Below are 229,957 nucleotides of genomic sequence, written 5' to 3'. Positions count from 1 at the left end.
ATCGCGGGGTCGTGGTCGCGGACCTCGGGGTCGATCGGCACCGCGTCGTCGGGGACGTACGGCGGGTTCGACACGACGACCGACACCGTGCCGTCGAGTTCGGGCAACGCGTCGGCGAGGTCGCCCTCGACGAGGCGGACCGTGCCGCCGTGGGACTCGACGTTGCGCCGGGTCCACGGGAGCGCCTCGGGCGAGCGCTCGACGGCGTACACGACGGCGTTCGGCACCTCGGTGTCCATGGCGATCGCGATGGCGCCGCTGCCGGAACCGAGGTCGACGGCGATCGGCTCGGGGACGGCGACGGCGCGGAGTGCGTCGATGCCGAACTGCACGACGCCCTCGGTCTCGGGCCGCGGGACGAAGACCCCGGGCCCCACCGCCAGGGTGAGCGCGCGGAAGTGGGCCTCCCCCGTGATGTGCTGCAGCGGCTCGCGAGTGGTGCGGCGGGCGACGGCCTGCCGGAAGCGCTCGACGTGCCCGGCAGCGATCGCGCCACCGGTCAGGGCACGGGCCTGCACGGCACCGCGGGACGTGTCGGTCGCCCAGGCTAGCAGGAGTTCGGCGTCCACGCGCGGAGTCGGGACCCCGTGCGCGACGAGCGCAGCGGTCGCCTCGTCCAGGAGGCGATCCGCTGCGTACGTGGGCTGGCTGTCGGAGGTGATCCGTGCCTCCAGGGCGGGTCTAGGCGTCCTGGTCGCCGATGGCGGCCAGACGGGCCTCTTCGTCCGCACTGATGGCGGACTGGATGACGGGCTCGAGCGCACCGTTCATCACGCGGTCCAGGTCGTACGCCTTGTACCCGGTGCGGTGGTCCGCGATGCGGTTCTCCGGGAAGTTGTACGTGCGGATGCGCTCCGAACGGTCCATGCCGCGGATCTGCGACTTGCGCGCGTCCGAGGCGATGGCGTCGAGCTCCTCCTGCTGCCGCGCGAGGATGCGGGCGCGCAGGACGCGCATGCCGGCCTCGCGGTTCTGCAGCTGCGACTTCTCGTTCTGCATCGCGACCGTGATGCCCGTGGGCAGGTGCGTGATGCGGACCGCGGAGTCCGTCGTGTTGACGGACTGGCCGCCGGGGCCGGAGGACCGGTAGACGTCGATCTTGAGGTCGTTCTGGTTGATCTGGACCTCTTCGGGCTCGTCGACCTCGGGGAAGACCAGCACGCCGGTCGTCGAGGTGTGGATGCGCCCCTGCGACTCGGTCGCCGGCACGCGCTGCACGCGGTGCACGCCACCCTCGTACTTCAGGTGCGCCCAGACGCCCTGGGACGGGTCGGTCGCGTTCGACTTGATCGCGACCTGGACGTCCTTGTAGCCACCGAGGTCGGACTCGGTGCGCTCGAGCATCTCGATCTTCCAGCCCTTGGACTCGGCGTAGTGCGAGTACATGCGCAGGAGGTCGGCCGCGAACAGCGCCGACTCCTCGCCGCCCTCGCCGCCCTTGATCTCCATGATCACGTCGCGCCCGTCGTCCGGGTCGCGCGGGATGAGCAGCCGGCGGAGACGCTCCTGGCGCTCCGACAGCTGCTCCTCGAGCGCCGGGACCTCGTCCGCGAACGCCTCGTCCTCACGCGCGAGCTCCTGGGCGGCGGCGAGGTCGTCCCCCGCCGCCTTCCAGGACTCGTACGCGGACTTGATCTGGTTGAGCTCGGCGTACCGCCGGTTCACCTTCTTCGCCCGGGCCGCATCGGCGTGGAGCGCGGGGTCCGACAGCTGCTGCGTCAGGTCCTCGTGTTCCGCCAGCAGCCCTGCCACCGACTCGAACACGCGTTACTCCTGGTGACCGTTGTGGTGCCCACCGGTTGTGGGGACCGACTTCTGCACCTGGACCAGGAACTCGACGTTCGACTGCGTCTCCTTGAGGTTCCGCAGCACGATCTCGAGCGCCTGCTGCGGGTCGAGCCCGGCGAGGGCACGACGCAGTCGCCACGTGATCTTGACCTCGTCCGCGGAGAGCAGCTGCTCCTCGCGACGGGTGCCGGAGGCGTTGACGTCGACGGCGGGGAAGATCCGCTTGTCCGCCAGCTGACGGTTGAGGCGGAGCTCCATGTTGCCGGTGCCCTTGAACTCCTCGAAGATCACCTCGTCCATCTTCGACCCGGTCTCGACGAGCGCCGTGGCGAGGATGGTCAGCGAGCCGCCGTCCTCGATGTTGCGCGCCGCGCCGAAGAAGCGCTTCGGCGGGTACAGGGCCGACGAGTCGACGCCACCGGAGAGCACGCGACCGGAGGCCGGCGTCGCCAGGTTGTAGGCGCGGCCCAGGCGGGTGATCGAGTCGAGGAGCAGGACCACGTCGTGGCCGAGCTCGACCAGGCGCTTCGCACGCTCGATGGCGAGCTCGGCGACCGTCGTGTGGTCCTCTGCCGGACGGTCGAAGGTCGAGGCGATGACCTCGCCCTTCACCGTGCGCTGCATGTCGGTGACCTCTTCGGGCCGCTCGTCCACCAGGACGACCATGAGGTGCGCCTCGGGGTTGTTCTTGGCGATCGCGTTCGCGATGGCCTGGAGCACGACCGTCTTGCCGGCCTTCGGCGGGGAGACGATGAGGCCGCGCTGGCCCTTGCCGATCGGCGACACGAGGTCGATGATCCGCGTGCTGAGCTTGCCCGGCTCGGTCTCGAGGCGGAGGCGCTCGTTCGGGTACAGCGGGGTGAGGTCCTGGAAGTCGACGCGTGCGGCGGCTTCCTCAGCGGTCTGCCCGTTCACCGAGTCGACCTTCACCAGGGCGTTGTACTTCTGGCGGCTCTGCTGCTCGTTGTCCCGCGGCTGCTTGATCGCGCCGACGACGGCGTCACCCTTGCGCAGGTGGTACTTCTTCACCTGGCCGAGCGAGACGTAGACGTCGTTCGGACCCGGGAGGTAGCCAGAGGTCCGCACGAAGGCGTAGTTGTCGAGGACGTCGAGGATGCCCGCGATCGGGATGAGGACGTCGTCCTCGGTGATCTCCGGCTCGAACTCGTCGTTCTGACCGCCACGGCCGCGCTTGCGGTCGCGCTGGCGACGGCTGCGGCCGCCCTCGGTGTCGTCGGCGTTCTGCTGGGGCTGCTGCTTCTGCTGGCCCTGCTTCTGCTGCTGGCCGTTCTGCTGCTGGCCGTTCTGCTTCTGCTCGTTCTTGTCGTCCTGCTGGGCGTTCTTCTGGTCGCCCTGCTGGCCGTTCTTCTGGCCGTTGTCGTTCCGCTGGCCGTTGTCGTTCTTCTGGGCGGTGTCGCGACCGTTCTGGTCGCCGCCCTGCTCGCCGTTCTCGGCGTTCTGCCCACGGCCACGACCGCGACCACGGCTGCGGCGCCCGCGACGCGAACCGCCCTCGCCCTGCTGGTCGTTCTGGTCGCCGTTGTCGGCGCTGTCCTGCGACTCGCCGGACTGCTCGGACGACTGCTCCTGCTGGGGCTGGGCCGGGGCCTGCTGGTCGTTCGACTGCTCGGCCTGCTGGCCGTTCTGCTGCTCGGCAGCCTGGTTCTGCTGACCGTTCTGCTGGGCGCGACCGCCACGGCCGCGGCGCTGACCACCGGCCTGGGCTGCTTCCTGGGCGTCCTTCTCGGCACGGACCTGGTCGAGGCCGGCGAGGAGGTCCTCGGTGCCGGTCTGGCCGTGGTTGGTGTGCTCGGCGGCCGCGGTCGGCTCGGCGCTCACGGTGCCGCCGGAGGAGGCACGACGGGAACGACGGGCACGCGAGGGCGGCTGCTGCTCGGCCGGGGCCTCGGTGGCCGCGGGAGCGTCGGCGGCGGGTGCCTCGGTCGGCTCGGGCAGCGTCGGCTGCTCGACCGGTGCGGGTGCCGGTGCCGGTGCCGCGGGGGCTGCCGCTTCGGCCGCGGGGGCCTCGTCCGTCACGGGACGCTTGTCCTCGATCGAGGCGATGAGGTCGCCCTTGCGGAGCTTGGAGAGCCCGGTGATGCCGAGCGAGGAGGCGATGCGCTGGAGTTCCGGGAGCCGGAGGGCGCGCAGATCGCTGGGGATCTCCACCTGGGTGGAGTCGTTGACGTTCGTCAAGGTCGGTGTTTCCTTTCGAACCGCAGAACGCGGAGAGTTTCCACCGTCCCGGATGCACGGGTATGCATCGACCGCCGTTCAGACGACGGACCGGGATTCGGTGATCAGAAAGAGATTGCCCCCGCGCACCGGACCCTGCATGGCGAGGAACGTTCCTGCTGCCTACGCGGGTTCGGCTTGGAGCGCCGAGTGCGGCACCACTGTAGCACCACCCAGATCAACGGCCAGCATGAGCGCCCGCCAGTCGGATTCGCCGTGTCGCGTCACGAGCTCGGCCGCGGTCAAGCGCTGGCCGGGGTCGCTGCCGAGGACGAGGAGGCTCGGGCCGGCCCCGGACACGACGGCGGCGAGACCGTGCTGGCGCAGCAGGCCGATCAGGGCGTCGGTCTCCGGCATCGCGCTCGCGCGGTACGACTGGTGCAGCCGGTCCTCGGTCGCCGCCAGGAGCAGCTCGGGGCTCTGGATGAGCGCCGCGACCAGGAGCGCCGAACGGGACACGTTGAACGCGGCGTCCTCGTGCGGCACGCTCGCGGGCTGCAGGGAGCGCGCGAGCTTCGTCGACAGGGTGGACGTCGGCACGAAGACCACGGGCGAGACGCCGCGGTGCACCAGGAGTCGCTTGTACGCGGGCCCCTCGGCGGTCATCCACGCGATGGTGAGGCCGCCGAAGAGGGCGGGCGCCACGTTGTCCGGGTGCCCCTCCATCTCGGTCGCCAGGGTCAGCAGGGTCGAGGCGTCCAGGTCGACGATGCCCTCGAGCAGCCCCCGGGCCGCCATGAGACCCGCGACGATCGCGGCGGCCGACGACCCCATGCCGCGGCCGTGCGGGATGGCGTTGACGGCGTGCAGTTCGAGCCCGGGCTGCGGGACGCCGGCGTGCTCCAGCCCCCGGCGCACCGCCCGGACGACGAGGTTGTCGTCGTCCGTGGCGACCTCGCCGGCCCCGACGCCGTCGACCGTGACGGTTGCGCCGGGTTCCGGGCGGACGCGGACGACGACCTCGTCGTAGAGCGAGAGCGCGAGGCCGAGCGAGTCGAAGCCGGGGCCGAGGTTCGCCGACGTGGCCGGGACGCGGACACGGACCGCCCGTCCGGCCGGTACAGCGATGCGGGCGGTCATGCCCTCCCCCGGTCCGGACGAGCGGTCGGGGCTCACTCGGAGCCGACCAGTCCGAGCACGTCGGCGACCGACTTCGTGTCGACGGGGACGCTCGTCGGGGCGACCTCGCCGCCGTCCTGCGTGCGGAGGGCCCACTGCGGGTCCTTGAGGCCGTGGCCCGTCACCGTGATGACGACCTTCGCGCCCTTCGGCACGATGCCGGCGTCGGCACGCTCGAGCAGCCCGGCGACACCGATGGCGGAGGCCGGCTCGACGAACACGCCGACCTCGGCGGACAGGATGCGGTGCGCGGCGAGGATGGCCTCGTCGGTGATGGCACCGAAGTAGCCGTCGGTCTCGTCGCGGGCCTCGAGGGCGAACTCCCACGACGCGGGGTTGCCGATGCGGATCGCCGAGGCGATGGTGTCCGGGTTCCGGACGACCTCACCACGGACGATCGGGGCCGAGCCGGCGGCCTGGAAGCCGAACATGCGCGGGAGCTTCGTGGAGCGGCCGGCGGCGACGTCCTCGCCGTAGCCGCGCGAGTACGCGGTGTAGTTGCCCGCGTTGCCGACCGGCAGGAAGTGGAAGTCGGGCGCGTCGCCGAGCACGTCGACGACCTCGAACGCGGCCGTCTTCTGCCCCTCGATGCGGTCGTTGTTGACGGAGTTCACGAGGTGCACCGGGTAGTTCGCCGCGAGGTCGCGCGCGATGTCGAGGCAGTCGTCGAAGTTGCCCTGCACCTGCAGCAGCTGGGCGTCGTGCGCGACGGCCTGGCTGAGCTTGCCCATGGCGATCTTGCCCTCGGGCACGAGCACCGCGGCCGTGATGCCCGCGTGCGTGGCGTACGCGGCGGCGGAGGCGCTGGTGTTCCCGGTCGAGGCGCAGATGACGGCCTTCGCGCCGTGCTCCACGGCCTTCGAGATCGCCATCGTCATGCCGCGGTCCTTGAAGGAACCGGTCGGGTTCATGCCCTCGAACTTGACGTAGACCTCGGCGCCGGTGCGCTCGGACAGGCGGCGCGCCGGGATGAGGGGCGTCCCACCCTCACCGAGGGTGACGACGGGCGTCGCTTCGGTGACGTCGAGACGGTCGGCGTACTCGCGCAGGACTCCCTGCCACTGGTGGGCCATGAGGCTCCCCTTCTTCTTCGTTCGAAAGCTGGTGTGTCGGAGACGACGGCGTCAGGCGCCGACGACCCGCAGGACGCTCGTGACCTCGGCGACGACGTCCTCGTTGCGGAGCGCCACCACCGTCGAGGCCAGGTCCGACTCGCGCGCCAGGTGGGTCCCGATCACGAGGGTGGCCGTGGCGTCGGCACCCGATGCCACGGTCTGCTCGACGGTCTCGACGCTGACGCCGTGCTTGGCCAGGACGCCGGCGACGGTCGACAGCACGCCCGGGGCGTCCGTGACGTGCAACGTGATCTGGTAGCGGGTGCGGACGGTGCCGATCGGGAAGACCGGCAGGTCGGCCTGCGTCGACTCGGCGACACCGGGGCCGCCGATGACGTGCCGGCGCGCGGCGGACACCAGGTCGCCGAGGACTGCGGAGGCGGTCTCCACGCCACCGGCGCCGGCGCCGTAGAACATCAGGTCGCCGGCGGCCTCGGCCTCGACGAACACGGCGTTCTTGGCACCGTGCACGCTCGCGAGCGGGTGCGACTCGGGCACCAGGGCCGGGTAGACACGGGCGCTGACGCCCTCGGTGCCGTCGGCGTCGGTCAGGCGCTCGGCGGTCGCGAGGATCTTCACGACGTACCCGGCCTTCCGCGCGGCGCGGACCTGCTCGATCGTGACCGAGGTGATGCCCTCGCGGTGCACGGCGGCGAGCGGCACGGAGGTGTGGAACGCGAGCGACGCCAGGATCGCGGCCTTCTGCGCGGCGTCGTAGCCCTCGACGTCGGCGGTGGGGTCGGCCTCGGCGTAGCCCAGCTCGGTGGCCGTGGCGAGGGCGTCCTCGAACGTCGCCCCCTCGCGGTCCATCAGGTCGAGGATGAAGTTCGTGGTGCCGTTGACGATGCCCATGATGCGTACGATGCGGTCACCGGCGAGCGAGTCGTGCAGCGGACGGATGATCGGGATCGCGCCGGCGACGGCGGCCTCGTAGTAGAGCTGCGCGCCGACCTGCTCGGCCGCCGCGAAGAGCTCCGGGCCGTGGGTCGCCAGGAGCGCCTTGTTGCCCGTCACGACGTCGGCACCGGACTGCAGCGCCTGGAGGACGAGGGTGCGCGCGGGCTCGATGCCGCCGATCAGCTCGACGACGATGTCCGCCCCGAGGATCAACGACTCGGCGTCCGTCGTGAAGAGCTCCTTCGGCAGGTCCACGTCCCGCGGGGCGTCGACGTCGCGGACGGCGATCCCCACGAGCTCGAGGCCGGCGCCGGCACGCGAGGCCAGCTCGTCGCCGTGCTCGAGGAGCAGCCGCGCGACCTGGGAGCCGACCGAGCCGGCTCCGAGCAGCGCGACGCGGACGTTGCGGTATTCGATCATCTGGTGCGGGTCCTGTTCGTGGGGAGTCGGGTCGGGGCGGGGACGTCAGGCCCCCGGCGCGACCCCGGTGTCGCGGGCGAGGAGGTCGTCGATCGACTCGCCACGCACGAGGATACGGGTAGTGCCGTCGGCGACCGCCACGACCGGCGGGCGGCCGACGTGGTTGTAGTTGCTCGCCAGGCTCCAGCAGTAGGCACCGGTGGCCGCGACGGCGAGCAGGTCGCCGCGGTGCACGTCACCGGGCAGGTACTCGTCGTTCACGACGACGTCGCCGCTCTCGCAGTGCTTGCCGACGACGCGGGTGAGGACCGCGGAGGCGTCCGAGGTGCGGGCGAGCCGAGCCGTGTAGTCGGCGCCGTACAGTGCGGGTCGCGCGTTGTCGCTCATGCCGCCGTCGACGGAGACGTAGGTGCGCGTGGCGGAGACGTCGGACGACTCGTCGGAGAGCGTGACGGGCTTGATCGTCCCGACCCGGTACAGCGTGATGCCAGCCGGGCCGACGATGTACCGCCCGGGCTCGACCGCGATCTCCGGCACCGGGATGCCCCGCTCGGTGCAGGCCTCGGCCACGATGGTCGCGAGCGCGTCGGCGACGTCCTCCGGTTCGAACGCCGAGTCGGCCTCGGTGTAGTCGATGCCCCACCCGCCGCCGAGGTTGAGCTCCGGCACGGGGCCGGTCGCCACGAGCGTCGCGTGGACGTCCATCAGGCGTCGGGCGGCCTCCCTGAAGCCGGACTCGTCGAAGATCTGCGAACCGATGTGCGAGTGCAGGCCGACGAACGCGAGCGAGGGTTCGGCACGGACGGCCTCGGCGGCCCGGACCGCCTCGGTCAGCGGGATCCCGAACTTCTGGTCCTCCCGCGCGGTGGCGAGGTACTCGTGCGTCGAGGCGTGCACACCGCTGTTGATCCGGATGCGGACGCGCTGCACGATCCCGGCGTCCGCCGCTGCTCGGGCGACGCGCTGCACTTCCTCGTGGCTGTCGAGGACGATGGTCCCCACGCCGACCTCGACCGCGCGGGCGATCTCGACGTCGGACTTGTCGTTGCCGTGGAAGCCCAGCAGCGCCGGGTCGATGCCGCCGGCCAGCGCCACCGCGAGTTCGCCGCCGGTGCAGACGTCGACGCGGAGGTCCGCCTCGGCCATCCACGCCACGACCTGCGTCGTCAGGAACGCCTTGCCGGCGTAGTAGACGTGCGCTCGGGTGCCGATGCGCTCGAACGCCTCGGTGAACGCGTTCCGCACGCGCACCGCCCGGGACTGCACGTCGCGTTCGTCCACCACGTAGAGCGGGGTGCCGTACTGCGCGACGAGGTCGGACGCCGTCACACCGCCGACGACGAGGTCGCCGTCGTCGGTCCGCGTCGCGGACGCGGGCCAGATGCGCGCCTCGAGCGCGGAGGGGTCCGTCGGGAACCGCAGTCGCTGCGGGGCAAGGGGGTTCTCGCTCACGGGATCCGATCCTACCGAGCCGAGCCGCGCCTCCAGGCCGTGTGACGCCGCCACGCGGCTACCCGCACTTCCCGACCGTCTGGAGTCCTGCTTCGTTGAGCGGCAGCGAGTCGGCCGTGACGCGCACCGACGCGTCCGACGCGGTGATGTCGAGCGACCGGACGCGCAGCTGCGACGGCAGGAACTGCGCGGTGCAGACCTGGACGGGCACGTTCGTGACACCGGGGATCGAGTCCACCTTGAGCCCGAGCGCCGAGTTCGTGATCCGCACCGTCTTCGGCGTGATCGTGATGCCCTTGCCGTCGTCCTGCGCGACGACGGCGCCCTTCGCCGCGTAGGTGATGTCGTAGCCGAGCACCGCGGTCTTGCCGGACAGCTCGACACCGCCGTCGACCAGGCTCAGACGGTCGAACAGGGGGCTGTACTTCGACAGCTCCTTCACCGACCCGGCGGCGAGCGTGACGTGCCCGTCGACGTCGCGCACGTCGCCCTTGCCGTCGATCGGCACGTCGTGCGCGGTGACGTCGGCCGCGAGCGGGATCCCGTCGATCGTGAGCTTCTGCGAGGAGATCTCGACGTCGTCGAGCGTGCCGCCGATGAGCTGCGGGATCACGACGCCGTTCGCGTGCGCTTCGACCTCGCCGGTCGCACCGGACGGCAGCGACTGCTCGACCTGCTGGGCGATCATGCGGTCGACGACCCCGCGGAGGACGAACTCCGCGATCACCACGAGCGCGGCGAGGACGACCACGACGACGATCAGGATGACGGGCCAGCGACGGCGCTTCCGGGGGGTCTCGGTGGCGGCGGACATGCGTCCCACCCTGCCAGGTGGTCCCGTGGGCGGGCCTGGAGGCGCGGCGCGGCCCCGGCGCGTCGGCGCGGCGCGGGGTGGCCGGGTCGGCGCCGGTGGCGGGCGGGGCCGGGTGCCGCCGGGTGCGCCGGGTGCCGCCGCGCGCGCCGGACGCGCGCGGCACGCGCGCCGGACGCGCGCGGCACAACCAAAGTCGCCCCGAACCACGGCGATCCGCGGTTCGGGGCGACTTTGGTTGTGCGCAGCGCGCAGCACCGGTCGGACGGCGCGCCAGCGCGGCGACCTACATCCGGGACGGTGCCGTGACGCCGAGCAGCCCCAGACCGTTGCGGACGACCTGGCCCGTGGCGTCGTTCAGCCAGAGGCGCGTGCGGTGCAGGTCCGTCACGGCCTCGTCACCGAGCGGCGTCACCCGGCAGGCGTCGTACCAGCGGTGGTACAGGCCGGCGAGCTGCTCGATGTACCGCGCGATGCGGTGCGGCTCGCGGAGCTCGGCCGCCTGGCGCACCACGCGCGGGTACTCCGCCAGGGCACCGAGCAGGGCGCCCTCGGTGTCGTGCGTCAGGAGCGAGGCGTCGAACGCCGAGCGGTCCACCCCGGCGGTCGCGGCGTTGCGGGCGACCGACTGCGTGCGGGCGTGCGCGTACTGCACGTAGAACACGGGGTTGTCGTTCGTGCGCTTGACGAGCAGGTCGAGGTCGATGTCGATCGCGGTGTCGCTGGCGAACCGGACGAGGGAGTACCGGCCGGCGTCCACACCCACGGCGTCGACGAGGTCCTCCATCGTGACGATCGTGCCCGCGCGCTTCGACATGCGCATCGGCTCACCGTCCTTGAGCAGGTTGACCATCTGCCCGATGAGGATCTCGAGGTTCTTGCCCGGCTCGTCCCCGAAGGCGGCACACATCGCCATCATCCGGCCGACGTAGCCGTGGTGGTCCGCGCCGAGCATGATCAGGTTGCGCTCGAACCCGCGCTCACGCTTGTCGAGGTAGTACGCCAGGTCGCCCGCGATGTACGCCGGCTCGCCGTCGGACTTGATGACGACGCGGTCCCGGTCGTCGCCGAAGTCGGTCGTCCGGAGCCACTCGGCACCCTCGGCCTCGTACATCACGCCCGCCGAACGGAGCCGCTCGATGGCGCGCTCGACGGCCTTCGACTCGTGCAGCGCGTTCTCGTGGAAGTACACGTCGAAGTCGACGCCGAAGTCGTGCAGCGAGGCCTTGATGTCCGCGAACATGAAGTCCACGCCCTCGCGCCGGAAGACCTCCTGCGCCTCGTCGCGCGGCAGGTCCTTCACGTCGATCGTGGGGTCGAGCGTGGCGATCACCCGCGCCGCGATGTCCGAGATGTAGGCGCCGCCGTAGCCGTCCTCCGGCGTGGGCTCCCCCAGCGCCGAGGCGACGAGGGACCGGGCGAACCGGTCGATCTGCGCGCCGTGGTCGTTGAAGTAGTACTCCCGCGTGACGAGCCCGCCCTGCGCCTGGAACACCCGGGCCAGCGAGTCGCCGACCGCGGCCCAGCGCACGCCGCCCATGTGGATCGGGCCGGTCGGGTTCGCCGACACGAACTCCAGGTTGATGCGGACGCCGTCGTACAGGTCGCCGTGCCCGAAGGACTCGCCGCCCTCGACGATGGTGCGGGCGATCTCTCCGGCGGCCGCGGCCTCGAGCGTGATGTTGATGAACCCGGGTCCGGCGACGTCGACCGAGGCCACGCCGTCCAGCTCGGTGAGCTCACCGGCGATCTCCGTCGCGAGCTCGCGCGGGTTCGTGCCGAGACGCTTCGCGAGCTGCATCGCGGCGTTCGACGCCCAGTCGCCGTGCGCACGGTTCTTCGGACGCTCGAGGGCCACGTGGGACTCCTCGATCGTCACGGTGTCGGACGCGCCGCGTCGCTCGACGATCCCGGTCAGGATCGACAGGTACGCAACGGAGAGTTCGGCAGGAGTCACGAGGACCGAGTCTACCGGGACACGCAGGCGGCTCCGGGCCGATGCCCGAGCCCGTGCACCATCATGTCGGGATGACCTCCCGCAGCCGCGTCCGGGCGATCGGCACCGCCCTGCTCACCGTGTCCGCGTCCGTCGCCCTCGTGGCGTGCTCCGGGAGCGGCGGCACGGACGACGCCACCCCCAGCGCCAGCGCAGCACCCGTCGGGAAGCGCGTCGCCCAGACGTGCGGCGAGCTCCTGCCGTCGGGGTCGCTCGACGTCTACGGGAAGACCTTCACCATCGACCGCGACTACGAGCCCGAGAAGGGGTCGCCGGCCGCCCGGATCGCCCAGCAGCGCGGCCGCGTGTGCCACTGGACGGCGGCCGACGACGCTTCGACGACCATCACCCTGGCCGTCGCGGACCTGCCTGAGAAGTCGCTCACGAACCTCAAGGACGCGCTCTACGAGCGGGGCGGTTCGGTGCCGACCTACCGCGTCGAGGGGTACTTCTCGCTCACCGACGGCATCGGACGCGCCGACGCCTTCGCGGACCCGTACTGGATCACCGCGACCTCGACCCTGTTCACCGAGCCGGGCGGCGCGCAGCCCGTCATCGACACGGTGCGGGGCGTCGTCGCGCCGTCGGCATCGGCGACACCGACCGGCTGAGCCCGTTCCCGGTCGGTCGTCGTCGGTACACCTGGCGGAATCGGGCGTACCTGGTCAGTTCTTCCGGCCAGGTACGCCCGTTCCCGCTTCCCATCGCGCGCGTTCTGGGAAGGTCCGCATCGAGTGCGCCACGCGCCCGCCGCACCCATGCAACGGACGGGAGGCACGGTGCGGCACCGCTCGCGCCTCCCGTCCGCTGGCTGGTCACCGACGTACCTTGCGAAAACGGGCGTGCCTGGTCAAGTGTTTTGACCAGGCACGCCCGTTTCTGCATTCCATTGCGCGCGTTCTGGGAAGACCCGCGCCGACACGCGTGGTCCTGGACAGCGGCGCCGACCTGCTACGGTTGATCCCACCCAGGGCCCCCATAGCTCAGGGGATAGAGCACTGCCCTCCGGAGGCAGGGGCGGAGGTTCGAATCCTCCTGGGGGCACAGTCACGTTCCCGCGCAAGCAGACGTCTTCGCTTCGCTCAGTCGGCTGCGCGCGATGTCGGCTTCGCCGACCTTCCCTCCGGGGCCGGTTGGGCCGGGGGCCCTCCGGTACCGTCAGAGCATGACGACGACGTTTCCCGAAGCTGACGTCCACCCGCTCCGCGGCGGGCCCGTGCTGCGGTGGGGCGTGATCGGGCCGGGGGTGATCGCGGGCGACTTCACGAGCACGCTGCACGCCAACTCGGACCAGCGGGTCGTGGCCGTCGGCTCCCGCTCCCCCGAACGCGCCGCCGCGTTCGCCGCACGGCACGAGATCGCGGGCGTGCACGGCTCGTACGGAGCGCTGGTGGCCGACCCGGCGGTGGACGTCGTCTACGTCGCGTCCCCGCACCCGCAGCACCTCGAGCACGCGCTCCTCGCGATCGCCGCAGGCAAGCACGTCCTCGTCGAGAAGCCGATGACGACGTCCGAGGCCGACACGCGCACCCTCGCGACGGCGGCCCGCGACGCCGGGGTGTTCGCGATGGAGGCGATGTGGACGCGGTACCTCCCCGGCACCACCGTCGTGGCGCGGCTCCTGGCGGACGGCGCCCTGGGCGACGTCCGGCTCGCCACCGTCGACGTCGGGTGGCCGCACGAGCCCGACCCGGCGGACCGGATGTTCGACCCCGCCGCAGGCGGGGGCGCGCTCCTCGACGCCGGTGTGTACGGGCACTGGTTCGCACGCTTCGCCACCGGCGCCCCGGTGACCAGCAGGACGACGGGGGCGCTGTCGGGACGCGGGGTGGACCTCCAGTCCGTCACCGTGTCGACGGCGGACGGTGGCGCGCAGGCGGTGGTGACCACGTCGATGACGGCGTGGACGCCGGGCCTGGCGGTCGTCGCGGGCAGCCGCGCGACGGTCCGCTGGACCGACCACTTCGTGTTCCCCGCGTCGTTCGCACTGCACCACGGAGCCGACGCGGAACGGTGGGATGACCCGAGCGGCCTCCGAGGACGGCAGGGGCTCGTCTGGCAGGCCGCCGCGCTCGCACGGTACGTCCACGAGGGGCGGACCGAGTCGCCGCTGCACTCCCTCGACGACTCCGTCGGTGTGGCCGCAGCGCTCGACGCCGCACGCGCCGCACTCGGGCCGACCCCGGCTGTTCCCCAGCGCGTCACGTCGACCCCCTAGGATCACCGGCCGGTCGTCCTGCACGCGACCGGGAAGAGGACTCGATGACCACCGCCACCGGGAACCCGCAGCTCGAACTCGCCCGCGGCGAGCACGCACCGGCACCGCGGACGCTGCTCGACGTCCTCACGACCACGGCTAAAGATCATCCCGACGCCCTCGCACTCGAGGACCCCGCCGGGACCATCGACTACGCCACGCTGCTGCGGCTCGTGCACGAGCAGGCCGACGACCTGGCGCGTCGCGGTGTCCGGCGCGGCGACCGGGTCGGCGTGCGGATCCCGTCCGGCGGCCGTGACCTGTACGTGTCGATCCTCGCCGTCCTCGCGGCCGGTGCCGCGTACGTGCCGGTGGACGCCGACGACCCGGAGGAACGGGCGACGCTCGTGTTCGGCGAGGCGGGGGTCGTCGGGGTGATCGGTGCGGGCGGCGTGCTCCGTCGCGACGGGGCGCCGGACGCCGAGCCCTCCCCCGTCGTCGACGCCGCGGCGAGCGCCGCCGCACCGAGCACGGACGACGACGCCTGGATCATCTTCACGTCGGGGTCGACCGGGGTGCCGAAGGGCGTCGCGGTCACGCACCGTTCCGCGGCGGCGTTCGTGGACGCCGAGGCGCGGATGTTCCTGCAGCCGGCGCCGATCGGTCCCGGCGACCGGGTGCTGGCGGGGTTGAGCGTGGCGTTCGACGCGTCGTGCGAGGAGATGTGGTTGGCCTGGGGGCACGGTGGGTGCCTGGTCCCGGCGCCGCGGTCGCTCGTGCGGACGGGGGTGGACCTCGGGCCGTGGCTGATCGCGCACGGGATCACGGTGGTGTCGACGGTGCCGACCCTGGCGGCGCTGTGGCCGGACGACGCCCTGGAGCAGGTGCGGCTGGTGATCTTCGGGGGCGAGGCGTGCCCGCCGGAGCTCGCGGCACGGATCGCGAGCCGGGACCGCGAGGTCTGGAACACGTACGGGCCGACCGAGGCGACGGTGGTGGCGTGCGGGGCCCTGCTGGACGGGAGCGCGCCGATCCGGATCGGCCTCCCGTTGGACGGGTGGGACCTGGCGGTCGTGGACGCCGCGGGGCAGCGGGTCGAGGCGGGCGGGGTCGGCGAGCTGGTGATCGGCGGTGTCGGGCTGGGCCGGTACCTGGACCCGGCGAAGGACGCCGAGAAGTACGCGCCGTTCCCGGAGCTCGGGTGGGAGCGGGCGTACCGGAGCGGCGACCTGGTGCGGTACGACCCCGAGGGGCTGGTGTTCCAGGGGCGTGCGGACGACCAGGTCAAGCTCGGTGGTCGGCGGATCGAGCTCGGGGAGATCGACGCGGCACTGCAGGCGCTCGACGACGTCGCGGGTGGAGCCGCGGTGGTGCAGCGGACGCCGGCGGGCAACCAGGTGCTGGTGGGGTACGTGGCGCCGGCGGCGGGTGGGTCGGTGGACGTGGCGGCGGCGAACGCCCGGCTGCGCGAGGAGTTGCCTGCTGCACTCGTCCCGCTCCTCGCGGTGGTGGAGTCGCTGCCGACGCGGACCTCGGGGAAGGTGGACCGGGCGGCGTTGCCGTGGCCGCTGCCCGGGTCCTCCGACGCGGCGATGCTGCCGGACACGGTGGCGTGGATCGCCGAGCGGTGGTCGGCGATCCTCGGGGTCCCGGTGGCGAGTGTCGACGACGACTTCTTCGCGCACGGCGGCGGGTCCCTGACGGCGGCGCAGCTGGTGTCGGCGATCCGGGAGCGGTTCCCGACGACGACGGTGGCGGACGTGTACGACCACCCGCGGATCGGGGCGCTGGCGGATGCGCTGGACGACTCCGGCCCGGTGGTGTCGGTCCCCCGGGACGTCCGTCCGGTGCCGCCGGCGACGGGTCTGGTGATGACGCTGCTCGGGGTGCCGGTGCAGGTGCTGCGCGGGCTGCGGGTGCTGACGTGGACGGCGCTCGTGGCCGCGGTGCTGCACGCCACGACGCTGCCGTTCGTCCCGGTGCTGCCGTGGCCGGTGCTGGTGGTCGCGCTGCTGCTGTTCGTGACGCCGGTCGGCAAGATGGCGGTGACGGTCGTGCTGGCGCGGCTGATCCTCGTCGGTGTGCGTCCGGGCGATCACCCCCGAGGCGGCTCCGTGCACGTGCGGGTCTGGCTGGCGGAGCGGATCGCGGAGGCGGTGGACGGCCCGTCGACGTCGGGGGCGCCGTGGATCAGCTACTACGCGCGGGCCCTCGGGGCGCGGATCGGCAAGGACGTCGACCTGCACACGCTGCCGCCGGTGACCGGCATGCTGACGATCGGAAAGCGTGCGTCGATCGAGCCCGAGGTGGACCTCGCCGGCCACTGGGTGGACGGGGACGTGTTCCGGATCGGGCGGGTCCGGGTGGACGCCGACGCGGTGGTGCACAGCCGCACGACGTTGCTGCCGGGGGCGCACGTCGGTGCGGGTGCCGCGGTCGAGGCGGGTTCGGCCGTCGCCGGCCGGGTCCCGGACGGGGAGCGCTGGGCGGGGTCGCCGGCGGAACGCGTCGGGTCGGCTCGACACGACCGGGAGGCGCGGCCGCCGTCGCGACGTCGGTGGCTGCTGGCGTACGGGGCCGGGTCCGTGGCCGTGGCCGGGTTGCCGGTGCTGGGTGTCGCTTCCGGGGTGGCGGTGGCGTGGCTGCTCGTGGGGTCGGCGTCCGCCCTCGGTGACGCGGTGCTGCGCGCGCTGGTGTGGGTGCCGCTCGCGACGGTCGTCGCGGGTGCGGTGTACGCGGCGCTGGTCGTCGGTGCGGTCCGGCTGCTCGGCATCGGCCTGCACGAGGGGCGGCACCCGGTGCGGTCCCGGATCGGCTGGCAGGTGTGGTGCACCGAGCGGGTCCTCGACGCGGCACGCACGCTCCTGTTCCCGCTGTACGCGTCGCTCGTGACCCCGGTGTGGTTGCGGCTGCTCGGCGCGCGGGTGGGGCGGAACACCGAGATCTCGACGGTCCTGCTCATCCCGGCGTTGACGCAGATCGCGTCGGGGGCGTTCCTGGCCGACGACACCATGGTGGCGACGTACGAGCTCGGCGGCGGTCGGGTGCGGATCGGCCGGTCGAAGGTGGGGCGGCGCGCGTTCCTCGGCAACAGCGGCATGACGGGGGCGGGTCGTTCGGTGCCGCGCGAGGCCCTGGTGGCGGTGCTGTCCGCCGTGCCGAAGAAGGCGAAGCGCGGCTCGTCGTGGCTCGGGTCGCCCCCGGTGCGGCTCCGTCGTGCCACGGCGGAGTTCGACGAGGAGCGCACGTTCCGGCCGTCGCGGTCCCTCAAGGTCGCCCGGGGCTGTTGGGAGCTGCTGCGGCTCGTCGCCCCGATGGTGTCCGCAGGGCTGGCGCTCGGCGTGGTCGGCACGCTGCTGGCACTGTGGTCCGCGGTCGGCATCGGGTGGACGGTGCTGCTCGCCGGGCCCGTCCTCATCGCCGCCGGGGCCGTGGCCGCCGTGGTGTCGACGATCGCGAAGTGGGTGTTCGTCGGTCGGATCGCGGCGCGGGAGCACCCGCTGTGGTCGTCGTTCGTGTGGCGGAACGAGGTGCAGGACACCTTCGTCGAGACCGTCGCCCGGCCGTGGTTCGCCGAGCAGGCCACCGGTACCCCGGCCCTCGCCGCGTGGCTGCGGAGCCTCGGGGCGACGATCGGTCGCGGCACCTGGCTCGAGACGTACTGGCTGCCGGAGGCCGACCTCGTCACGATCGGCGACGGCGCCTCGGTGGCACGAGGGACCGTCGTGCAGACGCACCTGTTCCACGACCGGGTGATGCAGCTCGACGAGGTCCGCCTCGACGCCGGCGCGACACTCGGTCCGCACAGCGTGGTCCTGCCAGCGGCGGGCATCGGCACGGGTGCCACGGTGGGACCGGCGTCGCTCGTGATGCGCGGTGAGCAGGTGCCCGGTGGGACGCACTGGGCGGGCAACCCGATCGCTCCGTGGACATCGGCGCCGACGGTGCCCGCCGCGCCGTCCGCGGCCGGTGTCAGCGTGGCAGACTTGCCGGCACCGTGAAGCCCGCCTCGACGAACCAAGACGCCGACCCGTACACCCCGCACAGCGGCGACCGGCGGTGGAGCGCCCGCCACTACGACCTCCGGCTGGAGTACCGCGTCGCCACGAACCGGCTCGACGGCACCGCCACCGTCACCGCACGGGCCGACGCGGACCTCGACCGGATCGTGCTCGACCTGCACGGACTCACGGTGGACCGCGTGGACGTCGACGGCCGGCGCGCCAGGAAGACCTCGACCGCGACGCACAAGCTGACGGTGACCCCGGCCGAGCCGATCGCCGCCGGAGCCGAGTTCACCGTCCACGTGAAGTACCGCGGCACCCCGCACCCGCTCCGGAGCCCGTGGGGCCAGATCGGCTGGGAGGAACTGACCGACGGTGTCATCGTCGCCGCGCAGCCGACCGGCGCACCCTCGTGGTTCCCGTGCAACGACCGCCCGGACGACAAGGCCACCTACCGCTTCGAGATCACCGCCGAGGCGGCGTACGACGTCCTCGCGAACGGCGACCTGCTCGGCAAGGAGCGCGCCCGCGCCGGCACCACCTGGACCTACGCCACGACGGACCCGATGGCGACGTACCTGGCGACCGTGCAGATCGGCCGGTACCGCACGACGAAGCTCCGCACGTCGGACGTCCCCGTCACGCTGCACCACCCCGCCGACCTCGCGGGCGCAGTGAAGACGGACTTCGGGCAGGTGCCGGACATGCTCGCCCTGTACGCCGACCGGTTCGGGCCGTACCCGTTCCCGGCGTACGCCGTCGTGGTCACCGACGACGACCTGGAGATCCCGCTCGAGGCGCACGGCCTCGCCGTCTTCGGCCGGAACCACGTCGACGGCGAGCACGGCACCGACCGACTCATCGCCCACGAACTGGCCCACCAGTGGTTCGGCAACTCGGTGACCGTCGCCCGGTGGCGGGACATCTGGCTGCACGAGGGGTTCGCCTGCTACGCGGAGTGGCTGTGGTCCGAGCACCGCGGCGGTGCCTCCGCGGACGACCTCGCACGGCGGTACCGCGACGGGCTCCTCGAGCAGCCGCAGGACCTCGTGGTGGGCGACCCTGGTGCGAAGGACATGTTCGACGACCGCGTCTACAAGCGCGGCGCACTCGCCCTGCACGCCGTCCGTCGTTCCGTCGGCGACGACGCGTTCTTCACCGGGCTCCGCACGATCACCGAGCGGCACCGGCACGGCTCGGTCCGGCCGGACGACGTGCTCGGTGCGTTCGCGGTCGCCGCGGGGACCACCGTCGACGCGGTGCGTGCGGTCACGGCACCGTGGATCGAGGAACCGGGCGTCCCGGACGCCGCCTAACCCGCGGCGGCGGTACCGGCCAGGTCGGGTTCGCAGCTGACCTCGGCCCACACGGCGTCGAGCGACAGCCCGACGACCCCGGCGACCGACGCGATCGTGGAGAACGCCGGCGTCGCGATGCGTCCGGTCTCGATCTTCCGGAGCGTCTCGGGCGAGATCCCGGCCGCGAGCGCGGTGTCGAGCATGGAACGCTGGCCCCGTGCACGACGGAGGAGCGCTCCGAGGCGACGACCACGGGCGACCTCGTCGGGGCTGAGCGGGAGTCGGACCATGTGCCCATACTAATCCCGGTCTTTCAGTACCGGTATGATCATCCCATGATCGAGATCCTCACCCCCGCCGAGGTCGAGCGGGCCCGCGCGACCGGCGCCCTCGTCGGCACGATCCTGCACACCCTGCGCGACCGCGTCCGTGTGGGCACGAACCTGCTCGAGATCGACCGCTGGGCGAAGGCGATGATCGAGGACGCCGGCGCCGACTCCTGCTACGTGGACTACGCGCCGTCGTTCGGCCGGGGCCCCTTCGGCCACCACATCTGCACCGCGGTGAACGACGCCGTCCTGCACGGGCTCCCCCACGACCGGGTGCTGGCGGACGGCGACCTCCTCACCCTCGACCTCGCGGTCTCCCTCGACGGCATCGCGGCCGACGCGGCGATCAGCTTCGTCGTCGGCACGCCCGACCCGGCGGACCTCGCTCTCATCGACGCCACCGAGCGAGCCCTCGCCGCCGCCATCGCGATCGCCGGGCCCGGCGTCCGCACCGGGGACCTCTCGCACGCGATCGGCACCGTGCTCGAGGAAGCCGGGTACCCGGTCAACGTCGAGTTCGGCGGCCACGGCATCGGCTCGACCATGCACCAGGACCCGCACGTCTCGAACACCGGCCGGCCCGGACGCGGCTACACGCTGCGGCCCGGTCTCCTCCTGGCGCTCGAACCATGGGTGATGGCGGACACCGACGTGCTCGTCACCGACCCGGACGGCTGGACGCTGCGGAGTGCCACCGGGGCACGCACCGCCCACACGGAGCACACCATCGCGATCACCGAGGACGGCGTCGAGGTCCTGACCCTGCCACGATGACCGGCACGCCGTCGGCCGCGACGGCGAGGACCGTGTCCGGCGCCGGGAAGGACACCGACACCGGGTGGTCGACACCGTCGAGGACGGCGACCATGCGGTCCAGGTCGACCTCGACCGCCCGCGGGTCGACGCGCAGCCCGCGGCCGTCGCGTTTGAGCACCGCCTCCTTCACCGTCCAGAGCACCGCGAGTTCGGTGGCGTCACCGCGCGCCCAGGCCGCTTCACGCGGGGTGAACGCGTCGACCGGGGCGGCCACGACCCGGGAGACCCGTTCGACGTCCACGCCGAGCGCAGCGGGTCCCACGGCCAGGGCGACGAGGTCCGTGGTGCGGGACAGACTCACGCCGACGGCGGAGCCGTCGACCGTGGCCCATGGACGACCGTGGTCGGTCCCGCCGCAGTGGGTGCAGACGCGCCCCGCGCGCACGGCCGAGACGTCGACCGCCGCAGCCGCCGCGACGGCGGCGAGCAGGGCCTCCCGGTCGTCCGCCGCGGTCGCGCCCGGCGCTGCCAGCGTCACGACGACCGACGGGAGGCGCGGGAGACTCACACAGGCGAGCCTACGAGGGGATCAGGCGTGCGTCAGCGCGATGAGCGCGACGTTCATGGTGCTGTAGAGGCCCTCGGAACGGGTGGCCTGTCGGACGCGGCCACGGAGGACCTCGTATCGACCATTGTGCTCGCGCACGAAACCGATCACGCCGCTCGCGGGCGTCGACACGCGGTGGTAGCCGTCCTCGAGCGGGACGACCTCGGTACTCGTTGTTCGCTCCATTGCAGTTCCCCTGTCTCGTTCGTCGTCGAACGCGCCCCGAGCATACCCCGGTCCGGGGGACAAACCGTCCACGGGTCCCGGGTTCGACGAGGGTTCGCCCGGAGTCTGTCCGAGCGTTGCGCAGCGTGGATAGACTCCGGGCAACAGCGCTCCGGGGCGCGGTTCCGGGGGTCCTCGGGACGGCGACCACGGCGACGGACGGAGGACGGATGCGAGCGGTCCAGGGCGGATCGGCCACGGCCAGGACGAACACGGACAGGGGGACATCGCGACTGATCGGCCGCCTCGCCGCGGCGCTGCTCGCCGTGTTCCTCGTGCTGGCGCCGGCGACGACGGCGCGGGCGACGGCGCCGGTCGACCTCGGCGGCGCGTACGTCCTCGACGAGGCGAACGTCCTGAGTGCCTCGCAGCAGTCCGACATCGAGAGCGCGATCAAGAAGCTCTACGACGAGACGCAGACCCAGCTGTACGTCGTGTTCGTGCCGACCTTCACGAACCCGTCCGAACACGCCGCGTGGGGCGACGCCACCATGCAGCGGAACCAGATCGACACCGACAGCATCGTGCTGTCGATCGCGGTCGACGACCGGATCGCCGACGTCCAGCAGACGAACGAGACGTCGATCTCCGCGAGCGACGCAGAGTCCGCGTACAACGACGACGCGGTGCCCGCGCTCAAGAACGGCGACTGGGCCGGAGCCGCCCTCGCGTTCGCGAACGGCCTGACCGAGACACAGGCCCCGCCGAACCTCACCTGGCTGTGGATCCTGCTCCTGGTGGTCGTCGTCGCCCTCGTCGTCATCGTGCTGGTCGTCCGCGCCAGGAACAAGCGCCGCACCGCCGCCGCGACCAGGGCACAGGAGGCCTCGCTCGCCGACCTCGAACGGACCGCCGGTGGCGCGCTCGTCACGATCGACGACGAGTTGCGCACCGCCGAACAAGAGGTCGGGTTCGCGACGGCGCAGTTCGGCGCCGACGCCGCCAAGCCGTTCGCCGAGGCCGTGGCGGCCGCCCAGCAGAACGTCCGCAAGGCCTTCACGTTCCAGCAGCAGCTCGACGACGAGATCCCGGACACCCCGCAGCAGCGCGCCGACTGGGCGAACCAGATCATCGCGATCTGCGAGCAGGCGCACGCGTCGATCGAGGAGCAGACGGAGTCCTTCGACAAGCTCCGCTCGCTCGAGGACGGCGTCGACGAGGCCGCCGTGGCCCTCGCCGAGGCCGTCGCCGCAGCGCCGGCGTCCGTGAGTGCTGCCGGTGCGGCGCTGGAGCGGGTGCGGCGCGCGTACACCGGCCGGACCCTCGCGACGGTGTCCGACAGCGTCGACCAGGCGCAGCAGGTTCTGGCGTACGCCACCGAACGCTCGCAGGCGGCCACCGCCGCGATCGCTGCGGGCGACAAGGGCGAGGCGGTCGTCGCCGTACGGGATGCCCAGCACGCCCTCGCCCAGGTGCAGCAGCTCACGTCGAGCGCCGTCGCCGCCGAGTCCACCTTCGCCGAGGCCACCGCGCGGGCCGAGGCCATGCGGATCGACATCGAGGGCGACGTCGCCGCGGCACGCACGCTACAGAGCGGTGGGCCGGAGCTCGCCGCCGCGGTCACCCGTGCCGAGACCGTCCTGCGGCAGGGCCTCGACCCGAAGGACCCGATCGCCGCGGTCGACGCACTGACCAAGGCGAACACCGAGATCGACCAGGCGATCGCCATCGCGCGGGGCGTCCAGGAGCAGCAGCAGCGGGCGGCCCGGGCGCTCGACGACGCACTGCGTGACGCCCGGAACCGGATCAGCCAGGCGCGCGAGTTCATCTCGCTGCACCGCGGCGGGGTCGGACCCACCGCACGGACGCGGTTGTCCGAGGCCGAACGCGCCCTCGACGACGCCGTGCAGCTCGCCACCACCGACCCCGGTCAGGCCCTGCAGGCTGCTCGTGCGGCCGAGCAGTACGCGGCCGCCGCGATGGACGCCGCGAACGACGACATGGGCGGCTGGGGCGGCGGCGGAGGCGGCTTCGGTGGCGGGGGCGGCAACGGCGCACAGCTCGGGGGGCTCGTCACCGGCATCGTCCTCGGCGGCCTGCTCGGCGGACGCGGCGGCAGCTTCGGCGGCGGCTCCTTCGGGGGCGGCGGCGGCTTCGGCGGTGGCGGGTTCGGCGGCGGCGGAGGCGGAGGCGGCGGCGGAGGCGGGTTCTCCGGCGGCGGCCGCTTCTAGATCCCCGCACCAGGCAGACCAGACCAGATCGACAGCACCACACCAGACCTTCCAGGAAAGGGAACAGCAATGGCAAAGCAGACGATCTTCGGACGCATCTCGACCCTCGTCCGAGCGAACATCAACCAGCTCATCGACAACGCCGAGGACCCGCAGAAGATGCTGGACCAGCTCGTGCGCGACTACACGAACAACATCGCGGACGCGAAGACGGCGATCGCGCAGACGATCGGCAACGTGCGCCTGCTCGAACAGGACCACGAGGAGGACAAGAAGGCCGCCACCGAGTGGGGTCAGAAGGCCGCGAACGCCTCCGTCGCCGCGGACAAGTACCGCGGCGAGGGCAAGACCGCCGAGGCCGACAAGTTCGACAACCTCGCCAAGATCGCCATCGCCAAGCAGATCGCCGCCGAGCAGGAGGTCAAGGACGCCGAACCGAACCTCGCCTCGCAGAACGAGGCCGTGGAGAAGCTCAAGGCCGGTCTCGCCGGCATGGAGCAGAAGCTCGAGGAGCTCCGCTCGAAGCGCGACAACCTCGTCGCCCGCTCCAAGACGGCCGAGGCGCAGTCGAAGGTCAACGACGCGCTCGGCAACATCGACGTGCTCGACCCGACGAGCGACCTCGGACGCTTCGAGGAGAAGGTCCGCCGTGAGGAAGCGAAGGTCCTCGGGCAGCAGGAGCTCCAGTCGTCGAGCCTCGACGCGCAGTTCGAGAGCCTCGAGGACGTCGGCAAGGACGCCGAGGTCGAGGCCCGTCTCGCCGCACTGAAGTCCGGCGGGTCGTCGAGCTTCTGAGCACCTCCACGGGCGACGCCGGACCCCACCTGACAGACTGAGACGATGCAGTTCCTCGTGGTCGGTCAGTGGCAGGGTTCGGCGTCGTCCCGTGCGATGCGCCTCGGGGACGGAGCGACGGCCATCGGTGCCGACCTCCCCCGGGCCTCCACCACCGTGATCGACGTCCCGGCGGGCGCGGGCGACCGCCTCGAGACCGCCGTCGCCCGGTACACCTCGGTGCTCGCCGTCTCCGACCGGGTCGCCGAGGAGACCGGCGTGGCCAGCGAACCCGTCCTCGTGGTCGGCGGGGACGGCGCCAGCATCCTGGGCGCCACCGTCGCCCTCGGGCCGGACACAGCGTTCGTGCGCATCGCCGGGTCGAGCGGCTTCCGCGCCCTGAACCGTGCGCAGCCCGTCGCAGCCGAGACCGCCGTGCTCCGAATCCTCGTCGACCGACCGGACGACCTCTTCCCCGCGATCCCGGTGGTCCCGGGGTCACGCGTGGTCGTCGCCGGCGTGCGCGGGATCGAGGACGCCGAGACGAACGCCCTCGACCGTGCCGGCATCGTGCACCTCGACGTCGACGCAGCGACCCCGGACGCGATCGCCGCCGCCGTCGACGCCACGGGAGCCGACGCCGTCTTCGTGCACGTCGACCTCGACGTCCTCGACCCGTCCGAGGTCGACGGACTGCTCGAGCCCGTGCCGTTCGGGCTCGACGGCGCGGGGCTCGTCGAGCGCATCCAGGCAGCGACCCGTGGGCGTCGGCTCGCCGGTGCCGCCCTCACCGGGTTCGCACCGGTCGACCCGGACCGGGCCGTCGACGACCTGGGCGTGATCCTCCGTGCGGTCGGCGCCCTGACGAGCGCGTCCCGAACCGCCTGACGAGCCCGTCGCGCTCGGCGGGACCCATGCCGATCCGCGTACGCTCGGCACCATGACGGACTACGACCTCATCGTGATCGGCGCCGGCGCAGTCGGCGAGAACGTGGCGGACTACGCCAAGAAGCGCGGCCTGACGGTGGCGATCGTGGAGGCCGAGCTCGTCGGCGGCGAGTGCTCGTACTGGGCGTGCATGCCGTCGAAGGCCCTCCTGCGCAGCGGTCACGCCCTCGCCGCGGCGAAGCGGCTGGACGGCGCGAAGCAGGCGGTCACCGGTGACCTCGACGCCGCGCACGTCCTCGCCCGACGGAACTCGTTCACCTCGGACTGGAAGGACGACGGGCAGGTCGCCTGGCTCGAGTCCGCCGACATTGACCTGATCCGCGGGCACGCCCGCATCACCGGCGAGAAGACGCTCGAGGTCGACGGCAAGACCTACACGGCCGCCGCGGCGATCGCCGTGGTCACCGGGTCGCTGCACACGCTCCCCGACGTCCCCGGCCTGGCCGACGCGAAGCCGTGGGGCACGCGTGAGGCGACGAGCGCCCAGCAGGTCCCGGAGAGCCTCCTCGTGATCGGGGGCGGCGTCTCGGGCTCCGAGCTCGCGACGGCGTGGGCGTCCCTCGGGGCGAAGGTCACCCTCGTGGCCCGGCACGGACTGCTCGGCGGGATGGAGCCGTTCGCCGGTGAGCTCGTCGCGGACTCGCTCCGTGACCTCGGCGTCGACGTCCGCACCGGAGTGAACCCCACACGCGTCGACCGCGACGAGCACGGCCTCGTCACCACCACGTTCGACGACGGCACCACCCTGGTGACCAGCGAGGTCCTCGCCGCGACCGGTCGTACCGCGACCACGAAGGACCTCGGCCTCGAGTCCGTCGGGCTGACCGCCGGGGACTGGCTGCAGGTCGACGACACGATGCTCGTGCACGGCACCGACTGGCTGTACGCGGTCGGCGACGTGAACCACCGCGTCCTCCTCACCCACCAGGGCAAGTACCAGGCGCGTGCTGCCGGCGAGGCGATCGCCGCCCGCCACCAGGGCACGCCGCTGCACACCGAGCCGTGGGGCGCGCACGTCGCCACGGCCGACCACGCCGCCGTGCCCCAGGTCACCTTCACCGACCCGGAGGTCGCGAGCGTCGGCCTCACCGAGGCGAAGGCCCGCGAGCAGGGTCTGAACGTCCGCGCCGTCGAGTACGAGCTCGGCAACGTCGCCGGAGCGTCCCTGCAGGCCGACGGCTACACCGGACGCGCCAAGATGGTCGTCGACGAGGACCGCGGGGTCGTCGTCGGGGTCACCTTCGTCGGACAGGACGTCGCCGAGATGCTGCACGCCGCGACGATCGCGATCGTGGGCGAGGTCCCGGTCGACCGCCTCTGGCACGCCGTCCCCGCCTACCCGACGATGAACGAGATCTGGCTCCGCCTGCTCGAGACCTACGGCCGCCCGGAGTAGCGGTGCGGAACCCCCTGCTCGACTCCCCCGTGTCGCGGGCGGGGTGGGTGTTCGCGACGGCGGTCGGTCTCGCCGTCGGCGTCCCGCTCTCCACCGGGAGGGTGCGGGTCGTCGACGGCCTGGTCGTCTGCTCCGGCCTGCCGCGCTGGGCGTTCCGGCGCGGTGGCACGTGCGTCGGCTCGGTGTACCTGACGCGGGACAACGACGGCGACCGGGTGCTCCGGCACGAGCGCGTGCACGTCGACCAGTGGCGGCGGTACGGGATGCTCATGCCGATCGTCTACGCGCTGGCCGGTCGGGACCCGCTGCGGAACCGGTTCGAGATCGAGGCCGGCCTCGAGGACGGCAACTACCGCTGACGCTCGCCGCCGAGGTCGCGCAACGCGCCGTGCGCGGGTTGCCCTCAGGCGGGCGCGGGTCAGGCGGCGCGACGCCGCGGGACCACGAGGGGCGTGCCCGTCTCCGGATCGGGGACGACCACGCACGGCAGGCCGAACACGTCCTCGACCAGGTCGGCCGTCACCACCGAAGTCGGCGGACCGGACGCCACGATCGACCCGTCGCGCATCGCGATCACGTGCGTGGCGTACCGCGCGGCCTGGTTGAGGTCGTGCAGCACCGCGACGACCGTCCGGCCCGCCGCGTGCAGTGCCGACGCGAGCTCGAGCACGTCGTACTGGTGTGCGATGTCGAGGAAGGTGGTGGGTTCGTCGAGCAGGACGATGTCGGTCTCCTGCGCGAGCACCATCGCGATCCACACCCGCTGCCGCTGCCCACCGGAGAGCTCGTCCACGCTGCGATCGGCGAGCGACACGGTCTCCGTCTGCTCGAGCGCCGCCTGCACCGCGACCCGGTCCGACCCGGAGGACGGGTGCAGCAGGTCCTGGTGCGGGAAGCGTCCGCGGGACACGAGGTCACGGACGGTGATGCCGTCCGGTGCGATGGGCGTCTGCGGGAGCATGCCGACCCGGCGCGCCACGGCCTTCGGGCGGAGGGAGGAGATCGGCGATCCGTCGAGGTAGACCGTGCCCGCGGTGGGCTTGAGGGTCCGCGCGAATGCCTTCAGCAGCGTCGACTTCCCGCACGCGTTCGGTCCGACGATCACTGTCAGCTCACCGTCGGGGATGTCGACGTCGAGCGCGGACACCACGACGCGGTCGTCGTACGCGAGCGTCAGCCCGCGGGCACCGAGCGACGTGGTCGGGAGCCCGGTCGCGGCGTTCAGTTCTCGGCCTTGCCGTGCCGCCAGTACCCCATGAACGCGACCTGCTTCCGGTCGAGCCCGACACCGCGCACGAGGTGCCGGCGGAGCTCCTTCACGCAGCCGGCCTCACCCGCGATCCAGGCGTAGACGGGGCGGGACTCCTCGGCGGCGGGGACGTCCCACAGCACCTGCTCGTCGACGTCGACGTCCGCGAGCTCGACGGTGTCCCCGCAGGCCGGTCCGGTGGCGACGGTGGAGGCCCACGCGTGCACCTGGTCGGTCATCCGGACGCCGTGCGTGGCGCCGTTCCGGGCGATCCAGCGGACCTCGACCCCGGCGGGCGCGGACACGGGCAGCCGGTCGGCGTCGGTCGGGACCTCGATGAAGACGTGGCCGACGGTGGAGACGTCGAGCCCTTCGAGGATGGCGCAGATCGCGGGCGCGGCGGTCTCGTCGCCGGCGAGCAGGATCCGGTTCGCGGCACCGGGGTCGAACTCGGCGGCACCGGTCGGGAGCTCGGCCGGCGACGACGGCACGGCTGGACCGACGATGCGCAGCTCGTCCCCGACCCGGCACTCCGAGACCCAGCGGGAGGCGGGCCCGGTGTCGCCGTGCGCGACGAAGTCGATGTCGAGCTCGCGGGCGTCCGGCCGGAACGAGCGGACCGTGTAGGTGCGCAGCGGGTTCCGGACGGCATCCGGCAGGGCTCGCCACGCGCCGTACCAGTCCTCGCCGTCCGGCAGGTCGGTGAACCCGTGTCCGGGGATGGGCAGCACGATCTTGATCCGCTGGTCGAGGCCGACGGCCGAGAACTCGGCGAGGGCGTCGCCCGTCAGGGTCACCCGGACGAAACTCGGGGTGAGCGACGTGACGGCGGCCACGCGGACGGAGAAGACACGGTACCGGGCTGCCACACCCCGAGTATGGCATGCCTTACCTAACGCGACCAGACCTGCGGAGGGTGCGAGGATCGATCCCGTGCCCACCGATCCCGTGCCCGATCCCGACGACGAGTTCGCGGACCTGACCGACCTCGCCAGCGCGAGCGGCGTGGCGGAGCCGCTCCGCGCCTCCAGGCAGGTGGTCCGCACCACGGCCGGACAGGAGATCGCGGCGATCCGGTGGGACGCGGGCCGGGAGGCACGGATCACCTACCTGCACGGGCTCGGCATCGACGCGCACAGCTTCGACCAGACCGCGCTCGCCGTCGGCGAGCCGGCGGTCGCCGTCGACCTGCCGGGCCACGGCCGGTCCGGCTGGCGCGACGACGCCGACTACGCGGCGGACGCGACCGCCCCCGACGTGCTCGTAGCGCTCGACGCCCTGGAGGTCCCGCCCGGCATCGTGGTCGGGCACTCCCTCGGCGCGATCCTCGCCGCCCGGCTCGCCGCCCTCGCTCCCGAGCGCGTGACCGGGCTCGTGCTCGTCGACATGTCGCCGGACTTCGCCCAGCGCGCCGTCGACCGGATCGCACGCGCGCTCGAGGCCGAGGAGCCGTTCACCTCCCTCGACCAGGTCGTCGACCGGGCGGTGGAGGCGCGGGTCGGCGACGACCGCGCCGTGCTCCTCCGCGAGGCCCGGCACACCACGCGCCTCGGTGCGGACGGCCGGCTCGTCCGACGCCACCACTTCCCGCACCTGCCCGCCGGACGGACGTCCTCGGTGGGGCGCTTCGCGGACGCCTGGCCCGACCTCGAGGCCCTCGACGTCCCGATCCTGCTCGTCCGCGGCGACCGCGGCTACGTCTCGCCGAAGCTGCACGCGCAGTTCGCCGAGCGCCTGCCGGACGCCTCGATCGTCACCGTCGAGGCCCGGCACGCCGTGCAGAACCAGGCACCCCTCGAACTGGCCACGGCAATCCGGGCATGGGCGGAACGTAACGGTTTGTTGCACCGGATCGAAGAACCGTCGCCGGACGACACCGGCCGCCGCTAACCTCGTCCAAGCGCGCGCGACGACCGTCGCCACCGCGCCGGAAGGAACCCACAACCCATGAGTCCGCTCTCCGCCCGTTTCGACCGTGCCCGTCCCGGCCGAACTCGCTTCGGCCGTGCAGCCCTGGCCGCCACCGCGGTCGCCGTCGCCTCGGCCCTCGTGCTCACCGGCTGCTCCGGATCGTCGAACGAGAACGGCGGCACCGACGCCACCGTGCGTGTCGGCCTCGTGCTCGAGCCCACCAGCCTCGACATCCGCACCCAGTCCGGGGCCGCGCTCGACCAGGTGCTCATCGACAACGTCTACCAGGGACTCGTCGGCCGCACGGCGGACGGGGACGTCCGCGACGTGCTCGCGTCGAAGCACGAGGTCTCGTCCGACGGGCTGACCTACACGTTCACCCTCCGCAAGGGCACCACGTTCCAGGACGGCAAGGACGTCACCGCCGACGACGTCGTCTGGTCGCTGCAGCAGGTCAAGTCGAACGCGTCCTACGTCGACTCGGCGCAGCTCGCGAACGTGACGTCGATCACCTCGCCGTCCTCCGGGGTGGTGGAGCTCAAGCTCGCGAAGCCCGACTCCGACCTGCTCTGGAACCTCACCGGGCGCGCCGGGCTCGTGCTCGAGAAGGCGGCGACGAACGACCTGTCCGACACCGCCAACGGCACCGGTCCGTACGAGGTGTCCAGCTGGAAGCAGGGCGACTCGCTCACGTTCACGCGCAACGCCGACTACTGGGGCACGAAGGCGAAGGTCGCGAAGGTCGTCTTCCGCTACATCACCCAGCCGTCCACCGCGGTGAACGCGATGGCCAACGGCGACCTCGACGTGCAGACCGCCGTCGACGGCACGCTCAAGAGCCAGCTGCAGAACAGCTCGGACATCACGCTGCACACCGGCAAGACGACCGACAAGTACACGCTCGCCTTCAACGACGCGAAGGCGCCGTTCACCGACAAGAAGGTGCGCCAGGCCATCCGCCAGGCGATCGACTCGAAGGCGATCATCAAGGCGATCGGCGGCACGGGCGTCGAGCAGGGCGGTCCCATACCCGAGCTCGACCCGGGCTACCAGGACCTGACCGACATCGACGCGTACGACCCCGCGAACGCGAAGAAGCTGCTCTCCGAGGCCGGGGCGACGAACCTCGAGCTCACGCTGACCTACGCGAACATCTACTCGGCGACGATCGGCGACGTGCTCAAGTCGCAGCTCGCCGACGTCGGCATCACCCTGACGGTCAAGCGGGTCGACTTCGCCACCTGGCTCTCGCAGGTGTTCGAGAAGAAGGACTTCGACCTCTCGATGGTGAACCACGTCGAGTCGCGCGACTTCGGCAACTGGGCGAACCCGGACTACTACTTCGGGTACGACAACGCCGAGGTGCAGTCGCTCTACGCCGACTCGGTCGCCACGACGAACGAGGCCGACAAGGTCGCCGACCTGCAGAAGGCCGCCAAGCTCGTCAGCGAGGACGCCGCCGGCGAGTGGCTCTACACGGCCACGTCGATCACCGCGGTGCGGAAGGGCGTCACCGGCTTCCCGTACGACGGCACGAACTCGCGGCTCGACCTGTCGAAGCTCGCGGTCAAGTGACGCGTGCCCTCGGCCGGGCACCCGTAGCATCGGACTCGTGACCCGGTTCCTGGTCGGGCGGCTGCTGCTGCTCGTCGTCGGCCTGCTCGTGGCGAGCACCATCATCTTCGCCACGCTGCGCGTGCTGCCCGGCGACGTGGCGCAGATCGTCGCCGGCACGCAGGCGACCCCGGCACAGGTCGAGGAACTCCGGCAGCAGCTCGGCCTCGACCGTCCCGTGGTGGTGCAGTACCTCGACTGGATCGGCGGGGTGCTCCGCGGTGACCTCGGCCGGTCCCTCGTGACCGACGGGCAGGTCGCCCCCGAGATCGCCCAGAAGCTGAGCGTGACGCTGCCGCTGGCGGGCATGTCCCTCGTCGCCGCGCTGGTCATCGGGGTGCCGCTCGGCGTGCTCGCCGCGGTGCTCCGCCGTCGCGCGGGCGGTGCGGTCATCGCGTTCGTGGCGCAGGCCGTCGCAGCGGTCCCGATCGTCTGGGCGGGCATGCTCCTGGTCGCGCTGTTCGCGGTGACGCTGCACTGGCTGCCGACGCAGGGCTTCCCGCTCGACGGGTGGGACGAACCCGGGCGCGCGTTCTCGTCACTCGTGCTGCCTGCGCTGACGATCGGCGCCGTCGAGGGTGCGGTGATCCTCCGGTTCACCCGCTCGGCCACGCTCGGGGTGCTCGACGCCGACCACGTCCGGACGGCGGCGGCGATCGGTCTCACCCGGACGCAGGCGCTCCTGCGGCACGGGCTGCCCTCGGTGGCGCTCACCGTGCTGGCCGTGCTCGGTGTGCAGATCGCCGGGCTCCTCGTCGGGGCGGTCGTCGTCGAGCAGCTGTTCTCGCTCCCCGGTGTCGGGCGGATGCTCGTCACCGACGTCGGGCGCCGCGACATCACGAAGGTCCAGTCCGAGCTGCTCGTGCTCACGGGGCTCGTGCTGCTCGTCGGCTTCGCGGTCGACGTCGTGCACCGCACGCTCGACCCCCGGCAACGGGAGGTGTCCGAGTGATCCGCCGTCTCCTCGCCCGACCGACCGGGGTGTTCGCCGTGGTCGTCCTCGGCCTGCTCGTCGTGCTCGCCGTGGTGTCGCTGTTCTGGACCCCGCAGGACCCGTTCCGCACCGACCCGTTCCACCAGTGGGAACCGCCGAGCCCCGCGCACTGGTTCGGCACCGACGCCTCCGGCCGGGACATCGCCAGCTACCTGCTCGCCGGCACCCGGACGACGGTGCTCGTGGCGGTCGGCTCCGGGGTCATCGCGAGCGTGGTCGGCATCGTCCTCACCGCGATCGGCTCGCTCACCGCGCGCTGGGTCCGCGAGGGCACGGCCGTCCTGCTCGACATCCTGGTGGCGTTCCCGACACTCCTGACCGCGATGCTGCTCACCGCCATCGCCGGCGGGTCGCTCGGCGTCGTGATCGTCAGCGTCGGCCTGTCCTTCGGCGTGACGATCGCCCGGGTCGCTCGAGGAGAGATCCGCCGCATCGCCCGCAGCGACTACGTGACGGCAGCACGGGCGTCGGGCGTCGGCGGGTTCGGCGTGCTGTTCCGGCACCTGGTCCCGAACGCGGCGCCGCTGTTCACCGTGCAGCTCTCGCTCGCGATGGCGACCGCGGTCCTCGCCGAGGCCGGGCTGTCGTACCTGGGCTACGGCGCCGGGTCGGGCACGGCGTCGTGGGGCAGCCTGCTGTCCGACCTGCAGACCTACATCGGCGTGCACCCGTGGAGCGCAACCTGGCCGGGCGCGGCGATCGCCCTCGTGGTGGCGGCGCTGTCGCTGCTCGGGGACGCGGTGCGGGACGCGACCGACCCGCGCCTGACGACGAACGACCGCGCGGACGACCGGACCGCGACCGACCGACGCGGTGCGACCGACGACCCGACCGCGACCACCACGGGAGTCACCGCATGACCGCCCCCACGGGCCGAACCGGCCCCACGGGCCTGACGGGCCCCACGGACCGGACCGCAGCCTCCGGACTCGAGGTGCGTGGCCTGACGGTCCGCATCGACCGCCGGACGATCCTCGACGACGTGACGTTCACCGTGCCTCCAGGCCGTCGCGTCGGCGTGATCGGCGCGTCCGGATCCGGGAAGTCCATGACCTCGCTCGCCCTGATGGGGTTGGAGCCCACCGGCGCCGACGTGACCGGCAGCATCCGTCTGGACGGCACCGAACTCGTCGGCCTGCCCGACCGCGAGCGTGCCCGACACCGCGGGTCGGGCATCGCCATGGTGTTCCAGGAGCCCGGCACCGCCCTCGACCCGCTCCGTCGGGTCGGCGGCCAGATCGCCGAACCGCTGCGGCTGCACCGTGGGCTCGACCGACGCGGAGCGGCGGCCGCTGCCCTCGACCTCGCGGTGTCCGTCGGGCTGCCCGACCCCGAGTCGCTGCTGCGGCAGTACCCGCACCAGCTGTCCGGCGGGCAGCGGCAGCGGATCTGCATCGCGATGGCGATGGCCGGCGAGCCGTCGTACCTCGTCGCCGACGAACCGACCACGGCGCTCGACGTCACGACCGAGGCCCGGATCCTCGAACTGTTCGAGGGGTTGACCGCCGGGATGGTGTTCGTCACGCACGACCTCGCGGTGCTCGCCCGGATCGCCGACACCGCCGTGGTCCTCGACGCCGGCAGGGTCGTCGAGGAGGGCTCGGTGGCGCAGCTCCTGGCAGCTCCGCAGCACCCGGCCACGGCCGCCCTCGTCGACGCCGCGCGTGCGACCGCGCGCCGGACCGGAGGTGCGTCGTGACCGCCGTCCTCGACGGGGTCGGCCTGCACCGCACGTACCGACTCCCCCGCCGCGGCCCGTTCGAACCGGGTCCGGTGCGCACCGCCGTGGACGGCGTCGACCTGACGGTCGACCCCGGCGCACGCCTCGGGATCGTCGGTGAGTCCGGGTCCGGCAAGTCGACCCTGGTGCGGCTGCTCGCCGGCCTGGAGGCACCTTCCGCCGGCACCGTGACCGCCTCCGGTCGTCCGGTGGTGGCATCCGGCTCCGCTGCCGCGATGCGGTGGTTCCGTCGCGAGACCGGTGTGGTGTTCCAGGACCCGTACGCCTCGCTCGACCCGCGGATGCGCGTCGGGGCGATCGTCGCCGAGCCGTTGCGGGCGCTCCGGATCGAGGGCTCGCACGCTTCGCTCGTGCGTTCGGTGCTGGAGCGCGTCGACCTGCCCGCCGACGTCGTCGACCGGTACCCGCACGAGTTCTCCGGCGGGCAGCGGCAACGCATCGCGATCGCCCGGGCCGTCGTGCACTCGCCGCGGATCCTGTTCGGGGACGAACCGATGAGCGCCCTCGACGTCGTGGTCCGTGCGCGGGTGATCGAGCTGTTCCGCTCGCTCGCCGACGACCTCGGGCTGACGCTCGTGCTCGTGTCGCACGACATCGGTGTGGTGCAGCGGCTGTGCGACACCGTCGCGGTGATGTCCGAGGGGCGGATCGTGGAGCAGGGGCCGGTGTCGCTGCTCGACGCGCCGCAGCACCCGGTGACGCGGGCGTTGGTGGAGGCGGCGCCGACGCTGCCGTAGCGGGGCGGGCGGGCGCGGGGCGGTTCCGACTCGGATCGACAACTCCGATGTCGTACGACGTCGGAGTTGTCGCACAGCCTCGACGCCACGCACCCCGTGTGCGAGTCCTGTTCGACTGGGCGGGAACCCTTGCCCACTGTGCGGGACCCTCGGGAGCATCGACGTGCATCGATCGTTTCTCGAAGGGGAGAACGCATGAGCACGTCGAACGACATCACCAGGCGGACGGCACTCGGACTCGGAGTCGTCGCCACCGCATCGGCTGCGAGCGGACTGCTCGGCACGTCGCCGGCCTCCGCGCACGGCACCGGTCGCCCGGTCCCGGGTCCGGGTCGCGGCCACGGCAACCCGCACCTCGCCGCGGCCGTCACCAAGGAGTTCCCGGCCGACACGACCACGCTCCTGAAGAACCCGCTCAACGGCTGGGCGCTCTACGGGTCGTCGGCCCCGCCCGCGGACTACTGGACCCAGTACGACGACGTCCCGCTGCCCGACGGCACCACGATCACCGTGTCGGACTACGCCTCGGTGATGTACATGCGGGTGTCGTGGACGATCCTCGAGCCCTCAGAGGGCGTCTACGGCTGGGACACGAACGCAGCGTTCGCCGGCATCCTCGCCGAGGCCCGTCGCCGCGGACTCCGCCTGGCCTTCCGCGTCGTGGTGGACAGCCGCGACAAGGCGTCGAACTTCACACCCGACTGGGTGCGGGCAGCCGGCGCCGCCGGGTACGAGACGCAGACCGGCAGCAAGACCGTGTGGTCGCCGTACCCGGACGACCCGGTGTTCCAGGCGAAGTACGCCGCGTTCGTCGCCGCCTTCGCCGCGGAGTACGACGACGCCGCCACCACCGACTTCATCGACGGGTACGGCCTCGGCAAGTGGGGCGAGGGCCACTCGATGATCTACCGCGACGCCGCGAACCGTGAGCGGGTGTTCGACTGGATCATCGACCTGTACCAGGAGCACTTCACGAAGGTGCCCCTCGCGCTGAACTACCACCGGATGATCGGCGCTGGGAAGGACTGGGGCAGCCCGGACCCGGACAGCGAGCGGATGCTCGACGGCGCGTACGAGAAGGGCTACGTCCTGCGCCACGACGCCTTCGGGATGACCACGTACTACTCCGACTGGGAGAAGTCGATGGCCGCGAAGTGGCGGTACAAGCGGCCGATCATCATGGAGGGCGGCTGGGTCACCGCCCAGCACGACGTCACGCAGGACCCTCGCGGCTACGTGACGGTCGCCGACGTCCGGCAGGGCGAGTTCGACGACTCCGCCGAGGCCCACGTGAACATGATGGACCTCCGCAACGGCGAGACGCTCTCGTGGTTCGCTGCCGAGACGTACCCGCTCACGCAGCGGTTCGACGCCGAGGGCGGCTACCGCATCTACCCGTCGAAGGTCGTCGCTCCCGGTGCGGTGACCGCCGGAGCGACCGTCGAGGTCACGCACGAGTGGACCAACATCGGCTGGGGCTACCTGCCCGACAACATCCCGGTCTGGCAGGGCAAGTACAAGGCCGCACTCGCGCTGCTCCAGGCGGACGGGACGGTCGTGAAGACCTTCGTCGACACGGCGTCCGACCCCTCGAAGTGGTTGAAGGGCACGCCGACCTCGTACGGGTTCCGGCCGTCGCTGTCGGGCGTGGCGAAGGGGTCGTACCGCTGGGGCATCGCGATCGTGGACACCACGGCGGGCAACGTCCCCGGCATCCAGCTCGCCGCGCAGGGCACGAAGCAGCACGGCTGGCTCGTCGTCGGCGACGTCACGGTCGCCTGACCCGACCGCCTGGAGGCGCGGGGCCGGTCCCCGGGACCGGCCCCGCGCCTCCAGGCGGTCACCTGGCCCGCTCTCGCGAGCGGGCGAAACACGTCCCCATCGCATGCCGACAGGCGCACACATCGCCCGCTCGGCGAACCGGGCCCCGGGCACAGAACGGAGGAGCGGGCGCGAGCGGGCGAAATACCTCCCGATCGCATGCCGAACGGCGCACATTTCGCCCGCTCGGGAGTGGGACGGGCGCTTGCGGCGGGCGACGCGGCGGGCGCAGCGTCAGGCGGCGCGGCCCGCCAGGAAGCGGAGCGCCTGCCCGAGGAGCCGACGGTGCGACGCCGACTCGAACGACGCCGCGGCGTGGCCGAGCCCGCTGTACACGGTCGTGCCGCCGCCCGGGCGCTCGTGCACCCAGACGAGCGGATGCGTGCGGCCCTCGTGGGCGTGGTCGACGAGCACACGGACGTCCGGCGACACCCGCTGGTAGGAGTAGCGCTCGTCGTCGAGGGCGAAGTCCTCCAGGCCGGCGGTCACCGGGTGCCCCGCGTCCACCACGCGGACGGTGCACGGCCCGGACGGCGGGTGCATCGTCACGCCCCGCACCCAGACGCCTCCGAGTGCGCGTTCCCAGTCCGGATCGCCGGCGAAGGAGGTCGACGAAACGTGCAGTGCGAGCATCGGGACGGTGCTGTGCAGGAGCCGTCGGAACCCGGCGTCCGCTCCGGGCAGGGGCACCGGCTGGTCGTCCCGCGGCAGCCCGAGGTTCCACACCACGAGGTCCGGCAGCGGCCCGCTCGCGAACCGCTCGAGCGCCTGGTCGACGTCGTGCACGGACGTGAGCGGGACGCCGGCGTCGGCGGCCGTGTCGACGAGCGCGCGGTTCGTGTCGGCGAACGGGTGCCACGGGTCCGTCCATCGTCCGGTGCCGCCGAGCAGGAGTGCGCTCACGCGGCTCCCCTGGTGATGCGGACCGTGTGCGATCCGGACCGGGCGGCGGTCCGCTCGACGAGTCGGATGCGGTGGAGTGCGGGGCCCCACGCGGCGCGGAGCTTCTCGTCGTCGAGGTCCCGGCGTTCGACCACCGCCTCGAAGCGCTCGGCGTCGTAGGAGATGTGGGCGGGTCCGACGGCGAGCCCTCCGTCGACGGGCAAGGGGTCGTGCAGGGTCATGAGGACGAGTGTCATCGTGCCCGGCTCGGCGAACGTCCAGTCGTCGTGGAGTTCGACGGTCTCGGCGCTGCGGTGGAGCACGGCGGTGCGGCCGGCGCGGACGAGACCGGCGGCCACGGGGTACGCGTGGGTCAGCTCCGCCGCCAGGCTCGCACGGTCCCCGTCGTCGGTGAACGTGGTGCCGGTGGCTCGGTACTCGGCACCCTCGTGCTGTTCGACGCCGTTCGGCCAGGGGACGCTGTGCCAGCTCGACCGCATCGTCCAGATGCCGTACCGGTGCTCCGGCATGAAGGTCTCGCGGTGGTAGACGCCGACGCCGGCGTCCACGACCACGGGTTCGCCGTCGAGGGAGACGATCACGGACCCGACGTCGTTGTGGTTGTGGCTGACGTCGTTGTGGCCGCCCTTCGCGGACAGGAAGAGCGACTCGGAGCGGGCGACGGCGACCTCCGTGCCGGGCAGGTACAGCGAACGGGGCATCCCCGCGGCGGCCGGCCCGTCGTCCTGCCACCCCGGAGCTCGGAGCTCCGCGAGGGTGCGGAGGAACAGCGGCGCGAGCTGCCCGTCGAAGCGCAGCGGGTGCTGCCGCGCCATCCAGCGGGCGTGGGCCACGACCTCGTCGTCGTCCACGGTCTCACCGAAGCGCACGAGCAGGTACCAGTTGGCGTTCTCGGGCAGGACCGGCGACCCGTCGGAGTAGTTGACCTGGCGTCGGCCGTCGATCTGCATGCTCATCGGGAAGCGCGCCATCGCCGCGACGGGCGGCACGACGAACCCGTCGCAGGCGCCGCCGGTGAGGGTGCGGAGCAGGTCGAGGCCCTCGAAGAGCGTGGCCCCGGCCCACCACCAGTAGGTCGCGCCCTCGTCGCAGCTGCCGTCGGGATCGTAGCCGTCCCGGAAGCGGTCCAGGATCACGAGGGCCCGTTCGACGGTCACGGCGAGCCGGTCGGCGTCGGGTTCGACGACCGCGGCGCAGACCAGGACGTTCGACACGATCCAGGGTGCCCAGTTGTTCGGTGGCGCGTCGACCCCCTGCCAGAAGTACTCCTCCTGTTCCCAGGGGTCGAGCACACGGCGTCGGATCTCGTGGTGGACGCGGGCGCGGATGCCGGGGAAGTCCTGCTCGAGGCGTTCCCCGGCGACGGTGTCGATGGCCGCGAGCATCCCGCCGAGTGACGCGTCGTTGAGGTCGAGGACGTCCCGCCCGGGGATCGGCAGGAACGGTCGTGAGCCGTCCTCCGGGAGGGCGTAGTGCGACGGCAGGCACCAGGCACTGAGTTCGCACAGGTGCCAGACGGCGTCGCCCAGCGTCGCCACCCAGGCCTGGTCGTCGGTGACGCCGAGGGCGAGGGTCGCGGTGGCCGCGCACTCCATGAGGTTGCGGAGCGACCGCTCGTACGGTCGGCGGTCGCCGTCACGGCTGTAGGTGGCCCACCGGGCGAGCGTCGGGTACTCGACCCGCGCCGCGTCGCGACGCGCCGCGGCGGTCGTGAGCAGCGCCTCCCGGTCCGCCTCGGCGGTCCCCTCCCACGCGACGCGGTCGGTGACGGGAGGCGCGGCTCGCCACGTGCGCGGACGGAGCGCCCGCCGCGCGGCGGGTCCGAACGTCGCGGAGAGGGTGGTCGGGACGTCGACGGTGACGGTCATGACGGGGACGGCTTCCTCATGCTTGGACGGCGAAGCCGTCGGGGACGATGGGGTCGGTGAACGCACCGGTGGCGGCGAACGCGATCGTCTCGCGGACGGCGTTGCCGGCGAGGCGTCGGAGCTCGTTGCCGAGCGAGCCGGCGATGTGCGGGGTGATGAAGGTGTTCGGCGTGGAGCGGAGCCGGGCTCCGACGGGCAGGTGCTCGGGTTCGGTGACGTCCAGGACGGCAGCCAGGTCACCGCGGTCGAGGCGGTCGGCGAGGGCGTCCTGGTCGACGATGCCGCCCCGAGCGGTGTTGACGAGCGTCGTCCCCGGACGCATCCGTGCGATGACGGACCGGTCGATCATGCCGCGGGTCGACGGCAGGAGCGGTGCGTGCAGGGTGATCACGTCGCTCCGGCCGGCGAGGGTCTCGAGGTCGACCGTCGTGACGCCGAGCCCGCGGGCGTCGTCGTCGTCGAGGAACGGGTCGCTGACGAGCACACGGACGTCGTAGTCGCGCAGGCGTTCGATGACCGCGCGGCCCACGCGGGACGCCCCGACGACCCCGACCGTGATGCCGTGCATGCCGATGACCGGCCATGAACCCTCGACGTCGACCGGGCCACCGTCGGGGTCGGCGGCGATCGCGGCGGCGGTGGCGAACGCCCGCTTCGCGGCGAGGACGATCATCGCCACGGCGAACTCGGCGACCGGGACGGCGTTCGCGGCCGCCGAGGAGGTGACGGCCAGGGCCCGGTCCCACACGTCGTCGTCCACCACCGGCTTCACGGACCCCGCCGAGTGTGCGATCGCGCGGAGCCTCGGCATCCGGTCGAGCAGCGCACTGTCGAGGACGGGGCTGCCCCAGCCCGTGATGATCACCTCGACGTCGGCCAGGAGCGCGGCGTCGCCCGGGTCGTCGGGGTCGAGCGGCCGGTCGGCGACGAGTCGCACGGCCGGCGAGGAGTGCAGGGCCGCGAGGTCCGCCGTGTCGAACACCCGCGTGAAGGTCGCGTCGGGCAGCACGAAGGCCACGGGGACCTGGGCGCGCCCGCTCGGCGGCGGGACGGTGGTGGCGGGCGGTGTGACGGGGCGTGACGTCATCGTCGGACGGCTCCTCTCCGGAGTGCAGCGGTCCCCATGCCAGCGCGCGCGGATGTTCGGAGTCAAGCCGCCGTCGTCAAACGATCACGAATCGAACACGGTCGGTGGGGCGGTCGATCCGCGGACGCTCAGCGTGGGTGCGAGCGTCATGTGCCGGCTGGCGAACCCGGTTTGCGCAGTGGCCGAGATCCGCTCGAAGCACATGGTCGCGGCGAACCGGCCGACGTCGTTCTTCGGCGGAGCCACGGCGGTCAACGGGACGTCGGCGAGCGCCGCGACCTCGTCGTCGTAGGCCACCACGGACAGGTCGTCGGGGATCGAGAGCCCCATCTCGGTGACGGTCTCGACGAACTCGACGGCGTAGTGGTCCGAGTGGACGAACACCGCGGTGGTGCCGGTGTCCAGGCAGCGCCGGATGTACGCGGCCGTGGCCTCGCCCACGCCGACGGACTCGTCGATGACCTCGACGGGGGCGTCCGGGTCGAGGCCGAGCTGCCGGACGGCCCGTTCGTACCCGGTGCGGAGTTGCGGGGTGGTCGGGGTGTCGAAGACGGCCATGCCGATCCTGCGGTGTCCGAGCGTCGCGAGGTGCCGGATGGCGAGTGCAGCGCCGGACTCGTGGTCGCTGCGGACGGATTCGAGGTCGGCGCCGACGGGCGCTTCGGACACGGAGCGCTCGACGACGACGACGGGCATGGGTGCCTGGTCGAGGAGCTCGAGGGTGTCGAACGCGTCGGCGACGGTGGTCGTGACGAGGAGTCCGTCGACTCCGGCCGCGATGAGTCGCTCCACCTGCTGGCGCTCGCGTGCCGGGTCGTACCGGGAGATGCCGAGGACCACGCGTCCGCCGAGCGCCTCGGTCCGTTCGGCGACGCCCGCGACGATCTTGGGGAAGTAGTACCCGGGGTCGGGGACGACGAGTCCGATGGTGAACAGGGCACCGCCGCCCTCGGTGTTCCCGGGGCCGTCGACGCCCGGGGATCCGGGGCGGGACGGGCGTGGCGCGGGGCGGTGCGGTGCGCCGGCGGTGGGCAGTGTCTCCACCGAGACCGCACCACCGTGCACGCGGCGGACGAGCCCGCGGTCCGCGAGTTCGGCGAGGTCTCGTCGGACGGTCATCGCGGAGATGCCCTCGCGCTCGGCGAAGTCCGAGGCGGACAGGCTGCCGTGGACGCGGAGTTCGGCGAGGATGCGCTCCTGGCGTCTGGTCGGGTGCATCGTCGCTCCCATGTTCGTTTCGTGTGCGGGTGAATAGGCCCGCTTGACCGTCATCATACGGACGTCACAGGATGACGAAACCGCAGCCCCGTCGAGGCTGCGTGACCCGAGCTACGTGAGCAAAGGAGCCACATGAGCGCGACGCTGGTCGACCCGGCCACCCGGGCGAGGACGGAATCGTCCGAAGGCCCCTCGGTGGCGCGGAAGGTCTCGTTCCGCGCGAGGCTGCGACGCGACTACCCGCTGCTCCTGATGGTGGCGCCCGCGGTGGTCCTGTTGCTGCTGTTCGTCTACGTGCCGTTGATCGGCAACGTGATCGCGTTCATGGACTACCAGCCGTACATCCCGATCGCGCAGAGCCCGTGGGTCGGGTTCCAGAACTTCCAGGTGATGTTCGCCGACGCCGACTTCTGGCGCGCGACGGTGAACACCCTCGAGATCACGCTCATCCAGCTGGTGCTCTTCTTCCCGGTGCCGATCGCCCTCGCGCTCCTCATCCACTCGCTGGTGTGGCCGTGGCTCCGGGCGACCGTGCAGTCGGTGCTGTACCTCCCCCACTTCCTGTCGTGGGTGATCGTCGTCGGGTTCTTCCAGCAGTCCCTCGGATCGGGTGGCGTGGTCAACCACGTGCTCCGGCAGTTGGACATGGGGACCCTGTCGGTGATGAGCGACCCGTCGACGTTCAAGCTGCTGCTGACGAGCCAGGTGATCTGGAAGGACGCGGGCTGGGGGACGATCATCTTCCTGGCCGCCCTCGCCGCGATCGACGACAACCTGTACGAGGCGGCGGCGATCGACGGTTCGGGTGCGTGGAGCCGATTCTGGCACGTGACGTTGCCGGGCATCCGACCGATCATCGTCCTGCTGCTGATCCTCCGGCTCGGCGAGGCGCTGTCCGTCGGCTTCGAGCAGATCATCCTGCAACGCAACGCCGTCGGGGCGAACGCGGCCGAGGTCCTCGACACGTACGTCTACTACCACGGCGTCATCGACGGGAACTGGTCCACGGGCATCGCCGTCGGCCTGGTGAAGGGCCTCGTCGGCTTCGTCCTGATCATGGCGGCGAACAAGGCCGCCCACATGCTCGGCGAGCAGGGAGTGTATTCGCGATCATGAGCACCATCGTCCGTCCGGCATGGGCCGGCAAACCGAAGCCCGTCGTGCTCGGACTCAAGGCGGTCGGCATCGTGCTGATCCTGGCCGTCGTCCTGTTCCCGTTCCTGATCGTGTTCTCGACGAGCATCTCGAGCCAGGACGACATCACCGCCGCGGGCGGGTACGTGGTCTGGCCGCGGTCGTTCGACCTGACCGCCTACGTGCAGATCCTGTCCGGGGGCGTCGTCACCCGCGCCGTGGTCGTCACGCTGCTCGTCACCGTCGTGGGCACCGCGATCAGCCTGGCGTCGACGGTGCTCGCCGCGTGGGCGCTCAGCAGGACCGGTTCGCTCTTCCAGCGGCCGCTGCTGACGTTCGTGCTCATCACGTTCCTGTTCGCACCCGGGATGATCCCGCTGTACCTGATGGTCAAGCAGCTGGGGCTCCTCGACAACTACTGGGCGCTGATCCTGCCCGGCGCGTTCAGCGTCTTCAACATGGTCGTCGTGCGGGGCTTCATGATGAGCATCCCCCAGGAGCTGATCGACAGCGCGAAGATCGACGGAGCGGGTGAGCTACGGGTGCTGTGGCAGATCGTCCTGCCCCTGTCCCGCGCTGTGATCGCCGTCGTCGGGCTGTTCTACGCGGTCGGCTACTGGAACGCGTTCTTCAACGCGCTGCTCTACCTGTCGGACTCGACGAAGTGGACACTGCAGCTGGTCCTCCGCACCTATGTCCTGCAGGGCTCGAACCTGGTGTCCGGCGCCGGTTCGGACGCCACGATGCAACCGCCGGCCGAGTCGATCCAGATGGCCGTCGTGATGATCGCGATCATCCCGATCCTCGCGGCCTACCCGATGGTGCAACGACACCTCACCAAGGGCGTCCTCACCGGCGCCGTCAAGGGCTGACGCCACCGCCTGCGGACCGGAGACAAGTGGCGGTCCCGCACCGCGCCTCCAGTCCGATGTCCACCACCACCCGCCCCTCGCTTCAAGGGAGAAGCCATGTCCGAAACCACCACCGGCATCAGCCGCCGCACCCTGTTCTCCGGCGCCGCGTTCGGCCTCGTCGCCCTCGGCGCCGGAGGATCGCTCGCCGGGTGCTCCGGCGGCGGGACCGCCGCGACCATCTCCGACACGGTGGCCGCACTCCCCACCTACGTCCCGATCACGAAGGGTCCGAAGCCCGACCTGCCGGGCAACGACAAGGTCCAGCCGGTCTACTACTCGTACCCCGAGGACAGCGAGCTCTTCCGCTCCGTGACCAGGGACGTGAAGGTCGGCGGCACCACCACCGGCTTCGTCGTCACCTACGCCGCACCGCCGCCCGCGAACAACTCCTTCCTCGACTACATCGGCGACGTCACGGACACGCGGTACGACCTGACCTTCGTCCCCGGCGACTCGTTCGACACGAAGTTCGCCACGATGACCGCGGGCAACGACATCCCGAACATCGTCGAGTTCCTCACGTTCGCGATGCCGCCGCGGTTCCCGCAGCTGCTCGACGCGAAGTTCTCCGACCTGTCCGAGTACCTCTCCGGCGACGCCGTGAAGGAGTACCCGAACCTGGCGAACATCCCCACCCCGTCGTGGCGGAGCGCGCGGATCAACGGGAAGATCTACGGCGTCCCGGAGCACCGGCCGCCGTTCGGGTCCGTGATGATCTGCCGCCCCGACCTCATCGAGCAGTACACCGGTGCCGAACCCGCGCCGAAGGACAAGGACGAGTTCTTCGAGCTGTGCAAGGCGGTCACCGACGCCAAGGCCGGCCGGTACGCGATCGCCGGCGGCGGCGGTTCGTCCGGCGTCGACTGGTCGTACGACTTCATCGGCGCCACGTTCGGCGTCCCGAACCAGTGGACGATGTCCGACGGTGGCAAGCTCGTCCACAAGAACGAGACCGAGGCCTGGCTCGAGACCCTCAGCTACGTCAAGAAGCTCTGGAACGCCGGCGTCTTCCACCCGGACACCCCGAGCCTGGAGAGCGCGAAGGCGAAGACCTACATCAACAACGGCACCGTGCTCATGCACCTCGACGGCATCTCCGCGCTGCTCGACATCACCATGCCGAAGGGGATCGTCACGGGCGGCATCGTGCCGTTCGGAGCGGACGGCGGGAAGGGCGCGAACTACCAGGGCACCTCGAGCTTCTCCTTCGCGGCGCTCAAGAAGACCACGCCGGAGCGCATCAAGGCCCAGCTCCGATTGATCGACTACCTGTCCGCGCCGTTCGGGTCGAAGGAGGCGTTCACCCTCACCCACGGCAAGAAGAACGTGCACTACACGGGCAGCGGACCGAACGCCGCACTCACCAGCGCCGGCGAGCAGATGATCAACGCCAGTGCGCTCTACCGCCTGGGAGCGGGGCCGCAGGTCCTCAACACCGCGGTGCGCATCGACGAGCAGCTGCGCCAGTCGCACAAGTGGCAGGTCGCGACGCAGGACATGCTGCTCACGAACCCCGTCGACGGGTACTACTCCCCCGCGGCGTCGTCCACGCAGTCGGCGAGCCAGGCGTTCAACAGCGTCTGCAACGACTACGTCCTGGGGCGCACGAACCTGGCGGCGGTCAAGTCAGGCGTGACGACGTGGACCGCGGCCGCGGGGAACACGATGCGGAGGGAGTACACCGAAGCGATGGAGAAGCAGGGCTGAGGGGGGCGGGGGCGGCGGCGGGGCGGGCCGGCGGACTCAGTACGACAGATCCGGTGTCGTACGACGTCGGTCCCGTCGCCTCCACGCGTGTGCAACAGTTGCGGCCGCCCGGTTGCGACAACACCGATGTCGTACGACATCGACGATGTCGCACCACAGCGCACCGCACCGCCCGCATCAGCCCGCCCGCGGCACCGCCCTCACCACACCGGCGGGTGCCTCCGCTGCCACCGCAACCGCCGCTCGAGCTGCGCACCGATCGCCAGCAGCACGCGCTCCCCGCCCGGCCGACCGATGAGCTGCACGCCCATCGGCAGGCCGGCGCCGTCCGGGTGTCCGTCCTCCGTGACACCGACGGGGAGCGTGATCGCCGGCAACCCCGCGACGTTCGCCATCGAGGTCCAGGGCGAGTAGGCGCACTGCCGGCGGAAGTCCTCCTCGGGGTCGTCCCCGTACCAGCCGAGGGGCCGCGGCGTCAGGGCGAGCGTCGGCGTGAGGACGGCGTCGAACCGGTCGAAGGTGCCTATCAGGGCGGCGGAGAACGTGTCGAGCGCGGTCATCGCGTCGAGCACCTGCGTCCCGGTGAGGGCCCGCCCACGGGCCACCAGCCACGACACGAGCGGAGTCAGCTCGGCCAGGTCGATGCCGGGCACCATCGGGAGCCGTGCAGCGGAGCTCTCCCACGCCACGCGGAACGCGTCGGCGTACGGCGCGCGCGGCATCGCGACGTCCTCGACGCCGTGGCCGACCTCGCCGAGCACCCGCACCGCGGCGTCGACCGCGGCCCGGGCAGCAGGGTCGACCACCACGTCGACGGTGTCGTCCCACGGTGAGCCGTCCAGCACCCCGACGACGAACCGTCCCTCACCGCGGACCGCCGCTGCGGTGAACGGTCCCTCGCCGACGTCGGGTGTGACGAGCGCGTACGGCTGCGGCGACGGCAGCCCGGTCGGGGCCACGAGGGCGTCGAGCAGCATGCCGGCGTCCGCGACGTTCCGGGTGAGCGGCCCCGCGACCGACAGCCCGCCGACACCCGAGCGACCGGGCATCGACGGCACCCGACCACGGCTCGGCTTGAGGCCGACCAGCCCGTTCGCCGCCGCCGGGATCCGCACCGATCCGCCACCGTCCGAGCCCACCGCGGCCGGCAGCATCCCGGCGGCGACCGCGACGGCCGTCCCGCTCGACGATCCCCCGGGAGCCCGCGAGGTGTCGTACGGGTTCCGGGTGACGCCGAACCGGGTCTCCGACGACGAGGACATCCCGAACTCGGGGCTCGTCGTCTTGCCGAGGCTCACCGTGCCGGCAGCGTCGAGCGCGGCGACGAGCGGGTGGTCGGCCCCGGCGGGGCGCACCGGCAGCGACGCGGTCCCGTTCCGCGTGGGGACCCCGGCGCGGTCGTACAGGTCCTTGTCGGCGGACGGGAGGCCCCACAGCGGTCGCGACGTCGGCACGCGGTCGCCGAGGTGGCCGGCCCGGTCGCGCGCTGCATCGGCCGTGACCGTCACGAAGGCGCCGAGGGCCGGATCCAGCCGGGCGATGCGGTCCAGGTAGTGCTCGGTCACCTCGAGGGCGGTGGCCTCACCCCGTCGGATCCAGTCCCAGAGTTCCTGCGCGGCGAGGTGGTGGAGTTCGAACACGGTTCCCGAGCCTAGCCACGGGCGCCGTCGAGCAGCCCGGCGCCGTGATCCGATCGTGACTGGTCCCGGAGCGCGTCATCGGGCACGCTGCACCCATGGGACGTGTCCGGCACGGTGTGGTGGGGACCCTCGTCGTCGTGCTCGGTGCCGCTCTGGTCGGGTGCTCGCACCCCGGGCCGTTCCACCGACCACCGGCCGACCCGGTCGCGGCCTCCCGCACGCTCGGCGGCGCACCGCCGTGGGTCGCCGAGCCGACCGGCGACGACTGCGGGACGGTCGACGTGCAGGTCGGCGAGCGTCTGACCCTGCCGGCGGACGCCCTGGCCTGCCTCACCGCGGCCGCGGACGCCGGGCGCCCGGCGTCGCTCGCGTGGGTGATGTACACGACCGAGGGCGACCCGACCCCGTCGTTCGCTCGGGTCGGGGGCGGCAGCACCGGCACCGGGGTGGAGGTCGCCTCCACCTCGCAGTGGGACGCGTACGGCGGGGACGGCGGGTGGGACACCTACCGGTGCACCGCGGTCGCGGACCTGCCGTTCGGGGACGGCTGCGACGCGGGCGACGACCAGTAGCGGCGGCCTGCATCCTTCGGAGGAACCCCGCCGGGTGCATCCGTTCGCCGGTCGTCCCGTCGGCCCGTGCTCCCTAGCGTCGACGGCATGACGATCACCACCGAAGACCGGCACACCACCGGCACCGTCCCCGCGGACCGGCCGGGGGTGCGCGGACTCGTCGCCCGGCACCCCCTCGCCTCGTTCGCCACCCTCGCGCTCGGGCTCAGCTGGCTCGCGTGGATCCCCTACATCCTGTCGCCGCACGGCCTGGGCCTCTGGGACGTGCACTTCCCGGAGTTCCTCGGCACCGCCCAGTTCACGGGCGTGCTGCCCGGTGCACTCCTCGGCCCGCTCGGCGGCGCGTTCCTCGTGACCGCGATCGCGGACGGCCGACCGGGGCTCCGCCGCTGGGTCGGTCGGCTCTGGCGCTGGCGCGTGGCCTGGTACTGGTACGCCCTCGCCCTGGTCGGCGTGCCCGCGCTCATCGTCGCCACCGGGCTCCCGTTCGCGGGTGGTCAGGTGCAGGCACCGAGCGCCCTCGCGTTGCTCGCCCTCGTGCCGGGGCTCGTCGTCCAGCTGTTCAGCACCGGGCTGTCAGAGGAGCCCGGCTGGCGTGACTTCGCCCTGCCCAGACTGCAGGAGCGGTTCGGTCCGCTCGGGGCCGCCGCCGTGCTCGGTCCGCTGTGGGCGCTGTGGCACATGCCGCTGTACCTCAGCGACTGGGGCGGCTGGCCGGACGCGCACTGGACGGAGCCGCTCGTGTTCGCGCTGTTCACGATCACGTTCAACGTGGTGATGACGTGGGTGTTCAACCGCACCGGGGAGAGCCTGCCCGTCGCACTGCTCCTGCACGTCGGCGTGAACAACACCATCTCGACGCTGTGGGCCGACATGTACCCGGGTATGACGGCCGGCACGATGATGCACGGCCTCGCGATCGTCTCCACCGTGGCCGCCGTGGTGCTGCTGCTCGCGACCCGCGGGCGCCTGGGGTACCCCCGACTCGTAGGATCGAACGATGGCACCCGCTGACGCGCGCACAGGACGGACCGACGTCCTCGTCGCCGTCGGCACGGCCGTCCTGAGCGTCGGGCTCCTGCTCGGACTGCCCCCGCTCGACGCGGCCGACCCGGACTCGGTGGGCGTCCGGTACCCCGAGGTCGGCGGCGTCCCGTGGACGCTCCTCGCGGTCGCGCTCCTCGCCCAGTCCGCCGTGCTCCTCGCTGCTCGTCGGGCGCCCCGCGTCGCCCTCGTCGTGATCGCGGCCCTCCCGGTCGCCCTGGCAGCCACGGCCCCGAGCACGCTGTTCGGGCTCACCGCGCTCCCCGTGGTCGTGGCCGTCGTGCTCGCCGCGCTCCGGGTCCCGCTCCCCCGACTCTGGCCGACGGTCACGCTCGCTGCGGTCCTCGTGGCAGCGGGCACCGCGATCGAGTGGGGCGAGGCCTCCGGTGCGCTCCGTGGCGGTGTCCTCCGCGGGCTCACCGCGACGATCGGCCAGGGCGTGCTGCAGGCGGTCGGTGCGGTCGGCCTGCCGCTCGTGGTCACGCTGATCGTCCGGTCCCGACGCGAGTTGCGTGCTGCTCGGAGGGACGAGGCAGCAGCCCGCACCGCCGAGGCCGACGCCCGCACCGCCGAGGCCGCCGCCGTCTCCCGCGAGCAGGACGCCCGCGTCGACGCAGCGGTGTCCCGTGAGCGGGCAGCGATGGCACGGGAGCTCCACGACATCGCCGCGCACCACCTGTCCGGGATCGCCCTCATGTCGGCCGTCGTGGACCGGCAGATCGACACCGATCCGGACCGCGCCCACGAGGGCGTCCGGCAGGTCCGCGAACAGAGCACCGCCGTCCTCGAGGACCTCCGCCGACTGGTCGGGCTCCTCCGTGACGACGCACCGGCCGAACGCGCGGTCGAGACGGTCACCGGGATCGTCGACCTGGTCGAGCAGGCGCGACACCGGACCGACGTCGAGCTCGTCGTCCTCGAGGGAGACCACCCGCTCGCCGACGGGATCGGCCCCCTCACGCAGCTCGTCGCCTACCGGACCGTGCAGGAGGCCCTGGCCAACGTCGCCCTGCACGCCGCCGGTGCGGCGTGCACCGTCACCGTCGACGACCGCGACCCCGCGCACCTGACGGTGCGCGTCGAGAACGGGGTGCCCACCGCGCCGTCCGTCGGGAGCAGCCCGGCGGGTGGGAACGGACTCCGAGGCATGCGCGAGCGGGCAGAACTGGTCGGGGCGCGCCTCCAGGCCGGTCCCACCGGTCCCGGTGGGTGGGTGGTCGAGCTGGTGACCGGCCGGGAGGCACCACCCGCGTCCGACCCGTCGGCGCACGGTCCGGAGGTGGCCGGGTGATCCGCGTGCTGGTGGCGGACGACCAGCCGCTCGTCCGGGCCGGCGTGTCCGCGCTGCTGTCGGCAGAGGCCGACATCGAGGTCGTCGGTGTCGCCGCCGACGGCGGCGAGGCCCTCGCCCTGGCGCGGACCACCCGGCCGGACGTCGCGTGCCTGGACATCCGGATGCCGGTGCGGAACGGCATCGAGGTCGCCCGCGAACTCTGCGCTCCCGGGGCCGACCCCGCGGTGCCGGTGCTCATGCTGACGACGTTCGACCTGGACGACCTCGTGTTCGGCGCACTCGAGGCCGGCGCGTCCGGCTTCCTGCTGAAGGACGCCGAACCCGACGTCATCGTGGGCGCCGTCCGGCAGGTCGCGGCCGGCAACGGGACCATCGACCAGGCGCTCACCCGCCGGGTCCTGCGCGAGTTCGTCTCGCGCCGCAGCCTGCAGCCGGTGTCCGGCGACCGCGCGGACGACGTGCTGACGACTCGCGAGCGGGACGTCCTGCTGCTGCTCGCCGAGGGGATGTCGAACGAGGAGATCGCCGCGGCGCTCGTGGTCGAGGTGTCCACGGTGAAGTCGCACCTCGCGCGGATGCTCCCGAAGCTCGGCGTACGGTCCCGGCTGCAGGCCGTGGTCTGGGCCTACCAGAACCGGATCGTCACCGTGCCCGGCGACGTCTGACCGGGGTCAGCGGCGGCGGTACCGGACGTGCGTCGTCAACGGGGAGTGGAGCACCTCGACCGGCACGAAGTCGAAGGTCTCGGCGCCCTCCTCGAAGATCCGCTCCCCCGACCCGAGCAGCACCGGGGCGATGTCGAGGGTGAGCTCGTCGACGACGCCGGCCGCGAGTGCCTGGCGGACGGTCGACGCCCCGCCGGCGATGTCGACCCCGGCGTCGCCGGCTGCCTCGACGGCCTGCGCGTAGGCGGCGTCGAAGCCGTCCGTCACGAAGTGGAAGGTCGTGCCCTCGAGCGCGATCGGGTCGTGCGGGTGGTGGGTGAGGACGAAGACCGGTGCGTGGTACGGCGGCTCGGCGCCCCACCAGCCCTGCCAGTCCTCGTCCCACTCGCCACGGACCGGGCCGAACATGTTCCGGCCCATCACGTAGGCACCCCGTGGCCGCATCAGCCAGCCGGCCGCCGCGCGGTCCGCCTCGCCGACGTCGGCGCCGGGCATGTGCCACGTGTGCAGCTCGCCGCCACGACGGCCGAGGGGTTGGTCACGGCGCTGGTCCGGTCCGGCGACGAAGCCGTCGAGCGAGATCGACATGTGGCAGGTGGTGTCGGCCATCGGGGGCTGCTCCTTCGGTGTGGTCGGGCGGGATCGGTGCGGTCAGGCGGACGTGTGTGCCGCGAGGACGTCGCGCACGGTCGTCCAGTCCTGGTCACCGTACCGCCCGTTGTCGACGTGGTGCAGTTCGGCCTCGCCGCTGAACATGCTCACGAAGTACTGCATGCCCTGCCAGGCGGGGAACGGCTCGTCGTCGCCCGCCTTCGACAGCCGTCGGCCGACGCGCGCCATCGCCGACAGGGTGCCGACGGTGCCCGCCCACTGCAGGCGGAACGGCGTGCCGGTCAGCTGCGACATCGTGTCGGCGATCGTGCGTGAGGTGACCCGGTCGCCCGCGACCTCGACGACCCGCGGTGCTGCGGGGTCGAGGGCGACGTGCGCGACGGTGCGGGCGACGTCGTCCTTGGTGGTGAAGTCGAGGAGCTGGTCGGGCGACGACCAGTACAGAACGCGCTGTCGGTCGAACAGGATCAAGGGCGCCTGGCCGGTGAGCATGTCCGTGAACGCGCCGTTCAGCACCGAGGTCGCCCGGATCGGAGCGGCGTCCAGGTCGGCGGCGAACTCCCGGCGGAGCTCGAAGTTCCGGTTGGTGCCCGGGGTGATCGATCGGTAGTCGGCGGCGTAGTCGGACGGGACGAACCGTTCGACGCCGGCCTCGACCGCGGCGCGGAGCAGGGCGCGCTGGGCGTCGACGATGACGGCACGGGTGCCGCTCACCGCCGAGACCACGACGTCGACCCCGGCGAGCGCCGAGGTCAGGGCGTCGTGGTCGGCGTAGTCGGCGGTGACCACCTCGACGCCGTCGGCGGTGGCGAGGCGTTCGGCCGCGGGGCTGCTGCCGCTGCTGCTGCCGCTGGTGCTGCTGCCGCTGCTGCCTCGAGTGAGGACGCGGACGCGGGTGTCGTGGGTGCGGAGCGCGCGGACGATGCGTCCGCCGAGGTCTCCGGTGGCTCCGGCGACGAGGACGGTCGTGGTCACGCCTTCTCGACGTCCGAGAAGAGCCCGGTGAACGTCACGCCGGTGGCACCGAGCTGCCCGAAGAACGCGCCGGCTGCCTCACCCGCGACCGCCGCCGACGCGTCGTCGTACGAGTCGAAGTACAGGTCGAGGGTGCGGTGGGCCGGTGTGGGCGTGCCGTCCTCCTTGGGCCAGACCTTGCCGGCCTCGAGGCGGCGCAGTTCCGGCAGCGCACCGGCTGCCTGCTCGAGGGCCGGGTACGCCTGCTCGAACGCAGCCGGGTCGGTCGGGTTGTCGATGATCAGCGTAATCTTGGTCGTCATGGCTCCCACTATCCGCTCGGTCGGACGGCCGCGTGTCAGCAAGGCGGCTCCGCGCCGTGTGCCGGGAGGCACGGGGCGGGCCCGCACCGCGCCTCCCGTCCGCCTGCTGGTGGCGTCCAGGACGTCACCCGCTGCTGCGGAGCCGACCAGCGGTGAACGGCAGCGGTCCGGCGCGGTACTCGAGGACGCTCTGGTCGGCGACGCTGCGTTCGGCTGCGCCGAACCGCCACACACGGTTGTACAGGTACACGCCGATGACGGTCCCGCCGTCGTCCGGCACCGCCCACGTCCCGATCCCCCACTGCGCCGGGTGTCCGACGCCGTCGATCGTGACCGTCGGACGCGCGAACCACGTCAGGACGGGGCGGGTGATCCGGAGTTCCACGCGGCGCTTCGTCGTGCCGGAGGGCTGTGTCGCTTCCACTGCCGCAGGATACGGGGTGCGGCAGTCCTCCCGAGGTCACGCACGCTCTGGTGGCACCTCGACGACCACCGCCTCGAACCGCGGCGGGACCCACGTCAGGATGCCCTCGAAGAGCTGCGCGGCGGAGAAGAGCACCAGGAACACGGCGCTCGACGCCGTCGCGGCGCGGACACCGATCGCGGGGTAGAGCAGGAGCGCGACCGCGATGCAGATGCAGAGCACGGCGGCCATCACCGTGAGCGAACGCACCGACGAGAACGTCGCACCGGTCAGGATGACCGCCGCCTCGAGGAACCAGGCGAGGGAGATGACGAAGACCCACACGCTCAGCTGACCCGGCGGGTGCACCACCGCGATGACACCGGCGACGAGCACGAGTGCCCCGAGCACCGCGTGGATGCCGCGCCGGAGCGGGGCCATGCCGTCCCCGGCCTGCGCCCTGCCGATCCGCAGGAGTCCCGCGATCACCATGTACGACCCGAGGAGGTGGACCTCGGCGTCGAGCGCGGCTGCCGGGCGGGTCAGGATGAGCACCGCGACGATGAAGCCGACGACGCCCGTGATCACGAGCACCATCGCCTGGCGGGCGCGTCGCGCGGCGGGTCGCGGTGTGTGCGGCGACCAGGCCGGTGTCGGTGCGCTCTCGTCCATGTCGTCCTCCCGAGCCGTGACCGTCCCCCGTGCCGCACGGTCTACACCGGATCCGGCCGCCGTGCACAACGACTCACGTTTGGGTGTAGGCCTTGCACCAGAACCCGAAGTGCAGTGATCTCCGGAACCTTTCAGGGAAGGTCGGTGGACGTCATGGACGTCGAACACGCCACGGAGGGATCGACCGCGGTCGGTCGTCGCCTCAGGACAGCAATCGCAGTGCTCGGCGCCGTCGCGCTCCTCGCCGGTCTCGCCGCCCTCGTGCTGCCGCACGCCACGCTCACCGCAGTCGTCTGGGTGTTCGGCATCTACCTCGTCGTCGCCGGCGGGACCCTGCTCGTCCGGGCGTTCGCCGGCTTCGCGGCGTCGGCGTGGCGGCGGATCGGCTTCGTCCTGCTCGGTCTGCTCGTGCTCGCCGGCGGGGTCTTCGCGATCGCGCACCCGCCGGTCGGGCTGCGGTGGTTGACGCTCGCGATCGGCTTCGCGTGGCTCCTCGAGGGCATCACGCTGCTGTACGCACCGACCACGGGCAACCGGGCACTCGCCATCGTCGGGGCGGTGCTGAGCTTCCTCAGCGGCCTCCTGCTCATCAACCTGCCGTACCTCGGCGCGGTGTTCGCCGTCGCCGCCGTCAGCAGCGTGCTCATCGTCTCCGGCATCGTCCAGCTCGTCGTCGCGATCACGTGGACGCGCACGGACGACCGAGCAGCAGCCGTGGAGTCCCGATGACCGTCGAGGAGGCCAAAGCCGCCCCGGCCACCGAGGGTGACCGCTCGCTCTCGGTCGTGGCCCTCGCCGCCATGGTGGTCGGCTCGATGGTCGGCGCCGGTGTGTTCTCCCTCCCCCGCAACTTCGCCAGCGGCGCCGGGGTCCTCGCCACGGTCATCGCCTGGATCGTCGCCGGCGTCGGGATGCTGATGCTCGTCTTCGTGTTCCAGGCCCTGGCGACGCACCGACCGGACCTCGACGCGGGCATCTTCGCCTACGCCAAGGCGGGCTTCGGGAACTACATCGGGTTCTTCTCGGCCTTCGGGTACTGGGCGAGCGCCTGCGTCGGCAACGTCACGTACTGGGTGCTCATCGGTTCGACGCTCGGCTCGGTGCTGCCGGCGTTCGGCGAGGGCGACACACTGCTCTCGGTGCTCGTCACGTCCGTGATGCTCTGGGCGTTCCACCTCTTCGTCCTGCGCGGCACGCGGAACGCGGCTGCGCTCAACACCATCGTGACGATCGCGAAGCTCGTCCCGATCCTGCTGTTCCTCGTCGTGGCCGCCGTCGTGGGGACCCACTGGGAGACCTTCCGGCTGAACCTCTGGGGCGGAGCAGAGCCGAGCGTCGGAGAGCTCTTCTCGCAGGTCCGCTCGACGATGCTCATCACGGTGTTCGTGTTCCTCGGCGTCGAGGGGGCAACGGTGTACTCCCGGTACGCCCGCCGACGCGAGGACATCGGCCGGGCCACCGTCACCGGGTTCCTCGGCGTCCTCGCCGTGTTCGCGCTCGTGACCCTCGTGTCGTTCGCGGCACTGCCGGCCGCCGAACTCCGTGGCCTCCGCCAGCCCTCGATGGCCGGTGTGTTCGGCGAGGTGGTGGGCACGTGGGGCGCGGTCCTGATCAACGTCGGACTCGTCGTCTCCGTGCTCGGCGCCTACCTCGCGTGGACCCTGATGTCGAGCGAGGTGCTGTTCCAGGCCGCCCGGCAGGAGGACGCACCGCGGTTCCTCACCCGGGTGAACCGGCACGGGACGCCGTGGATGGCGCTGCTGTTCACGAGCGGGCTCATCCAGGTGTTCCTCGTCATCACGATGTTCTCCGACGACGCGCTGACGTCGATGCTCGAGCTCTGCAGCTCGTTGTCGCTCATCCCGTACTTCCTGACCGCCCTCTACGCGGTCCAGTTCGGGATCCCGAAGTGGTCACGGGGCGCGCACGGCGGCGTCGAACCGCCGGGTGCCGACGGCGGGCTCTCGCGCGGACAACTCGTCGCGGCGTTCGTCGCGGTCGCCTACACGGTGTTCCTCGTGATCGCGGCCGGCCCGCAGTACCTGCTGCTCTCGTTCCTCATCTACGCGCCCGCCACCATCCTGTACGTCATCGCCCGGCGGGAACGGCAGTTGCGGGTGTTCACCGGACCGGAACTGGTCCTCTGCGTCGTCGCGGTCGCCGGTGCGGTCGCCGCCCTCGTCGGGCTCATCACGGGATTCATCACCCTCTAGTCACCACGGGATCCATCACGCTCCAGGAGGACAGCATGGTCAGCGAAACGACGCGCAGCGGGACGACGGCGTCGGCGCCGGGGTTCGGCGCGCACTCGGAGGTCGGGAAGCTCCGGAAGGTGCTCGTCTGCGAACCCGGACTCGCCCACCGGCGGCTGACCCCGAGCAACAACGACGCACTGCTCTTCGACGACGTCCTCTGGGTCGAGAACGCGCAGGAGGACCACCGTGCCTTCGTCGCGAGCCTGCGGTCCCGGGACGTCGAGGTGCACGAACTGCACCAGGTGCTCGCCGAGACCCTCGCCGTGCCGGGAGCCCGCGAGTGGCTGCTCTCCCGGAAGATCACGCCGAACGAGGTCGGGCCGCTCCTCGTCGACGCGACGCTCGACCACCTCGACGCCCTGTCGGATCGCGACCTCGCCGACGTCCTGATCGGCGGCCTCAACGTCGAGGACCTCGACCCCGGGCAGCGACCGGACCTCCTCCGCCTGCACGGGAACGCCTCGGCCGCCGACTACCTGATGCCCCCGCTGCCGAACATGCTCTACACGCGCGACACCACCTGCTGGATCGGCGACGTGTTCACGCTCAACCCGCTGTACTGGCCGGCCCGCCACGACGAGACGCTCCTCATGAAGGCCGTGTACTCCTTCCACCCGGCGTTCACTCCTGCCCTCGACCAGCTGGCGTGGGGCGACCCCGAGCAGGACTGGGGACTCGCGACGATCGAGGGTGGCGACGTCCTGCCCGTCGGTGGCGGCGTCGTGCTGATCGGGATGAGCGAGCGCACCTCGCGGCAGGCGATCACCCAGGTCGCGACGGCCCTGTTCGCCCGCGGCGCCGCGGACCGCGTCGTCGTCGCGGGGATGCCCAAGCTCCGTGCCGCGATGCACCTCGACACCGTGCTGACCTTCGCCGACCGCGACGTCGTCACCGTGTACCGGTCGATCGTCGACCACATCCACCCGTTCACCCTGCGGCCCGGAACGGACGGCACGGTCGACGTGACGGACGAGACCCGTCCGTTCCTCGACGTCGTGTCGGACGCCCTCGGGCTCGACAAGCTCCGGGTCGTCGACACGGGCGGCGACGAGTACGCGGCCGAACGCCAGCAGTGGGACAGCGCGAACAACGTCGTCGCGGTGGAACCCGGTGTCGTCTACGCGTACGACCGGAACACGCTCACCAACGACCTCCTCGGCGCCGCGGGCATCGAGGTGCTCACGATCCGCGGGGCCGAGCTCGGCCGGGGGCGTGGCGGCGGGCACTGCATGACCTGTCCGCTGCTCCGCGACCCGTTGCCGGCATGAGCGAGCCAGCCGGTCGCCACGGCACCCTCCGGTTCTGGACGGTCTTCGGAGCGTGCGTCCTCGCGGTCGTCGCGGTCGGCGCCGTCGCGGGGTGGATCGGGTCCGGCGCCGGTCGGGGCACGTCCGACGCGGACGCCGTCGGCTCGACGACCGGCACCGCCAACCACGCAGCCTGCAACGCTGCCGACGTCGCGCGAGAGGTCCTGCCGAGCGTGGTGACGATCGAGGTCGGCTCGAGCAGCGGCGGCGGGGGCGGATCCGGCAGCGGCGAGGTGATCGACGCGTCCGGGATCGTCCTCACCAACGACCACGTCATCGCGGACGGACCCGACCGTCCCGTCACCGTCCGCCTCGACGACGGCACCGAACTCGCCGCAACGGTCATCGGCCGCGACCCGCGCACCGACCTCGCCGTCCTCCGGACCGACACCGACCGTCGGCTGCCCGCGCTGCCGTGGGGGTCGTCCGACCGCCTGGTCGTGGGCGAACCGGTCGTCGCACTCGGCGCCCCGCTCGGCCTCTCCGGCACGGTCACGACGGGGGTGGTGAGCGCCCTCGGCCGCGACGTCCCGGTGCCGACCGGCGACGGTTCCGGCAGCACCGTCCTGACCGGGGCCATCCAGACCGATGCGTCGATCAACCCCGGGAACTCGGGCGGGGCGCTCGTCGACTGCGCCGGGCGGCTCGTGGGCATCAACACCGCCATCGCCACCGTCCCGAGTGCGAGCGGTTCGAGCAGCGGGAGCGTCGGCATCGGGTTCGCGGTCCCCGCGGCCGTCGCCCGCACCGTCGCCGAGGCACTCCGGACCGACGGCAGCGTCGCGCACCCGACGCTCGGCGTCAGAACGCTGCCCGTGGCGCTCCACCACGAGGACGGTTCGGTCGCCGTGGGGCTCCGGCTCACCGCCGTCGCAGCGCAGGGTCCAGCCGCATCGGCGGGGCTGCGGCCGGAGGACGTGATCACCGCCGTCCGGGGCGTCGAGACCCTGCACCCCGACACGATCGCGCACCTCGAGGCCACCCGCGACGTCGGGGACGACGTGCACGTGACCTTCGTCCGCGACGGCCGGGAGCACACGGCCACGATCACCCTCCGCGCGGCACCGACCAGCTGACAGCACCACCACGACGACGGAACGGACAGACACATGAGCACCGAGACAACGACCGCCCCCACGATCGACCGGATCGTCGTCGGCTTCGACGGGTCGGAGCAGTCGACCGCCGCCCTCGAGCACACCCTGAGCCTCGCCGAGGGCGTCGGGGCCGCGGTCGACGTGGTGACGTCCTGGCGATGGCCGCTGACGTGGAGCACACTGCCCGTCGCGAACACCTGGTCGCCGCTGCACGACGCCGAGGAGATCCGACAGCACGCGGTCGAGGTGATCGAGCGGCACGGGTCCCACACCGTCGGCGTCACCACGCGCGCGGTCGAGGGCGGCGCGACGGAGGTCCTGCTCGAGGCAGCAGCCGACGCGGACCTGCTCGTCGTGGGCAGCCGTGGCCGGGGCGGCTTCCGCGGGCTGCTCCTCGGGTCGGTCAGCGCGGCGTGCGTCCAGCACGCCACCTGCCCCGTCCTCGTGCACCGCGGCGAGGACACGACCACGCCGGACACGACCGCGCTGGACACGACCACGCCGGACCCGACCGCGCAGGTCCCGACCAGGCACGCCCCGACGACGCACCACGGCCCCGGCACGATCGTCGTCGGCGTCGACGGCTCCCCCGAGTCCGGCCGTGCCCTCCGCTTCGCGGTGCTGCTCGCGAGGAAGCTCGGACACGACGTCCGGACGATCACCACCTGGCAGTGGCCGGCGGCACTCAACCGCGACGAGCCGCCCTTCGACCACTGGTCCCCGGAGCAGGACGCGCTCTCGACCGCGTCGTCGGCGCTCGACGCCGCCGAGGACCTCATCGACGACGACGTGCACGTCCGCTCCGAACTGGTCGAGGGCCCGGCGGCCGAGGTCCTGCTCGAGGCGAGCCGGGACGCCACGCTCCTCGTGCTCGGCAGCCGCGGCCTCGGCGGGTTCCGCGGGCTCCTCGTCGGCTCCGTCGGACAGGAGTGCGCGCAGCACGCGTCGTGCCCGGTCGTGATCCACCGGTCCTGACGAGCACGGCACCGCCCGCTAGGTTGGCCGGGTGACGACGATCGACCTGAACAGCGACCTCGGTGAGGGCTTCGGCGCCTGGAGCATGGGCGACGACCAGGCGATGCTCGACGTGGTCTCGTCCGCCAACATCGCGTGCGGGTTCCACGCCGGCGACCCGGTCATCATGCTCGACACCGCCCGCGCCGCCGCCGCACGCGGGGTGTCCGTCGGCGCGCACGTGTCCTACCGCGACCTCGCCGGCTTCGGCCGCCGCGCGGTGCAGGTCACTCCGGACGAGCTGTACGCCGACGTCGTCCACCAGCTCGGCGCCCTCGTCGCCACCGCACGCGTGGCCGGCACCACGGTCACCTACGTCAAGCCGCACGGCGCCCTCTACAACACGGCCTGCGCGGACCCGGTGCAGGCCGAGGCGGTGACGCGCGCGGTCGCCGACGTCGACCCGAGCCTGGCCGTGCTCGCCCTGCCCGACTCCGAGCTCCTGCGCGCGGCCACCACCCACGGGCTCCGCGCCGTCAGCGAGGCGTTCGCCGACCGCGCCTACGAACCGGACGGCTCCCTCGTGTCGCGCAGCCGCCCGGGAGCGGTGCTCCACGACCCCGACGAGGTCGCCGCGCGCGTGCTCCGCATGGTGACCGAGGGGGTGGCGACGGCCGTCGACGGATCGGACGTCCCGGTCCACGCGGACTCGGTCTGCGTCCACGGGGACTCCCCCGGTGCGGTCGCGATGGCGCTGGCGATCCGTGACCTGCTGACGGCGCACGGCGTGACGATCGCGCCGTTCACGCGGTCCGCGCCGTGATCCGAGACGTCCGGCCAGCGGGCACGCGCGCGCTGCTCGTCACCTTCGACTCGCTCGCCGACGTCGTCGCCTTCCACGGAGGGCTCGACCGCGCCGCGCTCACGGGCGTGACCGAGGTCGTCTCCGGCGCGCGCACGCTGCTGGTCCGGTTCGACCCGGGGTGCACCGACACCGGACGTCTGCGTACCCGCCTCGACGACGTCGTCCCCGTCGCCGCGAGCGGTCACACCGACGGCGACCCGGTCGTCGTCCCCGTCACCTACGACGGTGAGGACCTCGACGCCGTCGCCGCCACCACCGGGATGACCACCGACGAGCTCGTCGCGTGGCACACCGGCCAGGTGTGGACGAGCGCGTTCTGCGGCTTCGCACCCGGCTTCAGCTACCTCACCGGCACGGCACCGTCGCTCGACCTGCCGCGTCGGGACACGTCGCGCACGGCCGTCCCCAGCGGGAGCGTCGCCCTGGCCGGCGAGTTCAGCGCCGTGTACCCGCGAACGTCGCCCTGTGGGTGGCAGCTCATCGGCAGGACGTCCGTCCCGATGTGGTCGCTCGACCGTGACCCGCCTGCACTCGCGCCGGCGGGTACCCGCCTCCGCTTCGTCGCGGCGGCTCGCGCATGAGCGCCCTCACCGTCCTGCGGGTCGGCCCCGGCACGTCCACGCAGGACCTGGGACGCCCCGGGTTCAGCGACACCGGCCTCGGTGCGTCCGGCGCCGCCGACCGGGGATCCGCGGCACTCGCCAACCGTCTGGTGGGCAACCGTCCCGACGCGGCCGTCCTGGAGGCACTGCTCGGTTCCGTCTCGCTCCGCACCGACGCGCACGTGGTCGCCGCCACCACCGGCGCCGCCTGTCCGGTCGAGGTCGCGTCCGCCGACGGCCGGGTCCGCGGCGCCGCCGCGTACGAGGTCCTGCAGCTCGCCCCTGGCGACGTCCTGCGGCTCGGCGTGCCGACGAGCGGGCTCCGGGTGTACCTCGCCGTGCGCGGCGGTCTCGCCGTCGACCCCGTGCTCGGCAGTCGTTCGTGGGACTCGCTCGCCCAGCTCGGCCCGGCACCGGTGCGCGTCGGCGACGTCCTGCCGATCGGGGACGCCGCCGAGGCCTGGCCGAACGTCGACGCCGTTCCACCGCCGGCCGCGACGGCCCCCGTCCTCGACGTCCTGCCCGGCCCGCGTGACGACTGGTTCACCCCGGACTGGCCGGGTGTCCTCACCGGCCAGGTCCACCACGTCACGCCGGACAGCGACCGTGTCGGCGTCCGGACGACGGCCGGCCGGCCGCTGACCCGCGCGGTCACCCGGGAGCTCCCGAGCGAGGGCGTCGAGACGGGCTCGCTCCAGGTCCCGCCGGACGGGCACCCGGTCCTGTTCCTCGCCGACCACCCGGTCACGGGCGGCTACCCCGTCGTCGGCGTGCTCACCCCGGCCTCGGTCGACCGCGCCGCTCAGCTCCGCCCCGGCGACGCGGTCCGGTTCCGCGTCGTCGGCGGCACTCAGCCGGCGTAGCGGGGATCCGCCGCCGGGTCGTACCGCTGCGACCCCCAGGTGCCCTCGTCGGCCCCCGACGGCGCCGGGTGCTCCACCTGCCACGCGGTGTCGACGGCGTCGAACTCCGACGCGATGCACCAGTCGAGCGCGTACTCGTCCGGTGCGCCGTACGAAACGAAGAGCGATGACGTGGGGATCCGTCCGAGCGACGCGCCCCGTGCGGTCATACAGCCCTGGAACCGGTCGAAGGCGGCGAGGTACTCGCTCCGCGTGACGATCCCGTCGTCCACCGCCTGCTCCTGCGCCGCACTCGCCTCCGGCATCGGTGGTGTCCGCAACCACCCGTACGACAGCGTCCAGCCGAGGTCACGGTCGGCGGAGATGCGGATCTCCCGGCCGGCGATCGCCTTCGCCGAGTAGGTGTCGGACGTGGTGGAGCCCGCCTCGCACGACGCCGTCGACCGGACCACGCCGGAGCGCCGCTCCGTGAGCTCGCCGCCGGTACGGCACGTCGCGACCCAGGTGAAGGTGTCCGCCCCCGACGGTGCACGACCGACCGTGATCGTCTCGTTCGCCGAACCGACCCGGCCGACCGGCGTCCCGACGACCTCCAGGTAGCTCGGTCCGGCCCCTCCGACGACGAGCGCCGCACGGTTCTGCGCCGCGATCGCCGCGGGGTCCGGGTTCGCCGCCGCCGTGATCGCGCCACCGGCAGCCGCGCCGCCGAGGACACACACGACCGCACCGGCGATCGTGGGGAGCCGCCACCGACGCCGTCGCCGTGGGGTGTGCGCCACCGTGTCGACCAGCAGGGCGCGGACCGCCGCATCGCGGTCGTGCGTGTTCGTGGGAGTGCTCATGATCGGACTCCGTTCCGGTCGACGGTGGACGTGCTGATGACGGGGGTCGTGAGGTGTGCGGCCAATCGCGCGCGAGCCCGGGAGAGCCTCGACTTGACGGTCCCCGGCGCGATGCCGAGCGCGTCGGCGATCTCCCGTTCGCTGTAGCCCTCCAGGACCGACAGCGTGATGATCTCCTGGTCGTTCCGGCCGAGTCGCCGGAGCGCCCGGACCGCGTCGCCGTCCTCGTCGCGCTCGGCGTGGTCGGGGACGTGCTCGGGCGGCGGCAACCGGTCGAGCGCTGCCCGGTAGCGCCGCGCGGCCCGGGTCTGGTTCCGTGCGACGTTGGTCGCCGTGACGAGCAGCCACGGCAGCAGCGAGCCGTCGACGAGCCGCACCCTCGCGCGGTTCCGCCACGTCTCGAGGAACACGATCGCCACGGAGTCCGCGGCGTCCGTGTCCGCCGGCACGAGACGCATGCAGTGCCGCTGCACCCGGTGACGGTGTCGGTCGAACACCCGACCGAACGCCTCACCGTCCCCCTCGAGCGCCATCGCCCAGTCCCCGCTGTCCGGTTCGTCCCTCATACCCTGCAGTGTCCGCGCCGCCCCGATCGGTTCCACCGCCTGCACGTCACTCGAACATCTCGGCGAGGGCCGCGTGCGGGTCCCCCTCCACGACGTGTGCGGATGCCGGTTCCGGCCAGTGCACGGTGCCGTCGTCCGACCAGCACGGCACGACGTGGACGTGCAGGTGCCGCACGCTCTGTCCGGCATCCGCCCCCGACGCCTGGAGCAGCACCGTGCCCGTCGCGCCGAGCGCCCCGCGCATCGCGCGGGCGACCCGCTGCGCCAGCGCGAACGTGGCGGCGAGCCCCACCGGTCCGGCCGTCAGCAGGTCGTCCGTGTGCTCCACCGGCACGACGAGCGTGTGCCCCGGCGCGAGCGCCGAGTCGGGGAGCGGCGCGAAGGCGACGGCGTGGTCCTCACGCTCGACCCACGTCGCGGGAGCGTCCCCGGCGATGATGCGACAGAAGGTGCACGGTTCCATCCGGCCATTCTGCTGTCCTGGAGGCGCGTGGCGGGCCCGCACCGCGCCTCCAGTCCGCCACGGTGTGTCCGGGGACGGCGTGCCGGGATGGGACGATTGCTGCATGACCGCCACGCTCGTCGCCAAGGGCCTCGCCGGCGGCTACGCCGCACGCACGCTGTTCGACTCCCTCGACCTCACCGTCGCGCCGGGCGACGTGATCGGCGTGGTCGGCGTCAACGGCGCCGGCAAGTCGACGCTGCTCCGGCTGCTCGCCGGCGTGGACGAGCCGCTCGCCGGCACGGTGTCGCTCGCGCCGACGGACGCCTTCGTCGGCTGGCTCCCGCAGGAACACGAGCGCGTCGAGGGCGAGACCGTCGCCGGCTACATCGCACGCCGGACGGGCTGCGCCGAGGCCACCGCGACGATGGACGCAGCGGCTGCAGCGCTCGGCGAGCCCGACGCGGGCGACGCCGTCGCGGACGCCTACTCGGCCGCACTCGACCGGTGGCTGGCTGCGGGTGCGGCGGACCTGGACGAGCGCATCCCCGCGGTGCTGGCCGACCTCGGGCTCGAGCTCGGGTCGGACGGCGACGGCGTCGGCCCGGACTCCCTGATGACGGCGCTGTCCGGTGGACAGGCGGCCCGCGTCGGCCTCGCGGCGCTCCTGCTCTCCCGGTTCGACGTCGTCCTGCTCGACGAGCCGACGAACGACCTCGACCACGACGGACTCGACCGGCTGGAGGGCTTCGTCCGTGGCCTCCGCGGCGGCGTCGTGCTCGTCAGCCACGACCGCGAGTTCCTGGCGCGCTCGGTGACCGCCGTGCTGGAGCTCGACCTCGCGCAGTCGTCCAACCGCCTGTTCGGCGGCGGGTACGACTCCTTCCTCGAGGAGCGCGAGATCGCCAAGCAGCACAAGCGCGACGCCTACGAGGAGTACGCGTCGACGAAGGCCGACCTCGTCTCGCGGGCGCGGACGCAGCGGGAGTGGTCGAGCCAGGGCGTCCGGAACGCCATGAAGAAGGCCCCCGACAACGACAAGATCCGCCGCAGGGCCGCGAGCGAGTCGAGCGAGAAGCAGGCGCAGAAGGTCCGGCAGATGGAGTCCCGCATCGCCCGGCTCGACGAGGTCGAGGAGCCCCGCAAGGAGTGGCAGCTCGAGTTCACGATCGGCAGTGCCCCTCGGTCGTCGGCGGTCGTCGCGACCCTCTCGGACGCCACCTTCACGCAGGGCGACTTCACGCTCGGGCCGGTCTCGCTGCAGGTGGACGGCGGCGACCGGATCGGCATCACGGGTCCGAACGGCGCCGGCAAGTCCACCCTGCTCCGGGCGCTGCTCGGCAAGCAGGCACCGACGACGGGCACGGCCTCGCTCGGGTCGAACGTGGCGATCGGGGAGATCGACCAGGCCCGTGCGGCCTTCACCGGCGACCAGCCCCTCGCCGCAGCGTTCGAGGCCGTCGTGCCCGAGTACACGACCGCCGACGTCCGGACCCTGCTCGCGAAGTTCGGGCTGAAGGCCGACCACGTCGGACGCCCCGCGCGTGCGCTCTCCCCCGGTGAGCGCACGCGCGCGGGGCTCGCGCTGCTGCAGGCCCGCGGGGTGAACGTCCTCGTGCTCGACGAGCCGACGAACCACCTCGACCTCGTGGCGATCGAGCAGCTCGAACAGGCGCTCGAGTCGTACGAGGGTACGCTCCTGCTCGTCACGCACGACCGCCGGATGCTCGAGACCGTCCGGCTCGACCGGCAGTGGCGCGTCGAGGACGGTCACGTCACGGAACGGTGAGCCCCACGCGGCGATCCCGCTGCCGCCGAGTCCCGGTCGTCAGCGGGACAGGCCGAGCCGGTCGATGACCTCGGCGCTCTCCTCACGGGGAGTGCGGTCCGCGGCGATCGTGACGTGTGCCTCGTCGGCCTGCGGCGGCTCGAGCGTCGCGAGCTGCGAGGCCAGCAGCGACGTCGGCATGAAGTGCCCCGACCGCTGGGACATCCGGTCCTCGATCAGGGACCCGTCCCCGGCGACGTGCACGAACACCACCCCGGGCGCCCGCAGCACGTCTCGGTAGGAGCGCTTCAGCGCCGAGCAGGTCACGACGCCCGGCGTCCCAGCATCGAGGTGCCCGCGGATCCACGACGCGATGACGTCGAGCCACGGCCACCGGTCGTCGTCGGTGAGCGGGGTGCCGGCGTGCATCTTGTCGACGTTCGCCTGCGGGTGCATCGCGTCACCCTCGGCGAAGTCCCACCCGAGCTGCTCGGCGACCATCGCGGCGACGGTGGACTTGCCCGATCCGGAGACCCCCATCACCACCAGGACCCGTGCGTCGACGGTGCTCAATGGATGAACACCCCCGCGAGCATGACCCCGGCGAGACCGAACACCGAGATGAGGCACTCGAGCATCGTCCACGTCTTGAACGTCTGTCCGACCGTGGTGTTGAGGTAGCCCTTCACCAGCCAGAAGCCGGCGTCGTTCACGTGCGACAGGAAGACCGAACCGGCGCCGATCGCGAGCACGAGCAGCGAGGTCATCGGCGAGGACAGGTCGTGCGCGATCGGGGCCATGATGCCGGCCGCGGTCACCGTCGCGACCGTCGCCGAACCGGTGGCCACGCGGACGAGCGCCGAGACCACCCAGGCGACGAGCAGCACCGAGATGCCGGAGTCCTTCACGGCGTCGGCGATCACCCCGCCGATGCCGGTGTCGATGAGGACCTGCTTGAAGCCACCACCGGCCCCGACGATGAGCAGGACGCCCGCGACCGGGGGCAGCGCGCTCTCCAGGGACTTCGACACGGCCGAACGGTCCATGCCGCCGCCGATGGCGAAGAAGACCATGGCGTAGACGGCGGCGATGCCGATCGCGATCATCGGCGACCCGAGGAAGTCGAGCAGGCTGACCCACGAACCGGAAGCGTTCGGCACAGTGGCCTCACGGATGGCCTGGGCGAGCATGAGCACGACCGGCAGCAGGATGCCGACGAGCGCGACGGTGAACGACGGGCTGCGCGGTTCGCTGATGACGCGGGTGAAGTCGCTCTTGCCGTGGGGCAGGGAGGCGGTGTCCTGCGTGGCAGGGCCGCGCCGTGCCTCCCGTCCGGCCTGAGCCGGGTCGTCGGAGACGGAACCCGATCCGCGCGAACCGAACATGTCGGGGGCGGGGATGTCGACCCAGCGCGCCGCGAAGCGGGCGAAGACCGGACCGGCCAGGACGATGACGGGGATCGCGAGCACGATGCCGAAGGCGAGGGTCGTGCCGAGGTTCGCGCCGACGGTGGAGATCGCGACGAGTGGGCCGGGGTGTGGCGGCACGAAGGCGTGCATCGTCGACAGGCCGACCAGCGCCGGCACCGCGATCTTCATGATCGGGACGGAGCTGCGCTTCGCGACGAGCACGATGATCGGGATGAGCAGGACGAGGCCGACCTCGAAGAACATCGGCAGGCCGATCAGTGCGCCGATCAGTGCCATCGTCCACGGCAGCGCCGCCTTCGAGGACTTCCGCACGAGCGTGTCGACCACGCGGTCGGCGGCGCCGGAGTCGACGAGCATCTTGCCGAACATCGACCCGAGGCCGACCAGGATGCCGACGCTCGTCATGGTCGCGCCGAACCCGTTGCCGAAGCTCGTGACCGCCTTGTCGGGGGCCAGTCCGGCGCCGATGCCGACGCCGAGCGCGCCGATCGTCAGTGCGATGAACGGGTGCACCTTGAGCCAGGTGATGAGCGCGATGATCACCACGATGCCGATCACCGCCGCGATGATCAGCTGTGCGACCGGGCCGGACGGGTCGACGGTCTCGGTCCCTCCACCCTCTGCTGCGAGCAGGGACGTCACGTGAGGCATCGGTGCCCCTTCCTGGAGCCGCTGCCGCGCGGCTCCGTCGCCTTCGTGTCGAGAACGGTCTGGCGTGCTGCACGCCGACCATCAATAATCTGATTAATCAGACTATACGACGATCCACCGCGCGGCACGCGCCCTCTCGGGCAGTCTGCCGATTCGATGGACACCACGTCACGCCGACCGCGTGGCGCGTACTGCATGGAGGAACGATGCCCACCGGACGCGGCCTGCACGCCCAGGTGCTCGACACCCTCGGGCAGCGCATCGTCGACGGTGCGATCGCCCCCGGCACCGTCGTCCGACCCGAGCTCGTCGCGGAGGAGTTCGGCGTGTCGCGCTCCGTCGTCCGCGAGGCCCTCCGCGTCCTGCAGTCCCTCGGCCTCGTCGAACCCCGGCAACGTGTCGGCACGCAGGTGCTCGGCATCGGGTCGTGGGAACTCCTCGCACCGACCGTCATCCGCTGGCGCGGCGCGTCGCCGTCGTACTTCGTCCAGCAGCGCGAACTCCTCGAGCTCCGGCTCGGCGTCGAGCCCGTCGCCGCGTCGCTCGCGGCCGGGACACCCGCCGCGTCCGCCGTGCTGGCCGCAGCGTCGGACATGCTCGACGCCTGCACCCGGGAGGACAGCCGCGCCTACCTCGAGGCCGACGTCCGCTTCCACCGCGCGCTGCTCACCGCATCGGGCAACACCGTGTTCGCGCACTTCGCGGGGACGGTCGAGGCGCTGCTGCGGACCCGGACGTCGGAGTCGCGCGACACCATCACTGGGTGGACGCGGGCCGCGGCAGCCCGGCACGAGGCGGTCGGTCGGGCGCTCGTCGCGGGCGACGGTGCCGCTGCGTCGGCCGCCGCGGGCGAGTTGGTGCGCGTGACGCGGAACGAGTTCATCGCCGAGGCGCCGTCGTCCTGACGCGCGGGGTGTCGGTGCCCGTTCTCTCCCAGAGCGCGCGCGATGGAACGTGGAAACGGGCGTACCTGGTTGGTGCAGCCGGTGGGTGGTGACCAGACGACGGACTGGAGGCGCGGTGCTTCCCCGCCACGCGCCTCCCGTCCGGTGGTCCATGCGTTCTTTCCCAAAACGCGCGCGATGGAACGTGGAAACGGGCGTACCTGGTCGGAACTTTCCGGCAGGTACGCCCGAAAGCGCCCGGTACAGCCGGGTGGGTGGTGACCAGACGACGGACGGGAGGCGCGGCGCGTCCCCGCCACGCGCCTCCAGTCCGGTGGTCCGGACGCTCTTTCCCCGAACGCGCGCGATGGAACGTTGAAACGGGCGTACCTGGTCGGAACTTCCCGGCAGGTACGCCCGAAAGCGCCCGGTACGCCCGGTACAGCCGGGTGGGTGGTGACCAGACGACGGACTGGAGGCGCAGTGCTTCCCCGCCACGCGCCTCCAGTCCGGTGGTCCGGACGCTCTTTCCCAAAACGCGCGCGATGGAACGTGGAAACGGGCGTACCTGGTCGGAACTTCCCGGCAGGTACGCCCGAAAGCGCCCGGTACGCCCGAAAGGGCTCGGGCGCCCGGGCATGCTCGCTACCGGCGCGCGAACAGGCGCGGGCCGCGCAGGCGCAGCCGCATCGTCACCGTGCCGAGCCACCGGTCGTACTTGTAGCCGACCTTCCCCATGCGGCCGACCTCCTCGAAGCCGAGCCGCTCGTGCAGACGGATCGACGCCTCGGCCTGGCGGTCGGCAATGACGGCGACGACCTCGCGGACGCCGGCCGACCGGCACTCGTCGAGCAGCGCCTCCATGAGCGCGCGTCCGAGTCCCTTCCCGCCGGACGCGGCACCGAGGTAGATCGAGTCCTCGACGACGCGGTTCGAGCGGTCCCGCGGGTTCCAGGCGTCGACGAGGGCGTACCCGAGCACCTGTCCGGACGGGTTCTGGGCCACCAGGAACGGCAGGCCCCGCCGACGGATCTCGTCGTACCGGCGCTTCCACGCGGCGAAGGTGAACGCCGACGGGTCGAAGGTCACCGACGAGTTGCGGACGTAGTGCGTGTGGATCTCACGGATGTCGGGCAGGTCCGTCGGTTCGGCCGCGCGGATCGTGTACGCGAACGCTGCTTCCGCCGGCACCGGGGCACGCAGGTGTCGCGGCAGGACCCGCCGTCGCTGGTATTCCTCCTCGAGCACGCTTCCGAGCCTATGCCGCGGGCGGTCTCACCGGTTCGGCGGGCAGCGTCCAGTCCACGGGCGTCGCTCCCTGTGCGACGAGCAGTTCGTTCACCTGCGAGAACGGTCGGCTGCCGAAGAACCCACGCGACGCACTGAGGGGCGACGGATGCGCCGAGGCGACGACCGGGGTGTCGCCGAGGAGCGGGCGGACGGAACCCGCCTGCGCACCCCAGAGCACGGCGACCAGGGGCTTCCCACGGGCGACGAGCGCGCGGACGGCCTGGTCGGTGACGGCTTCCCAGCCCCTGCCGCGGTGGCTGCCCGCGTCGCCGGACCGCACGGTGAGCACCCGGTTGAGCAGCAGCACGCCCTGGGCGGACCACGCCCGGAGGTCGCCGTGGGCGGGCGGCGTCACGCCGAGGTCGGACTCCAGCTCGCGGTAGATGTTCGCCAGGCTGCGCGGCACCGGTCGCACGTGCGGGTCGACCGCGAACGACAGGCCGATCGGGTGCCCGGGCATCGGGTACGGGTCCTGCCCGACGACGAGCACCTTCACGTCGTCGAACGGGTCGGCGAAGGCCCGGAGGACGTGGTCGCCGGCGGGCAGGTACGGTCGGCCGGCGGCGACCTCGTCGCGCAGCCAGGAGCCCATCCGGTGGACGTCGTCCTCGACAGGTGCGAGCGCACGCGCCCAGCCGGGGTCGACCAGGTCGGCGAGCGGGTGGGCCTGCACGACGCTAGGCGCCCATGGTCGCGACGGCGACCGAGTCCTCGCCGGCGACGACGCGCCAGACGCTGCCGGTGCCGCGGACCTCGAGGGCGCCCTCACCGACGACGAGCGTGGTGTCCTCGTCGATCGCGATCCCCGCGGTGACGAACTCGGCCTCAGCGCTCGCGATGAGTCGAGCGAGCGTGCCGGCCTGGACGGCGTGCACGTCGATGGTCAGGTCGACGAGTCCGAGTCCCTCGCGGAGTTCGACCTCGTCCAGTCCCTCGGAGGCACCCTCGGGGCAGATCTCCACGCCGCCGATGCGCCAGCCGCCGATGAGGGCACGGTCGGAGGCGATCATCGCACCGGCCGAGTAGCCGAGGTAGGGCAGCCCGTCGGACACGAGCAGGCGGATCTGGTCGACGAGCGGGGCGACGGCGTCGAGGTAGTGCGGGGTGACCCCGCCGCCGATCACCAGGGCGTCGACGTCGCTCAGCACGGTGGTGCTGAAGACCGCACCCGGGCCGATCTCGGTGACGAGGACCTCGGCCTGGCGGGCGGCGCCGAGGACCTCGGCGATGTCGGCGGTGGACGGAGAGGGGGCGTCGGCGGACGCGGCGGCGACCGACAGCAGTCCGATGCGCGGCACGGTCCGGCCGACGGCCGCCGAGCGCGCGGTGGCCTCGGCGAGGAACGGCGCAGCGGCGTCCGAGGCGGCGAAGGGTCCGCCGCCGACGAGGTGGATGCTCACGACTCGGCCGTCACCGGGGCGAGGGCGCTCCACGGGAAGGTGATCCACCCGTCGACACGACGCCACACGTGGTCGGGCTCGAGGACCGTGCCGGGCTTCGAGTACAGGCACGCACTGCGGACGTCGGCACCGGCGTTCCGGATGATGTCGACCACCAGGCGCAGGGTGCGGCCGGAGTCGGACACGTCGTCGACGACCAGGACGCGCTTGCCGGCGAGGCTCGGTGCGTCGAGGGCGGGCGACAGGATGACGGGCTCGTCGAGGCGCTGCTCGACGTCGGTGTAGAACTCGACGTTGATCGAGCCGCACTCCTTGGTGCCGAGCGCGTAGGCCACGGCGCCCGCGATGATGAGGCCACCGCGAGCCACGGCGACGACGACCTCGGGTTCGAATCCGGACGACAGGACGTCCTTCGCGAGCAGCCGCGCCGCGTCCCCGAACTCCAGCCAGCCGAGCACCTCGGGCCCGCTCGTCACGGTCACGGTCGAGGGAGCCTGGGCGGATGGCCCGGATTCGCTGCTGATCGGCATCCGACCACGGTACCGGCACGGACCCCACGCCCGCGACCCGCACGTGCGGCCCGGGCGCGTGCGCGGCTCACACCCGCGGGGTCAGCGTCCCCCGCGCGAGCTTGTGCTGGGCCGACTGCGCCACCGGGCGGATCGTCACGAGGTCGAGGTTCACGTGCGTCGGCAGCTCGACCGCGTGCACGATCGCCTCGGCGACGTCCTCGGCCACGAGCGGCTCCGGCACGTCGTCGTAGACCGCCGCGGCCTTCTCCGCGTCGCCACGGAACCGGGTGAGGGCGAACTCGTCGGTCTTCACGAGGCCCGGCGCGATCTCGACGACGCGGATCGGCTCGCCGTTGAGCTCGAGGCGCAGGGCACCGACGAGCGCGTGCTCGGCGAACTTCGCGGCGTTGTACCCGCCCCCGTTCTCGTACGCCACGTGCCCGGCGGTGCTCGTGACCGTCACGATGTCCGCGCTGCCGGCGGTCGCCGCACGACGACGGAGGTGCGGGAGCAGGGCCGCGACGACGCGCTTCGTCCCGATCACGTTCACCTCGAACATGGCGCGCCAGTCGTCGACGTCGGACTCCTCGACACTCGCCGAACCGAAGGCACCGCCGGCGTTGTTCACGAGCGCGTCCGCTCCCCCGAGCTCCTCGACGCGGGCGGCGAGCGCCGCGACGTCGGCAGGGTCCGTGATGTCCGCCACGAGCACGTCCGCGCCCGTCTCCGCGGCGAGCGCCTCGAGCTTCGACGCGCGGCGGGCGACGGCCAGCACGTCCCACCCGCGGGAGCGGAACAGCCGGACGGTCGCCGCTCCGATGCCCGAACTCGCTCCGGTGACGACTGCGCGACGAGATGCCATGTGGTTCCTCCAGGGATCGGTGGGATGTCCTGACAACCGTACCGATCAGGCAAGGTCACGATCAGGTAACGTGACGGGCGATGACGACGGATGCCGCCCCTCCCGCGCCCTCGGCGCCCGCCACGCAGCTCGAACCGGGTCGTGCGAAGCGTCGTATCCCGATGTGGGACACGGCGCGGTTCCTGGCGGTCACGCTCGTGGTCATCGGCCACGCCATCCAGCGGCAGACCACGGCGAGTGAGCACGCGCTCGCGCTGTACACCTTCATCTACGCGTTCCACATGCCCGCGTTCGGTGTCATCAGCGGGTACTTCTCGTCCGCGGACACCCCCACGGCGAAGCGGATGCGCCGGACCATAACGGACATCGTGGTGCCGTACATCATCATGCAGACGATCTGGACGGTGGTGCAGGGGCTCGTCGAGGGCGGGAAGAAGTTCAACCCGACCCAGCCCACCTGGACGCTCTGGTTCCTGCTCGCCCTCGGCATCTTCCGGCTGATCCTGCCGTACCTGGCGCAGCTGCGGTGGCCGCTGTTCTGGGCGGTCGTGTTCAGCATCGGCGTGGGCTACTTCGACAACGTGGACTCCACGCTGTCCCTGTCGCGGGCGATCAGCCTGCTCCCGTTCTTCCTGGTCGGCTGGCAGGTGAAGCAGTGGGGGTTGTTCGACCGCTGGTACGAGGCACCGCGGCGGATGGTCGTCCGGATCCGCATCGCCGCCGCGGCGGTCTTCGCGGCGTGGGCGGTGGCGTGCGCCATCTGGATCCCGCAGTTCAAGGAGTTCGACCTGCACCACTGGTTCTTCTACGACGACTCGTACTCGGGTCTCGGCGAGGACGCCTGGTGGGCTGGTGCCGTGCGCTTCGGGTTGATGCTGCTCGCGGCGCTGCTGACGGCGTGCTTCCTGCTCCTCGTACCCCGTCGGAACATCTGGATCACGCAGTTCGGCGCGGCGACGATGTACGTCTACCTCCTCCACACGTTCCTGCTCTACCCGATCCGCGAGTCCGGGATCCTCGCAGGGCCGCACTCGGCGTGGCCGTTCGTGCTGCTCATGGTCGCGATCGCCTGCGCGGTGAGCCTGTTCCTCGCGCAGCCCTTCGTGCGGCGCGGGATGCACTGGTTGCTCGAACCGAACGTGCGCTGGCTCTTCCGCCGCGATCAGGCGTAGCACCCCTCGCACCGTGCGAGGTGCCGCCAACCGTGCGAGGACACCGGCGTTCCACGGAGCGCGGAACCTCGCACACTGCGGCGTCGGCCTGAAGCCGCGCTGCGCCGCGCAGGGTTCGTCATGCGCCCTCGCACCGTGCGACGTGCGCCCAGCAGCGTGCGAGGAGCCGCCCACTGTGCGAGGGCACTCGCGTCCCACGGAGCGCGGAACCTCGCACACTGCGGCGTCGGCCTGGAGGCGCGGGTCGGCTCCGGCACGCGCGTTACGTCCCGAGGCGGGTGCGCTGGTACCAGCGCGACCACCTGCGTACCGTGAGTGCCGACGCGAAGGCGCGCCGTTCCTCCAGGCCGGCGCACGGCGACCCGACGACCGACCGCACCGACAGCCCGACAGGAGCACGAGATGAGCACGAACGACGCCGCCCAGTGGCGGTTCGAGACCACCCAGGTCCACGCCGGCGCCCAGCCGGACCCGACCACCGGCGCCCGCGCCACCCCGATCTACAAGACGACCTCGTACGTCTTCGCGAACTCGGACGAGGCCCGCGACCTGTTCGCCCTGGCCAAGCCGGGCAACATCTACTCGCGCATCATGAACCCGACGAACGACGTCGTCGAGCAGCGCATCGCGGCGCTCGAGGGCGGTACGGGAGCGCTCCTGGTGTCCAGTGGTCAGGCGGCGGAGACCTACGCCGTGCTGAACATCGCCGGCGCCGGAGACCACATCGTGTCCTCGTCGTCGATCTACGGCGGCACGTACAACCTGTTCAAGTACACGCTCGCGAAGCTCGGCATCGAGACGACGTTCGTCGAGGACCAGGACGACCTCGAGGAGTGGCGCCGCGCCGTCCGTCCGAACACGAAGCTGTTCTTCGCCGAGACGATCGGCAACCCGAAGATCAACGTCCTCGACATCGCCGGCGTGAGCGACGTCGCGCACGAGTCCGGCGTCCCGCTGATCGTCGACAACACGATCGCGACGCCGTACCTCATCCGTCCGTTCGAGCACGGGGCGGACATCGTCGTGCACTCCGCGACGAAGTTCCTCGGCGGCCACGGCACGGTCATCGGCGGTGTCCTGGTCGACGGCGGCCGCTTCGCGTGGTCGCAGCACCCGGACAAGTTCCCGGAGTTCAACACGCCGGACCCCTCGTACCACGGCGCCGTGTTCGCCGAGGCGGTCGGCAACGAGCTCGCGTACATCGTGAAGGCACGCGTCCAGCTGCTGCGCGACCTCGGGGCGTCGAACTCCGCGGACACCGCGTTCACCCTGCTGCAGGGCATCGAGACGCTGTCGCTGCGCATCGAGCGGCACGTGTCGAACGCACAGGAGATCGCCGAGTGGCTGGACCGGCACCCGGACGTCGCGACGGTGGCCTACGCCGGGCTGCCGACCTCGCCGTGGTACGCCGCGGCGAACCGGTACGCGCCGAAGGGCGTCGGCGCGGTGCTGTCGTTCGAGCTCAAGGGCGGCGTGCCGGCGGGCAAGGCGTTCGTCGACAACCTGCAGCTCTTCTCGCACCTGGCCAACATCGGCGACGTGCGCTCCCTGGTCATCCACCCGGCGTCGACCACGCACTCGCAGCTCACGCCCGAGCAGCAGCTCACGACCGGTGTGACGCCGGGTCTGGTGCGGCTGTCGGTCGGGATCGAGAACATCGAGGACCTCAAGGCCGACCTCGAAGCAGGGCTCGCCGCCGCCCGTGCGGTCGCGCAGGAAGGGCAGCGCGCGTAGCGTCCCGCCGGCCGACTCCGAACGACGAAACCGCTGTCGCACGACAGCGGTTTCGTCGTTCCGGGTCCGCACCCGCCCCGCGACGCGACCACGGCCCGAGGACCCGCGACGCGCCGGACGTGACGTAACACGGCGGCCGCGAGCCGCGCCTCCCGGCAGACTGGACCCGATGGACTGGCAGACGACACCCGAGGACTCCGTGCCGTCCACCCTCGTGCCCGGCACCGAACTCGGCACGCTCGGGAAGCCGCCCGTGACCGGCGCCTGGCGCCCGGGCGACCACCCCGGCGCCCGGCACTTCGAAGCGCTCGGCGAACAGTGGGTGCGCGGCGGCCGGATCCCGTCGGTCCGGGTGGCCTACGAGACCTGGGGCACCCTGTCTCCGGAGCGTGACAACGCCGTCCTGGTCTTCCACGCGCTGACCGGGGACTCGCACGTCACGGGGCTCCCCGGCCCCGGACACCGGACCGCCGGCTGGTGGGGCGACGTCGTCGGGCCCGGCCGCGCGATCGACACCGACCGCTGGTTCGTGATCGCGCCGAACATGCTCGGCGGCTGCCAGGGCACGACGGGGCCGTCCTCGGTGTCCCCGGACGGCCTGGAGTGGGGCTCGCGCTTCCCCTTCGTGACCGTGCGGGACCAGGTCGGCGTGCAGGCGCAGCTCGCCGAACGGCTGGGCATCGACACGTTCGCGGCGGTCGTCGGGGGCTCGATGGGCGGCATGCACGCACTGGAGTTCGCCATCGCGCACCCGTCGCGCGTGCAGCGGCTGGCGGTGCTCGCCTCGACGGCGCAGACCACGGCGGACCAGATCGCGGCGAACTCGTTGCAGCGCGCGGCGATCCAGATGGACCCCGCGTTCGCCGGTGGCGACTACTACGAGGCCGACGCTGGCGAGGGCCCCCACCGTGGGTTGGCCCTGGCGCGGCGGATGGCGCTCATGACGTACCGCGCCTCGGACGAGCTGAACGGCCGGTTCGCCCGGTCGTGGCAGAGCGACGTCTCCCCGCTCGGCGACGACGGCCGCTTCTCGGTGGAGAGCTACCTCGACTTCCACGGCAACAAGTTCACGCGGCGCTTCGACGCCTCGTCGTACATCGCGCTGACGCACGCGATGGACTCGCACGACGTCGGGGCCGGCCGAGGCGGGGTCGCAGCGGCGCTCGGGCAGGTCACGGCACGGACGCTCGTCGTCGGGGTGTCGAGCGACCGGCTGTTCCCCATCGAGGACCAGCACCGGATCGCAGCGGGCGTGCCGGACACGCTCGACGGTGACCGTGCGGCGGTGATCGAGAGCGAGTTCGGGCACGACGGGTTCCTGATCGAGCACGAGGCGGTCGGCGAGCACCTCCGTCGACTGCTGGACTGAGCGCGACTGCTGGACCGAGCGCCCCCGACCGCTGGACTGGGCGCCCGCGACCGCTGGACTGGGCGCGCTCGCTCATTCGCATCACGCTCGCAATAACAATCGCGGCACCATCCGGAACGGCATGGCGCGCCGAACACCCCCCAACGGGTGTCGCGCGTGGAATGATGGCGTGGTGCCCGGGCTGACCGAGGCTCGGTTTTCCCTCACACGACGTCACCAACCAGGACACACCGATGGACTTCATCGCACAGGAACGCGACCGCTTGCTGCGGTCGACCACCCGTGTCGTCGGCGTCGTCTGCGCACTCGTTTCCGTCATCGGCATCATCAGTGCGCTCGCCGTGCCGATCATCCCGCTGCTCGGCGCCCTGGCCTGCATCGCCATCATGATCGGCGGCTTCCTCGTCTTCGGGTGGAACGGGTCGGTCTGGTGGACGGCACTCATCCTCGCGTCCGGTCTCGGCGCGCTCGCCCTCCTGTTCTTCGGCGTCGACGACACGGTCCGCCCGGTGATCGCGAGCGCCGTCGTCCCCCTCGCAGCGGGCAGCATCTCCGCTCCGCTCATGGCCCAGCGCGGCCAGCCCGTCGGACTCGGACTCACGATCGCGGCCGGTGCCGCCGTCGTCGTCGGGATCGTCTGGGCCAGCGGCAGCATCCTCGCCGCTCCCGTCACCGGTGCGCTGCTGGGATGGGTCCTCATCGCGGTCGTCACCATCTGGATCTCCCGGGCCATCCCGCGGGTGGCACGCCGCATCTACAGCATCGGCACCGCGCACCGCGCCGAGCGCCAGGCCAGCGAGACCGAGGCCCAGCGACGCCAGGGTGCACGGCTCCTGCACGACACCGTGCTCGCGACCCTGACCCTCCTCGCGCACTCCGGGGTCGGTGTCTCCGAGCAGGCCATGCGCGAACAGGCAGCCGAGGACGCCCGGCTGCTCCGCCACCTCCGCCTCGGCGCGACGCCGCAGCCCCAGCAGTCCGGCGACTACTCGCTCACCCGCGAAGAGGAGTCGCCCCTCGGTCAGACCCTCGAGTCCGTCAAGCAGCGCTTCGGCCGCATGGGTCTCGAGGTCAGCTGGCACGGCACCGGACAGGTCCTGCTGCCGTCCCACGTGCTCGACGCGTTCCTGCTCGCCCTGGGCGAGTGCCTGGAGAACGTCCGTCGTCACGCCGGGGTCGGCGAGGCACACGTGACGATCGTGCACGACAACGAGATGGTCCGGGCGATGGTCACCGACTCCGGCGTCGGCTTCGACCTCACCCACGTCAGCGCCGAGCGTCTCGGCTTCAAGGAGAGCGTCGTGAACCGGCTCCGCGAGGTCGGCGGCGACGCGAAGCTCTTCTCCGCGCCGGGTTCCGGCACGACCGTCGTGCTGGAGGCGCCGCGATGACCCGCATCCCCGAGGACACCATCAGCCGAGGACTCCCCGGCGAGACCGTCCAGCCCGCACCGCGGACCCGACGGGAGGCCCGTGAGCGCTACCGGGGCAGCGAGCGTCGACAGGCACGCGGGCTCCCCTCCACCTCCACCGGTGCGCGGTCCCTGCGGCAGGCCGCCAAGCCCGGAGCCTCGCTCGGCGCCGGGTACCTCGGCCTCGGCGCCGCGGTGCTCACCGGCATCGAGGCCGTCGCCGGCATCGTCTTCTTCCTCATCCGCTGGACCGAGTTCACCGATCCGTGGCTGCCGGCCGCTGCCTGGGCGCTCTACCTGGTCGCGGCCGTCGGGGTCGGGCTGAGCCTGCTCACGTACGGGGAGCGCCTCACCGGACTCGCGTTCGTGCTCATCTGCGTCGTCCTCGCCTGTGTGGTGACGCTCGACTTCGTCGGCATCTGGCCCGAGCACGACCTCGCGCACACCGCCTCGGCGTCGGTCGCCGCCGGGTTCGCACTCCTGCCCGTCGCGACGCTGCGGCCGGCCCGCGAGGTCGCCGCCGCCATCGCCGTCCTCGGCCTGGCGTTCGTCGGGATGGCGATCGCCTCGACCCCGATCACGAGCGACACGATGCCCGCCATGGTCTCCACGCTCGCACTCGTCACGGTGCCGCCGTCGATCGCGATCTTCGTCGTCCACCGTTTCCGGCAGCTCGTGCAGCGCGAACTCGACCGTGTCCTGGTGCAGAGCAACGTGCAGGCGCCGCAGTTCGCCGTCGGCATGCTCGCCTCGGACGAGCTCGCCCGCCTCGACCTCGCCGCCGAGAAGCTCCTCGACGCCGTGGCCAACGGCAGTGATCCCCTGCCGCTGTCCGACGCGTCGGCCTCGGTGGCGTCCTCGCTCGCGACCGAACTCCGGCTGCACCTCATCGAGGGCCGTCGCGAGACGTGGCTGTACCACGCCATCACGGAGTCGGACAACCTCGGCCGGTCCGTCAGCGTCGCCGATCCGCAGTCGCTCGCGGGCCACCTCTCCCCCGCGCAGCGCGACGGCCTGCTGCAGGCACTGTGGCAGATGGTCGGTGTCGCCGAGGGTCGGAGTTCCCAGGCCGGATCGCCCGTCGTCTCGGTCACACTCGGCCCGGTCGGCTCCGACGGCCACCCCGTCACCGACGAGACCATGGACGTCCCGATCGTCTTCGAGTCCCGCGGCGTCCCCCGCCGCCGGCTCGGCCCGACCGCCTGGAGTGCCCTCGAGCGGATCGGCCCGTACACCGACTCCGTCCGCGACGGAGCACTCCACGTCGTCGCGCACTGCGTCGTGAACCGACATCCGTCGATGTAGTCGTCGCACGGAACCGGCTGGGCCCGAACTGCCGGACACCCTGACCAGCCTGCCCGTGTCACGTGGCCCGGCCCCCTAGGATCGGCCACGACCGCCCCCGAGAAAGGACGCCACCATGGCGACTCCAGAGGAACCGATCCGACTCGCGCTCGTCGACGACCACAGGATGCTCCTCGGCGCGCTCACCGAGTGGATCCGCAGCGCCGCCGACGACATCACGCTCGTCGCAGCCGTCACCACCTGGCCCGAGCTCCTCACCAGCCCGGCGTTCCCGGTGGACGTGGTGCTGCTCGACCTGGACCTCAAGGACTCCATCCCGGTCTCGCTGAAGATCTCGACGCTCAAGACCGCCGGGGTGAAGACCGTCGTGATGAGCACGTACTCGGAGCCGAACGTCGTCCGCGAGGCCCTGGCCGCCGGCGCCCTCGGCTACCTCGTGAAGAGCGAGGACGCGGACATGATCGTCGAGGCGATCCGTGCCGCGCAGCGCGGCGAGCAGTACGTGTCGGCGGAGCTCGACCTGGCGATCAACAGCGGTGACGTCGGCGGCGTGCCGAAGCTCAGCGCCCAGGAGCGTCGCGTCATGGCCCTGTACGGCGGCGGCGAGCCCGTGAAGAGCGTCGCGTACCAGCTCGGCATCTCCGAGGAGACCGCGAAGAGCTACCTCAAGCGCATCCGCGAGAAGTACCGCGTCGCCGGCTTCGACGTCGGCACGAAGGTGGCGCTCCGGAAGCGCGCGATCACCGACGGCATCATCGTCCAGGACGGCAGCCCGCTGGGGCTGTAGTCGCGCGCGTTCGGCTGAGCAGCAATCGTCGGGTCCCGAGACGGGACCCGACGATTCCTGCTCGCTGGACGCGGTCTGCCGCACCGTGCGACGGCCTGGAGGCGCGGTGCGGGGCCGCCACGCGCCTCCAGGCCGATGGGCGGTCGCGTCCGAAATCCGCCGAAACGACCGATGCGGGCGATTCCGCGGCGGCCGTGCCGCCGAAGCGGCAGGATGCCGCGGACGTTCCGCGGCACCCTGTCGCGTTCGCGGGGGCGAACCCTCGCGACGTCGCGCGCTGCGCGCGCGTCAGACCAGCGGGATGGGCGCGGTGATCGGGCCGGTGGAGGGCGACGGCGAACGAAGGGCCGCACGACGCGTGCTGCGGCGTTCGGCGCCGTAGCTGACCGTCGTCATGAGCACACCGAGCAGCGCCAGGACGATGCCGAGCCACCCCGGCGCCGTGAACCCGAACCCGGCAGCGATGACCGCGCCACCGAGGGCTGCACCGAGCGAGTTCCCGATGTTGAACGCCGAGTGGTTGAGCGCCGCCGCGATGGTCCGTGCGTCGCCGGCGACGTCCATCAGGCGGGACTGCACCGCCGGCGGGATCGCGGACGAGGTCGCCCCGAGCAGGAACGCCCCGAGGAAGATCCCCCACACCCACTGCGCGGTGAGGACGGTGACGAGCAGAGCACCGATCAGCGCGAACATGCCGACGTAGATCGTGCGCTTGACGCTGTGGTCGGCGAGGTGCCCGCCGAGGATCCCTCCGACGACCATGCCGATTCCGACGACCACGAGGACGAGCGGCACGAACGACTCCGACAGCCCGGTGACGTTCTGCACGAGCGGCGAGATGTACGAGTAGACGGCGAAGAACCCGCCGAAGCCGACCGCTCCGAGGCCCATGACCATCCAGACCTGCGGCACGCGGAAGGCGCGGAGCTCCCGGCCGATCGTCGCGTGCTCGTCACGGGCGCTGCGCGGCACGAACGCCCACACCGCGAGGAAGGTCAGCGCGAACAGCACGGCGACGACGCCGTACGCGACCCGCCAGCTGGCGACCTGTCCGACCCAGGTGATCGACGGCACGCCCACGACGTTCGCGACGGACAGGCCGAGCAGGACCATCGCGATGCCCTTGCCGCGCTTGCCGGGGCCCATGATGTCGCCCGCCACGATCGACGCGATGCCGAAGTACGCACCGTGCGGCAGGCCCGCGACGAAGCGCGCCACGAGCACCAGGCCGAACGACGGCAGGACCGCGCTCGCCACCGTGGCCAGGACGAACCCGACGAGCAGCACGAGGATCAGTCCCTTGCGCGGGAACTTCGCCGACATCGCCGCGATCGTGGGCGCACCGACGACGACGCCGAGGGCGTACGCGCTGACGAGCCAGCCGGCGTGGGCGATCCCGGCGTCCGGGTCGACGCCGTACTGGTGCGGCAGGAGTGCCTCGGCGATGTTCGGCAGGAGGCCCATCGCGACGAACTCGGTCGAACCGATGGCGAACCCGCCGAGGGCGAGTGCGATGAGCGCGAGTGCGCGGCGCGCAGGCGTGAGCTGGGACATGGGGCCTTCGGAACGGGAGGAGCGGGACGGGATCCGGACGTCGACTCGCGTGAGTCGGCTGGGACCGTCGGTGCGCGTGGTCGCCGCACCGGGCCTCCGTTCCGTGCGTCTGGGGACGACGCAGCCGGAGCAGCGTGCGCCGCGACCCGGCCGGGTGGAGGGCGGTCCTGGTTCAGCGGCGAACGGGGACGACCGGTCGCTGCGAGCGTCCGGTCCCAGCAGTGTAGACCGCTCCAAACCCCGAACGGAAGTCAGGCGGACGAATCGATTCGACCCGCGTCAGGCGGCGCGGCGCTCGACCTGTGCGGGAGCGGCGGCGACGAGACCGGGGAGTTCGTCACGGTGCACCCATCCGGCGCCGCACTCGGTGCAGCTCGCCCAGGCGTTGGTCCCTGCTTCGTCCGTGTCGATGACGACCGTTCGCAGGTCGCAGTCGGGGCACCAGCCGTCGTGCATCATCACGCGCTCCTCGTCGTCGTCGTGTGGACGCCACTCGCGTCCGACACCGACAGGACACACCCGACCACCGACATCCGTGGGAGGCGCCCGGCGTGTCGCCTCAGCGCAAGCCGACGGTCATTCGCCGAGCGCGGCCTCGAGTCGCTCGAGCTTGCCGTCGATCTCGCCGGTGCGACCGGGGCGGATGTCGGCCTTCAGCACGAGCGAGACCCGCGTGCCGTACGCCCCGACCGCCTCGGTGGCGCGCTTGACGATGTCCATGACCTCGTCCCACTCCCCCTCGACCTCGGTGAACATCGACGAGGTACGGTTCGGCAGCCCGCTCTCGCGGACGATCTTCACCGCCGCGGCGACGGCATCGTGCACGGCTCCGTCCGACGATGCGGAGGGACCACCGGACGGGGCGACGGAGAACGCGACGATCATGCGTCCATCCTGCCCGCTGCGGGGACGACCGGCACGGACGTGACACGGGCACGGACGCCCAGCCGGACGATCGCGACGACACTCCAGACGAGCACGGCGACCTCGAGGGCGTTCCGGAGCGTCAGCACGACGAGGATCCACGGTTGCACAGTGAGCACCTGGTCGTAGAAGCCCGGGTAGATGACCTGGGTGAGCAGGGCCATCGGGATGGCGGCCACGGCGACCGGCAGGAAGCGTCGGGCGCTCGGACGACCGGCGACGAGCCCCCACACGATCGGCACGGCGAACCAGCCGATGTACTGCGGCGACCCCACCTTGTTGGTGGCGACGAGCGCGGCGACGAACAGCAGCGCGAGCAAGGGCGCGGCCTCGGCCCGGTGGGCGCCGCGGCGGACGGCCCAGAGCGCGAGCACGACCCCGGCCACGACCACCACGGCCATGAGCGGCGTGGACACCGCGGCGGCCGCGTGCGTCCCGGCGCCGGAGACCTCGAACGTCAGGATCTCCTGGTTGTAGTAGACCGCGGCGCCCGGTGCGCCGAAGGCCGCCGCCCACATGAACGGCGTCGCGAGGGGCGCCTCGATCTGCAGGGCCCGCCCGGTCTGCTGCCCGACGAACGACAGCAGGTGCGCCGCTCCCCCGTACAGGACGTCGACGAGCACGATGAGCGCCGTGAGCACGAGGGCGCCGGCGACGACACCGCATCGGTGCCCGCGCCGGAGCAGCAGGAGCACCCCGACGAGTGCTGCGGGCCACACCTTCGTCCAGGCGCCGGCGGTGAACAGCGCCGAGGCGATCGCCGGCCGGGTCGCGACGAAGGCCACACCGATCAGGGCGAGCACGGTGGCGACGGTGTCGATGCGCCCGAGCCCGATCGGCCCGAGGGCGAGCAGGAACGCCAGCCACCACCACACGACCCGCACGCCGAGGCCCCGGAACCGCCAGAGGAACCCGCACGCGACCGCGTCGAGGACGATCATCAGCACGAGCCAGCCGGTGCCGATCGACCCGACGCCACCGAGCGCCGCAGCGGCCATCGGCACGATCGCGAGGATCGGGTAGACCCAGTCCTCGTCGATCCCGACCCAGAACCCGGAGGCGTGCCCGGTCTCGATCCACCGGCGGTAGGTGATGGTGACGTCGCCGAGCGGCAGGTTCGCCGAGATCGACGTCAGCCACCAGAGCAGGGCGTGCACGGCCACGAACGCCACGGCGAAGCCGACCACCTCGAGCCACCGCGTCCTCTGCACCGGACGAGCGTAACGGGAAGACACAGCCCTTCCCGAGCATGACGTGTCACCGTTCTGCTCGTGACCACCGACACCCCGCGCAAGCGCCGCAAGGCCGTCATCTGGATCTCCGTCATCGCCGCCGTCGTCGTCATCGGCGTCGTCGCCGCGATCGTCGGCACGAACCTCTACACGAGCAGCGAGAACGCGAAGGCATCGGCAGCGCCGTCCGTCGCCGCGAGTCGCGCACCCTCCACGATCGACGACTCGGACCTGTCCGGCGAGTGGACCGTCGGTGGCGACTCCGAGGCCGGGTACCGCGTCCACGAGGTCCTCAACGGCTCGGACGTCACCGTGACCGGGCGCACCGACAGCGTCACGGGCAGCGCGACGGTCGACGGGACCTCCATCACGAAGGCGACCGTCACCGTGCAGGTCGCGGACATCGCCACGGACTCGGACCAGCGCGACTCGTACTTCCGCGACTCGGCGATGGACACGTCGGCGTTCCCGACCGCCACGTTCGAGCTCGCGGAGCCGATCGCGGACGCGGTGCCGAGCGGGTCCGGTACGACGAAGGTCGAGGCCTCCGGCAACCTCACCCTGCACGGTGTCACGAAGGCGGTCACGGCGACGCTCGAGGTCGGGCTGAACGGCGACGGCGTCGACATCTCCGGCTCGATCCCGATCACGTTCTCGGACTACGACGTGCAGGCCCCGAGCCTCGGCTTCGTGAAGGTCGACGACGCCGGTGCCGTCGAGTTCCTCGTGCACGCCACCCCCGGGTCGTAGTCGGCGACACCGCCGACGCGACCAGACACCGCCGGTCCCACGAGACACCGCCCGTTCCGGCGGTGTCTGACGCCGGATGCGGCGCGTTGACCGTCGCGCGGCGTGTCGCGTCTGCACCCCGCGACCGGCGTGCGCACGCACGGAACGACATCGCACCGGTCGATCGACGCGCGCAGTGTCGACGACCGCGTGCGACCCGCGTCCCTACCCCCGCGCGTCACCCTCGACGACGAGGTCCCGCACCACACCCGGCAGCTGCTCGACGAGCGCCGCCATCGTGAACGGCCCACCGCCGGACGCCCGCCGCGCCGCGAGCCCGTGCACCACCGCGGCCGAGGCGGCCAGGTGCGCCAGGTCCGACGGCGTCAACGACGAACCCGACGCCTCGGCCGCGCCCTGCCGGGTCGCCACGAGCGCGCCGAGCACCCCGCCGAGGACGTCACCGGCACCGGCGGCGGCGAGCCACGGCGTCGCCGACGAGGCCACTAGCCGCACCGACCCGTCCGGCGTCGCCACGTGCGTGGCCGATCCCTTCAGGAGCACGACGCTCCCGGTCTGCGCCGCGGCTCGGACCGCTGCCGCTGCCGGGTCCTGCTCGATCGACTCACGCGACTCGTGCAGGACGCCGGCGAGCTCCCCCGCGTGCGGCGTCAACACGGCGAGTGGCCCGAGTTCGACCAGCGGGATCGCACCGGCGTCGACCACGACGGGGACCCCGTCGTCGGACGCGTGCCGGAACCCCTCCGCCGTCACGTCGTCCAGGTCGTCGAGCGAGCCGGCCGAGATCCCCGAGCCGACGAGCCACGCCTGCACGCGCCCGACCCCGGCGACGACCTCGGGACGCCTCGCGAGCACGTGGTCGGACGCCCGCGACGGACCGACGTACCGGACCATGCCGACGCCGGTGTGCACCGCGGCGTCGACGCCCAGCACCGCGGCACCCGGGTACTGGTCGGAGCCGGTGGCGACGCCGAGCACCCCGCGTCGGTACTTCGTCGAGTCGCCGTGCGGGGCGGTGGTCCAGGCGGCGGCGTCGGTCGGGGCGAAGGGGACGAAGTCGTTCACGGACGCCACGTTACGGTGGAGCGCATGAGCCTGTTCCTGCCTGGTCGCGTGGTGGTCTTCGACTACGGCGAGGTGATCAGCCGGACGCCGCACGCCTCGCGGGACGCCCTCGTCGCGGCGACCGGGGTGCCGGCGGACGAGCTGTTCCCCGTCTACCAGGAGCTCCGGCACGACCTGGACCGCGGCGACCTGTCCGTCGTCGACTACTGGCGGGCGATCGCCGCCCGCACCGGCCGGACGTGGAGCGTCACCGACGTCCACCGCTTCTGGGCGATCGACTTCACCGGCTGGTTCGAGGTCGAGCCGGAGACCCTCGCGATCGTCGAGGAGCTGCACGACGCCGGTACGCGGGTCGCCCTGCTGTCGAACGCCGGCTTCGACTTCGGCGACCCGTACCGTCGGTCCCCGATGGGCTCCCTGTTCGAGACCGTCGTGGTGAGCGCCGAGGAGCACGTCCTGAAGCCGGACGCCTCGATCTACCGCGACACGTGCGCACGCCTGGGAATCGACGCGGCGCAGATGGTGTTCGTCGACAACAGGGCCGAGAACGCCGCCGGTGCGGAAGCGATCGGGGCGGTCGGCCACCACTACACGTCGTCCGCCGGGCTGCGCGCGTTCCTCGAGGGACTCGCGGACACCGGCGCGACCGCCGAGAAGGAGTCCGCGTGACGCACGCCCTGTTCGAACCGATCACCATCCGCGACCTGACGGTCCGCAACCGCATCTGGGTCTCCCCGATGTGCCAGTACTCGGTCGAGGCGCAGGACGGCGTGCCGACGCCGTGGCACCTCGTGCACCTCGGCGGGTTCGCCAAGGGCGGTGCCGGCGCGGTCGTGGTCGAGGCCACCGGCGTGGTGCCCGAGGGTCGGATCAGCCCCCAGGACCTCGGGCTGTGGAACGACGAGCAGCGCGACGCCTTCCGGCCGATCGTCGACTTCATCCACTCGCAGGGCGCCGCCGCGGGCGTCCAGCTCGCGCACGCCGGCCGCAAGGCCTCGACGTTCCGCCCGTGGGAGCCGACGCACGGATCCGTCCCCGCCGACCGGGGTGGCTGGAGCACGGTGGCGCCCTCCGCTGTCGCCTTCGACGGGTACGCCGAGCCGCGCGAGCTCGCCACCGAGGACATCCGCGTCGTGGCCCTGGCCTTCGCCGCCGCCGCACGCCGCTCGGTCGAGGCCGGGTTCGACCTCGTCGAGCTGCACGCCGCCCACGGGTACCTGCTGCACCAGTTCCTGTCGCCGCTGAGCAACCACCGGACCGACTCGTACGGCGGTTCGCTCGAGAACCGCGCCCGCGCGCTGCTCGAGGTGCTGGACGCCGTCCGCGCCGAGGTCGGCGAGGGCTTCCCCGTCGTCGTCCGGTTCTCCGCCACGGACTGGGTCGACGGCGGGCTGACGCTCGAGGAGACCACGCAGGTCGCACGCTGGGCCGCCGAGCACGGTGCCGACCTCGCGGACGTCTCGACCGGCGGCAACGCCGCGAGCGCCCCGATCCCGGTCGGCCCCGGCTACCAGGTCCCGCACGCCGCGGCGATCAAGCGCGACGCCGGCATCGGCACGATCGCGGTGGGGATGATCTCGGAGGCGTTCCAGGCCGAGCAGATCGTCGCCACCGGGCAGGCGGACGTCGTGATGGTCGGCCGGGAGTTCCTCCGCGACCCGGCGTTCCCGCTCCGCGCCGCCGTCGAGCTCGGCGTGACCGTGGACTACGAGCCGCAGCAGTACCACCGCGCGCGCGTCACGGCGTAGGCCGGTCTGCGCGACGCGGGTCGCGCCTCCAGGGTGGTCACGCTGACCGACTGGAGGCGCGACCCGCCTTCTGTACGTTTTCTCGGCCTGGCCGCGCGCCAGGCAGTACGATTGACCTCACTGTGGACGATCCCCCGAATAGTTCTTCGCCTCACTCATCCGCCGCTCACTCGGTGAGCTGCACTCCCTCGCGCCGTGCGGGAGGTGAATCATGAGTCCGATCGACATCGTCATGCTGATCGGCGGCATCCTGCTGACACTCGGCACGGGTGTCTTCGTCGCGTCCGAGTTCGCGCTGGTCAACCTCGACCGCGCCGAGGTCGAGGCCCGCCGGGACCGCGGTGAGACCGGCCTGGCGCCCGTCATCGGCGCGCTGAAGGTCACCTCGACGCACCTCTCCAGCGCCCAGCTCGGCATCACGCTGACCACGCTGCTGACCGGCTACCTGCTCGAGCCGTCGATCGCGAAGCTGCTCGAGGCGCCGTTCCTCGCGATGCGGCTCCCCGAGGCGATCGTCGAGACCGTCGGGTCGATCGTGGCGCTCGTCATCGCGACCCTGCTGTCGATGATCCTCGGCGAGCTCGTGCCGAAGAACTTCGCGCTCGCGCTCCCGCTGCAGACCGCGCGTCTCGTGGTCCCGCTGCAGGTGGCCTTCACGACGGTGTTCAAGCCGGCCGTGGCCGTGCTGAACGGCACCGCCAACGCCGTGCTCCGGTCGATGGGCATCGAGCCGCAGGAAGAACTCTCGGGTGCACGCAGCGCCGAGGAGCTCACCTCACTGCTGCGACGCTCCGCCTCCGAGGGATCCCTCGAACAGGACACCGCGACGCTGCTCGAACGCACGATCTCGTTCTCCGAGCTCAGCGCGAGCGACGTGATGACCCCGCGCCCCCGCGTCTCCACGATCCGGGTGTCGGAGTCAGCAGAGGACGTCATCGCCCTCGCCCGCCGCACCGGGTTCAGCCGTTTCCCCGTCATCGAGGAGGACGCGGACGACGTCGTCGGCATCGTGCACGTCAAGCAGGCCGTCGCCGTGCCGCGTGAGAAGCGTCCGGAGGTGCCCGTCGGGGCGCTCATGACCGACGCCGAGCGCGTGCCGGAGACCATGCCGGGCGACACCCTGCTCGCCGAGGTCCGCGGTCGCGGCTACCAGATGGTCATCGTCGTCGACGAGTACGGCGGCACCGCCGGGGTCGTCACGCTCGAGGACCTCGTCGAGGAGCTCGTCGGCGAGGTCTCCGACGAGCACGACCGCGCCCGCATCGACGTGGTGCGCTCCCGTGACTGGCTGACGTTCCCCGGCCTCCTCCGGCCGGACGAGCTCGAGGACCGCGCCGGCGTGAAGGTGCCGGAGGACGGCCCGTACGAGACCGTCGGCGGGTTCGTCATGTCGACCCTCGGCCGGCTGCCGGTCGTCGGTGACGAGGTCCCGCTCGACGGCGGTGTGTTCCGGGTCGAACGGCTCGACGGACGGCGCATCGACCGGATCCGCTGGACACCGACCCCGCCGCAGACCCCGGCCACCGGGATCATCATCCCGGCGACGAAGACGACGAAGGGGGCGGTTCGATGAGCTCCGACTGGTGGGGCATCTTCTGGCTCGTCGTGCTGCTGCTCGGCAACGCCTACTTCGTCGCGGCCGAGTTCGCCGTCATCTCCGCGCGCCGCTCCCAGATCGAACCCCGCGCCGAGGAGGGCTCGAAGGCCGCGCAGATGACCCTGTGGGCGATGGAGCACGCCACCCGCATGCTCGCGACCACGCAGCTCGGCATCACGGTGTGCTCGCTGCTCATCCTGAACGTGTCCGAGCCGGCGATCCACCACCTGCTCGAGGTTCCGCTGCACCTGACCGGCTGGAGCGTCGGGGTCATCGGCATCGTGGCGTTCGTGTTCACGCTGCTGCTCGTGTCGTTCCTGCACGTGGTGTTCGGCGAGATGGTCCCGAAGAACATCTCGTTCTCGATGCCCGACCGTGCGGCGCTGCTCCTCGTGCCGACGCTCTGGTACATCGGCCACGGCCTGCACTGGGTCGTCGTCGGCCTGAACGAGGTCGCCAACGCGGTGCTCCGGCTGTTCCGCGTCGAGCCGAAGGACGAGGCGGTGAGCGCCTTCACCGTGGAGGAGGTGCAGACCATCGTCGAGCAGTCCCGCCGCGAGGGCACCCTCACGGACGACGGCAAGCTCGCCCTGGCGTTCGAGTTCACCGAGAAGAAGGTGAAGGACGTCGCCGTGCCGATGCGCGAGCTCGTCACGCTGCCCGAGGACGCCACCCCCGGCGACGTCGAACGTGCCGTGGCGCAGCGCGGGTTCTCCCGGTACGTGCTCGTCGGCGAGGACGGCTCCCCCACGGGCTACGTGCACGTGAAGGACGTCATCGACCTGCGCCCGGACGAGTACGACGACCCGGTGCCGCCGAAGCGCATCCGGCAGCTCATCTCGCTCTACACGGAGATGGACCTGGAGGACGCGCTCGCCACGATGCGCGCCGCCGGCCGTCACGTGGCGCGGGCGTTCGACGCCGAGGGCCGGACGCTGGGCGTGCTCTTCCTCGAGGACATCCTCGAGGAGCTCGTCGGCACCGTCGAGGACGCGACCCGACGGCGGTAGACCGCAGAGCGGACAGCCTGGAGGCGCGGTGCCAGCTGGCACCGCGCCTCCAGTCCGTCCGTGGTCGCGACCACCCCGCCGAGCCGACAGTGCGCCGCCGAGGCGCGCCGTCCGTCCCGCCAGGCCGACAGATCCCCGCGGGGATGTGGCGGGAGCCTGTCGCTTTCGCGAGGGGCGACGGACTGGAGGCGCGGCTCAGCCTGCCACGCGCTTCCAGTCCGCCCGTGGTCGCGAGCACCCCGCCGAAGCGACAGTGCGCCGCCGAGCGGCACCGTCCGTCCCACCAGGCCGACAGATCCCCGCGGGGATGTGGCGGGAGCCTGTCGCTTTCGCGAGACCCGCGCCGCGCGCTACCAGCTGACGGGAAGCGGCTTGCCCTCCTCGTAGCCGGCGGCCGACTGGATGCCGACGAGCGCCCGCTCGGAGAACTCGGCGAGCGAGGACGCGCCCGCGTATGTCGCCGAGCTGCGGACACCGGCGGTGATCATGTCGAGCAGGTCCTCCACCGAGGGCCGCTCCGGGTCGAGGTAGATGGTCGACGACGAGATGCCCTCGGCGAAGAGCGCCTTGCGTGCCCGCTCGTACGGGTCGAGCCGCTCGAAGCGCTCCCGGACGGCCTTCGCGGACGCCATGCCCCAGCTCTCCTTGTAGGCGCGGCCGCTGTCGTCGCGGCGGAGGACACCGGGCGCCTCGAGCGTGCCGGCGAACCAGGAGCCGATCATCACGGCGGATGCGCCAGCGGCCAGGGCGAGCGCGACGTCGCGGGGGTACCGCACGCCGCCGTCTGCCCACACGTGCGCGCCGAGCGACCGGGCTGCTGCGGCCGTCTCGAGGACGGCCGAGAACTGCGGCCGACCGACGGCGGTCATCATGCGGGTGGTGCACATCGCGCCGGGGCCGACACCGACCTTGATGATGCTCGCACCGGCGTCGACGAGGTGCGCGACGGCGTCGGCGGTGACGACGTTGCCGGCGACGAGCGGGATGTCGAGTCCGAGGGCGGCCACCGTGCGGAGGGCGCGGAGCATGCCCTCCTGGTGTCCGTGGGCGGTGTCGAGGACGAGGACGTCGACACCGGCCGCGGCGAGGGCCTGCGCCTTCGCGGCGACGTCGCCGTTGATGCCGATCGCGGCGGCGACGCGGAGCCGCCCGGAGGCGTCGACCGCCGGCGTGTAGATGTCGGAGCGGATCGCACTCGTCTGGCTCACCGTGCCGACGACCTTGCCGTGCCGGACCACCGGCGCGAAGTCGACCTCTGCGCCGCTCAGCACGTCGTACACGTGGCGGGGTGTGCCGGCGTCCTCCGCGTCGACCGCGGTGGACGCGCCGTGCAGCAGGTCGCCGAGCGTGGCGTCCGGGCCGGCGGTGCCGAGGCGTCCGGCGGGCACGCAGCCGAGGTACTCCCCCGACGCGTCGCGCACGACCACACCACGACCGGCGACGGGGAGGAGCTGCTCGAGGGCCTCGGCGACGGTGGTGTCCGCGCCGAGGTCGTAGGCGGTGTCGAAGTCGACCGGCTGGTCCTTCACCCACCGGATCGCGGCGTCGAGGTCCTGCAGGTGCATGTCCTGCGGGAGCACGCCGAGGCCCCCGCGGCGGGCGAGGGTGGCCGCGAGCCGCGGGCCGGTGACCGAGTTCATGTTCGCGCTGACGATCGGGATGGTGGCACCGGTGCCGTCGTTCGTCGAGAGGTCCACGTCGAAGCGGCTCGTCACCGCCGAGCGGCTGGGGACGAGGAAGACGTCGGAGTAGGTCAGGTCGTGTGTCGGCCGCGTCTCGTAGAACCTCATGGGCCCCACTGTACGGCTCCGTCGGGTGGCCGGTCTGGACGGCTCGGCCCGCCTCCGGCGCGACACGCGCGACGGGCGGACTGGGCCCCGCCGCCGGTACCGGGGCGACGCGCCAGCGGCGGTCCGGCCGTGCCGGTGGGAGAGGCGCGACCCGCCTTCTGCTGACACCGAACGGTCATCTGTGAGCGGCTAGGCTTGGGACCTGTGCGGGGCAGGGTTGCCGCGCACGACACACACGAGCATCTATCGACGGAGAGTGGGCGATCGGCTGTGTCGAGCCATCTGACCGGAACGGACGAGACCGCGGGCGAATTCGGGGCGAACGAGTGGCTCGTCGACGAGCTCTACGAGCAGTTCGTCGCGGACAAGGAGTCGGTCGACAAGTCCTGGTGGCCGGTCCTCGAGAGCTACCACCGCACGCAGGGTGGTGGTGACGCTCCGGCAGCGCCCGCTCCGACGTCCGCCCCGGCACCGTCCGGGGGCCAGCAGTCCACGGCCCAGCAGTCGTCGACCCAGCAGCCCGCGACCGGTGACGCCCCCGCCGAGGCCAAGGCCGGCCCGATCCAGGCGAAGACGACGTCCCGCCAGCCGACGCCGCAGCCGATCCCGGCCGAGGCGAACGACGAGGCCGACGACCACGAGGAGACCCACGAGGACGTCGCCACCCCGCTCCGGGGCATGGCGAAGACCCTGGCGTCGAACATGGACGCCTCGCTCACCGTCCCGACGGCGACGAGCGTGCGGACGATCCCGGCGAAGCTGATGATCGACAACCGCATCGTCATCAACAACCACCTGCGTCGGGCACGCGGCGGCAAGATCTCCTTCACGCACCTCATCGGCTGGGCGATGGTCCAGGCACTCAAGGACTTCCCGAGCCAGAACGTGTTCTACGAGGAGCGCGACGGCAAGCCCTTCGTCGTCCAGCCGGCGCACGTGAACCTCGGCATCGCGATCGACGTCCCGAAGAAGGACGGCTCCCGGTCCCTGCTCGTCCCGAGCATCAAGCGCGCCGAGACCCTGACGTTCGGCCAGTTCCTCTCCGCCTACGAGGACCTCGTCAAGCGCGCCCGCGACAACAAGCTCACGCCGACCGACTTCCAGGGCACGACGATCTCGCTGACGAACCCGGGCGGCATCGGCACCGTGCACTCGGTCCCGCGCCTGACGAAGGGGCAGGGTGCGATCATCGGCGCCGGCGCTCTCGAGTACCCCGCACAGTTCCAGGGTTCGGCGTCGAAGACCCTCGTCGAGCTCGGCATCGGCAAGACGATCACGCTGACGAGCACCTACGACCACCGTGTCATCCAGGGTGCGGGCTCGGGCGAGTACCTCAAGAAGGTGCACGAGCGCCTCATCGGCGAGCACGGCTTCTACGAGGGCATCTTCGCGGCGCTCCGGATCCCGTACAAGCCGATCCAGTGGGCGAACGACATCAACGTCGACCTGGCGCACCGGGTCAACAAGACCGCGCGCGTGCAGGAGCTCATCAACAGCTTCCGCGTCCGCGGGCACCTGATGGCGGATATCGACCCCCTCGAGTACCGGCAGCGCACGCACCCCGACCTCGAGATCGAGAGCCACGGGCTGACCTTCTGGGACCTCGACCGCGAGTTCGTCACGGGTGGTCTCGCCGGCACCACGAACGCCCCGCTGCGCGACGTGCTCGGGATCCTCCGCGACGCCTACTGCCGCACGGTCGGCATCGAGTACATGCACATCCAGGACCCGGAGCAGCGCCGCTGGGTGCAGGCCCACATCGAGGTCCCCTACTCGAAGCCGTCGAAGGACGAGCAGCTGCGTGTCCTCGGCAAGCTCAACGAGGCCGAGGCGTTCGAGACGTTCCTGCAGACGAAGTACGTCGGCCAGAAGCGCTTCTCGCTCGAGGGCGGCGAGTCGACGATCGCGTTCCTCGACACCCTCATCCAGCACGCCGCGACCGCCGGCCTCGACGAGGTCGCGATCGGCATGGCCCACCGCGGCCGCCTCAACGTGCTCACGAACATCGCCGGCAAGACGTACGGGCAGATCTTCCGTGAGTTCGAGGGCTCCTCGCTCCCGGGCTCCGTGTCGGGGCAGGGCTCGGGCGACGTGAAGTACCACGTCGGCACCGAGGGCGTGTTCCGCGCATCGGACGGCACCGCGATCCCGGTGACCATCGCCGCGAACCCGTCCCACCTCGAGGCCGTCGACGGCGTGCTCGAGGGCATCGTCCGCGCCAAGCAGGACCGTGAGGCACCAGGCACGTTCGGCGTCCTCCCCGTGCTGGTGCACGGCGACGCGGCGATGGCCGGCCAGGGTGTCGTTGTCGAGACGCTGCAGATGTCCCAGCTGCGCGGCTACCGCACCGGCGGAACCGTGCACCTCGTCATCAACAACCAGGTCGGGTTCACCACGCCGCCGGAGTCGGCCCGCAGCTCGGTGTACTCCACCGACGTCGCGAAGACGATCCAGGCGCCGATCTTCCACGTGAACGGCGACGACCCCGAGGCCGTGGCCCGCGTCGCGGAGCTCGCCTTCGCGTACCGCGAGGAGTTCCACCGCGACGTCGTCATCGACCTCATCTGCTACCGCCGCCGCGGCCACAACGAGGGCGACGACCCCTCGATGACGCAGCCGATGATGTACAACCTCATCGAGGCGAAGCGCTCCGTCCGCACCCTCTACACCGAGGCCCTCGTCGGCCGCGGCGACATCACGCAGGAGGAGTACGACGAGGCGCACCGCGACTTCCAGGACCGCCTGGAGCGCGCCTTCGCCGAGACGCACGAGGCGCAGACCGGCACGATCCCGGTGATCACGGTCGACGACGACGGCGCCGTGCAGGGCCTCGAACGCCCGGCCGCGCAGCGTGACGACTCCGAGAACGAGGTGCACGACACCGCGGTCTCCGAGGAGCTCGTCCACGCGATCGGTGACGCGCACAGCAACCCGCCGGCCGGCTTCTCGATCCACCCGAAGCTGCAGCAGCTGCTGTCGAAGCGCACCGACATGACGCGCAACGGCGGGATCGACTGGGCGATGGCCGAGCTCATGGCGATCGGTTCGCTGCTCGTCGAGGGCAAGCCCGTCCGGCTCGCCGGCCAGGACGCCCGACGCGGCACCTTCGTCCAGCGGCAGGCGGTGTTCCACGACCGGGTCAACGGCCAGGAGTGGCTGCCGCTCGCGAACCTCACCGAGGACCAGGCTCGCCTGTACATCTACGACTCGCTCCTCAGCGAGTACGCGGCGATGGCGTTCGAGTACGGCTACTCGGTCGAGCGTCCAGAGGCCCTCGTGCTCTGGGAGGCGCAGTTCGGCGACTTCGCCAACGGCGCCCAGACCGTGATCGACGAGTTCATCTCCTCCGCCGAGCAGAAGTGGGGACAGCGCTCGGGCCTCGTGCTCCTGCTCCCCCACGGCTACGAGGGGCAGGGGCCGGACCACTCGTCCGCACGCATCGAGCGGTACCTGCAGCTCTGCGCCGAGGACAACATGGTGGTGGCACGGCCGTCGACCCCGGCGTCGTACTTCCACCTGCTGCGCCGCCAGGCCTGGGAGCGCCCCCAGAAGCCGCTCATCGTGTTCTCGCCGAAGGCCATGCTCCGGCTGCGCCAGGCGACGAGCGCGGTGGACGCCTTCACGAGCGGCACCTTCCAGGAGGTCATCGACGACGACCGCGTGTCGGACCGGTCGGCCGTGCGCCGCGTCGTCCTGCACTCGGGCAAGGTGCACCACGACCTCCGCGCCGAGGTCGAGAAGCGCGGAGCCACCGACGTCGCCCTCGTCCGCCTCGAGCAGCTCGCACCGCTGCCGCTCGAGCGCATCCTCGAGGTCCTGGCCGGCTACCCGGACGCCGACGTCGTGTGGGCGCAGGAGGAACCGGAGAACCAGGGCGCCTGGCCGTTCGTCTGCATGAACCTGTCGCCGCACCTGAACGGTCGGCCGCTGTCGGTCGCCGCCCGTGCCGCGAGCGCCGCACCGGCCACAGGGTCCTCGAAGCGCTCCGCGCAGGAGGCCACCGAGGTCATCAGCAAGGCCCTGGGCTGACGCCGACGACGGGGCGCGCTACGCGATCTTCGTGTACCGCACCCCGGCGTCGTGGTACCCGCGCTTCTGGTAGAACCGGTGCGCGCTGTCCGTCGCTGCCGCACTGACGGCGCTGAGGCGACGCGCGCCCTGCTCGACGGCCCATGTCTCGAAGGTGCCGATGAGCGCGGAACCCGTGCCGAGCCTCCTGGCAGACTCGTCGACCACCAGCAGGAGGAGCTGCGCCGTCGGCTCGTCGCTCGCGTAGGCCCACGTGACCTGCGCGCCCGCGACGGCGACGGCACGGCCGTCCTCGTCGCGGACCAACCAGGTGCGGTGGCCGGCCTCGGGCGTGAGCCGTTCGAGACGGGCCCGCATGGCGGGCTCGTCGACGACGTGACCGAGCAGTCGGACGAGGGCGGCGACGTCGGCGACGTCCGTGTCGGACCAGGTGGTGATCGACTCGACGGGGAGGGTCATGGACGCGACACTACCGACCGCACCCGCCGTGTGACGACGGAGCCGCAGCGGCTGCGGGGACCCTCAGTGGGTCGCCTGCCCGGCGCTAGTGGGTCGCCTGCCCGGCGCTAGTGGGTCGCCTGCTCCACGCGGATGCGGGCGAGGATCTCGGACCGCAACTGGTCGGGAGCCGTCTCCTTGCACGCGCGACGCACCGTCTCGATCAGGACCACGCCGACACGGTGCTCGGTCGTGCAGTCCTCGCAGTCCTCCATGTGCTCACGGATGTCCGCCGCGTCCTCGCGGCAGAGCTCCCCGTGCAGGAACTCCTCGAGCTCGGCCTTCGCCTTCGAGCAGTCGCAGCCGCTCATCGTGCTTCCTTCCCTTCGACGCGACCCGAGGTCGCAGCAACCTTCCGGCCGCGTCCGCGCATCGTCGCCGTCGACGCTGCGTCCGGGACGATGCCGGTCTCACGTGCGTGGTCCGCCAGGAGCCCCCGGAGGAGTCGGCGTCCACGGTGGAGGCGGCTCATGACCGTCCCCACGGGGGTCTTCATGATGTCGGCGATCTCCTGGTAGGAGAACCCCTCGACGTCGGCGAAGTAGACGGCCATCCGGAAGTCCTCGGGGATGGCCTGCAGCGCGTCCTTCACGGCGGAGGACGGCAGGTGGTCGATGGCGTCGGCCTCGGCGGACCGTGCCGAGATCGACTGCGTCACGCTCTCCGCGCCGCCGAGCTGCCAGTCCTCGAGCTCGTCGATGGTGCCCTGGTAGGGGTTGCGCTGGTTCTTGCGGTACGTGTTGATGAACGTGTTCGTCAGGATCCGGTACAGCCAGGCCTTCAGGTTCGTGCCCTGCTTGAACTGGCGGAACGCGGCGAACGCCTTGACGAAGGTCTCCTGCACGAGGTCGGACGCGTCGGCGGGGTTGCGGGTCATCCGCATCGCGGCGCCGTAGAGCTGGTCCATGAACGGCAGCGCCTGGTCCTCGAAGAGGGAGCGCAGTTCGGTGTCGGAGACGGTCTTCGCGTCGACGACGTCGTCCGTCTCGAGCGCTTCCTGCTCCTCGGACACCGCGTCGAGCTGCGCCTCGGTCTCCGCGACCAGGTCGTGCGGTGCTGCCTGCGGTTCGTCGGTCGTCATCGCGGTCAAGTCTAGGCTGCGGGCGTCCCCGAGCGTCGTCGGCTCGGCGGGCACGGCGGTTCGGGGCCGTGCGAGTGTTGCTGTCGCCAATGATCCTCCCGGTGCGTTCAGTACCCTTGTGAACCGATGGCAGCCACGACGCATTCCCAGTCCCGGACCGAGCCCTGGATCGCACCGCTCGCACGCGGTCCCCTGCGCGGCGACGTGTCGCTGCCCGGGTCGAAGTCGCTGACGAACCGGGAGCTCGTGCTCGCCGCCCTCGCCGACGGCCCGTCCACGATCCACCTCCCGCTGCACTCCCGCGACTCGGCGCTGATGATCGCGGGCCTCCGGCAGCTCGGCGTCGGGATCGAGGAGCTCGCGGGCGACAACCCGTACGGCCCGGACCTCCGCGTCACCCCGGCCCCGATGCACGGGGACGTGCGGCTCGACTGCGGGCTCGCCGGCACGGTCATGCGCTTCCTGCCGCCGCTCGCCGCGCTGGCGGTCGGTCCGGTGACGGTCGACGGCGACCCGTACGCGCGGAAGCGCCCGATGCACGCGATCATCCAGGCGCTCGTCGACCTCGGGGTGGACGTCACGGACGACGGCGGCGGCGCGATGCCGTTCGCGCTCACCGGCACCGGCTCGGTCCGGGGCGGGGCGCTGACCATCGACGCCTCGGCCTCGTCGCAGTTCGTCTCCGGGCTGCTGCTGTCCGCGCCCCGGTTCGACGAGGGGCTGCACCTCACGCACGTCGGTGCGCACCTGCCGAGCCTGCCGCACATCGACATGACGGTCGACGTGCTCCGCGCCCGTGGCGTCCGCGTGGACCAGCCCGCCGTCGGCGAGTGGGTGGTGCACCCCGGACCGATCGCCGCACGCGACGTGACGATCGAGCCGGACCTGTCGAACGCTGCTCCGTTCGCGGCGGCCGCGCTCGTCGCGGGCGGCACCGTCCGCATCCGCACCTGGCCGACGTCGACCACGCAGGTCGGGGCCGACCTCGAGACGCTCCTCCCGCTGTGGGGCGCGACCGTCACGCGCGACGGCGACGACCTCGTCTTCGACGGCGGCGTCGGGATCCGGGGTGGCGCCTCCCTCCCGGGTCTCGACCTGGACCTCAGCCGCGGCGGTGAACTCGCCCCGGCGCTCGTCGCGCTCGCGGCGCTCGGCGCCGGTCCGACGGAGATCACCGGGATCGGCCACCTCCGTGGGCACGAGACGGACCGGCTCGCGGCACTCGCCGAGGACGTCAACCGGTCTGGAGGCGCGGTGCAGGAACTCGACGACGGCCTCCGGATCGAGCCTGCCGCACTCCACGGCAGCGACTGGGGCGCGTACGACGACCACCGGATGGCGACCGCTGGAGCGATCGTCGGCCTCGTCGTCGACGGCGTTGCCGTCGACGACATCGGATCGACCGCGAAGACGCTGCCGCAGTTCCCGGAGCTGTGGGCTGACCTGGTCGCGACCGGGGACGCGGGGGCCTGACGCGATGAGCTGGTGGGACGACGTCGACGGTGACGACACGGACGCGGACGAACCGTACGGGCAGTACGACGAGTCGAGCGTCCGGGTCCGCCCGAACCCGAAGGGCAACCGCCCCCGCACGAAGGTCCGGCCGACCTACGACGACGCCCCGACCGGCTGGGTGACGAACGTCGATCGCGGCCGGTTCGGCGTCCTCGTCGGCGACCGGGTCATCACGGCGACGAAGGCACGAGAACTCGGGAAGAAGTCCGTCGTCACCGGCGACACCGTCCACCTCGCCGGCGACGTCTCCGGCGAACCGGGTTCGCTCGCCCGCATCGTGAAGGTCGCCGAGCGCACCACGCTGCTGCGCCGCAGTGCCGACGACACCGACGAGGTCGAGCGCGTCATCGTGGCGAACGCCGACCAGATGCTCATCGTCGTGGCCGCCGCCGACCCCGAGCCGCGCACCCGACTGATCGACCGGTACCTCGTGGCGGCGTTCGACGCCGGCCTCGACCCGATCCTCTGCATCACCAAGACCGACCTCGCCGACCCCACGGCGTTCCTCGCGCACTTCGCCTGCCTGGACCTGCGGATCGTGACGAGCCGCTCGGACGACGTGCCGTTCGACGCCCTGCACGAGGTCCTCGACGACAAGGTCACCGTGACCGTCGGACACTCCGGCGTCGGGAAGTCGACGCTCGTGAACGCGCTGACCGGGTCGTCACGGGCGACGGGGGTCGTGAACTCCGTCACCGGGCGGGGGCGGCACACCTCGTCGTCGTCGATCGCGCTGCAGGTGCGGGACGGCGGCTGGATCATCGACACCCCCGGTGTCCGGTCCTTCGGGCTCGGGCACGTCGACCCGGCGAACGTCTTCCGCGCCTTCGCCGCGCACGCGGTCCCCGTGCGGGAACCCGCCGACGGCATCCCGCTCGACCAGGCGCACGACTGGGAGATCGTCGACCGGGTGCAGGACGGCGAGCTCGGGGCGACCGGTCTGGAGCGGCTCGACTCGTTCCGGGCGCTCCTGACGGGCATGGGCGCGTCCGACCCCGGCCTGGAGTAGCGCCGGGCGGTCACGCGCGGCGGTCCGTGCGTGCGCAGTGTGCGAGGTTTCGCGCTGCGTGCGATCCCGCAGCCCTCGCACGGTGGGCGGAACCTCGCACGCTGCACGCCGGACCTCGCACGGTGCGAGGGGCGCCCGGGTCGACAGGTGCGCACCGGCGTTGTACAGTTACCCGTCGTGTCTGAAGTTGCAAAGTACAACTTTGCGCCGACCCCCGCCGTCGACGCCCCGTCCTCCACCATGACGACAACGACGTCGCACGTGCACACCTCCCCCGCCCAGCCCCACTCGCACGCCGCACCCCGGTCCACCAGGAGCCCGCGCCAGCCGAAAGGACCGTCCGTCGTCCGCCCGCAGGGCCTCGGTCACATCCTGCTGAGCTTCGGCTCGCACATCCTCGTGCCGCTCTTCCTGGCCGTCGGCATGGGCCTGGCCTACCTCGGCGCCTTCCACGCTCCGACACCGCACGACCTCCCCGTCGGCATCGTCGGCCAGGGTGCGGCGACGCAGGTGTTCGCCCAGACCGTCACCGACCAGTCGGACGGCGCCCTCGTCACGCACGTGGTGTCGTCGACCGCCGAGGCCGAGCGGCAGGTCCGCGACCGCGAACTCGCCGCCGTCTACGCGCCAGGGACGACCGGTGCGACGCTCTACGTCTCCACCGCCGCGTCGGAGACGACCGCGAGCGCCGCGCAGAAGATCTTCATGCCGATCGCCTACCAGGCGCACCTGCCCTTCACCGTGCAGGACGTCGTCCCGTCGGGCGACCAGGACACCACCGGCCAGGGGCTCTTCTTCCTCCTGGTGGCCCTGAGCGTCGGCGGCTACGCCTCGGCGATCGCCGTGGCCGCGTTCGCCGCCCGACTCCGTCCGCTCTGGACGGCGGTGATCGGCCTCGCGACCGCCGGGGTCGTCGCCGGCATCGGGATCGTCATCGCCGGCCCGCTCTACGGGATCATCACGACGCACCGCTGGGAGATCTTCCTGTACGCGTGGATGTACGACGCGATCATCGTCGCGCTCGGCGTCGGCCTGCACCCGCTGCTCGGGCGGTGGACGACCCCGATCCTCACGATGCTCTTCGTGATGCTCAACTTCACGTCCTCCGGCGGCATCTTCCAGCCCGCGTTCCAGCCGGGCTTCTTCGCCGGCCTCAACACCTTCTGGAGCGGCGCCGCCTGGCTGCAGGCCGCCCAGGACCTGCAGTACTTTCCCGGGGCTTCGCTCGGCCGGTCGTCACTCGTCCTCGCACTCTGGCTCGCCGTCGCCGTCCTGCTCTGCGTCGTCGTGCACGGACTCGTCGCCCGCCGGGCCCGCATCGCCCGCGACCGCGAGGTCACTGCCCTGGAAGAGGAAGAGGTCGTGGCGGCGTAGCCCGCTACGCTGGCGGTCGTGGACCTCAGCGCCGACCTGGACTTCGCCCGCTCGCTCGCCGACACCGCGGACGCCATCAGCCTCGAGCGGTTCCGTGCCGCCGACCTGCACGTGTCCAAGAAGGCCGACAGCACGCACGTCACCGACGCCGACCAGGCGGTCGAGCGGGCACTGCGCGAGCGGCTGGCGAGCGAGCGCCCCGACGACGCGTTCCTCGGTGAGGAGACCACGGCCGACACCGGTGCCGAGGCCGTCAGCGAGGGACATCGCCAGTGGGTCGTCGACCCGATCGACGGGACCGCGAACTACCTCCGCGGTGTGCCGGTCTGGGCCACCCTCATCTCGCTCGCCGTCGACGGCCGTCCGGTCCTCGGCGTCGTGAGCGCCCCCGCCCTGGGCAAGCGTTGGTGGGCGGCTGAGGGGCAGGGTGCGCACTCGTTCGACGGCCCGCTCCGGGTGTCCGGCGTCGACTCCCTCGCCGACGCCAGCCTGAGCTACAACAGCATCCAGCAGTGGGACGACGACGACCGGCTGGACACCCTGATCGAGCTGTCGCGCAAGGTCTGGCGCACGCGGGCGTACGGGGACATGTGGTCGTACATGCTCGTCGCCGAGGGGGTCCTCGACATCGCTGGCGAGCCCGACCTCAAGCCGTGGGACATGGCGGCGCTCGTGCCGATCGTCGAGGAAGCGGGCGGCCGCTTCACCTCGCTCGACGGCGACCCGGGGCCGTGGCACGGCAGCGCCCTCGCGACGAACGGTCTCGTGCACGACGCCGTGGTCGAGGTCATCCGCCGCTGACGCCGCGGACGCTGCCGCCGGCCGCGAACGACCGGCGGGCGCAACTGTTGCACGCGCCCCGGGGCGACAACGTGGTCGTCGCACGACAGCGGTCTCGTCGCACACACGCGCGTGCAACAGTTGCAGCCGCGCACGTACGACGAATCCGATGTCGCGCGATGTCGGAGTCGTCGTTCCGGGTCCGCCCGCGCCGCCCGCCCCACGCGCGCCGCAGGTCCGCCCCGGAGGGGACACCGACGTACCCCGTTTTCGTACCACGGTGACCCGGAAGTCACCCCCGTGGGGGTCACACGGCCCCCCGGACTGGGGGCAACAGGGGGTCACATCGGATTGCGGAGACTGGCCAACCAGGTCGATACCTGAGTTATCTTGCTTCCAGGCGAGTGGTCAGGAGCCGCATCGGAGTCCCTAGCTCCGAACGGCACACCGGACCGGTCGTGCTTCGTCCGAAGACCCTAACCCGAGGGGTGATACAGACGATGACTTCATCGTTCCCGAGCGGAACCGAGTGCACCCTCACTCGTCAACCGCATTCAACAACCGACAGCTCCGGCGCGCGTTCTCTCGCCGCCTCACGTCCGGTCCTCCACGCGGCGAACCACCGCGTCGGCACCCGGTCTCTCTCCGCCGCATCCGCTTCCGGGCCCGGAGGCCGGTGAGTCATGGGACTCACCGGTCGCCGTCTCGAGGTCGACCGGATCGCGACCCTTGCTGTACTCCCTCGTGAGTCAGCGATGGTCGTCGTCGGCGACCCTGGTTCCGGACGCAGCAGCGTCCTCGACGCGGTGTCCAACCGCGTCTCCCTCCCCGTCGTCCGCGTCGGTGTGAACGGGAGCGAGTCCCACTGGCCACTGGCCGGCGTGACCTCGCTCTTCACCGCACTCGACGACCCCCGAGCGACGGCACACATCGCGCACCTCCTCCAGGGGACTGCGCCCGAGGAGCGGCAGACGCCGGGGCTCGCCGCGGCGCACGACTTCCTCGACGCCGTGCACGCCCTCACCCTGCCGCCGACGCTCGTGCTCATCGACGACCTCGACCGGATGGACGTGGAGAGCCAGGAGCTCATCGCGTTCCTCGCGTCCCGGCTCGCCGGCACGGCACTCCGCGTCGTCGCCACGGTCCGCACCGTGCCGTCGGACGGACCGCTCGCAGCCCTCCCGATGCTGCGGATCGAACCGCTGCCCGCGGACGAGGCACTCGTGCTCGCCCGTGCCATGGCCCCCGAGGAGGCGAACGACGGCGTCCTCGCGGTCCTCGCCCAGGAGACCGGCGGCAACCCCGGCGCGCTGCAGGAGCAGCTCGCCGTGCTCAGCCGCGAGCAGCTGAACGGCTCCGAGCCGCTCGTGCTGCCGCTCCGCCCGACGCCGACCACCGAGGCCATCGCGGCCCTGGCGCTCGGCTCCGTTGCGGGACGCGATCTGGACGTCCTCGCACGACTGGCCCTCGTCCCCGTGGCGAAGACCGCCGGGTGGGACCGCGACGAACTCGACGACCTCGCCGACGCCGGACTCACGTCCGTCAAGGGCCAGACCGTCTCCGTGCGCGATCCCCTCGTCCGTTCCGCGCTGTACTGGCGGATGCCGGCACGGGACCGACGGGCTGCCCACACGGAACTGGCCGCGGCGAGCGCCGAGTCCGACCCGCGTGCGACCGCCTGGCACCGCAGCTTCGTCGACGACGTCCCGGACGTGGCCGCCCTGCTCCGTGCGGCGCGGTCCTACGTGGTGGACGGCAACGCCCAGGCCGCGATCGTCCTCACCGAGCGCGCACTGCACATCGGCGGGGGCACCGAGGACGAGCACCTGGCGCTCCTCGGCGTCACCGAGGCGCTGCTGGCGAACCGACTGCTCGGCTTCGCCGCGCGGTACCTCGCTGCGATCCGCCCGTTCCGGGCGATGTCCGACGAGACCCGTCGACTCCGCCTGGAGTACTCGGTGCAGTACCTCAGCGGTGACGCCGTGCACGCGGACGAGCTCCTCGTGCCGGTCGACCCGGAGGACGCCGCAGAGGCCGACGCGGTCGGTGGGCTCCTCGCCATGGTCGCCTGCTTCCGGGCGGAGGCCTGGGAACTCGACCACGCGCGGGACCTCCTCGCCCGGGCCGAGGTGCTCCGGCTGTCCGCGTCCGAGCACACCCGGGAGATCACGACGACGGCCCGCGAGCTCATCGCGGCCGTCGACGGGACCCTGCCGGCCGACACCGAACTGCACGACGGACTGTCCACCGCGACGCTCCTCGGCATGTCGGACCCCGCCCTGCTGCTCCTCGCCCACGCGCTGAGCATCGCCGAGCGGTACCGCAGTGCACGCCGTGTCTTCGCCCTCGTCCTCGCACGGGGTCAGGAGGCGATGCCGGTGTGGACCGAGGCCGCCCGCTACCTGTCCGCCGAGAACGAGGTGCGCTCCGGGAACTTCCGGCAGGCGCTCCGCGCGATCGACGTGTGGGAGGCCGGTTCGTCGGTCGTCGAGCGGCTCCGCGAGCCGTCCCGGGCGATCGCGATCGCGTGGCGGCACTTCGCCGAGGGGCGCTCCGCCGAGGCACTCGAGGTCGTCGACCGGTGCCTCGCGCAGCGGTCCACGAACCGCCTGTGGGGCGCCACCGCCAAGCTGCACGCCCTGCGTGGCCGGGTGCTGCTGCTCGACGGTCGGATCGAGGAGGCCGCGGCCTCGCTCGAGGCCGCAGACGCCATCGGCCGGTCCCTGCGGAACCCGGCGGTCCTCCGGCACCTCGGCGACCTGGTGGAGGCGTACACGCGCCTCGACCGGATCGACGACGCCCGGACGATCGCGGCACGGCTCGCCGCGGACCACCACGCACGGCCCTCCCGCTGGGGTGCGCTCGTGCTCGCCCGCAGCCTCGCGCTCGTCGCCGACGACATCACCCGCGACACCGCCCGTCGTCGCGCGCTGGAGCTGTTCCAGCCGCACGACTCGCAGTTCGAGCGGGCCCGGACCCTCGCAGCGCTCGCCGCCGTGGGGAGTCCGGCGGACCGGCCGCGGCTCGGTGCCGCAGCCGCTGCGGCGTACGAGGCAGCGGGGCTCCGGCGTCCGCTCGCCACGCCAGCCGCGACGGCCGCGATGCCGTCGTTCGGTTCGCCGACGTCGCTGCGGTCGGGCCCGGTCCTGTCCGCGTCGATGCCGGGCACGCCCCGCAGTGCTCCTGATGCCTCGGCGGTGCTCACCTCGCTCACCGCGGAGGAGCGCGCCGTCGTGCAGAAGGTGACGGAGGGGTACCGCAACCGCGAGATCGCGTCGTCGCTGTTCATGTCGCAGCGGACGGTGGAGCTGCGGCTGACGCAGATCTACCGGAAGGTGGGGGCGCGCTCGCGCTCGCACCTGGTCGCGCTGCTCACGTGATCTGAACGCGACTCCCTGACGGACTGGAGGCGCGGTGCCAGCTGGCACCGCGCCTCCAGTCCGTCGTCGCGTTGCGGGAGACCGCACGCGTCCGCAGGTGCTCGCAGCCCGCACGCGGGGAACCGCAAGAGCGGGGCGGCACCGTTGCCGTGCCACCCGACGCCGGGTGAGGCTTCTCCTGCACCGACCGCCGTGCTCCCCCGGGAGCCAGCCCGTGGTACCCCGTCCGGTACCCGAACCGTCGGCCCACGTACGCCGTCGTCCGTCCTCGCCTGATCCGAGGACGGGCGGGGGCCCGGGCCGGCGGACCGGACGCACGGCAGACCCGACGGCGGTCGGTGCCGCACCCTCTCCCCACAGCGCCACCGCTCCGCTCCCCCACCCGAGCTGCTCCTCCCCACCCGAGCTGCGCTCCCCCACCCGAAGGGACACCAGATGTGCGGCATCATCGCGGCCCGCGTCTCCGACGACGCGACGCCCTACCTGCTCGACGGCCTCGAACGCCTCGAGTACCGCGGCTACGACTCCGCCGGGATCGCGGTCCGCACTGCCTCCGGTCGGACCGAGACGATCCGCTCCGTCTCCCGCGTCGGTGACCTCCGGACGCTGGTGTCCGCACGGTCCGGCGACGCCCTGACCGGCGTCGGGATCGGGCACACCCGGTGGGCGACCCACGGGGTGGTCCGCGAGGCGAACGCCCACCCGCACGCCGACTGCACCGGTCGGATCAGCATCGTCCACAACGGCATCGTCGAGAACGCCGACCGGCTTCGAGCGACCCTGGAGGCGCAGGGGCACGTGTTCTCCTCCGACGTCGACTCCGAGGTCATCTCGCACCTCGTCGAACGAGCGCTCGCCGTCGACCCGGACCTCATGCTCGCCGTGCAGATCGCGACCGCGCAGCTCGAGGGCTCCTGGGCGATCGTCGTGCTCGACGCCCGGGACGGCCGCATGGTCGTCGCCGCGCAGCGCTCCCCGCTCGTCGTCGCCCGCTCCGCCCGCGGCGACTTCGTGGCGAGCGACATCGGCGCGATCGCGGAGTGGTGCGAGACGTTCGTGGCGCTCCGCGACGGTGACGTCGTCGAGCTCGGCGAGGCCTGGACCTGGTCGTCCGACGGCATCGCGGTGCCGGTGCCCTTCCCGACGCCGTCGCCGTTCGCCGCGACCGCGCTCGACCTGGGCGACCACCCGGACCACATGGCGAAGGAGATCGAGGAGCAGCCCGCCGTGGTGGCCTCGATCCTCGACCGCGTCGCCCGCCGGGCGGCCGACGGCAGCATGTGGGTCGGGCTCGGACTCCCCGGGTTCCACCGGCTCGCCATCGTCGCGTGCGGGACCTCCCTCAACGCCGGGCAGGTGATCGCGACCGCGCTGCGCGGCATCGGCGGCGTCCCGACCGACATCGTCGTCGCGAGCGAGGCCGACCAGGCCGTTCTCGGCTCCGGCACCCTCGTCGTCGCGATCAGCCAGTCCGGCGAGACCGCCGACGTGCTCCGCGCCCTCGACCGGTTCGAGGACCGGCACCCGGTGCTCGCGCTCACGAACAACGTGCACTCCTCGCTCGCCCGTCGTGCCGACGCGGTGCTGGACTGCCACGCCGGCCCGGAGATCGGCGTCGCCGCCACGAAGACGTTCACGGCGCAGGTCGTCGTCGGCGTCGCCGCGGTGATCTCCGCGCTCGTGGCCTCCGGCCGGATCGACACCGCACGCGCCTCGGCACTCGTCGCGGAGCTCACCGACCTGCCCGCGCGCATCGACCACGCCGCCGCGATCGCCGCCGACCGCATCCCGTTGCTCGTGTCGAGCGTGCAGGACGCCACCGGGTTCCTGTTCCTCGGCCGCGGTGCCGGTCTGCCGTACGCCGCCGAGGGCGCCCTCAAGCTCAAGGAGCTCAGCTACCGGTGGGCCGAGGCCTACCCGGCGGGCGAGCTCAAGCACGGGCCGCTCGCGCTCGTCGACGAGGGCACCCCCGTCGTCGTGATCGACCACGGCGACCACCGGCTGCAGGCGAACATCGCCGAGGTCCGTGCCCGCGGCGGGTTCGTCATCACGATCGGCGGCGAGGGATCGGACATCCCGGCGCTCACGCCCCGGACGTCCGGCGACCTCGCCTGGGGACGCGCGACCGCGCCGTGGGGGCCGCTCGAGGCCGTCGTCCCGCTGCAGATGCTCGCCCGCGAACTCGCGCTCCAGCTCGGCTGCGACGTGGACAAGCCGAGGAACCTCGCCAAGTCGGTGACGGTCGAATAGCCAAGCACACGCGCATGAACCGGCTGACGGTGTTCCTCGCCGTCCTCACGGCACTCGCCATCGTCGCCACGATCGTCGTGATCGCGGTGGCGGTGGTGCCGTCGCTGGTGCCGTCGTTGGTCGCTTGACCCCGTTCGGCTTCCTCCTGGGCGGGGCTGCGATCCTGGTGCCTTGACCACCGCAGCCCCGCCCCTCGTCTTCGTCGCGCTCCTCGTCGGCGCCGTCCTGCCGTTCGTGCCCTTCGTCGGACGGGTGGCCCGCATCGCCGCGACCGTCGCGCACGAGGTCGGTCACGCGGTCGTCGTCGTGCCGTTCGGCGGCAGGATCCAGCGGATCGAGCTGCACGCGGACGGATCCGGCGAGGCCTGGGTGCAGCTCGGCCGAGTGCCCGGCGGGATCCGTTGGCTCGTCCGGATCGTCAACCTGTACGCCGGCTACAGCGCACCGCTCTGGGCCGGCGTGCTGCTCGTCACCGGGGTGCTGCACGGGTCGCGGTGGCTGCCCGTCGTCGTGCTCGGCGTCGTCGGGTTGGTGGCGCTGGCCTTCGTCCGGAACTGGTTCGGGATCCTCGTGGTGCTCGGTTTCGACGCGCTCGCACTCTGGGTCGCCCTGCGCCCGTCGGAGACCACCGTGCTGGTCGTCGCCGCCGTCGGGGCGTTCTTCGTGGTGGACGGCCTGCGATCGGTGGTGCAGGTCGCCCGGTGGCTGCTCACCGGGGCACGGGTGCAGACCGACTTCCACATCGCGGCGGCGGAGATGCGGGTGCCGGCCGGTGTCTGGTTCGTGCTGTTCGTCGCGGTGAACGCCGTGGCGGTGTGGCTCGCGCGCGGCCCGCTGCTCGAGGTCTGGGCGACGGTCGAGGCTGGTGTCCGGGCGCTGTTCTGACGCGGGCCGGGGGTGGCGTGGTGGTGCCGCATCCGACTCGGAACGACGACTCCGCTGTCGTACGACGTCGACACTGTCGCACCGTGGCGCGCGCAACAGTTGCACACGCGCGCGAACGACGACTCCGATGTCGTACGACGTCGACACGGTCGCACCGCCCCACAGCCGCGGGCCTCTCATCCCGTGCGCGCGCACTTTGCGACATCGCGCGAGTCGATCGACGCGTGCGGTGTCGAACGATGCGTGCGCACCGTGTGCACGCGCATGGGCGACATCACGCGAGTCGAACGACGCGTGCGGTGTCGAACGATGCGTGCGACTCCCCCTGGCAACCCTGCGAGGATGACGCCGTGCACCTCGACGACGTGACCACCGCCCTCGCCGCGACCACCGCCCCGCACCGAGACCCGTTCGAGGCCTTCGTGCGAGCCCACGGCGACGCGGCACTCCGACGCGACGGCGGGCCCGAGCACCTCACCGCGTCGTGCTTCGTGTTCTCGCCCGACCTCGAGAGCGTGCTGCTGTGCCTGCACCGCAAGGGTCGGTTCTGGGTGCAGTTCGGCGGCCACCTCGAACCCGGTGACCGGTCGCTCGCCGACGCAGCCTGCCGCGAGGCCCGCGAGGAGTCCGGCATCGCCGACCTCGACCTGCTCGACGAGAGCATCGCCGACCTCGACCGCCACGACCTGCACGGGGGCTTCGCCTGCGCAGCGCACTGGGACGTCGGCTTCGTCGCCGTGGTCGATCCCGCTCGGACGACCACCGTCAGCGACGAGAGCGACGACGTCCGCTGGTTCGCCCTCGACGCCCTGCCCGAGGGCCTCGCGCCGGGGCTGCCCACACGCCTGGCCGCGGTGGTCGCGGTCCTCGCCCAGCGCGACTGACACCGGACGGGAGGCGCGTGGCGGCGCCGACCCGCGCCTCCAGTCCGATGCGTGCGCACCTTCCGACGTTGCGCGCGTCCATCGACCGGTGCGATGTCGCGGCAGCCGCGCGAACCGCGACGAACGCGACGAACGCGGCGACCGAGGGCCGCGCACCGCCGGCCGCGCTACTCCCAGGGGTGCTGCGCCAGCTCCGCGGGGTCGAAGACCCGGCCACCGGCCACCACGAGCGACCGCGGCACGCGGCGCACCAGCGCGTCCATCGGGTTCTCCGCGTCGACCAGGACGACGTCCGCGCGCGCACCGGCGACGATGTCGTGCTCCTCGTCGGTGACGAACCGGGCGCCGTCGCGCGACGCGATCTCGAGCACCCGCACCAGGTCCTCGTCCCGGACCACGCCGCCGGCGCGGGCGTACTGCCACGCGATGCCGAGCACATCGCCGTCGCCGTAGGGGCTCCACAGGTCGCGGATGCCGTCCGTGCCGAAGCCGAACCGCACGCCGGCCTCGTCGAACTCGTGCAACGGCAGCTGCTTCATGCGGACCGGGGCAACCGTGGTCATCGTGACCCCGAGCCCGGCCATCCGGGCGAGGAGGTCGCGGCGTCGGACGGGGTCGACGTCGACGATCGCGAAGCCGTGCGCGACGTTCACCCTGCCCGGTGCGATGCCGAGCCGCTCGACGCGGTCGAGGATCAGGTCGAACGAGAACGCCCCGAGGTCGGCGGGCTCGTGCAGGTGGACGTCGATCCCGCACCCGGTGTCCGCGGCGATGTCGAACAGGCCGTCGAGCTGCCCGACGGGGTCGCGGTCGATGAGCGACGGGTCGAGGCCGCCGATGTGCTCGACTCCGGCGACCGCCGCCTGCCGGAGCAGGTCGAGGACGCCCGGACGTCGGAGCACACCGTCCTGCGGGAACGCCACGATGGACAGCTCGATCGCGTCGTCGAGCGCGGCACCGGCGGCGCGGACGGCCTCGATGCCACGGAGCCCCACCCCGAGGTCGACGTCGACGTGGGTCCGCACCCTGGTCGTGCCGGTGCGGAGGGACTCGCGCAGGACCCGTGTGGCGACTGCCTCGCCGGGGATGCCGAGCGCGTCACGACGGGCACGCTCGTGGGCGATGCGCCCTTGGGTCCCGCCCTCGCCGCCGTAGGACTCCCACGGGTGGCCCCACCAGCTCTTGTCCACGTGGGCGTGCGTGTTGACCAGGCCGGGGAGCGCGACCTGCCCGCGGCCCTGCACCTCGGTCGCGCCGCCGAGGGAGGCGCTGCCCGTCGGCACCGCTCCCGGCGGGGTGACCGCGGCGATGCGGGAGCCGGCGACGACCACGTCGGCGCGCTCGCCTCCCCACGGTCGCACGTCGCGGATGACCAGGGTCGCGTCTTCGTCCACCATGCCCCCACCGTAACGGGAGGCCGCAAATCGACGGCTGCCGGGCAAGGCCTGCGAGAGTACCCGGACGACCACGGCAGGAGGTAGACCGATGACGGACGAGGCGCACGGTTTCGCGACCGAGCAGGTGCACGGCGGATTCCAGCCCGACGCCGGCCACGGTGCGAGGGTCCCCGCGATCCACATGTCCTCCGGCTTCCTGTTCGACGACTTCGACCAGGCCCGGGACCGCTTCGCCGGCACGGACGACGGCTACACCTACACCCGCCTCGGGAACCCCACGAACGCGGACGTCGAGCGACGCATCGCCCTCCTCGAGCGCGGCGTCGAGTCGATCCTCGTCGGCAGCGGGCAGGCAGCCGCGACCATCGCGTTCCTCGGCATCCTGCAGGCCGGTGACCACGTCGTCGCGGCGCGCAGCATCTACGAGGGCACGAAGGGGCTGCTCGTGCAGAACCTCGGTCGTCTCGGCATCGAGGTGGACTTCGTCGCCGACCAGCGCGACCTCGACGAGTGGGCACGGCAGGTCCGCCCGAACACGAAGGCGTTCTTCGCCGAGACCATCCCGAACCCGAAGAACGACGTGCTCGACATCACCGGCGTCGCCGACACCGCGCACCGTGCCGGGGTGCCGCTCATCGTCGACAACACCCTGGCGACCCCGTACCTGGTCCGTCCGTTCGAGCACGGCGCCGACGTCGTCGTGCACTCCGCGTCGAAGTTCCTCTCCGGCCACGGGGCGGGCCTCGGCGGCGTGGTCGTCGACGGCGGCACGTTCGACTGGTCCGCCTCCCCCGAGCGGTGGGTGCACCTGACCAGCCCCGAACGGTCGCTCGGCGGCGAGAGCTACGTCGACCGCTACGGCAGCCGGGCCTTCATCGTCTTCGCCCGTGACGTCGTCGCCTCCCGCATCGGCCCGACGCCGTCGCCGTTCAACTCGTTCCTGCTCCGGCAGGGCATCGAGACCCTGTCGCTGCGCGTCGAGCGCCACAGCGCGAACGCGCTGGCCGTCGCGTCCTTCCTGGAGCAGCAGCCGGAGGTGACGAGCGTCGACTACGCGGGTCTCGCCTCCAGTCCGTTCCACGACCTCGCCCAGCGCTACCTGCCGCGCGGTGCCGGCTCCGTCTTCGCGTTCACGCTCGACGGCGGCGAGGCCGCCGCGCGCACCTTCATCGACAGCGTGCAGCTGTTCAGCCGGATGACCCACCTCGGTGACGTCCGCTCGCTGATCCTGCACCCCGCCACGACGACGCACGCCGGCAAGACGCCCCAGGAGCGCGCCGACCAGGGCATCGACGACGGTCTGATCCGGCTGTCGGTGGGGATCGAGGACGTTGCGGACCTGGTCCGGGACCTGTCGCGTGGGTTCGCCGCGTTGCGCGGTGCGGGTGTCAGCGCCGACGGCGCCGGCGCTGTCGGCGCGCTCGGCGCGCTCGGCGCGCTCGGCGCTGTCGGCGCTGTCGGCGCTGTCGGCCTGGAGGCGCGGGTCGGCTCCGACGCGGAACTCGCCTCCCTGGAACACGCCGTCCCCGGAAACCACGTGATCGCGGAGGAACTCTAGGCAATGGCCGGACTGCAGCACTTCGGGTACTTCTTCTCGCGCGGGTTCGGTCCGCAGGCATGGGGCCGGTCCGACTGGGACTGGGGACACGACTGGACGAAGCCCGAGTTGTACCAGCAGTCCGTCCGCGCCCTCGAGCAGGCGGGCATGGACCTCGTCATCGCCGAGGACGCGATCTCGCTCGGCAACCCGTCGACGCTCGACCTGCGCATCCGACAGGCGTACGGCGGGCCGAAGCACGACCCGTTGCTGCTGGCGCCGTACCTGTTCGCCGCGACGTCGCACATCGGCATCGCCCCGACCGTGAACGCCGGGTTCACGCCGCCCTACCTCGCCGCGCGGCAGTTCGCCACGCTCGCGCACCTGTCCGGGTCCCGCCTCGGCATCAACGTGGTGACGGACACCGGGAGCGCCCGGCACGCGGGGCTGTCACCGCTGCCCCACGACCAGGCGTACGACCGCGCCGAGGAGTGGATCGGGCTGCTGCGTCGGCTCTGGCGCTCGTGGGGCTCGGACGGGTACGTCGGCGACCGCTCGGACTGGAGCTTCGCGAACGGGGACGCGCTCGACGCGTTCCACCATGAGGGCGAGTACTTCACCGCGGACGGGCCGCTCAACGCGCTGCCACTCGACCCGGATCCCGTGGTCGTCTCCCCCGGTGGCTCCGGGCGCGGGCTGGCGTTCGCCGGGACCCACTCGGACGTGCAGCTGGCGCTCGCCCCGCTGTCGGCATCCGCCGTGCGGGACTACCGCGATCGAGTGGTCTCCGCCGCGGCCCTCGCCGGGCGTTCCGCGGACTCCCTGCGGATCCTGTTCGTCCTCAAGCCCGAGATCGTGTCCTCCCCCGAGGAGGCCGACCGGATCGTGTCCGCGTCGACGCACCCGTCCGACGACGACCTGCGCACCGCGGCGATCGCGTGGTCGAGCGACTCCGAGACGGACCTGCTCGCGCTCGACCTCGACGCGCCGATCCCCGCCGGGACGTTCGGCGACCACGTCTCCGCCGGCACGGTCCGCGGTCTCGTCGGCGACACCCCGGACGCGCCGCTGCGATCGCTGCTGGAACGCAAGGCGCGCAAGGGTCGGGTGTCAGCTCGCGAGGGGTTCGTGGGGACCGCCGACGAGTTCGCCGACTTCATCGAGGAGCTCGGCGCGGACGCGGACAACGACGGGATCATCTTCTCCGGCGACCTGCACCCGGCGCAGGTCTACCGGATGTTCGGCGACCTCGTGCCGGTGCTCCGGCGCCGTGGGCTCCTGCGACGGGAGTACGGCGCCGGAGGCATCCGGCAGAACCTGTTCGACTTCTAGTGGTGGACCGGCTCGACGACGCCGCTCTCCTCGACGTCACGGACGTCCTCAGCCGTCCGGAGGATCTCCTCGCGGTCCGAGGCGGAGTTGATCGCCCAGTAGTAGATCACCAGTGAGAACACCGCGACCACGACGATGTCGATCCACAGCGGGAACACCGGGCGCGTCAGCGGGCCGAAGTCGCTGAGGAACACGATGAGGCCCATGCCGATCAGGTAGGGCAGCAGCCACTGCGCCGCCTTCCAGTCCCAACGCGGCCGGACGCTCGAGGCGCCGCGGAACACGTTGTTCAGGACGATCACCACGGCACCGATGAGGATCGCGACGCCGAGCTTCCAGTCGGTGTCCCACCCGGTCCAGAGGATGATGAGGTTCGCGACGATGAACGCGATCGGCGACAGCACCGTCGCCGCGGGCATCCGGTAGGGCCGCTCGATCTCCGGGATGCGCTTCCGGAAGGCACCGAGTGCCAGCGGAGCGCCCGCGTACATCAGGACCGACGCACTCGTGATGAGGCTGACGAGCCCCTGCCACGAGGGGAACGGTGCGAAGCACGCGCACCCCACGACGAACGCCACGATGAGGCCGACCCAGGGCACACCCTGCTTCGTCGTCCACTCGAACGCCTTCGGAAAGTAGCCGTTCCGGCTCAGCCCGTACGAGATGCGGCTCGTCGCCGTCACGTAGATCAGGCCGGTGCCGGCGGGCGAGATGATCGCGTCGATGAAGATGATCACGGCCAGCCAGGTGATGCCGGCCGCCATCGCGATGTCGGCGAACGGACCGGTGTACTTCGTGAAGTCCGCGGTCGCCCACGAGCCCTGGATCGCGTCGGAGCGCAGGACGCCGAGGAAGACGACCTGGAGCAGCAGGTAGATCACGAGCCCGATGAGCACCGACCCGATGACCGCGCGCGGGATGTCGCGCTTCGGGTTCTTGGCCTCACCGGCGAGCTGGTCCGCCTGCTCGAAGCCGAGGAACGCGAAGATGATGCCCGACGTGGACACCGCGGCGAGGATGCCCTTCGCACCCTCGGGCATGAAGCCGTCCGCTGCCGTGAAGTTCGAGCCGTGGAACCCGCTGAACGCCAGCACGATGATGACGAGCAGGGGGATCGCGACCTTCCACCACGTCGCCGCGGAGTTCGTGTTCGCGAGGATCTTCACGCTGAGCATGTTGATCACGGTCACGACGGCCATGAGCACCACCGCGACGGCGATGCCCGCCCCGGTCAGCAGCTGCTGCGTCTCACCGTCGACGGTCGTCGTGTGCAGCCACGGGTGGGCGAACTCCCAGTGCTGCGCGTACTTGATCATCGCCTCGACCTCGATCGGGGCGACCGTCACGGACTGCAGCCACGAGAACCACCCGAAAGAGGCTCCGGCGACGCCGCCGAACGCGATGTGGGGGAACCGCGCTGTTCCACCCGCGATCGGGAACATGCCGCCGAGTTCGGCGTGCACGAGGGCGAGGACGAGGATCGCCACGCCGCCGATGAGCCACGAGATGATCGCGGCAGGTCCGGCGGTCTTGAGGGCTTCCTGCGAGCCGAAGAGCCAGCCGGAGCCGATGATCGACCCCGTCGAGGCCCAGATGAGCCCGATGAAGCCGACGTTGCGCTTGAGGCCGGAGTCCGGCAGCGCCTGTGTCGTTGTAGCCACTGTTGCTCCTGTCGATGGGCGCGGTCCCGCGGACGGGGGCCGCGCTCATCGACTCTGGCACCGTGACAGCACTTTCGCCGGATTGTTTAACACAATCGAAACAAATGTGCTGTACAAGCACTCAGGCTACTGCTTCTTCGCCTTCTTCTTGCCGTCGTCCTTCTTGGACTGCTTCTTGTCGCCCTTCTTGTGCTTCTTGCCGTCGTCCTTCTTGTGCTTCTTGCCGTCGTCCTTCTTGTGCTTCTTGCCGTCGTCCTTCTTGCTCTTCTTCTTGTCCGCCTTCTTCGACTGCGGCTCCGACTCCGACTCCGGCTCCTGCTCCTGCTCCGGCGACTCGATGCCGTCCACGGGCTCGACGACCACGGCGCTGCCTGTGTCGGCGAGCACGTCGACCGCGTGCTCCTCGACCACCGGGGCGAGGGCGTCGTCCACCCGCTCGACGACGAGCGACGCCCCGTCCTCGGCGAGGCGCAGGAGCGCCTGCGCAGCCCGGACGCGGGTCGTGGTCTTCCTGGCGAGGACGTCGGCCCGTGCGCCCTCGAGGAACGCCCGCAGCGTCCGCTCCACCACCGAACGCCCGCGCGGCGCCGAACGGTCCAGGCGGTCGAGCTCACCGGCGACCCCGGCGACGTCGTCCTCGACGTGCTCGTGCCGCACCGACTCGACGAGCGCAGCGATCGCCGCGGCTCCCCGCTCCACCGCGGCCGACCGCTGGTCGAGCACGACGAGCATCTCGATCACGGACCCGTAGGTCACCGTCTCGAGGCGGACCGGCTCGGCCCCGCGCCCGCGGATGACCAACCGGGCGTCCGGCGTCGGCAGCCACGCGGCCAACGCGGCGACGGTCGCGACCGAGGCGACCGCACGTTCGTAGTCGGCGAGCACCACTCGTTCCTGCTCTCGCAGACGGACTCGGATCGCGATCTCCTGCACCACGCGTGGACCTCTCGTTCGGGATCGGTGCGGGCGAGTTCCCGCGCCTGACCCGGATCGTAGTCCCCATGGGTGGCGAGACAGCGAACGCCCCGAGACCGTCCAGGGACGGCATCGGGGCGTTCGGTGTGGCAGCAGCGTGACAGCGGCTCGGCGTTCGGCGAATGGTGGAGATGGGGGGAATCGAACCCCCGTCCATCGCTGCAATTCGACGTCTTCTACGGGCGTATCCGGATGGTTCGTTCTGCTCGGCCCCGTCCTTTGCTACCGGCTTCTAGGACGACGGGCCCAGTCTCAGTGCAAGTCCCGCACGGCCCTGAGGCGCAACCGTGCAGCAAGTCCTCTGGATGACGCCGGAACTCAGGTTAGAAGACGATCACCTGGCCGACGGACTTCATGTGCTGGGCTGCTTACGCAGCGAGAGCGAAGTCAGTGCGCTTGGAATTGGCACTTGTTGTTTTCCACGGATCGTTAACGAGATAACCGTGGGTCCTCGGCCCGCTTCCCGTCGGCACACAGGCAATGTCGAAACCGATCATCCCCATGCGGGCCGGACGCGCGAGCCGCTGTCACGCTGTTGAGTTGCCATGGTGCTTGTTGCCCTGCCCCGCGAGGAGCAGTGTCTCAGTCTAGCCGACCGAGGCCGGACACGCCAGCGCTACTCGCCGACGCGGTTCCGGGTTCGCATGGCCCGCTCGGCCTCGCGCTTGTCGGTCTTCTCGCGCAGAGCCTGGCGCTTGTCGAACTCGCGCTTGCCCTTCGCGATCGCGATCTCCACCTTGGCCCGACCGTCGTGGAAGTAGATCTGCAGCGGCACGAGCGTGTAGCCACCCTGGGCCGTCTTGTGCGAGATCTTCACGATCTGCTGCTTGTGGAGGAGCAGCTTCCGCTTCCGCCGCGGCGCGTGGTTGTTCCACGTGCCCTCGGTGTACTCGGGGATGTGCACGGCGTCGAGCCAGGCTTCGCCACCGTCGATGAAGGCGTAGCCGTCGACGAGCGATGCACGTCCCTCACGGAGGGACTTCACCTCGGTGCCGGACAGGACCATGCCGGCCTCGTACGTGTCCTCGATCAGGTAGTCGTGGCGCGCACGACGGTTCGTCGCCACGATCTTCTCGCCGCGTTCCTTCGCCATGCGTGTCTCCTCCCGGTCGGTCGCTGCGGATGTGCAGCCCTACAGACTACCGAACGCACGGGATGCGGCGCACCTTCCCGGCGCGCCGCACCCCGACCGCGCGTCAGACCTTGAGGTACCGGCGGATCGCGACGAAGGCGGACAGCCCCGCCAAGACGATGCCGATGACGATCACCGCCGGGACCACGACGGCCGCGTCCCCCATCCCGATGAACGCCGTCCCGGAGAACCGCTGCGCCAGGTAGTTCCGGACGAAGAACCACACCACGGCGACGATCGCCCCACCCGCGAGGACCGCCCCGATGGCCGCGGCGATCACCCCCTCGAGCACGAACGGTGTCTGGATGAACCGGTTCGACGCACCGACCAGGCGCATGATGCCGAGCTCCCGCCGTCGACTGAACGCCGACAACCGGATCGTCGTCGCGATGAGCAGGACGGCCGCGATGAGCATCAGCGACGCGATGCCGATCGCGGTGTACGACGACGCGTTGAGCAGGTTGAAGATCGGTTGCAGGTACCCGCGCTGGTCCACGACGCTCTGCACGCCGGCGACCTTCGACAGGCTCTCGACGAGCACGTCCGCCTGGGACGGGTTCTTCAGGTTCACCCAGAAGGTCTCGTTGAGGTACTCGGGCTTCACGAACTCCGTGGCGGGCGAGTCCTTGAACTGCTGCTTGAAGCGGTCGTAGGCCTGGTCCTGGTCCTCGTAGTACGTCTTCTCGATGTACGGCTTGAGGGTCGAGGAGTCGAGCTGTGCCTGCACCTGCTGCCGCTGGTCGTCGGTGGCCTTGGCGCCGGTGCAGTTGCCGGTGGTGTCCGTGTCGGTGCAGAGGTAGACCGCGACCTGGGCCCGGTCGTACCAGTACCCCTTCATCTGGTTGATCTGCATCTGGAGCAGGATCGCCGTGCCGACGAACGTCAGTGAGATGAAGGTCACGAGGACGACCGACACGACCATGGACGCGTTGCGCCGCAGGCCCGAGCCGACCTCGGACATGACGAGCCCGAGCCTCATCGGATGATCCCCGGGATGGTCTGGATGCCGGTGGTGTTCGAGACGCCGCCGCCGCGCTGGATCGGCACCGCCTGGGTCTGGTAGCCACCCGACTGCTCGTCGCGCAGGATCGTCCCGTTCGAGAGCTCGATGACGCGGCGCTGCATCTGGTTCACGATGCTGGCGTCGTGGGTCGCCATGAGCACGGTGGTGCCTCCCTGGTTGATGCGTTCGAGGAGCGCCATGATGCCAGCCGAGGTCGTCGGGTCGAGGTTTCCGGTCGGCTCGTCGGCGAGCAGGATCGCCGGCTTGTTGACCACCGCGCGGGCGATGGCCACACGCTGCTGCTCACCGCCGGAGAGCTCGTGCGGCATGCGGGTCGCCTTGCCGGCGAGGCCGACGAGCTTGAGCACGTCGGTGACGGCTTCGCTGATGAAGCCCTTGCTCTTGCCGATCACCTGCAGCGAGAACGCGACGTTGTCGAAGACGTTCTTGTTCGGGAGGAGCCGGAAGTCCTGGAAGACCACGCCGAGGTTGCGGCGGAAGTACGGGACCTTGCGCGACGACAGGGCGCCCAGACGCTGCCCGAGCACGTGGATCTGCCCGCGCGACGGCTTCTCCTCCTTCAGCACGAGGCGGAGGAAGCTGGACTTGCCGGACCCGGACGCGCCCACGAGGAAGACGAACTCCCCCTTGAGGATCTCGAGGGAGATGGCGTCGAGCGCGGGACTCGGGTTGCCCGAGTACACCTTGGTGACCTGGTCGAATTTGATCATGACCGGATCAGGGTAGGTCGCCCCGCCAGGAAATCAACCGAGGCGCGCGGCTCAGGAATCGACCGACTGCTTGCGCCAGCGGATGCCCGCGTTGATGAACCCGTCGAGGTCGCCGTCGAACACGGCTGAGGGGTTGTTCACCTCGTGCTCGCTCCGGAGGTCCTTCACCATCTGGTACGGCGCGAGGACGTAGGAACGGATCTGGTCGCCCCAGCTCGCCGTGATGTTCCCGGCGAGCTCCTTCTTCTTCGCGTTCTCCTCTTCCTTCTTCAGGAGCAGGAGTCGCGACTGCAGCACGCGCATGGCGGCGGCACGGTTCTGGATCTGCGACTTCTCGTTCTGCATCGAGACCACGGTGCCCGTCGGGATGTGCGTCAGGCGGACCGCGGAGTCCGTCGTGTTGACCGACTGGCCGCCGGGCCCGGAGGAACGGAAGACGTCGACGCGGATGTCGTTCTCCGGGATGTCGATGACGGCGGTCTCCGGCATGAGCGGGATGACCTCGACCGCGGCGAACGACGTCTGCCGCTTGCCCGCGGCGCCGAACGGCGACATCCGGACGAGACGGTGCGTGCCGGCCTCGACGGACAGCGTGCCGAACGCGTGCGGCGCGTCGACCTCGAACGTGGCCGACTTGATGCCCGCTTCCTCGGCGTAGGAGGTGTCCATCACGGTCGTCTTGTAGCCGTGCTGCTCGGCGTAGCGGAGGTACATGCGCAGCAGCATCTCGGCGAAGTCCGCGGCGTCGACGCCACCGGCACCTGCACGGATCGTGATGACCGCGGGACGGTCGTCGTACTCGCCGTCGAGGAGCGTCTGCACCTCGAGGTCGCCCATCGTCTTCTGGATCGCCTTGAGCTCGGCCGCGGCCTCGTCGGCGGACTCCTGGTCGTCTGCCTCGTTCGCCATCTCGACCAGCACCTCGAGGTCGTCGATGCGCCGCTCGGTGTCGGTGACCTTCTTCAGCTCCGACTGCCGGTGCGAGAGCGCGCTCGTCACCTGCTGCGCGTGCTCGACGTCGTCCCAGAGGTCCTGGGCCCCGGCCTGCTCGCTGAGGTCGGCGATCTCGCGCTGCAGGCGGTCGACGTCGACCACCGAGCGAATGTTGCCGAAGGTCTCGCGGAGGGCGGAGATCTGCTCGGTGAAGTCCAGTTCGACCATGGTCACCGATCCTACCGGCGCGCGTCCGACACGGCTGACCGCCTGGAGGCGCGACTCGCCTCCGCCTCGCCGGTCACCGAGCAACCGCGGTGACGACCAGGACGGCGGACGATTCGACGACCGGGCCGCGCTGCCAGTCGCCGAACACCGCCGTCACGGCGAACCCCGCGGCGTGGAGCTGTCGCTCCAGCTCGCTCCGCGTGCGGAAGTGCAGCGTCACGGTCTCGACGATCGTCTCGTCGGTGTCGGTGAAGCGGTTGGACGCGACCAGCCGGACGACGCCCGGGGCGACTTCCTCGGCCTGCGACCACTCTTCGAGCGGCCCGTGCGCGGTGTCGCGGGTGGTCCGTTCGGTCGAGGTCCACCCGCGCCAGGCCTCGGCGGCCGGGTTGCGGCTCTCGAACGCCAGGGTCCCGCCGTGCCGGAGCGCCCCGCGCAGGTCCCGCAGGGTGCGTGCCCAGTCCTCGTCGTCGATGTGCTGCGCGACGTTGCCCGTCATGACCGCGAGGTCCGCCGACGTTCCCGAGATCTGTCGGCTGTCGCCGTGGACCCACGTCACGGCCCCGGCACCCGGCCGCCCACGGGCGTGGTCGAGCATGGTGGCCGATGGATCGATCCCGACGACCCGGCGGTCCGGCCCGGCGAGGGTCACGGTGAGGATGCCAGTGCCGCAGCCCAGGTCGATGATCGAAACCGCTCCCGACTCGTCGGCGAGCGCGCGGTAGAAGTCGTGGTCCGGCCCGTCGGGGTTGTCGTCGTCGTAGAGCTCGACGAGTCGCCGGTCGAGGTCAGCCACGGTCGGACGGCTCCGTGTCGTCGCAGGCCCAGTCAGCGCCGAAGGCCTCGTGGACACGTCGGAGCGCCTCCGGGTGCCCCCACTCCTGCACGTCCGAGCAGTCGTCGGACGCCCGGGCGGCGACGAGACCCCACCGGCCGACGGTCACCCACTGGTACGCGAAGCCCGCACCGGGCGAGCTGGCGGAACTGCCCGAGGTCTCGCCGAGCATCTCGCGGTACCCGTCCGGGAACACGAGCTCCTGGCCCGACGGCAGGCACGACTGCAGGTCCGTCCCGTCCAGGGTCTCGACACGCACCGGCGCGGCGACCGTGCACGCCGGTGGCTCGGTCGCGTCCGATCCGGACAGCGTGAGGAAGCCGTCGCGCGGGCCGGCAGCGCAGCTCGACAGCGTCGTGCCCACGAGCACGGCCAGCAGCACGGCGGCGAACACGCGGAGGGACACGGCGCCGGGCCTAGCGCCCGAGGATCGGTTCACGCGACGCCATCCCCGCGGCCCCGGCCCGCGCCACCGCGTCCGGCAGTGCCGCCAGGAACGCGTCGACGTCGGCGTCCGTCGTGGTGTGCCCGAGCGTGATCCGCAGTGCTCCGCGGGCGTCCTGCTCCGACAGCCCCATCGCGAGCAGCACGTGCGACGCCTCGGGGACGCCCGCCTGGCACGCCGACCCGGTCGACACGGCGACCCCGGCGGCGTCGAGCAGGAACAGCAGCGAGTCCCCCTCGCAGCCCGGGAACGTGAAGTGCGCGTTGCCCGGCAGGCGGTCGACCGGGTCGCCCATCAGCACCGCGGACGGCACGGCGGCCCGGACCCCGGCGACGAGCCGGTCCCGGAGCGCTCGGACGTCTGCGTGCGGCACCGCGGCCGCGACCCCGAAGGACGCGGCGGCCGGGGCGTCCTGCGTCCCGCTCCGCACCTGGCGCTGCTGACCGCCGCCGTGGATGAGCGGCTCGACCGTGGCCCGCCGCCCGAGGACCAGCGCGCCGATCCCCACCGGGCCGCCGATCTTGTGCGCGGACACGCTCAGCGCGTCGAGGCCGGAGGCCGCGAACGACACCGGGACCTGGCCGTAGGCGGCGACCGCGTCGCTGTGCACGGGCACGCCCGCGGCGTGCGCGAGCTCGACGATCCGTGACACGGGCTGGATGGTGCCCACCTCGTTGTTCGCCCACAGGAACGTGACCAGGGCGACGTCCGAGGCGTCGGCGAGTCGTGCCTCCAGGCCGGCGAGGTCCACGCGACCCTGCGCGTCCAACGGGACCACGTCGACGACCGCGCCCTCGTGGCGCTCGAGCCACTCGACCGTGTCGACGGTCGCGTGGTGCTCGCCGCCGGGCACGATGATGCGGGGCCGCGGTCGGTCCTGCTGCCGCGCCCAGAACATGCCCTTGACCGCGAGGTTGATGCTCTCGGTGCCGCCGGAGGTGAACACGACCTCGACCGGGTCGGCGTCGAGCGAGGCGGCGACCGCGGCGCGGCCGTCCTCGAGCAGCATCTTCGCCTGCTGGCCGGCGCTGTGGATCGACGACGGGTTGCCGACGGTGCCGAGCGCAGCCGTGAACGCGGCGAGCGCCTCCGGCAGGATCGGCGTCGTCGCGGCGTGGTCGAGGTAGACCGGCATCTGCACCCCCTGAACGAGCGTTTCCAGGATACCCGCGGGTCCTCGTACCCTGGTGGGCATGCGCGAGACCGTGATCGACGAGACCCAGGGGTTCACCCTGGGGGCAGGTGTCCCGCGGTTCTCGGTCCGCTCCGCCTCGGCGACGGCCGTGTCGATCGTGGTCGACGGCCGCGGGACCGTCCCGTTGACGCAGTCCGGCGACGTCTGGAGCGGCGAGGTCCCCGGTGTCGAGCCGGGCGACACCTACCACCTGCTCGTCGACGGCCCGACGGGACCGCGACACACGTTCGATCCCACCCGACCGCTGCTCGACCCGTACGCCCGAGGGATCGCCCGCGGGACGGCCTCGCGGTGGACGGGTGTGGTGGTCGACGACGCGTTCGACTGGGGCGGGGTGGTGAAGCCGACGACGCCGCTCGACCGGGCCGTCGTGTACGAGGCGAACGTCCGGACCCTGACCGCCGCCAACCCCGCCGTCCCCGAGCACCTGCGCGGCACGTACGCCGGCGTCGCGCACGAGAGCACCATCGCGCACCTGCGCCGGATCGGCGTGACCACGCTCGAACTCCTGCCGGTGCACGCCTTCGACACCGAGCGATGGCTGCGCGACGCCGGGCGCGAGAACGCGTGGGGCTACAACACCCTCGGCTTCTTCGCGCCGCACGCCGCCCACGCCTCCCCCGGTGCACGGGCCGAGGGCGCGTCAGCCGTGCTCCGCGAGTTCAAGGGCATGGTCCGGCTGCTGCACGCGGCCGGGATCCAGGTCGTGCTCGACGTCGTGTACAACCACACCGCCGAAGAGGGGCTCGGCGGCCCCACGAGTTCGCTACGGGGCATCGACGGGGCGAACCGGTACCGGTGGGCGGGCCTCCCGGACGACGATGCGGCGGCGTACTACGACACCACGGGATGCGGGAACACGCTGGACACCTCGGTCGAGGCCACGGCCGACCTGATCGTCGACAGCCTGCGGTACTGGGCGCGGGACGTGCAGGTCGACGGGTTCCGCTTCGACCTGATGGCAGCCCTCGGCCGGGACGGCAACCACGTGTTCGACCCGGCGCACCCGCTGCTCGAGCGGATCCGGAACCACCCGGACCTGCAGGACACGCTCGTCATCGCCGAGCCCTGGGACGTCGGACCCGACGGCTGGAAGACCGGCTCGTTCGGCACCCGAACGAGCGAGTGGAACGACGGCTTCCGCAACACCGTGCGGCAGTTCTGGCTCACCGACATCGCCGAGGAACGGCGGAACGGCGCCCCGGCGCACGGCATCGGCCGGCTGGCTGATGCGTTGACGGGATCGAGGAGTCTCTTCGACACGGCACGCGGGCCCCTCGCCGGCATCAACTTCGTCACCGCCCACGACGGCTTCACGCTGCTCGACCTGGTGTCGTACGACGGCAAGCACAACGAGGCGAACGGCGAGGAGAACCGCGACGGCTCGAACGACAACCGCTCCTTCAACCACGGGATCGAGGGCGACACCGCCGACCGAGGGGTCCGAGCGGCCCGCGGGCGGTCGATGCGGAACCTCGCAGCGACCCTGATGCTCTCCGCGGGCGTGCCCATGCTGACCGCCGGTGACGAGCGCAGCCGAACGCAGCACGGGAACAACAACGCGTACGTGGTGTCGGACGACCTCACCCCGGTCGACTGGTCCGACGACGAGGACGCCGAGGCCATGACGTCCGCAGTCGCATCCCTGGCGCGGCTCCGCGCGGCGCACCCTGCGTTGCGGCCGACGCGCTTCGGGGTCGCGGGACAGGAGACCCCTGGAGCCTCGCGGATGTCCTGGTACGGGCCGGACGGGCAGCCGATGACGATCGAGGGCTGGGACCAGCCGATCCACCGCGCCCTGCAGTACTTCGTCGAGTCGACACCGGAGCACGAGCCGTTCGACCGCGTGCTGGTGGTCGTGCACGGGAGCGGGCGCACGCGGGACATCACCCTGCCCGTGCGCGAGGACCTGCTCGGCTACCGCCTGGCGTGGTCGAGCGAGAAGCACCGCGACCACGAGCGGCTCCGGCCAGCCGGCCAGGTCTTCACGGCCTACGGCCCGGGGATCCACGTCTTCGAGATCGCGTAGCGCGGCGCGGGGGCGGGCGGGCCTGGTCGGATCGGGCGTACCTGGTGGAATCGGGCGTACCTGGTCATCCAGATCACGTCGGTACGCCCGGATCCGCTTTCCATCGCACGCGTGCTGGGAAAGAACGGGCTGCCGGGAGGCGCGGTTCGGCCCCGGCACGCAACCCGCGGCCGTCCCTCCACAGGTCCACGGCACGCCCGGGTCGTCCACAGAGGTCGCCTTCCGGGGAACGCGGAGCCCCTCGCCGGGTAGCGTCGGCTCCGTGGCCACCGCAGACCGACCCCGCCGACCGAAGATCGGGCGCATCCCGATCACCGAGCTCTCCCCCACCACGCCGAACGGATTCCCCAGCAAGGCGTTCGACGGCGAGGTGATCACGTTCGGTGCCACCGTCTTCCGCGAGGGGCACGGCGTCATCGGCGCCGACCTCGTCCTCGAACGACCGGACGGGGGCACCCGCACGGTACCGCTCGTCCTCGTCGCCGCGGGCACCGACCGGTACGAGGCCACGGTGCAGGTCGACCACACCGGCGTCTGGACGTGGCACGTCGAGTCCTACGCCGACGACTGGGCCACCTGGCTGCACGCCGCGCGGCTCAAGATCGCCGCTGGCGTCGACACCGAGGCGACCCTGCTCGACGGCGCGGTGCTCCTCGACCGACTGGCAGCGGAGACCGACTCCCCCGCAGCCACGCGCGCCGCCGCACGCATCCGCGACACCGACCTCGACCCGGCCGAGCGCCTCGCCGCCGTCGACGACCCGCGCATCACCGCCGAGGTCGAAGAGGCACCGCTGACCTCGCTGCGCACGCACTCCCCGACCCAGCTGCTCGACGTCGAACGGACCCGCGCGGGCGTCGGCGCCTGGTACGAGTTCTTCCCCCGGAGCGAGGGCGCGAAGAAGAACGCCGACGGCTCGTGGAAGAGCGGCGACTTCCGCACCGCCGCGCGCCGTCTGCCCGGCGTCGCCCGCATGGGGTTCGACGTCGTCTACCTGCCCCCGATCCACCCGATCGGGACGACCGCCCGCAAGGGCCCGAACAACACCCTGACCCCCGGGCCGCACGATCCCGGCAGCCCCTGGGCCATCGGCGGGCCGGAGGGCGGGCACGACGCGATCCACCCCGACCTCGGCACCGAGGACGACTTCCGCGACTTCGTCGAGACGGCGAAGAACACCGGGATGGAGGTCGCCCTCGACTTCGCGTTGCAGTGCTCCCCCGACCACCCGTGGGTCACCGAGCACCCGGACTGGTTCACCCAGCGCGCCGACGGCTCGATCGCCACCGCCGAGAACCCACCGAAGCGCTACCAGGACATCTACCCGATCCAGTTCGACTCCGACCCCGAGGGCCTGGTCACCGAGGTCCTCCGGGTGCTCCGGCACTGGATCGCCTTCGGCATCCGGATCTTCCGCGTCGACAACCCGCACACCAAGCCGCTCTGGTTCTGGGAACGCGTCATCCGCGAGGTCCGCGACGAGCACCCCGACACCGTCTTCCTCGCCGAGGCGTTCACCCGCCCCGCGATGATGCGTGCCCTCGCCGAGGTCGGGTTCCAGCAGTCCTACTCGTACTTCACCTGGCGGAACTCGAAGGACGAGATCGCCGAGTACTTCGACGAGCTCTCGCACGAGACCAGCGCCTACCTGCGCCCGAACCTCTTCGTGAACACGCCCGACATCCTCACCGAGTACCTGCAGTTCGGCGGTCGCGCCGGGTACAAGATCCGAGCGGCGCTCGCGGCGACCGGGGCGCCCACGTGGGGCATGTACTCCGGGTACGAACTCTTCGAGGACGTCGCCCGTCCGGGCTCGGAGGAGAACATCGACAACGAGAAGTACGAGTACAAGCCCCGCGACTTCGCACTGGCCGAGGCCGAGGGTGCGAGCCTGGCGCCGTACGTGACGATGCTCAACCGGTTCCGGCAGGCGCACCCCGCGCTCCGTCAGCTCCGGAACCTGCACGTGCACGACGCCGAGGACCCGGCGATCGTCGTCTACTCGAAGCACCTGCCCGGACGGTTCATCCGCTCCGGCCGCGACGACACCGTGATCGTCGTCGCGAACGTCGACCCCCACTCGGCCCGTGAGACCACGGTCCACCTCGACCTCGCCGCCCTCGGCCTCGACGCCGAGCAGGCGTTCGACGTCCGCGACGTCGTGACCGGCCAGCGCTGGGTCTGGGGATCGTCGAACTACGTCCGCCTGGACGCGTTCCAGGAACCCGTGCACCTGCTCGTCGTGGAGGGACCCCACCGATGACCGACACCCACCCCGAGGACGACGCACGGAAGGCCCGGGGCGACTCCCCCGGCGTGCCGGCGGTGCCGCCGCCCCCGCCGCCCGTGCTCCCGCGTCGCATGCCGTCCGACACCCCTCGTCCGACGCACCCCGCGCACCACGTCGCCGCCGAGCGGGCGGACGCACCCGTGGCCCCGGAGTCGTACGAGGCCCGGCCGACCACGCCGCCGACCCAGCGGTACGAGCCGCGCGTCTCCGCCCCCGGCGAGGACCTGCCCGGCGCGCCGCCGGCTCCGCACGAGGCTCCCGACCGCGGGGTCCCCGAGTCCGCGACGCTGGCCGGTCACGCATCCGACGCGGCGCACCCGCGGCACATCGCGTCCGAGGCCGTCGGCAGCGGCGCACCGACCGCACCGGCATCCGACGCTCCGGCAGCGACGGCCACGTCGGGAGCGACGGCCACGTCGGGAGCGCCGGCGGCACCGTCGTCCGACGCCGCTCCCGAGCCGCGTCCCGCCCCGCTCGAGGACTGGCTCCGCCAGCAGGTCGCCGAGGCCCGCTGGTCGCAGCCGCACGACGTCCTCGGCCCGCACCCCGTCGACGGCGGCACGAGCGTCCGGGTGGTCCGGCACCTCGCGGACGCCGTCCGGATCGTCCGCCCCGACGGCGACGACATCGAGCTGACGCACGAGGGCGACGGCCTGTGGGCCGGAGCTGTCGCGGGTGACCTCGGCCGGTACCGGGTCGAGGCGGACTACGACCACGACGAGTCCACCGACACCGACGACGCGACCTGGACGACCGACGACGCCTACCGGTTCGCCCCGACGATCGGCGAACTCGACCTGCACCTGTTCGGCGAGGGCCGCGACGAGCAGCTGTGGCACCACCTCGGTGCACACGTCACGACCGTCGACGGCGTCGACGGCGTCTCGTTCACGGTGTGGGCACCCCGTGCGACGGCCGTCCGGGTCATCGGCGACTTCGAGGGCTGGGAGGGCCGGACCACCGCGATGCGCCGGCTCACCGACCTCGGCGTCTGGGAGCTGTTCTGGCCCGGCGCGCTCGAGGGCCAGCGGTACAAGTTCCAGCTGCTCACCGACTCGGGCTGGGTGGAACGCGCCGACCCGTTCGCCCGACGCACCGAGGTCCCGCCGCTCACTGCGTCCGTCATCACCTCGTCCGACTACTCGTGGTCCGAGGGCGACGCGCAGTGGATGGAGCACCGGGCGAAGACCACCACGCACGACCGTCCGATGAGCGTCTACGAGGTCCACCTCGGTTCGTGGCGTCCCGGGCTGTCGTACCGCGACGCCGCCGACCAGCTCATCGGGCACGTGCAGCACCTCGGGTTCACCCACGTCGAGTTCCTGCCGCTGTCCGAGCACCCGTTCGGCGGGTCGTGGGGCTACCAGGTCACCGGCTACTACGCACCGACCGCACGCTTCGGCTCCCCCGACGACCTCCGGTACCTCATCGACCGCCTGCACTCGGCGGGCATCGGCGTGATCATGGACTGGGTCCCCGGACACTTCCCGAAGGACGAGTGGGCGCTCGGCAAGTTCGACGGCTACGCCCTGTTCGAGCACCCGGACCCCCGCCGCGGGGAACAGCTCGACTGGGGCACGTACGTGTTCGACTTCGGGCAGCCGCAGGTGCGCAACTTCCTCGTCGCCAACGCGCTGTACTGGCTCGAGGAGTTCCACATCGACGGGCTCCGGGTCGACGCCGTCGCCTCGATGCTCTACCTCGACTACTCGCGGACCGAGTGGCTGCCCAACGTGCACGGTGGGCGCGAGAACCTCGAGGCGATCTCGTTCCTGCAGGAGACCAACGCCACCGCGTACAAGCGCTACCCCGGCATCGTGATGATCGCCGAGGAGAGCACGTCGTGGCCGGGCGTCACCCAGCCCACGAGCGCCGGCGGCCTCGGCTTCGGCCAGAAGTGGAACATGGGCTGGATGCACGACTCGCTCCAGTACATCGAGCGCGAACCGGTGTACCGCAGCTACCACCACGACGAGATCACGTTCTCGTTCGTGTACGCGTTCAGCGAGCAGTTCACGCTGCCGATCAGCCACGACGAGGTCGTGCACGGCAAGGGCTCCCTGTACGGCAAGGTGCCCGGTGACGAGTGGCAGAAGCTCGCGAACGTGCGGGCGTACCTGGCCTTCATGTGGGCGCACCCCGGCAAGCAGCTGCTCTTCATGGGCCAGGAGTTCGCGCAGCCCACCGAGTGGTCCGAGGCCCGCGGGCTCGACTGGTGGCTGCTGGACGACCCGGGCCACCGCGGTGTGCAGGACCTCGTCGCGTCGCTCAACCGGGTGTACCGCGAGACCCCGGCGCTCTGGACCCACGACGCCACCGCCGACGGGTTCGAGTGGATCGAGGGCGGGGACGCACCGCACTCCACGCTCGGGTTCCTCCGCAAGGACGGCGACGACCGGCTGGCCGTCTTCGTGAACTTCTCCGGGGTCCCGGTGGAGCGGCGCTTCGGGCTGCCCACGGCGGGCGCCTGGCACGAGGTCCTCAACACCGACGCCGCGGAGTACGGCGGGTCCGGCGTCGGGAACCTCGGCGTCGTCACCGCGGAGGAGACCCCGTGGGCCGGCCGCCCCGCGTCGGCGCACCTGGTGGTGCCGCCGCTCGGCGCGGTCTGGCTGAAGCTGGCGCGGTAGACGCGGGAGACGTCCCCAGAAGACGGACTGGAGGCGTGGTGCCAGCTGGCACCGCGCCTCCAGTCCGCTCTGTGGGTGCGCTCAGTACAGGGCGCTCGCCAGCCGACGCCGGGCCGCGACGACACGCGGATCCTCGGTGCCGATGAGCTCGAAGTACTCGACCAGGCGGGCCCGAAGGGGTTCACGCGCATCGCCGAAGACCGTCGGCACGAGGTCCAGCAGACGACCGAACGCGTCGTCGACGTGCCCGCCGGAGATGTCGAGGTCGGCGACGGCCAGCTGCGCGGCGACGTCCGTCGGGTCGGCGGCGGCCGCGGCACGGATCTCGTCCGCGGTGTGGCCGTTCAGCCGGTCGAGGAGCGAGACCTGCGCGAGCCCGGCGACGGCCATCTGGTCGTGCGGGTCCTGCGCGATGGCGGTCTTGTACTCCTGGATCGCGGTGGCGTAGTCACCCTGCTCGATCGCGTCGTACGCGGCCTGGTGGTGCGGGGGCAGCGGCTCCGGTTCGGGCTCCCCCTGCTCGACGGCGTCGGCCGGAGCCGCTCCGTCGACCGTGACGCGTCCGGAGACACCGTTCTCGGCGGCGGCGGCGAGGACCTGCTCGTAGACGTCGCGGACCTGTGCCTCGGGCAGCGCCCCGACGAACAGCCCGAGGGGACGTCCGCCGATGAGCGCGGCCACGGTCGGGATCGACTGCGCCTGGAAGGCCTGCACGAGCTGGGGGTTGGTGTCCGCGTCCACCTTGGCGAGGAGCACACGGCCGTCGTACTCGGCGGTGAGCTGCTCGAGGATCGGCGAGAGCTGCTTGCACGGCCCGCACCACTCCGCCCAGATGTCGACGATCACCGGGACGATCGTGGACAGCTGCAGGACGTCCTGGAAGGACTGGTCCGTGACGTCGAGGACGAGGGACGGGACGGTCAGCTCGGCGCCGGTCTCGCTGCCGGGGCCGCCGGCGGCGGACACGCCCGCCGGGCCGCCGGCGGGTGCCGGGGGCTGGGGCGGCCGCTGTGCACGGTCGACGAGGGACGACAGGTCGACGGCTCCGCGGAGACCGGACGGGGTCGGGGGGACGTTGGTCATTGCACCTCACTCGCTGCTGTCAGGCCCTGCGTGAACCCGAGCAGGACCACTTTGTCATCGGTGCCCACCGGGGGCACGTAGAAGAGCAGCTGGACGCCGTAGGTGGCGCTGATGCCCTTCGTGCTGGAGTCGACACCGGAGAGCGCCTTGACCGCACCCTCGGTGTTGACCTCGGCGCCTGCTGCCGTCGGCGTGACCTTCTCGATCTCGTTGAGCTCGGCGGAGACCAGCGCTCCCGCGCCGTCCGTGGCGATCGCCACGGCGCTGTCCGCCGGCACCTCGGACGAGTACTCGATCTTGGCCGTGTCGGGCAGGGACGCGGACTTCTTGTCCTTGTAGGCCTTGCCGATCGTCGACCGGAGCCCGTCGCCGTCCGCCTGGAAGTACGACGCGTACGTGCTGTCCTTGTCCTTCGACAGGATGTCGCCGTAGACGCGGGCGATCTGGTCCGGCGCGATCGAGAGCAGCTTCGTGTTCGGCGCGAGCAGTGCGGCGCCGATCGACGTCGGTGCCAGGCTCGGGATCTTCGCCGCCGCCTCGAGCGACACGTCGTACGCGACCTTGTAGGCGTCCCGCGCGGAGTCCTGCACGAGCGTCAGGGCCTGCGGCGCGGACTTGGCGTCGCAGTCCTCGGCGACGACGGCGAACACGGTGCGCGGCCAGGAGTCGGTCTGCTGGGGCAGCGCCACGCAGACCTGGTCGGCGGAGATGGCCGGCGGGGCGTCCACGTCGGCGTCCTTCGCGCGGATCGTGTAGTTGGCCGTGCGGAGGTCGAGCGCGGCGCCGGTGAACCGCTCCCCCGCGAGCCGGGCGTCCCGGGTCTCGTCGGCCTGCTTCGCGACGGCGGCGACCCGTTCGACGATGCGGCTGATCTGCTGCTTGGTCGCGGCGGTCGGTTCGCTCTGGGCAGCCGTGCCGGTCGCGGTGGCGGTCGGCGTCGGGCTCGCTGCGGAGCCGCCCTGGGGCCAGTAGTCCGCCGAGCAGCCCGCGAGGCCGAGGGCCCCGACGAGCAGGACCGGGATCGCCACGAACGCGCGCCGACCACGGCGACCGCGGACCGGCACCTGCGCACCCGCCGCCGCGGCACGACGCGACGCACGGACACGCGGCGGACGCGAACCCCCGCTGCGACGACGAGGACCACGGCCACGACGCTGGTGGACGAAGGCCCAGACGAGCAGCACGATCCCACCCACGAGGAAGACGCCACCGGCGACGAGCAAGGGTCCGACGCTCGGGGTCGCGGTGTCCCGCGGCCAGGTGACCGAGACGTCACTCGGGGCTGCGGACGTGCCGTCACCGACGATGATCACGGAGACGTCCTTCGGCAGCCGGACGGTGAACTGCCCGGCGCCGTCGTACTCCTGGTACCAGAGGTCGCTGCCGGCGGGGTCCGGGACGCTGGACTCGGTGCCGGTGGTCCGACCGACGAGCTTCGCCTGGTCGGCGTCGAACCGCATGGTCGTGTGCTTCGCGTCACCCACCCACGCGTCCACGTCGGAGGTCTTGCCGTAGGCCGCGAAGACCTTGCCGGAGCCCGCGACGTTGATGCGCTGGTAGCCGGGGTTCGCGTTCAGGGTCGAGCCCGGGATCACCGTCACCGGCGCCGAGCTCTTCGAGGACGACGACGCGCTCAGCGACGACGGTGGCTCGAACACGGTCCGCTGGCCGACCGCGAGCGCGACGAGCAACAGACCGATGACGAAACTGACGATCGCCAGGACGAATCGCACGGATCTTCTCCCTACCGCGCCGGGGTGGGGGTGACGGCGCGCGAATCAGCGCTCCAGGATAGCGAGCGAGCCTGGACGGCGCATCCCCCGGCGCTGTCCGCGGTCACAGCCGACGATCTCGACGCGCCACTACAATCGTGGCCGGGCCTTCCCTGTGCCCTCCGCCGAGCACCCAGGAGCGAACACGTGGCGAACGACGAGGCAGAGTTCGGGACCGAGCTGCGCGGGTACCGCCGCGAAGACGTGGACCGTGCGCTGAACGACCTGCGCCGCGAGCTCATCAAGTCGAACAACGACCGGGCCGACGCCGCGAAGGAGATCCGTCTCCTGCAGTCGCGGGTGTCGGAGCTGCAGGGCGAGCTCGACGAGGCCGGCACCCCCACGTACAGCGGTCTCGGCACCCGGCTCGAGTCCACGCTCCGCGTCGCCGAGGAGCAGTCCACCCGGCTCATCAGCCAGGCGGACATCGACGCCCAGCGGCTCCGGGCGTCCAGTCGTGCCGAGGCCGACCGCACCCTGCGCGAGGCACAGGAAGAAGCGCGCGACACCCTCGAGGACGCACGCACCCGCTCCACGAACGAGCTGACCCGTGCCCGGGCCGAGTCCGCCGACACCGTCGAGCGCGCCCGCGCCGAGGCAGGCCTGCTCACGCAGGACGCCCGCAACGAGGCCGCCGCGATCCGCGGTGCCGCCGTCACCGAGGCAGCCGAGGTCCGCTCGGTCGCGATCCGCGAGACGAACGCCCTCCGCGCCCGGGTCGAGCACGAGGTGGCCGAGCTGCGCGAGATCGCCCAGCGCGAGTCCGCCGGGGCACGTCAGGCCGCCGCCGACCTCGACCGTGAGACCGAACACCGCCGCAGTGTGTTCGAGGCCGACCACGCCCGCCGCGTCGAGGACCTCGACCGCGAGGAGACGACCCGACGGGAGGCGCTCGAGCGCGAGGTCACCGAGGGCCGGGCGGCCTGGCACCGTGAGCGGGACGAACAGCAGCAGGCGCACGCCCTCGAGATCGAGACCGGCCGCGCCGACCTCGCGTCCGAGGTCGACCGGCGTCGTGCCGAGATCGACACCGAGCTCGCCGACCGCCGCCGTGTCCTCGACGAGGAACTCGCCGCCGCGCGTGCCGGGTGGGAGCGCGAGCTCGCCGGTGCCCGCACCGCGCTCGAGCAGGAGATCGAGGCCGCCCGAGTTCAGCTCCGGGTGGACGAGGAGCAGACCCGCGCCGAGAACGCCCGCCTGGTGCAGGAGACCGCCGACCGCATCGCCCGCGAGCTCGAGGAGCACACGGCGCGCATCGAACGCGAGCGCACCGAGGCAGCGGCCGTCGCCGAGCGCGCCGCCCGCGAGCACGAGAACGAGCTCGCCGCACGCCGGGAGCGCGAGCACGCCGAGGTCGACACCGAGATCGCCGACCGTCGCACCGCCGAGCTCGACACGCTCGAGGCCGAGCGCACCGCCCTGCGACAGGAGATCGACACCGCGCGTGCCGACCTGACGAAGGAGCGCGACGAGGTCCGCGCCGAGATCGCCCGCGAGCGCGACGAGGCCCGCACGACGCTCGAGTCGGAGCTCGCCGCGCGTCGCGACGACGCCGAGCAGGACTACCTGCAGAAGCACCACGACACCGTCACCGAGACGCAGAAGTACCTCGACGAGGCGAACCTGCAGCTGGCCGAGGCCACCCGCCGCGCGTCCGAGGCCCGGGAGCGTGCCGAGCGTCTCCAGCAGGAAGCCGACGACCTCGAGCGTTCGAGCACCTCGGACGCGCAGGAGCACGCGCGCACGATCGTCGCCGACGCGCAGGACCGTGTGCACAAGATGATCGCCGACGCCGAGGAGCGCACGGCCGGCATCATCGCCGAGTCGGAGGACCGCCTCGCCGCGATCCGGACCGAGCGGGACGCGGTCGCCGGGTACCTCGAGAACCTCCGGGGCGTGCTGACCCACGCGACCGGTCTGCTCGGGAACGCACCGGCGGTGGACTCCGACGGCGAGGTCGACACCACGGCCGACGACGACCGCGAGGCGTCCGCCGAACGCTAGGCGGGCAGGTGCGTCGGGAGCGGCGCGCTGCCCGGCACGACGAGGTCGGCGATCGCGTCGAGCACGATCCGCACGTACCGCTCCCCCACCCAGAGGTGCTTCGCGCCATCGACCGGGACCACCCGGACGTTCGGCGCGAGGGCGAACCGCCGTGCGGCCTCGTCCGGCTGCAGGAAGTCGTCGTGCTCGGGGACCAGTGCCACGACGGGCACGTCCACGGCGGCCCAGCGAGCGAGCTCGTCGTCGGACGTCCGGTGCAGCGGCGGCGACAGGAGGACGACCCCGGCGACACAGCCGGACTCCACGTGCTCCAGGGCGTGCTTGAGGATCACCTCGGTGCCGAACGACCACCCGACGAGCCACGGCGTGGGCAGGCCGCGGTCTGCGACGTCCGTCACGGCCGCCCGGAGGTCAAACCCTTCGGAGACGCCGTCGCCGAAGGCACCCTCTGAGGTCCCGCGGGGCGACGACACCGATCGGAAGTTGAAGCGCAGCACGGCGATGTCCGCCAGGGCCGGCAGGCGGGCCGCCGCCTTCTTCAGCACGTGCGAGTCCATGAACCCGTGCGCCGTCGGGAGCGGGTGCAGCGTGACGATCGTGCCGCGTGCCGGGCGGTCCAGCGGCTCGGCCAGTTCCCCGACCAGCGTGAGGTGGTCGTCCGTGACGAGTTCGACGTCGGTGCGCCGAGCGGGCAGCTCGGTGTTCGAACGGATCTCGGTCGTACCGGTGTCGTGGGTCACGCGATGCTCCAGCAGTGGTTGTGCCAGTGGCGACGGGACGCCAGGTCTGCCTCGTCGCCGAGGACCCCGTCCGCCCGCCACACGACGACGTGGGCGATCCCGGGCAGCACGGTCCCGCCGCAGCCGGGGCAGACGTACTCCTTCTGCGCCGACGCCGCCGACACCGGTTGCACGAGGTACTCGCGCCCGCGGCGGACCTCGGTGCGCTTCCAGGAGCTCATCAACCGGTCGAGGCCGGTGGACTCGTCCTCGTGCTCGAGGTCACGACCGCGTGCACGCCGCGGCCGGTTGCTGCGCGGCACCGGAACTGCCGATCAGTACCAGTTGAAGGACTGGCTGTGTCCCCACGCACCGCACGGGGTGCCGTACACGCCGGAGATGTAGTTCAGGCCCCACGTGATCTGCGTGGCGGGGTTGGTCTGCCAGTCGGCACCGACGGTCCCCATCTTGCTGCCGGGGAGCGCCTGCGGGATGCCGTACGCCCCGCTCGGGTTGTACGCGTTGACGCGCCAGCCCGACTCCTTGTTCCAGAGCGACACCAGGCAGTTGTACTGGTCGGTGCCCCATCCGCGCGCGGTGACCATCTGGAGCGCGATCGCCTGGGCGCTGCCCGGGTCGGGGGTCGCGGCGGTCGCTGCGAGCGTGTTCGAGGCGCTCACGCTCTTCGTGGCGTCGGTGTCCGTGGCGTCGTCCGTCGTGTCGGTCTTCGGTGCCTCGGTGACCTTGGGCTTCGGCACGGTCACGCCGTACTCGTCACGCGAGACGTCGAACGCCGCGTAGGTGCCGTGCGTCGTGTACTCCTGCGGAGCGACCGGCGCCTTCACGAGCACGGGTGCGGACACCGCGGCCTGGGCGACGTCGGGCTGCATCGGGTTGAAGAGCGATCCGACGACGATGCCGGACACCGCGAAGAACGAGAGCGCGGGGATCGTCGCACGCTTGCGCATGAACGAGTTCACACCACGGACGCTGGTGGGCTTCGTCGGCGCTGCGATCGCGCGAGCACGGCGCTGCTTGACGATGCGGGGGTCGGTGGGCGTCGCGGGGACGGCGCGCGCCACGGACGCCTGGGCGTCCTCGGTGTCCGACACACGGTTCGCGGCGACGGACTTCGGAGCGCTGGCCGGGGCGGTCGGCACCGATGCCGTCACCACCGTCGGGTTCGCCGGGAGGACCGAGTTCTCCGCCGTGCGGGTTCGGTTCAGTGCCGCGCGGCGCTCACCGGCGGCCGTGAGGCCGAGGTGCTCGCGGGTATCGCGGTCGGAGCTGATGTCTGCCGTGTGCCTGCCCATGAGTCTGACCAGGATAACGGAACGATCACGGAAAGCGAAGCACCCGCGCGAGCGCGTCGTCAGCGGACGGCGAGCATGACCTCGACGACGGCGTCGAGCAGCGCGTCGACCTGCCCTTCGCGGTACCCCCCGTGCTTCGGCCGGAACACGATCGAACGCACCTCGGTCAGGCTGAGCGGCTTGCCCTCACGGAAGTAGCCCCCGAGGCGCTTGGCGAAGGCGTCGACGTCCTTCGGGTGGTACCCGGTGCCGAGCACGCTGACCCGGCTGAACCGCTGTCCGTCCGGACGCTCGAGTCGCTCGACCACGTCGGACGCCTTCGCGCGGGCCTCGGCGTACCAGGCCTTCTGTCCGATGTCGGCGATCTCGCGCTCACGCTCACGGGCGGCGAAGGCGTCCTCGAGTCGCTCGAGCGCAGCGTCGACGTGCGCGGTCGAGTAGCCGCCCTTGCGCATCGAGAACGCCGTGGCGCGGATCTTCGCGGCCTCGATCGCGGGGGCGCTGTCGTTCGCCGTGTAGGCCCGACGAGCGTCCTCGAGGAAACGCTCGACCTCGTCGACGTCGTATCCGAGGGCGGAGCGGTCTGCGTTCGGGAAGGTGGTGGCCACGGCGACATTCTGCCAGGACCGGACCCTGGTGTGACCTGGACGCGCGGTCAGTGGTTGACGACGAGGTACAGGACGTACGCGACGGCGGCCGACGGCAGGATGCTGTCGATCCGGTCGAGGAGGCCCCCGTGCCCGGGCAGGAACGACGAGATGTCCTTGATGCCGAGGTCGCGCTTGATCATCGACTCGGTGAGGTCGCCGAGGGTGGCGGACCCGGAGATCAGCACGCCGAGGATGATGCCCGTCCACCACGGCAGTCCGAGCATGAGCCAGCTGACGACGATCCCGACGAGGATGCTCGCCGCGACGGAACCGGCGAAGCCCTCCCACGTCTTCTTCGGGCTGATCCGGGGTGCCATCGGGTGCTTGCCGAGGTTGAGCCCGGTGGCGTAGGCACCGGTGTCGACGGCCACCACCACGAGGATGAACGCGATCACCCAGAGCTTGCCGTCGGGCTGGGCGGAGAGCAGCACCACGCAGGCGCCGAGCAGGGTGATGTACGCCTGGACGAACAGCCCGTTCGTCAGGTCGCGGACGACGTTGCCCGCCGGCGGCTTCGGTCGGGTGACCGCGACCTCGACCAGGCGCCAGAGACTGATGAAGACGATGCCGCCGAGGAGCGTGAACAGGGCCGGGATCTGCCCTCCGAGGTACGCCGCGGGCACGACGCCGACGGCCACGAGCACGCTCGGGATCCGCGGGACGTCGCGACCGGCGAACCGCATCGCGCTCGCCAGCTCGTACACGCCGACGCCGAGCAGGAACGCGGCGACGACCATGAACGACGGCGTCCAGATGAGCAGCGACCCGAGCATGACCACCGCGAACGCGAGGGCGATGCCGATGGCCGCCGGCAGGTTGCGGCCGGTCCGTGCCGTCAGTGCCTCGTTCCGGGCGCCGAAGTCGGCCTTCCGCTGCCGGAGCTGCGCCTCGAAGTCCGTGCGGGCAGCGCGTGCCCGTGCGTCGAAGTCCTGGCGCAGCCCCTTGGCGGAACGCTTCTGATCTGTGGGGCGGTCGTCGCCGCCCTGGTCTGGACGGGGCATCAGACCTCGAGGAGTTCGGCTTCCTTCTTCTTCAGCGCGTCGTCGATCTGATCGACGTGCTTCTTCGTCAGGGCCTCGAGGTCCTTGTCGCCGCGCGAGATCTCGTCGTCGGAGATCTCACCCTTCAGCGCGTCGAGGTCGTCCTTGGCGCGTCGGCGGATGTTGCGGATGACCACCTTGTGGTCCTCGCCCTTGCTGCGGACGAGCTTCACGAACTCCTTGCGGCGGTCCTGCGTGAGCTCCGGGATCGTCACACGGACGATCTCGCCGTCGTTCGACGGGCTCGCACCGAGGTTCGGGAACGTCGCGATCGCGCGCTCGATCTCCTTGAGCGCCGACTTGTCGTACGGCGTCACGATGAGCGTTCGGGCCTCGGGCGTCTGCAGGGACGCCAGCTGCGCGAGCGGCGTCGGCGTGCCGTAGTACTCGACCGGGATCTTCTGGAAGAGCGCGGCGTTGATGCGGCCGGTTCGGACGGTCGAGAAGTCGTCCTTGGCGACCTCCACGGCCTTCGCCATCTTCTCGGTGGCTTCGGTCAGGACATCACTGATCACGGTGGTTCTCCTTCGGTACTGGCGTCGAGTCTAGTCAGCGGCGGAGGTCAGTTGCTGACCACCGTGCCGATGCGTTCGCCCCGGATGGCGGCTGCGACGTTCCCGTCACCCTCCATGCCGAAGACGTGCATCGGCATGCCGTTGTCCATGCAGAGCGAGAACGCGGTCGCGTCGACGACCTTGAGGCCCTTGAGGAGCGCGTCCTGGTAGGTGACGTGGTGGAGCTTCTCGGCGGTGGCGTCCTTCTTCGGGTCGGCCGTGTACACGCCGTCGACACCGTTCTTGGCGACGAGGACCTCGTCGGCCTTGATCTCGAGCGCACGCTGCGCCGCGACGGTGTCGGTCGAGAAGTAGGGCAGCCCGGCGCCGGCACCGAAGATGACGACACGACCCTTCTCGAGGTGCCGCTCGGCGCGCCGCGGGATGTAGGGCTCGGCGACCTGGGTCATCGAGATCGCGGACTGCACACGGGTCGCAGCGCCCGCCTGCTCGAGGAAGTCCTGCAGGGCGAGGGCGTTCATGACGGTGCCGAGCATCCCCATGTAGTCCGCCCGGCCACGGTCCATGCCACGCTGCGAGAGTTCAGCACCACGGAAGAAGTTCCCGCCGCCGACCACGATCGCGATCTCGACGTCCTGGGCTGCGGTGGCGATCTCCTTGGCGATCGCACCGATGACGTCCGGGTTCACACCGAGTGTCCCGGCACCGAACGCCTCCCCCGACAGCTTCAGCAGGACGCGGCGTCGTCCGGTCTTCTCGTCGGTCATCTGTCTGCACCCTTCGTCGTCTTCGGGAAATGTACACGCGCGGTGCGCGCGAAAACGGGGTCAGGAACCGATCGGTTCCTGACCCCGTCACGGGTTCGTTACGCGCCGACCTTGACGCGGGCGAAGCCCTGGATCGTGATGCCGGCGTTCTCGGCGGCCTTCGCGACGGACAGCTTGTTGTCCTTCGCGTAGTCCTGCTCGAGGAGCGCGACCTGCTTGCGGTAGGCGTTGAGGCGACCCTCGACGATCTTCGGCAGGGCGGCCTCGGGCTTGCCCTCCTCGCGCGTGATCGCCTCGACGGTCGCGCGCTCCTTCTCGATCGCCTCGGCGGGGATCTCGTCGCGCGTGAGGTACGTCGGGTTGGCGAACGCGACGTGCTGCGCGATGGAGCGGGCCTCGGCGGCGTCGCCACCGGCGTACGCGATCACGACGGCGATCTGCGGCGGGAGGTCCTGGCTGGTCTTGTGCAGGTAGATCTCGAACGCGTCGCCCTCGACACGGGTGACCGTGCGGAGCTCGAGCTTCTCGCCGAGCGCGGCGGCGTTCTCGTCGATGACCTCGGCGACGGTCTTGCCGTCGAGCGGCGCGGAGTTGCCGGCAGCGACGTCGGCGGCACCGGCAGCGGCGACCGCGGCGACGACCTTGTCCGCGAGGGTGGTGAACTTCTCGTTCTTCGCGACGAAGTCGGTCTCGCTCGCGAGCTCGACGACCGTGGCGGCGCCGTTCTCGGCGACCGCGACGACGACGCCCTCGGAGGTGGCACGGTCGTCGCGCTTGGCGACGGCCTTGGCACCCTTGATGCGGAGGAGCTCGACGGCCTTGTCGTAGTCGCCGTCGGCCTCGACCAGGGCGTTCTTGGCGTCCATCATGCCGGCCCCGAGGTCCTCACGGAGCTTCTTCACGTCAGCAAGGCTGTAGTTGGCCATTGACTGGAGTCCTTTCTGGACTGTGTGTTCGAAAGAGAGAGAAAGGGGCGCCGAGCCGATCGGCCCGACGCCCCCGGTGGTCACTCGGCGGGGGTGGTCTCCGCGGCGGCCTCGGCCTCGGCCGTGGGCTCCGCGTTCTTCGCCTCGTCGGCGATCGGCTCACCGATCTCCTTGGCGGCGACCTGCGCGTCAGCGTCGTTCTCGGCAACCGGAGCGGCGGGTGCCTCGGTCGTGGCGGCGGCCTCGCCACCGAGGAGCTCCTGCTCCCACTCGGCGAGGGGCTCGGCGGCCGCTTCGTCGTCGCCACCGTTGTGGCGGGTCTTCAGGCCCTCGGCCGCGGCGTCGGCGACGATGCGGGTGAGGAGGCCGACGGAGCGGATCGCGTCGTCGTTGCCCGGGATCGGGTACGTGATCTCGTCGGGGTCGCAGTTCGTGTCGAGGATGCCGATGATCGGGATACCGAGCTTCTGCGCCTCGTCGACGGCGAGGTGCTCCTTCTTGGTGTCGACGATCCAGAGCGCGCTCGGGGTCCGCGTGAGGTTGCGGATACCACCGAGGGTCTTGTGGAGCTTGTCCAGCTCGCGCTTCTTGATGAGGAGCTCCTTCTTGGTGAAGCCCTTCGTCGTGTCGTCGAAGTCGATCTCCTCGAGCTCCTTCATGCGCGCGAGGCGCTTGGAGACCGTCTGGAAGTTCGTGAGCAGACCGCCGAGCCAACGCTGGTTGACGTACGGCTGGCCGACGCGGGTCGCCTGCTCGGCGATGGAGCCCTGCGCCTGCTTCTTGGTGCCCACGAAGAGGATCGTGCCACCGTGCGCGACCGTCTCCTTGACGAAGTCGTACGCGCGGTCGATGAAGGCCAGCGACTGCTGCAGGTCGATGATGTGGATGCCAGAGCGCTCGGCGAGGATGAAGCGCTTCACCTTCGGGTTCCACCGACGGGTCTGGTGTCCGAAGTGGACGCCGCTGTCGAGCAGCTGGCGGATGGTGACGACGGCCATGCCGTCCTCCTTGTGTGTTCTCGGCGCGCAGCATGACTGCGAACCTGTTGCGGTTGTGTCGGTCGCGACCCGGTGGCCGTGACCCCTGGCGCCCTGTCCGCGCGGCCGCCCACTCACGAGAGTGGGACCGGTGGCCGCGTGACGTGCTCTGGATCACCGAATGATCATGAGCACTGTGGACGCGCGAAGTCAGCGCGCACAGCGCGCTGCTGGATAGATGCTAACAGACTGGAGGCCCGGATCACGTACGCCGACCGGCTTGCGTGATCCGGGCCTCCAGTCCGTGGATCGTGGGGACGTCAGGCCTTCGCGCTCACGGTGTCGCCCTCGGCGGTGATGCCCATCTCCTCGAGGGAGCGACCCTTCGTCTCGGGGATCTTCGCGAGGACGAAGAACAGCGAGAGCAGGGCGAACAGGGCGTAGATGCCGTAGGTAACCGTCAGGTTGAAGCTCGACAGCACCGGGAACGTGATCGTGACGAGGAAGTTCGCGACCCAGTTCGCCGCGGAGCCGACGCCGAGCGCGGTCGCACGGATGCGGTTCGGGAACATCTCACCGAGGAGGACCCACATGAGCGGACCCCAGGTGGCGCCGAACGACACGACGAACAGGTTCGCGAAGATCAGCGCGATGATGCCCCAGGCTCCGGGAAGCTGCGGTGCACCGTCCACGATGGTCGCCTGCGAGAACGCGATCGCGACCATGAGCAGCGACACGAACATGCCGGCCGAACCCGCGACGAGCAGCGGCTTCCGGCCGAGCTTGTCCACGGTGAAGATGGCGATGAAGGTGACCGCGACGTTCACCACCGAGGTGATGGTGGAGATGAGGAACGAATCGCTCTCCTTGAACCCGACGGCCTGCCAGAGCGTCGTCGAGTAGTAGAAGATCACGTTGATGCCGACGAACTGCTGCAGCACCGCGAGGATGATGCCGACCCAGACGATGGGCTGCAGGCCGAAGCGGTTGCCCCGGATGGAGCCCTTCTTCTCGTTGGCCTCCTTCTTGATGCCGTCCTGGATCTCCTCGAGGCTCGTGTTCACGGTGTCGCGGGGCACGATCTTCGTCATGACCTCGCGGGCGTCGTCCGTCCGGCCCTTGGCGAGCAGGAAGCGCGGCGACTCCGGCAGGGTGATCGCCAGGATGCCGTAGACCACCGACGGGATCACGCCGACGAGGAACATCCAGCGCCAGGCGGCCAGGCCGAGGACGGTCTCGGAGGCGCCGCCCGCGGTGACCGCGAACACCTGGTCGGACAGCAGCGCCGCGAAGATACCGAGCGTGATGGCCAGCTGCTGGAACGAGGCCAGACGACCACGGATCGCCTTCGGCGACACCTCGGAGATGTACGCCGGGGCGATGACCGACGCGGTCCCGATGCCGAGACCACCGACGAGGCGCCAGATCACGAGGTCCCACGTCGCGAACGCGAACGCGCTCCCGATCGAGGACACGAGGAAGAGCACGGCGGCCCAGAACATGATCCGGGTACGACCCCAGCGGTCGGCGAGACGGCCGGCGAAGAACGCGCCGAACGCGCAACCGATCAGGGCCGAGGCGACGGCGAAGCCGCTGGCGGCCTCGGACAGGCCGAACTCGCCCTTGATCGCGTCGACCGCGCCGTTGATGACGGACGAGTCGAATCCGAAGAGGAAACCGCCCACCGCTGCTGCGATGGCGAACGCGGTGACCTTCCCCTTGAACGCACGGTCGGTGCCGTGCCCGGTGGTCGTGTTGGACACGATGCTCCTGGGTTCTGCCGCCGTGCGGGATGCTGCACGGTGCCCCGGCGGTCGGCTGGTTCGCCGTCCGAGCGGCGTTGCGTGTTCCGGAGCGGCCCCGACTGTACTCCCCGATCGGCGCGGGGGCGCAATCGGGGCGGGGCCGGCGGGGCGGGGCGGGTCGGACCGACTCGGTTCGACAACATCGACGTCGTGAGACAACCGCGTCGTCGCACCTTGCAGACGCAACGGTTGCGGACGCGCGCTTGCGACAACGCCGATGTCGTGCGACATCGACGTTGTCGCACCGGCCCACGTCAGCCGCCTTCCACAGGCCTGGAGGCGCGACGCACCGCCCACAGATCGACGCACATCCGCCCCTCACGCGTCGGAAAGCGGGACGGTGGGGCCATGCACTTCGGCTCACGGACCCGTCACCCGCGCACGAACCTCCGCGTGGTCGTCGGTGCGGTCGCGGTCGCTGTCGGCGCGGTGTCGGCCGGCACCGCGACGCTGACGCACGGGCGGGAGGCCGTCCGCGGGGCCGTGGTCACCGCTGAGGAGTCGCGTGCCCCGTGGGTGTGGCCGACCGGGGTCCGTGTGGTGAGCCGGCCCTGGGAAGCACCGGCCGACGACTACGCAGCGGGGCACCGCGGTCTCGACGTCCCCGCGGCGATCGGCGACGCGGCGGTCGCGGTCGACGACGGCACGGTGACCTTCGCCGGCTCGGTCGCCGGCCGGGGCGTGGTGACGATCGACCACGGTGGCGGACTCCGCAGCACACTCGACTCCGTGACGCCGTCCGTCACCGCGGGAGACACCGTCGCACCGGGCGACACCGTGGGGCGCGTCGCGGTCGGACACTGCCCGGAGTCGGAGCCCTGCCTGCACCTCGGCGCGCGGCTCGACGACCGCTACGTCGACCCGACGCCGTACCTGCCCGCTGCCGAGTGGCCGGTGCTGCTGCCCGAGGACGCCTGGACCGGGTGACGGACGCGACCGCGCCGGGTGGCGACGGTCACGCCCGGGGGTGCGCCGTCCGGTACACCTCGCGCAGGCGCGCCGAGGAGACGTGCGTGTAGATCTGCGTCGTACCGAGACTCGCGTGCCCGAGGAGCTCCTGCACGGCCCGGAGGTCCGCTCCCCCGTCGAGCAGGTGCGTCGCCGCGGTGTGCCGGAAGGTGTGCGGGCCGCTCGGCCCCTCGCCGGGAAGGTCCTGCAGCACGCGCGCGACGATCCGGTAGGCGCCGCGCACGCCGAGCCGCGCCCCCCGGTCGCCGAGGAACAGCGCACCCGGGTCCACGACGTCGGACCGGGCGGCGAGGACCGGTCGACCACGTTCGAACCACGTCTCGACGGCGTCGCGGGCGGGCACGCCGAACGGCACGACCCGCTCCCGACCGCCCTTGCCGAGGACTCGCACGGTGAGGCGCTGGCGGTCGAGGTCGAGCACGTCGATGCCGACGAGTTCGCTCACCCGGATGGCCGCGGCGTAGAGGAGCTCCACGACCGCCACGTCCCGCAACGCCACGGGGTCGTCCGTCGCCGCACGCGCCGCGAGTCCGTCGAGGATGCTTCGCACCTGGTCGGACGACACGACGCGGGGCAGGTGTGCAGCGCCCTTCGGTGCGCGGAGGCGCGCCCCCGGGTCGACTGCCAGCATGCCGGACTCGCTCGCCCACCGGGTGAACGCCCGCACGGACGACGACCGTCGGGCGATCGTCGACCGGGCGAGGCCACGGTGGTCGGCGTCCCACAGCCAGTCGCGCAACAGGTCGAGCCCGAGGCCGCCGACGCGGTCGATCCCACGGCCGGCCGCGAAGGTGACGAGCTGCCCGAGGTCGTTCGCGTAGGCGCGGACGGTCTGCTCGCTCAGCCCGCGGGCGTGCCGGGAGTGCTCGAGGAACACGTCCACCACCACCGCGAGTGCATCGTCCGTCCGATCCGCCACGGCACCAGGCTAGGTCCCGCCACCGTCAGGCCCGTGCCCACCCGCCGGACGTGTGCACGACGAGTCCCTGCAGCTGCGCGAGCGCCAGGGCATCGGCGACCTCGGCGAGGGACATCCCCGACCGGCCGGCGACCTCGTGATCCGACATGGCCCGACGCCCCAGGGCATCGAGCACGCGGAGGACCTCGGGATCGTGACGTGCGCCGGTGAGCGGCTCGTCCCGACGGTCGACGGTGAACGGGGTGGTCGACGCCACCGCCGCGTCCACCGGGTCCCTCGGGCGGACGACCAGCTGCGCCCTGCCCTGTGCCACGAGCCGGTGGCACCCGACCGACGCCGAGGACGAGAACGCCCCCGGCACGGCGAACACCGGTCGACCGAGTTGGGCAGCGTGGTGCGCCGTGTTCAGGGCGCCGGACCGTGCACCTGCCTCGACGACCACCGTGACGTCGGCGAGGGCGGCGATCAGCCGGTTGCGGGCCAGGAAGCGCCACCGGGTCGGTCGGGTCCCGGGCGGCGACTCGGCGAGCAGTGCGCCCTGCCGTGCGACGTTCCGGAGCAGTTCGACGTTCCCGGCCGGGTAGAGCTGGTCGATGCCGCCCGCGAGCACGGCGGTGGTCGACGCTCCGGCGGCGATGGACACCCGGTGCGCGACCGCGTCGATGCCGTACGCGCCGCCGCTGATGACCGAGCATCCGGCGTCCACGGCGGTCGAGGCGATCTCGGCCGCCGCTTCGGCTCCGGCGACGGTGTTCGCACGGGACCCGACGACGGCGAGGCCCGGTCCGGCTGTCGCTGCCGACGAACGGGACCAGAGCACGAGGGGTGCGTGCGGACCGAGGTCGTCGACGGCGTCGGGCCAACCCGACGCGCCCGGGACGAGGAGTGCGGCGCCGACCCTCCGTGCCGCCGCGAGCACCTCGGCGACGTCGGAACGCCCGAGCCGGGGCGTCCATCGCTCGACCGCGGCCACGAGGACGGCTCCGAACGCGACGGCGTCCTCCGACCCCGCGACCCCCGACTCGACACAGCGACCGAGCAGGTCGCCGACGACGCCGGAGTCCGCCGCCTCGAGCACTGCTCCGAGCGCACGTTCCGGCCCGAGCACCGTCACCAGCTCCCCCGCGACGGCGTCTCCCGGCTCCGCGATGGTCGACCACGCGATCCGCGAGGCGGTCTCGACGAGGTCGACCACGTCGGTGCCGTCCCCGAGTGCGGACCGGACCGCGCCGAGCAGGTCGCTGCCCGCGGTCACAGCGCGCTCCGGAGCGCGAGGGCCTCGCGCACGTGGTTGCCGGCCGGCCGTTCGGCGGACTGCAGGTCCGCGAGGGTCCATGCCAGCCGCATCGTCCGGTCCCACCCGCGCATCGTCAGGGTGCCGAGGTCGAGCGCCCTGTCGAGCGGCGCGGTCGCACCCGGATCGGCCCGTCCCTCGGCTCGGAGCCAGCTGCCGGCCACCTCGGCGTTCCGCGTCCACGGTGTCCCGCGGAGGCGCTCGGTCATCCGCTCGCGCGCGTGCTCGACGACCCGACGGGCCTCCGCGGTCGTCGGGGTCGTGCCGTCGCCGGCGCGGATGCTGCCCGTCGTCACGCGGGGCACCCGGACGCGGATGTCCATCCGGTCGAGCAGCGGCCCGGAGATCCGCCCGAGGTACCGCCGGACCGTCGCTGGGCTGCACTCGCAGGGTTGTCGACTGTCGCCCGCGTTGCCGCAGGGACACGGGTTGGCGGCGAGGAGCACCTGGCACCGCGCCGGGAACTCGGCCGCGCCTGCTGCCCGGTGCACCGTGATCCGCCCGGACTCGAGCGGCTGACGGAGCGCGTCGAGCACCGCGCGCGGGAACTCGGGCGCCTCGTCCAGGAACAGCACACCGCGGGTGGCGCGGGAGACCGCCCCCGGTCGGAGCACCCCGGAACCCCCGCCGACGAGCGCGACCGTCGACGCCGAGTGGTGCGGCGCCTCCCACGGTGGTCGCTCGGTCCAGGACGCCGATCCGAGTCCGGCGACGGACCGCACCGATGCGACCTCGAGCGCTGCCTCACCGTGGAGGTCGGGCAGCAGCCCGGGCAGCCGCTCAGCGAGCATCGTCTTCCCGGCCCCCGGTGGCCCGAGCAGCAGGGCGTGGTGTCCACCGACCGCTGCGGCCACCACGGCACGGACGCCGATCGGGTTCCCGATCACGTCGGCGAGCTCCGCGACGGGTCGTTGGTCGGACGGCGCCGCGATCGGCAGGACGGCCTCGACCTCGACGGCGGGCAGGAGCGCACCGGCGTCGATCGCTGCGGCGCGGAGCGAGTCGACGCCGTGGACTTCGACGCCCTCGACGAACCGCGCCTCGGCGAGGTTGCCGACCGGGACGACGACCCGCGCGGCGCCGGCGCCACGGGCCGCGAGGAGCATCGGGATCACCCCGACGACCGGCCGCACGCGTCCGTCGAGCCCCAGTTCGCCGATGTACACCACCCGCTCGGACACCCTCGGTGCCACCCCGGCCCCGGCCAGCACGGCCATGGCGATCGCGAGGTCGAAGCCAGACCCGCGCTTCGGGATCGCGGCCGGCGTCAGGTTGACGGTGATCCGCCGAGCGGGCAGCGGGCACCCCGCGTTGGCGGCGGCCGCTCGGACCCGCTCACGGGCCTCGCCCAGGGACGTGTCCGGCAGGCCGATGATGCTGAACGCCGGCAGTTGGCTGGTCAGGTGCGCCTCGACCTCGATCCGCCGGCCGGCGACCCCGATGAGCGCGATGGCCGATGCCCGTCCGATCCCGGTCGTCACAGCACACCGGCAACGTGCTCGACCCCGACCCGGTCACCGTCGACGTGCACCGCGACGGCGTCGATCCGGACCGCCCGGGCGGACACCTCCGGGTGGTCCTCGAACCACGCGGGCACGAGGCGCCGCAACCGGGTGACCTTCGATGCCGTGATCGCCTCGAACGGGTGGCCGGTCGAGTTGCCGGCCCGCGTCTTCACCTCGATGAAGACGAGCGTGCAGGACTGCCACGCGATGATGTCGACCTCACCCCGCGCGCAGCGCCAATTGCGTTCGAGCACCCGGAATCCGTGGTCCTCCAACCATTCCGCGGCCCGGTCTTCACCGAATCGTCCGAGACTGCTGTTCCGCAGCGGTGTTTGCTCCATGTCGTTGCCTCCGCGTCGACCATCGCGGAGCGCACCGTCGCCCGAGGAACTCCACGGATGATCAGTGGAGAACGACGGCCGACGCGTGACTGTGGAGGACAAAGCAAGAACCCGGACGACCGAGGTCGTCCGGGTTCTGTGCGATCACGATCAGTGCGCGGCTGCGTACGCTTCCTGCACCTGGGTCGAGATGCGGCCACGGGTCGAGACCTCGTACCCGTTCTCCTTCGCCCATTCACGGATCTTCGCGAGTTCCTCGGAGTTGCCGCGCTTCGGCGCCGACTTCGGAGCGGAACCGCCCGTGCGGCGACCGGAGACCTTGCGCGCAGCGGCGACGTAGTCGGAGATCGCTTCGCGGAACTTGTCGACGTTTTCGTCCGTCAGGTCGATCTCGTAGGACGAACCGTCGAAGGCGAATTCGAGGGTGCGACCCGAACCGGGGGTGATGGGCGAGTCGTCGAGGTCGTCGACGAGCTGGACTGTGACCTTCTGTGCCATGGCGCGCTCCTGCAATCGGGGACGGAATTCCCCATCACATTAGCGGGAAGAAATCACCGGAGTCGAATTGCGACGGTGTTTCTCAGCAATAGCATTACAAGTGAAGATCACTCGTCGAGTGCGAGTTCCTTCGGCAGCTCGAGTTCACGCGACGTGAGTTCCTCGACGTTGACGTCCTTGAAGGTCAGCACCCGGACGGATTTCACGAACCGGTCGGAACGGTAGACGTCCCACACCCAGACGTCGTTCATCGTCAATTCGAAGTAGAAGTCGTGCTCGGTGTCCCGGCGAGCGAGTTCCACTTCGTTGGCCAGGTAGAAACGCCGCTCGGTCTCGACCACGTACCGGAATTGCGACACGACGTCGCGGTACTCGCGGTACAGGGCAAGTTCGACCTCGCGGTCGTAGTCGTCGAATTCGTCGTCATCCATCGCGCCCACAGTCTACGGCGACCGGAGCGCCCGCGGCACAACCCCCGGACCGGACACGCGGCACGACGCGCGGCAGCCCGGACGGACCACACCGGGTCAGCCCGCCAGCGAGTCCAGTTCCGCGAACCCGTCGAGTGCGACGCTCGACGCCTGGTGCAGCCAACTCTTCCGGTGCAGCGCGTGGGCACCGACCGACCGGATGGCGTCGTAGTGGGCGGTCGACCCGTACCCCTTGTTCGAGGCCCACGCGTAGTGCGGCGCCTCGTCGTGCGCCGCCGTCATCAGGGCGTCCCGAGCCACCTTGGCCACCACCGACGCCGCAGCCACCGACGCGCAGTCCCGGTCGGCCTTGACCCGGACGACGACCTCGAGCGGGTCGGACGGCAGCCGCAGGGACGCCGGCACGGCCCGGGTGAGCCAGTCGAACGACCCGTCGAGCACGACGACGGCGCCGTCGAGCGCCACACCGGAGGCAATCAGGGTCGACAGCGCCGCAGCCCCTGCCTGCCCGAGGGCCGGCACGATGCCCTGCTGGTCGACGACGTCGGCCGACGCCATCCCGACGGCAGTCCGGGTCCACCGGCGGACGACCGGGTCGAGCGCCTCCCGCCGCGCGGCACTGAGCAGCTTCGAGTCCGCCAGCCCGTCTGGAACCCGGCCGATGTCGACCGTCACGGCAGCGACCCCCACGGCCACGGGACCGGCGATCGCACCGCGACCGACCTCGTCCATGCCGATCACGGTCACACGTCCCGCCCCGAGGAGCTTCTTCTCGACACGGAGCGACGGACGGACCACGGTCACTGGTCCCGCTCCTCCACGCCGGCGAACACGTCGGGGTAGTCGTCGAGCCAGGTCCAGCGGCTGGTCGGCCAGGAGATCACGAACGCCCGACCCGTGACGTCGGACATCGGCACGAAGCCCTTCGACGGGGTGTCGCCGTTGTAGCGGGAGTCCTTCGAGTCGTACCGGTTGTCACCCATCACCCAGATCGTGCCCTTCGGCACGGTCACCGAGAAGTCGGTCCCGGAGGCGCGGGTCTCCCCCGTCGGGAGCTTCAGGTAGGGCTCCTTGATCGGCACGCCGTTCACGGACATCTGCCCGAGGTCGTTGCAGCAGGAGACTTTGTCGCCGGGCAGACCGATGACGCGCTTGATGAGGTGGTCGTCGCTGTCCCCGGTGCCGAGCCCGACCTGCGTGAGGAGCCAGTCGATCGACTTCGCGGGCTGCGTGTCCGGGGTGACGTTCGGCACCTCCGACCCGGTGAGCCACCCGCCCGGGTCCTTGAACACGACGACGTCCCCTCGCTTGAGGGACACCATCCCCGGGACGAGCTCGTTGACGATCACCCGGTCGTTGATCTGCAGCGTGTTCTCCATCGACGCCGACGGAATGTAGAACGACCGGATCAGGAAGGTCTTGACGAGGAACGAGACGAGCAACGCCGCGATGAAGATGATGACGAGGTCGCGGAGGAACGTGAGGACGCCGTTCCGCTTCTTCTCGACACGGGGCCGGCGCCCGGTTTCGTCAGTCGTGTCCGTCATTTCCACTCTCGTTCGCACACCCCGCGTTCGCACGCCACGACCGGGGAAGGAGCCAGCACAAAGGAAAGCCCCCCGTCGATGCACAACCGTACATCGGCGAGGGGCGAGCAGCGGCGTCCGGCTCGCGGACGCTCACTGTGAAGGCGATCAGGAGTCGCGCTTCTCCTTGATCTTGCGACGGGCCGCCTTGCCGCGCAGTTCGCGGAGGTAGTAGAGCTTCGCACGACGGACGTCACCCTTGGTGACGATCTCGATGTGGTCGATGATCGGCGAGTGCACCGGGAACCAGCGCTCGACGCCGACCTGGAAGCTCACCTTGCGGACCTTGAAGGTCTCGCCGAGGCCGTGGCCCTGGCGGCCGATGACGACGCCCTGGAACACCTGGACACGCGAGCGCGTGCCTTCGATGATGTTGACGTGCACCTTGATGGTGTCGCCGGGGCGGAAGTCCGGGACGTCGGTGCGCAGCGACGCTGCGTCGACGTGGTCGAGGAGCTGGCTCATGATTGGGTCACTCTCTGCGGACGCACACGGGTCGCCGCGGATCGAATTCGGTTGGAAGTGTGGTGTGCCCGGTGTCGGCGACTCCCCCGTGGCAGAGTCCAGCCAGGGCACAGCTACCCATCTTGCCACAGCAGACCAGCCGCGCAAAACGCACGGGCACGAGAACACGCGAGGATGGACCCATGATCGAACTCCGCACCCCCGCCGAACTCGACGGCCTCCGCGCCGCCGGCCGCTTCGTGGCCGATGTCCTCGACGAGCTGCTCGAGACGGTGGACGTCGGTGTGAACCTGCTCGACCTCGACCGGGTGGCCGCGCGGATGATCGCCGACCGGGGTGCCGTCAGCTGCTACGTCGACTACCACCCGTCGTTCGGCAGGTCGCCGTTCGGCAGGAACCTCTGCACCTCGGTGAACGACGCAGCGTTGCACGGTCTGCCGCACGACCGCACGCTCGCCGACGGCGACCTCGTGAGCCTCGACTTCGCCGCGAGCCTCGACGGCTGGGTCGCGGACTCCGCCGTCACGGTCCAGGTCGGCACGCCGCGGGAGGACGACCAGCGCCTCATCGAGACGGTCGAGCGCGGACTCGCCGCCGGCATCGCGCAGTTCCGGACCGGCAACAAGCTCGGCGACGTGTCGTACGCGATCGGTCGCGTCGCGAAGGACGCCGGCTACGACGTGAACCTGCAGTTCGGCGGACACGGCGTCGGACGGACGATGCACGGCGACCCGCACGTCCCGAACGACGGCCGGCCCGGGCGCGGCCTCAAGCTCCAGAAGGGGCTGGTCGTCGCGATCGAGCCGTGGCTCATGCAGGGCACCGCGGACCTCTACCAGGACGAGGACGGCTGGACCCTCAAGAGCGTCGACGGCTCGCGTGCAGCGCACGTCGAGCACACCGTCGCGGTGACGGAGGCCGGTCCCGAGGTCCTCACCCTGCGTCGCGCCCAGCGCGCCGACGCGACCGCCTGACGGACTGGAGGCGCGGTGCCAGCTGGCACCGCGCCTCCAGTCACACGCAGACGAGCGGGCGCCGCGCCAGCCGAGTGCTACGCGTCCGGCAGCAGGTCCGGCCGGACGCGCCGCGTCCGCTCCACCTGCTGCTCGTGCCGCCACGCGGCGACACGGCCGTGGTGCCCGCTGAGCAGGACCTCCGGCACGTCGATGTCACGCCAGGACGCGGGCTTCGTGTACGAGGGGTACTCGAGCAGGCCGTCCTCGTGGGACTCCTCGACGAGCGACTCCGGGTTGCCGACGACGCCGGGCACGAGGCGCCCGACGGCCTCGATGACGGCCATCGCCGCGACCTCGCCACCGTTCAGCACGTAGTCCCCGAGCGACAGTTCGACGACCGAGCAGCGTGACGCCGCCCACTCGAACACGCGGGCGTCGATGCCCTCGTAGCGCCCGCAGGCGAACACGAGGTGCGACTCGACGGCCAGCGACCGTGCGAGGGACTGCTTGAACGGGGTGCCGGCCGGGGTCGGGACGACGAGGGTCGACGACCCGTCGGGCCGCAGGATCGACTCGAGCGCCTGCGCCCACGGCTCAGGCTTCATGACCATGCCCGCTCCCCCGCCGTACGGGGTGTCGTCCACGGTCCGGTGCCGGTCGGTCGTCCAGGAGCGGAGGTCGTGCACGTGCACGTCGAGCAGCCCGTCGGTGCGGGCCTTGCCGAGCAGGGACACGTCGAGCACGGAGAAGAACTCCGGGAAGATCGTGACGATGTCGATGCGCACGCGCGCTAGTCCGTCACGGTCTCGGGACGCGACGTGTCCTCCGGGTCCTCGAAGAGGCCGGTCGGCGGTGTCACGGTGACGGTGCCCGCGGCGATGTCGACCGCGGGGACGATCGCCGAGACGAACGGCACGAGGACCTCGCCGCGGTCGGGCGTGTCGATGGCGAGCAGGTCCTGCGCCGGGAGGTGGTCGACCCGGGCGACCGTGCCGACCTCGACGCCGTCGCGGAGGACCCGCAGGCCGACCAGCTGGTGGTCGTACCAGGCGTCGTCCTCGCCGGTCTCGGCGTCGGCGTCCTGCTCGACCCAGAGGATCGCACGGGCGAGGGTCTCAGCAGCCGTGCGGTCCCCGATGCCCTCGAAGAAGGCGACCGGGTGGCCGTTGTACCAGCGCAGCTCGTCGAGCGCGATGGTCTTGCCGGCCCACGGCGAGTCCTCGGGGACCTGGAGCGTGAAGACCGCTCCGCGCGTGAACCGACGGTCCGGGTCGTCGGTGTAGAGCTCGAGCTTGATGCCGCCCTTGAGCCCGTGCGCCTTCGTGATTCGACCCACCCGGAGCTGGGTCGTCTCCCTAGGAATCGGTGTCGACCACGTCGACACGCACCCGCTTGCCATCGGCCAGAGCCGTGACGAGGGTGCGCAGCGCCTTTGCGGTCCGTCCGGCGCGACCGATCACGCGGCCGAGGTCCTCGGGGTGCACGCGCACCTCGAGGACCTCGCCCCGCGCGGAGGTGGAACTGGCGACGCGCACGTCGTCAGGGTGATCGACGATCCCCTTGACGAGGTGCGTCAGCGCGGATTCGAGCAAGGAATTACGCCTCGGTCGTCTCTGCGGTCTCGTCGGCCGTCTCCGGAGCAGCGGCCGGGGCCTTCTTCTCCGACTTCGGCTTGAGGACGGCCTTCTTGGAGGAGTCCACGACGAACGCCTGCTTGGGCTCGGCGACCTTGACCTTGGACTCGGTGTCCTTCTCGCCCTTGAACTTGGCCCAGTCACCGGTGAGCTTCAGCAGCGCGGCGACCTGCTCGGTCGGCTGCGCGCCGACGCCGAGCCAGTAGAGCGCACGCTCGGACTCGATCTTGATGACCGAGGGCTCCTCGGTCGGGTGGTACTGACCGATCTCCTCGATCACACGACCGTCGCGCTTGGTGCGCGAGTCGGCGACGACGATGCGGTAGTACGGCGCACGGATCTTGCCGAGGCGCTTGAGACGGATCTTGACAGCCACAATTACTCCTGTTGCGTGTTGTTGTGGTTGAACCGGAACCGCGGGCGTGGGGGCACACACGGTGGAAGCTCGGAATGAGTCGCGCACAGCTGGATAGAGGGTCGAGCAGGCGCGATTCGACCGTTCATTCTTACAGATTCCCGGCCGGGATGCGAGTCGACGCGCTAGGGGGCGAGTCGCCGGACCGCTTCGAGCGCCTCGGACGTCGCGCGGACCGCGTCCACGCTCCGTGCGTCGCGCGCGCCGCCGACGACGGCGAAGGGCACACCGGCGTCCTGGAGGCCCGTGACGAGTCCGTCGGTCGGCCGTCCGTCCGCCTCGTCACCGGTCCACGGCGTCGGGCCGTCACCGACGGAGAGCGCCCGTTCCTGCCCCGCGCAGACGACGACGTTGTCCGCGGGGACGGCGCGTTCCTCGCCGTGCTCGTCCCGGATCCAGAGCACGCCCGGTTCGATGCGGAGGTACTCCTGCACGCCGCCGACCATGTGCACACCGGCGTCCCGGAGCCGCCCGATCGCGACCCACCGCGAGGTGATCCCGACGCCCTGGCCGAACTTGCCGGAACGGCGAAGCACGGTGACGTCCGGACCCGGTCGGAGCGTGCGGGTCGCCGCGGGGAGGCGCTGCGGCACGTCCCCGACGACGGCCTCGGACACGTCGAGGTCCCAGCGGGCGGCGAACTCGGTGGCCCGGTGGGCCTCGTCGGGCGACTCGACGAGGAAGGCCGCGGTGTCGACGCCGATGCCACCGCCGCCGATGATCGCGACGGTGCCGGCGGGGACGCCCTCGCGCAGGGCCCGCTCGTAGGACAGGACGTGGGGCAGCGAGGCTCCCGGGATGTCGACGACCCGCGGGACGACCCCCGGTGCGAGCACCACGGCGTCGCTGCCGGTCAGGTCACCGGCGGTCGCCGGACGGCCGAGGTGGATCGTCGCACCGCGCTGGTCGAGTTCGGCGCGGGCGGACCGCACGGTGGCGGCGTAGTCCTCCTTGCCGGGCACGAGCGCGGCGAGGCCGAACTGGCCGCCGAGCTCGTCGGAGGCTTCCCACAGCGTCACGGTGTGCCCGCGCCGTGCTGCATCGACGGCGGCTGCGAGTCCCGCGGGACCGCCACCGACGACGTCGACCCGCTTCGGCGACGCCGTCGGGCGTGCCGGGAAGGCGACCTCGCGGGCGGCACGAGGGTTGACGAGGCACGACACCGGCTGGCCGATGATCGACCGGTCGAGGCAGGCCTGGTTGCAGCCGATGCAGGTGTTGACGAGGTCGAACGCGCCGGCGAGCGACCGGTTCACGATCGCGGGGTCGGCGAGGAACGGGCGGGCGAGGGCGACGGCGTCGATGGTCCCGTCGGCGAGGACGGTCTCGCCGTCGCGCAGGTCGGTCATCCGGTTCGACGCGATGACCCTGACGTCCGGGTACGCCGAGGCGCGGACGACACCGGCGATGCGCGCCGCGTACTCGAGCCAGGCCCCGTGCGGCACGGCGGCCTGCACGGTCGGCGTCCGGGACTCGTGCCAGCCGATCCCGACCGAGATCCCGTCGAGGCCGAGCGGCAGCAGGTCGTGGACGAGGGCGTCGACGTCCGCGTCGGTCGACGACCCCGGCATCAGGTCGGCCCCGGACAGCCGGATCGTCACGGCGAGCTCGGGCACCGCGGCACGGACGGCCCGCACGACCTCCACGGTGAACCGGCGCCGACGCTCCGCGTCACCGCCCCACTCGTCGTCGCGCAGGTTCGTCAGCGGCGACTGGAACTGGTTGATGAGGTAGCCCTCTGACGCCATGATCTCGACGCCGTCGAAGCCGATGTCGCGCGCGCTGCGGGCCGCGGCGGCGAAGTCCTCGATGGTCCGCTCGATGTCCGATGGGGTCATCTCCGCGGGCACGACGCCACGGGCAGCAGCCCACGGCAGTGCCGACGGCGCCAGGACCCGCTGGGGTTCCCCATGCCGGTCGACCATGCCGGACGCGAGCGCGTACCGGCCGGCGTGGAAGAGCTGCGCGAGGATCGTCGACCCCTCGTCGTGCACCGCCTGCACCGCCGCACGGAACCGCTCGTCCGCTCCCCCGACGCCGAACACCGCGAAGTCCGGGCCGCCACGGGCCTCGTCGTTGACGGCGATGCCGCCGGTGATGATGCACGCGGCACCGCCGGCGGCCCGCTCACGGTAGAACGCCGCCATGCCGGCCCCGCCGTCGTCGTGCACCTCGAGCCCCGTGTGCATCGACCCCATGACCACCCGGTTCGACAGGTGCAGGGGGCCGAGCGTCCACGGCGAGGAGACGACGGCGAGGTCGGGCAGGGCGACGGTGCTCATGCGCCTACTCTGCCGTGTCGGACGCCGCGTCGGCGGCAGGCGGCAGGACCGCGTCGCGCAGCGGCGACGTCGTGTCCGCCCAGAACGGCGGCGCGATCACGGTCAGGCCGCCGTCCACCGACAGCACCTGCCCGGTGATGTACCCGGCCTTGTCGGAGAGCAGGAAGTCGACCGCGTCGGCCATGTCGTCCGCGGTGCCGGGGCGCTGCAGCGGGAGCTTCTCGAACACGGAGTCGATGGGCGCCTGGCCGGGGACCTTCGTGTAGAAGTACTCGAGCGAGTCGGTGTCGATGAGGCCGCCGTTGACCGCGTTCACGGTGATCTGACGCGGCCCGAACTCGACGGCCATGTACTTCATGTAGGACTCGCTCATGGCCTTCGCGGCGCCGAGCGCGGCGTACGTCGGGAACGCACGGAGCGACCCGTACGAGGTGACCACGACGATCCGGCCGCCCTTGTCCATGAGCTGCGCGGCACGCTGCGCCCCGAGCACGAACGAGCGGGCGTTCGTGGCGTAGCTGCGGTCGAGGTGGTGCAGCTTGAGGTCCGCGACGGGCTTGAAGGCGCTGGCGGCCGCGTTCGCGACGAAGTAGTCGAGGCGACCGTAGGTGTCGCGCACCAGGTCGAACAGCGCGTCGATCGACTCCGGCTGCTCGATGTCGACCTGTGCCGTGATGCCGTCGCCGCCGGCGGCCTTGACGTCGGCGAGCGACTCCTCGGCCAGGTCGGCGTTGCCCTTGTACGTCACGACGACGGTGACGCCGCGCTGGCCGAGCTTCTGCGCGAGCAGGCGGCCGATGCCGCGCGAGGCGCCCGTGATGAGTGCGATGGGTGCGGAGGTGGAGTCGGTCACTTCAGTCCTTTGCGTGCGTGCGTGGAGACGGACTGGAGGCGCGGGGCGGGCCCGCACCGCGCCTCCAGTCCGCTGGTGGGTTGCGGTCTAGAACCCGGCCTGGCCGGTCACGACGGCACGGCCGACGACCAGCTTCTGGATCTCGTTGGTTCCTTCTTCGAAGCGCTGCGCGCGCGCGTCGCGGTAGACGCGCTCGATCGCGTTGCGCTTCCAGTAGCCCTGGCCGCCGTGCACCTGCAGGGCCTTGTCGGTGACGCGGGCGAGCATGTCGACGGCGACCATCTTCGAGGCGCTGGACAGCGTCCCGGCGTCCGGACGGTCCTCTTCGTAGGCACGGGCGGCCTCGAGCACGAGCGCGCGGGCCGCGGCGATGTCGGCGTAGTTCTCGGCCAGGTAGAACTGGATCGCCTGTCGGCTGGCGAGCTTCTTGCCGAACGTCTCGCGCGTGTTCGCGTACTCGACCGCGAGCTCGTTCGCACGCTCGGCCAGGCCGACGGCGCTCATCGCGACGGACACGCGGCTCGGCAGGAGGAAGCCGCCGAGTGCGACCTCGAGGCCCTGCCCCTCGGCACCGAGCAGCGCGCTCGCGGGGACCGGGACGTCCGTGAAGCGGAGGATCGCGTGGTCCGTGCCGCGGATGCCCATGGTGTCGGAGTCGTCGATCACCTCGGCGCCCGGCAGCCCGCTGTTCGGCATGAGGAACGCGACCGTGCCGTCCTGGCCCGTGGTGCCCTCGAGGCGCGCGGCGATGAGCCAGTAGTCGGCCTTCACGCCGAACGTGATGAGGTGCTTCTCGCCGTTCATCACGTACGTGTCGCCCTCGCGACGGACGGTGGTGCGGATGTCCGCGCCGGTGCCGGCGGTGGCCTCGGTCAGGGTGAACGCCACGAGCTTGTCACCCGCGACGCTCGGCTTGACGACCTGCTCGATCTGCTCCGGCGTCGCGTACGGCTCCATGGCGCGCCACGTGCCGTTGATGACGTGCACGAGCATGCGGATCGAGGCGTGCGAGCGGGAGACGATCTCCATGATCTCGAGGTACCGCGAGAACGGGATGCCCCGGCCGCCGAGCTCCTCAGGCGCGGCGAGGCTGAGCCAGCCCTTGTCCTTGAGCTCCTGGAAGAGCTCGGGCGACACCTGCCCGGTGCGCTCGATCTCCTCGGCCCACTCCTCGCCACGGCCGCGGACCCACTCGGTCACCTCGGCCTTGAGCTCCTGGAAGGCGGCTTCGGTCTGGGGCTCCATGACCATCGTCATCGTTCAGTTCTCCTTCGTCGCGACGAGCGCGGCTGCCTGCTCGCGCAGGACGTTCTTCTGGACCTTGCCGACCGCGTTGCGCGGCAGTTCGGCGATGTACTCGAGCCGCTCAGGCCAGTAGTACTTGCTCACGCCGGCCTTGTCGAGCGCGCGCTGCATCCCGGCGAAGTCGAGCAGCTCCGCGCCGGCTGCCGGCACGACGAACGCGCAGGCACGCTCGCCGAGGCGGGCATCCGGCATCGCGACGATCGCGACGTCGGTGACGAGCGGGTGCTGGTAGAGCAGGTTCTCGATCTCGACGACCGGGATCTTCTCGCCACCGCGGTTGATGACGTCCTTGATGCGGCCCGTAATCGAGAGGAAGCCCTTCTCGGACACCTTCGCCAGGTCACCGGTGCGGTACCAGCCGTCCTCGGTGAAGACGTCGTCCGTCAGGTCGGGGCGGTCGAGGTACCCGTCGAACATCGTCGGCGAGAACAGCTCGAAGTTGCCCTCGGTGTCCGCCGGGAGCTCGTGCCCCTCGTCGTCGACGATGCGGATCCGGATGCCGGGCAGCGCGCGACCGTCGTGGCCGTAGGCGTCCGCCGGGTCGTCGGTCGGGCTGGAGAGCGCCCCGAGGCAGGTCTCGCTCGTCCCGAACGCGCCGAGGATCGCGGTGCCGAGCACCGTCGCGGCACGCTGGGCCAGTGCACGGGGCACCGCGGCGCCGGTCGGTACGAAGATCCGGAGCGACTCCGGCTGCGGCGCGCCCGCCTCGACCAGGTCGACGAGGTCGGTCAGGAACGGCGTCGCGCACTGCACGAACGTGGCCCCCGCGGCGCCGAACGCCTGCTCGAGGGCGACGGTGCCGTCCCAGACGGGCTGGATGACCTGGGGCGCACCGAGGCGGAAGGCCAGGAGCATGCCGTACAGGAAGCCGGTCTGGTGGGCGAGCGGCGACGGGATGTAGATCCGGTCCTCGCTCGTCAGGCCGGACTGCGCGACGTGCATCGCCGTCGCCAGGCCGAGCGTGCGGTGCGGGTGCTGCACGCCCTTCGGCTCGCCGGTCGTGCCGGAGGTGAAGAGCAGCTGGCAGACGTCGTCCGGGCCGGGCGCGTGGGACAGGATCTGGTCGACGTCCACCTGCACCGAGTCGAGCGCGGTGTCGAAGTAGCGCCAGTTCCACTCGCTCGCGGCGACGCGGTCGGCGGCGTCGGCGGGCAACGGCGGCTGGTTCGTCGGGCTGTCCGCCTGTCCGCGGGCCTCGGAGCGGAGCACGACCACGTGCTCGACCGACAGGCGGCGCTTCTGGGCCTTCGCCTCGTCGATGACGTCGAGCAGCTCGAGGGCCGGACGGCGCTTGCGGAACAGGTTCGGCAGGAACACGACCCGGGCACGGGAACGCGCGAGGGTCATGGTCGTCTCGCGGGGCCCGAACACCGGCATGATCGGCGTCGCGACGGCACCGATCTGGATCGCGCCGAGGCTGATCGACACGAACTCGCGCCAGTTCGGCAGCTGCATCGCGACGGACTCCCCGGTGCGCACGCCGAGTTCGAGGAGCAGCGCGGAGACCTTGTCGGCCTCGTCCTGCAGTTCCTTCCACGTCGTGTTGACCGGCTCCGGACCGCCGACCTCGATGACCGCCAGGCCGTCCGGGTCGGTCTGCGACAGGGCGCGGACCTTCTCGCTCAGGACGAGCGGGTCGGCGTCCACGCCGGTCAGTTCGGGCATCGGGTTCGTCGCTTCCTGGGCGTCGCCGAGGTCGGTGCGCTGCGGCGTCAGATCTGCGCGCTCGGCGGCGGCCTCGGCCGCGTCGGTCCGGTCGTCCCGGGCCACCTGGGCGGCGAGGCCGTCGCCGACCTCCATGTCGAGGCCGACCGAGTTCATCGCCTCGAGGAAGGTCGGGTACGAGATCCGGTACGCCCGCGGGTAGGTCAGTGCGGAGACCCCCTCGGCCTTCGACGCGGCGACGGCGAGGGACATCAGCACGCGGTGGTCGTTGAACGACGACATCGGGGAGCCGTGCAGCTCGCCCGGGCCGACACCCGTCACGCGCAGTTCGTCGGCACCCTGCTCGGCGCGGCCGCCCATCCGGTTCAGCTGGAGCATCGCCGCGACGCGGTCGGACTCCTTCAGCCGGATGTGCGCCACGTTCCAGAGTCGGGTCGTGCCCTCGGCGAAGGTCGCCATCGTGGACAGGATCGGCAGGAGGTCCGGGATGGGCTGGCAGTCGATGTCGAGGGGCTTCAGGGGGGAGCCGTCGTGCTCGATGCGCACGAAGCCGGTCTCCTCGTCGATCCGCATCGGGACGCCCATCGCCGTCGCGAGGTCGAGGAACTCGCTCTCCGGGTGGTCGGTCTCGGCGGTGGTGAACGCCGTCATGCCGCGCAGCAGCACGTTCGACTCACGGATGCCGGCGGCCGCGATGCCGAACGCGGCCGAGCCGATGTCCGGCGGGATCACGTAGTCGTGCGGCGTGGCCTGCTGGTTCGCCGGGATCCGGTACTCGAGCCAGTCGTCGGACACCTCGACCGTGAGTCCGAACTGGCGCATCATGCGGACGGTCAGCTCGACGTAGGGCTGCTCGTTGAGCCGTCCGCCGGTGATGTGGATGCGGGTGTCCTGCTCGGCGAACGGCGCCACGAGCAGCAGCCCCGAGATCCACTGCGACAGGGTGCCGGCGATCGAGACGTCGCCGCCGCGCGGACGCTTCGGCTGGACGGTGACCGGCGGGCAGTCGTTCGTCGCCTCGAGCTCGACGCCCATCTGCTGGAGCGACGTCAGCAACGCCTTGATCGGGCGGCGCTGGAAGTACTTCATGCCCGAGAGCGTCATCGGCTTGTCCGCCAGGGACGCCAGCCCGGTCATGAAGTACAGGGTCGTACCGGAGGACCCCATGTTCAGGATGCCGTCGGCTCCCCGGGAGCCGTGGTCGACGACGTCGGTCGCTTCGTACCGCCCGCCGAGGCCGGTGACGTGGTACTCGTTGCCACGACGCTTGACGTCGACGCCGAGCGCACGGAGCGTGCCCACGGTCCATTCGACCTGCCGCGTGGCACTGATCCCGGAGACGACGCTCGTCCCCTTCGCCAGCGACGCGAGCACCAGCGCGCGGTGCGCGTGGTACTTCGAGACCGGGATGTCGAGTTCTCCGACCAGCGGTGCGGACGTACCGCGCACGACCAACTGCATGCGTACCTCTTCCCTGTTGAGCGCTTCTACGGTACGCCCGGTGTGGATCTACTGTGAATCGGATCCGCACGACCGGAGCCGTCGTTCCTTGTGCGTGTCCGACAAGGTTCCGGGCAGGATGTTCAGCATGGACATCCGCTTCACCGAGTCCCGCCCGTCGACCATCGGCGTCGAGTGGGAGCTCCCCCTGGTCGACCGGGACACCGGCGACCTCACCCCGCGCGCACCAGCGGTCATCTCCGCCGTGCAGCAGCGCCTCGGCGACCACGACCGGGTGACCGAGGAGCTCCTCACCAACACCGTGGAGGTCGTCACCGGCGTGCACTCGCGGGTGCAGGACGCGACGAGCGAGCTGTCCGGGATCATCGGCGAGGTCATCGACGCCGCCGAACCGCTCGACGCGCAGGTCATGTGCGCGGGCACGCACCCCTTCGCCGTCTGGGACCAGCAGGAGATCACACCGGACAGTGAGCACTACACGACCCTCATCGACCGGACCCGCTGGTGGGGACGGCAGATGCTCATCTGGGGCGTCCATGTCCACGTCGGCATCGACGACCGCGACAAGGCGCTCCCGATCCTCGGCGCGATGCTGCCGTACGTGCCGCACCTGCAGGCGTTCACCGCGTCGAGTCCCTTCTGGGCGGGCATCGACACGGGCTACGCCTCGAACCGGGCCCTGATGTTCCAGCAGCTCCCCACGGGTGGCCTGCCGCCCCAGCTCGGCGCGTGGGCGAACTTCGAAGAGGTGGTGGACGACCTCACCCGCACCGGCGTCATCGAGGGGTTCAAGGACCTCCGCTGGGACATCCGCCCGTCGCCGGGGTGGGGCACGCTCGAGAACCGCGTGTCCGACGGCATCTCCACGCTGCACGAGGTCGGAGCCGTGACCGCCCTCGTCCAGTGCCTCGTCACCGCGATGTCCGACCGGCTCGACGCCGGCGAGACCCTGCCGACCATGCAGCCCTGGTTCGTCCGCGAGAACAAGTGGCGCGCTGCCCGCTACGGCATGGAGGCGGAGATCATCACGAACGCCGCCGGCGACGAACGGCTCGTGACCGACGAGGTGCACGACCTGATCGGGCGGCTCGACCCGATCGCCGAGCGCCTCGGCTGCCAGCAGGAACTGCACCACCTCGACACGATGATCGAGCGGGGCGCGTCGTACCAGCGGCAGCTCACGGTGGCGCAGGAGAACGGCGGCGACCTGCGCGCGGTGGTCCGGCACCTGGTGACGGAGTTCCGCGAGTCCCTCTGACCCGCGGGCGGGCCGGCGGGCCGTACCTGGTCGTTCCGGGCGTACCTGGTCGATTCTTCCGACCAGGTACGCCCGTTTCCGCTTTCCATCGCGGCCGTTCTGGGAAGGAACGTCGCGACGTGCCCACCCGCCCCGCGCCTCCAGTCCGCACTCACTCACCTGGTCGTTCCGGGCGTACCTGGTCGTTTGTTCCGACCAGGTACGCCCGATTCCCCATCCATCGCGGCCGTTCTGGGAAGGAACGTCGCGACGCGACCGCAGACGGACGGGACGCACGGTGCCCGCCCACCCCGCGCCTCCAGTCCGCACTCACTCACCTGGTCGATCCGGGCGTACCTGGTCGTTCCGGGCGTACCTGGTCGATTCTTCCGACCAGGTATGCCCGGTTCCGCTTTCCATCGCGGCCGTTCTGGGAAGGAACGTCGCGACGCGACCGCAGACGGACGGGAGGCGCGGTGCCAGCTGGCACCGCGCCTCCCGTCCGTCTGGCGGTAGCGACTAGCGACCCAGGAACTTCTGCAGGCTCGCGAGCTCTTCCTCGGTCGGCGCCTTGCCGCCCTTGGCTCCGCCACCGAGGCCGAGGCCGGACCCCTTCGGCGCCTGCTGCGGTGCCGCCGCGGCGCCGGCCGCGAGGGCCGCGCGCTTGGCGGGGTTGCCGACCTTCGACTTCTTCTTGCTGCCGCCCTGCTGCTGCTTCTTGCCGCCGTGCATGCCGGGGATCGGACCCATTCCGGGCATCTGCGGGACGCCACCGCGCGCGACGGTCTTCATCATCTTCGCGGCCTGCTCGAACCGGTTCACGAGGGCGTTGACCTCGGTGACCGTCGTGCCGGACCCCTTCGCGATGCGGAGTCGACGGGAGCCGTTGAGGAGCTTGGGGAGCTCGCGCTCCTGCTTCGTCATCGATTGGATGATCGCCTCGGTCCGGACGATCTCGCCCTCGTCGAAGTTGTCGAGCGCCTCGCGCATGCCCTTGGCACCGGGGAGCATGCCGAGCATGCCCTTGATCGACCCGGCCTTCCGGAGCTGCTGCATCTGCTGCAGGAAGTCGTTCAGGGTGAAGCTGTCGGACGCGATCTTGTCCGCGACCTTGCGGGCCTCTTCCTCGTCGAAGGCGCCCTGGGCCTGCTCGATGAGGGAGAGGATGTCGCCGAGGTCGAGGATCCGGCTCGCCATGCGGTCCGGGTGGAACGGCTCGAAGTCGTCGAGGCCCTCACCCGTGGAGGCGAACATGATCGGGCGGCCGGTCACGCTGGCGACCGACAGGGCAGCACCACCGCGGGCGTCGCCGTCGAGCTTCGACAGGACGACGCCGGTGAAGTCCACGCCCTCCTGGAAGGCGCGGGCGGTGTTGACGGCGTCCTGACCGATCATCGCGTCGATGACGAACAGGACCTCGTCCGGATCGACGGCCTTGCGGATGTTCGCGGCCTGCTTCATCAGCTCGGCGTCGACGCCCAGGCGGCCGGCGGTGTCCACGATGACGGTGTCGTACTGCTGGTCGACGGCTGCCTTGATGGCGTTCTTGGCGACCTTCACCGGGTCACCGACGCCGTTGCCGGGCTCCGGCGCGAAGACGTGCACGCCGGCCTGCTCGCCGACGACCTGCAGCTGCTGCACCGCGTTCGGACGCTGGAGGTCCGCCGCGACGAGCATCGGCGTGTGGCCGTCCTTCTTGAGCCACTTGCCGAGCTTGCCGGCGAGGGTGGTCTTACCGGCACCCTGGAGACCCGCGAGCATGATGACCGTCGGCGGCTTCTTCGCGAACTCGAGGCGACGCTGCTGGCCGCCGAGGATGCCGACGAGTTCCTCGTTGACGATCTGGACGACCTGCTGCGCCGGGTTGAGCGCACGGTTGACCTCGTCGGAGAGGGCACGCTCGCGCACCGCAGCGGTGAACGCCTTGACGACCTCGAGCGCGACGTCGGCGTCGAGGAGCGCCCGCCGGATCTCGCGGACGGTGCCGTCGACGTCGGACGGAGTCAGCCGACCCTTGCTCCGCAGATTGCGGAAGGTCTCGGTCAGCCGATCGGAGAGTGAACCGAATTGCGCCATGATCCGTCGATTCTACTGGTTCACGAGCAGGACCAACCCCGTCGGGCCGGTTCGTTCACCGCAGGAGGACGCCTTCGGCGAGCGCGACGGTCGTCCCGAGGCCGACGTCGACCACCACGGGAGCGGTCGACGGCGCGCGGTCGAGGGTCGGGAACCACTGCCGTCCGGGCGACACCAGGATGAGCAGGCCGTGCACGTCACCGACGGGTGCGAAGTCCGGCCCGGGCGGGTTGGCGTAGGCCTCGAGTCCTTGGTGGCGGAGCGCCTCGACCGCGCCGAGGACGTCGGGCACCGCGAGACCGACCTCGCTGACCGAGACGAGCCTGGCCGGGTCGGCAGGGCCACCCGGGTCAGGATCGCCAGCCGGACCGAGGTCGCGCCGCTCGATGAGCTCGAGCAGCTGGCGGTCCGGCCCCTCGAAGTACACCGAGCGCGAGTTCCAGCTCGGCGGACCCTCGAACTCGTCGGAGTCGTCCGTGCCGAGCACCGTCGCGACGTCCGCGATCCACGACTTCGCGGCCGCGAACGAGCCGGTCGGGATCGTGAACGCGAGGTGGTGCGCCCCGTTCATCCCCTCGTGCCCCCGGAACACGAGTTGCGTCGAGCCGACGGTGACGTGCGCAGCATCCCGCTCGACGTCGACCGGGCAGCCGAGTCGCTCGTAGAAGTGCGCCGTCTCGTCGAGCGCCCGGGTCGCGAGCTGGACCTGTCTGATCTCCATGCCCCCACCCCACATCCTCAACCGGGGTTGAGGTCAACCCCCGCGGAACACCTCCACCCGAACGGCCCACGCGACCTTGTTGGACGGAGTACAGAAACTGTCGTAGCCTGTCGCCCATGCCGGAACTCGAGATCGTCCGACGCCCGGGTCTCCTCGACTACGCCGAGGGGCTCGCCCTCCAGCAGCAGCTCCGCGCCGACGTCGTCGCGGGCCGCTCACCCGGAGCCCTCGTCCTGTGCGAGCACCCGTCCGTGTACACCGCGGGGCGCCGCACCGAACCGTCCGACCTGCCGACCGACGGCTCCCCCGTGGTCGAGGTCGACCGCGGCGGACGCATCACCTGGCACGGTCCGGGGCAGCTCGTGGCGTACCCGATCGTCCGGCTCGCCGAGCCACTCGACGTCGTCGCGTGGGTGCGCGACCTCGAGCAGGTGATCATCGACGCTGCAGCAGCGGTGGGCGTGCACGCCGAGCGGGTCGACGGCCGGAGCGGCGCCTGGACCACCCAGCAGGGCGGACGCGCCGCCGCGGGCGCCACCGCCGCGAAGGTCGGCGCCATCGGACTGCACGTCGCCGAGGGGGTGACGAGCCACGGCATCGCGATCAACTGCACGAACGCGCTCGACGCCTACGCCGCGATCGTCCCCTGCGGCATCGCCGACGCCGGCGTCACGACCCTCAGCGCCGCCGCCGGCCGCACGGTCTCCGTGGACGAGGTCGCCGCGGTGGTCGCCGAGCGCACCCAGGCCGCGGTCGACGGCATGCACTCCAGGAACCGGATCAGCAGCACCGCACGACAGGAGACCCTCGTATGACCCTCGCCCCCGAAGGCCGCCGCATGCTCCGCGTCGAGGCGCGGAACGCCGAGACCCCGATCGAGACGAAGCCCGGGTGGATCAAGACCCGGGCCACCCAGGGCCCGGAGTTCCGCGAGCTGTCCGCCCTGGTCAGGGACAAGCAGCTGCACACCGTCTGCCAGGAGGCAGGCTGCCCGAACATCTTCGAGTGCTGGGAAGACCGCGAGGCCACGTTCCTCATCGGCGGTTCCCAGTGCACGCGCCGCTGCGACTTCTGCCAGATCGACACGGGCAAGCCCGAGCCGCTCGACCGCGACGAGCCACGCCGGGTGGCGGACTCCGTCGTGTCGATGGGGCTCAAGTACGCCACGGTCACCGGCGTCGCCCGGGACGACCTGGAAGACGGCGGCTCCTGGCTGTACGCCGAGACCATCCGCCAGATCCACGAGCACTCCCCCGGCACCGGCGTGGAGATCCTCGTGCCGGACTTCAACGGTCGATCGGATCAACTCGGCCAGGTGTTCGACGCCCGGCCCGAGGTCTTCGCCCACAACGTCGAGACCGTGCCGCGGATCTTCAAGCGCATCCGCCCCGCGTTCACGTTCGAGCGCTCCCTCGACGTCATCACGCAGGGTCGCGACGCCGGGCTCGTCACGAAGTCGAACCTCATCCTCGGCATGGGCGAGGAACGCATCGAGATCGAGGACGCCCTGCAGCGCCTGTACGACGCCGGCACGGACATCATCACGCTGACGCAGTACCTCCGCCCGTCGCCCCGGCACCTGCCGGTCGCCCGCTGGGTCAAGCCGGAGGAGTTCGTCGAGCTGCGCGAGGTCGCGGAGCAGATGGGCTACGCCGGCGTGCTCGCCGGGCCGCTCGTCCGCTCGTCGTACCGCGCCGGACGACTGTGGGCACGCGCCACGGTCGCTCGAGGCGGCACGGTGCCGGAGCACCTCTCCCACCTGCTGGACGCAGCGCCGGGCCGACAGGCGGTCTGACCAGCGGCGCGCGGCCCGCAGACGCGACCGCACGACAGACGGGAGGCGCGGTGCCAGCTGGCACCGCGCCTCCCGTTTCGTTGCGTGCCCCGGATCAGGGCGCGTGGTCGCTACGCGCGACCGCGGATGCTCCGGAGGAGCCAGCCGATGACCGCCAGCAGGATGAGCACGATGCCCACCCAGAGCAGGAACTTCAGGGCACCGACGAAGATGCCGCTGAAGAGCAGGACGAGGCCGACGATGATCGCGATGATCAGCAGTGCGGGCATGAGGGTCTCCTATCCCTGGAACGAGACCGAGCGGATGCCCGGGCCGACAGGGACGCTACTCGGATTCAGCCCACGAGGTTCTGCACGAACACGTGCGGGGTGAAACCGGTGAGGTCGTTGATGCCCTCACCCTGCCCGATCAGCTTGATCGGGATGCCGGTCTTCTCCTGCACGCTCAGCACGAAGCCGGCCTTGGCCGACCCGTCGAGCTTCGTGATGACGAGCCCCGTGACGCCGGCGCCCTCGATGAACGCCTGCGCCTGCGCCAGACCGTTCTGGCCCGTGGTGGCGTCGAGCACGAGCAGGACCTCGGCGATCTCGGTCTGCTTCTCGACCACGCGCTTGATCTTGGTGAGCTCGTCCATCAGCCCGGCCTTGGTGTGCAGTCGGCCGGCGGTGTCGATGACGACGATCTCGGTGCCCTCGCGGATGGCCTTCTCGACCGTCTGGTAGGCGACCGACGCCGGGTCCTGCCCGGGCTGCGCGGGCCGCACGACGTCGACACCAGCACGCTGCGCCCACGTGGCGACCTGCTCGACGGCGGCCGCGCGGAAGGTGTCAGCCGCGCCGACGAGCACGGTGCGGTCGTAGGTCTTGAGGAACTTGGCGAACTTGCCGATCGTGGTCGTCTTGCCGACGCCGTTCACGCCGACGACGAGCACCACGGCCGGCCGCGCGCTGAGCTTCAGGGTGGTGTCGAGCTTCGAGAGCCGTTCCTCGAGCACTTCGCGGAGCATGCGCTGCAGGTCAGCGGGGTCGGTCGTGCCGTACCGGTCGACGCGGGCATGGAGGTCCTCGATGATCTCGTCCGCGATGTCCGGGCCGAAGTCCGCACCGATCAGGGCCGTCTCGAGGTCGTCCCACGTCGTCTCGTCGATCGTCTTGCGCTGGAACAGCCCGCGCAGCCGGGAAGACAGTGACCAGGAACTCGCCATGCTCCCAGCTTAGAGCGCGGCGCACGTCGGCTGTGCCCGGTATGCTCGGGGACACGAAGGGGAGTATTCCTCCTCGGTGTCCCCGTCAGTACGGTCCGGAACGATCCGGACCCGGGGCGCCGGTCGTGTGGCATCACTCTGGTGGCACACGGCGGAAGAGACCTTCAGGCCTCGGCGTACCCACCACCTGGTTGCGCCCTCACCTGAAGGAATTCCGTGGACGTCCCTCTATACGTCTGGCTCCTCACCATCGCGGGCATCCTCGCGCTGCTGGTGTTCGACTTCTTCTCGCACGTGCGCACCCCGCACGTCCCGCACATCAAGGAATCCGCGTTCTGGTCGGTGTTCTACATCGGCCTCGCGATCCTGTTCGGTGTCGGCATCCTCGTCTTCGGTGGCGGTCAGGCCGGCGGTGAGTACTTCGCCGGCTGGCTCACCGAGAAGGCGCTGTCGGTCGACAACCTCTTCGTCTTCCTCATCATCATGTCGAGCTTCGCGGTGCCGAAGGAGTTCCAGCAGAAGGTGCTGCTCGTCGGCGTCGCGATCGCCCTGGTGGCCCGTGGCGTGTTCATCGCCCTCGGCGTGACGATCATCGACAACTTCTCGTGGGTGTTCTACCTGTTCGGCGCGCTGCTGTTCTGGCTCGCCTGGTCGCAGGCCCGCAGCGGCAACGAGCACGGAGCGGAGGAGGGCGACTCCCGCCTCATCCGGATCCTCCGTCGCATCATCCCGACCTCGAAGGACTACGACGGCGACCGCCTGACCACCAGGGTCGACGGCAAGCGGCTCTTCACGCCGATGCTGCTCGTCATGGTCGCGATCGGCCTGACCGACGTGCTGTTCGCCCTCGACTCGATCCCGGCGATCTTCGGCCTGACGCAGGACGCCTTCATCGTGTTCACCGCGAACGCGTTCTCGCTCCTCGGCCTCCGCCAGCTGTACTTCCTCATCGCGGGGCTGCTCGAGCGGCTCATCTACCTCGGCCAGGGGCTCGCCGTCATCCTCGGGTTCATCGGCGTCAAGCTGGTCTTCCACGCCATGCACGTCAACGAGCTCCCCTTCATCAACGGCGGCGAGCACATCGAGTGGGCGCCCGAGATCCCGATCTGGTTCTCGCTGAGCTTCATCATGCTGACGATCGCCGTCGCGACGGTCGCGTCGTTGGTGGTGTCGAAGAAGCGCGCGGAGCGCGGGCTCACCCCGACGGGCGAGCCGAAGCCGGTCGAGGCCGACGCGAAGTAGTCGCGACCGCCGACCGACGGGAGGCGCGGTGCCAGCTGGCGCCGCGCCTCCCGTCCGTCTGCAGTCGCGTCCGCAGGACGCCCGCCCGCTCGCTCGCTCGCTCGCGAAAGCGACAGATCTCGCGGTCCGGTCGCGGTCCCTCCCGCGAAAGCGACTCGATGCCGCGGTATAGCGGCGGGAATCTGTCGCTTTCGCGAGCGCCCGCGGCCCGCAGCCCCCGCCGCGGCGCAGCGGCGCGGCGCGCTACGCGACCGCGTCGGCCGGCTCGCGCTCGCGCTTCTGGACCCGCTGCCCCACGACCGCGGAGACGCCGTCCTGCCGCATCGAGACGCCGTACAGCGCGTCGGCGATCTCCATCGTGCGCTTCTGGTGCGTGATGACGATGAGCTGCGACGACGCCCGCAGCCGCTCGAACACGGTGAGCAGGCGCCCGAGGTTCGCGTCGTCGAGCGCCGCCTCGACCTCGTCCATGATGTAGAACGGCGACGGACGGGCCGTGAAGATCGCCACGAGGAGCGCCACCGCCGCCAGGGACCGCTCGCCACCGGACAGCAGCGTCAGCCGGTCGATCTTCTTGCCAGCGGGCTTCACCTGGACCTCGATGCCGGTGTTCAGCATGTCGTCGGGGTTCGTCAGCGTGATCGAGCCCGAGCCGCCCGGGAACAGGATCGGGAAGATGACGTCGAACGCTTCCTTCGTGTCGTTGAACGCCGACTCGAAGATCGTCTGCATCTTCGTGTCGAGCTCGTCGATGATCGTCATGAGGTCGGTGCGGGTCTTCTGCAGGTCCTCGAGCTGCTCGGCGAGGAACGCGTGCCGCTGCTCGAGTGCCTGGAACTCCTCGAGCGCGAGCGGGTTCACCTTGCCGAGCTGGCCGAGGTCGCGCTCGGCCGCCCTGAGCCGGCGCTCCTGCTCGGCCCGGTCGTACGGGACGGTCTCGACGTCGGCGGGGTCGACCTCGTCGGTGGCGTCGAACTCGGGCAGCGCCGGTCCGCCGGGCAGGGTGGACTCGGCATCGACGAGCTCGGGCACGTCGGAGTCGACGTCGGCCTCGGCGTCGACCTCGGCGTCGGTCTCGTCCGTCGTGGGCTCGATGCCCGCTGCCTCGGCTGCGGCGGCGGCCGCGGCGCGCTCGGCGTCACGGTGCTTCCGTGCGAGGACCCGGGGGTCGACGAGCACGTCGACCGGCACCGGCACGTGCGGCCCGTACTCCGCGACGAGCACGGCCTCGGCGAGCCCGAGCTCGCTCTGCGCGCGGTCGAGCACGCCGGACACGTGCAGCTTCTTCTCGTAGATCTCCATCTCGAGCGAGTGCACCCCGTCCGTGATGGTCTGCAGCCGGTCGCGGAGCTCGCGCTCCTCGTTCCGGATGGTCTGCAGCTCGGTGTTCCGCTTCGACCGTTCGGACTCCTCGGTCGCGAGCTGCACGCGGGCCTCGGCGAGTGAACGGTCCACCGCACCGAGGAGCCCCGGCAGGTCGGCGAGGACGCCTTCGGCCACCGCGATCTGCCCCCGACGGATGACCGCGAGGCGTGCGGCTTCCTCGGCGGCGGCACGTTCGGCCTCGAGCTGGCGTTCGAGCTGGTCCGCCCGGCTGCGTTCGGACCGGACCCGTTCGCGGACGGTCTCGATCTGGATGCGCTGTTCGATCTCCGCGGCCCGGGCCGCCTCGAGCGCGTCCTGCAACCCCTGGCGTCCGGACGCGTCGACCACGGGTCGCGGCCGTTCGGTGAACTCGTGGTGCGCGCGTTCCGCCTCGTCGAGCGCGGCACCGGCCGTCTCGACCGCGCCGTCCGTCTCGGCCAGTGCGGCCCGGAGTCGCTCCACCTCGGCTGCGGCGTTCTCCGCCTTCGCCCGCGTCGACGCGCTCGACCGGTCGTACTCGGCCTTCGCCTTCGCGTACGCGCGGGACGCCGCGTCGGCGTCGTCCGCCCGGCGGCGTGCGTCCTCGACGGCGGTGCGTGCGGCCTGGAGGCGCGTGGCCGCGTCCTCCGCGTCGCTCGCGATCGCCTCGCGGCGGGTCACGGCGTCGTCGCGCTCCGCGACGAGTTCGATGCGGGAGGTCACCCGGGCACCGCCACCGGTCACGCGGACCGCGCGGACGAGGTCACCGGAGCGCGTCACGACCGTCGCGTGCGGGGCGGCGGCGAGCACGGCCTGCAGGTCGACGGGTGTCTCGTCGGCCGACGCGTCCGCGATGAGCGTGTCCCGCAGGATGGCGGCGATCGCCGGCGGTCCCTGCACGAGGTCGAGGGCCCGACGGACCCCTGCGGGCAGACGCTCGGGCAGCGTGGGGGCATTCCCCGCTGCGTCGGCGACGACCACGTCGATGCGGCCGATGTCCTCGGCGCGTGCGTGCGCGATGGCGTCGAGCGCGACCGTGCGGTCCTCGGCGAGTACGGCGTCCGCGAGCCCGTCGAGGGCGATCGCGATCGCTGCCTCGAAGCCGGGCGTCACCGTCAGGCTGTCGGCGAGGCGACCGACGATGCCGGCGCGCCCGGCGTCGATGAGCGCCTGCGAACCGTCGCGCACGTCGATCGACATGCCGAGCGCGGCCACACGGGCATCGAGGGCGTCCCGCTCGCGTTCGAGGGCGTGCAACCGGTCGCGGTGCTCGTCGCGTGCGGTCTGGGCTGCCTCCTGCTGCTCGCGGGCAGTTTCGAGCGCCGTGGTGAGCGCCGCTTCGTCCACGCCCTCGGACGGGTCGGTCCCCAGTTCGGCGAGGGCCGCAGCGGCACGCTCAGCGCGCTCCCGGGCCTCGGTGAATGCCCGTTCCCGGCGTTCCCGGTCCGCGGTGGCCGAGCCGCGCTTCGACCGGGCGACGTCCACCGCCGAAGCGAGCCGTTGCGCCTCGAGGTCGTGCTGGGAGACCAGGGCGGCCTGGGCGGCGATCCGCTCGTCGAGGGCGTCGAGCGCGGCACGGGCGTCCTGCACCTGCTGCGCCGCGGTCGCCATGCCGCCCGTCATCGCTGCGGCCTGGGCCTCGAGCCGGTCGGCCTCGTTCCGGACGCCCTGCACCTGCTCTGGCGTGATCGTCGGGCCCTGCTGGGGCGCATCGGCCTGCTGGGCGAGGAACATCAGCCGCTGGTTCGCCAGGCTCGACAGCCCCCGGAGTCGCTCCTGCACGCTCTCCAGCCGGTGCACCACCGTCCGGGCGCGGTCGACGTCGTCGCCGACCATGCTCTGCTCGACGTGCTGCTGCCGGACCCGGGTCTGGTCGAGCCGCTCCTGCAGGACGATGCGCTCGGACTTGCGGCCGGCCTCGACCTCCTGGTGCTCGTGCAGCTCACGGCGCAGCCGGACCACGTCGTCGGCGAGGATGCGCGCCTTGGCGTCACGGGCGACCGCGGCGACGGACTGGGCCTTGCGTGCGACCTCGGCCTGGCGACCGAGCGGCTTCAGCTGGCGGCGGATCTCCCCCGCGAGGTCGGACAGCCGCGTCAGGTTCGTCTGCATCGCGTCGAGCTTGCGGAGGGTCTTCTCCTTGCGGCGGCGGTGCTTCAGGATGCCCGCGGCCTCCTCGATGAAGCCGCGCCGATCCTCCGGGGTCGCGTGCAGGACCTTGTCGAGCTGCCCCTGCCCGACGATGACGTGCATCTCACGGCCGAGCCCGGTGTCGCTCAGGAGCTCCTGGACGTCGAGCAACCGGCAGTTCTCGCCGTTGATCGCGTACTCGCTGCCGCCGTTGCGGAACAGCGTGCGGGAGATCGTCACCTCCGAGTACTCGATCGGCAGCAGCCCGTCGGCGTTGTCGATCGTCAGGAGCACCTGCGCCCGGCCGAGGGGCCCGCGCGTCGAGGTGCCGGCGAAGATGACGTCCTCCATCTTGCCGCCGCGGAGGGTCTTCGCCCCCTGCTCCCCCATCACCCAGGCGAGGGCATCGACCACGTTGGACTTCCCGGAGCCGTTCGGACCGACGATGCAGGTCACCCCGGGCTCGAACGCGAACGTCGTCGGCTGCGCGAAGGACTTGAACCCCTTGATGGTCAGGCTCTTCAAGTACATGCGGTCTCCGGGTGTGCTGGCTCGCGTGCTGCTGGGCGGGGCTCGCTGGGCGGTGCTCGCTCGGCGTCAGGCTAACGCGTGCGAGGGCGTGGGCGCGGTTGGCACACGGGGCAGATGTGGCTCGACCGGTTCATGAAGGCCTCGCGCACGATCGTCGTCCCACAGCGCGGGCACGGCTTGCCCTGCTGCCCGTACACGTTCAGGCGCTGCGAGAAGTACCCGGACTGCCCGTTCACGTTGACGTACTGCGCGTCGAAGCTCGTGCCGCCGTCCTCGAGCGCCCGGGCGAGCACGCTGCGGACCTCGTCGAGGAGCAGCTGCAGCGACGCCCGCGGCAACCGGTCCGCCGGGCGGTCGTAGTGCAGCTTCGCGGCCCACAGCGACTCGTCGGCGTAGATGTTGCCGATGCCGCTCACCACGCCCTGGTCGAGCAGCACCCGCTTGATGCCGCTCGATCGCTTCCGTGCCATCCGGATGAACCGGTCGTCGTCGAAGGCGGGGTCGAGCGGGTCGCGGGCGATGTGGGACACCTGCTTCGGGATGCTCCGGCGCCACGCCGCGTCGGGGTCGGTGTCGTCGACGTGCCCGCCGAAGCCCGCGGGTGCGCCGTCGATCGTCGGGACCATCTGGTCGATCGCCATCGACCCGAAGGTGCGCTGGTCGACGAACTCGAGCTCGACCGGGGGCTCCGGCGTGCCGTCGCGGTCGATGCCTGCGGGCTGCACGTCGATGAGGATCCGGCGGTGCTTCGCGGCCTCGCGCCCCCTGCCGAGCAGGATCTGCCCGCTCATCCCGAGGTGCGCGACCAGCGCCTCGGCCGGGTCACCGGCGTGCACGGGCTCCAGCGGCATCCACAGGAACTTGCCCCGGCGGACCGCCGCCGCGACGGTGCGGCCCGTCAGCCGCTCGGCGAAGTCCTCGGCGGGGCCATCGTGCCGGGTGAGGGCGCGGTCGTCGACGACGTCGACGTGCAGGACGCGCGCACCGCTGACGGCGGGTTCGAGGCCGGCGCGGACGACCTCGACCTCGGGGAGTTCGGGCACGCGGTCAGGCCGCCCGGCCGGAGAGCCGCGTCCACGCCTCGAGCGCGGCGGCCATCTCGGCGGTCTTCTTGCTCGACCCGGAGCCGGTGGAGACGTCCTCGCCCTGCAGCACGACGGTCGCGTGGAAGGTCTTGTCGTGGTCCGGACCGGCCTCGGTCACGCGGTACGACGGGTTCCCGAGCGACAGGGTCGACGCGAGCTCCTGCAGGCTCGTCTTCGGGTCCATCGCGGCACCGAAGCGGTCCGGGTCGACCAGCAGTGGTTCGACGAGCCGGAGCACCAGGTCGGTCGCCGGGTCCGGACCGGCCGACAGGTACGTGGCACCGATGACGGCCTCCACGGTGTCGGCCAGGATCGACGACTTGTCGCGACCGCCGGTCTGCTCCTCGCCCTTGCCGAGGCGCAGGTAGGCGCCGAGCCCGATCATGCGGGCGATCTCGGCGAGGGCCACCGTCGACACCAGGCTCGCCCGCCGCTTGGCGAGGTCACCCTCGTCGAGCTCGGGGAACGACCGGTAGAGCTTCACGGTCACGGCCTGGCCGAGGATGGAGTCCCCGAGGAACTCGAGGCGTTCGTTGTGCCCGATGCCACCGTGCTCGTACGCGTACGAACGGTGGGTCAGGGCGAGCTGGAGCAGCTCGAGGTCGATGTCGGCCCCGAGCTTCTCCCGCAGACGAACGACGTCCGGCCCCACGGGGCGGGACCCCGTGGCGCCGGACGTCGCTGTCATGCGTGCGGTCCGATCAGACGTCGGCGACCTTGCGGCCCTTGTACTCCAGGTACAGGGGGGTGCCGGCGGAGTCCTCGACGACCTTGGCACGGTGCGGAAGGCTGTAGGTGACCTTGCCGTTCTCGATCGTCTTCACGAGCTGGACCGGCGCGGCCTTCCACTGCGAACGACGGGCGTGCGTGTTGGCACGGGACTGCTTGCGCTTGGGAACGGCCATGGTGGTTCTCTTTCGGTTGGTCGGTGGTCAGTGGCGAGGAACGTCAGGCCTGTCGGCCGTCGCCCTCGGGGCTCTGGTTCGGGGTGGTGTCGTCGGCGCTCTGGGAACCGCTCGGGGTGGATCCACTCGGGGTGAATCCATGCAGCGCGGCCCACCGCGGGTCCAGGACCTCGTGAGCACGCTGCTCGCCGATGTCAGCCAGTCGCTCGCCCGTCACCGGGTCGAGTCCTGGGCAGTCCGGTCGGCAGACCGGCTGGAACGGCAGCGCCAGCACCACCGCATCTCGAACGACCTGTTCACAATCCACGTGGTCATCGTGAACGAAGAAGTCGAAATCCTCCGAGGCATCATACGCGAACAGCTCCGCGAAATCGACCTCGACGGGTTCGCTGATCTCGATGAGGCAGCGCGAGCACTCCCCCGCCGCCTCGGCACTCGCGTGCCCGGAGACCAGGACGCCCTCGTGCAGGCCCTCGAGCCGGAGGTCGATCTGCATCGACGCGCCCTGTCGGACGGCGATGACGCCGGCCCCCATCGCGTCGGGCACCTCGATGTCGAGCGTGTGCTCGCGCATCTCACCCGGCCGGTGCGCGAGGTCGCGCACGCGCAGGGCGTAGGGGCTGTTCACGTGGGAAGACACGATCGACAAGCCTACATCGCTCCGGCCCACGAGTCGAGGCGGGGACGGGCGTGTCCCGTTCCGTCCGGCGTTCAGCGGCCGGTGTGCTCGTGCAGCGCCGCGGCCACCACCGCCGGGACGTACGGGGCCACGTCGCCGCCGAGGGAGGCGACCTGCCGGATGAGCGAGCTCGACACGTGCGCACGGGACGCCTCGGGCAGCAGGAACACCGTCTCGACGTCGGCGAGGTGCCGGTTCATGATCGCCATCGGGGTCTCGTACGCGACGTCCTCGCCGGAACGGACACCCTTCACCAGGACCGTCGCGCCGACCTGTCGGCAGTAGTCGACGAGCAACCCGGACGTCCACTCCCCGACCCGGACGTTGTCGGGAACGCCGGTCTCGACGAACGACTGCTCGATGAGGCGCACCCGGTCGACGGCGTCGAACATCGCGGGCTTCTTGTCCGGGTTGTGCACGACGAGCACGTGCACCTCGTCGAACAGCCTCGCCGCACGCCCGATCACGTCGAGGTGCCCGAGGGTCACGGGATCGAACGAACCGGGGACCACCGCGATCTGCGCCATGCCAGCGACGATACCGGGATCTGCTCGGTGGTCAGTTCTTGCCGAGGAACGCGGCGTCGGACTCGTCCAGCCGCCGAGCCAGGGCCTCGCGCAGCGCCGGGTGGCCCTCGAGCTGCGGATCGGGCTCGAGGACGCGCTCGGCTTCCTCTCGCGCGTCGACGATGAGGTCGGCGTGCTCGACCACCCGGAGGAGGTTGAGCGACGATCGACCACCCGACTGCCGTTCGCCGAGGACGTCGCCCTCGCGCCGGAGCTCGAGGTCGACCCGCGCCAGCTCGAAGCCGTCGTCGGACGCCGACACCGCGTCCACGCGTTCCCGCGAGGTCGTCTCGGCCTCTGCCGTGGTCACGAGCAGGCACACGCCGGCGTACTGCCCGCGGCCGATGCGCCCGCGGAGCTGGTGGAGCTGCGAGACCCCGAAGCGGTCGGCGTCGAGCACGGCCATCATCGAGGCGTTCGGCACGTCGACGCCGACCTCGATCACGGTCGTCGCCACGAGCACGTCGATGTCCCCCGCGGCGAAGGACGTCATGACGCGGTCCTTCTCCTCCGAGGTCATCCGGCCGTGCAGTACCTCGATCCGGCGGTCGGCGAGCACCGGCATCGTCCGCATCCGGTCCGCCGTGGCGAGCACGGTGGCCGGGGCACGCTTCGGGGCGTCGTCGCCCTCGGGGTCGGGCTCGCCGTCGTCCTCCGTGTGGGCGTCGTCGATCGCCGGGCACACCACGAAGGCCTGTCGCCCGTCGGCGAGTTCCTCGGCCATGCGGGTCCAGATGCGGGACTCCCAGCCCGGGTGCTCGGCGAGCGGCACCGTGAAGGTCTCGACGCCGGCGCGACCCGACGGGAGTCCGGTGATCGTCGAGACGTCGAGATCGCCGAACACCGTCATCGCCACCGTGCGCGGGATGGGTGTCGCGGTGAGGACCAGCACGTGCGGCGGCGTCACGCCCTTCGTGCGGAGCGCCTCGCGCTGTTCGACGCCGAACCGGTGCTGCTCGTCGACCACGACGAGGCCGAGCTCGGCGAAGTCGACCCGGTCGCCCAGGAGCGCGTGCGTGCCGACGACGAGCCGCGAACTGCCGGACGCCGCGGCGAGCAGCGCACGGCGGCGTTCGTCGGTGGACTGCGAGCCGGTGAGGATCACCGGGCGGAGCTCCGCCGCGAGGTCCGGGCCGAGGAACTTCACGATCGACCGGAGGTGCTGCGCAGCGAGCACCTCCGTCGGGGCGATGAGCGCGGACTGTCCACCGGACTCGGCCACCGTGAGCATCGCGCGGATCGCCACGAGGGTCTTGCCGGAACCGACCTCGCCCTGCACGAGGCGGTGCATGGGCCAGTCCGCCGCCAGATCGTGCGCGATCTCGGCGCCGACCGACTGCTGGTCCTCGGTGAGCGTGAACGGCAGGGTGGCGTCGAACCGTTCGAGGATGCCACCGGATGACGCCGTCCGAGGTGTGGCCGCGGTCGCGCGGGCGGCGATCCGGCGTTGCACGAGGGCGGTCTGCAGGACGAATGCCTCGCGGTAGCGCAGCGCCTCCTGCGCCCGCTTGAAGTCGGCCACCTTCTCGGGGCGGTGGAGCAGTTCGAGGGCGCGGCGGAACGGCACGAGGTCGAGCCGGGTCCGCACGCGCGCGGGGATCGGGTCGGGGACGTCGGGCAGGGTGTCGAGTACGATCGCCATCGACTTGGCGATCTGCCACGAGGTCAGCGTCGACGTCGCCGGGTAGATCGGGATCGGCTGCCGGGAGAACCGGATCGCCTCGTCCGACTCGGGGTCGGCGGTGGCCCGCGGGTCGTCGCGGTCGAACAGCTCGTAGTCGGGGTGCGCGAGCTGCCGCGCGCCCCGGTAGTCCCCGACCTTGCCGGAGAAGATGCCGCGCGCACCGGGCACGAGGTCCTTCGTGCGCCAGCCCTGGTTGAAGAACGTCAGGGTCAGCAGCCCCTTGCCGTCGCCGATCTTCGCTTCGAGGATCGATCCGCGTCGGGCTCGCATCGACCGTTCGCGGACGTCGACGACCTCGGCCACGATCGTCACGGACTCGCCGATCGCCAGCGAGTCGAGCGCCGTCAGCGCACCACGCTCGGCGTACCGGCGGGGAGCGTGCTCGAGGAACTCGCCGACCGTGCGGTAGCCGAACGCCTTCTCGACGGCGGCCGCCGTCCTGCCGCCGAGGACGTTCGCCAACCGCGCGTCGAGCGGTGCGGGACCGAGGTCCGGCACCGCCGGCTCGGTTGTCGTTCCGGTCGTGACCACACGTCAACGGTACCCGGCAGGACCGACGTGCCCCGTGCCTCCAGGCAGGCCTGTGGACAACCGCTGGAGCGCCCGGCGGCCCGCTACGGTGGCTGCATGACCCGCATCATCGCCGGCGCCGCCGGTTCCACGACGCTCCGGGTGCCGAAGTCCGGCACCCGACCGACGAGCGACCGGGTGCGCGAGGCGCTGTTCTCGTCGCTCGAGGCACGTGGGCTGGTCGACGACACCTCGGTGGCCGACCTGTACGCCGGCACCGGCGCCCTCGGGCTCGAGGCCGCGTCGCGCGGTGCGGTCGAGGTCGTGCTCGTCGACCGGGCTCCGGCGGCGGCGCAGGCCTGCCGCGCGAACGCGAAGGCCGTGCAGCAGCGCGTGCCCGGCGTGCGGATCGACGTGCAGCCGCAACCCGTGCTCGGGTACCTGCGCGGGACGGTCCGGACGTTCGATCTCGTGTTCATCGACCCGCCGTACGACGTCACCGAGCACGAGATCGCCGACGTGCTCGAGGCCCTGGTGCCGCGCCTCACAGAGGACGCCGTGGTGATCGTGGAGCGGAGCAAGCGCTCCGACGAGCCAGCGTGGCCCGCGGGACTCGAGCCGTTCAGCAAACGCAGCTACGGCGAGACCGTGGCGTGGGAGGCCGTCGTCTCGGCCCCGTAGTGCTGCCGACCCGGAGCGGTTCAGCCGGCGGCGCCGTCCCAGTCGGCGTAGGGGTCCCAGCCGGTCGTCGGCACGGTGACGCCCGCACGGATGACGTCCGCGTCGCCGCGGTCCACGACGACACCGATGCGTCGGAACCCCCCGGGCAGCGCCGCGTCCGGCGGGAAGGTCGCGAGCAGGCCGTGGTCCTCGCCACCGTGCAGCGCGACGTCGTCGAGGGCACGACCGTCGAGCTCGGCCTCGAGCGACAGCGTCACCCGGCTGGCCCGCGCGAGCCGTCCGGCGTCGATCGCCAGGCCGTCGGAGAGGTCGAGCATCGCCGTCGCACCCGCGGTGGCGGCGAGCGGCCCGTCCGCGATGGGTGGTACCGGGCGCCGCTGTCGTGCGACGTCCGGATCAGCGTCCGCGCCGCTCGCGACCGTTGCCGTGCGGGACGGTTCACCGGCGGTGTCGACGCCCTCGCGGAACAGTCGCGTCAGACCGCGCGCCGCCGCACCCAGTTCGCCCGAGACCGCGACGACGTCACCCCGTCGGGCACCGGAGCGGACGACCGGGGGCCGCCCCTGGAGGTCACCGAACGCCGTCACCGACACCGTGAACGTCGCCGAGGTGGACAGGTCCCCGCCGACCACGCCGCAGCCGGGCGCGAGAGCGTCCACGGCGAGGCGCACCCCGTCGGCGAAGGACTCGAGGACCGCGACCGGGGTGTCCTGCGGTGCTGCGAGCGCGATGACGAGGCCGGTGGGCACGGCACCCATCGCGCACACGTCGGAGAGGTTCGTGGCGGCTGCCTTCCACCCGACGTCCTCCGGCGACGACCACGCCCACCGGAAGTCCGGGCCGTGGACCATCATGTCCGTCGTCACGACGAACCGACCGTCGGGCGCGGCGACGACCGCGCAGTCGTCACCGGGACCGAGCAGCGGCGAGCCCGCGGGCAGCCGTCGGACGATGCGGTCGAGGACGACGAGTTCACCGAGCTCGCCCACGGTCGGTCCGGCCCAGGCGTCGTACGTCGCGTCCACACGAGAACGGTAGCCTGGACGTCGATGGACACCGTGCGCCGACCCTCCCGGACGATCGCGATCGTGGGCGTCGTCGTGGCCCTCGCCGCCGGACTCACGGGGTGCACGAACGCCGTCGCGATGTCCCCGGCACCCTCCGCGAACGACGCCGCGTGCGCCGCTGCCCAGGTGCGCCTGCCTGCGGCCGTCGACACCAAGTTCGACCTGCGCAACACCACCGCGCAGTCGACCGCCGCGTGGGGCGACCCGGAAGCGGCGATCTACCACTGCGGGGTCACGGTGCCGACGGTGTCCGACCTGCCCTGCTTCGACCAGGGCGGCGTCGACTGGATCCGGGACGACCGCGGCAAGCAGATCGTCTACACGACGTTCGGCCGCTCCCCCGCGGTGCAGGTGGTCATCGAGACGTCCCTGACCACGTCGCAGGTCATCCAGGACCTGACGGACGCCGTCTCGACCCTGCCGAAGGACGGGCACAAGTGCCTCGATGCGTCCGAGGTGCAGGGCTGACACTCTGACCGCAGGTCAGCGGACGGCTGCCCGCCCCAGCTCGATGAGCTCCGACACGAGTTCCGGGTAGGTGACCCCGGACGCGGCCCAGCACCGCGGGTACATCGACAGCGGGGTGAACCCCGGCATCGTGTTGACCTCGTTCACGACGAAGCCGTCGTCGGTCAGGAAGCAGTCGACCCGGGCGAGTCCCGCGCCGCCGATCGCCTCGAACGCGCGGGCACCGATCGACCGGATCTCGTCGGTCTGTGCCTCGGTGAGCGGCGCCGGGCAGAGCAGGGACTCGTCCCCACCGAGGTACTTCGACTCGAAGTCGTAGAAGCCGGCCTCGTCGACGACGATCTCGCCGGGCAGGCTCGTGCGCGGGACGCCGTCGCGACCCTCGAGCACGGCGACCTCGACCTCGCGGCCGATGACCCGCGGCTCGACGATCACCTTGGAGTCGTGCTCGAACGCCAGGTCCATCGCGGCGCCGAGCTGCGACGGCTCGTCGACGCGGGAGACGCCCATGCTCGACCCGGCGCGGGCTGGCTTGACGAAGAGCGGCCAGCCGTGCGCCGCGACGGCCTCGGCGACGTCCACCGGGTCGGCCGCCCACTCACGGCGGAGCACCGTGGTCCACGGCGCCACGCGGAGTCCGGCGTGCTCGAGCACGGCCTTCGCGACGTGCTTGTCCATGGCGAGGGCGCTCGCGAGCACCCCGTCGCCGACGTACGGCAGACCGGCGATCTCGAGCAGGCCCTGCACCGTGCCGTCCTCACCGAACGGGCCGTGCAGGATCGGGAAGACGATGTCGACGGCGACGGTCGTGACCGAGCCGTCCGGGTGCGACACGACGAGCTCGTTGGTGGCCGGGGACGTCGGGAAGGCGACACGCGTGCCGTTGTCCGGGACCGTCGGCAGCGCGCCGTCGCGGATCGCCAGCTGCGCCGGGTCGTCGGGCTGGAGTGTGAACGCGCCGTCCTTCGTGATGCCGACGGGGACGATCTCGTACACGGACCGGTCGACGACGTCCATGATGCCGCCGGCGGTCACGCAGCTGATCTCGTGCTCGCTGGAGCGGCCGCCGAACAGCACGACGACGGTCGTCGGCGCGGGAGCGATCGTGGGCATGGCAGTCCCCCTGGAGGTCGGGACCGGACCGGTCACTCGCCCTGGGGCTCGTCGGTCTCGGTGAGGTGCGGCGCGATGTTGCGCGGATCGAGCCTACCCGCGAGGACCTCGGCGACCTGTCCCACGATGGGCATGTCGACGCCGTTGGCCGCGGCCAGCTCGAGGATCGGGGCGACGGACGCCAGTCCCTCGGCGGTCTGGTTCATCTGCCGCACGACCTCGTCGAAGCGGTACCCCTGGCCGAGCAGGCGGCCGGCGGTGTTGTTGCGCGAGAGCGGCGACTGGCAGGTGGCGATGAGGTCGCCGAGCCCGGCGAGCCCGGACAGCGTCGACGGCTGGGCGCCGAACGACACCGCGAAGTCGGTCATCTCGGCGAGACCGCGGGTGATGATCGAGGCCTTCGTGTTCTCGCCGTAGCCGACGCCGTCCACGATGCCGATCGCGACGGCGATGAGGTTCTTCAGCACGCCGCCGAACTCGGTGCCGATCACGTCGGTGTTGATGAACGAGCGGAAGTACGGGTTCGTGGCGACGGCGGCGACGGCGCTGGCGGTCTCCGAGCTGGTCGACGACACCACGGCGGCGGTCGGCTGCCGGCGGGCGATCTCGAGCGCGAGGTTCGGCCCGCTCGCCACGGCGATCCGGTCGCGGTCGATGCCGAGGCCCTCGTGCAGGACCTCGCTCATGCGCAGCCCCGTCGCCTTCTCGACGCCCTTCATCAGGCTGACGACGGGCACGTCGGGGCCGAGCAGGTCACGGATGGCGGCGAGGTTGGACCGCAACGACTGCGACGGCACCGACACGTAGACCTGTTCCGCGCCGGACAGCACCGACTCGAGCGACGTCGACGCGGTCAGCGTGCGCGGGAGGTTGATGCCGGGCAGGTACTCGGAGTTCCGCTTCGTCTCGGTGATCTCCCGCGCGACCTCTGGTCGGCGGGCCCACAGCACGGTCCGGGCACCGCCCTCGGCGAGGACCTTCGCGAACGTGGTCCCCCAGCTGCCGGCACCGATGACGGCGACGCGGGGCTTGTCGGTCGACTGCATCACCACCCGGATCGCGGCGGTGTCGACTGCGCCCGGAGCGGCGACCGCGGGGTCCGGGTGGTCCTCGTGCGGGCGGAGGCCCGGTCCCTGGTCACTCAAACTTGCCGGTCTCCTTCTGGTTGTTCGCCGCCGGGTCCCAGCGGGTCGCGGGAGCCTGTTCCCCCCGGAGCTGCTCGAGCAGCGCCGTGATGTGCTGCATGAGCACCTCGGTCGCCTCGACGAGCACCTGCTGGTCGATCGGCCGACCGCGGTAGGCGGACAGGTCGACGGGGTCGCCGACGATGACGTCCACGCGCGACCGCGGGAACAGCCGCAGCTTCTTCGAGTACCGCGCCATGATCCCCTGCGTGCCCCAGTGGGCCATCGGGATCAGCGGCACGTCGTTCTCGAGCGCGATGCGGACGGCGCCGGTCTTGCCGCGCATCGGCCACAGGTCGGGGTCACGGGTGAGCGTGCCCTCGGGGTAGACGATGATCGCACCGCCCTGCTCGATGAGCGACCGCCCGCCACCGAGCGGGTCGCTCAACCGCGTGCGACCGGACCGCTCGACCGGGATCTGCCCCATGCCGGACATCAGCTTGCCGAACACGGGCACCGTGAACAGCGACGCCTTGGCGAGGAACCGCGGCGCACGTCGACTCAGGTACACGGCGGTGCCGACCACGAGCGGGTCGATGTTCGTGAAGTGGTTCGGCGCGAGCACGAACGCACCGTCCTCAGGCAGGCGGTTCGACCCCACCCAGTGGTAGTTCGACGAGAACCGGAAGACCGGGATCACGACCGAGGCGGTGATGCGGAACGCGCGGTTGAGTTCCCCGCGCTTCCAGCGCCGCCCGGGCACCGGCATGCCGGTCGCGACCGGCATGCCGGTCGCGACCGGCATGGCGGACGCACCACGCGCCTCCAGGCCGTCACCAGGACGCGACGGGCCGTCACCCGACTGCGAAGCCGACACCGCGCTCAGCCCGCGAAGTCGAAGTCCGCGCCGAGCTTCCGCAGCTTCGGGATGAAGTGCTCGTAGCCGCGGCTGATGATGCCGACGTTCGTGATGTGCGATTCGCCGTCGGCGGTCAGCGCCGCGATGAGGTGGCTGAAGCCGCCGCGCAGGTCGGGGACCCGCACGTTCGCGGCGTGCAGCGTCGTCGGGCCGGTGACGACCGCGGCCTGCTCGAACGGACGGCGGGCGACGCGACGGTCGTGTCCGGGCAGCCCCTCCTTGTGCACGACGATGTCGGCACCCATCTCGTTGAGCGCGTCGGTGAAGCCGAAGCGGTTCTCGTACACGGTCTCGTGCACGATGCTCTGGCCCTCGGCCTGCGTCAGGGCGACGACGAGCGGCTGCTGCCAGTCGGTCATGAAGCCGGGGTGCACGTCGGTCTCGATGACGACGGGCTTCAGGGTCTCGAGCTCCCGGTAGAACCGGATGCCGTCCTCCTGGATGTCGAAGCCGCCGCCGACCTTGCGGAAGACGTTGAGGAACGTCATGAGCTCCTGCTGCTTCGCGCCCTCGACGAAGATGTCGCCGTTGGTCGCGAGCGCTGCGGACGCCCAGCTGGCGGCTTCGTTGCGGTCGTTGATGGCGCGGTGCGTGTAGCCGCGCAGCGACGTGACGCCCTCGATGAAGATGACGCGGTTCGGCTCGACCGAGACGATGGCGCCCATCTTCTGCAGGATCGCGATGAGGTCCATGATCTCGGGCTCGATCGCGGCGTTCCGCAGCTCGGTGACGCCCTCGGCGAGGGTCGCCGACAGCAGGACCTGCTCGGTCGCGCCGACGCTCGGGTACGGCAGCTCGATGTACGCGCCCTTGAGGCCGTTCGGGGCCGTCAGGTGGATGCCGCTGACCTGCTTGTCGACGACCGCACCCATCGCTCGGAGGGCGTCGAGGTGGAAGTCGATCGGGCGGTCGCCGATGCGGCAGCCGCCCAGGTCGGGGATGAACGCCTCGCCGAGCTTGTGCAGCAGCGGGCCGCAGAACAGGATCGGGATGCGGCTCGAGCCCGCGTGGGCGTCGATCTCGGCGAAGTGCGCCGACTCGACGTTCGACGGGTCGAGGATGAGTTCGCCTCGTGCAGGATCGGTGATGCGCACGCCGTGCACCTCGAGCAGGCCGCGGACGACCTTGACGTCGGAGATGTCCGGGACGTCCTTGAGGATCGACGGCGTGTCGCCCAGCAGCGCCGCCACCATGGCCTTGGTCGCGAGGTTCTTCGCCCCACGGACCTCGATGCGCCCCACGAGCGGCTTGCCCCCGCGGATGACGATCTCGTCCGACTTGAGGCCCACGCGCGCCCCTGCGGCGGCTGCGTCCTGTACGAGAGAGTTCACTACTTCACCGGCAATGTCTTCGGCCGCCAACGGGAGCGGCGGGATTCGAACTCCGTGATCGAGGTCTCGTCACGGAGGGTGAGCCCGATGTCGTCGAGCCCTTCCATCAACCGCCAACGAGTGTAAGCGTCGATCTCGAACGGGACGTCCACATCGCCGAGCGACACGCGCTGGGCCACGAGGTCGACCGTCGCGGACACCCCCGGGTTCCGCTCGATCTCGGCCCAGAGCGCCTCGACTTCCGATTCGGTCACGATCGCGGTGACCAGGCCCTGCTTGCCCGCGTTGCCCTTGAAGATGTCCGCGAAGCGGGGTGAGATCACGACCGCGAAGCCGAAGTCGCGGAGCGCCCAGACGGCATGCTCGCGGCTCGACCCGGTGCCGAAGTCCGGACCGGCGACGAGCACCTTCGCGCCCTGGAACGACGGCTGGTTGAGCACGAAGTCGGGGTCCTGCCGCCAGCCGGAGAACAGTGCGTCCTCGAAGCCGGTCTTCGTGACGCGCTTGAGGTAGACGGCGGGGATGATCTGGTCGGTGTCGACGTTCGAGCGCTTCAGGGGCGCGGCGATGCCGGTGACGGTGGTGATCTTGTCCATCAGATGGCGCCTTCCAGGACGGTTTCGACTTCGGAGTTCTCGAGGTCCCACGGGCTCGACAGCGTCCCGCGGATCGCGGTGGCCGCGGCGACGAGCGGCGACACGAGGTGCGTCCGGCCGCCCTTGCCCTGTCGTCCTTCGAAGTTGCGGTTCGAGGTGCTCGCGCAGCGCTCCCCCGGTGCGAGCTGGTCGGGGTTCATGCCGAGGCACATCGAGCAACCGGCGAACCGCCACTCCGCGCCGAAGTCGGTGATGACCTTGTCCAGACCCTCGGCCTCGGCCTCGAGCCGGACCCGGGCCGAGCCCGGCACGACCATGACACGCACACCCGGTGCCTTCTGCCGGCCCTGGATGATCGACGCGAAGGCGCGGAGGTCCTCGATGCGCGAGTTCGTGCACGACCCCATGAACACCGCGTCGACCGCGATGTCCTTCATCGGCGTGCCGGCGGCGATGTCCATGTACTCCAGCGCGCGCTGCGCCGCCGCCTGGTCGTTCGGGTCGCTGTAGTCGGCGGGGTCCGGCACGTTCTCCGACAGGGAGACGCCCTGCCCCGGATTGGTGCCCCAGGTCACGAAGGGCTCGAGTTCGTCGGCGTCGATGAACACCTCGGCGTCGAACACGGCGTCGTCGTCGGTCGACAGCGTGTCCCAGTACGCGACGGCGTCGTCCCAGTCCTGGCCGGTCGGGGCGTGGTCGCGGCCCTGGACGTAGTCGTACGTGGTCTGGTCCGGGGCGACCATGCCGGCGCGTGCCCCGGCCTCGATCGACATGTTGCAGATCGTCATGCGCCCCTCCATCGAGAGCGCACGGATCGCCGAGCCGCGGTACTCGAGCACGTAGCCCTGGCCGCCGCCGGTGCCGATCTTCGCGATGACGGCGAGGATGATGTCCTTCGCCGTGACACCCGGACGCAGGGTCCCCTCGACCGTGATGGCCATCGTCTTGAAGGGCTTGAGCGGCAGGGTCTGCGTCGCGAGGACGTGCTCGACCTCGGACGTGCCGATGCCGAACGCCATCGCGCCGAACGCGCCGTGGGTGCTGGTGTGCGAGTCGCCGCAGACCACGGTGATGCCCGGCATGGTCAGGCCGAGCTGCGGCCCCACGACGTGGACGATGCCCTGCTCCTTGTCGCCCAGCGAGTGCAGGCGGACGCCGAACTCCTCGCAGTTGCGCCGCAGGGTCTCGATCTGGACGCGGCTGGTCGGGTCCGCGATGGGGCGGTCGATCGCGAGGGTAGGGGTGTTGTGGTCCTCGGTCGCGATGGTCAGGTCCAGGCGCCGCACGGGTCGGCCGGCCTGGCGCAGACCGTCGAACGCCTGGGGGCTCGTGACCTCGTGCACGAGGTGGAGGTCGATGTAGAGGAGGTCCGGGTTCCCGTCCTCGCCCTTGACCACGACGTGGTCGTCCCACACCTTCTCGGCGAGCGTCTTTCCCATGACCTCGACCTCCTCGTTCTCGTCGTCCGGCGCCGCTGTCGCGGCGTGATCGGGCGAGTCTAGCAGCTTGGTATACCAACGTGCGCCCGCCATCGTCGGTCACCCTGGAGGCGCGGGTCGGGTCCGCGACACCTGTCGCGGTGCGAAGATGGTCCCGACATGACGACACCTGCCCACTCGACCCGGACCGTGAACCTCGAGGGCGCAGCACGCGCCGCGATCGCCGGGGGTGCACCGCTCGCCCTGCTCATCGCCCTCGGGATGCCCGAGTACGCGGCGTTCGCGATGTTCGCCGGGTTCACCGCGATCTTCGGCGCCACCGAGCCGTACCGGCAGCGCGCGGTCACCACCGGGGTCGCCGGCACGATGCAGGCGCTCTGCATGTTCGCGGGCGTCGCGGTCTCGCTCGCCGGCTCGCAGCTCTGGTTGCAGACGGTGGGGCTCGTCGCCGTGCTCGTCGTCGCGGTGTGCACGCTGAGCGCGCTGCAGACCATCCCCGCCCAGCCGATCTTCCCGACGTTCGCGTTCGTGGTGTCGGCCCTCGTGCCGCTCAAGCCGTCTGATCTGCCGCTCGTCACGACGATCATCGTCTGCTCGGTCGTCTGGGCCTGGCTCGTCGCGATGTCCGGTTCGGTCCTCCGCCTGGTGTTCCACCCGCGGGCACCGCACCGCTTCCGCCCGCTCGCGCCGCGCAAGCACCGCTCGCTCGCCGTGCTGCGGACGCCCGCGCTCTGGGAGACGGTCGGCCTCAACGTCGTCGGCGCGCTCGTCGCCGGGGGCGTCGCCGAGACGATCCCCTGGCTCGGGCACCCCTACTGGGCCGTCATCGCGGTGGTGTCGACGCTGCCGGCGCTCCGACAGCGCCACACGGTCGTCCGGGCGTTCCAGCGGTTCATCGGCACGATCGGCGGCACGGTCATCGCGGTGGGGATCCTGCTGCTCGAGCCCTCGGCGTGGTGGATCGTGGTGATCGCCGTCATCGGGCAGTTCTTCGCCGAGATCTTCGTCGCGCGGAACTACGCCGTGACGCTGCTGTTCCTCACGCCGCTCGCGCTCGCGGTGTCGTGGCTGAGCCTGCCGGAGGCGCCGGAGCTCCTCGCCCTGGACCGCGTCGCGCAGACCACCCTGGGTGCCCTCGTGAGCGTGGCGCTGCTCCTGGTCGGCCGGGCGATCGAGCGTCGGCGGGGCCGGGCGCTCGGCGCGACGAGCGCGATCCGCACGGTCTGACCGCGTCTGCGCGGGGCGCCGCGCTCGCATCCCTGGCGAGAACGGGCGTACCCGGTCGTTCCTTCTGACCGGGTACGCCCGTTCCCACTTTCGATCGCACGCGTTCTGGGAGAGAACGGGCGCGGACGTCGGACGGGAGGCGCGAGTCGGGGCCGCCACGGGCCTCCCGTCCGTCAGGTGGGGACGCGGCGCTCACGCTACGCGCGTGCTCGGTCGCACCGTGCTCGGTCGCACCGTGCTCGGTCGCACCGTGCGAGGCCGCACCGTGCGAGGCCGCACCGTGCGAGGCCGCCGCAGTGTGCGAGGTTTCGCGTTCCGTGCGACGCCGTGCGGGTCCCACGGAACGCGAAACCTCGCACACTGCGATCGCGATCGCGATCGCCCGCGTCAGTCGCGCGGCTGGAGGTTCCAGGTGTCGATGACCGGGCGGCCGTGCTCGTACCCGAGCACGCTCACCGAGGCGGTCCCGAGCTTCAGGACGGCACCGTCCTGCGGCGCGAGGCGGATCCACGCGGCACCGAGCGCACGGAGGACGTGCCCGTGCGCGACGACGATCGCGTCCTGCCCGTCGGCGAGCACCGGACGGGCACGGTCGAGGATGCGCTCGACGCGGACGCGGACCTCGGCAGCGTTCTCGCCGGGGGTGTCACCGGCCGGCACCCCGTCGGTCCACAGGTCCCACGGGCCGTGCCGGAGCACCTTGATCTGCGGCGTCGTGAGCCCCTCGTACGCGCCGTAGTCCCACTCGTACAGGTCCTCGTCGAGGTCGGGGTCAACGCCGACGAGCGCCGCGGTGTCCCGGGCACGCTGCAGCGGACTCGACAGCGCCAACGCGAACGTGCGGTCCGCCAGGTACCGGCCGGCGCGCTTCGCCTGCTCGATGCCGTTGTCCGTGAGCGGGATGTCGGTGCGGCCGGTGTGCTGCCCGCTCTTCGACCACTCCGTCTCTCCGTGACGGACGAGGACGAGTTCGCCGGGGCGTTCCGAGGTCATGTGTTCCTTCCGAGCCAGAGGCCGAGCGCCGCTGCGCCGACCGAGACGACGAGCATCCCGAGGCCGTTCAGGACGGCGAGCCGGGGCTTGCCGGATCGGAGGAGCTGGACGGTCTCGACGCTCGCCGTCGAGAACGTCGTGTACCCACCCATCATGCCCGTTCCCAGCACCGCGACCGACCCGAGCGGGATGGTGCCCGCCTGCCCGAGGCCGGTGAGGAGCCCGAGGACGAGGGATCCGGAGACGTTGATGACCACGGTGCCGAGCGGGAAGCCCCGCACCCGCGCCTTGACCAGGCCGTCGAGCAGGAAGCGGAGCGCGGCACCGACGCCTCCGCCGACCGCGACGAGCAGCAGTTCGAGCGCGTTCACCGTGCGGCCCGCTCGGGACGGAGGGCCGCGGCGAGCAGGACGCCCGCGCCGACGGCGAGGAGCCCGAGCCCGACGGTGAGCAGGGCGTACCCGCCACCCGCCGTCCATCGCCCCGCGTCGAGGAGCCGTGCCGTGTCGTCCGCGAGCGTGCTGTACGTGGTGAACCCGCCGAGCACACCGGTGCCGACGACGAGCCGGAACGTGCGGCGCCGACCCACGTCGGGCCCGCGGTGCGCGAGTGCCTCGAGCAGGAGCCCGAGGCAGAACGCCCCGACGACGTTGATGGCCAGGATCGTCCAGCTGATGCCGTCGTGTGCGGGGAACGCCTCGGCGAGGAGTGCCCGGACAGCGGTGCCGATCGCGCCGCCGAGGGCGACGAGGCCGAGCATCGACCAGCGGAGGTGGGGCGGGCGTTCGTCGGGCACGGTGCTCCTATCGCCGAGCACGCCGGATCGTCTCCGCGCGTGCGGTGTTCTCGGGATAGGGACCGTTGGCGGCTTGCCGCGGTTGGGTCCGGCAGGCCCCACTGCCGGGTCTGACGACTCCGTCAGCGTACCGCGCCGGTGCACCGTGCCGTCGATCGGTCAGTCGACGACCGCTGCGGTGCCCTCGATCTCGACGAGCTGGTCGTCGTAGCCCAGGACGGTCACACCGAGCAGCGTGCTCGGGACGTCGTGGTCCTCCATCGCGGCGCGCACGACCTCCCACGCCGCGACGAGGTCCGCCTGGCGTGACGAGGCGACGAGCACACGGGTCTGCACGAGGTCCTCGATGCCTGCTCCGGCCGCGGCGAGCGCCGTGCGGAGGTTCGCCACGCACTGGGCGGCCTGCCCGCGGACGTCCCCGACCGCCACCGTCGCGCCGTCGGCGTCGAGGGGGCAGGCACCGGCGAGGAACACCAGTCGTGCGTCGACGGGCGCGGTCGCGGCGTAGGCGTACTCGGCGACGTCGCTGAGGGCGGTGGAGCGGATGAGCTGCACGACACTGGTCACGGAGCAAGCCTGGCAGAGCACGCGGTCACAGTGGTCCGGACTTTCCGGGAGACTGGATGGATGGCGACCCTCCGGCCGCCGTCTCCCTCCCCCGTCGCTAGGAGTGCTCCGCATGCCCGAGCTCCCGCTCGTGTTCGAAGTCGGCTCGATCGTCGCGCTCGTCCTGATCCTGCTCGCCGACCTCCTCATCGTGGCCAGGCGCCCGCACGTGCCGACGCTGCGGGAGTCGGCGGTCTGGGTCGGGATCTACGTGGGACTCGCGCTGGTGTTCGCCGTCGCGATGCTGGTGTTCGCCGGGACCGAGCCCGCCGGGCAGTTCCTCGCAGGCTGGCTGACCGAGTACAGCCTGAGCATCGACAACCTGTTCGTGTTCGTCATCCTGATGGCGCGGTTCTCGGTGCCGAAGACGATCCAGCAAGAGGTCCTCATGCTGGGCATCATCATCGCGCTCGTGCTGCGGGGCATCTTCATCCTGGTGGGCGCGCAGCTCATCGAGGACTTCTCCTGGATCTTCTACATCTTCGGCGCCTGGCTGGTGTGGACCGCGATCCAGCAGCTCCGCGGTGAGGACGAGGACGACGACAAGGACAGCTTCATCGTCCGTGTGCTGCGCCGCCGGGTCCGGATCACCGACACGTTCGACGGGATGAAGTTCCGGACCACCGAGGACGGCGTGCGGCACTTCACGCCGCTGCTGGTCGTCCTCATCGCCATCGGTACGACCGACCTGCTCTTCGCGCTCGACTCGATCCCCGCGATCTTCGGCATCACCGAGAGCGCGTTCATCGTCTTCACCGCGAACGTGTTCGCCCTGATGGGACTGCGCCAGCTGTACTTCCTGCTCGGTGGGCTCCTCGAGCGGCTCGTCTACCTGAAGTACGGCATCGCGTTCATCCTCGCCTTCATCGGCGTCAAGCTCGTCCTGCACGCGCTGCACGCCAACGAGCTGCCCTTCCTGAACGGCGGCGAGCACATCGAGTGGGCGCCGGAGATCAGCACGACGGTGTCCCTGTTGGTGATCGTGGGAGCGATGGCCGTCTCCACCGTCGCGAGCGTCGTCCGGGTCCGCCGTGACGACGCCCGGACGAAGGCCCCGAACGCCCCGCGAACGTCCGACTGACGCCCGAGCGTCACTTTCTTGCGCGGCGCGCCACAGGCAGCGCGCGGAACCGCTCCGCACGCACGACTTCGCCGGAAATGGGCAAGAATGCGTCCGTCGATCTTCCTTAGGCTCGGGGGAAACCCAACGACGGGAGGTTCGACATGTCGCAGTTCGTCCAGAAGTTCTCGCAGGACGCCATCGTCGGAGAACCCGAGGTCGTCGAGGACCGCCCGACGGTCCGTGCGCTCGCCGCGCACCCGGCCTGGCTGCGGCTGAAGGCCGCCGTCGAGTCGTTCCGTGCGCTGCAGGCGGAGGACGGCTCGGTACCCGACCAGGCGGACCACGCGACCGCGACCACGCACCTGGCCACGATCCTCCCGGCCATCGCCGAGCTGGCCCCCTTCTTCCCGCACGACGCGTCGTTCCTCCAGGCAGTCCGACGCGACTTCCAGCGGTGGGCAGACGAGGGGTTCGGCATTCCCGACTTCCTCGATTCCCTCAATGAATTCCAGCCCCAGCAGCACCGCGTCGACGGACTCGGACACCTGGTCGTCTTCCCGATGTACACACAGAACGGCAGTTCCTCGAGACTGCTCGAGGCAGTCCTGGTCGAGGTGATCTGGCCGGACTTCATCGCCGAACTCGAGTCCGGCGACCACAACAACGCATTGTTCGTCGCACTGCGGTTCGTCGACTTCACGCCGGGGTACGACACCAACTCCGCGGTGTTGTTCCCGGAGACGGTCGCGATGCGCGAGATCCCGACCTTCACGTGGGGCGCGATCTTCCAGGACCGCGAAGCCGCGCGGTACCGCAGGGTCGTCCGCGCCGCCGCGGCGATCACGAAACTCGACCTTCCCGAGGACGCTGCAGCGATGCTCGACGATCAGGAGCTGACCGAGCGGGTGTTCGTGATGTGGGACATCATCCACGACCGTTCGCACATGCGCGGTGACCTTCCGTTCGACCCGTTCATGATCAAGCAGCGGATGCCGTTCTTCCTCTACTCGCTCGAGGAACTGCGCTGCGACCTGACGGCCTTCCGCGAAAGCGTGCGGCTGCAGCGCGAACTCGACGCCCGGCCCGATGCCGAGCTCTCCGATGCGGACCGCGCGATCCGCGACCACGCACGACTGGTGCAGTACGCCGTCGTCTTCGATCGGATCTTCCGGTTCGCGATCACCGGCAGCCGCGTCCGCAACTACGACGGACTCGGCGGGCAGCTGCTGTTCGCGTGGATGCACCAGCACGACGTCCTGCACTGGACGGACACGCGGCTCACGATCGACTGGCCGGCGGTGCCGGACGTCATCATCGCCCTCAGCGACCAGATCAACGAGCTGTACTGGCGCTCCATCGACCGCCCGAAGTCGGCGCACTGGCTCGCCGCGTACGAGATGCTCACCCGCACGCTCACACCGCACCCGGCCTCCGCGTGGGCGCGCGGGCTCCCCGCCGAGACGCTCGCCGGGCCGCCCAAGGGCTACACCGACGCGGTGCTCGACGACGAGTTCCCGCTCTCGATGTTCTACGAGGCGCTCAACAAGAAGATGGCGACGGTGATCGCGTCGACCGCCGGCATCACCGGCTCCTCGTCCGTCGAGGACGTCGCCGCGTGAGCGACGGCACCGCGACCGCCGGCCCTGCGGCCGTCGGGCCGCTGTCCGGTCGTGTCGTGCTGATCGCCGGTGCGACCAGTGCGAGCGGCGCGGCGGTCGCGCGCGCACTCACCTCCGCCGGTGCGGCCGTCGTCGCGGTCGGCTCCAGACCGGACGCCCTGGAGGCACTGCAGGCGTCCGTCCCCCGCGTCACCACCCACACGTGCGACCTCTCGGACCTCGGTGCGGTCACCGCGCTGGCCGCGGCGGTCCACGCCGGGTCCGGCCGCGTCGACGGCCTGGTCCACCTGGTCGGCGGCTGGCGCGGCGGCGGCAGCATCGCGGGGCAGTCCGACGACGACTGGGCGTTCCTCGACCGCGCGTTCCGCACGCTGCGGAACACCACGCGGGTCTTCTCCGACGACCTCGTGGCCTCCCCGGCCGGCCGGCTCGCCGTCGTGTCGTCCACCGCCGTGGACTCCCCCACCGCCGGCGCCGCCAACTACGCCGCCGCGAAGGCCGCCGGTGACGCCTGGGTGCGCGCCGTCGCCCAGGGATTCCGGAAGGACGCACCGAACGCCGCCGCCACGGTGTTCGTCGTCCGGTCCCTGTCCGGCCTCGAGGACCGTCTCGCCGACGAGGTCGTGCGGCTCTGGTCGGTGCCACCGGCGGACGTGAACGGCACCCGCATTCCCCTCTCCCCACCCTCCCTAGGATGAATCCGTGACCCTTCGACTCCACGACCTGGACCTGCGGGGCTTCGCCTCCGACAACTACGCCGGCGTCCACCCCGAGATCCTCGACGCGATCGCAGCAGCCAACGACGGCCACCAGATCGCCTACGGCGAGGACGTCTACACGGCGCGGTTGCGCGACGTGATCCAGGAGCACTTCGGCCCGCAGGCAGAGGCCTTCCCGGTGTTCAACGGCACGGGCGCGAACGTCGTTGGTCTGCAGTCGATGCTCCCCCGCTGGGGCGCCGTCGTGTGCACCGCGACCGCGCACATCCACACCGACGAGGCCGGAGCACCCGAGCGCGTCGGCGGGATCAAGCTGCTGCCCGTCGAGACACCGGACGGCAAGCTCACCCCCGAACTCATCGACAAGGAGGCCTGGGGTTGGGGCGACGAGCACCGTGCCCAGCCGCTCGTGGTGTCGATCACCCAGACCACCGAGCTTGGCACCGCGTACACCGTGGAGGAGATCCGCGCGATCGCCGACCACGTCCACCCGCTCGGCATGACGCTGCACATGGACGGTGCCCGCATCTCGAACGCCGCGGCGACCCTCGGCCTGCCGCTCCGCGACTTCACGACGGACGCCGGGGTGGACGTGCTGAGCTTCGGCGGCACGAAGAACGGGATGCTCTACGGCGAGGCGATCGTCGTCCTCGACCCGGCGGCGTCGGAGGGCCTGCACTACCTCCGGAAGATGAACATGCAGCTCTCGTCGAAGATGCGGTTCGTCTCGGCGCAGCTCATCGCGCTGCTGACCGACGACCTGTACCTCCGGTCCGCCGGGCACGCCAACGCGATGGCCGCTCGGCTGCGCGGTGCGCTCGAGGCCCGGATCGCGGACGGCACCATCCGGGGCGTCGGGTTCAGTCAGGACACCCGGGCGAACGGCGTCTTCGCGACCCTGCCCGCGGGCGTTGCGGACCGGCTGCGGGAGCACTTCCGGTTCTACGACTGGGACGCCAGCCGGAACGAGGTGCGGTGGATGTGCTCGTTCGACACCTCCGAGCAGGACATCGACGACTTCGTGGCGGCCTTGACCCGGGAGCTCGACGCGGTCTGAGGCACCGTAGAATCTCGTGTGATCTCCGAGACCCCTGGACCCAGCGGCATCCTCCCCGAGGACCTGATCGTCACGCTCCGGGTCCTCGAGCAGATGCCGTCGATCGACGAAGCGCACCCTGACTTCGTGCGGGTCCGCCAGGCGACGGCGAAGATGTTCAAGGCAGTGAAGCGCGCGCACCGGCTCGAGAAGCGGGCGGTCATCGCCGAAGCCGATCGACGGGTGATCGCCGCCACCGCGACCGGGGCCGCCGATCGGATCGACGACGAGACGCGCGGGGTCCCGATCCGCTCCTCGACCACGGCGCAGACCGCGGGCACCCTGCTGAAGTCGCGCCCGTGCTACATGTGCAAGCAGCAGTACACGGTCGTCGACGCCTTCTACCACCAGCTCTGCCCCTCGTGCGCGGCGATGAGCCACGCCAAGCGCGACGCCCGGACCGACCTGACCGGCAAGCGAGCCCTGCTCACCGGCGGTCGGGCGAAGATCGGCATGTACATCGCGCTCCGGCTCCTGCGGGACGGCGCGCACACCACCATCACGACGCGGTTCCCGCGGGACGCAGTCCGCCGGTTCACGAGCCTCCCCGACTCCGCCGAGTGGATCTCGCGCCTCAAGGTCGTCGGCATCGACCTGCGTGACCCCGCGCAGGTCATCGGTCTCGCCGACGACGTCGCCGCGGCCGGCCCGCTCGACATCCTGATCAACAACGCCACCCAGACCGTGCGCCGGTCGACCGGCGCGTACCAGCCCCTGGTCGACGCCGAACTCGCGCCGCTGCCGGACGGTCCGCTGCCCGAGCTCGTGACCTTCGGCCACACGAACGACCAGCACCCGCAGGCGCTCGCCCGCTCGGTCTCGGCGCACCCGATCCTGGCCGCGGCCGCCGCCCGGGCCGACGAACTCACCGAGCTGGCCATGGCTCCGGGGTCCAGCTCGCTCGAACGCCTCGCCACGGGCACCGCGATCGACGCCGGCGGACTCGTCCCGGACCTGCACGACGTGAACTCCTGGACGCAGCACGTCGACGAGGTCGACCCCCTCGAGATGCTCGAGGTGCAGCTGGCCAACACCACGGCGCCGTTCATCCTCATCTCCAAGCTCCGTCCCGCCCTGGCGGCGAGTCCGTCGGACCGGACGTACGTGGTGAACGTCAGTGCCATGGAAGGAGTGTTCGGCCGCGCGTACAAGGGACCGGGGCACCCCCACACGAACATGGCGAAGGCCGCGGTGAACATGCTCACCCGCACGAGCGCCCAGGAGATGTTCGAGACCGACCGCATCCTGATGACGAGCGTCGACACCGGCTGGATCACCGACGAACGCCCGCACCCGACGAAGGTCCGACTGGCGGAAGAGGGCTTCCACGCCCCGCTCGACCTCGTCGACGGCGCCGCCCGCGTGTACGACCCGATCGTCCGGGGCGAATCGGGCGACGACCTGTTCGGGGTGTTCCTGAAGGACTACCGGCCGAGCTCGTGGTGACCGATCGTCAGCGCTCCGCGGCGTCGAGGTGTCGGACCAGACCCGCGGCATCCGCCGTCACCCTGTCGAAGATCCGGTAGAGGGTCTCGGATCGGTCCACCGGGCCCACCGCGAGGCAGCGCTTCCCGAGGCCGAAAGCGATCCCCGCCTCGATGTGCGCGGCGGCACCGGCGGGGAGCACGAGGACGAACTGATCGGCCGCGCGGAGGGCCTCCAGGTCCTGCGCGAAGAGCTTCCGGATCCCCGGGTCGTCGAGCGCCGCCTCGTCCGCTCCGCCCGGCTCGGCGAACGCCGACGCGTCGTCGTCGTACTGCGCGCGGACGAAGCTGTAGGTCGACGCTCCGGAGCGTTCGAGTGCTTCCACCACCTGGAGGACGGCGTCCCGGTTGCGCCAGCTCCCCGCGATGAAGAAGTCGCTCATGCGGCCACGCTAGCGAACCCGGTTCAGTCGGCCGAGCCGTCCCCTGTCAGGGCATCCCTCCGGACCGCACCCGGTCGTAGCGTCGATCCCGACGCGGGCCACCGTGACCCGTCGAGGAGGAGACACCCATGTCGCAGGAGATCCTGCCGAAGCAGCCCACCGCCAAGAACCCGCCGGAGCAGTTCGCCGGGGACGTGTGGGTCGACCCGATCGTCAGCCCGCAGGACGGCGACCAGCGGGCGACGCTCGCACTCGTGCAGTTCGCCCCGGGTGCCAGGACCGCCTGGCACTCCCACGCCCGTGGCCAGTTCCTGCGGGTCACCCGGGGTGCGGCGCACTTCGGGACCCGAGACGGGGAGGTCATCACCGCCCGTCCCGGCGACACCGTGTACGTCTCGCCCGGCGAAGAGCACTTCCACGCCTCCGCCGAGGGCACCTTCATGGAGCACCTCGCGATGCTCGAGAGCGCTGACGATCCGTCGACGACCACCACCTGGCTCGAGCACGTCTCCGACGAAGACCTCGCCCGATGACCGGGCGACGCTCCTAGAGTCGGACCATGAGCACCAACCGCGACGACGTCCGGGAGTTCCTCGTCAGCCGGCGGGCCCGCGTCCGTCCCGACCAGGTCGGGCTGCCCGCCGGCCCGAACCGTCGCGTCGCCGGGTTGCGCCGCGGCGAGGTCGCCATGCTCGCCGACGTGAGCGTCGAGTACTACTCCCGAGTCGAACGGGGTGCCCTGGCCGGCGTGTCCGACGGCGTCCTGCACGCGATCGCCGGTGCGCTCCTGCTCGACGACGCCGAGCGGGACCACCTGTTCGACATGGCCCGTGCCGCGAACACCTCGCCGGCGCGGGCTCGACGGCGTTCCCCGATGCCGAAGGTCCTCCGCCCGAGCCTGCAGTTCGCGCTCGACTCCTTCACCGGCATCGCGTTCGTCCGGAACGACCGACTCGACCTCCTCGGCGCGAACCCCCTCGGCCGCGCCCTGTACGCCGACCTCTACGCCGACGACGCACGGCCGAACCTGGCGCGGGCGACCTTCCTCCGGCGGGAGTGGGCGGATCGCTTCCACCCGGACTGGGACCTCGCTGCGGACCAGACGGTGGCGATCCTCCGCGCCGCAGCCGGGCACGACCCGTACGACCGCGACCTGCAGGACCTCGTCGGTGAGCTCTCCACCCGGAGCCCCGAGTTCCGGGCGAAGTGGGGCGCGCACGACGTCCGCCGGCACGCGACCGGCGAGAAGCACTTCGTGCACCCGGCCGTCGGACCCCTGCACCTGTACTTCGAGGGGTCGCGGCTGATGAGCGACCCGAGCCTGAGCTTCCTCGTCTACACCGCGGAACCGGGCTCCCCGACGGCGGACGCACTCCGCGTGCTCGGCAGCATCGCTGCGACCGACGAGCGCGCGGTCCCGACCGTCAGGTGAGAGCGGGTCGCGACGGCGACCACCCATCGCCAGGGAACGACGAAAGCCCCCCGGCGAACCGGAGGGCTTTCGTGTCGGTGTGACCCCAGCGGGATTCGAACCCGCGTTACCGCCGTGAGAGGGCGACGTACTAGGCCGCTATACGATGGGGCCGTCACACATGGGAATCCCCCGCCCTGGAGCGGGGGTCTCGTGCTCGTTGCCGGAGTCGGAGGCAAGCCACCTGTGGTGACCCCAGCGGGATTCGAACCCGCGTTACCGCCGTGAGAGGGCGACGTACTAGGCCGCTATACGATGGGGCCGTTCCGACAACTCGACAAGTATTGCACAAGCCCCGCGCCCTGCCAAAACGAGGCGTGTCGCCCGGGTGTGCCGTCATGCCCCGGCCGGAATACGGTGGATCGATGACGCTGCGGATCGGTCTGTCGGGGTGGCAGTACGACTCCTGGCGCGGCGACTTCTACCCGGCCGGCGTGCCGAAGCGACGCTGGCTGGAGTACGCGGCCGAACGGTTCCGCACGGTGGAGGTCAACGGGTCGTTCTACTCGCTCCAGCGCCCGGAGCGGTACCGCGCCTGGCGGGCGTCCGTGCCGCCGTCGTTCCGGTTCGCGCTGAAGGGTGGGCGGTACGTCACCCACATGCTGCGGCTCCGGAACGTCGACACGGCGCTTGCGAACTTCTTCGCGTCCGGCCCGCTCGAGCTCGGTGCGACGCTCGGGCCGGTCCTCTGGCAACTGCCCGAGGCTCTCCTGCCCACGCCGGCGGTGCTCGACGAGTTCCTCGCACTGCTCCCACGGACCCACGGCTCCGCAGCGGCGCTCGCCGAACGCCACGACGACAAGGTCGCCGACCCGTCGGTCCACGCCGAGGACCCGACCCGGCGGATCGACCACGCGCTCGAGGTCCGGGCCGCAGGGATCGGCGACGAGCACCTCGACGTGCTCCGCCGCCACCGTGTCGCCCTGGTCGACTCGCACGCGGGCGACTTCCCACGCCTCCGGGTCGAGACCGGTGCACCCATCGCGTACCTCCGCCTGCACGGTGCGCCGCGGACGTACCACGACGGGTACTCGCCGCAGGCCCTCGGACGGTGCACGACGACCATCGTGGATCACCTCGATGCCGGGCGCGACACGTTCGTGTACTTCGACAACGACGCCGAGCGGCACGCGCCCTGGGACGCCCTCACGCTCGACCGCCTCGTCGCCGACCGCCTGCGCAGGCGGGCCGACAGCGGCGGGTGATCCGTGCCTCCAGGCCGACCGCCGCGCCGTCTCAGACCGTGAGCGACTCGCCGGGCGCGAGCAGCACGAGCGCGCCGCCGGGCTCGACTGCCTCGCGCAGGCGACCGGTGTGCATGCCGTACCCGATCTCGGAGAGGGTGGCCTCGTGGACGGGGTACGCGCGACGCGGCGCGACCGCGGCGACGTAGTCCATCATCTCGGCGACCTTGAGCCACGGGGCACCGACGGGTGCGGCGAGCACCTCGACGGGGACGCCGGGCTCGGTGTAGGAGTCGCCCGGGTAGAAGAGCCTGCCGTTGACGAGGACGCCCGTGTTGTCGATGACCGGGATGCTCGAGTGGATCACGTTGTGGCGGGTGCCGTGGAAGGACAGGTCGAACGGGCCGACCGAGCGGTGGTCACCGTCCGTGACGACGTCGATCGGGACGCCGGTCTCGGCGAGCGCCGCGGCGACCCCGGCGGGGCCGATGACGACGGCGTCGGGGTTGCGCGCGAGGATGCCGGCGAGCTGCTCCGGTGTGACGTGGTCGGGGTGCTCGTGGGTGAGGACGACGGCGACGACGCCGGTGGTCTCGACCGGGCGGGTGAAGTTGCCGGGGTCGATGACGAGGCGGGCGTCGCCCTCGGTGACGATCTGGCAGGCGTGTTCGAGCTTGGTGACCTCCATGCGGCCGACCCTACGCGGGGCGGGCCTGCGGCGCGGCGGGCGCGCGGTGCGGGCCGCTCGCGCACAACCAAAGTCACGGCGAACCACGTGTTCGCGTGGTTCCGGACGATTTTGGTTGTGCAGGACGCGCGCGTCGCGAGCGACGCGCGCCGCGCCGCGCGCCGCGCCGCGCCGCGCGCCGCGCACCGCGCTCTACGCCCGCGGCGGCCCCGTCGTCGCCCGCACCACGAGGTGCGCCGGCGCCGCCGGCAACGGCGCCGCCACGGCCCCGTCCACCTCGGCGAGCACGGCCCGCGCGGCCGTCCGTCCCTGCGCCTCCGGGTCCTGGGCGACGGTGGTCAGCCCGACGACCTCGCCGTACTCGTGGCCGTCGATGCCGATCACCGACACGTCCTCCGGCACCGCGAGTCCGGCGCGGCGGGCGGCGAGCACCACACCGAGCGCCATCTCGTCCGAGGCGCAGAACACCGCGGTCGGCCGCGCACCCGCGCCGCCCCCGAAGAGTGCGTAGCCCGCGTCGACACCGCCCGCGAACGAGAACCGTCCGTCGAGCAGCCACTCGTCCCGCACGCTGAGACCGCGACCGGCCATCGCGTCGACGAACCCGTCACGGCGGAGCCAGGGCACGGCGACGTTCATCCCGGCCTCGTCCTGCCCGCCGACGTAGGCGACGTCCCGGTGCCCCAGTCCGCAGAGGTGGTCGACGGCGATCCCGGCGACGACGACGTCGTCGACCCCGACGTTCCGGAGGCCGGCGGCCGGCCCGCCGATCACGATCATCGGGTGCCGGGCGAGTTCGAGCTCGGCGCGTTCGGTCTCGTCGAGCACGAGCGAGAGCAGCACGAGGGCGTCGACGCGGTGCCGGAGCATGGACCGTCGGAAGGCCCGGTCCCGGTCTCCCCCGGGCCCACCGAGGTTGTACAGCACGAGGTCGTAGCCGGCCCGCCGCAGCTCGGCGTCGACCCCGCCGAGCGCCTTCACGTAGAACCACCGGTCGATGACCGGCACCACGACCCCGACGGCACGCTGCCGTCCGGTGGCGAGGCCGGCCGCCGCCGAGCTCGGGACGTACCCGAGTTCGTCGGCGACCCGCCGCACCTGGTCGATGGTGGAGTCGGCGACCGTCGACATGCCCCGCAGTGCGCGGGACACCGTCGACTTGGACAGGCCGGTGACGGTCGCGATCTCCTGGATCCCCATGGCCACTGTCTGGAGGCCCGTCAGCCGTCCGACGACCGGGTCACGTCGGGAGCGGGGCCGGTCCGCGCTGGCGCGGCGACGGGTCGCGTCGCGCGGGTCTGCCGTCGGCCGGCCGGTGCGAGTTCGTCCCACCCGACGTGCCGGTGCACGCGGGCACCGACCGGGCCCGCCGTCGGCGGGGCTACCGCCGACCGGGATGCCGGAGCCGCGGGAGCGCCTCCGATGCCGTCGGCCGACGCCGTGCGCCGGAGCACCGACACCCGCCACCGGTCGAGGGCGACGATGCCGAGCACGCACACGAGCAGGGTGAGCGCCCATCCGAGGGCCGGACGCCCGGTGACCTCGCAGAAGACCGTGACCCCGAGGAACAGGACACCGAACATCCCGACGAAGCCGATCGCCTCCTCGATCCGGGCGGTCGGGCGGGTGGGTCCGCGCTGTGCCATGGCCCTCAGCCCTTCACGCCGCCGGCGGTGAGGCCGGCCACGATGCGCCGCTGGAAGACGAGCACGAGGATCACGAGCGGGATCGTCACGATCGTGCCCGCCGCCATCACCGCCGTGTACGGCTCCTGGTGCGGCACCGATCCCTGGAACCCCGCGATGGCGACGGTCACCGGCTGGGTGGCGTCGCTCGAGAGCTGGGACGAGATGAGGTACTCGTTCCAGGACGAGATGAACGCCAGGATCGCGGTGGTGAACACGGCGGGAGCGGCCAGCGGCAGGATGATCCGTCGGAACGCCTGCACACGGGTGCACCCGTCGATGCGTGCGGCTTCCTCGAGGTCCCACGGCATCTCGCGGAAGAAGCTCGCGAGCGTGTAGACGGTGAGCGGCAGCACGAACGAGATGCTCGGCAGGATCAGTGCCTGGTACGTGCCCATCCAGCCGATGTCCGTGAAGAGCTGGAACAGCGGCGAGATGAGCGCGACGCCCGGGAACATCGACGCGGCGAGGATCGCGCCGGCGATGAGCGACTTGCCCTTGAACTCCAGGCGGGCCAGCGCGTACGCCGCGCTCGTGCCGACGAGCAGCGCGATGATCGTCACCGTGCCACCGATGATGAGGCTGTTGAGCAGCGCCCGTCCCAGGTGATTGCCGAGCGCGGTCGAGAACGCCGTCGCGTAGTTGGCGATGGTGACGTGCGTCGGCCACGGGGTGGCGTCGAACGTGAACCCGACGTCCCGGAAGCTCGTCACAACCATCCAGTAGAAGGGCAGCAGGCACCACACCGCGATGACGGTGGCCTGGATCGCCGTGCGGACCTTGGGCCCGGTGTGGCGCTGGACTCGGACGTCCGAACGATCGACGGCGATGTCGCGCGCACGGGCGTTGGACCGGGGGCGGTCGGCTGCGAGGGTCACTTGAGCTCACCCTTCTGCTGGGCTGCCTGCGTCTGCACGACGTTCGCCCCGAGGAACCGGACGAACACGAACGCGACGATGAAGATCACGAGGAAGGTGATCGTGGAGAGTGCCGACGCGGAGTTGAACCCCTGCCGGATCTGGTCGACCACGAGGATCGACAGCGTGGTGGTCGCGTTCCCCGAACCACCCCCACCGCCGGTGAGGATCGCGGGGAGGTCGTACATGCGGAGCGCGTCGAGCACGCGGAACAGGATCGCGACCATCAGCGCGGGTCGGACGAGCGGGAGCGTGATGTTCCAGAAGCGCTGGACGGTGGAGGCTCCGTCCATCTTCCCGGCCTCGTAGACCTCTTCGGGGATGAGCTGCAGGCCGGCCAGGATGAGCAGCGCCATGAACGGCGTGGTCTTCCACGTGTCCGCGATGATGACCGCCCACCGGGACGCCCACTCGCCACTCGTCCAGAGGATCTGCTGGCCGAGCACGTGGTTGAGGACGCCGTTCGCGTCGAAGATGAAGTACCAGAGCTTGGCGGTCACGGCGGTCGGGATGGCCCACGGCACGAGGATCGCGGCACGGACGAGCGCGCGACCCTTGAAGTCGCGGTTCATGATGATCGCCATCCACACGCCGATGACCGTCTCGAGGGCGACGGTGACGACCGTGAAGAAGAACGTGTTGCCCATCGACACCCAGAACTGGCTGCCGATGCTGCCCGGCGGGCAGGTGGTGTTGCCGCACTGCTGGGCGAGCCAGTGCACGTAGTTCGTGACGCCGGCGAAGCCGCCCTGCACGAACAGGCCGGTCGCCTTGTCGAGCCCGGCGTCGAGCTGGAACGACTGGATGATCGCGCTGACCACCGGGTAGCCGATGACGACGGCGAGGAGCACGATCGTCGGGCCGATGAGGTACACGGCCCAGCGGCCGTGCTCGGCGTTGAGTCCGCCCTTGCGCCGCTTCTGCGGCTCCATCCCCGTCGGGTTGGGGATGGCTGCGGGGATCTCGGTTGCTGCTGACACGTGACGGCCTCCTTGCCGGGTGTCGGAACGCAGGATGGGGCGGACTGGAGGCGCGGGGCGGGGTCGACCCGTGCCTCCAGTCCGGAAGTTGCGGCGTCAGCCGCGGGGCGGTGTCAACTGCCGCTGCTGGTGGCCGTCTTGAGGGCGGCCTGCATGTCCTTCAGGGCTTCGTCGACGCTCTTGGATCCCTTGAGGGCGGCGTACGTGTTGTCCTGGACGGCCTTCGTCACGGCCGGGTAGAACGGCGTGACCGGGCGCGGCTCGGCCGACTGGATCGACTTGAGCAGCGTGGGCAGGTACGGCAGCTTCGCGGTGAGCTCGGAGTCGGTGTAGAGGTCACCGACGACCGGGGCCAGCGAGCCCTGGGTCGCGAAGAACTTCTGCGTCTCGTTCGACTCCAGGAACTCCAGGAAGTCGTGCGCGGTCGCCTTGTGCTTCGAGTACACGCTGATCGCCGCGTTGTGGCCACCGAGCGTCGAGGCGCCGGTGCCGTCCTTGCCGGGGATCGGGGCGATGCCGAAGGTGTCCTTCACCTTGCTGGAGCCGTCCGTCTTCGCGAGGCTGTACACGTACGGCCAGTTGCGGAGGAACAGCAGCTTGCCGGCCTCGAAGGCGGTGCGGCCCTGCTCCTCCTGGTAGGTGATCGCCTCGGCCGGGATGTTCCCGTCCTTGAAGGCGTCGACCAGGTTCTGCAGACCGGCCTTGGCGTCGGACGTGTCGACGTCCGGGGCGCCGCCCTTGTTGAGCACCGAGCCGCCGGAGCCGTTGATCGCCTCGGAGGCGTTCACGGTCAGGCCCTCGTACTTGGCGAACTGCCCGGCGTAGCAGCCGATGCCGGCCTGCTTCGCGATGTCGCAGTCCTTCATCATGTCGGCCCACGTGGTCGGGGGCGTCTTGACGAGGTCCTTGCGGTAGTAGAGGAGCGCGCCGTCGGAGGTCTGCGGTGCCGCGTACAGCGTGTCGTTGTACGTCGCCGTCTTGACCGTCGCCGGCAGGAGCTTCGACGTGTCGATCTTCATCTTGCCGGTGAGCGGCACGAGCCAGCTCTTGGCGGCGAACTCCGCCGTCCAGACGACGTCGACGTCGACCACGTCGTAGTTGTCGTCCTTCGCCTGGAAGTGCTGCACGAGGTCGTCGTGCTGCTGGTCGGCCTGGTCGGACTGCTCCTTGAAGGTGACCTTCTCGTCCGGGTGTGCCTTGTTCCACTTCGCGATGAGCGGTCGGACGACGTTCGAGTTGTCCTTGCCCTGCACGTACGTGATCGGGCCGCGGCTGTCCTGCCCGTTCTGGGCGTCGTTCGATGCCGAGCTGCCGCTCGAGCAGCCGGTGAGCACGAGGCCGATGACGGCCACGCCCGCAACCGATGCGAACCGCACCTTGGCGCGTGTTGTCTTCACAGCGTTGTCTCCTCGTCGAGATCACCAGGCGACCTCGATCGGGTGTCGACGACGCTGCCTGGAGCAGGCGACGCTGCCTGCTGGTGGAGGAAGCTACGCCCGCCCACAGCGTTTCGCAACCGGTTGCAAAGATTCCGTGACCTGAGCGTGACCTTCGGAGTTCCGGTGACTTCCTGGGTGAGCGCTCACGACGGTCGAGGCGCCCGAGTGCGGAACCCCGCACGAACCCCGCCACGCGGTGGGGCCGCCGTTGTCCGCCCCGATCGACCCCCGTAGCGTCCGCTGCATGGCCCTGCTCTCCCCCGTCACCGTCCCCGGCCCACGCCGCGTCGTCAGCGTCGACCTCGACGCTCCGCTGCCGACCCTCGTCGCCGACGAGACCGGCTCCTCCGCGCTGGTCGTCGGCTACCGTGACGGCTTCCCGGTCACGACCCTCGACGTGCTGCTCACGGCGGACCCGGCCGACGCCGCCCGCGCGCTCGCCCCGCTCGTCGACGGGCACCCGGGCACGGTCGACGCCTTCCCGGAGCGGGTGCCGGACGCGGACCTCCCGATGATCTCGATCGTGGTGTCGACCATCGTCGCCCGCGTCGAGGACATCGGGAAGCTGCTCGACTTCCTCGAGCACCTGGACTACCCGGACTACGAGGTCGTCCTCGTCGACAACCGCGTGAAGGTGCCCGACATCGACGCGCTCCCGGGGCTGCTCGAGGGCCGAAACGTGCGGCTCGTGACGGAGCGACGGCCCGGCTGCTCGGTCGGCCGGAACTCCGGCGTCGCCGCGGCGAAGGGCGAGATCATCGCGTTCACCGACGACGACGTCCGCGTGGACCCGCAGTGGCTCCGCTCGATCGGCACCCGGTTCGTCCGCGAGCCCGACGTCCAGGCGGTCACGGGCATGATCCTGCCCGTCGAGCTCGAGACGCCCGCGCAGATCTGGTACGAGGCGTACTACGGCGGCTTCAGCGGCGAGCGCACCTTCGACCCGGTGACGATCGTCCCGGACGACGTCCAGGGGCTCATGCGGCACGCGCAGGCGTCGGCGATCGCCCCGGACGGCACCGTCCGCAAGCACTTCGCGATCTACGGCATCGGCGGCTACGGCGCCGGCGCGAACTGGGCGGTCCGCCGCTCCGCGTTCGACGCCGTCGGCGGGTTCGACCCCGTGCTCGGCGCCGGCGTGCCCGCACGCGGTGGTGAGGACCTGGCGATCTTCATCGACATCCTCTGGGGCGGCGGCCGGATCGGCTTCGAGCCCAGGGCGGTCGTGCACCACCGGCACCGCCAGGACCTCGAGGGGCTGCACGGTCAGCTGCACTCGAACGGCGTCGGGTTCACGGCGCTGATGTGCGAGCTGATCGCGAAGGACCGGCGGCACGCGCTCGTGCTCGCGCGCCTGATGCCGCGCGCCGGCAAGATCAAGCTCGCTCAGCTGGTGTCCCGGTTGCGCGGGAAGCGGGACGCTGCGGCGGAGACCATCACCGAGGCGTCGACGACCCGGATCCCCCGCTCGCTCGCCTACCACGAGTTCCGCGGCTTCCCGGCCGGGCCCGCGGCGTACTTCCGGAGCCGCCGGTTCTGGCGCGACGTCGAGGAGGGCCGCTTCCGGCCCTAGACGCGACCGTCCGGCGGACGGGAGGCCCGTGGCAGCGTCGCCACGGGCCTCCCGTCCGTCGAGCGACATCGCGGCTGTCGTACGACGACCGCTTCGTCGCACCATGCACACGCATGCCGCGTCACCCACCGGCCTGGAGGCACGGTGCCAGCCCGCCACGCGCCCCTAGTCGGGTGGTTGCGCGCGCAACAAGCGACACCGCGGCCGTCGAACGACGACCGCCTTGTCGCACCATGTACGCGCAACCGTTGCGCGCGCAACGTGCGACACCGCGCGCGTCGAACGACAGCCGTCATGTCGCACCATGCACCTGCATGCCGCGTCACCCACGGGCCTGGAGGCACGATGCCGGCCCGCCGCGCGCCTCTCGTCCGGTGGTTGCGTGCGCAACAAGCGACACCGCGCTCGTCGAACGACAGCCGTCATGTCGCACCATGCACACGCAACCGTTGCACGCGCAACAAGCGACAAAGCGGCTGTCGAACGACACCCGCCTTGTCGCAACGGGTCGGCACAGCGAGCCGGCCCCGCCCACCGCCCTGCGTCAGCGCGCCGCGCGCACCGACCGCAGGTACCGCCACGGGCCGCCGAGCGCGGCGACCAGCTCGACGCGCTTGAGCCCCGCCGTCGCCGCCAGGAACTCGTCGTCGACCGGCCAGCCCCCGAGCGCGTCCACCGCGGCCGACACCTGCCCGTCGCCCTGCCCGAGCGCCCCGAGCTGCTTGAGCGCACCGAACGCCCGCCGGAACACCGCGAGCGCGGTCCGGGGTCGCAGCATCAGCTTCGCGACCCAGGCGCCGAGCCCGGTGCCGTACCCGAGCGCCTGGGAGCGCAGCGCGGCACGGTCGGGACGGTGCTTGTGCCACACGATCGCGGAGGGCTCCACGGCGAGCGCACCGCCGGACAGCAGGACGCGGGTGAACAGGTCGGGGTCCTCGCCGGCGCGGGACGGGGTGCCCGGGCCGAGGGCGACGTCGAACCCGCCGAGGGCGAGCGCTGCCGAGCGTCGGAGGGACATGTTCGCGCCGGTGCCGAACGCGCCGACCGAGAACGGGAAGAGCGGCAGGTCCGCCGGGGGTGCCGAGGTCCGGAACACCCGGCGGTCGAGGTTGCGCGCCCACGTCACCCGCTCGTCGAAGTAGCGCTGCGTGGGTGTGCGGAGTTCCCCGCTCGGCACGAGTCCGGTCACGCAGACGACGTCCGCGTCGCGGGCGTACGCGTCGGCGAGCGCCGCGAGCCAGTGCCGGTCGACGACCACGTCGTCGTCGACGAAGGCGACCACGGCTCCGGAGGCGAGGGCGAGACCGGCGTTCCGTGCGCGTGAGACGCCGGGTCGGGCCTCCAGGACGTAGTGGAGCCGCGGGTCGGCGAACGCGGCGACCACGTCGCGGGTCGCCGAGGTGGTCGGCGCGTTGTCGACGACGAAGACCTCGAAGTCCGGGTGCTCGGAGGCGAGCACGCTGCGGACGCAGCGGCGGACGTCGTCGGGTCGGTCGCGGGTGCCGATCACGACGGAGACGCGGCCGGCATGGTCCCCCTGCGGGGCGGACGGGAGGCACGTGGTGCGCAGGGCGCGCAGGGCCGGACCCAGCTCGGCCGGGTCCACCTCCCCGCTCGCGTCGACGGCGACGTCGACGAAGCCGGCGACCTCGCGGCCGTCGCGGACCAGCAGGCGGGCGCGGCGGAAGCCCTCCGCGCCGGCGAGCTCGACGGCGGAGGCGGCGAGCGCCTCCTGCCGGTCGATCGCGCCCACCCAGGCGGCTCCGGGCCACGCGGGGAGCTCCGGCGACGGCATCGCGGGCGCGATCATCAGCACGGGCACGGCGGTGGCCTGGTGGTCGGTCATGGTCCGATGCTCCGGTGGGGCACCGGCACGGTCAACGGGGAGGTGACCGGGATGCGGCGACGGACGTTCCTCTTGCGGTTTGCCGCCACCGGATGCCGCTCGGCCCGTAGGATCGGGAGGACGACCCGGCGGCAGCACGCCGGGCACGAGGAGGACGAATGCCGCTGGGCCCCACGACCGAGCTCGGCGCCGACCTCCCGTCGGAACGGACCGTCCTCGTGGTCGATGCCGCGACGTGCGTCTGCGGTCACGTGCAGGAGGCGCACGAGCACTACCGCCCCGGCACCGACTGCGCGCTGTGCGACTGCCCGAGGTTCCGCAAGAAACGCTGATCAGGGCCGTTTCGGGGGTCGCGGTGCGGGAAACCGCCGCTTCCCCGCAGCAGCCTCAGGGTCCCTTGTCGGCCCCGGAACGGCGCGGTTAGCGTCGCGTCCATGGCCATCTCCCCAGCGGCGCCCGCCTCACCCGCGGCACTCGCGTGCATCGTCCTCGCCCACGAGGACCCCGAGCACGTCCGCCGACTCGTCGAGGCGCTCGATCCGTTCCCGGTCTTCCTGCACTGCGACGCGCGCACGTCGGAACCGGTGTTCCGGGCGATGACCCACGGCCTGCCGGACCGCGTCCGGGTCCTGCCGCGCATCCGCACCGGTTGGGCGAAGTGGGAGAACGTCGAGGCCGAGGTGGAGGGGTACCGAGCGGCCCTCGCCGGGTCGGAGGCGTCGCACGTCGCGGTGCTCACCGGGAGCGACTACCCCCTGGCGGACCCGGCCGAGATCGTCGCGCTGCTCGAGGCGCACCGCGAGGACTCCTTCATCGCCGCGCACCCGCTGCCCTTCGCGGAGTGGGGCCGGGGTGGTGGGATCCCGAGGATCCGGTTCCGGCACTGGGCGTGGCGGAAGCGCATGATCCGGCTGCCGATCCCCCGCCGAGTCCCGGCGGGCGTCGTCTTCGCGGGCGGCTCGCAGCTCAAGGTGCTGGCCCGCCGCCACGCCGCGGCGGTCGTGGAGACCGTCGACAGCCGGCCGGACCTGGTCCGGTTCTGGCGTCGGACGTGGGTGGCCGACGAGACGTTCGTGCCGTCGGTCCTGAGCACCCCGGCGCTGACGCCGGGGTTCGCTGACGAGCACGTGCCGAGTCCGCTGTGGTGGATCGGCTGGGACGGGACGGCGCGGAAGAGCCCGCCGTGGCTGACGACGGCCGACGCGGGCGCGCTGCTCGAGCGTCGGACGATGCCGGACCTCGAGCACCCGCACGTGTTCGCGCGGAAGTTCTCGACGGCGTTGAGCTCCGACCTGCTCGACATCGTGGACGGGGCGTTCGGGTTGCGGCAGGGGTCTGCCGGTTCGCCGTCGTCGGCTCCGTCGGTGGTGGTCGCACCGTGACGCTCCCGCCGCAGACCCGCCGCGAGGCGCGCGCCGCACGCGACGCCGCCGCATCGGGCAGCCCCGCCGACGTCGACGTCGACCTCGACGAGCCCGTCGCGCCCGTCCCCGAGTCGCTCGACACCGGGGCCGTCGCGGTCCGCAAGGGTTCGTCCGTCCTGTTCGGCCGCGGCCTGCTGTACGTCGTCGTCTGGTCGATGCAGCTCGTCGTCTCGTCGCTGATCTCCCCCGTGCTGGCGCACCTCATGCCGCCGGCGGAGTTCGGCGTGCTCGCATCCGCGATCGCCCTCTACCAGGCACTCGTGGTGCTGGCCGTGGCGGGCATCGACCAGGCTGCCGTGCTGCAGCGCGCCGAGGACGGCGACGACCGGCGTGCCAGAGGCCTGCTCGCGGTCGGCATGATCACGGCGAGCATCGTCACGGTCATCGCGCTGACGACGATCCCCGCGTGGGGTGACGCCGCCGGGTTCGTCGGCTCGCACCCGCTGCTCCTCGTCGCGGTGCTGTGGACCGGTCCGGCGGCGATCGTGCAGATCTCCCTCGCCCTCCTCGTCGCACAGGACCGCATCAAGGTCTTCGCCGTCACGAGCCTGCTGTCGTCGATCGGCGGCTCGATCATCGGCCTCGGCCTCCTGACATTCGTGCACGCCGACGCCACCACGTACGCGTGGGGCGGGGTGGTGGCCCAGGGCGTGGCCATGGTGATCGGCATCGCCGCGACGAGGCCCCGGCTCGCGGGCCTGTTCGACCGCCGGACGAACGCCCGTGCCTTCCGGCTCGGCATCCCGATCGCCCTCGGCAACCTGTCCTACTTCGTGCTCAACGCCGGCGACCGTGTCGTCGTGCAGCGGCTGCTCGGCCCGGAGGAGGTCGCCCGCTACCAGATCGCGTACGTGGTCGGGTCCGCGGTGATCCTGCTCCTGTCGTTCACGAACCAGGCGTGGGCACCGCACTTCGCCGCCCTCCGGGACACGGTCGCCCGTCGACAGCTCGCGATGCACTCGCGGAACGAGCTGTACCGGATGCTGGCCCCCGTGCTGCTCGCCGTGACGTTGGTCTCCCCGGTCGCGCTGCCGATCCTCGCGCCAGCGAGCTACCACGTCCACGAGCTCACCATCGTGGTGTTCATCGTCGCGGTCACGGCGCTCCCCGTCGCGGCCAGCGGCGCGACCGGTCGCCTGCTGCTCATCGAACGCCGAGGGGTCGCCGTCGGCGTGATCGCCGCGATCGCCGGCGTGGTGAACATCGGTGCGAACCTGGTGCTCGTTCCGGTGTTCGGGATCGCCGGCGCCGCGATGGCGACCGTCGTCGCGTACGTCGGTCTCGCCGCCATGCAGCTGTTCGCGTTGTCCGACCGCCGGGAGTGGCGTGGGCCGGGCCTGCGGATCGTGCTGCCGGTCGTCGCCGCTCTCGTCGTCGCCGCGGTGTCGACGGCCGTGCCGCAGGACGCCCTCTGGAACTGGATCCGTGTCGCCGGGGTGCTCGCCTGTCTCCCCTGGTTCATCCGACGTCTCCGGGCCGCACGAGGAGGTGCGTCGTGACCGACCGCAAGCGAACGACCGACCGCAAGCGAACGACCGACCGCAGGCGAACGACCGAACCGGACCGACCGCTCCGGATCGGCGCCGTGGTCACCGGACTCGCCCTGATCGGCGGCCTGGAACGCTGCGTGCTCGAGGACACCGCCGACCTCGTCGCAGCGGGCCACGAGGTCGAGGTCTGGCACCGCGACGCCCACGCACCCCGTCCCGGCGAGGGTCGCGCGCCGTACGAACGACTCGGCGTCCCCCTGGTCGACGCGACCGACCTCCGCTTCGGCGTCAGGACCGCGCTCCTCGACGCCTGGCGCTTCGCCCGCGAGGGTCTCCGCATCCGCCGCTCCCGACTCGACGTCCTGTGGCTGAACCGGCCGGAGTACCTGCCGTTCGGGCGCATCGCGTCGATGGTCGCCGGCGTCCCCCTGGCCGTGCACCTGCACCACGCCCCGAACTACCGACGCGTCCGGGCGTTCTCCGGCGGCCGGACCCGGTTCTTCGCCGTCTCGAACGCGATGGCTGCGGCGTGGCAGGAGGTCGGCGCGCCCGCGGACAAGATCACCATCGTGCCGAACGGCGTCGACACGGACGCGTTCCGCGCGGCGACACCCGACGAGGTCCGGCGCGCCCGTGCGACGCTCGGCATCGACGACGCCACCCCCACCGTGCTCTACTACGGTCGACTCACCCGCTCGAAGGGCGTCCTCGCGCTGCTCGCCGCGTGGGGTCAGGTGCTCGCCGCCGCGGACGCCCGGAGCCTGCAGACCGTCCCGGCCGCTCCCGGGGCACCGCGCCGCGCGCCGCTGCTCGTGCTGGCGGGTGCGCTCTACCCGAGCGAGGCCGACGCCGTGAACCGCGCGATCGCCGAGCTCCCCGAGGGCTCGGTGCTCGTCCTGCCCGAGCGGGACGACGTCGTCCCGCTCCTGCACGCAGCCGACCTCGTCGTGGCCCCCTCGATCGAGCCGGAGGGCTTCGGCCGTGTCGTCGTCGAGGCGATGTCGACCGGCCGCCCGGTGGTGGCCGCGGCATCGGGCGGCACCGGGGAGATCCTGTCCGGCGAGTGGGCGCGCTTCACCGTCGACCCCGCGGACACGCAGGCGCTGGCGCGGAAGGTGTCGGACGTCCTCGACGAGGCCGTCCGCGACCCGTCCCTCGGTGCCCGGGGCCGGGAGTTCGTCCGTGCACACCACGGACGGGAACCGCACGTCGCCGCGCTCCTCGGCGCGCTGCAGGAGCACGCCGGGCGCTGAGCGCGGCGGCGGTCGCGTCCCCGACGGGGCGCGGCAGGCATCGGACGGGAGGCACGGCGCGGCCTGGATCCGTGTCTCCAGGCCGACAGTGCGTCGCGAACGCGACAGACCCCCGCAAGCGGCAGCGGACCCCGCCGCGAACGCGACAGCGGTGCGCGCGAGGATCGCTGCAGACTGTCGCTTTCGCGACGGGGCGGGACGGACATCGGACGGGAGGCGCGGTGCGGCCTGGATCCGTGCCTCCAGGCCGACAGTGCGTCGCGAACGCGACAGACCCCCGCGAGCGGCAGCGGACCCCGCCGCGAACGCGACAGAGGTGCGCGCGAGGATCGCTGCAGACTGTCGCTTCCGCGATGGGGCGGGACGGACATCGGACGGGAGGCGCGGTGCGGCCTGGATCCGTGCCTCCAGGCCGACAGTGCGTCGCGAACGCGACAGACCCCCGCAAGCGGCAGCGGACCCCGCCGCGAACGCGACAGAGGTGCGCGCGAGGATCGCTGCAGACTGTCGCTTCCGCGGACGCGCGCGGCAGGCGCGACGGCCCCGCGCGGGCTCAGCCCGCCTCGGGACCCGCGTCACCGGGCGGGGTGTCCGCCGTCCAGCTGCCCTGCGCCGGTGCCGTGGCGCCGTCGGACGGCAGGCTCGCCTGCGGCTCGGCGCCGTCCGCCGGCACGTCGATGGTCATCCAGTCGATCAGGAGCGAGCCCGCGGCATCCCGCGGCGGGAGCCCCTCGTTGGAGCCCGCCTGGACGACGAGGTGCATGCGGGAGGTGGGGATGCTCTCGGTCGTGGTCCCCACGACCTCGCCGTCGATGAGGAACGACATCCGGGCCGGCGTCCACTCGATCGTGTAGGTGTGCCAGTCGGCGAGCGAGGCGCTGGTCTCGTAGTGCACGCACTTCTCGGCGGGGTCCTCGAGGCAGTGCACGTTCAGGTACGCCGGAGCGCCGAGGGCACCCTCGGGGAAGTCGACCTCGCCGTGCTCCCAGACGTTCTCGTCGCTCCAGAGCAGCATCGCGACCCCGTAGCCGTCGACCTCGTCGCTCTTCATCCGGACGGAGTACCGGCCGGACGTCTGCCCGCCCCACTGGCCGTCGACGAGGGGCACGATCCCTCCGGCGAGCGGGGTCCCGGCCTTCGTGGTGCGCAACCGCATGTCGAGGACACCGTCGTGCGCGCTCAGCACCGAGGCCTGGTAGCGGCCCGTACCGGCGGTGTCCGCGAAGCCGTGGTACACCGAGAACCGGTCGGCGTACGTCGCCTCGAAGCCGCCCCTCGACGTGCCGTCGGCGAAGTCCTCGGAGAACACCCGGTCCCATCCGCTGCCGTCGCTCGTCGGCATGGACACTCCGCTCGGATCCGTGGGGTCGACCACCGGGGGCGTCGCGGTCGTCGCGGCGATCGCTCCGGCCGCGATCACCAGGGCACCCGCGGCGACGGCGATCCGCCGACCCGCGCGCCGGACCGGGCCACGGTGCCGCGGGAGGCCGGCACCGTGAGCGGGAGGAGCACCGTGGTCGACGGCCGCGTCGCCGTCGAGCGACGGCGTCACTGCAGGGCCCATGCCCGGATCTCCGACAACCCGACGTTGACGGTGGTCCCGGAGACACCGGTGGTGGTGAACCGGACCCACGTGACGTTCCGGGCGGTGAAGTCGACCGTGAGCGCCGTGCCGTCGTTCGGCAGCTGCCCGACGGTCACCTTGCTGCCGTCCGAGAACGTGAGCGTGCCGCTCGTCACCCGGTCGGCGGTGTTCGGACGATCGTGCAGCACGATCCGCTGCAGCGGCACGGCCTTCGCCCAGGTGAGCTGGTACCAGACGCCCGTCCGGCCGCCGGGTGCCACCCACTCCTTCGTCGGGTCGGCCGGGTAGCCGGACACGACGCCGTCGACGGCCTTCGCGACCGTCTGGCCGTCCGCCGGGTTGTCGGCCTTCGCGGACGGTGTCGCCGTGCCGGTGACGTCGGAGAGCTTCGGGGTCGGCGTCGGCGTCGGGGTGGGGGTCGGGGTCGGCGTGGGCGTGGGTGTGGGCGTCGGCGTCGGCGTGGGTGTGGGGGTCGGGGTCGGCGTGGGCGTAGGCGTCGGCGTGGGTGTGGGAGTCGGCGTCGTGGTGCCCGTCGAGGTCCCGTACACGCGGATCTCGGCGAGCCCGATGTTCTTCGTCGACCCGCTCACCGCGGTGACGGTGAACCGCACCCACGTCGCCTGCCGCGCGGTGAACGCCACGGTCTGGAGCGCCCCGCCGTTCGGGAGCGCCGGTACGGTGACGCTCGACCCGTCGGAGAACGTCAGCGTCCCGCCGAGCACCTGGTCGTCGGTGTTCGGCCGGTCCGCCAGGTGCACCTCGCTCATCGTCTTCGCGCTGGGCCACCCGAGCTGGATCCAGGTCCCGACGCGACCGTTCGGAGCCGCCCACTCCTTCGTGGGATCGGCCGGGTAGCCCGAGACGACCCCGTCGACCGCCTTCAGCGCGGTCTGCCCGTCCGCGGGGTTTTCGGCGCTCGCGGTGACGGTCGCGCCGGTGGTGATGTCCGTCGGGCCGGTCGCCGGCGGTGTGGTCGTGCCGGCCGGACCGAACGCACGGAGCTCCGCGAGCCCGGTGTTCTCGGTCGACCCGCTCACCGCCGTGACGGTGAAGCGCATCCACGTGACCTTCCGGGCACTGAACGTGACCGTCTGCGCCGCGCCGCCGTTCGGGAGCGCCGGCACCCCGACGCTCGACCCGTCCGAGAACGTCAGGGTGCCGCCGAGCACCTGGTCGGCGCTGTTCGGCCGGTCCGACAGGTCGACCTCGGTCAGGGTCGTCGCGCTCCCCCAACCGAGCTGGATCCAGGTCCCCACGCCGCCGTTCGGAGCCGCCCACTCCTTGGTGGGGTCTGCCGGGTAGCCCGAGACGACCCCGTCGACCGCCTTCAGCGCGGTCTGCCCGTCCGCGGGGTTCTCGGCGCTCGCCGTGACCGTGGCCCCGGCGGTGACGTCGGTGCGCTGCGGGTCGGACGGTCCGGTCGGATCGGTCGAGCCGACGGTGTACTGACGGCTCAGCCAGGTCGACTCCGGCCGGGACGCGCACGCCTCCCACGACGCGCAGGTCAGGTCGTCGTGCGCGGCGTACGTGAAGAACGCGTCCGCCTTCGCGTCGACCTGCGCGGTCGTGAGGTTCGCAGGCCGGTCGGCGATCGGGTACCCCATGTACCCCGTGAAGTCGTGGGTGCCGGTGTACTGCTGCTGCACCTCGTCGGTGAGGTAGCCGACGGTGTGGTGGTCGCTGTGGTCCCCGTCACCGTAGGAGCCCTCGTAGTCGAGGGTGTGGATGTGGTTCGGGGCGAAGTCCTGCACGATGCCGAGCAGCGTCGAGCGGAGCTGCGGGAGCGTGTAGGTCGCGCTGTGCAGGGCGCCCGCGACGGTGTCGATCGTGCTCATGTCGCCCGTGTACAGGCGTTGCAGGCTCTCGTACCCGTCGGCCCAGAACCCGTTGCCCTCGACGTTGCCGTCCGGGAGCTCCAGGAACACCATGCTCACGCGCGGGTCCGTCGTCAGGGTCTCGGTGTGCAGGGTCCGTCCGGCGACGGTCAGCGACCCGGTTGCCCAGTCGGAGGCGACCCCGGCGATGCCGGCGTACGACTCCATGAGCCCCTCCTGGCGGCTCTGCCAGTACGACGCGGGGTACCCGGCGTCCCCGGCGGTCACCACGACGGAGCGGACGCACCGACCTGCGTCGACGTCCGAGCGGATCGCGGTGCCCTGGAAGAGCAGGTCGTCGTCGGGGTGGGCGACCACGTTCAGGACGCGTCCCGCGCTGCAGTCGACGGTCGTCGCGGCGTCCGCGGCGGGGGCGACCAGTGCCGGCCCGACGACGAGGGCCGCGACGGTCGCGAGGACCGCCGCGGCGGACACGGCGATGGTCCGCCGTGTCCGCCGCGGGTGGGTGGGGTCAGTCGGTCGCATGGCGCAACCCTTCCTGGGTGAGCTCGTACATCGCCGTCGTGCCGGACGACCAGATGCGGTGCCAGTACGGCGACGAGGCCATCGCGGCCGCGAGCTGCTGGTAGTCGGCGTCGCTCTGGTACCCGTACCGCTCGTCGTACGCACCGAACGGTTCGGCGACGAGGGCGTAGTACTTCGTCGCCGTCCAGTTCTCGACCAGCTCGCGGGTGATGTCGGACACGTCAGACCGGGCGTCGTAGGTGCCGGTGGGGTCCGGGTAGGGGCCGAGGGCCTCGCGGGAGAGGTACCCGACGTCGAAGTACCGCGCACCGGTGTTGCTCGGCACCGCGTTCGCCGAACCGGTGAGCAGCATGACGGAGCCCTTCGGTGCGGTGCGGTCGTACAGCTGCGTCGCCTCGGACTGGCTGCGGGTCACGACGCGGTTCCAGTCGAGCGCGGTCTGTCCGAACGCGCCGACCGCGACGAGCGCTGCGACGCCGAACCCGGCCACCGCGAACCGCACGGCGGTCGGCCGTGTCACCCGTCGGACGAACGCACCGACGGGGGCCAACCTGCCTGATGGCATCGGGAGCGCCGCGGCGAGGATCGCGATCCACGGGGTCGCGAACAGCACCACGCGGAAGATGCCCTCCTGTCCGTAGTTCGTGGCGACGAGCAGCGAGATCGGGCTGGCCGCGGCGGCGAGGAGCGCCCAGTGCACGCGATCGCGTCGGACGAGCACCGTGACGAGTGCAGCGAGGCCGAGGACGACGAGCGCCGCGGCCGGGATGTCGAACGCCAGGCGAGTGACGAGCGGCTTCGGCAGGACGGTCATGTCGTGCGACGGGGGCTGGACGTTGTCGAGGACACGTCCGACCGCTGCCAGCGACAGGAACTTGCCGAGGATGTCGCCGTTCAGGGCGGCGAACACGACCGCCGGGACGAGCACGACGACCGGCAGCCACCAGGGGCGGAGCATCCGGAAGACGACGAGCGCGACGAGTGCCGCGACGGTCAGGTACGGCGAGATCTGGTGCGTCACGGCGAGGACGACGCCGATGACCGTGATCGCGATGATGCGGGAGAGCCCGACCCGTCGGGCACGCGGCTTCGCCGGGACCGTCGCGTCCGCCGGGCCGGTGGTCACGTCACGGAGCGGCCCGGTCGCGAGCACCAGGATCACGATCGACAACAGGATGCCGGTCGACTGCGGCGAGAAGTAGGTGGTGTTGAGCGACCCGGTCATCGCGGTGAGGAGCGCGGCGATCCACGGGCGACGGGCGCCGGGCAGCCAGTGCGCGGCGAGGACGCCCACGGCGATCGTGGTGCTGAACGCGAGCAGGACGGGCACCCACGCGGCGATGAGCATCGCGTTGGCGATCCCGCCGACGTCCGCCACCCAGGCGCCGCCCGCGAACAGGCCGGACCACGTCTGGAAGATGTCTGCCGTGGGGTTCGTGCCGCCGTACTGCCGGATGTACTCGAGGACGCCGATGTGCCGGGCTGCGGCGGCGACCGTCGGCACGCCGTAGGTGATCGCCTGCGCGAGCTGCACGACGCCACCGAGGACGACGACGGGCAGCGCGAGTCCGCGACCCCGCACGAGGGCGACGACCGCCGCGGCGACGACGATCGCCAGCCCGATGACCAGTCCCGGCCCGAGCGAACCGAAGAGCCCCGCCGGCACCGGGTCGCCGATGTGCGTGAGGGCGGCGACGACCACGACGACCAGCCCGACGAGCGACGCCACGGTGACGGAGGCCGTCGTGTCCCACGACCGGCCAGGACCACCAGACGGCGCACCCGCAGCAGTCCGCGCGAGACGGTCCAACCGCAGCTCGGTGAGGTCCCGGGGCACCGCGATCGCGACGGCGACGGCGGTGAGCACGACGACGGCGACGAACGGGACGACCGGCGCCCAGACGTGGAAGGTCGCCATCGTGTACCCGATGCCGATCGTGCCGACGAACGACCCCGTGACGGCGAACACCGAGAACCGCGCGAGCGGCATCGGGCGGACGAGGAGCAGTGGCGCGACGCCGAGCAGCGCGAAGAGGAAGACCCCGATCGCGCTGCCCCGGAGGACGGGCAGCCCGGACACGGCGCCGACAGCGGCGACCAGGAGGGCGAGCACCGGCAGCGCTGCGGCAGTGAGTCGTGCCGCGGGGCCCATCGTGCCGTGCACGCCGGGTCGCACGGCACCGGCGGTGCCGAGGCCGCGCTGGAGCTCGTGACGCCCACGGGCGGTGCGGTCGATCGTCCCGGCGCCGCCGAGTCGCTCCCGGAGAGCGAGGAAGGGCGCCGTGGCCACGGACCGTCGTTCGACGCCGCGCAGCTTCCGCGCGGTCGCGGCGAACTCGGCGTCGACGGCGTCGAGGGCGTCGACCGCCGACGGCCCGCCGGCAGCAGGCCCACCAGCGGGGGTCCCACCCGCGGCCCCGGCGCCACCATCCGACACGTCGGCAGCGCGGTCGCCCTGCTCGAGTCCGAGGCGTGCGAACGCGCTGAGGGCGTCGGGGAGGGCGTCGACCGAGGCGCCGAGCGTCTCGTGGTCGAGGGCGTTCTTGGTCATCCAGGCTCCGAGTCCGTGGCCGTGCGCTGCGGCAGCGCTGCGGAGCGACGCCACGTCGTCCGCCGTCCGCTGCCACGCGATCGCGGCCGGTTCGACGGCGATCGCGGATCCGGCGACGAGCAGTCGTGTGAAGAGGTCGAGGTCGTCCCCGCCGCCGACCCGGGTCCCGGGTCCGAAGGCGGTGTCGAAGCCGCCGATGCGCAAGGCGGTGGCCCGGTGCACGGCGAGGTTCGAGCCGGTGCCGTACTCGGCGGCGGCGAACGGGTGTCGCGGCCCACCCTCCGCGGCGTGCTCGGTGTCGTCGAGCCGGTGGACCCGGCGTCGGACGGTGCGTGCGGCAGCGGTTCGGTCGTCGCGCCAGCGCTGGGCGGGCGTGCGCAGCTCGGCGGTCGGCACCAGGCCGGTGACGCAGGCGATGTCGGGTGCCGACGCGAACGCGGAGGCGAGGGCGTCCATCCAGCCGGCGTCGACGACCGCACCCTCGTCGACGAACGCGACGACGTCACCCGTGGCCGCGAGGAGTCCGGCGTTGCGAGCGGCTGCGAGCCCGCCGGCCGGAGCCGCGATCGTCGTGATGCGGCGTCCGCCGATCTCGATCGTGGTGGGGTCCTCGCCGTCGGCGCCGTGGGAGACCACGACGACGTCGAACCGCGGGTAGCCGTTGGCGAGGACGGACCGCATGGTGTCCCCCGCGGCGCCGTCCGTGCAGAGCACCACGGAGACGGACGGCAGGTCCAGACCTGCTGCCGGCCGTCGTTCCGGCGCCGGCATCGGCCGGATCGCACGCTGGAGGGCACGGACGTCGATCGTCGGCCCGATCCGACGCCGCTCGGTGACGTCGGCCTCGACGAAGCCGAGCGGTTCGCCGTGGTCGCGCACCAGGAGTCGGGCTCGCCGGTACCCCTCGGCCCCGGCGAGTGCGATGACGTCCCGGTGGCTCGAGGCGTGCACGTCGGCCCGGTCGACCTCCCCGACCCACAGGGCGCCGTCCCACGTGGGGACGAGCGGCCCCGTGACGATCGGCGAGACGACCATCGCGAGCGTCGCGCGGGTCACCGTGTCACCGCCGGTGCGCGCGCAGCACGGGCCGCGGGGGCGCTGACGACGAAGCTGCCGAGCAGCCGTCCGACGGCGTACCCGGTGACGGTCGACACGACGGACACGACGATCGCGGCGGCACGGGGTGCACCACCGCGGCCGATGGCGCGCAGTTCGCGGAGGAACGCGCCAGGCAGGACCTTCGTGAGGTACGTCTGTTCGCTGGAGAGCGAGTCGCCGGTGCCGACGCGGCGGCTCAGTACCGCCTTCGAGATGCCCTCGTAGTAGCTGCGACGGCGGAGGTAGCGCATCGTGACGCGGTCCGGGGAGACCCGGTGCGACACGTTCGACCGTGGTTCGTGCCGGATCCGCGCACCCGGACGCGCCTGGGCGATCCGGATGCACATCTCGGTCTCCTCGCAGCCGAGCGGCTGGTTGCCGACCCGGCCGATGCCGGACCGGAATCCGCCGGCGAGCAGGATCGCCTCACGGCGGAACGCCATGCTCGAGCCGATGACGTTGCGGACGTCGCCCGCGGTCTCGGGGAGGCCGCGGTAGCTGCAGCCGACGATCCAGAGGAGCTCGTCGGTGTACGGGCCGGCTCCGGTCGCGTCGGGCCACGACGGGGTCGCGCGGCCGCCGACGCCGACGACGTCGGGGTCGTCGAGCGCGGCGAGCATGTGTCCGAGCCAGTCCTCGTCCGCGGTGGCGTCGTCGTCGAGGAACGCGACGACGTCGGCCTCGGTGAGTGCGACGCCGGTGTTCCGGGCGCCGGACAGGCCGCGGTCCTCGGTGTTCTCGACGACGCGCAGTTCCGGCCAGCGGGCCACCGCGCGGGCGAAGAGCTCGGGTTCGTGGTCGATCACGACGACGACCTCCGGGGCTTCAGGCTGGCGCTTGGCCGACTCGACACTGTCCTGCAGGTCACCCCATCGCTGCTGCGTGTACGCGCAGATGACGACGGCGACGGTCGTCACGCGGCGTCCCCCTCGAGCGCGGACACGGTGGCGGGCACGACGGGCGTGACGTCGGGCGACGTCGGCACCGCAGCGACCGAACCGAGCGCGCCACCACCGGACAGCGCGGCACCACCGGTCAGCGCGACACCGCCGGACAGCGTGGCGACCCGGGCGCGTGCACGGCCCTCGGCGGCGCGGCGACGCTCGTGCATGATCGACTTCAGGACGCGGATGCCGTCCGTGACCGCGTTGAGGTTGCTCGTCCCGTGCACCCGCAGCTTCTCGTGGCTGCCGACCTCGGTGATGGCGAGCTCGGCGGCGGACCACCGGCACGTCAGCACCGTCTCGATCTCGAACCCGTCGCCCCACAGCATCGAGCCGTCGGCGGGACGCGGCAGCGTCGACGAGAGCAGCCCGATCTTCGGCAGGACGTCGGCCCAGAAGGCGTTGTACCCGTAGCAGAGGTCGCTGTACCGGGTGCCGAGGATGACGTTGCAGAGCACGTTCAACCCGCGGTTCCCGAGGTTGCGGAGCAGCGTGATGTCGTCGCTCCCACCGCCGTGCGAGTACCGGGTGCCCTTCGCCACGTCGGCGCCGTCCACGAGTGCCTGCACGAAGCGCGGGATCTCGTCCGGGTCGGCCGAGCAGTCGGCGTCGAACATGACGACGACGTCGCCGGTCACGGCCTCGAACCCGCAGGCGAGCGCGTTGCCCTTGCCCTTGCGGGTCTGGTGCACGACGCGGACGTCGGGCATCAGCCGCTGCGCCGTCGCGATCGTGTCGTCGACCGAGTTGCCGTCGACCAGGATCACCTCGTGCACGGGCGGGAGCTTCGGCAGGATGATCTCGAGGTTGCGGGCCTCGTTGCGGGCCGGGATGACGACGGAGACCCTCGGGTCCCTCGGACGTGCGGTGGTGGCGGACATGGTGCTCCTGTCGGGTTCAGGGTGCATTCGGGTCGCTCGGAGGTCCGGCGAGGCCGCGGTGCGGGCTGCGACGACGCGGGTACGAGCGTCACGGGTGCCGGCGGGGCGCGGGTACGACGCCACCGGGTGCGGGTCGAGTGGGTACGTCTCACCCCGCGGTCCAACCCTCGCCGCGGGCGGGGTGGCGGTCAATGCGGTGTGCGGTCCCTTGCGGCCCCCCGAGTGCGGATACGGAAAGCCGCAACGCGAGTGGGCGTCGGCTTCTGGACTGCGGGTTCCGGACCGCGGCAGCAGGACGGCCTGGAGGCACGGTGCGGGCCCGCACCGTGCCTCCAGGCCGTCCTGTGGTCGCGTTGCGCGACCCGCCGTGCGTCAGCCGGCCGTGTCCCGAGCCGCGCGCTCGGTCGCGAGCGCCTCGCGCACCACCGGCGCGAGCTCCGCGACGTGCGGCTCGCGCAGCAGCGACGTGTGCTCGCTGGCGATGCGGACCGTTCGGTTGTCGCCCTGCAGCAGGTCGCCCCAGCCCTCGGCATCAGGGTTCGCGTCCGCCTCCACGTAGGTGGACGGCCCGGTGAACGGCGTCGGGCGGTGCCGTCGGCTCGAGACCGCGGCCTGGTCGAAGAACGCGTCGAAGTCCTTCTGGCCGCCGAAGCGGAGCACGCCGGCGGTGTACGCGCGGAAGCGCTTCGCGGCCTTCTCGCCGTACGGCACCCCGGCCGGCAGGACGCGGCGTACGACCCGGTCCAGGCCGTTGCGGACCACGCGCACCGTCGGGTTCGACGGCTGCTGCGGCCGCATCCGGCCGAAGTCGAGGCGGGCCTGCTCCGCACGGGTCCGCGGCAGGTAGGTGTCCAGCAGGACGACGTGCTGGACCCGCTCGCCGCCCTCGGTGAGGAGCCGCGCGATCTCGAGCGCGATGAGCCCGCCGAGCGAGTGGCCGACGAGCAGGTACGGGCCGCGTGGCTGCACGATCCGCATGAGCGCGAGGTACCGGCGGGCGCTGCGGGTGACGGACCAGTCCGGGAGGCCGCGGCGCTCGAGGGCGTGCTGCTGGAACGCGTACACGTCGTACTCGGGCAGGTAGCGCGACAGCGGCAGGAAGGTCAGGGCGAGCGCTCCGGCGCCGGCGAAGCAGAACACCGCCGGGTTCCCCGGGGCCCGGGCCTCGGAGACCTTCACGACGTCGGGGTGGCTCGGCAGCGCCGCGGTGCCGACGCGGACCCGGCGTGCGAAGGCCCGCAGGGTGGGGTGTTCGAGGACGTCCGAGCCGCGCAGGTCGACACCGAGCCGCTGGTGCACGATGGCGAGCATCTCCTCGGCGGTGAGCGAGTCGCCGCCGAGGGCGGAGAAGTCCTCGTCGAGGTGCACGCCGTGCAGCCCGAGGACCTCCGCCCAGATCTGCCCGACGACGAGCTCCCACTGGTCGTACTCGTCCTCGGTCATCTCCGCCTCGATGCTCGGCGCACCGGGCAGGGCCGCACGGTCGACCTTGCCGCGCTCGGTCCGCGGCAGCTCCGTCATCGGGACGATGGACGCGGGCACCATGTACTCCGGCAGGCGGTCGCGGAGCCCGCGCCGGATCGCAGCCGGCGCCGGGGTCCGGCGTCCGGGGCGGCCGACGACGTACGCGACGAGGCGGGTCACGGCGGGCGGCGCGACGAGGGCGGTGACGGCGGCGTCGTAGACCTCGGGCAGGGCGCGGAGCGCCGCCTCGATCTCGCTCGGCTCGACCAGGTACCCGCGCACCTTCACCGCGTCGTCGGCGCGCCCGAGCAGCACGAGGCGGCCGTCGGGGTCGATGCGGGCGAGGTCGCCCTGCCGCCAGGCGGGCATCGTGTCCGTGTCCTGGTCGGCTGCTCCGGGTTCGTCGTCCTCGGGGACGGCGTCGGCTCGTGTCAGGTGTTCGGCGGTGAGGGCCGGGGCGCCCCAGTACCCGGTGGTCATGCCGTGGGACAGCACGACGAGCTCGCCGCTCTCCCCCGGCGCGGCCGGTGTCCCGTCCTCGCGGACGACCCGGACGCGCTTGCCCGGCAGGGGCCACCCGGCGGGGACGACCCCGGCCGGCAGGGCGTCGTCCGGCCCGACGGGGCAGTACGCCACGCAGCCCATCTCGCTCGAACCGAACCCGTTCCAGAACGTCGTCGACGGTCCGAGGTGCGGCCGTGCCGCGGCGATGTCGGTCCCGGTGACGGGCTCCCCCACCGTCACGACGAAGCGCATCGCGCCGAGCACCCGTCGGTCCGGCACGTCCGGCTGCGCGCGCACGATCGACCGGACCAGGTGCGGGGTCGAGGCCAGACCGTTCGCGCCCTCGGCGTCGAGCCGCTGCAGGAGGCGCTCGATGCCGAGGTCGCGCGGGTCCAGCAGCACGACGGCGCCACCGTTGAGCAGCGTGTTGAACGTGTACGAGAACCCGGCCGCGAACGACAACGGCAGTACGAGACCGACCCGGTCCCCCGGGCGGAGCCCGAGGGCGATCGCGTCGTGCTCGGCGTTCTCGAGCGTCTGCCGGTGCGTGACGGCGACGCCCTTCGGCAGGCCCGTGGACCCGGAGGTGAAGATGAGGACGAGGGGGTCGGTGTCGCCGGGGCGGCCGGGGTGCTCTGCGGGCGCGGCCACATGTGCCGATGCCGTCTGCGTCTGCGTCTGCACAGCGCGCTCCAGCAGCGGCGTCAGGTCGTGGACGCGTCCGCCGGTCTCGGCGACGACCGAAGCCGCAGCGTCGGCGCGGTCGACGTCCGCCAGGACCTCCTCCACCCCGGCGAGCCGGACGACGTGCGCGAGCCGTGCCGGAGGCAGGTGGTCGTCGAGCACCACGACGGTGCGTCCGGCACGGATCAGTGCGAGCACGCCGACCACCGCCTCGGTGGTCTGTCCAGCCATGATCCCGATCGGCTCGGACGCTCCCCCGGCGACCGCGCCGACGCCGGCACCGGTCCGACCGTCCGGGCGGAGTGTGTCCGTCAACGCGACCGCGAGGCCGGACACGAGCCGGTCCGTCTGCGCGTACGTCAACGCGCGCCCCTCGCCGGCGAGGGCGGGTTCGTCGCCGTGCGCCGCGACGACGCGGTCCCACCGGTCCAGCACGGAGTGGTCGTCCGCCACCGGCACGACGGCGGTGTGGTCCCAGTCGTGGTTCGTGGTCAGCGGTTCAGCAGCGGTCACAGGAGACCCCCCGAGTGCTCGTCAGCGGCACGTCACGGTGTCGCGACGGTCCTTGGACCGTAGTTCCGGGCGTCCCCGGCGTGCGAGCGTGAGCGACCCGGGTGCGGGCATCCTGCGGTTCGCCGCAAGGGGTTCGTCAGCAGCCGGACCGACGGGCGTGTCGTGCGTTCCGTTCGGGCGTGTCGTGCACGCTCGCTGCCGGGAACGGAACAAGCCCCCGGGAGATCCCGGGGGCTTGTTCGACGAGTGCTGGGGTACCTGGACTCGAACCAAGAACGACGGTACCAGAAACCGCTGTGTTGCCAATTACACCATACCCCAAAGGCCCGGAGGCCTTCGGTCCCGGTTGCCCGGGGCACGATCAACTACTGTACAGCATCCCTGGGGTCCGTGAGACCACCCACGAGGTCCCGGTGCACCGCGGCCGCCGTCACCGCGCCGTGGCCGGCCGCGACGATGAGCTGCTCCGGGCCGGGAGGCGTGACGTCACCCACCGCGTAGACGCCGGGAACGCTCGTGCGGCCCGAGCGGTCGACGACGACCAGACCCTCGGCGTCACGATCCAGCTCGGCCGCCATCCAGTCGAGGTCGGCGTGCCATCGGGGCCGGACGAACCCGCCCGTCCGGGGCTCCACGTGGCCGTCTGCGAGGCGGACACCCGTCATCCCGGACCGGTCCCCCTCGAGGTCAGCGACGACGCGCTCGTCGACGCGCACACCCGCGGCGGCCAGGCGCGAACGGCCGGCGTCGTCCAGGGGCGCCACCCCGTTCGTGTAGACCACGAGGTCGTCCGCCCACGCCGCGATGAGCAGCGCGCGGTCGACCACGTCGTCGGTCTCGCAGATGAACGCCAACGGTTCGCCGGCCTTCTCGTAGGCGTCGCACTCGACACAGCTGTGCACCGCGGTGCCGTAGAACGCACGGAGCATCGGCAGCGCGGGGAACTCCTCGCGCAACCCGGTGGCGATGACGACGGCACGCGCCGAGGCCTCAACCTCGGCACCCCGCCACGTGCCGTGCACGGACCACCGATCACCGTCGGGTTCGACGCGGTCGACGACGGCCTGCACCACCGTGGCCTCGTCGTAGCCCTCGACCTCGAGGCGTCCGAGCTTCCGGAGCTCGAGCGGCGAGACTCCGTCACGCGTGAGGAACCCGTGCGACCGGAGCGTCGCGGCGTTCCGCGGACGGTTCGCGTCCACGAGCAGCACACTCCGACGGGCGCGGACCAGGTTCAGCGCGGCGCTGAGGCCCGCCGGACCGGCACCGATGACGGCGACGTCGACCGCGATCCGGTCCGGCGCGGTCACGTCAGCGGTCCGCGAGACGACGCAGCCGCGTCACGGTGGAGTCCTTGCCGAGGATCTCCATCGACTCGAACAGCGGCGGGCTGATCCGACGGCCCGACACGGCGACGCGCAGGGGCCCGAACGCGAGCCGCGGCTTCAGTCCCAGGCCGTCGATCAGGGAGGCACGGAGCGCACCCTCGATCGCCTCCGTGGTCCACGTGTCGAGCGGCTCCAGGGCAGCGATGCTCGCGCGCAGGACGTCGCCGGCGTCGGCCTTGAGCGTCGCGAGCGCGTCGTCCTCGACCACCAGCTCGTCGTCAGCGGTGAACAGGAACCCGAGCAGACCGGGCGCCTCGCCCAGCAGCTGCATGCGCTCCTGCACCAGCGGCGACGCCTTCGTCAGGACCTCGAGCTGCTCCGGGGTGGCCGGGTCCGACACGAACTCGGTCAGGTACGGCAGCAGACGACCGCGGAAGTCGTCGGCGTCCAGCAGGCGGATGTGGTCGCCGTTGATCGCCTCGGCCTTCTTGTGGTCGAAGCGTGCCGGGTTCGGGTTGACGTCCGCGACGTCGAACGCCGCGACCATCTCGTCGATCGTGAACACGTCACGGTCCGGCCCGATCGACCAGCCGAGCAGCGCGAGGTAGTTCACCAGCCCCTCGGGGACCATTCCAGCCGCGCGGTGGTGGAACAGGTTCGACTCGGGGTCCCGCTTCGAGAGCTTCTTGTTGCCCTCCCCCATCACGTACGGCAGGTGGCCGAACATCGGGATGAACTCGGCCAGACCGATCTCGTACAACGCCTCGTACAGGGCGATCTGCCGGGGTGTCGACGACAGGATGTCCTCACCACGGAGGACGTGCGTCACGCCCATCAGCGCGTCGTCGACCGGGTTCGTGAACGTGTACAGCGGCTTGCCGTTCGGCCGGACCACCACGAAGTCCGGGAACGTGCCCTGCTTGAAGGTGATCTCCCCGCGGACGAGGTCCTGGAAGCTGAGGTCGCGATCCGGCACACGGAGCCGCAGCGCCGGCTCACGGCCCTGGTCGCGGAAGGCCTGGCGCTCGGCATCGGTCAGGTCACGCTCGTGGTTGTCGTACCCCTGCTTCGGGTCGCGACCGGCGGCCTTGTTGCGGGCCTCCATCTCCTCCGGCGTGACGAACGACTCGTACACGTGTCCCGAGGCCTTGAGCTTCGCGATGACGTCCTCGTAGACGTCCGAACGCTGCGACTGCCGGTACGGCCCGTGCGGGCCACCGACCTCGACCCCCTCGTCCCAGTCGAGCCGCAGCCAGCGCAGCGCATCGAGGATCTGCCCGTAGGACTCCTCGCTGTCACGGGCGGCGTCGGTGTCCTCGATGCGGAACACGAGCTTGCCGCCGGTGTGCCGCGCGTACGCCCAGTTGAACAGGGCGGTGCGGATGAGGCCGACGTGCGGCGTGCCCGTCGGGCTCGGGCAGAAGCGGACACGGACGTCGGAGCCGGAGGCAGTGGTGAATGGCGCAGTCATGACGCATCGATCCTACCGGCCCGGCACCGGCCGCCACGAGGGCTGTGGACAGCCCCGTGAGCGCAGAAAACCCCTGACCAGTGCTGGTCAGGGGTTCCCTGGTGTTACCACGTTGAGTCCGGCGGCGTCCTACTCTCCCACAAGGTCCCCCTTGCAGTACCATCGGCGCTGAGAGGCTTAGCTTCCGGGTTCGGAATGTGACCGGGCGTTTCCCTCTCGCTATGACCACCGGAACACTGTCGACCATGATCTGGTCTCAAACATGTTCTCAGCTGTAGCTGAAGTATTCAGTTTGATTCCCGATCGTCTGTCGGGAACCACAAAGTGGACGCGAGCCCCACACCGAAGTG

At 71.6% G+C, this 229,957-nt stretch carries 202 protein-coding genes, 4 tRNA genes, 1 rRNA gene and 1 other RNA gene (1 of these 208 cut by a window edge); 83 read left to right on the top strand and 125 right to left on the bottom strand.

Annotated features, from left to right (window positions below; genetic code table 11):
- The 9 genes from prmC to argS all read right to left on the bottom strand — a co-directional run.
- A protein-coding gene (prmC, locus tag CRP27_RS01030; protein ID WP_255257436.1) for a peptide chain release factor N(5)-glutamine methyltransferase crosses the window boundary here: on the bottom strand, positions 1-620 show its 5' portion. It extends 214 nt beyond the left edge of the window; only the first 620 of its 834 coding nucleotides appear in the window; the start codon lies at positions 618-620; the stop codon falls past the left edge of the window.
- Positions 621-681: 61 nt separating this feature from the next.
- Positions 682-1,764 carry a peptide chain release factor 1 gene (gene prfA / locus CRP27_RS01025; protein ID WP_097178950.1) on the bottom strand — a complete coding sequence of 361 codons (1,083 nt, stop codon included), beginning with the start codon at positions 1,762-1,764 and terminating at the stop codon, positions 682-684.
- 3 nt (positions 1,765-1,767) lie between these two features.
- On the bottom strand, positions 1,768-3,984 hold the full coding sequence (gene rho, locus CRP27_RS01020; RefSeq protein ID WP_097178949.1) for a transcription termination factor Rho: 2,217 nt from the start codon (positions 3,982-3,984) through the stop codon (positions 1,768-1,770).
- A 162-nt stretch (positions 3,985-4,146) separates the two neighbouring features.
- Entirely contained in the window at positions 4,147-5,103 is a 957-nt protein-coding gene (gene thrB, locus CRP27_RS01015) for a homoserine kinase (protein WP_097178948.1), read from the bottom strand.
- Positions 5,104-5,135: 32 nt separating this feature from the next.
- Positions 5,136-6,215: a threonine synthase gene (thrC, locus tag CRP27_RS01010; RefSeq protein WP_097178947.1), complete on the bottom strand. Its 1,080-nt coding sequence runs from the start codon at positions 6,213-6,215 to the stop codon at positions 5,136-5,138.
- 51 nt (positions 6,216-6,266) lie between these two features.
- Complete coding sequence (locus CRP27_RS01005; RefSeq protein WP_079236215.1) at positions 6,267-7,574, bottom strand: homoserine dehydrogenase; 1,308 nt, start codon at positions 7,572-7,574, stop codon at positions 6,267-6,269.
- A gap of 45 nt (positions 7,575-7,619) precedes the next feature.
- Positions 7,620-9,026: a diaminopimelate decarboxylase gene (gene lysA / locus CRP27_RS01000; RefSeq protein WP_097178946.1), complete on the bottom strand. Its 1,407-nt coding sequence runs from the start codon at positions 9,024-9,026 to the stop codon at positions 7,620-7,622.
- Positions 9,027-9,084: 58 nt separating this feature from the next.
- Positions 9,085-9,840 carry a DUF2993 domain-containing protein gene (locus CRP27_RS00995; protein ID WP_097178945.1) on the bottom strand — a complete coding sequence of 252 codons (756 nt, stop codon included), beginning with the start codon at positions 9,838-9,840 and terminating at the stop codon, positions 9,085-9,087.
- Between the two features lie 283 nt (positions 9,841-10,123).
- On the bottom strand, positions 10,124-11,794 hold the full coding sequence (gene argS / locus CRP27_RS00990) for an arginine--tRNA ligase (RefSeq protein ID WP_097178944.1): 1,671 nt from the start codon (positions 11,792-11,794) through the stop codon (positions 10,124-10,126).
- Positions 11,795-11,865: 71 nt separating this feature from the next.
- Here argS and CRP27_RS00985 point away from each other — a divergent pair, with 71 nt between their 5' ends.
- From CRP27_RS00985 to CRP27_RS00965, 5 genes are all read left to right on the top strand, one after another.
- The gene (locus CRP27_RS00985) at positions 11,866-12,444 is read left to right on the top strand and encodes a hypothetical protein (RefSeq protein WP_097178943.1); all 579 of its coding nucleotides are present in this window, start codon (positions 11,866-11,868) and stop codon (positions 12,442-12,444) included.
- Positions 12,445-12,805: 361 nt separating this feature from the next.
- Positions 12,806-12,877 (top strand) — tRNA-Arg (locus CRP27_RS00980).
- Positions 12,878-12,998: 121 nt separating this feature from the next.
- Positions 12,999-14,051 (top strand): Gfo/Idh/MocA family protein, encoded by a 1,053-nt coding sequence (locus CRP27_RS00975; protein ID WP_097178942.1) that lies wholly within the window; start codon positions 12,999-13,001, stop codon positions 14,049-14,051.
- Positions 14,052-14,095: 44 nt separating this feature from the next.
- A complete protein-coding gene (locus CRP27_RS00970; protein ID WP_255257389.1) occupies positions 14,096-18,031 on the top strand; it encodes a Pls/PosA family non-ribosomal peptide synthetase in 3,936 nt (1,311 codons plus the stop codon).
- Positions 18,028-19,350: a M1 family metallopeptidase gene (locus CRP27_RS00965; RefSeq protein WP_097179578.1), complete on the top strand. Its 1,323-nt coding sequence runs from the start codon at positions 18,028-18,030 to the stop codon at positions 19,348-19,350. Before CRP27_RS00970 ends, CRP27_RS00965 begins: the two co-directional genes overlap by 4 nt.
- On the opposite strand, the gene CRP27_RS00960 is transcribed toward CRP27_RS00965, so the two are convergent.
- Positions 19,347-19,622, bottom strand: a complete 276-nt coding sequence (locus tag CRP27_RS00960) for a helix-turn-helix domain-containing protein (RefSeq protein ID WP_097178941.1) — start codon at positions 19,620-19,622, stop codon at positions 19,347-19,349. The two genes, CRP27_RS00965 and CRP27_RS00960, sit on opposite strands and share 4 nt — an antisense overlap.
- Positions 19,623-19,667: 45 nt before the next feature.
- Between CRP27_RS00960 and map (CRP27_RS00955) the strand changes: the two genes are divergently transcribed.
- Complete coding sequence (gene map, locus CRP27_RS00955) at positions 19,668-20,435, top strand: type I methionyl aminopeptidase (protein ID WP_097178940.1); 768 nt, start codon at positions 19,668-19,670, stop codon at positions 20,433-20,435.
- On the opposite strand, the gene CRP27_RS00950 is transcribed toward map (CRP27_RS00955), so the two are convergent.
- Together CRP27_RS00950 and CRP27_RS00945 are read right to left on the bottom strand one after the other, a co-directional pair.
- Positions 20,395-20,985: a 4'-phosphopantetheinyl transferase superfamily protein gene (locus CRP27_RS00950; RefSeq protein WP_097178939.1), complete on the bottom strand. Its 591-nt coding sequence runs from the start codon at positions 20,983-20,985 to the stop codon at positions 20,395-20,397. The genes map (CRP27_RS00955) and CRP27_RS00950 overlap by 41 nt on opposite strands.
- A 21-nt stretch (positions 20,986-21,006) precedes the next feature.
- On the bottom strand, positions 21,007-21,210 hold the full coding sequence (locus tag CRP27_RS00945) for a hypothetical protein (RefSeq protein ID WP_071291810.1): 204 nt from the start codon (positions 21,208-21,210) through the stop codon (positions 21,007-21,009).
- Between the two features lie 209 nt (positions 21,211-21,419).
- On the opposite strand from CRP27_RS00945, the gene CRP27_RS18575 reads away from it, so the two are divergent.
- The 5 genes from CRP27_RS18575 (at position 21,420) to CRP27_RS00920 (ending at position 26,897) form a co-directional block, all read left to right on the top strand.
- Positions 21,420-23,420: a YgcG family protein gene (locus CRP27_RS18575; RefSeq protein ID WP_097178938.1), complete on the top strand. Its 2,001-nt coding sequence runs from the start codon at positions 21,420-21,422 to the stop codon at positions 23,418-23,420.
- A gap of 69 nt (positions 23,421-23,489) precedes the next feature.
- Positions 23,490-24,215 (top strand): PspA/IM30 family protein, encoded by a 726-nt coding sequence (locus CRP27_RS00935; protein ID WP_097178937.1) that lies wholly within the window; start codon positions 23,490-23,492, stop codon positions 24,213-24,215.
- 45 nt (positions 24,216-24,260) lie between these two features.
- Positions 24,261-25,082, top strand: a complete 822-nt coding sequence (locus CRP27_RS00930) for an arginase family protein (RefSeq protein ID WP_097178936.1) — start codon at positions 24,261-24,263, stop codon at positions 25,080-25,082.
- A 52-nt stretch (positions 25,083-25,134) separates the two neighbouring features.
- The gene (locus tag CRP27_RS00925; protein WP_097178935.1) at positions 25,135-26,538 is read left to right on the top strand and encodes an NAD(P)/FAD-dependent oxidoreductase; all 1,404 of its coding nucleotides are present in this window, start codon (positions 25,135-25,137) and stop codon (positions 26,536-26,538) included.
- A gap of 2 nt (positions 26,539-26,540) precedes the next feature.
- Positions 26,541-26,897: a Fe-S oxidoreductase gene (locus CRP27_RS00920; protein WP_176505420.1), complete on the top strand. Its 357-nt coding sequence runs from the start codon at positions 26,541-26,543 to the stop codon at positions 26,895-26,897.
- Between the two features lie 59 nt (positions 26,898-26,956).
- Here CRP27_RS00920 and CRP27_RS00915 read toward each other — a convergent pair whose 3' ends face one another.
- Positions 26,957-27,763, bottom strand: coding sequence for an ABC transporter ATP-binding protein (locus CRP27_RS00915; protein WP_097178934.1), 807 nt, complete (start codon positions 27,761-27,763; stop codon positions 26,957-26,959).
- Entirely contained in the window at positions 27,760-28,656 is an 897-nt protein-coding gene (locus CRP27_RS00910; protein ID WP_097178933.1) for a siderophore-interacting protein, read from the bottom strand. Before CRP27_RS00910 ends, CRP27_RS00915 begins: the two co-directional genes overlap by 4 nt.
- A gap of 64 nt (positions 28,657-28,720) precedes the next feature.
- On the opposite strand from CRP27_RS00910, the gene CRP27_RS00905 reads away from it, so the two are divergent.
- The 7 genes from CRP27_RS00905 to CRP27_RS00875 all read left to right on the top strand — a co-directional run bounded on the left by CRP27_RS00905 (position 28,721) and on the right by CRP27_RS00875 (position 36,566).
- Entirely contained in the window at positions 28,721-29,677 is a 957-nt protein-coding gene (locus CRP27_RS00905) for an alpha/beta fold hydrolase (RefSeq protein ID WP_176505419.1), read from the top strand.
- Positions 29,678-29,734: 57 nt separating this feature from the next.
- Positions 29,735-31,273 (top strand): ABC transporter substrate-binding protein, encoded by a 1,539-nt coding sequence (locus CRP27_RS00900; RefSeq protein WP_097178931.1) that lies wholly within the window; start codon positions 29,735-29,737, stop codon positions 31,271-31,273.
- A gap of 37 nt (positions 31,274-31,310) precedes the next feature.
- Complete coding sequence (locus CRP27_RS00895) at positions 31,311-32,264, top strand: ABC transporter permease (protein ID WP_097178930.1); 954 nt, start codon at positions 31,311-31,313, stop codon at positions 32,262-32,264.
- Positions 32,261-33,166 carry an ABC transporter permease gene (locus CRP27_RS00890; RefSeq protein ID WP_255257388.1) on the top strand — a complete coding sequence of 302 codons (906 nt, stop codon included), beginning with the start codon at positions 32,261-32,263 and terminating at the stop codon, positions 33,164-33,166. The genes CRP27_RS00895 and CRP27_RS00890 overlap by 4 nt, the downstream gene beginning before the upstream one ends.
- Positions 33,163-34,005: an ABC transporter ATP-binding protein gene (locus CRP27_RS00885; protein ID WP_255257387.1), complete on the top strand. Its 843-nt coding sequence runs from the start codon at positions 33,163-33,165 to the stop codon at positions 34,003-34,005. The genes CRP27_RS00890 and CRP27_RS00885 overlap by 4 nt, the downstream gene beginning before the upstream one ends.
- The gene (locus CRP27_RS00880) at positions 34,002-34,784 is read left to right on the top strand and encodes an ABC transporter ATP-binding protein (RefSeq protein ID WP_097178929.1); all 783 of its coding nucleotides are present in this window, start codon (positions 34,002-34,004) and stop codon (positions 34,782-34,784) included. Before CRP27_RS00885 ends, CRP27_RS00880 begins: the two co-directional genes overlap by 4 nt.
- A 195-nt stretch (positions 34,785-34,979) precedes the next feature.
- Positions 34,980-36,566, top strand: a complete 1,587-nt coding sequence (locus CRP27_RS00875; protein ID WP_097178928.1) for a DUF4832 domain-containing protein — start codon at positions 34,980-34,982, stop codon at positions 36,564-36,566.
- A 273-nt stretch (positions 36,567-36,839) separates the two neighbouring features.
- On the opposite strand, the gene CRP27_RS00870 is transcribed toward CRP27_RS00875, so the two are convergent.
- From CRP27_RS00870 to CRP27_RS00855, 4 genes are all read right to left on the bottom strand, one after another.
- Positions 36,840-37,508 carry a ThuA domain-containing protein gene (locus tag CRP27_RS00870; RefSeq protein ID WP_176505418.1) on the bottom strand — a complete coding sequence of 223 codons (669 nt, stop codon included), beginning with the start codon at positions 37,506-37,508 and terminating at the stop codon, positions 36,840-36,842.
- Entirely contained in the window at positions 37,505-39,376 is a 1,872-nt protein-coding gene (locus CRP27_RS00865; RefSeq protein ID WP_097178927.1) for a heparinase II/III family protein, read from the bottom strand. Before CRP27_RS00865 ends, CRP27_RS00870 begins: the two co-directional genes overlap by 4 nt.
- A 16-nt stretch (positions 39,377-39,392) precedes the next feature.
- The gene (locus CRP27_RS00860; protein WP_097178926.1) at positions 39,393-40,463 is read right to left on the bottom strand and encodes a hydroxyacid dehydrogenase; all 1,071 of its coding nucleotides are present in this window, start codon (positions 40,461-40,463) and stop codon (positions 39,393-39,395) included.
- Positions 40,464-40,547: 84 nt separating this feature from the next.
- On the bottom strand, positions 40,548-41,693 hold the full coding sequence (locus CRP27_RS00855) for a substrate-binding domain-containing protein (RefSeq protein WP_176505417.1): 1,146 nt from the start codon (positions 41,691-41,693) through the stop codon (positions 40,548-40,550).
- Positions 41,694-41,813: 120 nt separating this feature from the next.
- Between CRP27_RS00855 and CRP27_RS00850 the strand changes: the two genes are divergently transcribed.
- The 3 genes from CRP27_RS00850 (at position 41,814) to CRP27_RS00840 (ending at position 45,436) form a co-directional block, all read left to right on the top strand.
- Entirely contained in the window at positions 41,814-42,797 is a 984-nt protein-coding gene (locus tag CRP27_RS00850) for a sugar ABC transporter permease (protein ID WP_097178924.1), read from the top strand.
- Positions 42,794-43,687, top strand: coding sequence for a carbohydrate ABC transporter permease (locus tag CRP27_RS00845; RefSeq protein WP_079236243.1), 894 nt, complete (start codon positions 42,794-42,796; stop codon positions 43,685-43,687). The genes CRP27_RS00850 and CRP27_RS00845 overlap by 4 nt, the downstream gene beginning before the upstream one ends.
- 96 nt (positions 43,688-43,783) lie before the next feature.
- The gene (locus tag CRP27_RS00840; protein ID WP_097178923.1) at positions 43,784-45,436 is read left to right on the top strand and encodes an extracellular solute-binding protein; all 1,653 of its coding nucleotides are present in this window, start codon (positions 43,784-43,786) and stop codon (positions 45,434-45,436) included.
- A 200-nt stretch (positions 45,437-45,636) separates the two neighbouring features.
- On the opposite strand, the gene CRP27_RS00835 is transcribed toward CRP27_RS00840, so the two are convergent.
- Entirely contained in the window at positions 45,637-47,076 is a 1,440-nt protein-coding gene (locus tag CRP27_RS00835; RefSeq protein ID WP_097178922.1) for an amidase, read from the bottom strand.
- A 95-nt stretch (positions 47,077-47,171) separates the two neighbouring features.
- On the opposite strand from CRP27_RS00835, the gene CRP27_RS00830 reads away from it, so the two are divergent.
- The 4 genes from CRP27_RS00830 to CRP27_RS00815 all read left to right on the top strand — a co-directional run bounded on the left by CRP27_RS00830 (position 47,172) and on the right by CRP27_RS00815 (position 50,651).
- Positions 47,172-47,648: a hypothetical protein gene (locus tag CRP27_RS00830; RefSeq protein ID WP_097178921.1), complete on the top strand. Its 477-nt coding sequence runs from the start codon at positions 47,172-47,174 to the stop codon at positions 47,646-47,648.
- Between the two features lie 87 nt (positions 47,649-47,735).
- A complete protein-coding gene (locus tag CRP27_RS00825) occupies positions 47,736-48,662 on the top strand; it encodes a CPBP family intramembrane glutamic endopeptidase (RefSeq protein ID WP_097178920.1) in 927 nt (308 codons plus the stop codon).
- Positions 48,649-49,983: a sensor histidine kinase gene (locus tag CRP27_RS00820; protein WP_097178919.1), complete on the top strand. Its 1,335-nt coding sequence runs from the start codon at positions 48,649-48,651 to the stop codon at positions 49,981-49,983. Before CRP27_RS00825 ends, CRP27_RS00820 begins: the two co-directional genes overlap by 14 nt.
- Positions 49,980-50,651, top strand: coding sequence for a response regulator transcription factor (locus CRP27_RS00815; protein ID WP_097178918.1), 672 nt, complete (start codon positions 49,980-49,982; stop codon positions 50,649-50,651). The genes CRP27_RS00820 and CRP27_RS00815 overlap by 4 nt, the downstream gene beginning before the upstream one ends.
- A 6-nt stretch (positions 50,652-50,657) precedes the next feature.
- Here the strand turns inward: CRP27_RS00815 and CRP27_RS00810 are convergent, their stop codons facing one another.
- The 5 genes from CRP27_RS00810 to CRP27_RS00790 form a co-directional block, all read right to left on the bottom strand.
- Entirely contained in the window at positions 50,658-51,260 is a 603-nt protein-coding gene (locus CRP27_RS00810; RefSeq protein WP_097178917.1) for a dihydrofolate reductase family protein, read from the bottom strand.
- A 42-nt stretch (positions 51,261-51,302) separates the two neighbouring features.
- A complete protein-coding gene (locus CRP27_RS00805; protein ID WP_097178916.1) occupies positions 51,303-52,238 on the bottom strand; it encodes an NmrA family NAD(P)-binding protein in 936 nt (311 codons plus the stop codon).
- Entirely contained in the window at positions 52,235-52,540 is a 306-nt protein-coding gene (locus CRP27_RS00800) for a hypothetical protein (RefSeq protein ID WP_097178915.1), read from the bottom strand. Before CRP27_RS00800 ends, CRP27_RS00805 begins: the two co-directional genes overlap by 4 nt.
- A gap of 124 nt (positions 52,541-52,664) precedes the next feature.
- Entirely contained in the window at positions 52,665-52,964 is a 300-nt protein-coding gene (locus CRP27_RS00795; protein WP_097178914.1) for a hypothetical protein, read from the bottom strand.
- Between the two features lie 36 nt (positions 52,965-53,000).
- A complete protein-coding gene (locus tag CRP27_RS00790; protein WP_097178913.1) occupies positions 53,001-53,615 on the bottom strand; it encodes a DUF308 domain-containing protein in 615 nt (204 codons plus the stop codon).
- A 153-nt stretch (positions 53,616-53,768) separates the two neighbouring features.
- On the opposite strand from CRP27_RS00790, the gene CRP27_RS00785 reads away from it, so the two are divergent.
- From CRP27_RS00785 to CRP27_RS00750, 8 genes are read left to right on the top strand one after another with little or no spacing between them, the layout of a single operon-like run.
- Positions 53,769-54,344 carry a DUF308 domain-containing protein gene (locus CRP27_RS00785; RefSeq protein ID WP_141399645.1) on the top strand — a complete coding sequence of 192 codons (576 nt, stop codon included), beginning with the start codon at positions 53,769-53,771 and terminating at the stop codon, positions 54,342-54,344.
- On the top strand, positions 54,341-55,828 hold the full coding sequence (locus CRP27_RS00780; protein ID WP_097178911.1) for a basic amino acid/polyamine antiporter: 1,488 nt from the start codon (positions 54,341-54,343) through the stop codon (positions 55,826-55,828). Before CRP27_RS00785 ends, CRP27_RS00780 begins: the two co-directional genes overlap by 4 nt.
- A gap of 35 nt (positions 55,829-55,863) precedes the next feature.
- A complete protein-coding gene (locus CRP27_RS00775) occupies positions 55,864-57,138 on the top strand; it encodes an arginine deiminase (RefSeq protein ID WP_097178910.1) in 1,275 nt (424 codons plus the stop codon).
- Positions 57,135-58,253, top strand: a complete 1,119-nt coding sequence (locus tag CRP27_RS00770) for a S1C family serine protease (RefSeq protein ID WP_097178909.1) — start codon at positions 57,135-57,137, stop codon at positions 58,251-58,253. Before CRP27_RS00775 ends, CRP27_RS00770 begins: the two co-directional genes overlap by 4 nt.
- 33 nt (positions 58,254-58,286) lie before the next feature.
- Positions 58,287-59,249, top strand: coding sequence for a universal stress protein (locus CRP27_RS00765; protein ID WP_097178908.1), 963 nt, complete (start codon positions 58,287-58,289; stop codon positions 59,247-59,249).
- Positions 59,250-59,280: 31 nt separating this feature from the next.
- Positions 59,281-60,051 carry a LamB/YcsF family protein gene (locus CRP27_RS00760; RefSeq protein ID WP_097178907.1) on the top strand — a complete coding sequence of 257 codons (771 nt, stop codon included), beginning with the start codon at positions 59,281-59,283 and terminating at the stop codon, positions 60,049-60,051.
- Entirely contained in the window at positions 60,048-60,674 is a 627-nt protein-coding gene (locus CRP27_RS00755; RefSeq protein WP_097178906.1) for an allophanate hydrolase subunit 1, read from the top strand. Before CRP27_RS00760 ends, CRP27_RS00755 begins: the two co-directional genes overlap by 4 nt.
- Positions 60,671-61,558 carry a biotin-dependent carboxyltransferase family protein gene (locus tag CRP27_RS00750; RefSeq protein WP_097178905.1) on the top strand — a complete coding sequence of 296 codons (888 nt, stop codon included), beginning with the start codon at positions 60,671-60,673 and terminating at the stop codon, positions 61,556-61,558. Before CRP27_RS00755 ends, CRP27_RS00750 begins: the two co-directional genes overlap by 4 nt.
- Here the strand turns inward: CRP27_RS00750 and CRP27_RS00745 are convergent.
- Genes CRP27_RS00745 through CRP27_RS00735 form a run of 3 tightly spaced genes read right to left on the bottom strand, consistent with a single transcriptional unit; the run spans position 61,546 to position 63,429 of the window.
- Positions 61,546-62,400 (bottom strand): hypothetical protein, encoded by an 855-nt coding sequence (locus CRP27_RS00745; RefSeq protein ID WP_097178904.1) that lies wholly within the window; start codon positions 62,398-62,400, stop codon positions 61,546-61,548. The two genes, CRP27_RS00750 and CRP27_RS00745, sit on opposite strands and share 13 nt — an antisense overlap.
- Positions 62,397-62,966: an RNA polymerase sigma factor gene (locus tag CRP27_RS00740; RefSeq protein WP_255257386.1), complete on the bottom strand. Its 570-nt coding sequence runs from the start codon at positions 62,964-62,966 to the stop codon at positions 62,397-62,399. The genes CRP27_RS00745 and CRP27_RS00740 overlap by 4 nt, the downstream gene beginning before the upstream one ends.
- A 46-nt stretch (positions 62,967-63,012) precedes the next feature.
- Entirely contained in the window at positions 63,013-63,429 is a 417-nt protein-coding gene (locus CRP27_RS00735; RefSeq protein ID WP_176505416.1) for an HIT family protein, read from the bottom strand.
- A gap of 103 nt (positions 63,430-63,532) precedes the next feature.
- Between CRP27_RS00735 and CRP27_RS00730 the strand changes: the two genes are divergently transcribed.
- Entirely contained in the window at positions 63,533-65,197 is a 1,665-nt protein-coding gene (locus CRP27_RS00730) for an ABC-F family ATP-binding cassette domain-containing protein (protein WP_097178902.1), read from the top strand.
- 39 nt (positions 65,198-65,236) lie between these two features.
- Here CRP27_RS00730 and CRP27_RS00725 read toward each other — a convergent pair whose 3' ends face one another.
- Positions 65,237-65,716, bottom strand: coding sequence for a gluconokinase (locus CRP27_RS00725; RefSeq protein ID WP_176505466.1), 480 nt, complete (start codon positions 65,714-65,716; stop codon positions 65,237-65,239).
- A gap of 29 nt (positions 65,717-65,745) precedes the next feature.
- Positions 65,746-67,257 (bottom strand): GntP family permease, encoded by a 1,512-nt coding sequence (locus tag CRP27_RS00720; RefSeq protein ID WP_097178900.1) that lies wholly within the window; start codon positions 67,255-67,257, stop codon positions 65,746-65,748.
- A 206-nt stretch (positions 67,258-67,463) separates the two neighbouring features.
- On the opposite strand from CRP27_RS00720, the gene CRP27_RS00715 reads away from it, so the two are divergent.
- Positions 67,464-68,162, top strand: coding sequence for a FadR/GntR family transcriptional regulator (locus tag CRP27_RS00715; RefSeq protein ID WP_097178899.1), 699 nt, complete (start codon positions 67,464-67,466; stop codon positions 68,160-68,162).
- Positions 68,163-68,786: 624 nt separating this feature from the next.
- On the opposite strand, the gene CRP27_RS00710 is transcribed toward CRP27_RS00715, so the two are convergent.
- The 5 genes from CRP27_RS00710 to CRP27_RS00690 form a co-directional block, all read right to left on the bottom strand.
- Positions 68,787-69,389, bottom strand: a complete 603-nt coding sequence (locus tag CRP27_RS00710; RefSeq protein ID WP_097178898.1) for a GNAT family N-acetyltransferase — start codon at positions 69,387-69,389, stop codon at positions 68,787-68,789.
- Between the two features lie 10 nt (positions 69,390-69,399).
- On the bottom strand, positions 69,400-70,104 hold the full coding sequence (locus tag CRP27_RS00705; protein WP_097178897.1) for a uracil-DNA glycosylase: 705 nt from the start codon (positions 70,102-70,104) through the stop codon (positions 69,400-69,402).
- A 4-nt stretch (positions 70,105-70,108) separates the two neighbouring features.
- A complete protein-coding gene (locus CRP27_RS00700) occupies positions 70,109-70,831 on the bottom strand; it encodes a Type 1 glutamine amidotransferase-like domain-containing protein (RefSeq protein WP_176505415.1) in 723 nt (240 codons plus the stop codon).
- Positions 70,828-71,361 (bottom strand): phosphoribosyltransferase, encoded by a 534-nt coding sequence (locus CRP27_RS00695; protein ID WP_255257385.1) that lies wholly within the window; start codon positions 71,359-71,361, stop codon positions 70,828-70,830. The genes CRP27_RS00700 and CRP27_RS00695 overlap by 4 nt, the downstream gene beginning before the upstream one ends.
- Positions 71,362-71,428: 67 nt before the next feature.
- Positions 71,429-72,205 carry an SDR family oxidoreductase gene (locus tag CRP27_RS00690; protein WP_097178895.1) on the bottom strand — a complete coding sequence of 259 codons (777 nt, stop codon included), beginning with the start codon at positions 72,203-72,205 and terminating at the stop codon, positions 71,429-71,431.
- 80 nt (positions 72,206-72,285) lie between these two features.
- Here CRP27_RS00690 and CRP27_RS00685 point away from each other — a divergent pair, with 80 nt between their 5' ends.
- The 6 genes from CRP27_RS00685 (at position 72,286) to CRP27_RS00660 (ending at position 79,983) form a co-directional block, all read left to right on the top strand.
- On the top strand, positions 72,286-73,377 hold the full coding sequence (locus tag CRP27_RS00685; RefSeq protein ID WP_097178894.1) for an acyltransferase family protein: 1,092 nt from the start codon (positions 72,286-72,288) through the stop codon (positions 73,375-73,377).
- Positions 73,378-73,779: 402 nt separating this feature from the next.
- Positions 73,780-75,111 carry a bifunctional o-acetylhomoserine/o-acetylserine sulfhydrylase gene (locus CRP27_RS00680; RefSeq protein WP_079236277.1) on the top strand — a complete coding sequence of 444 codons (1,332 nt, stop codon included), beginning with the start codon at positions 73,780-73,782 and terminating at the stop codon, positions 75,109-75,111.
- 169 nt (positions 75,112-75,280) lie between these two features.
- On the top strand, positions 75,281-76,480 hold the full coding sequence (locus CRP27_RS00675; protein WP_097178893.1) for a homoserine O-acetyltransferase: 1,200 nt from the start codon (positions 75,281-75,283) through the stop codon (positions 76,478-76,480).
- Between the two features lie 233 nt (positions 76,481-76,713).
- Positions 76,714-77,871 carry an ATP-binding protein gene (locus CRP27_RS00670; RefSeq protein WP_097178892.1) on the top strand — a complete coding sequence of 386 codons (1,158 nt, stop codon included), beginning with the start codon at positions 76,714-76,716 and terminating at the stop codon, positions 77,869-77,871.
- Positions 77,868-79,196 (top strand): hypothetical protein, encoded by a 1,329-nt coding sequence (locus CRP27_RS00665; protein ID WP_097178891.1) that lies wholly within the window; start codon positions 77,868-77,870, stop codon positions 79,194-79,196. The genes CRP27_RS00670 and CRP27_RS00665 overlap by 4 nt, the downstream gene beginning before the upstream one ends.
- A gap of 115 nt (positions 79,197-79,311) precedes the next feature.
- Positions 79,312-79,983 (top strand): response regulator transcription factor, encoded by a 672-nt coding sequence (locus tag CRP27_RS00660; protein WP_097178890.1) that lies wholly within the window; start codon positions 79,312-79,314, stop codon positions 79,981-79,983.
- Positions 79,984-80,271: 288 nt separating this feature from the next.
- Here CRP27_RS00660 and CRP27_RS00655 read toward each other — a convergent pair whose 3' ends face one another.
- The 4 genes from CRP27_RS00655 to CRP27_RS00640 form a co-directional block, all read right to left on the bottom strand.
- Positions 80,272-81,537 (bottom strand): MFS transporter, encoded by a 1,266-nt coding sequence (locus CRP27_RS00655; protein WP_097178889.1) that lies wholly within the window; start codon positions 81,535-81,537, stop codon positions 80,272-80,274.
- Positions 81,538-81,816: 279 nt separating this feature from the next.
- Positions 81,817-81,996 carry a hypothetical protein gene (locus CRP27_RS00650; RefSeq protein ID WP_141399642.1) on the bottom strand — a complete coding sequence of 60 codons (180 nt, stop codon included), beginning with the start codon at positions 81,994-81,996 and terminating at the stop codon, positions 81,817-81,819.
- Between the two features lie 117 nt (positions 81,997-82,113).
- The gene (locus tag CRP27_RS00645) at positions 82,114-82,422 is read right to left on the bottom strand and encodes a thiamine-binding protein (protein WP_097178887.1); all 309 of its coding nucleotides are present in this window, start codon (positions 82,420-82,422) and stop codon (positions 82,114-82,116) included.
- Positions 82,419-83,672, bottom strand: a complete 1,254-nt coding sequence (locus tag CRP27_RS00640; RefSeq protein WP_097178886.1) for a glycosyltransferase 87 family protein — start codon at positions 83,670-83,672, stop codon at positions 82,419-82,421. Before CRP27_RS00640 ends, CRP27_RS00645 begins: the two co-directional genes overlap by 4 nt.
- Before the next feature lie 60 nt (positions 83,673-83,732).
- Between CRP27_RS00640 and CRP27_RS00635 the strand changes: the two genes are divergently transcribed.
- Positions 83,733-84,443 (top strand): YceI family protein, encoded by a 711-nt coding sequence (locus CRP27_RS00635; protein WP_097178885.1) that lies wholly within the window; start codon positions 83,733-83,735, stop codon positions 84,441-84,443.
- Between the two features lie 204 nt (positions 84,444-84,647).
- Here CRP27_RS00635 and CRP27_RS00630 read toward each other — a convergent pair whose 3' ends face one another.
- A complete protein-coding gene (locus CRP27_RS00630) occupies positions 84,648-85,508 on the bottom strand; it encodes an ADP/ATP-dependent (S)-NAD(P)H-hydrate dehydratase (protein ID WP_097178884.1) in 861 nt (286 codons plus the stop codon).
- A 24-nt stretch (positions 85,509-85,532) separates the two neighbouring features.
- Here CRP27_RS00630 and CRP27_RS00625 point away from each other — a divergent pair, with 24 nt between their 5' ends.
- From CRP27_RS00625 to CRP27_RS00610, 4 genes are all read left to right on the top strand, one after another.
- Positions 85,533-86,177, top strand: coding sequence for an HAD family phosphatase (locus CRP27_RS00625; protein WP_097178883.1), 645 nt, complete (start codon positions 85,533-85,535; stop codon positions 86,175-86,177).
- On the top strand, positions 86,174-87,256 hold the full coding sequence (locus tag CRP27_RS00620) for an NADH:flavin oxidoreductase/NADH oxidase (RefSeq protein WP_097178882.1): 1,083 nt from the start codon (positions 86,174-86,176) through the stop codon (positions 87,254-87,256). The genes CRP27_RS00625 and CRP27_RS00620 overlap by 4 nt, the downstream gene beginning before the upstream one ends.
- A gap of 211 nt (positions 87,257-87,467) precedes the next feature.
- Positions 87,468-88,829 (top strand): hemolysin family protein, encoded by a 1,362-nt coding sequence (locus tag CRP27_RS00615; RefSeq protein ID WP_097178881.1) that lies wholly within the window; start codon positions 87,468-87,470, stop codon positions 88,827-88,829.
- A complete protein-coding gene (locus CRP27_RS00610) occupies positions 88,826-89,863 on the top strand; it encodes a hemolysin family protein (protein WP_097178880.1) in 1,038 nt (345 codons plus the stop codon). The genes CRP27_RS00615 and CRP27_RS00610 overlap by 4 nt, the downstream gene beginning before the upstream one ends.
- Positions 89,864-90,213: 350 nt before the next feature.
- Here the strand turns inward: CRP27_RS00610 and CRP27_RS00605 are convergent, their stop codons facing one another.
- Positions 90,214-91,653 (bottom strand): GuaB1 family IMP dehydrogenase-related protein, encoded by a 1,440-nt coding sequence (locus CRP27_RS00605; protein WP_097178879.1) that lies wholly within the window; start codon positions 91,651-91,653, stop codon positions 90,214-90,216.
- 270 nt (positions 91,654-91,923) lie between these two features.
- On the opposite strand from CRP27_RS00605, the gene CRP27_RS00600 reads away from it, so the two are divergent.
- Complete coding sequence (locus tag CRP27_RS00600) at positions 91,924-95,682, top strand: multifunctional oxoglutarate decarboxylase/oxoglutarate dehydrogenase thiamine pyrophosphate-binding subunit/dihydrolipoyllysine-residue succinyltransferase subunit (RefSeq protein WP_176505414.1); 3,759 nt, start codon at positions 91,924-91,926, stop codon at positions 95,680-95,682.
- An 18-nt stretch (positions 95,683-95,700) separates the two neighbouring features.
- On the opposite strand, the gene CRP27_RS00595 is transcribed toward CRP27_RS00600, so the two are convergent.
- From CRP27_RS00595 to CRP27_RS00585, 3 genes are all read right to left on the bottom strand, one after another.
- Positions 95,701-96,141 (bottom strand): GNAT family N-acetyltransferase, encoded by a 441-nt coding sequence (locus tag CRP27_RS00595; protein WP_097178878.1) that lies wholly within the window; start codon positions 96,139-96,141, stop codon positions 95,701-95,703.
- A gap of 107 nt (positions 96,142-96,248) precedes the next feature.
- Complete coding sequence (locus CRP27_RS00590; protein ID WP_079236294.1) at positions 96,249-96,491, bottom strand: zf-HC2 domain-containing protein; 243 nt, start codon at positions 96,489-96,491, stop codon at positions 96,249-96,251.
- On the bottom strand, positions 96,488-97,261 hold the full coding sequence (locus CRP27_RS00585; protein ID WP_097179572.1) for a sigma-70 family RNA polymerase sigma factor: 774 nt from the start codon (positions 97,259-97,261) through the stop codon (positions 96,488-96,490). Before CRP27_RS00585 ends, CRP27_RS00590 begins: the two co-directional genes overlap by 4 nt.
- A gap of 126 nt (positions 97,262-97,387) precedes the next feature.
- Between CRP27_RS00585 and aroA (CRP27_RS00580) the strand changes: the two genes are divergently transcribed.
- The 8 genes from aroA (CRP27_RS00580) to CRP27_RS00545 all read left to right on the top strand — a co-directional run bounded on the left by aroA (CRP27_RS00580) (position 97,388) and on the right by CRP27_RS00545 (position 109,338).
- Positions 97,388-98,734, top strand: coding sequence for a 3-phosphoshikimate 1-carboxyvinyltransferase (aroA, locus tag CRP27_RS00580; RefSeq protein WP_097178877.1), 1,347 nt, complete (start codon positions 97,388-97,390; stop codon positions 98,732-98,734).
- 4 nt (positions 98,735-98,738) lie between these two features.
- Positions 98,739-99,785, top strand: coding sequence for a ribosome small subunit-dependent GTPase A (gene rsgA, locus CRP27_RS00575; protein ID WP_097178876.1), 1,047 nt, complete (start codon positions 98,739-98,741; stop codon positions 99,783-99,785).
- 177 nt (positions 99,786-99,962) lie between these two features.
- Complete coding sequence (locus tag CRP27_RS00570; protein WP_141399641.1) at positions 99,963-101,159, top strand: hypothetical protein; 1,197 nt, start codon at positions 99,963-99,965, stop codon at positions 101,157-101,159.
- 18 nt (positions 101,160-101,177) lie between these two features.
- Entirely contained in the window at positions 101,178-101,960 is a 783-nt protein-coding gene (locus tag CRP27_RS00565; RefSeq protein WP_097178874.1) for an inositol monophosphatase family protein, read from the top strand.
- A 662-nt stretch (positions 101,961-102,622) separates the two neighbouring features.
- Positions 102,623-105,319: a LuxR family transcriptional regulator gene (locus CRP27_RS00560; protein ID WP_097178873.1), complete on the top strand. Its 2,697-nt coding sequence runs from the start codon at positions 102,623-102,625 to the stop codon at positions 105,317-105,319.
- 435 nt (positions 105,320-105,754) lie between these two features.
- Positions 105,755-107,569: a glutamine--fructose-6-phosphate transaminase (isomerizing) gene (gene glmS / locus CRP27_RS00555; RefSeq protein ID WP_097178872.1), complete on the top strand. Its 1,815-nt coding sequence runs from the start codon at positions 105,755-105,757 to the stop codon at positions 107,567-107,569.
- Positions 107,570-107,740: 171 nt separating this feature from the next.
- Positions 107,741-108,454, top strand: coding sequence for a M50 family metallopeptidase (locus tag CRP27_RS00550; protein ID WP_097178871.1), 714 nt, complete (start codon positions 107,741-107,743; stop codon positions 108,452-108,454).
- Between the two features lie 350 nt (positions 108,455-108,804).
- Positions 108,805-109,338 carry an NUDIX hydrolase gene (locus CRP27_RS00545; RefSeq protein WP_097179571.1) on the top strand — a complete coding sequence of 178 codons (534 nt, stop codon included), beginning with the start codon at positions 108,805-108,807 and terminating at the stop codon, positions 109,336-109,338.
- Positions 109,339-109,505: 167 nt separating this feature from the next.
- On the opposite strand, the gene CRP27_RS00540 is transcribed toward CRP27_RS00545, so the two are convergent.
- Positions 109,506-110,735, bottom strand: a complete 1,230-nt coding sequence (locus CRP27_RS00540) for an amidohydrolase family protein (RefSeq protein ID WP_097178870.1) — start codon at positions 110,733-110,735, stop codon at positions 109,506-109,508.
- Between the two features lie 88 nt (positions 110,736-110,823).
- On the opposite strand from CRP27_RS00540, the gene CRP27_RS00535 reads away from it, so the two are divergent.
- Positions 110,824-112,293, top strand: coding sequence for an O-acetylhomoserine aminocarboxypropyltransferase/cysteine synthase family protein (locus CRP27_RS00535; RefSeq protein ID WP_097178869.1), 1,470 nt, complete (start codon positions 110,824-110,826; stop codon positions 112,291-112,293).
- Positions 112,294-112,296: 3 nt separating this feature from the next.
- A complete protein-coding gene (locus CRP27_RS00530) occupies positions 112,297-113,604 on the top strand; it encodes an LLM class flavin-dependent oxidoreductase (protein ID WP_097178868.1) in 1,308 nt (435 codons plus the stop codon).
- Here the strand turns inward: CRP27_RS00530 and CRP27_RS00525 are convergent.
- The 10 genes from CRP27_RS00525 to CRP27_RS00480 form a co-directional block, all read right to left on the bottom strand.
- Positions 113,601-115,265 (bottom strand): APC family permease, encoded by a 1,665-nt coding sequence (locus CRP27_RS00525; protein WP_217990672.1) that lies wholly within the window; start codon positions 115,263-115,265, stop codon positions 113,601-113,603. The two genes, CRP27_RS00530 and CRP27_RS00525, sit on opposite strands and share 4 nt — an antisense overlap.
- A 126-nt stretch (positions 115,266-115,391) precedes the next feature.
- Positions 115,392-116,201: a hypothetical protein gene (locus CRP27_RS00520; RefSeq protein ID WP_097178867.1), complete on the bottom strand. Its 810-nt coding sequence runs from the start codon at positions 116,199-116,201 to the stop codon at positions 115,392-115,394.
- A gap of 162 nt (positions 116,202-116,363) precedes the next feature.
- Positions 116,364-116,741: a transfer-messenger RNA gene (gene ssrA, locus CRP27_RS00515) on the bottom strand.
- 115 nt (positions 116,742-116,856) lie between these two features.
- Positions 116,857-117,333, bottom strand: coding sequence for an SsrA-binding protein SmpB (gene smpB, locus CRP27_RS00510; protein ID WP_079236308.1), 477 nt, complete (start codon positions 117,331-117,333; stop codon positions 116,857-116,859).
- Positions 117,334-117,436: 103 nt separating this feature from the next.
- Positions 117,437-118,351 carry a permease-like cell division protein FtsX gene (gene ftsX / locus CRP27_RS00505; RefSeq protein WP_079236309.1) on the bottom strand — a complete coding sequence of 305 codons (915 nt, stop codon included), beginning with the start codon at positions 118,349-118,351 and terminating at the stop codon, positions 117,437-117,439.
- Positions 118,348-119,106 (bottom strand): cell division ATP-binding protein FtsE, encoded by a 759-nt coding sequence (ftsE, locus tag CRP27_RS00500; protein ID WP_079236310.1) that lies wholly within the window; start codon positions 119,104-119,106, stop codon positions 118,348-118,350. Before ftsE ends, ftsX begins: the two co-directional genes overlap by 4 nt.
- 51 nt (positions 119,107-119,157) lie before the next feature.
- Positions 119,158-120,267, bottom strand: a complete 1,110-nt coding sequence (gene prfB / locus CRP27_RS00495; protein WP_097178866.1) for a peptide chain release factor 2 — start codon at positions 120,265-120,267, stop codon at positions 119,158-119,160.
- Positions 120,268-120,340: 73 nt separating this feature from the next.
- Positions 120,341-121,063 (bottom strand): trans-aconitate 2-methyltransferase, encoded by a 723-nt coding sequence (locus tag CRP27_RS00490; protein ID WP_097178865.1) that lies wholly within the window; start codon positions 121,061-121,063, stop codon positions 120,341-120,343.
- Positions 121,056-121,508 carry a hypothetical protein gene (locus CRP27_RS00485; RefSeq protein ID WP_097178864.1) on the bottom strand — a complete coding sequence of 151 codons (453 nt, stop codon included), beginning with the start codon at positions 121,506-121,508 and terminating at the stop codon, positions 121,056-121,058. Before CRP27_RS00485 ends, CRP27_RS00490 begins: the two co-directional genes overlap by 8 nt.
- A gap of 10 nt (positions 121,509-121,518) precedes the next feature.
- On the bottom strand, positions 121,519-122,682 hold the full coding sequence (locus CRP27_RS00480) for a cysteine desulfurase family protein (protein ID WP_097179569.1): 1,164 nt from the start codon (positions 122,680-122,682) through the stop codon (positions 121,519-121,521).
- A 58-nt stretch (positions 122,683-122,740) separates the two neighbouring features.
- Between CRP27_RS00480 and CRP27_RS00475 the strand changes: the two genes are divergently transcribed.
- The 3 genes from CRP27_RS00475 (at position 122,741) to glgB (ending at position 129,691) form a co-directional block, all read left to right on the top strand.
- Positions 122,741-124,771, top strand: a complete 2,031-nt coding sequence (locus CRP27_RS00475; protein WP_097178863.1) for a glycogen-debranching protein — start codon at positions 122,741-122,743, stop codon at positions 124,769-124,771.
- A gap of 262 nt (positions 124,772-125,033) precedes the next feature.
- Positions 125,034-127,034: an alpha-1,4-glucan--maltose-1-phosphate maltosyltransferase gene (locus tag CRP27_RS00470; protein ID WP_176505411.1), complete on the top strand. Its 2,001-nt coding sequence runs from the start codon at positions 125,034-125,036 to the stop codon at positions 127,032-127,034.
- The gene (glgB, locus tag CRP27_RS00465) at positions 127,031-129,691 is read left to right on the top strand and encodes a 1,4-alpha-glucan branching protein GlgB (RefSeq protein WP_255257384.1); all 2,661 of its coding nucleotides are present in this window, start codon (positions 127,031-127,033) and stop codon (positions 129,689-129,691) included. Before CRP27_RS00470 ends, glgB begins: the two co-directional genes overlap by 4 nt.
- Positions 129,692-129,772: 81 nt before the next feature.
- Here the strand turns inward: glgB and CRP27_RS00460 are convergent, their stop codons facing one another.
- Both CRP27_RS00460 and CRP27_RS00455 read right to left on the bottom strand, forming a co-directional pair.
- Positions 129,773-130,774, bottom strand: coding sequence for a tetratricopeptide repeat protein (locus CRP27_RS00460; RefSeq protein WP_097178862.1), 1,002 nt, complete (start codon positions 130,772-130,774; stop codon positions 129,773-129,775).
- A complete protein-coding gene (locus CRP27_RS00455; RefSeq protein WP_097178861.1) occupies positions 130,771-132,507 on the bottom strand; it encodes a hypothetical protein in 1,737 nt (578 codons plus the stop codon). Before CRP27_RS00455 ends, CRP27_RS00460 begins: the two co-directional genes overlap by 4 nt.
- Positions 132,508-132,693: 186 nt before the next feature.
- On the opposite strand from CRP27_RS00455, the gene CRP27_RS00450 reads away from it, so the two are divergent.
- Positions 132,694-134,550 carry a hypothetical protein gene (locus CRP27_RS00450; RefSeq protein WP_097178860.1) on the top strand — a complete coding sequence of 619 codons (1,857 nt, stop codon included), beginning with the start codon at positions 132,694-132,696 and terminating at the stop codon, positions 134,548-134,550.
- Here CRP27_RS00450 and CRP27_RS00445 read toward each other — a convergent pair.
- The 10 genes from CRP27_RS00445 to CRP27_RS00400 form a co-directional block, all read right to left on the bottom strand.
- Positions 134,547-135,290 (bottom strand): alpha/beta hydrolase, encoded by a 744-nt coding sequence (locus tag CRP27_RS00445; RefSeq protein WP_255257383.1) that lies wholly within the window; start codon positions 135,288-135,290, stop codon positions 134,547-134,549. The two genes, CRP27_RS00450 and CRP27_RS00445, sit on opposite strands and share 4 nt — an antisense overlap.
- A complete protein-coding gene (locus CRP27_RS00440; RefSeq protein ID WP_097178859.1) occupies positions 135,287-135,592 on the bottom strand; it encodes a hypothetical protein in 306 nt (101 codons plus the stop codon). The genes CRP27_RS00445 and CRP27_RS00440 overlap by 4 nt, the downstream gene beginning before the upstream one ends.
- 12 nt (positions 135,593-135,604) lie before the next feature.
- Positions 135,605-136,582 carry a lytic transglycosylase domain-containing protein gene (locus CRP27_RS18395; protein ID WP_255257382.1) on the bottom strand — a complete coding sequence of 326 codons (978 nt, stop codon included), beginning with the start codon at positions 136,580-136,582 and terminating at the stop codon, positions 135,605-135,607.
- Between the two features lie 59 nt (positions 136,583-136,641).
- Positions 136,642-137,190: a DivIVA domain-containing protein gene (locus CRP27_RS00430; RefSeq protein WP_097178858.1), complete on the bottom strand. Its 549-nt coding sequence runs from the start codon at positions 137,188-137,190 to the stop codon at positions 136,642-136,644.
- A 47-nt stretch (positions 137,191-137,237) separates the two neighbouring features.
- Entirely contained in the window at positions 137,238-138,233 is a 996-nt protein-coding gene (locus tag CRP27_RS00425; protein ID WP_176505410.1) for a phosphatidate cytidylyltransferase, read from the bottom strand.
- Complete coding sequence (gene frr / locus CRP27_RS00420) at positions 138,233-138,787, bottom strand: ribosome recycling factor (protein WP_079236320.1); 555 nt, start codon at positions 138,785-138,787, stop codon at positions 138,233-138,235. Before frr ends, CRP27_RS00425 begins: the two co-directional genes overlap by 1 nt.
- A gap of 47 nt (positions 138,788-138,834) precedes the next feature.
- Entirely contained in the window at positions 138,835-139,554 is a 720-nt protein-coding gene (gene pyrH, locus CRP27_RS00415; protein WP_079236321.1) for a UMP kinase, read from the bottom strand.
- A 98-nt stretch (positions 139,555-139,652) separates the two neighbouring features.
- Positions 139,653-140,480 (bottom strand): translation elongation factor Ts, encoded by an 828-nt coding sequence (tsf, locus tag CRP27_RS00410; protein ID WP_097178857.1) that lies wholly within the window; start codon positions 140,478-140,480, stop codon positions 139,653-139,655.
- Positions 140,481-140,560: 80 nt separating this feature from the next.
- Entirely contained in the window at positions 140,561-141,478 is a 918-nt protein-coding gene (rpsB, locus tag CRP27_RS00405) for a 30S ribosomal protein S2 (protein WP_097178856.1), read from the bottom strand.
- Between the two features lie 299 nt (positions 141,479-141,777).
- Positions 141,778-143,220 carry a sugar porter family MFS transporter gene (locus CRP27_RS00400; protein ID WP_255257381.1) on the bottom strand — a complete coding sequence of 481 codons (1,443 nt, stop codon included), beginning with the start codon at positions 143,218-143,220 and terminating at the stop codon, positions 141,778-141,780.
- A 390-nt stretch (positions 143,221-143,610) separates the two neighbouring features.
- Between CRP27_RS00400 and CRP27_RS00395 the strand changes: the two genes are divergently transcribed.
- Complete coding sequence (locus CRP27_RS00395; RefSeq protein ID WP_097178855.1) at positions 143,611-144,189, top strand: murein hydrolase activator EnvC; 579 nt, start codon at positions 143,611-143,613, stop codon at positions 144,187-144,189.
- A gap of 28 nt (positions 144,190-144,217) precedes the next feature.
- Here CRP27_RS00395 and CRP27_RS00390 read toward each other — a convergent pair whose 3' ends face one another.
- The 9 genes from CRP27_RS00390 to rplS form a co-directional block, all read right to left on the bottom strand.
- Positions 144,218-145,150, bottom strand: a complete 933-nt coding sequence (locus tag CRP27_RS00390; protein WP_097178854.1) for a tyrosine recombinase XerC — start codon at positions 145,148-145,150, stop codon at positions 144,218-144,220.
- Between the two features lie 25 nt (positions 145,151-145,175).
- Positions 145,176-146,405, bottom strand: coding sequence for a DNA-processing protein DprA (gene dprA / locus CRP27_RS00385; RefSeq protein ID WP_176505409.1), 1,230 nt, complete (start codon positions 146,403-146,405; stop codon positions 145,176-145,178).
- On the bottom strand, positions 146,402-147,925 hold the full coding sequence (locus tag CRP27_RS00380; RefSeq protein ID WP_176505408.1) for a YifB family Mg chelatase-like AAA ATPase: 1,524 nt from the start codon (positions 147,923-147,925) through the stop codon (positions 146,402-146,404). The genes dprA and CRP27_RS00380 overlap by 4 nt, the downstream gene beginning before the upstream one ends.
- Positions 147,922-148,290, bottom strand: coding sequence for a YraN family protein (locus CRP27_RS00375; protein WP_097178852.1), 369 nt, complete (start codon positions 148,288-148,290; stop codon positions 147,922-147,924). Before CRP27_RS00375 ends, CRP27_RS00380 begins: the two co-directional genes overlap by 4 nt.
- Positions 148,291-148,440: 150 nt before the next feature.
- Positions 148,441-148,788, bottom strand: coding sequence for an Lsr2 family protein (locus CRP27_RS00370; RefSeq protein ID WP_097178851.1), 348 nt, complete (start codon positions 148,786-148,788; stop codon positions 148,441-148,443).
- 107 nt (positions 148,789-148,895) lie between these two features.
- The gene (locus CRP27_RS00365; protein WP_070419101.1) at positions 148,896-149,219 is read right to left on the bottom strand and encodes a DUF2469 family protein; all 324 of its coding nucleotides are present in this window, start codon (positions 149,217-149,219) and stop codon (positions 148,896-148,898) included.
- 96 nt (positions 149,220-149,315) lie between these two features.
- Positions 149,316-150,023, bottom strand: coding sequence for a ribonuclease HII (locus tag CRP27_RS00360; protein ID WP_097178850.1), 708 nt, complete (start codon positions 150,021-150,023; stop codon positions 149,316-149,318).
- Positions 150,020-150,766: a signal peptidase I gene (gene lepB, locus CRP27_RS00355; protein ID WP_097178849.1), complete on the bottom strand. Its 747-nt coding sequence runs from the start codon at positions 150,764-150,766 to the stop codon at positions 150,020-150,022. The genes CRP27_RS00360 and lepB overlap by 4 nt, the downstream gene beginning before the upstream one ends.
- A gap of 147 nt (positions 150,767-150,913) precedes the next feature.
- The gene (gene rplS, locus CRP27_RS00350) at positions 150,914-151,270 is read right to left on the bottom strand and encodes a 50S ribosomal protein L19 (RefSeq protein ID WP_022905818.1); all 357 of its coding nucleotides are present in this window, start codon (positions 151,268-151,270) and stop codon (positions 150,914-150,916) included.
- A gap of 182 nt (positions 151,271-151,452) precedes the next feature.
- On the opposite strand from rplS, the gene map (CRP27_RS00345) reads away from it, so the two are divergent.
- Positions 151,453-152,244 (top strand): type I methionyl aminopeptidase, encoded by a 792-nt coding sequence (gene map / locus CRP27_RS00345; RefSeq protein ID WP_097178848.1) that lies wholly within the window; start codon positions 151,453-151,455, stop codon positions 152,242-152,244.
- A 77-nt stretch (positions 152,245-152,321) separates the two neighbouring features.
- On the opposite strand, the gene trmD is transcribed toward map (CRP27_RS00345), so the two are convergent.
- The 8 genes from trmD to aroA (CRP27_RS00305) all read right to left on the bottom strand — a co-directional run bounded on the left by trmD (position 152,322) and on the right by aroA (CRP27_RS00305) (position 161,841).
- A complete protein-coding gene (gene trmD, locus CRP27_RS00340) occupies positions 152,322-153,011 on the bottom strand; it encodes a tRNA (guanosine(37)-N1)-methyltransferase TrmD (protein ID WP_097178847.1) in 690 nt (229 codons plus the stop codon).
- A 5-nt stretch (positions 153,012-153,016) separates the two neighbouring features.
- On the bottom strand, positions 153,017-153,625 hold the full coding sequence (gene rimM, locus CRP27_RS00335) for a ribosome maturation factor RimM (RefSeq protein ID WP_097178846.1): 609 nt from the start codon (positions 153,623-153,625) through the stop codon (positions 153,017-153,019).
- Positions 153,582-153,818, bottom strand: coding sequence for an RNA-binding protein (locus CRP27_RS00330; RefSeq protein ID WP_022905822.1), 237 nt, complete (start codon positions 153,816-153,818; stop codon positions 153,582-153,584). The genes rimM and CRP27_RS00330 overlap by 44 nt, the downstream gene beginning before the upstream one ends.
- A gap of 4 nt (positions 153,819-153,822) precedes the next feature.
- Positions 153,823-154,236, bottom strand: coding sequence for a 30S ribosomal protein S16 (gene rpsP / locus CRP27_RS00325; RefSeq protein WP_097178845.1), 414 nt, complete (start codon positions 154,234-154,236; stop codon positions 153,823-153,825).
- Between the two features lie 164 nt (positions 154,237-154,400).
- Positions 154,401-156,557: an FAD-dependent oxidoreductase gene (locus CRP27_RS00320; protein ID WP_097178844.1), complete on the bottom strand. Its 2,157-nt coding sequence runs from the start codon at positions 156,555-156,557 to the stop codon at positions 154,401-154,403.
- Positions 156,558-156,561: 4 nt separating this feature from the next.
- On the bottom strand, positions 156,562-157,410 hold the full coding sequence (locus CRP27_RS00315; protein WP_097178843.1) for an SDR family oxidoreductase: 849 nt from the start codon (positions 157,408-157,410) through the stop codon (positions 156,562-156,564).
- Between the two features lie 87 nt (positions 157,411-157,497).
- Complete coding sequence (locus CRP27_RS00310) at positions 157,498-158,667, bottom strand: acyl-CoA dehydrogenase family protein (RefSeq protein WP_217990671.1); 1,170 nt, start codon at positions 158,665-158,667, stop codon at positions 157,498-157,500.
- Positions 158,668-158,670: 3 nt separating this feature from the next.
- Entirely contained in the window at positions 158,671-161,841 is a 3,171-nt protein-coding gene (gene aroA / locus CRP27_RS00305; RefSeq protein ID WP_097178842.1) for a 3-phosphoshikimate 1-carboxyvinyltransferase, read from the bottom strand.
- A gap of 118 nt (positions 161,842-161,959) precedes the next feature.
- Here aroA (CRP27_RS00305) and CRP27_RS00300 point away from each other — a divergent pair, with 118 nt between their 5' ends.
- The gene (locus CRP27_RS00300; RefSeq protein ID WP_217990670.1) at positions 161,960-163,099 is read left to right on the top strand and encodes a glutamate--cysteine ligase; all 1,140 of its coding nucleotides are present in this window, start codon (positions 161,960-161,962) and stop codon (positions 163,097-163,099) included.
- Positions 163,100-163,597: 498 nt separating this feature from the next.
- Here CRP27_RS00300 and ffh read toward each other — a convergent pair whose 3' ends face one another.
- Positions 163,598-165,154 (bottom strand): signal recognition particle protein, encoded by a 1,557-nt coding sequence (ffh, locus tag CRP27_RS00295; protein WP_097178841.1) that lies wholly within the window; start codon positions 165,152-165,154, stop codon positions 163,598-163,600.
- A 55-nt stretch (positions 165,155-165,209) separates the two neighbouring features.
- Positions 165,210-165,875, bottom strand: coding sequence for a VOC family protein (locus CRP27_RS00290; protein ID WP_097178840.1), 666 nt, complete (start codon positions 165,873-165,875; stop codon positions 165,210-165,212).
- Between the two features lie 116 nt (positions 165,876-165,991).
- Between CRP27_RS00290 and lipB the strand changes: the two genes are divergently transcribed.
- Entirely contained in the window at positions 165,992-166,690 is a 699-nt protein-coding gene (gene lipB, locus CRP27_RS00285) for a lipoyl(octanoyl) transferase LipB (protein ID WP_097178839.1), read from the top strand.
- A complete protein-coding gene (gene lipA, locus CRP27_RS00280) occupies positions 166,687-167,670 on the top strand; it encodes a lipoyl synthase (RefSeq protein ID WP_097178838.1) in 984 nt (327 codons plus the stop codon). Before lipB ends, lipA begins: the two co-directional genes overlap by 4 nt.
- Before the next feature lie 110 nt (positions 167,671-167,780).
- Here the strand turns inward: lipA and CRP27_RS17885 are convergent, their stop codons facing one another.
- Both CRP27_RS17885 and ftsY read right to left on the bottom strand, forming a co-directional pair.
- The gene (locus CRP27_RS17885) at positions 167,781-167,939 is read right to left on the bottom strand and encodes a DUF4175 domain-containing protein (RefSeq protein ID WP_137767577.1); all 159 of its coding nucleotides are present in this window, start codon (positions 167,937-167,939) and stop codon (positions 167,781-167,783) included.
- A 65-nt stretch (positions 167,940-168,004) separates the two neighbouring features.
- On the bottom strand, positions 168,005-168,874 hold the full coding sequence (gene ftsY / locus CRP27_RS00275) for a signal recognition particle-docking protein FtsY (RefSeq protein ID WP_097178837.1): 870 nt from the start codon (positions 168,872-168,874) through the stop codon (positions 168,005-168,007).
- 216 nt (positions 168,875-169,090) lie between these two features.
- Here ftsY and CRP27_RS00270 point away from each other — a divergent pair, with 216 nt between their 5' ends.
- A complete protein-coding gene (locus CRP27_RS00270) occupies positions 169,091-170,116 on the top strand; it encodes a TerC family protein (protein WP_097178836.1) in 1,026 nt (341 codons plus the stop codon).
- 243 nt (positions 170,117-170,359) lie between these two features.
- On the opposite strand, the gene CRP27_RS00265 is transcribed toward CRP27_RS00270, so the two are convergent.
- The 7 genes from CRP27_RS00265 to CRP27_RS00235 form a co-directional block, all read right to left on the bottom strand.
- Positions 170,360-174,121, bottom strand: coding sequence for an AAA family ATPase (locus CRP27_RS00265; RefSeq protein WP_097178835.1), 3,762 nt, complete (start codon positions 174,119-174,121; stop codon positions 170,360-170,362).
- A gap of 71 nt (positions 174,122-174,192) precedes the next feature.
- The gene (gene mutM, locus CRP27_RS00260; RefSeq protein WP_097178834.1) at positions 174,193-175,164 is read right to left on the bottom strand and encodes a bifunctional DNA-formamidopyrimidine glycosylase/DNA-(apurinic or apyrimidinic site) lyase; all 972 of its coding nucleotides are present in this window, start codon (positions 175,162-175,164) and stop codon (positions 174,193-174,195) included.
- Positions 175,165-175,168: 4 nt separating this feature from the next.
- Positions 175,169-175,894 (bottom strand): ribonuclease III, encoded by a 726-nt coding sequence (gene rnc / locus CRP27_RS00255; protein ID WP_255257380.1) that lies wholly within the window; start codon positions 175,892-175,894, stop codon positions 175,169-175,171.
- A 13-nt stretch (positions 175,895-175,907) separates the two neighbouring features.
- Entirely contained in the window at positions 175,908-176,111 is a 204-nt protein-coding gene (gene rpmF / locus CRP27_RS00250) for a 50S ribosomal protein L32 (protein WP_079236346.1), read from the bottom strand.
- Between the two features lie 43 nt (positions 176,112-176,154).
- Complete coding sequence (locus CRP27_RS00245; protein WP_255257379.1) at positions 176,155-176,715, bottom strand: DUF177 domain-containing protein; 561 nt, start codon at positions 176,713-176,715, stop codon at positions 176,155-176,157.
- Positions 176,716-176,822: 107 nt separating this feature from the next.
- Positions 176,823-177,317, bottom strand: coding sequence for a pantetheine-phosphate adenylyltransferase (gene coaD / locus CRP27_RS00240; RefSeq protein ID WP_097178833.1), 495 nt, complete (start codon positions 177,315-177,317; stop codon positions 176,823-176,825).
- Positions 177,318-177,348: 31 nt separating this feature from the next.
- Positions 177,349-179,538 carry an ATP-dependent DNA helicase RecG gene (locus CRP27_RS00235; protein ID WP_097179559.1) on the bottom strand — a complete coding sequence of 730 codons (2,190 nt, stop codon included), beginning with the start codon at positions 179,536-179,538 and terminating at the stop codon, positions 177,349-177,351.
- Positions 179,539-179,667: 129 nt separating this feature from the next.
- On the opposite strand from CRP27_RS00235, the gene CRP27_RS00230 reads away from it, so the two are divergent.
- Positions 179,668-180,231 (top strand): RsmD family RNA methyltransferase, encoded by a 564-nt coding sequence (locus CRP27_RS00230; RefSeq protein ID WP_097178832.1) that lies wholly within the window; start codon positions 179,668-179,670, stop codon positions 180,229-180,231.
- Positions 180,232-180,251: 20 nt separating this feature from the next.
- On the opposite strand, the gene thiL is transcribed toward CRP27_RS00230, so the two are convergent.
- Positions 180,252-181,256, bottom strand: a complete 1,005-nt coding sequence (gene thiL / locus CRP27_RS00225) for a thiamine-phosphate kinase (RefSeq protein WP_097178831.1) — start codon at positions 181,254-181,256, stop codon at positions 180,252-180,254.
- Between the two features lie 24 nt (positions 181,257-181,280).
- Between thiL and CRP27_RS00220 the strand changes: the two genes are divergently transcribed.
- Entirely contained in the window at positions 181,281-181,766 is a 486-nt protein-coding gene (locus tag CRP27_RS00220) for a DUF3515 family protein (protein WP_097178830.1), read from the top strand.
- Between the two features lie 15 nt (positions 181,767-181,781).
- On the opposite strand, the gene CRP27_RS00215 is transcribed toward CRP27_RS00220, so the two are convergent.
- The 6 genes from CRP27_RS00215 to leuC form a co-directional block, all read right to left on the bottom strand.
- On the bottom strand, positions 181,782-182,879 hold the full coding sequence (locus CRP27_RS00215) for a D-alanine--D-alanine ligase family protein (RefSeq protein WP_097178829.1): 1,098 nt from the start codon (positions 182,877-182,879) through the stop codon (positions 181,782-181,784).
- Positions 182,880-182,911: 32 nt separating this feature from the next.
- Positions 182,912-183,925: an NAD(P)H-dependent glycerol-3-phosphate dehydrogenase gene (locus tag CRP27_RS00210; protein ID WP_079238951.1), complete on the bottom strand. Its 1,014-nt coding sequence runs from the start codon at positions 183,923-183,925 to the stop codon at positions 182,912-182,914.
- 91 nt (positions 183,926-184,016) lie between these two features.
- Entirely contained in the window at positions 184,017-184,808 is a 792-nt protein-coding gene (locus tag CRP27_RS00205; protein WP_255257378.1) for a 1-acyl-sn-glycerol-3-phosphate acyltransferase, read from the bottom strand.
- Between the two features lie 77 nt (positions 184,809-184,885).
- A complete protein-coding gene (gene murA, locus CRP27_RS00200; protein ID WP_097178828.1) occupies positions 184,886-186,253 on the bottom strand; it encodes a UDP-N-acetylglucosamine 1-carboxyvinyltransferase in 1,368 nt (455 codons plus the stop codon).
- Positions 186,253-186,849, bottom strand: a complete 597-nt coding sequence (gene leuD / locus CRP27_RS00195; protein ID WP_097178827.1) for a 3-isopropylmalate dehydratase small subunit — start codon at positions 186,847-186,849, stop codon at positions 186,253-186,255. Before leuD ends, murA begins: the two co-directional genes overlap by 1 nt.
- Positions 186,849-188,288, bottom strand: a complete 1,440-nt coding sequence (gene leuC, locus CRP27_RS00190; protein WP_097178826.1) for a 3-isopropylmalate dehydratase large subunit — start codon at positions 188,286-188,288, stop codon at positions 186,849-186,851. The genes leuD and leuC overlap by 1 nt, the downstream gene beginning before the upstream one ends.
- A 159-nt stretch (positions 188,289-188,447) precedes the next feature.
- On the opposite strand from leuC, the gene CRP27_RS00185 reads away from it, so the two are divergent.
- Positions 188,448-189,515 carry an FUSC family protein gene (locus CRP27_RS00185; protein ID WP_097178825.1) on the top strand — a complete coding sequence of 356 codons (1,068 nt, stop codon included), beginning with the start codon at positions 188,448-188,450 and terminating at the stop codon, positions 189,513-189,515.
- A gap of 387 nt (positions 189,516-189,902) precedes the next feature.
- On the opposite strand, the gene CRP27_RS00180 is transcribed toward CRP27_RS00185, so the two are convergent.
- The 4 genes from CRP27_RS00180 to CRP27_RS00165 form a co-directional block, all read right to left on the bottom strand.
- Positions 189,903-190,508 (bottom strand): histidine phosphatase family protein, encoded by a 606-nt coding sequence (locus tag CRP27_RS00180; protein WP_079236355.1) that lies wholly within the window; start codon positions 190,506-190,508, stop codon positions 189,903-189,905.
- Complete coding sequence (gene crcB / locus CRP27_RS00175; protein ID WP_097178824.1) at positions 190,505-190,879, bottom strand: fluoride efflux transporter CrcB; 375 nt, start codon at positions 190,877-190,879, stop codon at positions 190,505-190,507. Before crcB ends, CRP27_RS00180 begins: the two co-directional genes overlap by 4 nt.
- Positions 190,876-191,268, bottom strand: a complete 393-nt coding sequence (locus CRP27_RS00170) for a CrcB family protein (RefSeq protein WP_097179557.1) — start codon at positions 191,266-191,268, stop codon at positions 190,876-190,878. The genes crcB and CRP27_RS00170 overlap by 4 nt, the downstream gene beginning before the upstream one ends.
- A gap of 195 nt (positions 191,269-191,463) precedes the next feature.
- Positions 191,464-191,871: a RidA family protein gene (locus CRP27_RS00165; RefSeq protein ID WP_217990669.1), complete on the bottom strand. Its 408-nt coding sequence runs from the start codon at positions 191,869-191,871 to the stop codon at positions 191,464-191,466.
- Positions 191,872-191,983: 112 nt separating this feature from the next.
- Here CRP27_RS00165 and CRP27_RS00160 point away from each other — a divergent pair, with 112 nt between their 5' ends.
- The 5 genes from CRP27_RS00160 to CRP27_RS00140 all read left to right on the top strand — a co-directional run bounded on the left by CRP27_RS00160 (position 191,984) and on the right by CRP27_RS00140 (position 197,853).
- Positions 191,984-192,991, top strand: coding sequence for a TerC family protein (locus tag CRP27_RS00160; protein WP_097179555.1), 1,008 nt, complete (start codon positions 191,984-191,986; stop codon positions 192,989-192,991).
- Between the two features lie 143 nt (positions 192,992-193,134).
- Positions 193,135-194,592, top strand: a complete 1,458-nt coding sequence (locus tag CRP27_RS00155) for a DUF6421 family protein (RefSeq protein WP_097178823.1) — start codon at positions 193,135-193,137, stop codon at positions 194,590-194,592.
- On the top strand, positions 194,589-195,290 hold the full coding sequence (locus CRP27_RS00150; protein WP_255257377.1) for an SDR family NAD(P)-dependent oxidoreductase: 702 nt from the start codon (positions 194,589-194,591) through the stop codon (positions 195,288-195,290). The genes CRP27_RS00155 and CRP27_RS00150 overlap by 4 nt, the downstream gene beginning before the upstream one ends.
- Before the next feature lie 4 nt (positions 195,291-195,294).
- Positions 195,295-196,368, top strand: a complete 1,074-nt coding sequence (locus tag CRP27_RS00145; RefSeq protein ID WP_097178822.1) for a low specificity L-threonine aldolase — start codon at positions 195,295-195,297, stop codon at positions 196,366-196,368.
- Between the two features lie 18 nt (positions 196,369-196,386).
- The gene (locus tag CRP27_RS00140; RefSeq protein WP_097178821.1) at positions 196,387-197,853 is read left to right on the top strand and encodes an SDR family NAD(P)-dependent oxidoreductase; all 1,467 of its coding nucleotides are present in this window, start codon (positions 196,387-196,389) and stop codon (positions 197,851-197,853) included.
- A 7-nt stretch (positions 197,854-197,860) separates the two neighbouring features.
- Here CRP27_RS00140 and CRP27_RS00135 read toward each other — a convergent pair whose 3' ends face one another.
- The gene (locus CRP27_RS00135; protein WP_097178820.1) at positions 197,861-198,274 is read right to left on the bottom strand and encodes a hypothetical protein; all 414 of its coding nucleotides are present in this window, start codon (positions 198,272-198,274) and stop codon (positions 197,861-197,863) included.
- Positions 198,275-198,402: 128 nt separating this feature from the next.
- Here CRP27_RS00135 and CRP27_RS00130 point away from each other — a divergent pair, with 128 nt between their 5' ends.
- Complete coding sequence (locus CRP27_RS00130; RefSeq protein WP_097178819.1) at positions 198,403-198,807, top strand: cupin domain-containing protein; 405 nt, start codon at positions 198,403-198,405, stop codon at positions 198,805-198,807.
- A 26-nt stretch (positions 198,808-198,833) separates the two neighbouring features.
- Complete coding sequence (locus CRP27_RS00125; RefSeq protein ID WP_097178818.1) at positions 198,834-199,706, top strand: helix-turn-helix transcriptional regulator; 873 nt, start codon at positions 198,834-198,836, stop codon at positions 199,704-199,706.
- Positions 199,707-199,786: 80 nt separating this feature from the next.
- Here CRP27_RS00125 and CRP27_RS00120 read toward each other — a convergent pair.
- A tRNA-Glu gene (locus tag CRP27_RS00120) sits at positions 199,787-199,859 on the bottom strand.
- A gap of 73 nt (positions 199,860-199,932) precedes the next feature.
- Positions 199,933-200,008: transfer RNA gene (locus CRP27_RS00115), tRNA-Glu, on the bottom strand.
- Positions 200,009-200,110: 102 nt separating this feature from the next.
- On the opposite strand from CRP27_RS00115, the gene CRP27_RS00110 reads away from it, so the two are divergent.
- Entirely contained in the window at positions 200,111-200,950 is an 840-nt protein-coding gene (locus CRP27_RS00110; RefSeq protein WP_097178817.1) for a DUF72 domain-containing protein, read from the top strand.
- A 31-nt stretch (positions 200,951-200,981) separates the two neighbouring features.
- On the opposite strand, the gene CRP27_RS00105 is transcribed toward CRP27_RS00110, so the two are convergent.
- The 6 genes from CRP27_RS00105 to CRP27_RS00080 form a co-directional block, all read right to left on the bottom strand.
- Entirely contained in the window at positions 200,982-201,617 is a 636-nt protein-coding gene (locus tag CRP27_RS00105) for an MBL fold metallo-hydrolase (protein WP_097178816.1), read from the bottom strand.
- A gap of 192 nt (positions 201,618-201,809) precedes the next feature.
- The gene (locus CRP27_RS00100; RefSeq protein WP_097178815.1) at positions 201,810-202,817 is read right to left on the bottom strand and encodes a LacI family DNA-binding transcriptional regulator; all 1,008 of its coding nucleotides are present in this window, start codon (positions 202,815-202,817) and stop codon (positions 201,810-201,812) included.
- Between the two features lie 20 nt (positions 202,818-202,837).
- Positions 202,838-203,263: a hypothetical protein gene (locus CRP27_RS00095; protein WP_097178814.1), complete on the bottom strand. Its 426-nt coding sequence runs from the start codon at positions 203,261-203,263 to the stop codon at positions 202,838-202,840.
- Positions 203,264-203,268: 5 nt separating this feature from the next.
- Positions 203,269-204,132 carry a carbohydrate ABC transporter permease gene (locus CRP27_RS00090; RefSeq protein WP_097179553.1) on the bottom strand — a complete coding sequence of 288 codons (864 nt, stop codon included), beginning with the start codon at positions 204,130-204,132 and terminating at the stop codon, positions 203,269-203,271.
- 44 nt (positions 204,133-204,176) lie between these two features.
- Positions 204,177-205,151 carry a carbohydrate ABC transporter permease gene (locus CRP27_RS00085; RefSeq protein WP_097178813.1) on the bottom strand — a complete coding sequence of 325 codons (975 nt, stop codon included), beginning with the start codon at positions 205,149-205,151 and terminating at the stop codon, positions 204,177-204,179.
- Between the two features lie 161 nt (positions 205,152-205,312).
- Entirely contained in the window at positions 205,313-206,596 is a 1,284-nt protein-coding gene (locus CRP27_RS00080) for an ABC transporter substrate-binding protein (RefSeq protein ID WP_097178812.1), read from the bottom strand.
- 286 nt (positions 206,597-206,882) lie between these two features.
- Between CRP27_RS00080 and CRP27_RS00075 the strand changes: the two genes are divergently transcribed.
- Positions 206,883-208,211 (top strand): glycosyltransferase, encoded by a 1,329-nt coding sequence (locus CRP27_RS00075; protein ID WP_097178811.1) that lies wholly within the window; start codon positions 206,883-206,885, stop codon positions 208,209-208,211.
- A gap of 544 nt (positions 208,212-208,755) precedes the next feature.
- Here CRP27_RS00075 and CRP27_RS00070 read toward each other — a convergent pair.
- Positions 208,756-210,057, bottom strand: coding sequence for a glycosyltransferase family 2 protein (locus CRP27_RS00070; protein WP_097178810.1), 1,302 nt, complete (start codon positions 210,055-210,057; stop codon positions 208,756-208,758).
- Positions 210,058-210,215: 158 nt separating this feature from the next.
- Here CRP27_RS00070 and CRP27_RS18070 point away from each other — a divergent pair, with 158 nt between their 5' ends.
- The 4 genes from CRP27_RS18070 (at position 210,216) to CRP27_RS00055 (ending at position 214,224) form a co-directional block, all read left to right on the top strand.
- A complete protein-coding gene (locus CRP27_RS18070) occupies positions 210,216-210,389 on the top strand; it encodes a hypothetical protein (RefSeq protein ID WP_176505405.1) in 174 nt (57 codons plus the stop codon).
- A 102-nt stretch (positions 210,390-210,491) separates the two neighbouring features.
- Positions 210,492-211,439 carry a beta-1,6-N-acetylglucosaminyltransferase gene (locus CRP27_RS00065; protein ID WP_097178809.1) on the top strand — a complete coding sequence of 316 codons (948 nt, stop codon included), beginning with the start codon at positions 210,492-210,494 and terminating at the stop codon, positions 211,437-211,439.
- Positions 211,436-212,980, top strand: a complete 1,545-nt coding sequence (locus CRP27_RS00060) for a lipopolysaccharide biosynthesis protein (protein WP_097178808.1) — start codon at positions 211,436-211,438, stop codon at positions 212,978-212,980. Before CRP27_RS00065 ends, CRP27_RS00060 begins: the two co-directional genes overlap by 4 nt.
- A complete protein-coding gene (locus CRP27_RS00055) occupies positions 212,977-214,224 on the top strand; it encodes a glycosyltransferase family 4 protein (protein ID WP_176505404.1) in 1,248 nt (415 codons plus the stop codon). Before CRP27_RS00060 ends, CRP27_RS00055 begins: the two co-directional genes overlap by 4 nt.
- A 553-nt stretch (positions 214,225-214,777) precedes the next feature.
- Here CRP27_RS00055 and CRP27_RS00050 read toward each other — a convergent pair.
- The 10 genes from CRP27_RS00050 to rrf form a co-directional block, all read right to left on the bottom strand.
- Positions 214,778-215,788 (bottom strand): glycoside hydrolase family 16 protein, encoded by a 1,011-nt coding sequence (locus tag CRP27_RS00050; RefSeq protein WP_097178806.1) that lies wholly within the window; start codon positions 215,786-215,788, stop codon positions 214,778-214,780.
- Positions 215,773-218,169 carry a PIG-L family deacetylase gene (locus tag CRP27_RS00045; protein ID WP_097178805.1) on the bottom strand — a complete coding sequence of 799 codons (2,397 nt, stop codon included), beginning with the start codon at positions 218,167-218,169 and terminating at the stop codon, positions 215,773-215,775. Before CRP27_RS00045 ends, CRP27_RS00050 begins: the two co-directional genes overlap by 16 nt.
- The gene (locus CRP27_RS00040) at positions 218,156-221,776 is read right to left on the bottom strand and encodes a glycosyltransferase (RefSeq protein ID WP_097178804.1); all 3,621 of its coding nucleotides are present in this window, start codon (positions 221,774-221,776) and stop codon (positions 218,156-218,158) included. Before CRP27_RS00040 ends, CRP27_RS00045 begins: the two co-directional genes overlap by 14 nt.
- Positions 221,773-222,735, bottom strand: coding sequence for a glycosyltransferase family 2 protein (locus tag CRP27_RS00035; RefSeq protein ID WP_097178803.1), 963 nt, complete (start codon positions 222,733-222,735; stop codon positions 221,773-221,775). The genes CRP27_RS00040 and CRP27_RS00035 overlap by 4 nt, the downstream gene beginning before the upstream one ends.
- Positions 222,732-223,643, bottom strand: coding sequence for a glycosyltransferase family 2 protein (locus CRP27_RS00030; protein WP_097178802.1), 912 nt, complete (start codon positions 223,641-223,643; stop codon positions 222,732-222,734). Before CRP27_RS00030 ends, CRP27_RS00035 begins: the two co-directional genes overlap by 4 nt.
- 372 nt (positions 223,644-224,015) lie before the next feature.
- A complete protein-coding gene (locus CRP27_RS00025; RefSeq protein WP_097178801.1) occupies positions 224,016-226,808 on the bottom strand; it encodes an AMP-binding protein in 2,793 nt (930 codons plus the stop codon).
- A gap of 249 nt (positions 226,809-227,057) precedes the next feature.
- Positions 227,058-227,129: transfer RNA gene (locus CRP27_RS00020), tRNA-Gln, on the bottom strand.
- Between the two features lie 44 nt (positions 227,130-227,173).
- A complete protein-coding gene (locus CRP27_RS00015; protein ID WP_097178800.1) occupies positions 227,174-228,118 on the bottom strand; it encodes an NAD(P)/FAD-dependent oxidoreductase in 945 nt (314 codons plus the stop codon).
- A gap of 1 nt (position 228,119) precedes the next feature.
- The gene (gene gltX, locus CRP27_RS00010; protein WP_097178799.1) at positions 228,120-229,607 is read right to left on the bottom strand and encodes a glutamate--tRNA ligase; all 1,488 of its coding nucleotides are present in this window, start codon (positions 229,605-229,607) and stop codon (positions 228,120-228,122) included.
- Positions 229,608-229,723: 116 nt separating this feature from the next.
- A 5S ribosomal RNA gene (gene rrf, locus CRP27_RS00005) occupies positions 229,724-229,840 on the bottom strand.
- Positions 229,841-229,957 lie beyond the last annotated feature (117 nt).

It is taken from the genome of Curtobacterium sp. 314Chir4.1, assembly GCF_900215175.1.
Lineage (GTDB): Bacteria > Actinomycetota > Actinomycetes > Actinomycetales > Microbacteriaceae > Curtobacterium > Curtobacterium pusillum_A.
The sequence above is the reverse complement of the archived record's forward strand: the minus strand, read 5'-3'. Positions and strand labels throughout refer to the sequence as shown.

What these genes read in the sequence shown, in the direction of transcription:
- thrB (WP_097178948.1), bottom strand. Translation starts at nt 5,103, where the DNA reads ATGACCGCCCGCATCGCTGTACCGGCCGGACGGGCGGTCCGTGTCCGC.
- thrC (WP_097178947.1), bottom strand. Translation starts at nt 6,215, where the DNA reads ATGGCCCACCAGTGGCAGGGAGTCCTGCGCGAGTACGCCGACCGTCTC.
- CRP27_RS01005 (WP_079236215.1), bottom strand. Translation starts at nt 7,574, where the DNA reads ATGATCGAATACCGCAACGTCCGCGTCGCGCTGCTCGGAGCCGGCTCG.
- CRP27_RS00995 (WP_097178945.1), bottom strand. Translation starts at nt 9,840, where the DNA reads ATGTCCGCCGCCACCGAGACCCCCCGGAAGCGCCGTCGCTGGCCCGTC.
- CRP27_RS00985 (WP_097178943.1), top strand. Translation starts at nt 11,866, where the DNA reads ATGACCTCCCGCAGCCGCGTCCGGGCGATCGGCACCGCCCTGCTCACC.
- CRP27_RS00975 (WP_097178942.1), top strand. Translation starts at nt 12,999, where the DNA reads ATGACGACGACGTTTCCCGAAGCTGACGTCCACCCGCTCCGCGGCGGG.
- CRP27_RS00970 (WP_255257389.1), top strand. Translation starts at nt 14,096, where the DNA reads ATGACCACCGCCACCGGGAACCCGCAGCTCGAACTCGCCCGCGGCGAG.
- CRP27_RS00960 (WP_097178941.1), bottom strand. Translation starts at nt 19,622, where the DNA reads ATGGTCCGACTCCCGCTCAGCCCCGACGAGGTCGCCCGTGGTCGTCGC.
- map (WP_097178940.1), top strand. Translation starts at nt 19,668, where the DNA reads ATGATCGAGATCCTCACCCCCGCCGAGGTCGAGCGGGCCCGCGCGACC.
- CRP27_RS00945 (WP_071291810.1), bottom strand. Translation starts at nt 21,210, where the DNA reads ATGGAGCGAACAACGAGTACCGAGGTCGTCCCGCTCGAGGACGGCTAC.
- CRP27_RS18575 (WP_097178938.1), top strand. Translation starts at nt 21,420, where the DNA reads ATGCGAGCGGTCCAGGGCGGATCGGCCACGGCCAGGACGAACACGGAC.
- CRP27_RS00935 (WP_097178937.1), top strand. Translation starts at nt 23,490, where the DNA reads ATGGCAAAGCAGACGATCTTCGGACGCATCTCGACCCTCGTCCGAGCG.
- CRP27_RS00930 (WP_097178936.1), top strand. Translation starts at nt 24,261, where the DNA reads ATGCAGTTCCTCGTGGTCGGTCAGTGGCAGGGTTCGGCGTCGTCCCGT.
- CRP27_RS00925 (WP_097178935.1), top strand. Translation starts at nt 25,135, where the DNA reads ATGACGGACTACGACCTCATCGTGATCGGCGCCGGCGCAGTCGGCGAG.
- CRP27_RS00900 (WP_097178931.1), top strand. Translation starts at nt 29,735, where the DNA reads ATGAGTCCGCTCTCCGCCCGTTTCGACCGTGCCCGTCCCGGCCGAACT.
- CRP27_RS00885 (WP_255257387.1), top strand. Translation starts at nt 33,163, where the DNA reads ATGACCGCCCCCACGGGCCGAACCGGCCCCACGGGCCTGACGGGCCCC.
- CRP27_RS00875 (WP_097178928.1), top strand. Translation starts at nt 34,980, where the DNA reads ATGAGCACGTCGAACGACATCACCAGGCGGACGGCACTCGGACTCGGA.
- CRP27_RS00865 (WP_097178927.1), bottom strand. Translation starts at nt 39,376, where the DNA reads ATGACCGTCACCGTCGACGTCCCGACCACCCTCTCCGCGACGTTCGGA.
- CRP27_RS00860 (WP_097178926.1), bottom strand. Translation starts at nt 40,463, where the DNA reads ATGACGTCACGCCCCGTCACACCGCCCGCCACCACCGTCCCGCCGCCG.
- CRP27_RS00855 (WP_176505417.1), bottom strand. Translation starts at nt 41,693, where the DNA reads ATGGGAGCGACGATGCACCCGACCAGACGCCAGGAGCGCATCCTCGCC.
- CRP27_RS00850 (WP_097178924.1), top strand. Translation starts at nt 41,814, where the DNA reads ATGAGCGCGACGCTGGTCGACCCGGCCACCCGGGCGAGGACGGAATCG.
- CRP27_RS00845 (WP_079236243.1), top strand. Translation starts at nt 42,794, where the DNA reads ATGAGCACCATCGTCCGTCCGGCATGGGCCGGCAAACCGAAGCCCGTC.
- CRP27_RS00840 (WP_097178923.1), top strand. Translation starts at nt 43,784, where the DNA reads ATGTCCGAAACCACCACCGGCATCAGCCGCCGCACCCTGTTCTCCGGC.
- CRP27_RS00830 (WP_097178921.1), top strand. Translation starts at nt 47,172, where the DNA reads ATGGGACGTGTCCGGCACGGTGTGGTGGGGACCCTCGTCGTCGTGCTC.
- CRP27_RS00825 (WP_097178920.1), top strand. Translation starts at nt 47,736, where the DNA reads ATGACGATCACCACCGAAGACCGGCACACCACCGGCACCGTCCCCGCG.
- CRP27_RS00820 (WP_097178919.1), top strand. Translation starts at nt 48,649, where the DNA reads ATGGCACCCGCTGACGCGCGCACAGGACGGACCGACGTCCTCGTCGCC.
- CRP27_RS00810 (WP_097178917.1), bottom strand. Translation starts at nt 51,260, where the DNA reads ATGGCCGACACCACCTGCCACATGTCGATCTCGCTCGACGGCTTCGTC.
- CRP27_RS00800 (WP_097178915.1), bottom strand. Translation starts at nt 52,540, where the DNA reads ATGACGACCAAGATTACGCTGATCATCGACAACCCGACCGACCCGGCT.
- CRP27_RS00790 (WP_097178913.1), bottom strand. Translation starts at nt 53,615, where the DNA reads ATGGACGAGAGCGCACCGACACCGGCCTGGTCGCCGCACACACCGCGA.
- CRP27_RS00785 (WP_141399645.1), top strand. Translation starts at nt 53,769, where the DNA reads ATGGACGTCGAACACGCCACGGAGGGATCGACCGCGGTCGGTCGTCGC.
- CRP27_RS00780 (WP_097178911.1), top strand. Translation starts at nt 54,341, where the DNA reads ATGACCGTCGAGGAGGCCAAAGCCGCCCCGGCCACCGAGGGTGACCGC.
- CRP27_RS00775 (WP_097178910.1), top strand. Translation starts at nt 55,864, where the DNA reads ATGGTCAGCGAAACGACGCGCAGCGGGACGACGGCGTCGGCGCCGGGG.
- CRP27_RS00770 (WP_097178909.1), top strand. Translation starts at nt 57,135, where the DNA reads ATGAGCGAGCCAGCCGGTCGCCACGGCACCCTCCGGTTCTGGACGGTC.
- CRP27_RS00765 (WP_097178908.1), top strand. Translation starts at nt 58,287, where the DNA reads ATGAGCACCGAGACAACGACCGCCCCCACGATCGACCGGATCGTCGTC.
- CRP27_RS00750 (WP_097178905.1), top strand. Translation starts at nt 60,671, where the DNA reads ATGAGCGCCCTCACCGTCCTGCGGGTCGGCCCCGGCACGTCCACGCAG.
- CRP27_RS00745 (WP_097178904.1), bottom strand. Translation starts at nt 62,400, where the DNA reads ATGAGCACTCCCACGAACACGCACGACCGCGATGCGGCGGTCCGCGCC.
- CRP27_RS00740 (WP_255257386.1), bottom strand. Translation starts at nt 62,966, where the DNA reads ATGAGGGACGAACCGGACAGCGGGGACTGGGCGATGGCGCTCGAGGGG.
- CRP27_RS00735 (WP_176505416.1), bottom strand. Translation starts at nt 63,429, where the DNA reads ATGGAACCGTGCACCTTCTGTCGCATCATCGCCGGGGACGCTCCCGCG.
- CRP27_RS00730 (WP_097178902.1), top strand. Translation starts at nt 63,533, where the DNA reads ATGACCGCCACGCTCGTCGCCAAGGGCCTCGCCGGCGGCTACGCCGCA.
- CRP27_RS00725 (WP_176505466.1), bottom strand. Translation starts at nt 65,716, where the DNA reads ATGGGGGTCTCCGGATCGGGCAAGTCCACCGTCGCCGCGATGGTCGCC.
- CRP27_RS00720 (WP_097178900.1), bottom strand. Translation starts at nt 67,257, where the DNA reads ATGCCTCACGTGACGTCCCTGCTCGCAGCAGAGGGTGGAGGGACCGAG.
- CRP27_RS00715 (WP_097178899.1), top strand. Translation starts at nt 67,464, where the DNA reads ATGCCCACCGGACGCGGCCTGCACGCCCAGGTGCTCGACACCCTCGGG.
- CRP27_RS00695 (WP_255257385.1), bottom strand. Translation starts at nt 71,361, where the DNA reads ATGCCGATCAGCAGCGAATCCGGGCCATCCGCCCAGGCTCCCTCGACC.
- CRP27_RS00690 (WP_097178895.1), bottom strand. Translation starts at nt 72,205, where the DNA reads ATGGCATCTCGTCGCGCAGTCGTCACCGGAGCGAGTTCGGGCATCGGA.
- CRP27_RS00685 (WP_097178894.1), top strand. Translation starts at nt 72,286, where the DNA reads ATGACGACGGATGCCGCCCCTCCCGCGCCCTCGGCGCCCGCCACGCAG.
- CRP27_RS00680 (WP_079236277.1), top strand. Translation starts at nt 73,780, where the DNA reads ATGAGCACGAACGACGCCGCCCAGTGGCGGTTCGAGACCACCCAGGTC.
- CRP27_RS00675 (WP_097178893.1), top strand. Translation starts at nt 75,281, where the DNA reads ATGGACTGGCAGACGACACCCGAGGACTCCGTGCCGTCCACCCTCGTG.
- CRP27_RS00670 (WP_097178892.1), top strand. Translation starts at nt 76,714, where the DNA reads ATGGACTTCATCGCACAGGAACGCGACCGCTTGCTGCGGTCGACCACC.
- CRP27_RS00665 (WP_097178891.1), top strand. Translation starts at nt 77,868, where the DNA reads ATGACCCGCATCCCCGAGGACACCATCAGCCGAGGACTCCCCGGCGAG.
- CRP27_RS00660 (WP_097178890.1), top strand. Translation starts at nt 79,312, where the DNA reads ATGGCGACTCCAGAGGAACCGATCCGACTCGCGCTCGTCGACGACCAC.
- CRP27_RS00655 (WP_097178889.1), bottom strand. Translation starts at nt 81,537, where the DNA reads ATGTCCCAGCTCACGCCTGCGCGCCGCGCACTCGCGCTCATCGCACTC.
- CRP27_RS00650 (WP_141399642.1), bottom strand. Translation starts at nt 81,996, where the DNA reads ATGATGCACGACGGCTGGTGCCCCGACTGCGACCTGCGAACGGTCGTC.
- CRP27_RS00645 (WP_097178887.1), bottom strand. Translation starts at nt 82,422, where the DNA reads ATGATCGTCGCGTTCTCCGTCGCCCCGTCCGGTGGTCCCTCCGCATCG.
- CRP27_RS00625 (WP_097178883.1), top strand. Translation starts at nt 85,533, where the DNA reads ATGAGCCTGTTCCTGCCTGGTCGCGTGGTGGTCTTCGACTACGGCGAG.
- CRP27_RS00615 (WP_097178881.1), top strand. Translation starts at nt 87,468, where the DNA reads ATGAGTCCGATCGACATCGTCATGCTGATCGGCGGCATCCTGCTGACA.
- CRP27_RS00610 (WP_097178880.1), top strand. Translation starts at nt 88,826, where the DNA reads ATGAGCTCCGACTGGTGGGGCATCTTCTGGCTCGTCGTGCTGCTGCTC.
- CRP27_RS00605 (WP_097178879.1), bottom strand. Translation starts at nt 91,653, where the DNA reads ATGAGGTTCTACGAGACGCGGCCGACACACGACCTGACCTACTCCGAC.
- CRP27_RS00595 (WP_097178878.1), bottom strand. Translation starts at nt 96,141, where the DNA reads ATGACCCTCCCCGTCGAGTCGATCACCACCTGGTCCGACACGGACGTC.
- CRP27_RS00590 (WP_079236294.1), bottom strand. Translation starts at nt 96,491, where the DNA reads ATGAGCGGCTGCGACTGCTCGAAGGCGAAGGCCGAGCTCGAGGAGTTC.
- CRP27_RS00585 (WP_097179572.1), bottom strand. Translation starts at nt 97,261, where the DNA reads ATGACGACCGACGAACCGCAGGCAGCACCGCACGACCTGGTCGCGGAG.
- aroA (WP_097178877.1), top strand. Translation starts at nt 97,388, where the DNA reads ATGGCAGCCACGACGCATTCCCAGTCCCGGACCGAGCCCTGGATCGCA.
- rsgA (WP_097178876.1), top strand. Translation starts at nt 98,739, where the DNA reads ATGAGCTGGTGGGACGACGTCGACGGTGACGACACGGACGCGGACGAA.
- CRP27_RS00560 (WP_097178873.1), top strand. Translation starts at nt 102,623, where the DNA reads ATGGGACTCACCGGTCGCCGTCTCGAGGTCGACCGGATCGCGACCCTT.
- glmS (WP_097178872.1), top strand. Translation starts at nt 105,755, where the DNA reads ATGTGCGGCATCATCGCGGCCCGCGTCTCCGACGACGCGACGCCCTAC.
- CRP27_RS00540 (WP_097178870.1), bottom strand. Translation starts at nt 110,735, where the DNA reads ATGGTGGACGAAGACGCGACCCTGGTCATCCGCGACGTGCGACCGTGG.
- CRP27_RS00535 (WP_097178869.1), top strand. Translation starts at nt 110,824, where the DNA reads ATGACGGACGAGGCGCACGGTTTCGCGACCGAGCAGGTGCACGGCGGA.
- CRP27_RS00530 (WP_097178868.1), top strand. Translation starts at nt 112,297, where the DNA reads ATGGCCGGACTGCAGCACTTCGGGTACTTCTTCTCGCGCGGGTTCGGT.
- smpB (WP_079236308.1), bottom strand. Translation starts at nt 117,333, where the DNA reads ATGGCGAAGGAACGCGGCGAGAAGATCGTGGCGACGAACCGTCGTGCG.
- ftsX (WP_079236309.1), bottom strand. Translation starts at nt 118,351, where the DNA reads ATGAGGCTCGGGCTCGTCATGTCCGAGGTCGGCTCGGGCCTGCGGCGC.
- ftsE (WP_079236310.1), bottom strand. Translation starts at nt 119,106, where the DNA reads ATGATCAAATTCGACCAGGTCACCAAGGTGTACTCGGGCAACCCGAGT.
- prfB (WP_097178866.1), bottom strand. Translation starts at nt 120,267, where the DNA reads ATGGTCGAACTGGACTTCACCGAGCAGATCTCCGCCCTCCGCGAGACC.
- CRP27_RS00480 (WP_097179569.1), bottom strand. Translation starts at nt 122,682, where the DNA reads ATGCCGGTCTACCTCGACCACGCCGCGACGACGCCGATCCTGCCGGAG.
- CRP27_RS00475 (WP_097178863.1), top strand. Translation starts at nt 122,741, where the DNA reads ATGCGCGAGACCGTGATCGACGAGACCCAGGGGTTCACCCTGGGGGCA.
- glgB (WP_255257384.1), top strand. Translation starts at nt 127,031, where the DNA reads ATGACCGACACCCACCCCGAGGACGACGCACGGAAGGCCCGGGGCGAC.
- CRP27_RS00460 (WP_097178862.1), bottom strand. Translation starts at nt 130,774, where the DNA reads ATGACCAACGTCCCCCCGACCCCGTCCGGTCTCCGCGGAGCCGTCGAC.
- CRP27_RS18395 (WP_255257382.1), bottom strand. Translation starts at nt 136,582, where the DNA reads ATGGGCAGGCACACGGCAGACATCAGCTCCGACCGCGATACCCGCGAG.
- CRP27_RS00425 (WP_176505410.1), bottom strand. Translation starts at nt 138,233, where the DNA reads ATGCCCCGTCCAGACCAGGGCGGCGACGACCGCCCCACAGATCAGAAG.
- pyrH (WP_079236321.1), bottom strand. Translation starts at nt 139,554, where the DNA reads ATGACCGACGAGAAGACCGGACGACGCCGCGTCCTGCTGAAGCTGTCG.
- tsf (WP_097178857.1), bottom strand. Translation starts at nt 140,480, where the DNA reads ATGGCCAACTACAGCCTTGCTGACGTGAAGAAGCTCCGTGAGGACCTC.
- rpsB (WP_097178856.1), bottom strand. Translation starts at nt 141,478, where the DNA reads ATGGCCGTCGTCACCATCCGCCAGCTGCTCGACAGCGGCGTCCACTTC.
- CRP27_RS00395 (WP_097178855.1), top strand. Translation starts at nt 143,611, where the DNA reads ATGCACTTCGGCTCACGGACCCGTCACCCGCGCACGAACCTCCGCGTG.
- CRP27_RS00375 (WP_097178852.1), bottom strand. Translation starts at nt 148,290, where the DNA reads ATGGAGCAAACACCGCTGCGGAACAGCAGTCTCGGACGATTCGGTGAA.
- CRP27_RS00370 (WP_097178851.1), bottom strand. Translation starts at nt 148,788, where the DNA reads ATGGCACAGAAGGTCACAGTCCAGCTCGTCGACGACCTCGACGACTCG.
- CRP27_RS00365 (WP_070419101.1), bottom strand. Translation starts at nt 149,219, where the DNA reads ATGGATGACGACGAATTCGACGACTACGACCGCGAGGTCGAACTTGCC.
- lepB (WP_097178849.1), bottom strand. Translation starts at nt 150,766, where the DNA reads ATGACGGACACGACTGACGAAACCGGGCGCCGGCCCCGTGTCGAGAAG.
- rplS (WP_022905818.1), bottom strand. Translation starts at nt 151,270, where the DNA reads ATGAGCCAGCTCCTCGACCACGTCGACGCAGCGTCGCTGCGCACCGAC.
- map (WP_097178848.1), top strand. Translation starts at nt 151,453, where the DNA reads ATGATCGAACTCCGCACCCCCGCCGAACTCGACGGCCTCCGCGCCGCC.
- rimM (WP_097178846.1), bottom strand. Translation starts at nt 153,625, where the DNA reads ATGGCAAGCGGGTGCGTGTCGACGTGGTCGACACCGATTCCTAGGGAG.
- CRP27_RS00320 (WP_097178844.1), bottom strand. Translation starts at nt 156,557, where the DNA reads ATGAGCACCGTCGCCCTGCCCGACCTCGCCGTCGTCTCCTCGCCGTGG.
- CRP27_RS00310 (WP_217990671.1), bottom strand. Translation starts at nt 158,667, where the DNA reads ATGACGATGGTCATGGAGCCCCAGACCGAAGCCGCCTTCCAGGAGCTC.
- aroA (WP_097178842.1), bottom strand. Translation starts at nt 161,841, where the DNA reads ATGCAGTTGGTCGTGCGCGGTACGTCCGCACCGCTGGTCGGAGAACTC.
- CRP27_RS00300 (WP_217990670.1), top strand. Translation starts at nt 161,960, where the DNA reads ATGTTCAGCATGGACATCCGCTTCACCGAGTCCCGCCCGTCGACCATC.
- ffh (WP_097178841.1), bottom strand. Translation starts at nt 165,154, where the DNA reads ATGGCGCAATTCGGTTCACTCTCCGATCGGCTGACCGAGACCTTCCGC.
- CRP27_RS00290 (WP_097178840.1), bottom strand. Translation starts at nt 165,875, where the DNA reads ATGGAGATCAGACAGGTCCAGCTCGCGACCCGGGCGCTCGACGAGACG.
- lipB (WP_097178839.1), top strand. Translation starts at nt 165,992, where the DNA reads ATGCCGGAACTCGAGATCGTCCGACGCCCGGGTCTCCTCGACTACGCC.
- lipA (WP_097178838.1), top strand. Translation starts at nt 166,687, where the DNA reads ATGACCCTCGCCCCCGAAGGCCGCCGCATGCTCCGCGTCGAGGCGCGG.
- CRP27_RS17885 (WP_137767577.1), bottom strand. Translation starts at nt 167,939, where the DNA reads ATGCCCGCACTGCTGATCATCGCGATCATCGTCGGCCTCGTCCTGCTC.
- ftsY (WP_097178837.1), bottom strand. Translation starts at nt 168,874, where the DNA reads ATGGCGAGTTCCTGGTCACTGTCTTCCCGGCTGCGCGGGCTGTTCCAG.
- CRP27_RS00265 (WP_097178835.1), bottom strand. Translation starts at nt 174,121, where the DNA reads ATGTACTTGAAGAGCCTGACCATCAAGGGGTTCAAGTCCTTCGCGCAG.
- rnc (WP_255257380.1), bottom strand. Translation starts at nt 175,894, where the DNA reads ATGACAGCGACGTCCGGCGCCACGGGGTCCCGCCCCGTGGGGCCGGAC.
- rpmF (WP_079236346.1), bottom strand. Translation starts at nt 176,111, where the DNA reads ATGGCCGTTCCCAAGCGCAAGCAGTCCCGTGCCAACACGCACGCCCGT.
- coaD (WP_097178833.1), bottom strand. Translation starts at nt 177,317, where the DNA reads ATGGCGCAGATCGCGGTGGTCCCCGGTTCGTTCGATCCCGTGACCCTC.
- CRP27_RS00230 (WP_097178832.1), top strand. Translation starts at nt 179,668, where the DNA reads ATGACCCGCATCATCGCCGGCGCCGCCGGTTCCACGACGCTCCGGGTG.
- CRP27_RS00220 (WP_097178830.1), top strand. Translation starts at nt 181,281, where the DNA reads ATGGACACCGTGCGCCGACCCTCCCGGACGATCGCGATCGTGGGCGTC.
- CRP27_RS00215 (WP_097178829.1), bottom strand. Translation starts at nt 182,879, where the DNA reads ATGCCCACGATCGCTCCCGCGCCGACGACCGTCGTCGTGCTGTTCGGC.
- CRP27_RS00210 (WP_079238951.1), bottom strand. Translation starts at nt 183,925, where the DNA reads ATGCAGTCGACCGACAAGCCCCGCGTCGCCGTCATCGGTGCCGGCAGC.
- CRP27_RS00205 (WP_255257378.1), bottom strand. Translation starts at nt 184,808, where the DNA reads ATGCCGGTCGCGACCGGCATGCCGGTCGCGACCGGCATGCCGGTGCCC.
- leuD (WP_097178827.1), bottom strand. Translation starts at nt 186,849, where the DNA reads ATGGACAAGATCACCACCGTCACCGGCATCGCCGCGCCCCTGAAGCGC.
- leuC (WP_097178826.1), bottom strand. Translation starts at nt 188,288, where the DNA reads ATGGGAAAGACGCTCGCCGAGAAGGTGTGGGACGACCACGTCGTGGTC.
- CRP27_RS00185 (WP_097178825.1), top strand. Translation starts at nt 188,448, where the DNA reads ATGACGACACCTGCCCACTCGACCCGGACCGTGAACCTCGAGGGCGCA.
- CRP27_RS00180 (WP_079236355.1), bottom strand. Translation starts at nt 190,508, where the DNA reads ATGACCTCGGAACGCCCCGGCGAACTCGTCCTCGTCCGTCACGGAGAG.
- CRP27_RS00170 (WP_097179557.1), bottom strand. Translation starts at nt 191,268, where the DNA reads ATGCTCGGCCTCGTCGCCCTCGGCGGCGCGATCGGCACCGCTGTCCGG.
- CRP27_RS00160 (WP_097179555.1), top strand. Translation starts at nt 191,984, where the DNA reads ATGCCCGAGCTCCCGCTCGTGTTCGAAGTCGGCTCGATCGTCGCGCTC.
- CRP27_RS00155 (WP_097178823.1), top strand. Translation starts at nt 193,135, where the DNA reads ATGTCGCAGTTCGTCCAGAAGTTCTCGCAGGACGCCATCGTCGGAGAA.
- CRP27_RS00135 (WP_097178820.1), bottom strand. Translation starts at nt 198,274, where the DNA reads ATGAGCGACTTCTTCATCGCGGGGAGCTGGCGCAACCGGGACGCCGTC.
- CRP27_RS00130 (WP_097178819.1), top strand. Translation starts at nt 198,403, where the DNA reads ATGTCGCAGGAGATCCTGCCGAAGCAGCCCACCGCCAAGAACCCGCCG.
- CRP27_RS00125 (WP_097178818.1), top strand. Translation starts at nt 198,834, where the DNA reads ATGAGCACCAACCGCGACGACGTCCGGGAGTTCCTCGTCAGCCGGCGG.
- CRP27_RS00110 (WP_097178817.1), top strand. Translation starts at nt 200,111, where the DNA reads ATGACGCTGCGGATCGGTCTGTCGGGGTGGCAGTACGACTCCTGGCGC.
- CRP27_RS00105 (WP_097178816.1), bottom strand. Translation starts at nt 201,617, where the DNA reads ATGGAGGTCACCAAGCTCGAACACGCCTGCCAGATCGTCACCGAGGGC.
- CRP27_RS00100 (WP_097178815.1), bottom strand. Translation starts at nt 202,817, where the DNA reads ATGGGGATCCAGGAGATCGCGACCGTCACCGGCCTGTCCAAGTCGACG.
- CRP27_RS00095 (WP_097178814.1), bottom strand. Translation starts at nt 203,263, where the DNA reads ATGGCACAGCGCGGACCCACCCGCCCGACCGCCCGGATCGAGGAGGCG.
- CRP27_RS00085 (WP_097178813.1), bottom strand. Translation starts at nt 205,151, where the DNA reads ATGGAGCCGCAGAAGCGGCGCAAGGGCGGACTCAACGCCGAGCACGGC.
- CRP27_RS00075 (WP_097178811.1), top strand. Translation starts at nt 206,883, where the DNA reads ATGGCCCTGCTCTCCCCCGTCACCGTCCCCGGCCCACGCCGCGTCGTC.
- CRP27_RS00070 (WP_097178810.1), bottom strand. Translation starts at nt 210,057, where the DNA reads ATGACCGACCACCAGGCCACCGCCGTGCCCGTGCTGATGATCGCGCCC.
- CRP27_RS18070 (WP_176505405.1), top strand. Translation starts at nt 210,216, where the DNA reads ATGCCGCTGGGCCCCACGACCGAGCTCGGCGCCGACCTCCCGTCGGAA.
- CRP27_RS00065 (WP_097178809.1), top strand. Translation starts at nt 210,492, where the DNA reads ATGGCCATCTCCCCAGCGGCGCCCGCCTCACCCGCGGCACTCGCGTGC.
- CRP27_RS00050 (WP_097178806.1), bottom strand. Translation starts at nt 215,788, where the DNA reads ATGGGCCCTGCAGTGACGCCGTCGCTCGACGGCGACGCGGCCGTCGAC.
- CRP27_RS00045 (WP_097178805.1), bottom strand. Translation starts at nt 218,169, where the DNA reads ATGCGACCGACTGACCCCACCCACCCGCGGCGGACACGGCGGACCATC.
- CRP27_RS00030 (WP_097178802.1), bottom strand. Translation starts at nt 223,643, where the DNA reads ATGTCCGCCACCACCGCACGTCCGAGGGACCCGAGGGTCTCCGTCGTC.
- gltX (WP_097178799.1), bottom strand. Translation starts at nt 229,607, where the DNA reads ATGACTGCGCCATTCACCACTGCCTCCGGCTCCGACGTCCGTGTCCGC.